We start from the raw sequence: 227,617 nt of genomic DNA on the forward strand, positions 1-227,617 counted from the left end.
CGATGGCGAGGGCTGGGCGCGCATAGATCGTGTCGCAATGCTCGCAGGCAATCAGGTGAGGGAAGGTCTTCATCGCGCCGCCGTGTTCCCGCCGCTGAGGTCGACGGGAGGTTATTAACTAGACGATTGCGTCTACTTTCCCAGAAGTAGACCAACCCGTCTAGTATTCCGAGGTCTAACCTGGGCACAATCGGTGGCACTGCTGCTAGGTTGGGTAACGACCTCAGGCGGCCCAGGTGGCGCGACAGGAACGCTTTGACCGTGAACAAGACTGCGATGACGGGCCGGTCGCCGAGGCAAGCCCGTGGCCAGGCGCGTATCGACACCGTGCTCAAGTCCGCTGCCGAATTGATTGCGGAGCAGGGGCTTGCCGGTGTGACCATGCACTCCCTGGCTCGCCGTGCGAACACGTCCATAGGGTCGCTCTATCACTTCTTCCCGGATCGCGAGAGCGTGCTGGAGGCGGCGAGACAGCGCCACGTCGCCGCCACACACGCGATCAGCGAAGAACTCGGCAAGGTTCCCGCCGCGGAGTGGCGCCGGCTGTCTGCAGCCGCCGTCATCGATCGGCTATCGCGGCCGTTCATTACCTACTTGCGGAGCCACGCGGATTATCTGCCGCTCACCAGTGGGCGCCTGTTCGAGGAAGACAGTGCCGGGTTTTTGCGGGTGATGCGCCAGGTATTGAGCGCTCGGCTACCCACTCTGGATGAAAGCGCCCGCGATGACTACGCCCTGATGCTGCACCTCATCGCATCGGGAGCCATGCATGCCGGGCTTCAATTGGATGCCAGTCGCGTGGATCTGTATTTGCGTGAGATACCCCTGGCGATGACGGCTTATCTCGAAAGAGTGGAATCAGCGGCTGGGCATTGACGGCAGCGGTGTGTGGCAATTTTTGCGAGACTCTCCCACGACATCCACGCGAGGAGGGTTCGCCATGAGCTACGTCGATGGGTTTGTCATGCCGGTTCCGATGGACCGGTTGGCCGAATACAAGAAGATGGCGCGCTTGGCCGGCAAGGTCTGGATGGAGTACGGCGCACTCGCCTATTCGGAATGCCTGGCCGACGATGTGAAACCCGGCAAGGTCACCTCGTTCCCGCAGTCGGTGAAACTGAAGCCAGGCGAGGTGGTGGTGTTCTCCTGGATCGTCTACAAGAATCGCCGGGATCGCGACAGGATCATGAAGAAAGTCATGTCGGATCCGAGGCTTGAGGCGTATGCCGACCCCCGGGCACTCCCCTTCGACGGCAAGCGCATGTTCTTCGGTGGGTTCAAACCCTTCGTCGAGTTGTAGGCCGGGTCTGACGCGGCGCAGCGAAGACGGGGGTGCCTTCTGGCACTGTGTCGAAGGTCACGGCCTTCGCAGGATGCAGGGATTACCCACAGGGAGTCCCACCTGCCATGCGTCGTTTCGTCCGTCCCCTCGTTCTCACCGCGCTCGCTGCCTGCTGTGGCGCTGCGCTCGCCGCCGGCACGGACGCCGCGCCGCCGCTCGGCCATCTGCCCACCTGGGCCCAGCCGGAGTCCTACAAGCTTTCGTTCAAGGTGGACCCGAAGCAGGAGAACTACTCGGGTTCCTCGACGATCCGCATCAAGCTCGCCCAGCCGTCCGACTTCATCTGGCTGCATGGCAAGGATCTGAAAGTCTCCAAGGTCACAGTGACCGACGCCGCTGGCAAGAAGCACGTCGGCAAATACATCGTGGCTGCCGAAAAGGAAGGCGTTGCCAAGGTCGAACTGGGCGCGAAGCTAGAGGGTGAGATCACCCTCGCGATGGAATTCACCGCGCCGCTGAACAAGCAGTTGCAGGGTCTGTACAAGGTCTCGCACGAAGGCATCCCGTACGCCATGACGCAGATGGAGCCGGTCTCCGCGCGTTACGCGTTCCCCGGTTTCGACGAGCCCTCGTTCAAGGTTCCCTTCGACATCAGCCTGACCATTCCGGCCGACGATCAGGGCGTGGCCAATACCGCCCAGATCAAGGAAGAAAAGGCTGGCGCCGGCTGGAAGACGCTGACCTTCTCCACGACCAAGCCGCTACCCACCTACCTGGTCGCGTTCGCCGTCGGCCCGTGGGATGTGGTCAAGGGTCCGGACATCACCCCGACCGAATTCCGTTCCACACCGACCCCGCTGCGCGGCATCGCCGCCAAGGGCGAAGGCCATCGCATGCAGCATGTGCTGGGCGAGACGAACTCGATCATTCATACGCTCGAGGACTACTACGGCTTCGGCTATCCGTACGACAAGCTCGATCTGCTCGCCGCGCCGGACTTCAGCGCCGGTGCGATGGAGAACGCGGGCCTCGTCACGTTCCGTGACTGGTTGCTGCTGATCGATCCGGATTCGGCGGCGCAGTACGTGCGCGGCTCGTTCAACGTCAACGCGCACGAGCTGGCCCACCAGTGGACGGGCGACACCGTAACCATGGCCTGGTGGGACGACCTCTGGCTCAACGAGGCGTTTGCCACGTGGATGCAGCAGAAGGTCACCACGAAGGTGCATCCGGAATATCGCGCCGACCTCGACCGCGTGCGTGGTGCGCAGGGCGCGATGAACAACGATAGCCTCGTCAGCGCGCGCAAGATCCGCCAGCCGATCACCGGCAATGGCGACATCGAGACCGCGTTCGACGGCATCACGTACCAGAAGGGTGCGGCGGTGCTGGGCATGTTCGAGGGCTACGTGTCCGACCCGGTGTTCCAGAAGGGCATGCGCGCGTACATCCAGAAGCACAAGTTCGCCAACGCGACGGCGGACGATCTGATCGATGCGATCGCCGAGGCCGCCGGGCAGGGCGACGCATTCAAGAAGGCGTTCCGCAGCTTCCTCGACCAGTCCGGCGTGCCTTACGTGGCCACCGAGACGAAGATCGAGGGCGGCAAGACCGTGCTGCATCTTTCGCAGAGCCGTTACCTGCCGCTTGGCAGCACGGGTGACGCGAACCGCGTGTGGGGCGTGCCGATGTGCGTGCGTTACGGCACGGCGGGTGGTGGCAACAAGGTCAAGTGCGAGCTGCTCGATCAGGCCACCGGCACGATGGTGCTCGACGATGCGGCGAAGAACGCCTGGGTGCTGCCGAACGCTGACGGTCGTGGCTACTACCGCTTCGCGCAGAGCAAGGCCGACCTCGGCGCGCTGACCAAGGTGGTCGGCACGCTCAGCGATGCGGAACAGCTGGCGTATGCCGATGCCGTTCGTGCAGGGTTCCAGCATGGCGATCTCGATGCGGGCGACGCGCTTGCCGCGTTCAAGCCGCTGACCGCGTCGAAGACGCGCGAGGTGTTCACCGCACCGCTCCAGACCTTCAGCTGGATTCTCACCCACGAAGCCACCACCGACGCCCAGCGCGAACGCCTGCGCAAGTGGGCCACGGAGGCCTACCTGCCGAAGCTGAAGGCGCTGGGTTATCGCAAGAAGGATGGCGAGGCGGACAACGACACCATAACGCGTACGGCGCTTGCCGGTTTCCTTGCCGACAAGGACATCGGTGTGCCCGAAGTGCGCGCCGAAATGCTGGCGCAGGGTGATGCAGCGCTGAAGATGAAGGATGGCCACCTCGATCTCGACGCCGCCGATTCGAACCTGCTCGGCGATGCGTTGGGCGTGGCGGTGCAGGAGCGCGGTGCTCCGGCGGTGGACGCGCTGATCGCGGAAATCCCGAAGACCTCCGATCCGGCCAAGCGCAATGCCATGCTTTCCGCACTGGCCGACATCAAGGACACGGCACTTGCCAACAAGGCCCGCGACTTCGCGCTCGGCAAGGATGTGAAGGTGGGCGAGATGGCGATGGTGCTGCGTGGCGGTCGCGATACGGAAGCGTCGCGTACCGACATGTGGAACTGGTTCGTCGCCAACTACGACAAGATCGTGGCGCGCACCGGCAGCTTTGCGGGTGGTCAGTTGCCCGGCCTTGCCGGCGGCGGCGGTTGTTCCAAGGCCGAAGCCGATCGTCTGAGCGACTTCTTCAAGCCGCGCCTGGGCCAGGTCACGGGCGCCGAGCGCGGTCTTGCTCAGACCAGCGAGCAGATCCTCCTCTGCTCGGCGCAGAAGGCGAAGCAGGACCCGAAGGCGATTTTGCGGTAAGACCCAGAACGGTCTTCCTGCCAGGCCCTCCATCGCCTGGTGGGAGCGATCGCTTCACGCGCCGATGTCCCGTCGGCAACTCAGGAAAAAAGCAGAAGGCCGGGCGAGCGATCGTCCGGCCTTCTTGTTCAATGCCCTGATCAGCGGATCGTGAGGCGTGCCGCCACGTTCCAGCCAAGGCCGGGCATCCTCGCGCTGTATTCGAAGTTTCCGCCTTCGACGTCTTGAATCTGCCAGACCCGTCGATTCCCAGTGCGCGATGCACCTTGGGGGCATGGCCGAGCTTCGCGAGGCGGCCCGCAAAGCGGATCAGTGCGCACTTCCCGCATCGGGACGCCATTGAGCGTGGCCCGCCGATTGTCCAAGGCAGTGAATTCGTCGGTTGTGACTTGGATCCAACCGCCGCCGTGGTCATGCCTCGTCGATCGAGCGTCCCGCCCAATGGCTTCAATAGGGCCCGTGGCCGACCTGACTTCGACGATCGACATGGTGCGAAGGCCGCCTGCCAGGCTCTCACTGCCCGCCAGCGAGCAAGTCAATGCAGCTGCTGCGATCAAAAACGATTTCATGTGTTCCTCCATGGGTCGAAATGACCGACGCAAATCATCAGGAGGGGCCGGCAAACCAGCCAGCGGTAGGTTCTCACCATTTGTGTCGGTGCTCTGCTCGGATGTAGGTGAGGTAAACCGTGCCCGCGAACTGACGTAAGGGGCGTTCTGCACTGCAGGAAGGCGGAGCGCTCGCGCCGCGCCGGAGGATCTAACGCCGACGCCCACGCGCTTTCCGCCGCTTGGCAGCCGGGCTTTCGATACGGGAGGATCGCGCTGCGCTAACCTAATCGGCATGAGCTCGCGGTCCACATCGCCAAGTACCGTCCCGCGCGTCACCGCACGCGAGGTCGCCGAGGCGGCCGGCGTATCGATTTCGGCGGTATCGCGCACCTTTACCGAGGGTGCGAGCGTTTCCGCGCGAACCCGCGATCGTGTCCTGCTTGCCGCGAACGCTCTGGGCTATCGCCCGAACCAGTTGGCCCGCAGCCTCATGACCGGACGCACGCAGCTCGTGGGGCTGGTCTCCAATCACTTCGCCAACCCCGCCTTCATGGAGGTCTTCGACCTCTTTACGCGCGAGTTGCAGGCTCGCGGCTTGCGTCCGCTGCTCGCAAACCTCGGTGAGGACGAGAACGGCAGCGCGGCTCTGGACATGCTGCGCCAGTACAACGTCGATGCCGTACTGATCGCCACCTCGGCACCGCCGGCCGGATTCGGCGCGTCGTGCCGTGCGGCGGGCCTGCCAGCGATGCACGTGTTCGGTCGGGCAGGGCGTGCCTCGCCGTTGCCCGTGGCAACGGTCGACAACGTTGCCGCGGGACAACGGGTAGCGGAGGCCATGCGCCGCCGCGGACTGCGCAGGCTGGCCTTTCTCGGAGGCTCGGCACACGACGCTGCCACCATCGATCGCGGCAGGGGCTTTGCGGAGACGGCCGGCAGGTTGCTCCGCGAGACCCTGCATGCCGGCAACTACACGCATGAGCACGGCCGGCTCGCCATGCACACGTTGCTCGACCGGGACGACACGATCGACGGTGTGTTCTGTGGCGACGACGTGCTGGCGCTCGGTGCCATGGACGCGTGTCGAGAGCGGGACGTGGCGGTGCCCGGGGCGGTGAGCATCGTCGGTTTCGACGACATGCCGCTCGCGTCATGGTCGTCCTATTCGCTGACGACGATGCGTCAGCCGATACGGGACATGGTTCTCTATGCCATCGAGCGCATCGTCGTGTGGATGAACGATCCCGCGGCCATACCGCGTAGCAGGCTCTTTCCCTGCGAGCTCGTTGTGCGCGACAGCCTTCGCTAAGAGGTGAGCGTTACACCGTTACCCAGCACCTGTCCTGGTTCGACACCAGCGCGGCGGCGATCACCTTGTCCACCTCGTACCCGTCGCGGAAGGTCGGCCAGACCGCTTCGCCCGTCGTCACCGCATGCAGGAAATCGCGTGCCTCGATCGCGATCTGTTCGTTGTAACCGGTGCCGTGCCCGACACCCTGGTTGAAGGCAAGGTAATCCGGATGCGCGGGGCCCATCAGCAGTTTCTGGAAGCCTCGCCTCGCCGGTTCGCGGGAAGCGTCGTAAAGCCACAGGGCGTTCTGGTCTTCCTGGTCGAAGAAGATCGCCCCGCGCGTGCCCGTGATGCGGTAGGTGTAGCCCATCTTCCGGCCCGCGGCCATGCGACTGAAACTGATGCTGCCGGTGGCTCCGTTGGCGAAGCGCAGCAGCATCTGGCCCTGATCGTCGTTCTCGACGGCCTCCGGGCCATGCGGCCCGTCGCGATGCGTCTGCACGATCGTCGTGTCTGCCACCAGGCTCTCGATCGGTCCTACCAGTCGCAGACACGCGTTGATGATGTGGCTGGCGACGTCGCCCAGGGCGCCCGCTTCGGTACCGGTCGCAACACGAGTGCGCCATGACGAGGGAAGGGCGGGATCGTGGAGATAGTCCTCGACGTGCTCCGCGGTCACCTGTATCACCTCGCCGATCTCTCCCGAAGCCACGATCTGGCGGGCAAGCTGACTGGCAGGCGTGCGTATGTAGTTGAACCCGACCATGTTGGGTACGCGGGCCTGCTCCACTGCTTCGGTCATGGCGAGCGATTCGGCGACGCTCGTTCCAAGGGGTTTCTCGCAAAAGATCGGTTTCCGCGCACCGACGCACGCCATCACCATGGGCAGATGCGTGCGGGGAGGCGATGCGATGACTACGAGGTCGACCCCGGGGTCATCGACCAGTTCGCGCCAGTCCCCTGTCGAACGCGCCCATCCCCAGCGCCTCGCGACGTCGGCGGCACCGTCGTGGTGCGAGGTCGCGATCATCTCGCACACGGGCCGATAGGCCGTTTCGAAGATCGCTCCCACGCTCTGGTACGCGATCGTATGCGCCTTGCCCATATAACCGGCGCCGATAAGGCCGATGCGTAGCTGCTTCATCAGGACGGCTCTGCGTGGGGTGAGCCGACTCTACGTATGTTGCGGCGCAGTTTGCAAGCGCTTGCAAATCGGCCTAGCGTGGTCGTGCAAGCACCGTCGCTTCTCTTTGCGCCGCCCCCCGGCAGGAGTTCCGCATGAACACGCGCACCCAGGCTGTACCGTTCGAGCGTCCGCACACGGTCGCCATTCCCGTCTACACCCCGGACAACCTGGACACCGACGCCATCGTGCGCGAACTCCTCGACGGCGTCGGCGCGGTGACACTGCGGGGCCTGTTCACGCCGGGAGAAATCGCCGAGGCGCGCCAGATCGTCATGCGCGAATCCGACGAAGACGCAGCAGGCGGCAAGGTCACCCATTTCCAGGGTGACGCCGAGCGCAGCGGCCGGATCGCCCTGCAACGCCGCGTGTGGAACCTGCTCGCCAAGGGTGACATCTTCTCGCGGATGGCCGCGCATCCGGTGCTCATGACGGTGATGCGCGCCTTCATCGGAAGCGAGTTCATCATGGGTTCCATCGCCGCCAACCGCATCCTTCCCGGCGGACCGGGCCAGGAGCCGCATATCGATTATCCCTATTGGGATTTCCATTCGCCGTCGACGCACCCCGCGCGGATCAATTCGAGCTTTCCGTTGAATGCCCAGGCGACGATCATGCTCGATCCCTTCACCGAGGAAACCGGTGCCACAGCATATGTACCTGGGAGCCAGCGCGAGCTGCGCTATCCGGACGAGAGCGATCGCTTCTTCGATCGCTGCGAACGCATGCTCGGCGAGCCCGGCGATACGATCGTGTTCTTCGGGGCGGTATGGCACTGCGCCATGCCCAATCGCAGCAGCGTGGATCGATCGGCGATCATCACCCAGTACCTCCCGAAGTTCGTCAAGCCGATGGAGAACATGCCCGCGGCTCTGCCAGCGGAGTTCGTCAGGCAGGCCAGCGCCGACCTGCGCCAGTTGCTGGGCCTCAACTATCCCTATCCCGAGATACTCGACAGCGCACGAGGCGGCAACGCAGAAGGGCGCGATGCCATGAAGGCGCGTTAGCGCGCGGGTGCGTTTAACGATGCGCCCGTCTCGGATGGACGTGCAGAAAAAGCAGAAGGCCGAACGAGCGATCGTCCGGCCTTCGCGCTGAATGCTTTGGTTATCGAATGGTGAGGCGTGTCACTGCGTTGAGCCGAAGGCCGGGTTGCCTCGCGCTGTATTCAAAGGTGCCACCTTCCACGCCTTGAATCCACCAGACTCTCCGATGCCCAATGGGCCTTGCTCCGGCGGGGCACTCCCAGACTTCTCGCTCCGTGCCGCAAAGCGGTGCCGCACGCATCTCCTCCATCGGGAGACCATTGAGCGTGGCCCGCCGATGGTCCAAGGCAAAGAACTCATCGGTGGTGACGATGATCCAGCCGCCGCCGTGGTCGTGCCTCGTCGATCGAGGATCCCGGCCGATAGCTTCAACAGGGCCCTGTGCCGACCTGACTTCGACGACCGACATGGCCCGAAGATTGCCTGCCAGGCAGTCGCTGCCCGCCATCGAGCAAGTCAACGCGGCCGCTGCGATCAAGAACGATTTCATGTGTTTCTCCATGGGTCGAGATGCCCGGCGCGAATCATCAGGGGTGGGCGGGAAGCCAACCAGCGGTAGGCTCTCAACGCTTGCGTCGGTGCTTTGCTTGAGCATGCGTGAGGTAAACCTTGCCCGCATCTAGATGTAAGAGGTGTTCCGCATATCACGAGGGCGTAACGCTCACTCGGTGCCGTGCATTGACAGATGAAACTCGTCATGTAGAAAACGAAAAGGCCGGACGAGCGATCGCCCGGCTTTCTTGTTGAAAGCGAGGATCAGCGAATCGTGAGGTGGACTCGTCGCGTGGGACCGATGCCGTTCGGGATCACCATGTATTCGAAGTTGCCGCCGTCCAGACCGCGAACCTCCCAAGTCCGCCGGTATCCGAAGATCGACCCTCCTCGCCGGCACAGGCCTGCGTAACCGCCCACGTTGCAAAGCCGTTGGGTGTCCGTTTCCCGCAGTGAATAACCTAGAAGCGTGGCCCGTTGGTTGTTCCCGTATCCGATTTCTTCAACGGTGACCTTGATCCATCCGCCGCCGTGATCACGCGCTGTCGATGAAGACCATGGCGACAGATACTCTCTTCCCCCATTTGGCGATTCGACGGCTACAACCTGCACACTCGAAAGGTTGTTTGCCAGGCAGTCACTACCCATCAGTGAGCAAGCCAATGTTGCCGCGGCCGTCAAGAATAATTTCATGTGTCCCTCCCTTGGTCGAAATGACCGTTGGGCAGCATCGGGTGTTGATTACGATTCAGCCAGCGGCTACGTCTCAACACTGCATAAGTACTGTGCTCAAGAATCAGTGAGATCAACCGTACCCACGCTTCGACGTAAGGGTGTTCGGTAATGCTGGAAGGCGGAGCGCTCGTGTGGTGCTGGAGGGGTTATCAACACCTCGCGATTTTGCTTTTGTCTGCGCTCCATTCGGAGGGACATATATGCAGATCACAAGCTCGCTGCTTCAGCGACTATCTCCATCGGTACACAGCCGGGCCACGTCACAGGAGCCCGTGACGCAGATCGGCTCCTTGGAAAGGCCTCAGATTGATCGCATCGACTTTTCGAACGTTACTGCGAGACAAGTATCCGAGTACGTCGACGACCTTATGTCTCGCGGCGAAATCGATCCCGACGACGCCCACGCCCTCGCGTTGTGTATGCCGTCCGCGTGGTACCAGGAAAATTTCGATACGCCATTCAACCTGCGAGCGGAAATCGAGAGCATCCGCGATTTCAACAAGGCACACGGCTTTGACTTCCACGCAGCCTTCTACGAAGGCCTGCTGCAGCGAATGAAGCTGATGGAGGACCGATCGGTGCATGTGTCGATCGTGGCGTGAAACGTGCGTTGATCGAGGTGCGCGCGGATCGATAAGTATCCGCGCGCATCGATAGCATCACCTGGGAGACGTTTTTGCGTAGCGATGGATGAAGTCCATCGTGTCGACCAGGACGGATGCCTTGGATTTCAGCGGCCCGAACGCAAGAAGCAACGTTTCGTGGCCTACGTGGGGATAGAGCTTCAACGTCGCCGGCTCGCCTTGTGAGCGATACCTTCCCTCGAAGGACACTGCTTCCGCGGGCGAGACGATCGTATCGTTCTCGCCTTGAAGCAGCAGGGCGGGCGGCTCGTCGCCATCCACGAAGTTGATCGGTTGCGACGCAGCCTGTTCGGCCGGGGTATGGCCGAAGATGTCATAGAACTCCGGCTCGTCGAACGGAATGAAATCGTATGTGCCTGCGACGCCGATCAGGCCGGCGAGATCGCGTGGCTTCATGCCTACCGAGGCCAACCACTGCTTGTCGGTCGCAAGCATGGCCGCAATCTGCCCGCCGGACGAATGTCCCATCACGAAGAGGTGCGCGGGATCGCCGCCGAATGCGCTGGCGTGATCGCGTGCCCAACGCACAGCCCGTGCGCCATCGCCGAGAAAGCCGTCCATGCGTGCCTTTGGCCAGGGACGAACGTCGGTGATGACGGCGACGACGCCTTGGGCAGCCAAGGCTTCTCCCATCCAGCGGAACCATTGGCGTTTGCCGGTCATCCAGCTGCCGCCGTAGAAGTAGACGACGACCGGTGCGTGCGATGCGTCGGCCGGGCTATAGACGTCCAAAGCCAGTCCGTGCTCTTGGTCGAACACGATGTCGCGATGCGCCGTCACGGCCGCAGACGGTTGCCGTGCGTTGACGGCGCCGAAGAATGTGGCGTGGCACCCGCCAAGAAGCAGAGCCGCGAAGAGCAGGGGAAGCAGGCGCATGGCGGCATTGTAGGCGGACAGATCGCTAGAATGGCGGCATGACCGATATCCGCACGATCTTGCGCCAGGCCGTCGAAAAGCTAGGCGACCGACTCGAAGCCGAGTTGCTGCTGGCGCACGCGCTGGGGGTGAGTCGCGCGTGGTTCTTTGCCCATGCGGACGACGTCCCAACTGCTGAGAGCGTGCAGCGTTTCGATGCCCTGGTGAGGCGACGTGCTGCCGGTGAACCCATCGCCTATATCACAGGTACCCGCGACTTCTGGTCGCTCACGCTTGAAGTCACCCCGGCGACGCTGATCCCGCGTCCCGAGACCGAGTTGCTGGTGGAACTGGCGCTCGATCGCCTACCCGCACGCGGAAGCGTCGTCGATCTCGGCACGGGCAGTGGCGCCATCGCGTTGGCTATCGCCAAGGAACGGCCGGATGCCACCGTTGTCGCTGTAGACGCCAGCGTCGCCGCACTTGACGTGGCCCGACGCAACGCGCAGCGACTCGGGCTTGAACGCGTCGAATTTGCACAAGGCGACTGGTTTTCTCCGCTGAGCGACCGTCGCTTCGACCTCATCGTCAGCAACCCTCCGTATATCGAAGCGGCCGACCGGCATCTAGGGGAAGGCGACCTGCGTTTCGAACCCGCCTCGGCATTGGCTTCCGGTGCCGACGGTCTGGACGACATCCGTCGCATCGCCGCAGGGGCGAGCGCACACTTGAAGCCCGGTGGCGCGTTGCTGGTCGAACACGGTTGGAATCAGGGCGATGCCGTCAGGCAGATTTTTCGCGAGGCGGGTCTCGTCGACGACTTCACGGCGAAGGATCTGGAACATCGTGACCGTGTGTCCGGTGCTGTCCTCAGGTCGCCGTCATGACCCCCTGTCGTTCCGACCTGCGCCGGTCCGGACGTGATCGTCGGCGAGGCCGCTGTTCGTAATTTCCTATTGACGGAAACGCAAGACCTTGCGTAGCGTTTCCGAGCCCATCGACCCGGGGGTCGATGTCTCAGGGGAAACGGAATGTTCGACAGCGTCTCGCCGCGCCGGATGGCGCCTTTTCATGTCCTCGTTGCTCGATACCCAGTTCCACTCGGAAGCGGGTAGCTCACCGATCTGACGAATTCGATGTGTGGGTCGGGACGGCTCATCGCCGGGTTTTCCGACTTTGCTTTCTGAGTCCTGTCGTTGCGTTGGTCATTGACTGGCCAGCGTCTTCGTCTGCGCGCGCTGGGGAAAATGGAACATGTCGAAGTCGATGGCCTGCTGGTCGAGGTGGCTTGCACTTGTTGCGGCCGTATATGCGGCTGGTGCATCAGCGCAGGCGAGCAACACCACGCCCGAAGAGGAATACCGGAAGCTGATTCGGGTCAACGAGGATATTCAGCCCCTGGGCGAAACTCCGTTCGGGGAAAACGTCAGTTTGTACGACGGCCGCCTGAGTTTCTCCAGTACCGATATCTCGCTTAGCGGTACGGGCCCTTCGATCCAGATCAACCGTACGTTCCAGATCGAAAGCTTCGGTGATCTTGAGCGCCTCAAGGACAATGCATTCGGCGACTGGGACATGGAGGTGCCGCGCATCACCACCATCGCCGCGACCCAGCAGAATGTGCAGGGATGGATGGTGCTCGGGCAATATCCGAAGCAGATCTGCACGCACTTCGGACCCCCTCCCGGCGTCAATGGAGTGCCTGGCGATTCGTACCGTCACTCATGGCAGCCTCAAGACTGGTGGCATGGCTATCAGTTGATTGTTCCCGGAGCCGGTTCCCAGGATCTATTGGCGCGCAGCAGCTATTACACGGTGACCCCGCAAGTCGGCAGTAGCGTGTTTCCGGCGATTACCAAGCAGAACTGGCAGGTCGGCTGCCTTGCCCAGGCCGTGAACGACAGCACCCGCGAGGCCTTCCTCGTGGTATCCCCGGATGGCACGCAGTACCGCTTCGATTACCTGGCGACGCGATGGGCATCCATCTTGTCACGCCCCATCGATACCTTCAGTACGTCGCTTCGCGCGTCGGATTCCGATGCCGTGTTCAGCCCCATGGCTGTCGCAGAACAGGATGACCTCTACAGGCAGGAAGCCTCGATGCTGGTGACTCGCGTGACCGATCGCTTCGGTAACTGGGTCAACTACAGTTACGACGCCGGAAAACTGATATCGATCGACGCGAGTGACGGAAGAAAAGTGAACCTGGCGTACGACGCTAATACGCGACGTGTGCATACGATCACTGTACAAGCCGGATCGGCCAGTCCACGAACCTGGACATATAACTATGCGATCGGCGATTTCGGTATCCCGACCCTTACGTCGATTACTCAGCCGGATGGTTCGTCATGGCAATTCAATATGGCGGCGATCTCGGCGCACTCCGGCCCCAATTTCGTCAACAGCAATTCAAGCTCATGCAGTGTGCTGAGTCCGCCGACGAACGTGCAGGAGTTTACGGGGACGATCATCCATCCTTCGGGTTTGACGGGTACGTTCGTGGTTAAGCCCACGCGCCGCGGTCGCTCGTACGTCACCAAGAATTGCTTTGGAGGCATGGTCGGCGATCCCGACAGCGGCTCTGCATTGATGCCCAACGCTTGGTACGTCACTTCGATCGTCTCCAAGACATTTACGGGCGCCGGCATGCCTGCCAGACGGTGGGATTTCCAGCTCTCCCCGAGCAACGAAAGTTGGGAGCAGGACTGTTCATCGGGTTGCCAGTCCACCGTGTGGACCGACACGATAGCGCCTGACGGAAACACGACGCGTTCGGTATTCAGCAATCGCGCTGACAAGACAGAAAGCCGGTTGCTCAGCACGACGCTATACGCGGGTGCGGCGGGGAGCGCGTCCGTTCTTACGGAATGGGACGAATATGCCGAGCCGACACAGGGGCCGTTTCCTCCGTTTGTCGGCGAGGAACTGCAGAAGCGCGTCAATACCGATCAAACGGAACGTTGGATGCCGGCGCGCAAGCACGTGCGCGTGCAGGATGGAAATACCTTCACGTCGGAGGTGACGGAATTCGACGTTTTCGCTCAAGCGATTCGTACCCGGCGTTCGAACGATGTACCGGGGCAGGTGCTCGTAGACGAACGAACGGATCTCTTGAATGACACCGCGCATTGGGTGCTCGGCCTACCGCTGAGAACCTACAACTACACGGCTGACAACCAGGCGGGTGAGGAGGTCAGTCGCAACGTCTACGACTCCGCCAGCCTGACGTTGTCCGAGCGCTATCGCTTCGGCCGCAAGGTGATGGGCTATACCTTCAACGCGCAGGGCCAGTTGGCCAGTTTCATCGACGGCAACGGCAAGACGACCACACTGGGCAACTACAAACGCGGTATTCCGCAGGCGATCGGTTATCCGGATAACACCTCGCAAACGCTCAGCGTGGACGACTTCGGGCAGATCGCGGCGATCACCAACCAAGCCGGGGCGACGACCGCGTACGGCTACGACGCGATCGGCCGCCTCGCCCGGATCGATTACCCGGCCGGCGACGCGGTGGCTTGGGCGCCGAAGACCTTCCAGTACAGCTACGTTGGCCCCGCGCGCGGGGTCAACGGCAACCACTGGGTGCGAATCGTCTACCAGGGCGACCGGTTCCAGCGCACCGACTTCGACGCGATGCTGCGTCCGGTGATGTCCGGCACGGCGAGGGCCAGCGACCAAGCCTTCTACGTGTCCTCGCGCACCGATTACGACTGGAAGGGCCGCAAGGTGTTCGCGTCCTACCCGGTCGACGGCGCGGTGGACCTGCCCAACATCGTCGCTGGTGTAGCGACCGGCTACGACGCCCTGGGCCGGCCCACGAGTGCCACGCAGAGTTCCGAGCTGGGCAACCTGACCACCACGACGCAGTACCTGTCCGGCGCTGCCAAGCGCGTGACCGACCCGAAGGGCAACGTCACCACCACGTGGTACCAGGTCTTCGACCAGCCTTCCTATGATGCCGTGATCAAGGTGCAGGCGCCGGAGAATGTGCTGCAGACTATCGCCCGCGACGTCTATGGCAACCCGCTGTCGATCACCCAGGGTGGAGCGGGCCAATCGGTCACCAAGACGATGACCTACGACAGCGAGCATCGCCTGTGCCGCACGTGGGAGCCGGAATCCGGCAGCGAGATCATGGCCTATGACGGCGCCGACAACCTGGCCTGGAGTGCGTCCGGTGCGTCGTTCAACGGCGCCGGCTGCGGCCAGGACCAGGTTGCCGAGGCGGCCCGGACGGTGCGCGCCTACGACGCGATGAACCGGGTCACCTCGGTGGTCTATCCCAGCGGTACCGCGCCGAGCACCTTCACCTACGATGCCCTGGGCAACCCGGCCACGGCCACCTCGGGCACAGTGGGCTGGACCTTCGGCCGCAACAAGCTTGGCCTGCTCACCGCCGAGGTGCTGGCGGTGGATGGCTGGAACTGGTCCTTGGGTTACGGCTACGACCCCGCCGGTGCGCTGAGTACCGTGTTGTATCCGGACGGCGAGGTGGTGGCCTACACCCCCGATGCCCTGGGCCGGCCGACGACGGTGGGCGGTTACGCCAATGGCATCGCCTACTTCGCCGACGGCGACGTGCGCTCATACAGCTTGGGTAATGGGCGTAGCTATCTGGCGCAGAAGAACGCGCGCAACCTGCTCAGTAATTTCACCTACGGGCAGGGCGCCACGCTCAGCGTCAGCGAAGACTTCGCCTACGACGCCAACGGCAACGTCAGCCAGATCCTCGATCAGACCAACGGGCAGCGCACCAAGGTGATGGGCTACGACGGCCTGAACCGTCTGCTCTCGGCCACGGCGAGCAATCTGTGGGGTACGGAGAGCTACACCTACGACACCTTGAACAACCTCCGCAGCCTGAGCAACGGCAGCGGTACGAACACCTACGCCTACGATGGCAGCAACCGGCTTACCTCGATCACCAACGGGGCCACCGCGGTGCATGCCTTCGTCTACGATGCCCGCGGCAACACGGCCAGCAAGGACGGGCAGGCGCTCACCTTCGACGAGGCCAACCGGCTGACCGCGATCCCAGGCAAGGGTGCGTACACCTACGACGCAGCCGGTCGCCGGGTGAAGAAGGTCACTCCGGCGGGGACGACCTATTACGCGTACAACAGCGCCGGCCAGCTGATGTGGGAGCTGGACCCGGCCACGCGGCTGGGTAGCGAGTACGTTTACCTCGGCAAGAAGCTGGTCGCCAAGGCGACCGAGAACATCGATATCCTGAAGCCCGCGCAGGTAAGGACGGCGCTGGCGATCGTGGGCGTGCCGCGCCTCTCGGTGGATGGGACGACCATCGACGTCACATTGGACATCGTCAATAACGGCACGCGGCCGCTCACGGCCAACAGCCAATTCCCGGTGCAGATGGGCTATCACCTGCTGGACAGCGCGGGCGCCGCGACCCAACCGGAAGCAGGAGTGAACCTGCTTACAGATATCCCGGTCGGCGGCCATGGCACGCTTACGATGCACGTCGCCGCGCCCGCGGTGCTGGGCAGCGGCAAACGCATCCGCTTCAGCTTGCTCCAGGCCGGCGTGGGCTGGTTCCAGGACTGGCCGAACAACACGACCGTGGACGCCGGTCCGTACTCGGCATGTCCCACGGCCGGCACCGGCAACCTCTGCAACAACGTTACCGGTTTGACGCGCGAGCAGGTCAACGTGACGCTGACGATCACCGCCGCGCCATCGCTGTCGACCGACGGGCAGAGCGTGCTGACCACGGTCGACATCGCTAATAACGGCACGGTGACGCTGGCCTCGGGTGGGCCGCATCCGGTGAACCTGGGCAACCATCTCATCGATGCGGCGGGCAACGTCGTGCAGGGCGACGTCACTCGCCAAGGGATCCCGGAAATCGCCCCGGGCCAGCACGCGGCGGTGACCATCGCGATGCCGTCCGCGCTGCTGCTGGGCAACGGCCGACGCGTGCAATTCGAGCCAGTGCAGGAGGGGATCGCCTGGTTCCAGAGTTTTGGCTTCACCCCGCTGGTGGCCGGACCGTATGTCTCACTGAGCGGTGCGGGCAGCAGCACGAATGGCAGCATCGCGATGAGCTGGCAGCCGATCGCCGGGGCGACGTCCTACACGCTGCGGGAAAGCTTCAACGGTGGTGCGTGGACGACGGTCTCTGCCTCGACGGCGACGAGTTGGTCGGCCAGCGGTCGAGCCACAGGGACGTACGGCTATCAGGTGCAAGCCTGCGCCTCAGGTGGCTGCGCACCGTTCGGTCCAACCTGGAACGTCAGCGTGCTCTTGCCACCGCCGGTGCCGGGCAGTGCCAGCGCCTCGGCCCCGGTCGCCGGGCCGGTGAGCTTGAGCTGGGCGGCGAGTGCGACGGCCACGCGTTACGTAGTCATCCAGCAGGTCAACGGTGGCACCTGGACCACGGTATATGACGGTGCGTCCACCAGTGCGACGTTCGGCACGCCCGCCAGCGGCACGTACCAGTACCAGGTGCAGGCCTGCAACAACAGCGGCTGCAGCGGCTATCGGCTGAGCAATGCGGTGGGCATCACCTTGCCACCCACCGCTGCACCGGGAATAGCGGGGGGTGGCACCAGTATCAATGGTGCCTACACGATCAGTTGGAGTGGCGTAGCGAGCGCCACGTCGTACAACGTCTTCGAGAACGTCAATGGCGCAGGCTGGGCCTTGATTGGCAATACGGCAGGCGGCGCGTGGAGTCTCGGCGGAAAGCAAAACGGCACGTATTACTACGCGGTGCAGGCATGCAATGCAGGGGGATGTGGCCCGTGGAGCGGTCAAGCCGTCGTCACCGTGGCGCTACCTCCGACCACGCCATCGGGCGTATCCGGTGGGCGGACAGGGCCGGGCTACAAACGTCAGTACGAGATTCATTGGAACGCGGTTGCCACCACCACGAACTATCAGATCGAACGGAACATTCCAGGCATCGGAACCGATTATCAGGACGCGGGTGCGACACCTTCGTCGATTTTTATCGAGGATACCGGCGAGGTCATAGGCCAGATCAGCATGCGGGTCAGGGCATGTAACGCCAGTGGATGTTCGCCGTGGAGTGGGTATGTCTATGCAAGTTTCTGACACGACATCGGAGCGATCTCGGCTGACGGATAACCTCCGCCGGAGGAACGGTGTCTGGCGAAAGGTTTTCTATTGCTCGCTGTGGATGCCGTTGTGGTTCACGACACCGGTGGCTAGGGCCAGGGATGTTGTTTATTACTATGTCGACGCGCAGGGATCGGTGCTTGCCACGACCGATGCGCAAGGCAACACCCTATCGTCATCGGACTACCGGCCTTACGGGAGTCCCGCTCTCGGTCCAGTTGCCGGGCTAGGCTACACCGCACATGTCCATGACGACGACGGATTGATCTACATGCAGGCTCGATACTACGACTCGGGGGCGGGACGGTTCCTGTCCAAGGATGCGGTAGAGGCGTCGCCCGGGTACGTCGGTAGCATGAATCGATATGCGTACGTATCGAACAACCCGATGAACCGCATCGATCCTTCGGGAAACTACGAACGTGGTACCGGTTGGAAGGATGACCAGGCATGGAAGCGGTTCGACAAGGCCCAGCACAGCGCAGCCGCTGGGCACCATAAGGCTGCGGGGAAACTCTGGGCGGCAGCTGAGAAGATAGCCGCAGGCACGAAGCTAGATTCAAGTGACAAATCGGCAGTACGTGCCTTCGAGTCGGTCATGGGAGAGGGCAGTGCAACAGCAGGGAACTTGTTCTCCGCTGCCGATTCCCTTACTCAGGCTGCGCGCGTGCTCGACGCCGGTCCGGGTTCGGGGTTGTTTGCGAACGCGAGTTCGGCTTCAGAATGGAAGAGCATGGGAATGGGTGGGGCAGATTTGGCGGCGGCGACGGTGGGTGGTAACAATATCTATATCAATACCAGCCACGCCTCCTATGGCAATTCATCGATGCTCGAATGGGCCGCGGGTCACGAATCTCTGCACACCGTAGGACTCACCGACCAGCGTATCGAAGGAGGTAAAGCCTATAAATTTGCCAATGGCGGTGAGTACTTCCGCCTCCTACGCGAACGTGAACAAAATCGCGCCGTCGTGAATCCGGATCATCTGACGGATCTGTCCCAATGATTCGCCGCGAGACACGAGCGCTATTTTTCGCAGTTCTCGCTGTATGGCTGATGTCGTGTTCCGCGACAAAACCGGAGGGAAGGCGAGAAATCACCCATTTGCTGCGCATCTCGGACAATCCGGGCTCAAAGCGGTTCGATATCGAACTTGAGAATACGTCGGGCCAGACGTGGTGCATCGAAGAAGGATCGTGGCCTAACAACTTGGGATTTCTCGACGCACATAGCAATGACGTATGGGTCGAGGCGGACGGCAGGAAGTACCACATCAAGGAACGAAATCTCGGCTTCTGTCCGTCGTCCTGCAACTTCCGGCTAGCCCCGGGTGATACGGTGCGGGCGAGCATTCCCTACACGGAATTTTCCCTACCTTCGTCGGTTGAACGCTCGACGAAGAAGCTGGTGCTACCTATGTGGACCCAGTCGTGTGGAGCGCGGATTACCCCGCGCTAGCCACCGCCGACGCGCAGAACTGCGGGAACCGTGCGCGGATCGCGTGGCGAATCTGCGGGAGGTCGAGGCCGGCCATGGTGAGGACTTCCTCGCGGCTGCCGTGTTCCAGATAGACGTCCGGAAGACCGAGATGCTGGATGGGCAGAGTGACGCCATGGGCAGCGAGGCATTCCGCCACGCCGGCACCGGCACCGCCAGCGATGGCGTTGTCTTCGATGGTGACGAAGGCTTTGTGCGTGCGCGCCAGTTCGAGGATCAGTTCCTCGTCCAGCGGCTTCACGAAGCGCATGTTCACCAATGTGGCGTCGACCTCCGCGGCGATGACGGCGGCCGGCGCGAGCATGGTGCCGAACGACAGAATCGCCAGGCCGTGGTGGCCACGACGACGCACTTCCGCCTTGCCGATCGGGAAGGTTTCGAGCGTCTCGGCCAGCTTTGCGCCCGGGCCGGTGCCACGGGGATAGCGCACCGCCGCGGGGCCTTCGTAGCGGAAGCCGGTGGTCAACATCGTGCGGCATTCGTTCTCGTCGGCCGGCGCCATGATCACCATGTTCGGCAGGCAGCGCATGAACGACAGATCGAAGCTGCCCGAGTGCGTGGCGCCGTCTGGGCCGACCACACCCGCGCGGTCGATCGCGAAGGTCACGTCGAGGTTTTGCAGGGCCACGTCGTGAATGGCCTGATCGTAGGCGCGCTGGAGGAAGGTGGAATAGATTGCCACCACGGGCTTCGCCCCTTCCACCGCCATGCCCGCCGCGAGCGTCACCGCATGCTGCTCGGCAATCGCTACGTCGAAATAGCGCTGCGGGTATTCCTTGGAGAAACGGACCAGGCCCGAACCTTCGCGCATGGCGGGCGTGATGCCCAGCAGGCGCTCGTCGGTCGCGGCCATGTCGCAGAGCCAGTCGCTGAAGATGTCGGTATAGGTCGGCTTGGCCGGCGCACCCTTCTTCACCAGGCCCGCCACGGGATCGAACGGGCCCACGGCGTGGTACTCGATCTGCGCCTTTTCCGCAGGCTCGTAGCCCTTGCCCTTCGTGGTCATTACGTGGAGCAGCTGCGGGCCGGGGAGGGCCTTCACCGTTTCCAGCGCGTTCACCAGTTGAGCCATGTTGTGGCCGTCGATGGGGCCGGTGTAATGGAAGCCCAGCTCCTCGAACAAGGTCGAAGGCACGAACATGCCCTTGGCGTGTTCTTCCCAGCGCTTGAAGAAGCGGCCGACGAACGACTCGCGCGGCATCGCCTTCTTGGCGCGCTCGCGCCAGGCGTTGAGCGTGCGGCTTGCCATGGCGCGGGCCATCATCTTGGTCATCGCACCGACGTTCTCGCTGATCGACATGCCGTTGTCGTTGAGAATCACGAGCATGTTCGGTTCGACGTCGCCGCCGTGATTCAAGGCTTCGAAGGCCATGCCAGCCGTCATCGCGCCGTCGCCGATCACGGCCACCACCTTGCGCATGTCGCCACGGCGTTGCAGCGCCAGGGCCATGCCCAGGGCCGCGGAAATCGACGTGGACGAATGGCCAACCCCAAAGGTGTCGTACTCGCTTTCCTCGCGGCGCGGGAACGGCGCGAGGCCGTCCTTCTTCTTGATCGTCGTGATCCTGTCACGTCGACCGGTAAGGATCTTGTGCGGATAGCACTGGTGGCCGACGTCCCAGACCAGGCGGTCGCGCGGCGTCTCGAACACGTGGTGCAGCGCGACGGTCAGCTCGACCACTCCCAGCCCGGCGCCGAAATGGCCGCCCGACGACGCCACGGCCTCGATCAGGTAGCCGCGCAGTTCGTCGGCGATGGCCGGCAGTTCATCCGTCGAAAAACGGCGGAGGTCCTCCGGCGACTCGATCTGCGCCAGATAGGGATAACGGGAGAGGTCGTTCATCTGCCTATTGTTCGCCTCCCGAGGGGGCGGGGCAAGGGACAAAAGGTGAACATAAAGCGACAGGGCCGGGCAGCGGCCCGGCCTGCGTGGCCGCCGCCGCGGCCAGACGGCGGCAACCGCCCGGCGCAGCGACGTTTTTTGCCGTTAGCCGGGCCGCCGGTCGCGCGGCAGATGGCTCACCAGGAACTCCATCTGGTCGGCGAGGATGTTGCGGTTGGACAGGATCAGGTGCTCCACCCAACTCGGGCGGTAGGGCACGGCCAACAAGGGCATGTTGGCCTGCTGCGGGGTCCGGTTGCTCTTGCGCAGGTTGCAGGCCAGGCAAGCACTGACCACATTCTCCCACTCGTCGGCGCCCTTCTTGGACAGCGGCACCACGTGGTCGCGGGTCAGCTCGTGGCGCGTGTACTGATGGCCGCAGTAAAGGCAGATGTGCCGGTCTCGAGCGAACAGAGCGGTGTTGGTCAGGGCTGGGGCCGGGTCGATCGCGTGTTCGCGGCAATGGCCCGTGCTGGCCACGATCGGGTGCAATTGCAGGCTGCTGCGCAGTCCGCTCGCCCGGCTGATGCCGCCGTGGACAGTGACGCACGGGTCGCCCAGGGTCCAGGCCACCACGCCGCGCACATACAGGCAAACCGCGTCCTGCCAACTGATCCAGTCCAGGATGCGGCCTGCCGCATCGAGGGAAAGCACCCGCGTCGCATGTAACGCGGTGACCCTCGGCAGGTCCTCTTGGAGCACTTCCATCGTCATCGTGTCTCGTCCTTCACATAAGCGAAAGAGCGTTCCAGCAAGTCGAACTCCGTGCGGATCGCACCGCGATCCAGCCCCTGCAGGAGGGGTCTGGCCCGAGCATAGCCGATTATTGCTACGGAATAGCGTTGTCCAAGGGGGCCGTGGTCGCGCCGTTCAACCGTCTGCAGAACGGGGCCTGCCGCCCGGTACCGATCCCTCGGGGCTTCACCTGCCATCGACCACTGCTATAGTGGGAATTCGCATTCGAGCCCAGCGGGTTTGGAAGGGGGGCCGGGGTGGCTTCCCAGGTCCGCGGGGTCCATGAGGGTTACACAGTGGCAGAAGTGCTTTTCTACGAGCGTCCGGTTCCCCTGAACCGTACCGCCCACCGCGACCTGCGTCTGAAGGCCGTGAACAACATCCGTTTCGCCGCCTCCGCGCACTCCGTGCCGCTGACCGGCGTCGAATTCGCGCCCGCTGCGCGCGATTTCCCGATTCTCTTTGCGGGCAACTCGCTGGAAGAAGCAGGCCCGATGGCGCTGCTTGGCCTCCGCCAGGGCGAGAACCTGCTGGTCGGTGAGAACGGCTTCTGGGAGCAGGGCATCTACATCCCGGCGTTCGTTCGCCGCTATCCGTTCGTGCTGGCCGAGAAGCCGGCCGGTACCGAAGGCGACGACTTCACCGTGTTCCTCGACGAAGCCTATGAAGGCTTCAACAACGAGGAAGGCGAGCGCCTGTTCAACGAGGACGGCACCGATGCGCCGGCTCTCACCAACGCCGTGAACTTCCTCGGCGAGTTCCAGGACCACGTGGCCCGCACGCAGTGGTTCATGGGCAAGCTGCGCGAGCACAACCTGCTCGAGCCGCGCACGATCACGCTGCAGAAGGAAGGCAAGGGCATCAACCTCAACGGTCTGTTCGTGATCAACGAGGAAAGGCTGCGCGCGCTCGACGAGAAGACGGCGCACGAATTCCTGCGCGAGGGTGCCCTCGGCTGGATCTACGCGCACCTGGTCTCGCTGGCCAACATCGACCGCATGGCCGCCCGCCTCGACGAGCGCGAGCGCAAGGAAACCCCTGCGTCGGTGTCCTGAGTTACGCAAGCAATACTGGAAAAGCCGCCTTCGGGCGGCTTTTTCTTTGGGCCTATGCCATGGCGCCCGCTTCGCGTCATGCTGCGTTCCAAAGCTGTTGCGGCGCTCGTTCCTTCAAGGCTCGGCCGCCATGGTTTCTCTCCGTCCGCTTGCTTACGCGACCATGACACGTTCCCTGCCCAGCGATACCGAGTTCTATCTGAAGCACTTCGAAGGTCTCGACCTTGCCGGTGAGACGTTCACTTCGAGAACGTTCGAGTCGTGCACCTTCGTACGCTGCTCGCTGACGGAAAGCGTGTTCGATCGCTGCAAGTTCATCGAGTGCACCTTTCGCTCATGTGACCTGAGCAATGCGCGTTTGTCGGCGAGCAAATACCAGGCGGTGTCGTTCGATGAGTGCAAATTGCTGGGCGTCGACTGGACCCGTGCGGAGTGGCCGCGTTATGCCGCGCCGGGCAAGTTGGCCTTCCGCAAGTCGAACATCAGCTACTCGAACTTCTTCGGCCTCGATCTGCAGGAAACCGTGCTGGAAGAGTGCAAGGCGCACAGCGTCGATTTCCGGGAAGGTAACTTCGCCAAATCGAACTTCACGTATACCGATTTCCGCGACAGTCTCTTCAACAAGACCCAGCTCATCGGCGTGGATTTCAGCGAAGCCATGCATTACCTGATCAATGTCCAGGAGAACCCGGTGCGCGGTGGTCGGTTCACCCGCAGCGAGTCCTTTGGGCTATTGCATGGTCTGGATATCGAACTGGTCGATTAGTCCCGTCGTACGCTGGGCGCTCACGCGACGCGGGGCAATTGCCAACCGAAAGCCACGGCCGCCATGCGGACGGCGAAGCACACCAGGCAACCCAGTGCCGTGGCGACGGCGGGAGGCCATTGCAGCTTTCGGCATCCGATGACCACTGCCGCACCGAGCAGCGCTGCAGTGGCGTAGATATCCGCCATCAGGATCAGCGGCGTGCGAGTGAGTAGCAGATCGCGGATGACGCCCCCACCGCAGCCCGTCACGGCGCCCATCAGGATCGCGTTGATCGGGGTGATCCCGTAATCCCACGCTTTTTCCGCGCCCGTTGCGGCGAAGATGGCGAGCCCGGCGGCATCGAGTGTGAGTAGCACCATGGGCGGTGCGGCTGTCATGGGTGCGTGGAACGCAAAGGTCACCAGTCCTGCGGCGAAGGCGAGCGTCGGATAACGCCAGTCGCGAATGGCATTGGGTGGTGTGGCGCCGATCAGTACGTCGCGGACCACGCCACCGCCCAGCGCGACGATGAACGACAACACCAGCACGCCGAGCAGATCCAGTCCGCCGTGGATGGCAGCGATGGCGCCTTCGACCGCGAAAACCACCGTGCCGGCGAGATCGCCCGCGAGAACGACGTGTCGGCGGGTCACGGGTATCCATTGTGCGCTCATGTATCCGGTCCAAGCGGTGCCGCGCTCGCGTCCTGCAACCGCCCACGGCGCGGTGGTGCTGAGTGTTCGCTACAGCGCGGAGGCGCTCAGCGCACCGGCTTCGCCATGCGCATCAGGTCGGTGTCGAAGCCGTGCTTGCGATACAACTCCAGCGCGCGTTCGTTGCCGGGAAAGACCGCCAGCGTGACGAACTGGCAGCGGTGCTCCTTGGCCCACGTCTGTGCATGATCGAGCAGGAAGGCGCCGACCCCGGCACCCTCGTAACGCTCCGCCACGGCAATGTCCGAGATGTGGCAATTGTCGCGGTGAGTGAAGAAGTCCTTGGTCTTCTGCAGGTGGACGAAGCCCACCGCCTCGCCCTCGTCGTTCTCGGCGACGAAGATGTAGCTGTTCGACGGTTGCTCGTCGAGGTGCTTGACCAGGTCGGACTCGATGCCTTTCAAGCAGTCGGTGCGCGTGCGACCGTTGGGCAGCTTGAAGTCGACGAAACGGGGAATGAGGCCGAGGATGAACTCGTCGTCGTCGCTCTCGGCGAGACGGATCAGGAACGGAGAATCGCTCATCGTGTCGGTCACCGTCTCGGTCGCAGTTCCGGGCAGAGGCTTTTTTCTACACCTTCGGGCATGTCGAGGAAAGCCCCGCGAGGTCGTAAGTGTGATGGCCCCTATCCGAGCGCGGGCCGTTTCGTAGCCGATGGCTGCCGAAACGGCCCCACGAATCGCTCGCGTTTACAGCACCTCAGGGAGGCTCGCCACACCCGCTTCGATCGCTGCCTTGTGCATGTGAATGCGCGGCAGGATGCGGGCGAAGTAGAAGCTGGCGGTGTCGCGCTTGGCCTGCCGGCGTTCTGCTGAGAGGGAGGAACCCTCGGCGGCCAGCACGCTCTTCGCCCAGACATACGCCAGGCTGACGTAGCCCGAGAGATAGAGGTAATCCACGGCGGCGGCGCCCAGTTCCTCGGGGTTGGCCTGCGCGTTTTGCGCGATGGCCTGGGTGAGATCGCCCCAGGTCTTCGCCGCCACGGCCAGCGGTCCCACGAACGCGCGGAGCGTTTCGTTCGCCTGGTGAGCCTGGCAGAAGGCGGAGATCTCGCCGAGGAAATGCTTCAGGCCGGCGCCCTGCAACTGCATGATCTTGCGACCGAGCAGATCCAGCGCCTGGATCTGCGTGGTGCCCTCGTACAAGGTGATGATGCGGGCGTCGCGGACGAACTGCTCCATGCCGTGTTCGGCGATGTAGCCGTGGCCGCCGAAGATCTGCAGCGCTTCCTTGGTGCACTCCTGCGCGGCTTCGGTGAGCAGGCCCTTCGCGATCGGAATGAGGAACGACAGCAGTTCACCGGCTTCCTTGCGCGCCTGAGGATCGGTGGCGCGCGCTTCGATGTCGCTTTGCAGTGCGGCGTAGGCCGCGAGGACGCGGCCGCCTTCTACAAACGCGCGCTGGGTGAGCAGCATGCGGCGGACGTCCGGATGCACGGTGAGCGGGTCGGCCGGCTTCTCGGGCAGCTTCGGACCCGAGAGCGCACGCATCTGCAGGCGCTCTCGCGCGTAGTTCAGGCTGTTCTGCAAGGCGCGTTCGGAAACGGCCAGGCCCTGAATACCGACAGCCAGGCGCGCTGCATTCATCATGGTGAACATGGCGACCAGCCCCTTGTGCGGGGGACCGACCAGCCAACCTTCGGCCTCGTCGAAGTTCATGACACACGTAGCCGAGCCCTTGATGCCCATCTTGTGCTCGATGGCGCCCGCGGCGACGGTGTTCCGCTCGCCCATCGTGCCGTCCTTGTTCACCTTGAACTTGGGCACCACCAGCATCGAAATGCCGCGGCTGCCGGCCGGTGCGTCGGGCAAACGGGCCAGCACGAGGTGCACGATGTTCTCGGCGAAGTCGTGTTCGCCCGCGCTGATGAAGATCTTGGTGCCGGTGACCCGGTAGCTGCCATCTGCGTTCGGCTCGGCGCGCGTCTTCAACAGCCCGAGGTCCGAACCGGCCTGCGGCTCGGTGAGGCACATGGTGCCGGTCCAGCGACCTTCCACCAGCGGCTTCAAGAAGGTTTCCTGCTGCCACGCGTCACCGTGGTGCGCCAGCGCATCGGTAGCGCCATGCGACAGCAGCGGGTAGATGCCCCACGCCAGGTTGGCGGAGTCGATCATTTCCTTGGTCAGCGCTCCCAGCACGGCTGGCAACGCCTGGCCGCCGAACTGCTCGGGCGCGGTAAGTCCCGCCCAGCCGCCATCCACGTACTGACGATAGGCCTCCTTGAAGCCCTTCGGCGTGGTGACCGCCGCGGTGGCCTTGTCGTAATGGCAGCCTTCGGCGTCACCGGAGGCGTTCAGCGGTGCCAGTACCTGTTCGTTGAAACGTGCGGCTTCCTCGAGCACGGCGTCGAACAGGTCGCGGGTATGCGCTTCGCCGCCTTCGAGCTGGCCGAGCACGGCTTCGGCGCCGAGGACGTCGTAGAGCGCGAAGCGCATGTCGTCGAGAGGGGCTTTGTAGAGTGTCATGGAAGATCCTGGGGCGGTCGCACGGGACGGCGCGGTGAGAGGTCAGGGAGAGCGATACGTGTCGGGAATGCCGGGGACGGGCGAGAGCCAGTTCTTGCCGTGTACGGGGAAGGTCTGGGCCTTGTCTTCCTTTTCCGGCGTGGCGGTCACATGGCCGTCGATGCTGTACGGCAGGGCGCCTGCGCTGCCCTTGGCCGCGAGTGCCGCGAGCGCCTTCGACATCTCCGCCGTGGGCAGAAGGTCGATGGTGGCAACGTCGGCGGCGAAGGAGGGGATGTCCTGGTCGATCTTCGCGTCGAGCAGTACGGCGCCGAGATCGCCGACGCGCAGCGTGCCCTGGAAGGTGTCGAACGACATGCCGCCATAGCTGTTGTTGTGGACGCGCAGGGTCACGTGCCAGGTGCCCCCCGGCTTCGCCGACACTTCCTGCAGGGTCAGCGACGGCGGGAACACGCTCTTCTTGGCCGGCCCGCAGCCCGCGAGCAGGGCAACGCCGGTCACGAATACGGCACGAACGAGGGGATGGCGGACGATCGAGGTCATTCCGTTGGCTTCCGGCATGTCGAACACTCGTTTGATGGTAGCGCCGGGCGGCCGGTACGCGCGAGCCATGCGTTTCAAACGCGGTTCCCAAGCGGCAGGCAAGCAGGCATCATCGCGGATCATTCCATCATCACGATCACCCATGACCCGACGCATCGCCGCACGACGTTCGCCCATCCACGGAAATGGCGTCTTCGCCACCGCACCGATCAAGGCCGGTGAGGAAATCGTCGAGTACAAGGGTGACCGCATCACGCACGCGCAGGCCGACAAGCGTTACGGCGACGGCGGCGAGACCGGCCACACCTTCCTGTTCACGCTCAACGAGCGCTACATCGTCGATGGCAACAGCCATGGCAATGTCGCCCGCTGGATCAACCACGGCTGCGACCCGAACTGCCAGGCGCTGATCGAGGAAGCCGTGGAGGGCAAGCCGTCCAAGCATGACCGCGTGCTGATCGAAGCCATTCGCGATATCGCGCCGGGCGAAGAGCTCACCTACGACTACGGCATCACGCTCGACATGAAGCACACGGCGCGCCTCAAGAAGATCTGGGCCTGCCGCTGCGGCTCGCCCAAGTGCATCGGCACCATGTTGAAGCCGAAGCGCGCCAAGGCGGGCTGATCCCGTCTTCACGTTTGCCCATGCGGCGGCGACGGCACTGCGACATGTCGCTCATCTGCCGTCGCCCATCCTCGACCGGACATTCCCCCGAGGAGATTCCCCATGGCAAACGATCGACTTAAGGGCCGCCGCGTGGCGGTACTGGCTACCGACGGCTTCGAGCAATCGGAACTGACCGAGCCCAAGCGCCTGCTGGAAGAAGCGGGCGCGACGGTCGATGTGATCGCCCCCGGCGACGCTCAGCGGATCAAAGGCTGGAGCGGGAAGGATTGGGGCGAAGAGGTTCCCGTTGACGTCCAACTTGCCAAAGCCGATGCCAGCGGCTACGACGCCCTCGTGCTGCCGGGTGGCGTGATCAACCCGGACAAGCTGCGTACCGACGAGAAGGTGCTGGGCCTGGTGAAGACCTTCGCCGAGTCGGGCAAGCCGATCGCGGCCATCTGCCACGGTCCGTGGACGCTTATCAACGCCGGCCTGGTGAAGGACAAGAAGGTCACCTCGTGGCCCTCGCTCAAGCAGGATCTCTCCAACGCGGGTGCGCGCTGGGAAGATAGTCAGGTGGTGAAGGACGGCAACCTCATCACCAGCCGCAAGCCGGATGACATCCCGGCCTTCACGAATGCGTTGATCGACACGCTGGCAGCATAAGCCACCGGGTCCGTCATGGCGGCACGCATGCCGCCATGACGGCCGTGCCGACCCCCGGGCCTCAATCGTCTTCCACCGTGGGTTTCCACGCTTCCATCAGCTTCTTCTGCACGCCGGGCGGCACCGTGTCGTAGTGACTGAACGACATGGCGTAGCGTCCCTGCCCACCGGTCATGGCCTTGAGCTGGGTCGAGTAGTCCACCAGTTCGGCCAGGGGCACGCGGGCCTTGATGGCCGTCTCGCCGCCGCGTAGCGAATCGGTTCCCATGATCTGCGCACGTCGCGAGGCCAGACCGCCAGTCACGTCGCCGACATAGTGGTCGGGAATTGATACCTTCAGATCCACCACCGGCTCCAGTATCTGAGGCCGGGCACGCGAAACCGCATCCAGAAACGCCTTTCTCCCCGCGCTGATGAATGCGACTTCCTTGGAATCCACCGGATGGTGCTTGCCGTCGTGGACGACCACGCGCACGTCCTGTATCGGGTAGCCGGCGATGGCGCCGTGCTCCAACGCCTGGCGTACGCCTTTCTCGATGGCCGGCATGAATTGCCCTGGAATGACACCACCCTTGGTCTCGTCGGCGAAGACGAAGCCGGCGCCGCGTTCCAGCGGTTCCACACGCAAAAACACTTCGCCGAACTGCCCAGCGCCACCGGTCTGCTTCTTGTGTCGATGATGACCCTCGGCATCGGCGGCGATCGTTTCGCGGTAGGCGATCCGCGGCGGCCGTGTGACGACGTCGACGTCGTAGCGCGCTTTCATGCGATCGAGCATGAGTTTGAGATGCAGATCGGACAGCCCGCGCACCACGGTCTCGTTGAGTTCCTTGTGGTGTTCCACGCGGAAGCACGGATCTTCCTCGGCGAGCTTGGCGAGCGCCTGCGCCAGTTTCTGCTCCTGCCCCTTGTGCGCGGGTTCCAAGGCGAGGCCGTACATGGGCGCGGGAAACGGGGCGGGGTCGAGATGGATGCGGGCTTCGTCGGCCGCGTCGTGCAGCACGGCGTCGAAATGCACGTCGTCGACCTTCGCCACGGCGGCGATGTCGCCCGGCACGGCCTCGTCGATCTCGACGTGTTCACGCCCCTTGAGGCGGTACAGATGCGCCACCTTGAACGGCTTGCGTCCATCGTCGACGAAGAGTTGCGCATCCTTGCGGACGGTGCCCTGCCAGACGCGGAACACGCCCAGCTTGCCAACGAAGGGATCGTTGACGATCTTGAACACGTCGGCGACCACGTGCCGCTGCGCGTCGGCGGTCACCTCGAACGGCGTGCCGTCGTCACTGTGGAACGGCGGCGGGTTGACCTCGGTCGGGCAGGGCAGGATGCGTTCGACGAGATCGAGCAACTCGACGATGCCGACGCCTTCGCGTGCGCTGGTGAAGACGATCGGCACGAGGTGGCCGTCGCGCAGGCAGTGTTCCAATGCGCCGCGGAGTTCGGCCACGCTGAGCGCGGATTCGCCGGCATCGAGGTAGTGCTCCATGACCTCGTCGTCGATTTCCACGACTTGATCGATGATCTGCCGATGCGCTTCGCCGGGCGACGAGAAATCGGTGTCGCCCGCCGTTTGGAAGAACGTGTCGCGTATGGCGTGTCCTTTGGCCGCGGGCAGGTTGAGTGGCAGGCACTCGGTGCCGAACTCGTCGCGCAGCGCATTCACCAGTGCGGGCAGGTCCACACCTTCCGCATCGATCCGGTTGATGATGAGCACGCGCGCGAGGCCGCGTTCCTTCGCCAGCGCCATCATGCTGCGCGTGCCATGTTCGATGCCATTGGCCGCGTTCACCACGATGGCGACGGTGTCCGCGGCGGCGAGGGCGGCGAGTGCGGGTCCGCAGAAGTCGGCATACCCCGGCGTGTCGATCAGGTGGATGCGGTAACCGTTGCGCTCGATGGACGCGATCGATGCGTCTATCGAATGCCCCCGCGCCTTTTCCATGGGGTCGGTATCGGAAACGGTACTGCCTCGTTCGACGTTGCCCATGGCGGTCAATGCGCCGCCCGCGTGGAGCAGGGCTTCGAACAGGGTGGTTTTGCCGGCGCCGGCATGGCCGGCCAGGGCGAGGCTGCGGATACGTTCCGTGGATGGCGACACGATGCGACCCTCCTTCAGTGGAAGGGGACGCGTGGGGAACGCGAACGTCACGATCGGCGTCGCCCTCTCGCACGCCTCCCGGCGTAACGATGGCGGGCCGTCACGGTCGTCCGGGGTCCGGACGGTCATGGCGGTGGTCGGGCAAGGGCCCGGGCCAAGCCTTCTCCTTCCGAGCGTCGGAATCAAGAGGCGAGGGGAATCTTCCGGCACGCGCACGGTCTGAGCGCCGGGGCTTACGCTCCGTTTAGCGGAGCGCCGCTAAGCTTTCCGACTTTCTCACGCCCATGGGGGCCCTGCGCGCGTGCAATATCCTGGCAAGGCGCCACCGTCGTTCGTCGAACCCCACCGGCTGGAGCCGGACGCATCGCCGCGTCCGGCCGGGCTGGCGCCGATCGACGCGGCGACGATCGCTACCCTGCACGCGATAGGACGCCGTCCGCCACCCCGAGAGCGTGTGCGCCGCATCTTGGCGATGGTCGTGGCGATCATCCTGCACATTCTTCTGGTGCTGCTGGTTCGCTACGAGATGATGCCTCGCCCGCTCGTCGGCTACGCCTCGCCCGACGACCGCAACGACGTGCTCGAGGTCCGCTTCATCGAGCCGACCCGGTCCGCGCCGCCTGTCGAGGCGCCGCCTCCGCCGCCCGTCACCGAGCCGCCGCCGAAGGTCCGCTCGCCGGAGGCCACACGGCCCGAGCCGCGTCGTCCCAAGGAACCGCCGAAAGAGCAGGCGCCGACGCCCGCCGTCGCCGACACGCCGGCCCCACCGACCCAGCAGCCCGCGTTGTTCGGTACGGACGGCTCGATCGTGCTGCCGAAGCAAGGGGCAGGCTCGTCGACGACCCAGGCCGATTTCGTGGCACGCAAGCCGACCGACGACAGCGGAATCATGTCGCACAAGACCACGGTCACGTACACGCAGACCCGCTTCGAGAAGGATTGGGCGCCGCGCGACGAGAACGCACTCAACAAGGGGCTGCGCCGCGCGATCGAAAGCACCACGGTGAAGAAGACGATCGACCTGGGGCATGGCACGCGCATCAAGTGCGCCACCGTGTTCTTCGTGCTGCCGGTCGGCTGCGGTGGCGAGGACCCCTCGAAGGCTTCCAAGAAGGACGGCGACGTGCGGCTCAACATGGCGCCCGCGAATCCATTGGTGAAAGACCTCCCCGACCAGCCTCCGCCGCCGACCGAGGCGGCATGCATCGCTGCTTTCCGCGCCGACAAGCCGCTACCGCAGGGCTGCGCGTCCGACATCCCGCTCAAGGCGATGGATCAGGAGAACGCCGAGCGAGCGCGGCGCACGGGACAGTAGCCACCGTCACGGTCGCGATTGTGCGCGCGCGCCGCAGCATGGACACTACGCACGATGCCCAAGACCTTCCGACCGGACAGCGACCCAGCGATCGCTGCTAATGCGCTGCCCGTGTCCCCGCGGGAAGCCGCGATGCATGCGTTGGTCTACCGGCGTCGTCTTCGCGAGCGGCCGCGCGATCGCCTGCTGCGCGTCGCCGCGTGGGTGGGCACGATCCTCATCCACCTGGTTTTCCTGTTCGGCATGATCCTCGGGCCGGCCTACGACATCTTGCCCCCGCCGCCGTCGCCGCCCGACGAGAATGCGTTGCTGGTGCGGCTCATCGACAAGCCCCCGCCGCCGGTGCCGCCCGTGCGCGGCACGCCATCGAAGGCGCCCGTGGCGAAGACGCGCTGGAATACCCCGCACTCGAAGGCCAGCCGTGCGTCGAGCGGGTCGCACGCCAGTGCGGTGGCATCGGCGGCCAAGACGCCGCCGGCCATCGCCGTACCGGTGGCGCCGCCGCCGCGCGTGAAGCCTGACGTGAAATCCAAGGCGCCGCCGCCCAGCGTAGCGGCCGTGGCACAGCGCCCGCTGACCCAGCCCAAGGCGCCACCGCCCCAGCCGGACCTCGCCAAAGTACCCGTGCCGACGCAGGCGCCGCCCGATCTGGCGCTGGATACGCCCAAGCCGCAGGTCGTGCCACCGCGATTCCAGCCCGAGCCGGCGCGCAAGGCGCAGGTGGAAGGCACCGCGCCGATGCCGCCGCCCGCATCGCTGGCGCTTCCGGAAACGCCGGCCGCGCAGATGGCGGTGACGCCCACGCCGCCGACCATCACCGCGGAACGCACCACGCCCGTGCCCACCGCGGCGATCACGCTCGCGACGGTCCCGCGGCCGGAAGTCGAGGAATCCTCGGCACCGCCCACACCGCAGGACACGCCGCTGCCGGCCGTCGCGCCGGAGCCCAGCGCGCCGACGCCCGACCTGGCGATCGACAATCGCCCGGTCCCGCCCAAGGTCGCGGTGACGGTCGAAGCGGTGCACGCACCGGCCGTGGAAGCCGAGGCCGACCTCGCGGCTGTGCCGCTGCCCGACGCCACGGCCAAGCCGACCGTCTCGGCTCCAGCCGCCGACCGTCCCGCCCCGGCCATCCAGGCGCCTGCCGTCACGCCGGGAGAACTGCAACGTCCCGTCGCGGGTGCCGACGTCGCACCCGCGCCCCCCGGTCAGGCGCCGGGCGAGAACGCCGCAGGCCAGTCCACCGCGCAGAACCAGGCGGAACAGGGCAAGGCCGACACCGAACGCGCCAAGAGCACCGCGCAGGGCGCACCCGCCCAGCCGTTCGTGCCCGGCCAGACCACGGCTGAGGCGTCGGGCTCCAACACGCCGGGGGCCGCGGCGGAAAGCGGCAAGCCGGGTGCGGCCAAGGGGGTGGACGAAGGGCAGCGGTTGACCGGGGCGAATGGCACGTCGCAACGCGAGGATGGCGTTGCCGGCGGCCAAGGCGACAAGGCAGGGCAGGTGGGGGCGTACGTGGAACTGAAGCCCCACGGCAATCTCGTGCCGCAGTCCGGCGCCCGCGTGCACATCGACTACAAGGCCACACGCTTCGAAGGTGCCTGGACGCCGAAGGGCGAATCGTCGGTGGATACGGCGATCCGTCACGGCGTCGAGGCGGCCACCGTGAAACCGACGATCTCGCTGCCGCGCGGCATCCGTATCAACTGCGTGGCTGGACCGGGCAATACGGGCGGCGCCATGAAGGCGGTGTCGCTGTTCACGATCGGCTGCGGCGGCGATCCACCGGCCAAGCCGATCAATCAGGACGCCGTGGCGAAGAATCAGACGATGGCGCCCGCGAAGCCGCTGGCCGACAACCTGCCGCCCGCCAACAGCGCCAGCGTCGCGGCAGCACCGGTCGCTCTCGACAACACCGCGCTGTGTACGACGGCGCGCATTTCGGGCGGCCCGATGCCGCCGGGCTGCGAGGCCACCATCAAGGTGAACGTGCCGGCGCCTTCGCCAAGCTCGGGATCGTGGGTGCCCGCCAGCGACCAGTTCGGTCGCTGAGCCGGTTCACCCCAACCGGCGGATCTCCGTGCCGGCGATCAGGTCGTGCAGCGCGCGGCGACGGCGGTCGATCAGGCACGGAAGCAGCCACATGGCCCAACCGATCAGCGGCGCATAGAGTGCGACGCGCAGCGAGGTCAGCGGGTAGAGCGTCAGCAGCAGGAGCGGCAGGGCGGCAACGACCAGTCGCACGACGCCGCGCGGCCAGGTCACGGCACTGCCCTGGGCATCGGTGACACGGATGCGCCAGGGCCGCATGCCGAGCGTCTGTCCGCCACGCACCCAGGACACCAGGAAATACGCACCGACCACGAGCCCTTGCAGGGGGCGGTACCACGCGGCCAGTACCTGCCCGTGCTCGTCGATGAGCTTGCCGCCCGTGGCGAACTGCGCCAGCAGCCCGACCACCATCACGATGGCGACCACGGCGAGCGCGTCGTAGACGATGGCGGCGAAACGGCGCCAAGCGGGAGCAGGGTCGAGTGCGCTCATGCGTATCGGTCTGGGGAAGGCGGGTCATTATGCCCGGCCGCCGCGAGGCCCGGCACGACGCCAGATCTCGCGCTGCATCGCCGCGCTACGTTGTCCGTGCCGATTTGACGTTGCGTTGGGTTTCGACGCGAGCCAGACGCCGGCGTAGCTTGGCGAGACCCCGAAACGACCTGAAAGGAGCGCGGTCATGAGCCTTACCCTGCATTCCACTTTCCCCGAGCTGGATCAGCACATGCGCGCCTTCGACGGCGACGACAATGTGGGTGCCGCGGAATTCCAGCAGTTGCGCGACGATGCGGACAGGCATCTGGACGCGATTGCCACGGTCGATGCCAGTGGTTTCCGCGAGGCCGCCGATGGGCTGGCGGAAGCCATGCAGAAGCTGGCGCTCGCTGCGCGCAAGGCGAAGCTCTCACCGGAAGATCGCACGGCGCTCAAGACGGCCGCCGAGTATCAGATGGCCTACGTCGTGGCGGGCTACCAGTCGAGTCTCCAGCGACTTTGAGTGCGGCGCGCGGGTCGTGCGACCATCCTGCGCATGGCCCCTGTCGAATCCGTTCCCTGCGCCCAAGCGTCCGCCGATGACGTACGCCTGATCGAGCGCTTCATCGAGCGTATCTGGGCGGAAGACGGGCTTGCCGACCGCACGCTCGAGGCCTATCGGCGCGATCTCCAGCAGCTTGCTCGCTGGCTCGCCACGCGTGGGCGCACGCTGGCGAGTGCCGGGCGCGACGATCTTTCTGCGTACCACGGTAGCCAACCCGTTTCCGTGCGGAGCATGGCGCGGCGGCAGTCGGCCTTCCGCCGTTTCTACGCCCAGCTCGCGCGCGACGAAGGTCGCCGCGAAGATCCGACGCTGCTGATGCAGCGCCCGCGGATGCCGCGTGGTCTGCCGAAGGCGCTCGCCGAACGCGAGATCGAGGCGCTGCTCGTTGCGCCCGACATCACGACGCCGCTGGGCCTGCGCGATCGCGCGATGCTCGAATTGATGTACTCATCGGGCCTGCGCGTATCGGAACTCGTCGATTTGCCGTTGGCCGGACTCAATACGCGCCAAGGTGTGCTGCGCGTCACGGGCAAGGGCGGCAAGGATCGCCTCGTGCCGGTAGGCGAAGAGGCCCTGGCGCACGTGGAGGCCTATCTGCGCGACGCGCGCCCGTTGCTGGCCAAGGGTCACGGGCAGCCCGTCGCCCTGTTTCTGTCGCGGCGTGGCGACGCGATGAGTCGGCAGATGTTCTGGACGCTGGTGAAGCGCTACGCGATGCAGGTGGGTATTCCCGAGAAGCGGGTGTCGCCGCATGTGCTGCGGCATTCCTTCGCTACGCATCTTCTCAACCACGGCGCGGACCTGCGCGCCCTGCAGATGCTGCTCGGACACAGCGCGCTGAGCACCACGCAGATCTACACGCTGGTCGCAAAAGAGGGGCTGAAGCGCCTTCACGCCCAGCACCACCCGCGCGGCTGAGGCATGCCACAATCGGGAACCGAACGCCGGGGGCGTGTTCCAAGCACCCCGCGTTTTCCCCGGTCATCGATGGAGTCGTACCGATGTTGAAGAAAATCCTGCCGGCGATCCTTGCCGGTGCGTTCGCCATGACGGCCTGTGCTGCCGACGACCAGAAAGCCGTTCGCGACGCGATCGAGTCCCTCGGCCCGGGCATTCAGGTGGACAGCATCGGCCCGGCGCCGATGCCGGGCTTCTACCAGGTGGTGGCCTCGGGTCGCATGGTTTATGTCAGCGCCGACGGCCGTTACATGCTCAACGGCAACCTGATCGACCTCAAGTCGAAGACCGATCTCAGCGCCGCAAGCTGGGCCGCCACGCGCAAGGCTGCCCTGGCCAAGTTGCCGGCATCGCAGCGTCTGATCTACGCGCCGGCCAACCCGAAGCACACGGTCACCGTGTTCACCGATGTCGACTGCGGTTTCTGCCGCCAGCTGCACGCGCACATCGACGAGTTCAACAAGCAGGGGATTGCGGTCGAGTACGTGTTCTGGCCGCGCGAAGGCGTGAAGACCACGGCCGGCAACGATACGCCGTCGTACACCAAGGCGGTGTCCGTCTGGTGCAGTGCCGACCGCAAGAACGCCTTCAACGAGGCGATGAAGGGCGCCACCCCCAAGGCGGCGACGTGCGCGAACCCCGTGAAGGACGAATTCGAGCTGGGCGAACGCCTGGGCGTGAACGGCACCCCCACCATCGTGACCGAGAACGGTGACGTGGTCGGCGGCTACGTGACGCCCGCCCAGCTGCTTCAGGCCCTGGAAGCCCCCGCCGGCACTCCCCGTCGCGGCGGCTGATCCTGTTGTGAGGCCCTTTAGCGGCGAGAAGCCCACGGAGCGAATGTGGGAGCCGCTATAGCGGCGAGAAGCCCACGGAGCGGTGATGCGGTGAGGCAGCTCGCCTCGCCGCTATAGCGGCTCCCACAGGCAGATCGGCTCGCCGGCATGGCGGCTCCCACAGGGGTGGTGGGGCCCGCCCATGCTGCCGCGCAACATCATGTAGAATGGGCGTTTTCCTGCAGCGCCTTTTCCCCCGCATGATCGCACTCGACGGGCAGAGCGCCCTCTCGCCTTTTCGCCTCGAACGACTGAACGCCCACCTGGATGCCCTGCATCACGGGACGCGGGTGCAGGCCGCCTGGTTCACTTACTTCGTCGACGCCGACGTCCCGCCGGAAGGTGAGGCACGCACGCGTCTGCTTGCCGTGCTGGAGGCGAAGAGCGCCGGCCCGGAAGGCGCCACGTTCTGGGTCGTGCCGCGCCTGGGCACGATTTCGCCGTGGTCGAGCAAGGCCACCGACATCCTGCATGGCGCCGGCTTCGACGTGCGTCGCGTGGAGCGCGGCACCGCGTGGCGAGTCACCGGCATGCCGGCAGAAGATGACGCGTCCTACGCCGCGGTCATGGCAGCCTTCTGCGATCCGATGGTGCAGTCGCCGCTGGATTCGCTGGAGCAGGCGTCCGGCCTGTTCCTGGCGGGCGAGCCGGGTGCACTCGGTCGCATCGATCTGGGCAACGATGCCGTGGCCGCGCTGTCGGCGGCCAACGCGTCGCTGGGCCTCGCCCTCGCCGACGACGAGATCGACTACCTCGCCACGCGCTATGCGGAGATGGGCCGCGCGCCGACCGACGCCGAGCTGATGATGTTCGCGCAGGCGAACTCGGAGCATTGCCGGCACAAGGTCTTCAATGCCACGTGGACGCTCGATGGCGCTGAGCAGCCGGCGTCGCTGTTCGGCATGATCAAGAACACCCACCAGCATTCGCCCGCGCATACGCTCTCGGCGTATCACGACAACGCGGCGGTGATCGAAGGCTACGAGGGCCAGCGTTTCTTCGTCGACCCGAAGGACAGCGTGTTCCGCACGGTCGCGGAAGCTGCGCCGTATGCGATCAAGGTGGAAACGCACAATCACCCGACGGCGATCGCGCCGTGGCCGGGTGCCGCCACCGGTGCCGGTGGCGAGATCCGCGACGAAGGCGCGACGGGCCGCGGCGGCAAGCCCAAGGCCGGTCTCACCGGTTTCTCCGTCTCGCATCTGCGCATTCCCGGCCTTCCGCGCCCGTGGGAGAAGGATCGCCCGCTGCCGCCGCGCATGGCCTCGGCGTTCGAGATCATGCGTGACGGCCCGCTCGGCGCGGCCGCGTTCAACAACGAATTCGGTCGTCCCGCGCTCGGCGGTTACTTCCGTACGTTCGAGCAGGAAACAGGCGACAAGGGCGTGCGTCGCGGCTACGACAAGCCGATCATGATCGCAGGCGGCCTCGCCGCGATCCGCCCGGGACACGTCGACAAGCGCAAGCTGCGCGCGGGCGACAAGGTGATCGTGCTCGGCGGCCCGGCCATGCTCATCGGTCTGGGCGGTGGCGCCGCCTCGTCCGTGGCGTCGGGCACATCGAGCGCGGAGCTCGATTTCGCCTCGGTACAGCGCGACAACCCCGAGATGGAGCGCCGCTGTCAGCAGGTGATCGACGCGTGCTGGGCGCGCGGCGACGAGAACCCCATCGTCAGCATCCACGACGTGGGCGCGGGCGGTGTGTCCAATGCCATTCCCGAGATCCTCAACGACGCGGGCGTGGGCGGCATCATCGATCTCTCCAAGCTGCCGTGCGACGATCCGACGCTGTCGCCGATGCAGATCTGGAGCAACGAGTCGCAGGAGCGCTACGTGCTCGCGATCGGCAGCGAGAACCTGGCGCTGTTCGAGGAATTCTGCGCGCGCGAACGCTGCCCGTTCGCCGTCGTCGGCGAGGCGACCGACGAACCGCGCCTGCTGGTGCGTGACACGCGTCGCGACATCACCGTGATCGACCTGCGCATGGACGTGCTGTTCGGCAAGCCGCCGCGCATGCACCGCGACGCCGTGCGCGTGAAGCCGCGCGTGGACCTGGTGGCCGACCTGACCGGCATCGGCATGGACGAAGCGCTGATGCGCGTGCTGCGCCTGCCGGCGGTGGGCAGCAAGAGCTTCCTCATCACCATCGGCGACCGTACCGTCGGTGGCCTCAATGCGCGCGATCCGATGGTCGGTCCCTGGCAGGTGCCCGTGGCCGACGTGGCGGTCACGATGACCGACTTCGACGGCTACACCGGCGAAGCCATGGCGATGGCCGAGCGCGCTCCTGTCGCGCTGCTGTCCAGCGCCGACGCCGCACGCATGGCCGTGGGCGAAGCACTGACCAACCTCGCCGCCGCGTCGATCACGCTCGACGAAGTGCGCCTCTCGGCGAACTGGATGGCCGCCGTGAATCATCCGGGCGAAGACGCTGCGCTGTTCGATGCGGTGCGCGCCGTGGGCATGGAACTGTGCCCGTCGCTCGATATCTCGATTCCCGTGGGCAAGGACTCGCTGTCCATGCAGACGGTGTGGACCGACGAGAGCGGCAAGGCGCAGAAGACCGTGTCGCCGGTATCGCTGGTCATCACGGGCTTCGCCCGTGTGGACGACGTGCGTCGCACGCTCACGCCGCAATTGCGGCTCGATCGCGGCGACACCGATCTCTGGCTGATCGATCTCGGCGCGGGCCGCGATCGCCTCGGCGGTTCGGCGCTCACCCAGGTTTTCAATCGCGGGGGCGGCGTGCCGCCGGATCTCGACGATCCGAAGCGTCTGCGTGCGATGTTCGAGCTGATCCAGGAGGCCAACCGCGCCGGCCTGCTGCTGGCCTACCACGACCGTTCCGACGGCGGCGCCATCGTGACGCTGTTGGAAATGGCCTTCGCCGGTCGCTGCGGTCTTGAGCTGCGTCTGGACGGTTGGGCAGACGCAACGCTTCGCGCACTGTTCAACGAAGAACTCGGCGCTGTCGTGCAGGTGGCGTCGGCCAATCGCGAGGCCTTCGAGCAGTTGCTGGTCAAGTACAACCTGGCCGGCATGACCCACAACGTGGGCCGCCCGAAGGAAAAGCTTGGTATCAAGTTGCACCTCGGCGGCGAGACGCCGTTCAAGTGGAACTGGACCGAGCTGTTCCGCGCCTGGAATGAAACCAGCTACGCAATGCAGCGCCTGCGCGACAACCCGCAGAGCGCGGATCAGGAAAACGAGTGGCGCCTCGACGACGTCGATCCGGGCATCTCGCCGAAGCTCGTCTTCGATCCGACGGAGAATATCGCCGCGCCGTACATCGCCACGGGCGTGCGTCCGCGCGTGGCGATCCTGCGCGAGCAGGGCGTCAACGGCCAGGTGGAAATGGCGGCGGCATTCGATCGCGCCGGTTTCGAGGCGGTGGACGTCCATATGACCGACCTTGGCAGCGGTCGCCACCATCTCAAGGACTTCGTCGGCTTTGCCGCGTGCGGCGGGTTCTCCTATGGCGACGTGCTTGGCGCGGGCCGTGGATGGGCCACCTCCATTCTCTACAACGACGCGTTGCGCGAGCAGTTTGCCCGCTTCTTCGAGGATGGCAGTCGCTTCGCTCTGGGCGTGTGCAATGGTTGCCAGATGATGTCCGGCCTCAAGGACATCATTCCGGACGCGAAGCATTGGCCGCAGTTCCTGCGCAACCAGTCGGAGCAGTACGAGGCACGCCTTGCCACGCTCGAGATCCTCGACTCCGGCAGCATCTTCTTCCGCGGCATGGCCGGTTCGCGCATCCCGGTGGCGGTGGCGCACGGCGAAGGCCGCGTGCATTTCCCGAGCGTGTGCAGCCCGTCCAAGAGTCACGCCGCCGCGCGCTTCGTGGACAACCGCGGCAAGCCGACCGAGAGCTACCCGTTGAATCCGAACGGTTCGCCGGGTGGCCTGGCTGCCTTCACCGCGGCTGACGGGCGCGTCACGATCATGATGCCGCACCCCGAGCGCGTGTTCCGTACAGCGCAGTTGAGCTGGCATCCGGAGCAGTGGGGCGAGGATTCCCCCTGGATGCGGATGTTCCGCAACGCGCGCGCGTGGGTGGGCTGACGAGAGGCACCGCGCCGTGACCACCACGCCTGTCACCAGCATCGTCATCGTTCTTGCCGACAGCGGTCCGCTGACGCGCGAGTGCGTAGAGCACGCCCTGGCGAGCGACGTGCCGGTGAACGTCGTCGTCGTGGACAACGGGTCCACTGACGGTATCCCCGAGTCGCTCGATCGCGCCTACGCGGACGACGACCGGGTACGAATTGTCTACAACCGCGCCAACCTGGGCTTTGGCCCTGCGGTGAATCGTGGCGTCGCGCAATCGCGCGGTGCGCGCATCCTGGTGCTCAACCCGGACTGCCTCGTGCAGCCGGATACGATTCGGCGCATGGCCGCGCACATGGACGTCCATACGGGCATCGTGGGTGCCGTCGTCTGCGACGCCGAGGGACGGCCCGATCCGGCCTCGCGCCGTCGCGACCCCCTGCTGCGCCGTGCGCTCGCGACCAAGCTCGGTCGCGGCGGCGATGCCGGCATCGACATCGACGGTCCCATCCCCGGTGGCGCGGAGGAGGTGGAAATCGTTTCCGGCGCCATCATCCTGATGTCGCGCTCCGTCTTCGAGCGCCTGCGCGGTTTCGACGAAACGTTCTTCCTCCACTGCGAGGACATGGATCTTTGCCGTCGCGCGCGCGATGCGGGTTACAAGGTGCTGCTCGCGGGCGACGTGCGCGTGCTGCACGGGAAGGGCGGATCGAGCCGGCATCGGCCCGTGTTCGTCAGCCGGCACAAGCACCGCAGCATGTACCTGTGGTTCCGCCGGCACGATCCCGCCGCACGCAACGTATTCGTACGTATGCTGGTCTGGCTCGGCATCTGGTCGCATTTCCTGTTGAAGATCCCGGGGCAGTTGCTGCGGAAACGTCGATGAGCGACGGCCACCGCGGCGCCGGTCTCGCTACCCTCGGCCTGCTCGCCGTCACGGCCATTTGGGGCTCCACCTTCGCGTTGATCAAGGGCGTGGTCGGGCGGATGCCCGTGGCGGATTTCCTCGCGGTTCGGTTCGCCATGGCTGCCATCGCCATGGTGCTGCTGTTCGCGCTGCCGCTACGTCGGCTCGGTCGCGTGTCGTTGCTGCGCGGCCTGGCCCTGGGCGTGCTCTACGGCCTGGCGCAGTGGCTGCAGACGGAAGGACTGGCGCGCACGTCGCCCAGCGTCAGTGGCTTCGTCACCGGCATGTATGTGGTCATCACGCCGATCCTTTCGCTGCTGATCTTCCGTCAGCGCATGCCGTGGACCACATGGTTGGCCGTGCTGCTCGCCACGCTGGGCCTCGGCGTGCTCGCCCTGAGTGGTTTCTCAGTGGATGCGGGCGTGCTGCTGACGTTGGCATCGGCAGCGCTGTACGCGTTGCACATCGTGGGACTGGGTCACTGGTCCAAGCCCGGCGATGCGTTCGGCATGTCCGCGATCCAGATGGTCGGCATTGCCGCGGTCTGCCTGCTCATCACCTTGCCGCACGGCGGTCCGACCCTCCCGCCGGATGCGGCGGCTTGGATTTCGGTGCTCTACATGGCGCTGGTGGCGGGCGCGTTCGCCATGCTGGTGCAGACCTGGGCGCAGGCGCATATGCCGGCCACGCGAGCGGCCATCGTCATGACCACCGAGCCGGTATTCGCGGCGGGCTTCGCCGTGCTGCTCGGTGTGGACGTGCTCACGCCGCGCATGCTCGGCGGGGGCGCCTTGGTGCTGGCCGCCATGTACATGGTGGAACTGGCACCGCGTTTTCGTCGCCGCAAACCCGCGGAAGCGTTGCATCACGAGGTGTAGCGTCTCCACGATCCGCTTTCGGGCGCGGGGGTTCGTGGCCCGGCAAGTTGCGCTGCGTCATCGCCGCTACGCTCGCTGCCATTAGGATGGGCGGCGAACGGGACAGGGCGGACGAGCATGGCATCGAGGAAGGACGGGGCGAAGAACCTGCACGCGCAGGTGATCGAGGACATCGGTGAATCGATCGTCGGTGGCGTGCTCCAGCCCGGGGATGCGCTACTCGGGGAGGCCCAGCTCGCGACGCAGATGGCGGTGAGCCGAACGGTGCTGCGCGAGGCGTTGAAGGTGCTTGCTGCCAAAGGACTGATCGAAACGCGCCAGAAGACCGGCATGCGCGTGCGCGATCCGCGCTACTGGAATCACCTCGACCCCGATGTGCTGGCCTGGCGCTGCGCCGCCATGCCGACCGAGGATTTCGTGGAAAAGCTCGTCGAGATGCGCGGCATCATCGAGCCCGCGGCGGTGATGGCGGCGGCGCGGCGGCGGACGCCCGAGCAATTGGAGGCGATCGCCATGGCGTTGGAGGCGATGGAAGAAGCGCCCGACCTGGAAGCCTGGGCCGAGGCGGACCTGCGTTTTCACGAAGCGGTGTTGATGGCGACCAGCAATGAACTGCTCGGCTCGCTGTTCGCGGTGATCGAGACGGCGCTCGCCACGTTCTTCGTGATGTCGGCGAAGACGGCGCGTCACTTCAAGTACTCGCTGCCGCACCATCGCGCCGTCTACGAGGCGATCCGTCGTCGTCGTCCGAATGAAGCCGCGACGGCGATGCGGGCCATGATCGCCGACTCGCGCAGCAATATGCGCAAGGGACGCCGCTGATCGCCGCGGCATGTTCGCAGGGACGCTGCTTCTAGCAGCAGCGTCCGCCCGTGCCGCGATAGCGCGCTTCCTGGCGCTCGCGGAAGAACGCGTCGTAGCTGGGCACCGGGCGCTCCGGATGGTGTTCGCGCAGGTGCTTTACGTAGACGTCGTAATCGGGCACGCCGCAGCAGAGGCGGGCGGTTTGCACCGCCCACTTCCACAGCGAGCGCGGCCCTGCCGACAGGTTCGTGCTCATGCTGGCCTCCTTACGGCGTCACGCTCGACAGCGCGACGTACGGTTCCTCGTGCGCGGTCGGATGGTTGGCTCGCCAGGCGCGGACGATAGCGCGCAGCGAGAAGAACAGCATGGTCAGCACCAGCAGCATGAACAGGGCGGTGAGGGCCATGTCCACGCGGTTGTTGGTGATGATGCGCTGCATGTCGTCGGCGGTCTTGGCCGGCGCGAGGAGCTTGCCGGAGGCCATGGCATCGGCGTACTTCTGCGCGGCGGCGGTGAAGCTGATCTTGGCGTCGAAGATCTTCTGCCAGCCTGCGGTCAGCGTGCAGATCACCAGCCATGCGGCCGGCACGGCAGGCACGAGCACGTAGCGCTCACGCTTCAGTTTCACCGTCACGACCGTGGCGAGCATCAGCGCGATGGCGGCCAGCATCTGGTTGGCGATGCCGAACAACGGCCACAGCGTGTTGATGCCGCCCAGCGGATCGACGGCGCCTTGGTAGAGGAAGTAGCCCCACAGCCCCACGCAGATGACGGTGGCGACCACGTTGCCGATCCACGAGTCCGTCTTCTTCAGCGGTGCCCAGGCCATGCCGGCCAGTTCCTGGATCATGAAGCGTCCGACGCGCGTGCCGGCGTCGACGGTGGTCAGGATGAACAGGGCTTCGAACAGGATCGCGTAGTGATACCACAGGGCCATCATGCCCTCGCCGGGCATGATGCCGTGGAGCAATTGCGCCATGCCCACGGCCAGGGTGGGTGCGCCGCCGGCACGACCGAGGATCGTGCCCTCACCGATGTTGCGTGCCGTGTCGGTGAGTTCGGCCGGCGTGACCAGGAAACCCCAACTGCTGATCGTCTGCGCTGCCTGCTCGGCGGTGGTGCCCACGAGGGCGCCGGGGGAGTTCATGGCGAAGTACACGCCCGGATGCAGCGAAGCCGCGGCGATCAACGCCATGATCGCCACGAATGCCTCCATCAGCATGCCGCCGTAGCCGACCATGCGCGCTTCGCCTTCGTTGGCGAGCAGCTTCGGCGTGGTACCCGACGCGATGATCGAATGCCAGCCGGATACCGCACCGCAGGCGATGGTGATGAACAGGAACGGGAACAGGTTGCCGGCAAAGACCGGCCCCGTGCCATCGATGAACTTCGTGATCGCCGGCATCTGCAGCGTGGGTGCGGCGAGGAAGATCGCGAGCGCGAGCAGGGCGATCGTGCCGATCTTGAGGAACGTGGATAGGTAATCGCGCGGCGCGAGCAGCAGCCACACCGGCAATACCGAGGCGAAGAATCCATAGCCGATCAGCAGCCAGGCCAGCGCCTTTGCGTCGAAGTCGAACAGCGCGGCGAGGGCGGGCGTGTCGTTCACCGTCTTGCCGTACCAGATCGACGCAAGCAGAAGCACCAGGCCGATGAGCGAAACCTCAAGAATGCGGCCGGGGCGGATGTAGCGCAGGTACAGGCCCATCAGCAGCGCGATGGGAATCGTCGCGGCGACGGTGAAGGTGCCCCACGGGCTGTGTGTCAGCGCCTTGACCACGACCAGCGCCAGTACCGCCAGCACGATCATCATCAGCACCAGCACGCCTACCATGGCGATGACGCCTGGCACCTCACCCAGCTCTTCGCGCAGCATGTGACCGAGCGAGCGGCCGTCGCGGCGAAGCGACAGGCCGAGGATCATGAAGTCCTGCACGGCGCCTGCGAACACCACGCCGACGAGAATCCACAGCGTGCCCGGCAGGTAGCCCATCTGCGCGGCGAGCACCGGGCCCACGAGCGGTCCGGCGCCCGCGATCGCGGCGAAGTGGTGGCCGAAGACCACCCACCGATCCGTAGGTACGTAGTCGAGGCCGTCGTTGCGGAGCACGGACGGTGTGGCGCGCGAGGGGTCGAGTTGGAGCACACGGTTCGCGATCAGACGGCTGTAGAAGCGGTAGCCGATCAGGAAGACGGCAATGGATGCGGTCACCAGCCAGATGGCATTGATGGGCTCGCCCCGTCGGAGAGCGACGACGCCGAGGCACCAGGCCCCGACAATGGCGATGGCGGCCCACAGGATCTTGCCTGCGGGGCTCGGTTTTGGAATGGCACTGTGCATGGTTTGGAGCTCCCCTTGCGGATGCTCCAAGGGTCGTCCCCCGTGCCGGTGGGGGTCAATCGCTGCGATGGGTTTCCGGCATTAGCCATTGGTCGAATGGCGCATGCCGGATTGACGCTGTGGAGCACCCATATGAGGCTTGAGCCTGGGGGCGTCCGGCGCCATGCTGGGGTCTCCCCATTCCCCAGGGAACGACCATGATTCGCGAGATCCTCAAGATGGGCGACGAGCGCCTTCTGCGCATCGCCCCGCCCGTACCGGAGGCGATGATCGGCTCGGCCGAGCTCGACCAACTCATCGAGGACATGTTCGACACGATGCATGACGCCGGTGGTGTAGGCCTCGCTGCGCCCCAGATCGGGGTCGATCTGCAACTGGTGATCTTCGGCTTCGACAGCAGCGAGCGCTATCCGGACGCCCCGCCGGTGCCGCAGACGATTCTGCTCAATCCGGTCATCACGCCGCTCTCCCAAGACATGGAAGAGGGCTGGGAAGGCTGCCTTTCCGTGCCCGGCCTGCGCGGGGCGGTGAACCGCTACTCGCTGATCCGCTATCAGGGGGTGGACCCGAAGGGTCAGCCCATCGATCGCACCGCGGAAGGGTTCCACGCGCGCGTGGTCCAGCACGAATGCGACCATCTGATTGGACGTCTATACCCCTCGCGCATCACCGACTTCACGAAGTTCGGCTTTACCGACGTGCTGTTCCCCGGCATGGACATCGGGGACGACTGAGCCTGCGGCCGGCGCGGGTCACTCCGCGTCGGCCAGTGCCTCGATGATGACGAGCAGCGCCTTGCGGCGCTCCTTGGGCAGGCGACTGACCAGCCCGACGAGGCGGAGCTGTTCCCGCGAGTCGGCGCGGTAGAGGGCGGGGCTTTCGCGTACGCCCGTGGCACCGCTGGGCGAGCCGCGACCGGTGGCCAGCCATTCGAAGTTCACGCCGAACCGGGTCGCCATGTCGATCTGGCGTTCGAGTTCCGGGAGACCAAGGTCGCTGAGCCATTTCCGCGCGGTTTCCCGGCTGACGTCGAAAAGATCGGCCAGCTGGGTGATGCGCCCGCGGCCTTTCTTGACGCCAGCCATGTCCAGTGCGACATGCAGGCGCTGTGAAAAACCTCGGTTGATAGGTGGCATGACAACTCCGGTGAGACGCTAAGGCGCTTCGAGCCCGGTATTGTTCGATAGCGTGGAGCGGGAGCGTAAGCCTTTTGCAGTTGCCAAATCATGCAATTTGCGACTGCTTTTGAAATTATCGCTCACTGGCGGAAGCTGTTGACGAACTTTCTCATTTCTTCCGCCGCTCGATGTGCTAGGTCGGCGTAATCGGGGCCGGCGCTAGCGTAAAGGATGGCGCGCGAGGAAGAAATCATCAGACCGGTGCCATCGGCCGTCCGTCCGTGGGCCATGACCGCACCCACATCGCCGCCCTGAGCACCGATTCCCGGCACCAGCAAGGGCATGTCGCCGACTACTGCACGCACGCGGCCGAGTTCTTCCGGCCAGGTGGCGCCGGTTACCAGCGCGCAATTGCCGTTTTTGTTCCACTCGCGGGCGATGGTCTCGGCGACCCGCAGATAGAGCGGCTGGCCGCCGCAGTCGAGCGCCTGGAAATCCTTGCCGCCGGGGTTGGAGGTCCGGCAGAGCAGGATCACGCCCTTGTCGGCGTGTTCCAGAAAAGGCGCCACGGAGTCGTGGCCGAGGTACGGGTTCAAGGTGACGGCGTCGGCGTCGTAGCGGTCGAACGCCTCGCTGGCGTAATGCCTGGCCGTGGAGCCGATGTCGCCGCGCTTGGCATCGAGGATCACCGGGATGCCAGGGTGTTTATCGTGGATATGCGCGATCAGCCGCTCCAGCACGCCCTCGGCTCGCTGCGCGGCGAAGTGCGCGATCTGCGGTTTGAAGGCGCAAACGACGCCGGCCGTGGCATCGACGATGTCGCGGCAGAACGTGAAGATGCCTTCGGTGCCGGAGAGGCCTGCGGGCAACCGGCCGGGCTCCGGGTCCAGGCCGACGCACACGAGCGAGTCGTTGCGACGCCAGGCGTCCTTGAGGGCGGACATGAAGTTCATGGGGGTGACCTCCGTGGGGCGGTCTCCTGTAGGAGCCGCCATGGCGGCGAGGGACCAGCCCTCGCCGCATCATTGCTTCGTTGGCTTCTCGCCGCCATGGCGGCTCCCACAGTTCCGGGTCAGACCAGCTTCTTGTACTTCACGCGCTTCGGACCGGCCTCGTCGCCCAGGCGGCGCTTCTTGTCGGCTTCGTACTCGTTGTAGTTGCCGGGGAAGAACTCGACGTGCGAATCGCCTTCGAACGCGATGATGTGCGTGGCGATGCGGTCGAGGAACCAGCGGTCATGCGAGATGACCACCGCGCAGCCAGGGAACTCCAGCAAGGCATCTTCCAGCGCGCGCAGCGTTTCGACGTCCAGATCGTTCGACGGTTCGTCGAGCAGCAGCACGTTGCCGCCCTGCAGAAGAGTCTTCGCCATGTGCAGACGGCCACGCTCACCGCCGGACAACTGACCCACGATCTTCTGCTGGTCGGTGCCCTTGAAGTTGAAGCGGCCGATATAGGCACGCGACTGGATCTCGAAGTTGCCGATGGTGAGGATGTCCGAGCCGCCCGACACTTCCTGCCAGACGTTGTTCTTCGGGTCGAGCGCATCGCGCGACTGGTCGACGTAGGCCAGCTTGACCGTGTGGCCGAGCTTCACCTCGCCGCTGTCCGGGGTTTCCTTGCCCATGATCATCTTCATGAGCGTGGACTTACCGGCGCCGTTCGGACCGATCACGCCGACGATGGCGCCGGGCGGAATCTTGAACGACAGGTCTTCGATCAGCACGCGGTCGCCGAAGGACTTGGTGACGCTCTTGAACTCGATCACTTCCTGGCCCAGGCGCTCGCCCGGCGGGATGAAGATCTCGTTCGTTTCGTTACGGCGCTGGTACTCGACCGAGTTGAGTTCCTCGAATCGGTTGAGACGCGCCTTGCCCTTCGACTGGCGGCCCTTCGATGCGGAGCGCACCCATTCCAGTTCCTTCTGGATGGCCTTCTGGCGCGACTTCTCCTGCTGGGCTTCCTGCTTCAGGCGCTCGTCCTTCTGCACGAGCCACTCGGTGTAGTTGCCCTTCCAGGGAATGCCGCGGCCGCGATCCAGCTCGAGAATCCATTCGGCGGCGTTGTCGAGGAAGTAGCGGTCATGGGTGACCGCGACCACCGTGCCGGGGTAGTCGTGAAGGAAGGTTTCCAGCCAGTCCACCGATTCGGCGTCCAGATGGTTGGTGGGCTCGTCGAGGAGGAGCATGTCGGGCTTGGACAGCAACAGGCGGCACAGCGCCACGCGGCGTTTCTCGCCGCCCGACAGCGGCCCGATCTTGGCGTCCCATGGCGGCAGGCGCAGGGCGTCGGCCGCGACTTCCAGCTGGCGTTCCAGGGCGTGGGCATCGTTGGCGGCCAGAACGCCCTCAAGGCGTTCCTGCTCCTTCGCCAGGGCGTCGAAGTCGGCGCCTTCCTCGGCGTAGGCCGCGTAAACCTCTTCCAGCCGCTTCTGGGCGTCGAGCACTTCCGATACGCCTTCCTCGACGGCTTCGCGGACGGTCTTCTCCGGGTCGAGATCCGGCTCCTGCGCGAGGTAGCCGATCTTGGTGCCGGGGTTGGCGCGGGCTTCGCCCTGGAAGTCCTTGTCGACGCCGGCCATGATCCGCAGCACCGTGGACTTGCCCGCGCCGTTCAGGCCGAGCAGGCCGATCTTGGCGCCGGGGAAGAACGACAGCGAGATGTCCTTGATGATCTGGCGCTTCGGGGGGACGATCTTGCTCACCCCGTTCATGGTGTAGATGTATTGCATGGACGCTCCGAGGGGATGGGACGCGCGCCGGCGCCGCGCGCCGATGGGCAAAAGCCAATTATAGCGGGTTGACGGCGCCGTCCTGCAGGGTCGTCACTTTCGCCGGTTGGCCGCTATGTAGCGACGGATGTACTCGTCATTGGCTCCGGAGTAGTACCAGCACGGAATCCGGGCGAACAGGCTGTCCTTCATGTTCGTGATGCACCAGAAACGATCCTCGGCGGCCTCGTGGGTGGCGCCAAAAAGGTGGCCCATTTCGTGGGCGAAGACATGCCGGTGCCCCCGGTTGCTCACGATCGACACCCCGAATTTCTCCACCGCGGCCCCCAGCCTGTTCGACGGCCAGTTGGCCGGCGGCCGGTCCACGAACAGGACGAATTTCGTCAGGCGGGTGATGGCCGCGCCCTCGGATCGGGCGAATTTCGCGCCGCGCTGGGCTATGTCCAGCATGCGCTCGAAGTCTTGGCCCTCGTCGTAGTTCAGGTCGGTGATCCCCGGCACGTGGTCGCGCACGCTCACTCGAACCGGCATGCCCGGCTTGATGGTCTTTTCCATGTCCTTGATCCACCAGTCGACGTAGCGGTTCAGGAACTTGGCGTGGTCATTTTCGCCCGCGGTGTCGTGCAGGAAGATCCAGATGTGGATCGCGTCTTCGGGCGCGGCGTCGGCATCCGACTCGAATACGGTGTACGCGGTCGCGTTCGTCAGAGCGACCGGGGCCGGCAGGGCTTCGCCGGTTGCAGGGAGCGCATCGGTTGCGTCGGCGAGCGTCATGACGGGCTCATGTTCATCGGCCCCGACGAGGTCCAGACCCGTGTCGGTGCGCACGATCAGCGCCGGCCGGCCATTCACCGTCGCTTCGAAGAGCCTGGCGGAACCGCCTTGCGGGGTATCGATCTGGCTGTACAGGCGCTGTGTGACGGTCGCGCACCGCTGGCCGCTCTTGGACGTCGGCAGGCACACGCGCGTCGGCAGCCCCCTGGCTATCTGGGCGTCGAAGGACGCCAGGTCGTCTGCGGAGGCGTGAGCGGTCGGTGAGCCAGTGGCGAATGACAGGCACAGGGCGGTGGCGAGGATGCTATTGCGGAGCTTCACGGTCGAATCCTTTCGATGTCGGACCCCATCGGTCCGGCGGCGAACCTTACCCAGGGTCGAGGGCGAAGCCCGTAGGGCCTTCCTGTTCGTGCCTGTGGGCGGCCGCCGCTGCGTGGTCGGCCCAGGGCGGTGAGAAACCCCGGCAGTGGCCGTAAACCCCGCTGCACGCTACACTTTCGGTCTTCTTTCCCCACCCGTTCCCACGAGGTCGAGATGTTCCCGAAGGATGCAACGATCGCCGGCTACGACGACGAACTCGCCAAGGCCATCGCCGACGAGTCCCGTCGCCAGGAAGATCACGTCGAGCTGATCGCCTCGGAGAACTACGCAAGCCCGCGCGTGATGGAGGCCCAGGGGTCTTCGCTCACGAACAAGTACGCCGAGGGCTACCCGGGCAAGCGTTACTACGGCGGTTGCGAATTCGTGGACGTCGCCGAGCGGCTGGCCATCGAACGCCTCAAGAAACTGTTTGGCGCCGACTACGCAAACGTCCAGCCGCATTCCGGTTCGCAGGCGAACCAGGCGGTCTACTTCGCGTTGCTGCAGCCGGGCGACACGATCCTGGGCATGAGCCTCGCGCACGGCGGCCATCTCACCCACGGCGCCAAGGTCAATCTCTCCGGCAAGATCTTCAACGCCGTGCAGTACGGCATCGATCCCGACACCGGTCTGGTGAACTACGACGAAGTCGAGCGACTGGCGGTCGAGCACAAGCCGAAGATGATCGTGGCAGGCTTCTCCGCGTATTCGCAGGTGCTCGACTGGGCGCGTTTTCGCACCATTGCCGACAAGGTCGGTGCCTATCTGTTCGTGGACATGGCGCACATCGCCGGTCTCGTCGCTGCGGGCGTGTATCCGAACCCCATCGACCACGCGCACGTCGTCACCTCCACCACGCACAAGACGCTGCGCGGCCCGCGCGGCGGCATCATCGTCGCGAAGGGGCTGGGCGAAGAACTCGAGAAGAAAATGCAGTCGGTGGTCTTCCCGGGTATCCAGGGCGGCCCGTTGATGCACGTGATCGCCGCCAAGGCTGTCGCCTTCAAGGAAGCGCTGGAGCCGGCGTTCACCGAGTACCAGAAGCAGGTGGTGAAGAACGCGAAGGCCATGGCCAAGACGCTGATGGATCGTGGCTACAAGATCGTTTCCGGCGGCACCGAAAACCACCTGATGCTGATCGACCTCATCGGCCGCGACGTCACCGGCAAGGACGCGGAAGCGGCGCTCGGCAAGGCACACATCACCGTGAACAAGAACGCGGTTCCCAACGACCCGCGCTCGCCCTTCGTGACCTCCGGCCTGCGCGTCGGTACGCCTGCGATCACCACGCGCGGCTACAAGGAAGCCGACACGGTGGAACTTGCACACTGGATCTGCGACGTGCTCGATGCGCCGGGCGACGAAAGCGTGATCGCCGCGGTGCGCGAGAAGGTGACCGCACAGTGCGCCAAGTTCCCGGTGTACGGCTGATCGATGCACTGTCCGTTCTGCCAGCATGAAGACACGCGCGTGATCGACTCCCGTCTTACAGAAGACGGGAGCACGGTGCGTCGGCGTCGTGAATGCCCGCAGTGCGGCGAGCGCTTCAACACGTTCGAAACCGCCGAACTGAAACTGCCCACGGTGGTGAAGTCGGGCGACCGTCGCGAACCGTTCGACGAACATAAGCTGCGCGTGAGCTTCGAGCGCGCTCTGCAGAAGCGGCCGGTGGCGAGCGACGCGGTGGATACGGCCGTGCGCGCCGTCACCAACGACCTGCGTCGCAGCGGCGAGCGCGAGGTGCCCTCGCGCCAGGTCGGCGAGCTGGTGATGCGCGAGCTGAAGAAGCTCGACCAGGTGGCCTACGTGCGATTCGCGTCGGTCTATCGACGCTTCGAGGACGTCCATGCGTTCCGCGAGGAGATCGAGAAGCTGGAGCGCGACCTGCCGTCGCTGGAGGGCCTCCAACTGCCTCTGCTGGAAGCGGCACGGCGCGGCCGCAAGCCCTGATGTCCCGCCCATTCTTTCCCGCCATGGACCATGTCCATATGGCGCATGCGTTGCGTCTTGCTGCGCGCGGACTGCATACCACCCAACCGAATCCCCGCGTCGGCTGCGTCATTGCTCGTGGCGATACGGTGCTTGGTACCGGCTGGCACCAGCGTGCCGGTGAGCCGCATGCGGAGGTGTACGCGTTACGTGAAGCGGGGGACACGGCGCGCGGTGCCACCGCCTACGTGACGCTCGAGCCTTGCGCACACTTCGGTCGCACGCCGCCTTGTGCCGATGCGTTGATCGCTGCTGGCGTGGGGCGTGTGGTGATCGCGCACGAAGACCCGTTCGACAAGGTGGCCGGCGCCGGCATCGAGAAGCTTCGCGCTGCGGGTATCGGGGTGCAGGTGGGCCTGATGCGCGACGCGGCGCACGAGCTGAACATCGGCTTCTTCAGCCGTATCCAGCGCGGTCGCCCCTGGGTACGCGTGAAGCTCGCGATGAGTCTCGATGGTCGCACCGCGCTCGCGGACGGCGCGTCGAAGTGGATCACGGGCGAAGCCGCGCGTGCCGACGTACAGCGCTGGCGCGCACGGGCCTCGGCCATTCTCTCGGCGAGTGGCACGGTACTGGCGGACGATCCGCACCTGTCCGTGCGCCTGCCGGACAACGAGCCCTACGTGCCGCCGCTGCGCGTGGTTCTCGATACCTCGCTGCGCACGCCGGCAAATGCGAAGGTCCTCGACGATGCGGCGCCGAGCGTGCTGTTGCACGCGCCGGATGTGGCAGTGCCCGCCTCGCTTGCTAATGTCGCGCATGCGTCCATTCGTCGTGGCGACGACGGTAGATTGGACCTGCGCGCCGCGCTGCACTGGCTCGCGCAACGCGACGTCAATGAAGTGCACGTGGAAGCCGGTCCGGTGCTGTGCGGCGCGCTGCTGGCGGCCGGGCTGGCCGACGAACTGCTCGTCTACGTGGCGCCGATCCTGCTCGGTCATACGGGCCGCCCGATGCTCACCCTGCCGCCGCTGGACGACATGGCGTCGCGCTGGAAGCTCGACACGGTGGACCGCCGCCAGGTCGGCGACGACACGCGCCTGCAATTGCGCCCGGCTGCCGCGAAGCACGAGGCGGCGTGAACGGGCGCCTCGCCCACGTTCGCTGGGGCATCGTCGGTTGCGGCGCGGTCACCGAGGTCAAGAGCGGTCCTGCCTTTTCGAAAGTCCCCGATTCGTCGCTCGTCGCGGTGATGCGTCGCGATGGCGCCAAGGCGAAGGATTACGCGCAGCGCCATGGTGTACCGCGCTGGTACGACGATGCGGCTGCATTGATCCACGATCCCGAGGTGGATGCGGTGTACGTCGCCACGCCGCCGTCCAGTCATCGCGAATATGCCTTGATGGCGATCGCCGCCGGCAAGCCCGTCTACGTCGAGAAGCCGATGGCGCTCGATCACGCCGAATGCGAGGACATCATCGCTGCAGGCGAAGCGGCGGGCGTGCCGGTCTTCGTGGCCTACTATCGGCGCATGCTGCCGCGCTTCCGGCGCATCGCGGAACTGCTGGCGGACGGCACGATCGGCACACCGCGGCTCGTCCAGGTGCTGCTGCACCATCCGCTGGAGGCGCGTTATCGCGATCCGGCCAACTTGCCGTGGACGGTGCTTCCGGAGATATCCGGTGGCGGCATCTTCGTCGACATCGGCTGCCACACGCTGGATATCCTCGATTTCCTGCTCGGCCCCATCGTGGAGGCGCGCGGCATGGTCTCCCATCAGATGGACGTCTATCCGGCCGAGGACTCCGTGGCGATGGCGTTCCGTTTCGGCAGTGGCGTGCTGGGTACGGGTCTCTGGCAGTTCGGTGCGGACCGTCGCGAAGACCGCGTCGAGATCGTGGGCGACCGCGGGCGGCTGGTCTTTGCCACCTTCGGCGATGGCCCGATCCGCGTCGACGCAGCCAACCGGCAGGAAACCATCCCCATCCCGAATCCCGAACATATCCAGCAACCGCTCATCGAGAGCATCGTGGCCGAGTTGACCGGGAAGGGCCGCTGCCCGTCCACGGCACGCAGCGGCGCGCGCACCAGTTGGGTGATGGATCAGGTGCTTCGTTCCGGTCATCGGCCGTAACGCCGCGTCCAGCCTGTGCCGGCCGGCCGAGGGTGCCGACGCAGGCGTGGTATTCTTGCGCGGCTGGTTTCCCAGGAAGCCGGCCCTCCACAGCGTCTTCAGGGCGGGGTGAGACTCCCCACCGGCGGTAGGTTCCGCGAGGAACGAGCCCGCGAGCGCTCCCGGCCCTTGTCGGGAGGTCAGCAGATCCGGTGCGATGCCGGAGCCGACGGTCACAGTCCGGATGAAAGAAGACGGCGTACGTTCGCTTCCCCAAGCGGGCGTCGCCATGCCTTGGGGCGTTTTTCGCTCACTACTGCGGGAAACGTTTCATGAAAGAACAGCACCAGCGCCATGGCGCCTTCCTCCAGGGAGGCCACTGACATGTTCACCGGCATCATTCAGGCGGTCGGACGCATCGCCCGGCTCGAGCCGCGCGGTGGCGACGTTCGCCTCACCGTGGACACCGCCGATCTCGACATGGCCGACGTCGCTCTTGGCGACAGCATCGCGGTGTCCGGCGTGTGCCTCACCGTGATCTCGTTCGACGCATCGCACTTCGCCGCCGACGTTTCCAACGAGACCCTGGCGCACACCACGCTCGGCAAGCACAAGGCGGGCGATCCGGTGAATCTCGAAAAGGCCTTGCGCCTGGCCGATCGACTCGGCGGTCACCTCGTTTCCGGTCACGTCGACGGCACCGGCAAGGTCGTCTCGGTGCTGCCCGACGCGCGCTCGCAGCGCTGGACGTTCGAAGTCCCCGCGGACCTCGCGCGCTACATCGCGCACAAGGGCTCGGTCTGCATCGATGGCACCAGCCTCACGGTGAATGAAGTCGACGGTCAACGTTTCGGCGTCAACCTTATCCCCCATACCGTGGCACATACGGTATTCGCCGCACGGCGCGCGGGCGATGCGGTGAACATCGAAGTGGACGTCGTTGCCCGCTACGTCGAACGCCTGCTCGCCGCTGGCGGCGGCCCGCGCCTCGACGAGGCTTTCCTGAAACAGCACGGCTTCGCCTGAGCGGACATTCTTCCATGCCTTTCCATACCATCCCCGAGATCGTCGAGGACCTGCGCAACGGGCGCATGGTCGTGATCCTCGACGACGAAGACCGCGAGAACGAAGGCGACATCGTGATGGCGGCCGAGAAAGTGCGGCCGGAAGACGTCAACTTCATGGTGCGCGAAGCGCGCGGTCTGCTCTGCCTCACGCTGACGGAACAGCGCACCCGCCAGCTCGGCCTGAAGCCCATGGTCAGCGACAACAACTCGCCGTACCACACCAACTTCACCGTCTCGATCGAAGCCGCCGAAGGCGTCACCACGGGCATCTCGGCGCACGATCGCGCGCGCACCGTGCAGGTCGCCGTCGCGAAGGATGCCCAGCCGGCCGACATCACGATGCCGGGCCACGTCTTTCCGCTGACGGCGCAGCCGGGCGGCGTGCTCACTCGCGCCGGTCATACGGAAGCGGGTTGCGATCTCGCTGCGCTGGCCGGTCTCGAACCGGCGTCGGTATTGATCGAGATTCTCCACGACGACGGTTCGATGGCCCGCCGTCCGGAACTCGAAGTGTTCGCGGCGAAGCACGGCTTGAAGATCGGCACGATCGCCGACCTGATTCGCTATCGCCTCGAAACGGAAAAGACCGTGACGCGGGTTTTCGAGGACCACGTGGATACCGAATTCGGTCCGTTCCGGCTGGTTGCCTTCCGCGACGCGATCCGCCACGGCCTTCACTTCGCCCTGGTGCGCGGCGACGTTTTGAACGGCGAACCGGTGCTGACCCGCGTCCACATGCGCAATACGTTGTCCGATGTGCTGCATCTGAAGCGCGACGATCTCGGCCAGACCGTGACCGACGCGCTGCGCCGCATCGACGCGGAAGATCGCGGCGTGCTGCTGGTGCTGTCGGGCGACGACACGGCCGAGGCGCTGCTGGGGCGGCTGAAACAGGAGAGCGCACCCATGCCTGCGCCCAAGGACGACCAGGAATGGCGTCAGCTTGGCCTCGGCGCACAGATCCTCGCCGACCTGGGCGTGACGCGCCTGCGCGTGATGGGCACGCCACGCAAGTTCGTCGGCATTGCCGGCTTCGGCCTTGAAGTGGTGGAGCAGGTCGCGGGATGAGTTCCATGCCCAGCTACGACATCCGCCTGATTGCGCCCTCCGGCTACCCGCACAACCCCGAGGCCATGCATCGCGGCATCGCCCGGCTCGAGGCGGCCGGTCATCGCGTGAGCGGCAAGGCCGTGCTCGACCGTCGCGAGCTGCGTTTCGCTGGCAGCGATGCCGAGCGTGCCGCCGACTTCACGGCGTTGTGCGATGCCTCGCACCCGCTGCCTGACATCGTGCTCGCCGTTCGCGGTGGCTACGGCGCGCACCCGCTGTTGCCGATGCTCGATTACGCCGCGCTAGGCGATCGGTTGCGCGATGCGCCGGTCTCGCTCGTGGGGCACAGCGATTTCACCGCGCTGCAGTGTGCGCTGTATGCGAAGAGCGGCATCGTGACCTTCGGCGGCCCCATGCTTGGTCCCGACTTCGGCGCGCCCGAGCTTGATGCGCTCACTTGGGCGCACTTCTGGCGCACCCTCGGCCAGGACGAAGGTGCGGCCGAGTGGGCGACACCCGAAACGGCGGACCTGAGCGCCGAGGGCACGCTGTGGGGTGGCAACCTCGCGATGCTCGGCGGCCTCGTCGGTTCCCCCTATTTCCCCGCGATCGACGGCGGGCTGCTGTTCATCGAGGACATCGCCGAGCCGCCCTACCGCGTCGAACGCATGCTCTACCACCTGCTGCATGCAGGCGTGCTCGGTCGGCAGAAGGCTTTGCTGGTGGGCGATTTCACGGGGTATCGGGTGGCCGAGTACGACAACGGCTACGACGTGGACATCGCCCTCGATCGCATCGCCCAGGCGGCCGGCATTCCCCTGGTACGCGGCCTGCCGTTCGGCCACGGCCCCGCCAAGTTCACCTTGCCGTTTGGCGCCGAAGCCCGCCTTTCCGTCGCCGACGGCCAGGCCGTCCTGCGCTTCAGCGGCCACCCCAGGCCGAAAACCCCGTAAAATACCCGGTCGCGCGGCGGCCGATTCGCCACAGGACTTTCCCAGCATGAAGATCATCGAAGGCGATTTCGCCACTCCCAAGGGCCGCTTCGCGATCGTCGCGGGCCGTTTCAACGCGTTCGTCGTCGAGCCCCTGGTCCAGGGTGCGCGCGACGCGCTGGTCCGCCACGGTGTGAAGGACGACGCGATCGACCTCATCCGCGTACCGGGTGCCTGGGAAATCGCGCAGGCGGCGTACAAGGTTGCGAACAACGGCGGTTACGCTGCCGTGATCGGCCTCGGCGCGGTCATCCGTGGCTCGACGCCGCACTTCGACTACGTGGCCGGTGAAGCCGCGAAGGGCCTCGGCCAGGCCGCCTACGTCTCCGGCGTACCGGTGTGCTTCGGTGTGCTCACCACCGACAGCATCGAGCAGGCGATCGAGCGGGCCGGCACCAAGGCCGGCAACAAGGGTGCCGACGCCGCCATGGTCGCCATCGAAATGGTCAACCTCTACGCGAAGCTCGGCGTATGAACACGCCTCCTCACGGTATCGACCTGGCCGCGCGCTCGCGCGCCCGTCGCCGTGCCCTCCAGGCGCTGTATGCCTGGCAGGTCGGCGGCAGCAAGATGACCGGCGTGATCGATCAGTTCCGCCACGAGCAGGACATGGAAGTGGCCGACCTCGAATACTTCGAGGACATCCTGCGTGGCGTGGAACAGCACGTGCAGGAGCTCGACGACGGCATCAAACCGTTCGTCGATCGCGAAGTGGAGCAGATCGATCCCATCGAGCGTGCCGCGCTGCGCATGGGCGCCTACGAGTTGAAGTACCGCCCGGACGTGCCGTACCGCGTCGTCATCAACGAAGCCGTGGAAGCCACCAGGCGCTTCGGTGCCGATCATGGCCACAGCTACGTGAATGGTGTGCTCGACAAACTCGCGACACATTGGCGTACGGCCGAGAAGCGATCCTGACCGAGGACGACGTCGGGTCGGCTCGCTGAGCCCTCCCGACTCCCCGGGCGCCGCGACCCCGCGCGCTTTCTTCGCCAAGGACACCGCATGGAATTCGACCTGATCGACCGCATTCGCCGGCATACGGAAGTCAATCGCGACGATGTGGTGAAAGGCATAGGCGACGACGCCGCCGTGGTCGCCGTGCCGGCCGGTCGCGAACTCGCCATCGCCGTCGACACCCTCGTCGAGGGCGTTCATTTCCCGGCCGGTACCGCCGCCGCCGATATCGGCTGGAAGGCGTTGGCCGTCAATCTTTCCGATCTTGCCGCCATGGGTGCCACGCCCGCCTGGGCCTTGCTCGCGCTCACGACGCCGGATGCCGACGCGGCCTTTTTCGATGGTCTGGCGTGTGGCTTCGCCGAGTTGGCGACCCCGTATCGCCTCGCGCTGATCGGTGGCGATACCACCCGCGGTCCCCTGACCGTGACAGTCGCCGTGCATGGCTTCACCGCGCCAGGCGAAGCGCTGCTGCGCTCGGGCGCACGCGTGGGCGACGTGGTGATGGTGACGGGCACGCTGGGCGATGCGGCCGCTGGGTTGCGTTGTCTCGCCGAGGCCGATGTGTCGCCGTATGCCGCGCTCGTCGAACGGCTCAATCGGCCGACCCCGCGTGTCTCCGCGGGGCAGGCGCTGCGTGGTCTCGCCACCGCGTGCATCGACGTGTCGGACGGGCTCGTTGCCGACCTCGGGCATATCTGCGCCGCCAGCGGTGTCGGCGTCGACGTGGAGGCGGCCATGCTGCCCCGCTCGTCCGCGTTGCTCACGCACTTTGCCGACGCCGATGCCCTGGATTTCGCGCTGGGCGGCGGCGATGACTACGAACTCTGTTTTACCGTGCCCGCCGATCTCGCGGGTGAAGCGGGTGCCACGCTCGCGCGCCTCGGCTGCGGCGCCACTCGGATTGGTCGCGTGGTCGAAGGCGCCGGCGTGCGTGTGTTGGACGAGCACGGTCAGGTCTACGAACCGGCACGCGCCGGCTGGAACCACTTCGCCGCATGAGCACGAAATACGTCCTCGACCCAGCCGATCGGCGTCGCTTGCTCGCATCGCCGGCCGGATGGCTCGCCTGCGGATTCGGCTCGGGCCTCACGCCCAAGGCTCAGGGCACGTTCGGTTCACTCGCGGCGCTGCTGCCGTGGTGCCTGCTGCGCGACCTCAGCGTTCCCGCGTGGCTTGGCGTCATCGTGCTCTCCTTCGCCATCGGCGTATGGGCGTGCGACGTGGCCGGGCGCATCCTCGGTGTGGCGGACCACCGCAGCCTCGTCTGGGATGAATTCGTCGGCCAATGGATCGCCTTGCTGCCGGCGCTGCTCGCGCCGTGGTGGGCGGTGCTTGCGGGCTTCGTGTTGTTTCGCCTCTTCGATGTCTGGAAACCATGGCCGATCGGCTGGTTCGATCGTCGCGTGAAAGGCGGTTTCGGCGTCATGCTCGATGACGCGATCGCTGGCCTCTTTGCCGCCATCGTGCTGTTCCTCGTCCTCCGTCTCGCCACCTGAGGGAATCCATGGAATATCGCCGCCTCGGTTCGACCGGCCTCAAGGTCTCCGCACTGTCCTACGGTGCATGGGTCACGTTCGGCCGCCAGGTAGGACGATCCCAGGCACGCGAACTGATCGCGCTCGCCTACGACCATGGCATCAACTTCTTCGATAACGCCGAAACCTACAACGCAGGCGAAGCGGAGCGGCTGATGGGCGACGTGATCGCCGACCTGCGCCTGCCGCGCGACGCGTACTGCGTATCGAGCAAGGTTTATTTCGGCGCCGTGGAAAACCCGAAGCCGACGCAGCGCGGCCTGTCGCGCAAGCACGTGTTCGATGCCTGCCATCAGGCGCTCGAACGCCTGCGCGTCGACTACCTGGACATGTACTTCTGCCATCGCCCCGATCCCGATACGCCGGTGGCGGAAACCGTGGCGGCGATGGACACCCTCGTGCGCCAGGGCAAGGTGCTCTACTGGGGCACCAGCGAATGGCCGGCGGAGCTGATCGAGGAAGCACAGCAGATCGCTCGCGAGGGTCAGCTCACCGCGCCGTCGATGGAACAGCCGCAATACAACCTGCTGCATCGCGAGCGCGTGGAACAGGAATACGCGCCTTTGTACGAGCGCTACGGCATGGGCACCACGATCTGGTCGCCGCTGGCGTCAGGCTTGCTGACGGGCAAGTACAACGATGGCGTGCCCGACGATTCGCGACTCGGCCACCCGGACTACGCCTGGCTGCGCGAGGCGTTGCTGGAAAACGACGGTGCGCGTTTGCGCACCGTGCGTGCGCTGGCGCCGATCGCCGATGACCTCGGCATCCCGATGTCGCGTCTAGCGCTGGCGTGGTGCCTGAAGCATCCCCACGTGTCCACGGTCATCCTCGGCGCGAGCAAGAACGCGCAGCTCGAGGACAACCTCAAGGCGCTCGATACGGTGGCCTTGCTCGACGATGCGGTGATGCAGCGGATCGACCTCGCGCTGGGCTGACCCCTCCCGCTACCCCGCTTCGTTGGCTTCTCGCCGCTATAGCGGCTCCCACAACGCTGCCTGGATATCGCACCTCCCCCTGTGGGGCCGCCATGGCGGCGAGGGGAGTCTGCTTCACCGCGGCTCCCACAACGCTGCCTGGGTATCGCGCCTCCCCTTGTGGGAGCCGTCATGGCGGCGAGGGGAGTCGGCCTCACCGCGGCTCCCACAACGCTGCCTGGGTATCGCGCCTCCCCTTGTGGGAGCCGCCATGGCGGCGAGGGAAATCTGCCTCACCGCCTCATCGCTCCGTAGGCTTCTCGCCGTTATGGGGCCCCGGTCGTGCTTTTGGCACGTGGCGGCGGTGGGAAATTACCGGTGGGAGCCAGCCTGCTGGCGATGGGAGCTTGCCTCGCTGCTACACCGCTTCGTTGGCTTTTCGCCACCAGGGTGGCTGATACCCTCGCTTTGTTGGTCTCGCCTCCATGGTGGCTACCACCGCTTCAGACGTCGCCGTAGAGCGCCTGCAGTGCTGCGATGGCCGCAAGCCCTGCGGTTTCGGTACGCAGAATCCGAGGACCCAGCTTCAAGCCGGTAAACCCGGCGCCCGCCAGGGCGCTACGGTCGCGCTCGCCGAAACCGCCCTCGGGCCCGATGGCCAGGATCGCCGTGTCCCGGAGCGCCAGCTCGGCAGGCCGCCGCGCACCTTCCTGCAGGAGTGCCAGGCGCATCGGGCCGCCTTCGCCGAGGGACGTCAGCCACGCGGCAAGCGGCACGGCCGGTTCGATCACCGGCACCCGCGCCCGGCCGCTTTGCTCGCACGCGCTGGCTGCCACCGCTCGCCAGTGCGCGAGGCGCTTCTCCGCGCGTGCCGCATCGAGCTTCACTTCCGACCGCTCCGTGAGCAACGGCACGATGCGCGCGATGCCGAGTTCGGTCGCCTTCTGTACGATGAAGTCCATCTTGTCACCGCGCGCCACGCCCTGGGCGAGCGTGAGCGACAGGGGCGATTCGTTACCGACCGCGCGACCTTCCCCCACCTTCGCGACGACATGACGCTTGCCCACCTCGGCGAGCACCGCGTCGTACTCCATGCCGTCGTGGCCCCCGAAGAGCACGACCGGCGCGCCGACCTCCAGCCGCAGCACGCGCGCGACGTGTTCGCCGGCCTGTGCGGGCAGGGCGACGTCCTGTCCGGTCGCGAGGGGCGCGTCGACATGGATGCGGATGGTGCGCATGGTGTGCCTCAGATCACGAAACGTCCATTGTAGCGAGGGGCGAGGGCGGCTATGGTCGCTGAAGTCGCGGAGGAGGCCGTGCATGCCGATCGCTTGGTACTTCGATTTCGTTTCGATGTTTTCCTGGCTGCAATGGCCCGCCATTCGTGAACTCGCCGAAAAGCGCGAGGTAACGCTTCGGCCGATCCTGTTGGGTGCGCTGCTCAAGCAGATGGACCAGCGCGGTCCCGCCGAGATCTCACGCAAACGCGAATTCACCTATCGCTACGCACTGTGGCGTGCGCGGCGCGACGGCGTGCCCCTGCGGTTCCCGCCAGCCCATCCTTTCAATCCGCTGCCGGCCTTGCGGCTGTGCATCGCCGCGGGGACCACACTGGATGCCGTGGGCTCGATCTTCGAATGGATATGGGCCCACGGACGCGCGGCGGACACGGCCGAGGCCCTCGCGCCCCTGGCGGCATCGCTCGGCATCGACGACCTGCACGCGGCACTGGCCGCCGCCGAGGTGAAGGCCGCTCTGCAGGCCAACTTCGAGGAAGCCATGCGCCAGCAGGTCTACGGCGTGCCCACGCTCGCGATCGGCGACGAACTGTTCTGGGGCTCCGACGCGCACGCGTTTGCGATGGACTACCTCGCTCACCCCGAGATGTTCGCCGAAGGAGAAATGGCCCGGCTCGGTGCGCTGCCCATCGGGCTGTCGCGGCTGTGACCGGCAGCTAGGCGACAGCCTTTTCGATGCCTGCGATGGCGGTATCGACCATGAAGTCGATCTCCGCCTCGTTCACCACGTAGGGCGGCATGAAATACACCACGTTGCCCAGCGGGCGCAGCAGCGCGCCCTGCGCAAGACCGTGCCGATACACACGCAAGCCGCGCCGATCGGCCGCAGGAAACGGCGTGCGCGTGGCCTTGTCGGCCACCAGTTCCACCGCGGCGATCATGCCAGTCTGGCGCACGTCGGCCACGTGCGGATGCGCTGCCAACGGAGCGATGCGCGCCGCCATGTGTGCCGCGAGCTTGCGGTTGCGTTCGATCACCGGATCGTCGCGGAAGATCTTCAACGTGGCCGTCGCTGCACGGCAGGCCAGCGGATTGCCCGTGTAGCTGTGCGAATGGAGAAAGGCCTTGCCGGAGGCATATTCCGCGTAGAACGCCGCATACACGTCCTGGGTGGTGAGCACGGCGGACAGCGGCAGGAAGCCGCCGGTCAGCCCCTTCGACAGGCACATGAAATCGGGCGAGACGCCTGCCTGCTCGCAGGCGAAGAGCGTGCCTGTGCGACCGAAGCCCACGGCGATCTCGTCGGCGATGAAATGCACCTGAAATTCGTCGCACAAGGCGCGCAGGCCGGTGAGGTACGAGGCGTCGTACATGCGCATGCCGCCGGCGCACTGCACCAGCGGTTCGACGATGACCGCGCAGGTCTCGTGGGCGTGGCGTTCCAACAGTGCGCGCATGTCGCCGAGGCGCCGCGCCGCAACCTCTTTGGGGGTCTCGCCGGGCTCGCCTTCGTAGGCATCGGGTGAGGGCGCCAGTTCGGGCGTGAGCAGCAGCGGTGCATAGGTCTTGCGGTAGAGCGCTACGTCGCTGACCGAGAGCGCGCCGAGCGTTTCGCCGTGGTAGCTGCCGGTCAGGGCGATGAAGCGGGTCTTCTCGCCGTGGCCGCGATTGAGCCAGTAGTGGAAGCTCATCTTCAGCGCGACCTCGATCGCCGCCGAGCCGTTATCGGCGAGGAACACGCGGTCGAGCCCGGGCGGCGTGATCCGAACCAGTTCTTCGGCCAGTTCCAGCGCCGGCTCATGCGTGAAACCGGCGAAGATTACATGTTCCAGGCGATCCAGCTGGTCTTTCAAGGCGGCGCCGATGCGCGGTTCGGCGTGGCCGAACAGGTTGGTCCACCAGGAGCTGACCGCGTCGAGGTAGCGCCGTCCGTCGGCGCCGACCAGCCATGCCCCTTCACCACCCACGACGGGTACCATGGGCAGGGTTTCGTGGTCGTGCATCTGGGTGCACGGGTGCCACAGGACGGAAAGATCGCGTGCGACGAAAGTATCGACGTCGAGTGCAGTAAAACGGGCATCGGTCATCCGCCGATGATAGACGAGGTGATGGTTTGAAGTGGTTTCGCAGGATCGCCCTGGCCGTCGCCTTGCTCGTGGCGGCCGCTGGCCTGTTCTACTGGTTCATGCCCGCAAGCGTGGCGGTTCCGTTCCTTGCCGCGCGCACGCATGGGCTGGTGTTCGGCGACGTGTCCGGCTCGCTCTGGGATGGCCGCGCGGCGCGCGTTGCCACGGCCGACGGCCGTGAGCTGGGCACCCTGAACTGGCAGCTTGGCCGGGGGGTGATCCTTGGTCGCCTGCGCCTGGACTTCCACCTTGAGGGGCGGGCGGGGCGCGTCGAGGGCCACGTCGAACGCGGCGACGGGGATCGCATGACCTGGACCGGCTTCGACTTCCGCCTCGATGCCGCGGCGCTCGCCGGTCCCGCCCTCTCGGCCGAACTCGTGCCGATGGGCGTGGTGGAAGGCCGGATCCCGCACGCGGAATGGCAGGGCAACTGGCCGCTGGCGCTCAATGCGGCCATCGACTGGCGGAAGGCCGCCGTGCGCACGCCGGAGGGTCACGTGGCGCTCGGTGACATCGGCATCAAGGCGCGGAGCGACGACGGTGTGCTTCGCGCCACCGTGGCCGACGATGGCACCGGCTCGCTTGCGACGGATGCGGCGCTCGCCGCATCGCCGCTCGGCTGGCGAATGCAGGGCCGACTCGTGCCGCGCGTGGCCGACACGGCGCTTTCGCACCTCATCGCGCGTTTCGGTCCCATGGGCCGCGACGGTACCGTCAACCTTCAACGCAAGGCGGGGCTCGCGCCCACGATCAACCCATGAGCGACATCCTGGACAAGGCACTCGGTGCCGCGCGCGAAGCGGCTGGCGCCGCCGCGGAGATCATCCTGCACTACTGGCGCACCGGCGTGGACGTGGTGGTGAAGGGCGACGACACACCCGTCACCGTCGCCGATCGCGAGGCGGAGATGGCGATACGCGGCATCCTCGCCGCTGCGCTGCCCGAGGCCGGCATCTATGGTGAGGAATACGGCGCGGACGACGTATCGCGCGAGTGGCTCTGGTTGGTGGACCCGCTCGATGGCACCAAGAGCTTCGTCCGCCGCACGCCGTTTTTTTCCACGCAGATCGCGCTCATGCATCGGGGCGAACTGGTGCTCGGCGTATCGTCAGCGCCTCTGTACGACGAGCGCATGTGGGCCGTACGCGGACGCGGTGCGTTTCTCGACGGCCAGCGCGTGCAGGTGGCCCCGACCGTCGCCATGCGCGACGCCTCGATTTCCACCGGCAATGTGAAGAGTCTGACGGCGGATGCTCGCTGGGACGCACTGGGCGCGATGATCCGCGACAGCAATCGTATCCGCGGGTACGGCGACTTCTGCCATTACCACCTGCTCGCCCGTGGCGGGCTCGATCTCGTGATCGAGTCCGACCTGAATATCCTGGACGTGGCCGCGCTCGCCGTGATCGTGCGCGAAGCCGGTGGCGTCTTCACCGATCTCGACGGCAACGCACCTGACCTCCGCACACGCAGCGTCCTGGCGGGTACGCCCGCCATGCACGCCCAGGCCCTGGAGCGGTTCAGGGCGTCGCTCGGCGGCGCTACAATCGGCGGATGAACAAACGGCCCACGATTCTCGCGACCCGCGATGCGCCCGACAGCCCTCTCCGTAGCGTGGAAGAGGTGGACCTGGAATTTTCCAACGGTGAGCGGCGTACGTATCACCGCCTTAAAGGCAGCGGCTTCGGCGCGGTGCTGATCGTGGCGATGCGCGACCCGGAGACGGTGCTGCTGGTACGCGAGTATGGCGTCGGCGTGGACCGCTACGAGCTCGGCGTGCCCAAGGGCCGGCTGGACCGCGACGAGACGGCCGAACAGGGCGCGAATCGCGAACTGAAGGAAGAGGTCGGCTACGGCGCGCGCCACTTGAAGATTCTCGGCACGCTGTCCCTGTCGCCTTCGTACATGACCCATCTCGCGCACGTCGTGCTCGCCGAGGATCTCTATCCCGAGCGTCTGGAGGGCGATGAACCGGAGGAACTCGAAGTCGTGCCGTGGCGTATCGACCGCCTGCACGAACTGCTCGAACGGGACGACGTCACGGAAGGTCGCTCCATCGCCGCCCTGTTCATGGCCCGCGAGTACCTCGCCGGCCGCTACCGTCCCGCGTGAGCGTCTCGCCAGCTCGCCTGCTCGACCCCGTCTGCGCGATCGCGCGGCAGGCCGCCGAAGCCATCCTTGCGGTCTATGCGCAGGATTTCGACATCGTCTGCAAGGACGACAATTCCCCGGTCACTGCCGCAGACCTCGCCGCGCAACGCGTGATCGAAGACGCGCTGCGCGAACTCACGCCGAACGTCCCGGTGATTTCCGAGGAAGCCGTGGTGGCACCGTGGGCGGAGCGACGCACGTGGCGCCGCTACTGGCTGGTCGATCCGCTCGACGGCACGCGCGAGTTCGTCAAGCGCAATGGGGAGTTCACCGTCAACATCGCGCTGGTGGAAGATCACCGCAGCATTCTCGGCGTGGTGCTCGCGCCAGTGACCGGCGATCTCTATGCGGCTGCCGCAGGGCAGGGCGCATGGCGGCAGCGGACGCTCGACGACGCGCGCGAGCCGCTGCGTACCCGCGTCGCCGAAGGCGTGCTGCGCGTGACCGGTAGCCGTTCGCATGGCAGCGGCCGCACGAAGACGCTGCTCGATCGGCTCGGTGAGCACGAGACGTTCAGTCTGGGTTCGTCGCTGAAGTTCTGCGTGCTCGCGCGCGGCGATGCCGACATCTACCTGCGTCTCGGCGCCACTTCGGAATGGGATACGGCGGCGGCGCAATGCGTGCTCGAAGAAGCAGGCGGTGCGGTGCTCGATCTTGCCGGCCGTCCCTTCCGCTACAACACGCGCGACTCGCTCATCAATCCCGAATTCATTGCCTGCGGCGATCCGGCGATCGACTGGACCCGCCGGCTCATCGACCCGGAAGACCCCGCGTGACACGCACCGTCGACGAACTGATCGCGATCATGGCCCGCCTGCGCGATCCCGAGAACGGGTGTCCCTGGGATGTGCGGCAGGATTTTGCGTCCATTGCGCCGTACACGATCGAGGAAGCGTACGAGGTCGCCGATGCCATCGATCGCGGCGACATGCACGATCTTCGCGACGAACTCGGTGACCTTCTGTTGCAAGTGGTCTTTCATTCGCGCATGGCGGAAGAGCAGGGCCAGTTCGCCTTCGAGGACGTCGTCGCGTCGATCTGCGACAAGATGGTGCGTCGCCATCCGCACGTCTTCGGCGACACCGCACACGAGAGCGACAGCGCGCGTTCGCGCGACTGGGACCGCCTCAAGGCGGAAGAGCGCGCAGCGAAGGGAAGCAGCGATACCAGCGCACTTGCCGGCATCTCCCGCGGCCTGCCCGAGTGGCAGCGTGCGGTGAAATTGCAGAAGCGCGCGGCAAACGTCGGCTTCGACTGGCCGGACTACCGACCCGTGCTCGACAAGATCGCGGAGGAATTGGAAGAAGTTCGCCACGAGTTCGCACACGGCGCCGACGAAGAGCGCCTCGCCGACGAAATCGGCGACGTGCTGTTTGTCGCCGCCAATCTGGCACGTCATGCGAAGGTGGACGTATCGCGCGCATTGCGCGGTGCGAACGCGAAGTTCGAACGCCGCTTCCGCGCGATGGAAGCCATCGCCGCGACCGAAGGCCGGGAGTTGTCGTCGTATTCGCTCGACGAGCAGGAAGGCTTGTGGGCACGCGTGAAGCGCGAAGGCGTGGGCTAGCAGCGAAAGGTTTTTGCCGAATCGGCGCTCTGGTAGGAGCCGCCATGGCGGCTCCTACAAAAGAAGGCGGGGCGATGGGCCCCGCCTTGTTACATCACTTCGCGCTGGCAGACTTCGCGGCTGCGCGGTCCTGCATGCGCTGCTTGTCCTGGTGGCGCTTCTGGTCCTGGGCGAGGCTCTCGTCGAGGCTCTTGCGCATCGTGGCGATCGCTGCATCCACATTTTGCGGCTGCATCTGTGCGCGAGCCAGATGGCGGTACGCGTAGTCGCGCACCATCGGGTTCTGCGACTTCGCCAGCACCTCGTTGTACAGCGCCGGGAGTTCCTTGCTGCGTCCGCTGGCGATGTAGAGGCGTTCCAGCGAGCGCAGGTCGCCGATCACACCGGCGTTGCGCATGTCGCCGTGACCATGACGGCCCCAGCCGCCGCGGTCGTGATCGCCGCCATGGCCCCACTTCGGACCCTGCGGTGGGTTGGCGGGCTGGGCCCCGCGCGCCGCAGGTGCGGGCGGAGCGGGCGGAGCGGCGTCCTGCGCGACGGCAAAGGCAGTCGAGCCGGCGAGGAGGAGGGCGGCGGCACTGGCGAGAAGGGTCTTGCGTTGCATACGGTGGTCTCCGGTTGGACTTGCACGGTGGAAAACGTGTCGAACCGGCGGCGGTTGACGTGCCTGTTGGCCGCCGGTCATCTTCACGTGAAGACGTCGGTTGCAACCTTTTGCGAGTGCGCTGCATCCATAGGGGGTCAACGCGTTCACACCATGGGGAAAATACATGCGCTACCTGATCCTTGCCTCGCTGTTGCTGCTGCCGGCCGTGGCTCTCGCCAATGACGAGCCGTGCAAGTTCCATGCGGATCGCAATCTCGATCTGGACTTGACTGGCGTGCGCGCGGTGCGTTTTGCCGTCAGCGCCTACGACCTGCACCTTTCCGGCGGCGGCCCTGCCGGCAAAGGTACGGTGCGCGGCAAGGCCTGCGCATCGGAGCAGGAGGCCGTCGACGATCTCGTCGTGACCCAGGAGCGCGATGGCGACACGCTGGTGGTCGAGATGAAGAACAGGCGCAATGGCGGCTGGTCGGGTTTCGGCAGCCACTACAACAGCCTCAAGGTCGAGGCCACGGTGCCCTCGAACATCCCGGTCAAGGTCAACGTCGGCTCGGGCGATGCGATGGTTCGCAACGTGGCGTCGCTCGACGGCGCCGTGGGCTCGGGCGACCTCGAAGCGCGTGAGATCAAGGGCCCCGTGAGCATGACCGTGGGCTCGGGTGACGTGAAGCTGGAACAGGTGGGCGCGGTCACCGTCGAAACGATCGGTTCGGGCGATTTCATCGCGAAGCGCGTGGACGGCGGCGTGCGCATCGGCACGGTCGGCTCGGGCGACGCCAAGATCAGCGGCGTCAGCGGCGATATCGAGGTAGCGACCGTCGGTTCCGGCGACGTCGACGTCGACGACGTGCACGGCAATCTCACCGTGCGCACGGTCGGTAGCGGCAGCGTCAGTCATCGGAGCGTGACCGGCAAGGTCGACGTGCCCCGCGAGAAGGACTGACGTTTCCTCCCTCATGATCGCCGGCCTTCCGGCGTTCGTGACGGCCGCGTGAGAGCGACCCGAGTCGAAAGGTTCGCTCCGATACTTCCGCTATCATCCCGCCACTCGTGGTGGGATGTTATCGATGACGTGGTTGCCTGAATCGTTGCGCGCGCTGCGCCGCGACATGCTCTTTATCACGCTGCTCGTGGCAGCGATCGTGTTTGCCGTCGTCATGCCGTCTCGGCTGCCGGACTGGCCGGGGCTGGTCGACTGGCCGACCATTGCGGCGTTGACCGGCCTTCTCATACTGACGCGCGCGGTGGATTCGAGTGGCGCCCTGGAAGTGGCCGGGCGCTGGCTCATCGATCGCATGTCGACGCGACGCGTCGCCGCGCTTGGCCTCGTTGCCGCGACGGCCGTGCTGTCGATGTTGCTGACGAACGACGTGGCCTTGTTCGTGATGGTGCCGCTCGCCCTGACCATGTGTCGCATCGCGCGCATGCCGGCCACGCGGCTGGTCGTCTTCCAGGCGCTGGCGGTCAACGCCGGTTCGATGCTGACGCCGATCGGCAATCCGCAGAATCTCTTCCTGTGGCAGCAGTGGAACAACGGTTTCGGCGGCTTCGTCTGGGCCATGCTGCCGCTTGCCGGTATCGCCCTGATCCTGTTGCTGGCGCTGACAGCGCTGGCGTTTCCCGCGGAACCGCTCGAAGTGCATGGCCGTGGCGACGAAAGCGTCGATCGCCCTATGCTCTTGGTCGCTGCGTTGCTCTACGTGCCCTTCATCGTGCTGGCGGATCTGCACTACGTCGGCTGGGCGCTGCTCGGCGTGATGGTAGTGTTTGTCGCCTTCCGCCGTCGCGTGGTCGCGAGCATCGACTGGGGTCTGTTGCTGACCTTCGTGCTGATGTTCATCGACCTGCGCCTGCTCGCGGGTTTGCCAGCGGTGAAGAGCTTCGTGGGCGGGCTTGGGCTGGACCACGCGACGCATCTCTACGTCACCGGTGCCCTCGCGTCACAGGTGGTAAGCAACGTGCCGGCCGCGATTCTGCTGGCGGAGTATTCGCACGACTGGCGCACGCTCGCGTACGGCGTGAACGTCGGCGGTTTCGGTTTCGTGCTGGGTTCGCTGGCGAACCTGATTGCGCTGCGATTGCTGGGCGAAAAAAAGGCGTGGGCCACGTTCCATCTGTGGTCCACGCCGTTCTTCGTGGTGGTCGCGTTGTTGGGCTGGCTGTTGCTCTGAGCGTCAGGCCTTGCGCGTGCCCTGCGCGCCGGTGTTGCTGTTGCCCCGGTCGAACGCCTTGATGAAGTCGCGCACGTCGGGGTAGACCACGTCGCGCCAGCGACGGCCGCTGAAGATGCCGTAATGGCCGGCGCCTTCCACGGTGATGTGCTTGCGCCGCTTCTTCGCGATGCCCTTGCACAGACCATGCGCCGCTTCGGTCTGACCGAGGCCGGAGATGTCGTCGAGTTCGCCTTCGATGGTGAGCAGCGCGGTGTCCTTGATCTTCGCCGGCTGCACGAGTTCGCCATGGACTTCCCACGTGCCCTTGGGCAGGCGATGTTCCTGGAACACGGTCTCGATGGTATCGAGGTAATACTCGGCCGGCATGTCGAGCACGGCGTTGTATTCGTCGTAGAACTTGCGATGCGCCTCGGCGTCGTCGAGATCGCCCTTGCGCAGGTTCTCGTAGAAATCCCAATGCGACATGACGTGCCGGCTCGGGTTCATGGCGAGGAAACCCGCGTGCTGCAGGAAGCCCGGATAGACGTCGCGGCCGGCGCCCGGATACTGATAGGGCACCTTGTGGATCAGTTGATTGCGGAACCACGACAGCGGTCGCGTGGTGGCGAGGTTGTCCACGCTGGTGGGGCTCTTGCGCGTGTCGATCGGGCCGCCCATGAGGGTGAGCGTGGCCGGCGTGGCTTCGCCGCGTGCGGCCATCAGCGACACCGCCGCCAGCACCGGCACGGTGGGCTGGCATACCGACACGACGTGCGCGCGATGCACGCCCACGTGGCGAATGAATTCCTCGATGTACGAGACGTAGTCGGCGAGCGAGAACGAGCCCTGATCGAGCGGCACCATGCGCGCGTCGACCCAGTCGGTGATGTACACCTTGTGATCGCGCAGCAGGGTGCGCACGGTGTCGCGCAGCAGCGTGGAATGGTGGCCGGACAAAGGCGCCACGACCAGCACCGCGGGATCGTGCTTCATGCGGTCGACCGTGGCCTGGTCGTCGGAGAAGCGCTTGAACCGCTTCAGCGTGCAGAACGGCTTGGCCATCGACACCTGTTCGACGATGGCGACGTCGTGCCCGTGCGCATGCACGCTATGGATGTCGAACTCGGGCTTCTCGTACGCCTTGCCCAGGCGGTACATCAGTTCGCAACCGGCGGCGGCGCGTTCCGCGCCCGGTACGCGGGCGAAGGGGCTGGCGATGTCGCCAAACATCTTCGCGCCTGCCTCGGCCCAGTAGGAAAGCGGGCTGAGCATCGAGCGTTGCCATTCGTGCATGAGGTAGAGCATGCAGGTCGCGTCCGGGGCTTGGGGAATGGCGCATCATAACCAGTTGCGCCGCGCCATGTGTAAAGCCCCTGTTTTTACTCGATTTAAGCGACCGCCTTGCGGCAGACCAGCAGGACTTCGTCCACGCCGGGACCCGGCTCGAAGCCCGGCGTGAAGGCCAGCGGCTTCTGGAAACGCACGCCCAGGGGCATGAACACGCGGTTGTACCACCACATGGCACGGGCACGCTGATGGGTCAGGTACCACTGGCCCAGATCCAGCAACTTCGAGGACTTCGGCTGCATGCCGTAGACCGCGCTGCGTTCGATCGCAAAGCCATGGCGGGCCAGCAGATCGCGGATCGCCTCGGGCTCATAGCGGCGGTAATGCCCCACGAAATCGTCGAAGGCGGTCCAGGCGGACGGGTGCAGGGGGACCGAAAGCAGCAGCCGGGCGCCGGGCTCGGCCACGCGGGCGAGTTCGCCCAGTGCGCCCTCGTCGTCCACAACGTGTTCGAGAATGTCGAAGGCGCAGACGAAATCGAAACTCGCGTCACGGAACGGCAGCGCGCCGATCATGGCGTTGGCGACGCGTGCGCCATGCCGGCCGAGTTCGCGCAGCGCCGGGCGGCTGAGGTCCACGAACTGCGTGTCGGCAAGAGGCAGGCGAGGCCGAAGGCCTGGCGCGACTTCCAGCCGGCGCGACGTCGCCGCGGCGAGTTCGGCTACCAGCGGCCAAGTGTTGAAGCGCTCCGGCGCGAACAGCTTCGCTTCCGCCCACAAGGCATCGTAAAAGCGCTTGTTGCTGCCGATCAGGTCGGCGTCGGTCCGCGGGGGCGGTCCCGAGGTGAACGATGCGGTGGTCATGCGATACCTCGGGAAAGCGGGAAAGAAACTAGCGCAGTCGCGCCAGTTCGCGGAGCAGCGGCAGGCGACGCACACGGACGGCGGTGGCGCGGAAGACGGCGTTGGCGAGTGCAGGCGCTGCCGAGGGGACGGCGATCACGCTGGCGCCCGACGGATCGGCCGTGGACGGCACGATCACCGTCTCGATCTCGTACGGCATGGGCTGGGTCGCTGCGATCGGGTAGTCGCGGAAGCCGGTCTGCTGGACCCGGCCATCCTTCACGGTGATCGCAAGATTGAGCGCGGTCGAAAGCGCATCCATCGTGGCCCCCTGCAATTGGGCTTCCAGGCCGAGCGGATTGATGACGCGGCCCACGTCCGCTACGCAGACGACGCGGTGGATATCGATGCCGTCTGCGGTCGGGGCGACCTCGATGGCATGCGCGACATACGCGCCGAACACGTAGGCACAGGCGATGCCCAGGCCGTTCTCGCTGCGCAGCCAGCGACTCCAGTCGAGCTTGTCGGCCGCGAGACGGAGCACATTGGCGAGACGGCCGGTATCGAGCGGGCCACCGCGTCCGCCATAGGGCAACTGGCGCGGATCGCCCAGCAGCGCGAGGCGGAAGTCGAGCGGATTGGCCTTCACTGCATGCGCCAGCTCGTCGATAAAGCTCTCGCTGGCGAAGGTCGGCGTGACGTGGGGCGAGCCGCGCCATTCGCCTCGGGCAAGAGTGGAGTCCAGCGCATACCAGTCGCTGCGGAAGTTGGGCACCAGGCCGGCCGGCAGGGCGTCCGCCACCAGCTCGGACTGCCACAGGCGATTGTCGGGCGTACCGCGACCGGCCAGCGCCGACGGGCTCGCCATACGCTGATGCCAGCCGACGATGGCCTTCCTGCGATCGAGCGACGCGTTGAGCCGGTGGACGGCCAGCGGTCGGTAGTAGTCGCGTGCGAGGTCGTCGTCGCGGGTCCAGAGCACCTTCACCGGACGATTGCGGATCTCGTCGGGCTTCTTGGCCAGTGCGATCGCCATGGCCTCGGCGATGTAGTCCTGCTCCAGCCGTCGACCGAAACCGCCGCCGCCGCGCGGCACCTGGATGTCGATCTGGTCCGGCCGGAAACCGGTCATCCGCTGGACCACGGTGTAGACCTGACGCGGCGACTGCGTGGCGGCGATCACCGTCACGCTGGTATCGGGATCCAGGCGAACGACGCAGTTGGGCGTCTCGGCGGTGGCGTGCGCCACCCACGGCTGGAAATAGGTGGCTTCCAGCGCGCGTGCGGCCTTCTTGCGGGCGCTGGTGATGTCGCCATCCGCGCGCACCGTCGTGGGCGTCGCGGTGTCGTCGTCAAACAGTTCGAGCGCCTTCTGTTCCAGGACGGAGGCGGCGGGCTCCACGGTATTGCCTGCCTTCCAGCGCGCGTCGAGCGCGCTTCGTCCTGCCAGGGCCGACCAGGTATCGCGTGCGAGCACCACCAGGGCCGGCGCCTGCGCGGCCATGCCGGCCGGTTGACCCTGCTCAGGCGTGAGATCGATGACGGCGTACACGCCGTCGACCTTCATCGCTGCATCGCGCTCGGCGGTATCGAGCGATCCACCCGGGTACGGGCAACGTGCGAGCACGGCGATGACCGGGTCGCCGATGGTCTCGTCGAAGGCGTAGCGCAGCGCGCCGGTCACGACCGCGCTTGCATCCACGTCGCCCGCGGGCTGGCCGATGAGGTGATAGCGATCGGGCGATTTGAGCGGGGGCGGAGCCGAAGGCGCATCGATGCTTGCCGCAGCGGACGCGAGATCGGCGTACGAGATGCGCCGCCCATCGGCCGCCACGGCCATGCCGCTTTCGCCACGCAGTTGCTCGGCAGGCACGCCGAGACGTCGTGCGGCGGCCTGCAGGAGCAGCCAGCGGCCCAGGGCGCCGGCCTGGCGAAGATCGGCCCAGGCGGCGGGGATGCTCGTGGCATCGCCGCTGCGCTGGCGGCCATAGGTGAATTTCGGTTCGCCGTTGCCGGCGGTCACGCCAAGACCCAGCGGCTCGACGACAACGCGTGTCCAGTCGGCATCCAGCTCCTCGGCGATGATCCGCGCCAGCGAGGTGGACGTGCCTTCGCCGTTGTCGGGATCGCGCACGCCGATGAAGATGCGACCATCGGCGTCGATGCGCAGGTACGGGCCGACCTGGGCCCACGCGTCGCCGAGCAGGCCGAGCGGTGGCGGTCGGTCTACCGCGTCGGCCGTGCCGATGCCTATGACCAGGGCGCCCGCCGTGCCGGCGGCGTACTTGAGGAAACGGCGGCGGGAGAGTCGTACCTCGCCGCTCATGCCTTGCCGTCCTTCATGGCGGCGGCCGCGCGCTTGATGGCCTTGCGGATACGGCCGTAGCTGCCGCAGCGGCAAAGGTTGCCGATCTTGTCGATATCGGCGTCGGACGGGTTCTTCTGCCGGGAAAGCAGATCCACGGCCGCCATAATCTGGCCGGGCTGGCAGAAGCCGCACATGATGGCGTCCTCGTCGATCCACGCCTGCTGCACCGGATGCAGCTTGCCGTCGTCACCCGCGAGCCCTTCCACGGTGGTGACGCGGCGGCCGGACATCTTTTCCATCTTGGTCTTGCACGACGCCACGGCCTTGCCGTCGACGATCACCGTGCAGAAACCGCAATCGCCCTGGTCGCAACCGTACTTGGCGCCGGTGAGGCGAAGCACGTCGCGCAGGTACCACAGCAACGGCATCGTTTTATCGCCTGTGTGCCGGTAGCGCTCCCCGTTGACGATGAGGTCGATGCCTTCGCGTACCGGCTTGGGCGCCGGCTGGCTCGCGTCCTGCTTGGCAGGAACGGGTACGGGAGACGTCGGGCCTTGCTGTGCCATCTGGGTTCCACTTCCTGGGCTGAACCGGGCCATTGTGGCATCGGTGCTCCCGTTCAGCGAGCCACTTTACTGAACAGGCGTCGCCACACCGCGTACACAGGAAGCCCGGCAAACACCACCAGGCACACGACACCGGCGCTGAGCGGCTTCTCCCACGCGTAGGCGACCACTACCGCGACGATGACTGCCAGAAACGTCAGCGGCAGCAGCGGATAGGCGGGCGTGACGAAGGCCGGGCGGCCCGGCACGTGGCGGCGATACCAGAACAGCGTGGCGATGGTGACGGCGTACGCCGCCCAGTCGCCGAAGGTGGCGAAGTCCAGCAATTGGCCGTAGTTGGCCGCGAGCACGAGCACGATCGCCCAGAGCGCCAGCGCCACCAGGGCGATGTTGGGCGTGCGGTAGCGCGGGTGCAGCTTCGCCACGCTGGCGAAGAACAGCCCGTCCTGGCCCATCACCTGGAGGACGCGTGCACCGGCCACGAGCGTGATGTTGCAGAAGCCGAGCGTGGAGATCGCGATGCCGATGGCGATGATCTTGGCGCCGGTGTCGCCGAAGACACGGCTCATCACGTCCGCGGCCGGCGCATGGCTGCTGGCGAGCCCGGCATGGCCGAGCACCGCCAGATAGGCATAGTTGGTGAGGACATAGGCGGCGATGACCACGAGCATGCCGAGGACCAGCGCCCTCGGCAGCGTGCGCTGCGGGTCGCGCACCTCGCCCGCCAGGTTGTTGAGATAGCTGAAGCCGGAGAACGCGAACAGCACGGGAAGCAGCGCGCCGGCGAGGCTGCCGCTGGTGGCGACCGGGGTCGGTTCCAGTGCCTGGGTCGTGCCCGCACCGGCAAAGGCTAGCCCGGTGACGACGAGGATCGCGATGGCGGCCAGCTTCAGGATCGCGAAGACGTTCTGCACCTGCGCACCGAAGCGGATGCCGAAGAGATTGAGCCCGGTGACGAACACCAGTGCCCCTACCGCCAGCGGCTTTACCAGTGACGGCGACAGGCCGAACACCGACGTGGCGTAGCTTCCGAAGATCGTCGCCACCGCCGCGCTGCTGCCGCTGTAGATCACCAGCAGCATCGTCCAGCCGAACAGAAAGCCCGCGAGCCTCCCGAAGGCCTCGCGCAGGTAGACGTAGCTGCCGCCCGCTTCGGGCCGGCGTGCGCCGAGTTCGGCATAGCAGAGGCAGCCGATGAGGGTCAGCAGGCCACCGCCGACCCAGAGCCCGAGCAGGACCCATCCCGAATCGGTGCGCTGCGCGACGATGCCGGGGTTGAGGAAGATGCCGCCACCGATGATGCCGCCGATGACGATGAGCGCAGCGTCCATGAGGGTGAGGCGGCGGGCGTAGCCGGGGTTGTCCATGGAACTCGTCGCGTCGGATAAAGGTGGGCAGGATGAGGTCAGCGGGCGCCTGCCGCAAGCCTCGCGAGACGGCCCGGGTGCGCGGTGCAGGCAGACACCACGACGATTGCCACGTACGGGCCCGCCGCTGCGTACCGCCTGTGCTGAAGTGGCCGCACGGAGAGCATCTGGGCTTCTGCCCGTCGTTTGCGTTTTCAGCCTTGCAGCGCAACACTTCGACGGATTTGCCGGCATACGTCGGCACCGCCTTCCCCAGCAGCCCAAAGAGTCCCGTGAGCGAATACGCAAACGCGCCGTTGCCCGTCAACGCGCCCTGGATCGTCATGAAGTTCGGCGGCACCTCCGTAGCCACCGCCGCACGCTGGCGCAACATCCTTGAGCTGGCCGCCAGCCGCCGCGCCGAAGGCGCGCGCGTGCTGATCGTGGTCTCGGCCCTGTCCGGTATCACCGACGGCCTGAAACAGCTTTGCACGCACGCGGATTCGAAACGCCGCTCGGACGCGGCCTCCGCACTGGCCGATCGCCATCACGCACTGCTCGCGGAGATGTCGCTGGCCATGCCGGAGACCCTGGGTGCTCGCCTCGCCGATCTCGCTCAACTGGCCGAGATCGGCGCCGCCGAGCTGGGCGAGCTGGCCTGGCAGGCACGTGTGCAGGCGCACGGCGAACTGATGTCCAGCGCGCTCGGCGCGGCGTTCCTCACCGCCAGCGGTCTCACGACCACGTGGCTGGACGCCCGCGAGTGCCTGCACTCGGTGGCCTTGCCAAACCAGAACGAGCGCACGCGCCTGCTCTCGGCCATGGTGGAACCGCATAACGACGCGGCACTTGCCGCCGCACTCGCGGAACGTGGCGAGGTGTTCATCACGCAGGGTTTCATCGCGCAGGACGAGAGCGGTCGCACAGTGCTGCTCGGTCGCGGCGGGTCGGATACGTCGGCGGCGTATTTCGGTGCACTACTCGGCGCGGCGCGGGTGGAGATCTGGACCGACGTGGCGGGCATGTTCAGCGCCAACCCTCGTCAGGTGGCCGGTGCGCGACTGCTCCAGCGCCTTGATTACGAAGAAGCTCAGGAAATCGCTTCCACGGGTGCCAAGGTGTTGCATCCGCGTTGTCTTTCGCCGTTGCGCGAGCCGCGCGTCCCGCTGCTCATCAAGGACACCAACCGACCGGAGCTTGAAGGCACGTCGATCGGCCCGGAAGTGCGCGAACACGCACCGAGCATCAAGGCGATCAGCGCGCGCAAGGGCATCACGCTCGTGTCCATGGAGTCGGTGGGCATGTGGCAGCAGGTGGGCTTCCTCGCCGACGTGTTCGACGCCTTCAAGCGGCATGGTCTTTCGGTGGACCTCATCGGTTCGGCGGAAACCAACGTGACGGTCTCGCTGGATCCCACGGAGAACCTGCTCGACTCCGACGCGATCGCTGCGCTCGCCGCCGATCTCGCGCGCGTGTGCCGGGTGAAGGTGATTGCGCCGTGTGCCGCGATCACGCTGGTGGGGCGTGGCATGCGTTCCATGTTGCACAAGCTCTCCGGCGTGCTGGCAGAATTCGGCCAGTTGCGCGTGCATCTGATCTCGCAGTCGTCGAACAACCTCAACCTGACCTTCGTGGTCGACGAAGACGTGGTCGACGACATGCTGCCTCGCCTGCACGAGTTGCTGATCGGCGCCGGTGCGTTGCGCACCGACGACAGCATGGTGTTCGGGCCGTCGTGGCAATCGCTGTATGGTTCCGGCGAGCAGGCCGCGCACACCGCCGCATGGTGGCAGGGCGAGCGCGACACGCTGCTGCGTCTGGCGCATGAGCGCACGCCGCGCTACGTCTATCACCTGCCCACCGTGCGCGCGCAGGCGCGCCGGGTGAAGTCGCTGAAAGCAGTGGACCGCGTTCACTATGCGGTGAAGGCGAACACGCATCCCGGCATCCTCACGGTGCTGGCGGAGGAAGGCTTTGCCTTCGAGTGCGTGTCGCCCGGCGAGCTGGCGACCGTTGCGGCAGCGGTGCCGACGGACGTGCCGTTGCTGTTCACGCCGAATTTCGCCTCGCGCCGCGATTTCGAGACGGCATTGCAGACGCGTGCCACGATCACCATCGATGCCCTGCATCCGATCGAGCATTGGGGCGACATGTTCACCGGTCGCGACATCGTGCTGCGCGTGGATCTCGGCCGTGGCCTCGGTCACCACGACAAGGTGAAGACCGGCGGCACCGGCAGCAAGTTCGGCGTGCCGGTGGAACACGTGGACCGCTTCCTGCGTCTGGCGGACGCAGCCGGTGCGCGCGTCATCGGCCTGCATGCGCATCTCGGCTCCGGCATCCTCGATGCGGCGCATTGGGGCGAGGTGTACGCCCAGCTCGCCGCACTGGCCGAGCGCATCGGCACGATTGCCGTGCTGAATATCGGCGGTGGTCTCGGCGTGCCGTCGCATCCCGGTGAGACGGCGCTGGACATGGCGGCGCTCGATCGCGTGCTGACCTCCGTGCGCCAGGCGTACCCGCAATTCCAGCTCTGGATGGAGCCGGGTCGTTATCTCGTTGCCGACGCGGGTGTGCTGCTCGCGAAGGTCACGCAGGAAAAGGAGAAGGGCGCGAACGTGCGCTACCTCGGCCTCGACACGGGCATGAACAGCCTCATCCGTCCTGCGCTGTACGACGCCTGGCACGAAATCGCCAACCTCACTCGTCTCGACGAGCCGGCGACCACGATGTACCAGGTGGTGGGGCCGATCTGCGAATCGGGGGACATTCTCGGTTCCGACAGGCGCCTCCCCGAATCGAAAGAAGATGACGTGGTGCTGGTCGCCCAGGGTGGCGCCTATGGCGCCGTGATGGCGTCGCATTACAACCTGCGCGACGCCGCCGACGAGGTACTGCTGCCGTGACATCCGTTTCGATCGATCCGCGCCAGAGTCGCGCGTTCCGTTTCGTGCGCCACACCTACGCCGATGGCGTGGCCTCCCTGGTCTATGCGTTTGACGACGGCGAAGAACTTGTCGAGCGCGTGACCTTCCCCGGTGCGCCCGCTGTGCCCGTGGGACGCGAGACCGCGTTTGCGGCGGCCCTGCGTCTGCTGCACCTGGTCGCCGGCGTCAGCTATTACAAGGCAGGCATTCCGCCGTCGATCGTGGTGGAAGGCGAGCCACTGGATGAGGAAAGCGCGTCGCTCGCCGACGCACTGTATCTGCACGGTCTTGCCGAGTTCGCGTATCGCAACGGGCTCGATCTGCGCGGTCGCATTCGCTTTCCGTTCTCCGCCAAACGGCCTTCCCCCGCGCCCGTGATCGGACTGCCGCCGCGCTCGTTGCTCCCGATCGGCGGCGGCAAGGATTCCGTGGTGGCGGTCGAAGCGATCAAGTCGATCGGTGCGGATGCGACGGCCACCTGGGTGGGCAACTCGCCGTTGATCGCGGAGTGCGCCTCGCGTACCGGACTGTCGACGCTCAACATTTCCCGCGAACTGGCGCCCGGCCTGTTCGAACTGAATCGACTCGGCGCGTGGAACGGGCATATTCCAGTCACCGCGATCAACTCGGCGATTCTTGCCGTCGCGGCGATCCTCTACGGATACGACTCCATCGTGTTCGCCAACGAGCGATCGGCGTCGGTCGCCACGCTGGAATACGAGGGGCAGCAGGTGAATCACCAGTGGAGCAAGGGCTTCGGCTTCGAAAAGACCTTGCACGATTATCTGCACTCTCACGTCGCGGCCGATCTCGATTATTGCTCGCTGCTGCGGCCGTGGTCCGAACTTGCCGTGACCAGCGCGTTCGCCCGTCTCGGCGGCGATTACTTCACGGTGTTCTCGAGCTGCAACCGCAACTTCCGCATCCTCGGGCCCAAGCCCGCGGACCGCTGGTGCGGCCAGTGCCCGAAGTGCCATTTCGTGTTCCTGGCGCTGGCGCCGTTCATGGCGAAGCCGCGTCTGTTGTCGATCTTCGGGCGCAATCTGCTCGACGACGATGCACTGGCCGGCGCCTTCGATGCGCTGCTGGAATACAAGGATCACAAGCCCTTCGAATGCGTGGGCGAGGGCGCCGAGGCACGTGCCGCGATGGCGGCGCTCGCCGATCGCCCCGAGTGGCGCGAAGACGCGCTCGTGGCGCGTTTCCGTCGCGAGATCCGGCCGCAATTGGATGACGCCGATCTCGCGCTGGAGCCGTGGCTCATGCCGGGGGCGTCGCACCTCGTGCCGGAGCGGCTGCGCGGAGCGTTGGATGCACTGGGCTGAGCTCGACGGGCGACGCGTCGCCGTCTGGGGTTTCGGCCGGGAAGGGCGCGCAGCGCTCGATGCGCTCGCTCGTCATCTTCCCGGTCAGTCCGTCGCGCTGTATTGCGCGGCGGGCGAAGCCGAGGCCGCGACGGCTGCCTATCCCTCGATCAGCGTGCATGGTGTCGCACCCGACGCGGACACGCTGGCGAGCTACGACGTCGTCATCAAGTCGCCGGGCATTTCGGCGTACAAGCCCGAGTTACTGGCTGCTGCGGAACGCGGTACGCGATTCACCTCGGGCACCGGCTTGTGGTTCGCTGCGCATGCGGGCGCACGCACGATCGCCGTCACCGGCACGAAGGGCAAAAGCACAACGTCTGCGCTCATCGCACACCTGGCACGGTCGCTGGGGGTACGCACGGCGCTCGCGGGCAACATCGGTCTGCCGCTGTTGGAACTCGACGGCGCCGTCGCCGACCTGTGGGTGATCGAGTTGTCGAGCTTCCAGACGGGCGAGGCGTCCGGCGTGGATCTCGGCGTGGTCACCAGCCTCTACGAGGAGCACCTCGACTGGCACGGTTCGCGCGAGCGCTACGTCGACGACAAGCTGAAGCTGCTGTCGGCATCGAGCAAGGTTCTGGTGAATGCGATGCAGCCTGCCTTGCTGGCGCGCGCCGTCGATCATCCGAGGCTGCACACCTTCGGCGACATCGCAGGCTGGCACGTCGCCGACGGGTGGATCTTCCGCGGCGAACAAAGTGTGATCGAGGCGTCGCGCGTCTCTGCGCCCGGCCTGCACAATGCGATCAACGCCTGCGCCGCGCTTGCCGCGCTGGAAATCATGGGCTACGACGCCGTGGCCGCGGCACCTGCAGTAGCGACCTTCTCGCCGCTCCCGCATCGTCTGCAACCGCTGGGCGAGCGCGACGGGCTTGCTTGGATCAACGACTCCATCAGTACCACGCCGTTGGCGAGCCTTGCCGCGCTGGAAAGCGTTGGCGCAAAGCGCACGGCGTTGATCGTCGGCGGGCATGACCGCGGTCTCGACTGGTCGCCTTTCGTCGAAGCGATGCGCGTGCATGCGCCCGACGCCATCATCTGTCAGGGCGCGAACGGGCCGCGCATTGCCGATGCGCTCGAGCATGCCGGCATCGCAGGCGTCTACCGCGCCATCGATCTTCCGGCCGCCGTGGCAGCAGCCCGCGTTGCACTGAACGGTGGCGGCTGCGTACTCCTGTCCCCCGGCGCCCCCAGCTTCGATCAATTCCACGACTACGCCGACCGCGGCAGACGCTTCGCGGAACTCGCGGGATTCGAAGCGAGCACGGCAAGCATCCAGGGATTGGGTGTCGGTTGATTTTCTTCAGCTCCCACAGGTGTTCTGCGCTCTCTTAGGAGCCGCCATGGCGGCGAGGGGAAGCTTGCCTTGAGGTTGGTCGATGCTGGGGCCGGGCGATGTCGGTTTCGGCTTCACCGCTTCGTTGGCTTCTCGCCGCTATAGCGGCTCCCACATGTGTCCGGTGTTGCCTACGCGCCCGTACCAATGGACAGCAGGCTTACGCGCGGTAAGTGACACCTCGTTATCGAACCGTCCGGCACCCAACCCGCCTGTCTGCAATAGCCGGCATAACCAGTTCCGTTCGCTGCCTAACCTGAGTGACATTCACGGGGAAGGGAGTCAAGCATGCGTTCTCGTACCATTGCCCTATCGCTATGGGTCGCCATGGGAGCGGCATCCGCAGCGGCAACAATCCGGGCACAAGGGGCCAAAGCCACACCATCTGCGCCTCCACCGGCGCAAGGTTGCGACGAGATTCAGACCGGTCCGATCTACGACGTATCCGCCGAGCCTGTCGGCGGTATCCAATGCTTTCAGTTCCTCACAAACGAAACAGTTGGCTCAAAACTCAGCGTCACGATAGCCGCTCCCGCGGCAAAGAGCTCTTACGATGTCCACTTGGCAAGGGTAGGAAAGGACGGTGAGCCGAAGATTTTGGCCACAGAGCCGTCGGGCGGGGCGGAGACATTCCTGCAAGTCGTTTCGCCCGCGCTGAGTCGTTGGTTGGTCATGATTGGAGGGGATGGCATGCGGCAGGGCACGCCGTTTCAGCTTCAAGTCGATGCTTCGGGCAATCCGGACTGGTACGAACCGAACGACACGCCAACAACTCCGAGATTGCTGCAGGGAAACCAGCACGTCGTCGCGAACTTGGATTCGGAGTACGACGTGGACTATTACGTTCTCTCACTTCCCTCGTCTCAGCAAATGACAAAACTGAAGTTTGATGGGCCATCGGGGGTGACGCTTGAAGTGCTGCAGAGTGGAAGATGGGGCGCTATTCCTGCGGGAAAGGTGGCCACACTTCCATCTTCCAAGCCCCTCATCCTTCGAGCTCGCAAGGCGCAAGGTCTGCCTCACCCATCTAGTAGCTATACGATCCACACGTCTGATGCAGCTGGCGGCTCTACCGTTGTTACAAATAAAATCAGCGATGAGGACATCTCTCATCTAGCGCCAACATACGGTATGACCTATCTGGTCCCGGGAGGATCGAACGCCGCACGAGTGCTGGATGTAACGGCAAGCGTTTACGACAGTACCGGAAACCATCCTGCGCCGATGGGGGAGCATGTCATCGTCGTTGCTGTTGACTTCGATCCCGTCACGAAACAAAAGGCGATACTAGACACCGTTGAAGGCTATACGGATTCAGATGGCGAGTTCAGCGCGCGGTTGAATATTGGCGAGTGCAGGGGCCCAGGTATGCAGGGGCCTGTACGTATGCATCGGATCTCCCATCCCCCGGTTTTCTGGGACATCACCTATGTGCCCACCGCTTATGTCACGGCATTTTTGGACGACGGCAAGGTCCAGCGTGTGACTGAGTTCCAGCACGTATGCCGGGAGTGGTACCGGGGGTCTCGTCCATGATTGGCATTTCCGGTCTCCCCGATCTTTATCGTCTTCGGCAGGACAATGCTTTCAAGGAAGAGGTGGCGACAACGGAGATGTTATCAGACGCCAAAGAACTCCTGCCCAAAGAGGCGGTGAGCGCCCTACTTCAGTGGTTTGAGCGAAAAAGCGCGGTCGAGCGTGCTTTCGTCCCTGTCGCAGAGCGCCTGTCAGTCACGCTGGACGCCATGGAAATTCAGCGCCCGGATATCATGGGTTCTCGCTTCGATCTCGTTCACGAAGGTGGTCGCATTAAGGTAATCGATTCCGATCTCGACGCGACATCGATTGAGTGGATCGAAAACAGGATTAACGAGGACAAGGAGCTCGTTCGTTCAGCTGGCTTGTTCAATCGGGAGGTGGTCAGGACGTATGGGGCTAACCCTGACAGTAAAGGCGACGATGGCCTGACTCATCGGGGTAAGCACCGAGTCAATCTGCATCAATCCATCGAATACAACGATCTTTCTGCAAGAGTGGATGGCCTCGTCCGGTTCCGTTCCTTATTGGTCGACGTTCGCCGACTCGATCTTCCGGTCGGGGTAGACGAGTCATCCCGCTTCCTTCTCTGCGGCAACCTTGTGCAGGACTACCTCGTAGGTGACATAAGCACCTACGGTGTCGACGCTGAGGGTAACGTGACGACAGAAAAGACTCGCGGTTCGGCGCGTCTTTTCAATATATGGGGATGAGTGGTTCTCAGTCTTCGACTGCGGCCAGCAGCGTGCCCACGACGGCGGCGAGCGCTGCGTACAGCTCCGGCGGTACGTCGTCGCGCAGACGAACAGCAGCCAGCAGGGCGGCGATCTGCGGATCGAGTTGCGGTGCCAGCCCGAGGGCCTGGGCGCGTTCCAGCATGGCCTTCACGCCGTCCGCATCGATGCGCTGACTGTTGCCGTTGCTGCTGGGCGACGCGAGCCGCAGCGTGACGCTGCGCCGGGGTGACGGGAGCGACGGGTTCATGCGCGGGCTTCCAGCAGGACCGCGCTGTAGGCGCTGGTGGGTACCGGCAGGCCGTGCATGCAGGCAAAGTTGTCGAGGATCAGGCCACTCTTCTCGAGAAGGCGACGCAGCGAGACGAATTCGTTCTCCAGCCGGCCCACGGTTTCCCCGTGCTGCGCCCACAGGCGTACCGACACGCGAGGCACGCGCAGTTGGATTTCGCCCTGCACGGCGCCGAGGGCCGGCGGATCGATGGCGAAGCCCACGGTCCAGGGGCCTTCGGCCTCACCGGGCGCGGCCTTGCCTTCTTCGATGCGAAGCTGGAGCACGTCGTAACCCCGGACGCCCGCCAGCGGGATTTCGATCATCCACAGGCCGGCCTGCGGTTGCGATTCGAGCTGACCAATTTCGACGCGTGCGAGTGCGGCGCGCGTGTCGGCACGAAGCTGGCCGACGAGGCCGTCCACGTCTTCTTCGGTGACGGCCAGATCCGCCGCCCGCGATTGGGCGACCAGGGGACGCTGCGCGAGCGGTGGCGGTGTGTCACTGGTGGGGCGCGGCATGGCGGCGTTGCCAGGCCGTGTGGCGGGAAGTTCGGCCAGCGTGCGACGCAGGGCGAGCAGGGCGGCCTTGAAGTCGTCGGAGGCCGGTGCTTCCTGCTTGCGCTCGGCGAGATGCGCTTCGAGGAAGGCGCCGCTCTTGGCGATGGCTTCCTTCATGCCGGATGGCGAACTCACGTCCGCAGGCTTGTTGATCGCGGCTTCCAGCGTCGCCAGCGCCGCGCGCAACGGCGCGGGCAGCACGCGGGCGATCGGCCGGCGACCGAGAGCGGCGAGCACACCGAGCAAAGGCGCGTAGCCGTTCTGCTGCGGCAGGCGTTCGCGCAGGCCCTGCATTGCCACCCGTTCGTCGGTATTGCCGAGGACGACCTCGAGTTGCGGCTGCGGCCCCTGGGTAAGCACCCGAACCTGGAACTGCGGGGGCAACTGGGTGCCGGCCGCGTCGGCTTCCACAGCCAAGCCGCCGATTTCCAGCAATAGCTTGCCGATATCGTTCTGGCCCATCACCCGCGCCGACAACAGGGCGCCGACCCGCCAGCTGTCCGCCGCGGCTGTGGTACCCGCGGCCGCGCCGGCCCACAACTGGGCGGCGAGACTGGTCGGCTGGATGATCAAGGAGATGTCCTCCGAGGCCCTGCGGGCCCCGAATGGGCACGCTCCTGTAACACAGGGAATCGGCGGGAACTTGCGAAACTTTAGGGGTGTGAGTCGGCCCTTTGGGCCTGTGAGTCGGCCGCTACGCGGCCTGTGAACCGTAAGTGGGTCATTCGCGGGCGGCAGCTCACGGTTCACAGCCGCCGCAGGCGGCGACTTACAGGCCCAAAGGGCCGACTCACGCCGCTAGAATAGCGGCATGACCCAGCTTCCCTTCGAACTCCTCGCCACCGATGGCGCGGCCCGGCGCGGCCGTCTCCGTTTCGGCCGTGGCACGGTAGAAACCCCCGCTTTCATGCCCGTGGGCACCTATGGCTCCGTGAAGGCGATGACCCCGCGCGATGTCCTTGAGACCGGCGCGGAGATCATCCTCGGCAATACCTTCCACCTGTTCCTTCGCCCCGGCCTCGACATCGTCGGCGAGTTCGGTGGCCTGCACCGCTTTATCGGCTGGGACAAGCCGATCCTTACCGATTCGGGCGGGTTCCAAGTGTTCTCGCTGGCGCACAAGCGGAAGATCACCGAGGAAGGGGTGACCTTCGCCTCGCCCGTGGACGGTTCCAAGGTATTCCTGTCCCCCGAGGAATCGATGCGGATCCAGAAAGTGCTGGATTCCGACATCGCCATGATCTTCGACGAGTGCACGCCGTACCCGGCGACGGACAAGGTCGCTTCCGATTCCATGGAGCTCAGCCTACGCTGGGCGGAGCGTTCGCGCCGCGCGTTCGACGACCTGCGCAACCCCAATGCGCTGTTCGGCATCGTCCAGGGCAGCACCTTCGAGCACCTGCGCCGACGCTCCGCCGAGCGCCTGATCGATATCGGCTTCGACGGCTACGCCGTGGGCGGACTGGCGGTGGGCGAGCCGGAAGCCGAGCGCAACCATACGCTGGATTTCACCCTGCCGATGCTGCCGAAGGACCGTCCGCGCTACCTTATGGGCGTGGGGCGGCCGGAGGACATCGTGGAAGCGGTGCGCCGCGGCATCGACATGTTCGACTGCGTCATGCCCACCCGCAACGCCCGCAACGGCTTCCTGTTCACGGCCGAGGGCACGCTGCGCATCCGCAACGCGAAGTTCGCGGCGGATACCCGGGTGATCGAGGAAGGCTGCGACTGCTATGCCTGCGCCAACGGCTTCTCCCGCGCCTATCTGCGCCACCTGGACCGCTGCAACGAGATCCTCGGCAGTCAGCTCGCCACGATGCACAACCTGCGTCACTACCAGCGGCTGATGGCGGGTCTGCGTGGGGCGATCGAGGCGGGCGGCCTCGAGGATTTCGTCGCCGCTTTCTATGCGGCACGGCGCAAGGCCGAGGTCGACGGCTGAGACCCTCTTGCGGGCGTCGGTCGGCGCCCCAACGCCTTGTCGGGCCCGGGAGGGCTGCGGCCTGCGCCGTCGGCGCGCGGTACATAAGCAGCGGGGTGCGTGGCATAATCCACGATCTTTTTCCGTGAATGGCCGCTTTTCCCAGGCTGTTCCATGACTTGCGAGAAATCCGATGAGCCTTCCGACGTTCGCCGCCATTGCCCAGGCCACCGCTCCCGCCGCTGGCGCCGCTCCGCAGGGAGCCCTCGGCCTTTCGCCGCTGATCATGATGGCGGTGCTTTTCGGCATCTTCTATTTCATGATGATCCGCCCGCAGATGAAGCGGCAGAAGGAGCACCGCGCCCTGCTGTCCGCGCTCGCCAAGGGCGACGAGGTGGTCATGGGTGGCGGCCTGGCCGGTCGCATCGAGGACGTGGGCGAAGCCTTCGTCCGCGTGGAAATTGCCCCGGGCACGGTCGTGCAGGTGCAGAAGGGTTCGATCACCCAGGTGCTGCCCAAGGGCAGCCTGAAGAAGTCCTGAGACTTCTTCTTTCAACAGGCGTCAGCCGCGGCCGGCGCACGGCCGCTTTCATGGAATGCAAGGCATGAGTGATTTTCCACGCTGGAAGTACGCGCTGGTCGTGATCGTGTTGCTGTTCGGCATCGTGTACGCGTTGCCGAATGTCTTCCCGCCGCAGCCTGCGGTGCAGATCTCGGGTAACCGTGGCGCCCTGGTCGACGCGTCGCTGAAGAGCAAGGTCGAAGGCATGCTGGTCACCGCGAAGGTGCCGGCGTCGTCGATCGAGATCGATCCGAAGGGCACCCGCCTGCTGGCGCGCTTCGGCAGCGTCGATGCGCAGGCGAAGGCGTCCGACGTACTCCGGTCGGGTCTCGGCGACACCTATACGGTGGCACTGAACCTGGCCTCGACCGTGCCGTCGTGGCTGCGTGCGATCAACGCCAACTCGATGCCGCTGGGCCTCGATCTCCAGGGCGGCGTGCACTTCCTCATGGAAGTGGACCAGAACGCGGTGATCGACGCCCAGGAGACCCGCTACGCCGATGACATCCGCGCGCTGCTGCGCGACAAGAACGTGTCGTACGACGCCGTCAATCGCAATGCCCGCGGGCAGGGCGTGAGCGTGGTGCTCCGTTCGGAGGCCGACCGCCAGCAGGCGGCCACGCTCATCGGTACGGACTATCCGGACCTGGCCGTGACCGACGGCGCGAACACCGGCAATCGTTTCATCCTCAATGCCACGGTCAAGCCGGCCAAGCTGCGCGAACTGGCGCAGAGCACGATCAGCCAGAACGTGACCACGCTGCGCCAGCGCGTGAACGCGCTGGGCGTGTCCGAGCCGCTGATCCAGCAGCAGGGCGCCAACCAGATCATCGTCGAGCTCGCCGGCGTGCAGGACACGGCGGAAGCGAAGAAGATCATCGGCGCCACCGCCACGCTGGAATACCGTGCAGGCCTGTACACGCCGCAGCAGGCGGTGGATGCCGCCCGCTCGGGCAGCGTGCCACCCGATGCCAAGCTCTACTACGGTCGCGACGGTCGTCCGTACCTGCTGAGCAAGAAGGTGATCGCCAAGGGTGACGAGCTGACCAGTGCCGTCTCGGGTCGCGACCAGCAGAACGGCACGCCGAACGTCAGCGTCACGCTCAACAGCGCGGGTGCGCGCAAGATGCAGGAGTTCACCAACGACAACGTCGGCAAGCCGATGGCGGTGCTCTACATCACCCGCACCACCGAAACCAAGATGGTCGACGGCAAGGAAGTGAAGACGCCGAAGATCACCGAAGAGGTGATCAACTACGCCAACATCAGCTCGCCGTTCGGCAAGCAGTTCTCGACCAACGGCCTGCCCAGCGATGCGGAAGCGTCGGAACTGGCGCTGCTGCTGCGTGGTGGCTCCCTCGCCGCCCCCGTCGACATCGTCGGCGAGAGCGTGATCGGTCCCAGCCTCGGCGCCGACAACATCGACAAGGGCTTCAAGGCGGTGATGCTCGGCCTCGGCCTGGTGCTGCTGGCTGCGGCGATCTACTACAAGCTGTTCGGTCTCGTGGCGGACGTTGCGCTGTTCTTCAACCTCGTGTTGCTGGTGGCGGTGATGTCGATGATCGGCGTGACCCTCACCATGCCGGGCATCGCCGGTATCGTGCTGACGCTGGGTATGGCGATCGACGCCAATGTGCTGATCTGCGAACGCATCCGCGAGGAGCTGCGCAATGGCTCATCGCCGCTGGCCGCCATCCGCACGGGCTACGACAAGGCGTGGGCGACCATTCTCGACGCGAACGTGACCCACCTGCTCGCTGCGCTCGGTCTCATGACCATGGGCTCGGGCCCGATCAAGGGCTTCGGCGTCACGCTGTTCATCGGTATCCTCACCTCGATGTTCACCTCGGTGACGGTGACCCATGCCATCACGGCGCTGATCCACGGCGGCCGCAAGCTCAAGACCCTGTCGGTCTGACGGGAGGACGCCATGGAAATCTTCAACCACAATTCGAACTTCAACTTCCTCGGCCTGCGCAAGTTCAGCATCGGCCTGGCGGTCCTCCTCATGATCGGTTCGATCGCGCTGATCATGACGCGCGGTTTCAACTACGGGCAGGACTTCCTCGGCGGCGTGGCCGTGCAGGTGGAGTATCAAACCCCGGTCGATCCGAGCGACGTCCGTGCCGCGCTGGACAAGGGGCATCTGGAGAATCCACTCGTGCAGGCCGTGGGCGGCACGCGTGAGTTCACCATCCGCCTGCAGCCCAAGGGCGACGTGGCGGCGGCGGGCAACCTCAGCAACGACGAGGCGGCCACGAAAGTCGCCAACGACATCATGGCGGCACTCAAGGCGTCCCGCCCCGACGTCGCCATGAAGAGCAAGTCCTTCGTCGGCCCGCAGGTCGGTGAGGAGCTGCGCAGCGACGGTATCGTCGCGGTCGTCTTCGTCATCGTCGGCATCATGGGTTACCTGTGGATTCGCTTCGAGAAGCGCTTCGCCATCGCGGCGCTGGCCACGGAAATCCACGACGTGCTGGTGACCCTCGGCATCTTCGCGATGACGCAGCGTGAGTTCGACCTGACCGTGCTGGCCTCGGTGCTGGCGGTGGTCGGTTACTCGATCAACGACAAGGTGGTGGTGTTCGACCGTGTCCGCGAGTTGTTCCGGTCCAGCCGCAATGCCACGCCGGAGGAAGTGCTGAACCGCTCGATCAACAGCACGCTCTCGCGAACGATCATCACCTCGCTGTTCACCGGCATCACGATGGCCGCGCTGTACTTCATCGGCGGACCGGTCGTGCACGGCTTCTCGATCACCATGCTCATCGGCATCCTCGTCGGCACGCTGTCGTCCATCTTCGTTGCCAGCCCGATCCTGCTGTGGCTCGGCGTCTCGAAGAAGGACCTCATGCCGGTCGCCAAGGAAGACCCGGAGTTGGCTCGCCGCCCTTAACGAGCGCATCGGCCGCGCGCCTGGCGGGCGGTCCCGAACGGCGTGACCCAAAAGCAAAGAGCCCGCCGTTGTCGGCGGGCTCTTTCGTTGTCACACCCCATCCCTGAGATCAGAAGTCGTCGTCGTCCTCGGTGGCGCCCTCGGCATCGTTGGCCAAGGTGACCACGACGTAGGCGGAGCCGACGAGTGACGCACAGAGCCAGGCGTAGACCATCTGGATCGCCGTCCGGGGGACGGCGAGTGCCACGCGCGGTGCGAGCGCCAGGCCGACGATGCCTGCGAGCGCGAGTACGGTGGCGACGGTCCACGCGAGGCGCCGTGACGGCGACGCGGTGGTGATGACGTTCATGCTGCGATAACCCCTGTTTTCCCCTGTCTCGCGGCCTTCGTGAAAAGCGTGTGAGGCCGCTTGATGTAGGAAATACCCTACAAATTTTGCGACGGCAAGTGCCGATGTGCAGAACACTTCCTTGACTCGTAAGGCCTTTCCTGCAAGACATCGAGCAAGTTCCCGAGTCCGTTAGACTTTCGCTTCTTCACGAGAACCGACCCATGCTTGAGCGCGAATTCCCAGGCTTCACCCTGCGCAGCGGCGCCACCCGCGAAGGCTCGCGGTACACGGCGCTGGTGTCCGTACACCCCGCCGATGGCGGCTACCCCAGCTATTACGCGGTGTATGAAAACCGCAGCTTCCGCGACGAGGCAAGCGCCCAGGCCGCTGCCGAGAAGGCATTGGGATTGGTGATGGGGGTGGAAGAGGACGGCGCGCCCGTGTTCGCCGAAGGCGAGACGGGTTTCGATGACGCGTAGGGCAGGCGAGCGATGACCCGATACGCGATCCGGCTTGACAGCCGCTCTGTCGCGGCGCGTCATACCAGGCAATGAGACGACAGGGGCGGGCGGCATTGCCATGAACGAGCGGGACGGCCGGTACCGGCAGTTCGTCGAGGCTTCCTCCGACTGCATGAAGGAGCTCGACCGGGACGGCGCCATCCGTTTCGTCGCGGGGCTCGGGTGTGCGGCCCTCGCGCCCGACGGCGTGGAGCGCCTCATAGGCACGCGCTGGCTCGATCTCTGGCCGTTGGAAGCGCGCGACATGGTGGCACGTGTGCTCGACCGCGCGGCATCCGGCGAGTGCGTGGATTTCGTTGGCGCCCGCCGTATAGGTGAGGGGCCCACGCGCTGGTGGGAGGTCACGGTCACCCCTGTGATCGCCGACGATGCGCTCGACCATTTCGTCGTCATCAGCCGCGATGTGACGGAACGCGTGGAGCTCCAGGCCTCGCTGGAATCGATCATCGAATTGCTTCAGGACCGGCTCAACGAGACGGTGGCGCGCACGGCCAACGCCACCACGCGCTACGGTACGCTCATGGAACGCCTCGAATCGGAACACGGGGCGAGGCAGGCACTGGAAAGCCGGCTCGCCAGCGTGCGCGAGCAACTCGCCATGGCCAACCAGGCGCGCGATCTCGCCGAGGCCAGCGCCAGACAAGCGCAAAAGCAGCAGGCGATCGGTCAGCTCGTCAGCGGCATTGCCCATGATTTCAACAACATGCTGCAGACGGTGATCGTGAGCTTGTCGGGCCTGCAGGATGAGGCAGAGGCGCTCACTCCGAGGCACCGTCGCATGGTCACCTACGCGGTGGAAGGGGCGAGGCACGCGACCGCGCTGACCCGACGTCTGCTGGCCTTCGCGCGGAACCAGTACGCGCAGCCCGAGGCGGTCGATCTCGGCGACCTCGTAGCGGCGTTCGCCGATTTTGCCCGGCATGCTCTCGGTGGCCGGGTGGGCATAGACGTACTGCGTCAACCGGGCCCGCTGCCGGTATGGGTAGATCGAAGCGGGGTCGAGCAGGCGCTGATGAACGTTTGCCTCAACGCGCGCGACGCCATGAACGGCTTCGGTCAGATCGTGGTGGAAGTGGGTGAGCGTATCGACAGCCAGCGGCTGTCGGGGCATCCCGGCGAGGTCGAGGGCGCACGCCAAGTCTTCGTCAGTGTCGCCGATGGCGGCGGTGGCATTCCGGAGGAGGTCCGACAGCGCCTCTTCGAGCCCTATTTCACGACCAAGGAAGGCGGTTCGGGCCTTGGGCTGGCTCAGGTCTACGGTATGGTCGCGCAAGCCGGCGGCGGCATCGAAATCGAGAGCGAAGCGGGTGTCGGCACGCGGATCCGGCTGGTCTTTCCACGCTACGCCGGACCCTGTGCCTTTGGTGAATAGCGTTCACAAAACGTGACGAAGTTCCTCAATTGTTAGGCGGGTCGGCCGATAAGGCTAGAGCCTGGAGGAAGCAAGTCATGTTGGTCATCATTGGTTCGATCGTCGTCCTGGTTTCCGTACTAGGCGGATACGTCCTGTCGCACGGCGAGATCGGTGCGCTGTGGCAGCCGTACGAGCTGCTCATCATCTTCGGCGCGGCCATCGGTGCGTTCCTCAGCAGCAATTCGCTGGAGGTCGTGAAGAACGCTGGCCGCGACATGGTCGCGCTGTTCAAGGGCCCGAAGTACCGCCGCCAGGACTACGTCGACCTGCTGTCGCTGCTCTACGACATCTTCGTGAAGATGCGCAAGGAAGGGCAGCTCGGCATGGAGGCGCACATCGAGGACCCGGCCAGCAGCTCGCTGTTTTCCGCTTATCCGCGGCTGGTGGCTGAGCATCATCTCATCGACTTCATCACGGACTGCCTGCGTCTGATCGTCGGCGGCGCCATGGACCCGCACGAACTCGAGCAACTGCTCGACGTGGAACTGGAAACGCACCATCACGAAGCGCTCGTACCCGCGCTGGCGGTGCAGAAGATGGCCGACGCGCTTCCCGGTTTCGGCATCGTCGCGGCGGTGCTCGGCATCGTCATCACCATGAAGTCCATCGACGGTGATGCCGCGGTTATCGGCGAGCACATTGCTGGCGCGCTGGTGGGCACCTTCCTGGGCATCCTGCTTTCCTATGGCTTCGTGGGGCCGCTCTCCGCGGCGATGGAAGCGCGCGTGAACACCGACGGCAAGGCCTTCGAGTGCGTCAAGGTCGCATTGCTCGCCAATCTGCGCGGCTACAACCCGATGGTTGCCGTGGAATTCGCGCGCAAGTCGCTGCAGTCCAGTTCGCGTCCGTCGTTCCAGGACCTCGAAGCGCACCTGAAGGCGGCTCGGTAAGCAACGATGAGCGACTTGAAGCAGGTCATCATCGTCCGCAAGAAGCGCGCTGGTGGCCACGGCCACCACGGAGGCGCCTGGAAGGTCGCCTACGCCGACTTCGTCACGGCGATGATGGCCTTCTTCCTGGTCATGTGGCTTGTCGGCGCGGGTACGAAACAGCAGCGCGCGGCCATTTCCGAATACTTCAAGAACCCCAGCATGACCCAGGGGCAGTCCACGATGGCGCCGTCGGGCAAGATGGGTCCGGGCGGTGCCAGCACCAGCATGATCAAGCTCGGCGGGGCAATGGACCTCCCGAAGGGCCCCGGCGACAACCAGGCGTTTGCGCGGCCCAATGGCGCGGAGCTCGACAAGTTGGCGAAGGAGCAGGAAAAGCGCCGGCTCGAACAGCTCATGAAGGACCTCAAGGAAGCGGTCGCCAAGAGCCAGGCCATGGCGCCCTACAAGGATCAGCTCCTGCTCGACATCACCTCCGAGGGCCTGCGCATCCAGATCGTGGATAAGCAGAACCGGCCGATGTTCGACACCGGCAGCGGTGTGATGAAGCCTTATACGGTGGAAATCCTGCACGAGCTGGCGGGCTTCGTGAACCAGGTGCCCAACGCAATCAGCATCTCCGGGCATACCGACAGCGCACCCTACGTCGGTTCAAGCAAGTCGTACGGCAACTGGGAGCTTTCCGCCGACCGTGCCAACGCGGCGCGTCGCACGCTCGTGGAAGGCGGCATGCAGCCAGACAAGGTGGCTCGCGTGGTGGGGCTCGCGGCATCGGTGCCGTTCGACAAGACCAACCCCGCCGCGGCCATCAACCGCCGCATCAGCATCGTCGTGATGACGGCCGAGGCGGCACGCGCGGCGCTCTCGCCGGACCTCGTGGACGGCGCCGTGGCGCCGACGGCCGGATCGCATGCCGCAGGCAACAACCACGTCGAAACGGCGGTCACCGGTGGCGCGCGAGCGCCTGCCGACACGCCTCGGGCGACGACCGCGTCGGTCGCATGCGGCGATGCAACTTGCGCACAAGGCTCATCGCCCCCATAGGTTTCTGGACCCCGTCGAACGTTCGCAGCGCCCGACGTGACTAGACAGGGTGCATGCCGCGGCGTACGCCGCGACCGACGACGACTCAAGGAGCCGCCTATGCACGACGCCACCCCGCTCATCGCCACCATCGTCGGGGGCCTCGTCCTCGCCTTCATCTTCGGAGCCATCGCCCATCGGCTCCGTTTGCCGGTCCTCGCCGGTTATCTCGTTGCCGGCGTCGTCGCCGGGCCGTTCACGCCTGGCTACGTTGCCGATGCCCATCTGGCGCAGGAACTGGCCGACCTTGGCGTGATCCTGCTCATGTTCGGCGTGGGGCTGCACTTCTCGTTGAAAGACTTGCTCTCGGTCAAGGCGATCTCGATTCCGGGCGCTGCGGTCCAGATGGCTGTCGCGACCGGCCTCGGCATGGCGCTCGGTGCGTTCCTCGGCTGGCCGCTGGCGCAGGGTTTCGTGTTCGGGCTCGCGTTGTCGGTCGCGAGCACGGTCGTACTGCTTCGTGCGATGGAAGAGCGCCGCTTGCTCGACAGCGATCGCGGCCGCATCGCCGTGGGCTGGTTGATCGTCGAGGACCTGGCGATGGTGCTGGCGCTGGTGCTGCTTCCGGCCATCGGCGGATTCCTCGGCGGCGAGCAGGCAGGTGCGTCGGCGAGCATCGGTGCGCTGCTGGAAACCGTGGCATGGACCATCGGCAAGGTGACGTTGTTCGTCGCCCTGATGCTGATCGTCGGCAAGCGCGCCATTCCGTGGGTGCTGCAGGCCGTGTCGGCCAGCGGTTCGCGGGAGCTGTTCCGTCTCGCGGTGCTCGCCATGGCGCTCGGCATCGCATTCGGCGCAGCCCATCTCTTCGATGTGTCGTTCGAACTGGGTGCCTTCTTCGCCGGCATGATGATGGGCGAGTCCAAGCTGTCGCAGCGTGCCGCGGAGGAAACGCTGCCACTGCGCGACGCCTTCGCGGTGCTCTTCTTCGTCTCCATCGGCATGTTGTTCAATCCGCACGTCCTCGTCGAACAGCCGTGGGTGGTGCTGGCCGCGTGCCTGATCATCATCGTCGGTAAATCGGTGGCGGCCTTCGCCATCGTCCGTGCCTTCGGTCGCCCGCCGAAGACGGCCCTGACCATCGCCACCAGCCTCGCGCAGATCGGCGAATTCTCTTTCATCCTTGCCGGGCTCGGCGTATCGCTTGGCTTGTTGAGCGAGCAGGCGCGCGACATCCTCCTCGCAGCGGCCATCGTCTCCATCCTGGTCAATCCCCTGTTGTTCGCGGTGCTCGACCGATGGATCGCGCGACACGAGGCGGACGTACCGGACGATGGGCCCAGCATCGCCGGCCACACCGTGCTGGTGGGCTACGGACGCGTGGGCCGTCGTGTGCTGGCCGAACTGCAGGCCTCGGGTACCCGCACCCTGGTGATCGAATCCGATGAGGACGCGGTTCGCGAACTGCGCGGAACGTCCGAGGTGGAGCTGGTGGTGGGCAACGCCGCGGTGGCGGCCGTACTCGACGAGGCCAATCTCGCCGGGGCTCGGGCCCTGATCGTCGCCGTGTCCGATCCGTTCGAAGGAGGTCAGGTCGTGCGTGCCGCGAGGGCCTTGCGGCCCGACCTGCCGATCGTCGCCCGCGCCCACTCGCAGGAGTGCGTGGCGCATCTGGATGGCCTTGGTGCCAGCAACGTGATCTATGGTGAGCAGGAGCTTGCGCACAGCATGTTCGCTGCGGTGCGTGCCCCCGTCGACCACGCCGGCCATTGAGCCGGCGGAGCCCTTTATGAGTGGGCTCCCGCTCGGTTCGTGCGGCAGCGAGCATACGTCGAGCTAACGTCGCCATCGCTACCTTGTGACGAATCACGGTAGACGAGAGATCCGCATGGCTTCCCGCATCGAGGACTACGCGATGCTCGGCAATTGCCGAAGTGCAGCGCTGGTGGCAAGAGACGGTTCCATCGATTGGCTGTGCCTTCCCCGCTTCGATTCCGCCGCATGTTTCGCGGCTCTGATCGGGCAGGAAGAGAATGGGCGCTGGCGTGTTGCCCCCTCCGATCCCGATGCGACCTGCACGCGCCGTTATCTGGACGGCAGCCTCGTGCTGGAGACCGAATGGCAGACGGCGACGGGACGTGCGCGTGTCATCGACTTCATGCCGATCGACGGTGAGCAGGTGGGCGTGACCCGGATCGTCGAGGGCATCGAAGGACGCGTGGACTTCGAGGTCGTGCTGACCCTCCGTTTCGACTACGGCAATGCCGTGCCCTGGGTCAGCCGCGTTGACGACACGACGATGACAGCGGTCGCCGGCCCCGATCTCATCGTGGTGCGCAGCCCGGTCACCTTCGACGGCGAAGGGTTGCACAGTGTGGCGCGCTTCAAAGTGAGCAAGGGCGATTCGGTGCCGTTCTCCCTTGCCTGGGGACCGTCGCACCTCGCGCCGCCCGATACGCCGGAACCTTGCGGCGCCCTGCGCGACACCCTGGCCTTCTGGGATGGGTGGTCCGATCGCTGCAACGGAACGGGCGAATGGTCGGACATCGTGCGCCGCTCGCTGGTGGTGCTTAAGGGGCTGAGCTACCTGCCCACCGGCGGCATCGTCGCGGCGCCGACCACCTCGCTGCCCGAGCAGATCGGCGGCCCGCGCAACTGGGATTACCGTTTCTGCTGGGCGCGCGATGCCACCTTCGTGCTGTCTGCGTTCGTCAACGCCGGATATCACGACGAAGCAAGCGCATGGCGCGACTGGGTCCGGCGTGCGGTAGCCGGATCACCGGGTCAGTTGCAGGTGCTCTATGGTCTCGCGGGCGAGCGTCGTCTCGAAGAGTTCGAAGTACCCTGGCTCGCCGGCTACGAAGGCTCGACGCCGGTACGCATCGGGAACGCCGCATCGACACAGTTCCAGTTGGATATCTTCGGCGAACTGGTCGGCGCCTTCGCCCACGCCGTGCGGCATGGCGTTGCCATGCAACCGGAAGCCGACGAGGTGCAGACGGTGTTCCTCGAACATCTGGCGAGTATCTGGCGCCATCCCGATGAAGGCATCTGGGAAATCCGGGGCGAGCCGCGCCATTTCGTCCATTCGAAGGTCATGGCATGGCTGGCGTTCCAGCGTGCGAGCGAACAGGAGCGCCACGATTCGGACCCCCGGCTCACGCTGCGCTGGCGTGCGCTGGCCGACGAGATCAAGGCCGACATCCTGGCCAAGGGTGTCGATCCCGAGCGCGGCTGCTTCACGCAGTCGTATGGCTCGAAGGAAATCGACGCAAGCCTGCTGCTGGTGACACTCACCGATTTTCTTCCGCCCGACGATCCCCGCGTCACGGCCACCGTGCGGGCCGTCGAGGAAGACTTGCTGGTGGATGGCTTCGTCCGCCGTTACGACACGCGCAGCGGCGTGGACGGCCTGCCGCCGGGCGAGGGCCAGTTCCTGCCGTGCAGCTTCTGGCTCGTCGAAAACTACGTACTGCTCGGGCGCCTCGACGAGGCCCGCAGCATGTTCATGCGACTGATCGGCCTGGCAAACGATCTCGGCCTGCTCGCGGAGGAGTACGATCCCCGTGCGAAACGGCTGCTGGGTAATTTCCCCCAAGCTTTTTCTCACGTCGCGTTGGTAAATGCCGCCTTCAGTCTCGCGCACGGCTACAGCGCGACGGCAGATATCCACGCCACCCCCGAAGCCCTCGATCCCCAAGGAGTCCGTGCATGAGCCCAGCCCAACCGAAGCGTGCCACCTCGCGCGCTCATCCGGCCGACCCGTGTACCGTCGTGATTTTCGGCGCTGCCGGCGACCTCACCAGTCGGTTGGTCGTTCCCGCGCTCTACAACATGCGCCGCACCGGCCTGCTGGCTGACAATTTTTCGGTCATCGGTTTCAACCACGGCAAGATGACCGACAACGCATGGCGCAAGAGCCTGCGTACCGCGCTCGAACGTTTCGTGGGCAACAGCGGCGGTCGCCTGGATGAGGAGGCCTGGGGCTGGCTCAGCAGCCAGATGACCTACCACGCCGGCGACTTCGACGATCTGTCCGCATTCCAGAACCTGGCGGTGAAGCTGCGCGATGCGGAGCGTCGCCGCGGCACCAAGGGCAACGTGCTGTTCTATCTCGCCACCCCGGAACGTTTCTTCGGCGACGTGATCGAGAAGCTGCGCGATGCCGACCTCGTCGACGATGGCGGTCCCGATGGCGAGTTCTGGCGTCGCGTCATCATCGAAAAGCCCTTCGGTCATGACCTCGCTTCCGCGCACGCGTTGAACGAGCGCATTCTCAAGGTGCTGCGCGAGGATCAGATCTTCCGTATCGACCACTTCCTCGGGAAGGAGACGGTGCAGAACATCATGGCGTTCCGCTTCGCCAATGGCCTGTTCGAGCCAATCTGGAACCGTGACCGTATCGACCACGTGCAGATCACCGTGGCCGAGACCGTAGGCGTGGAACGCCGCGGCTCGTTCTACGAACAGACCGGCGCGTTGCGCGATATGGTGCCCAATCATCTGTTCCAGCTGCTGGCGATGGTCGCCATGGAGCCGCCGAGTTCCTTCGACGCCGAAGCCGTGCGTACGCGCAAGGCGGAAGCCATCGAGGCCATCCGTCCGATCCAGCCCGAGGATGCGGTGCGCGGCCAGTACGGCCCGGGCGCGGTCAACGGCGAACTGGCGATCTCCTATCGCGACGAACCCAATGTCGCGCCGGATTCGGTCACCGAGACCTTCGTGGCAATGAAGCTCTCCATCGATACGTGGCGCTGGTCCGGTGTGCCGTTCTATCTGCGCACCGGCAAGCACATGGGCCGCCGCACTACGGAAATCGCGATCCGCTTCAAGTCGGCGCCGTTCGCCCCGTTCCGCGGCACGGGCATGGACGCGTTCGGTCCCGACTGGCTGGTGCTGCAGATCCAGCCCGACGAGGGCATCTCGTTGCAGTTCGACGTGAAGCGCCCGGGTCCACGCGTGGAACTCGCGCCAGTGCGAATGGATTTCAAATACGCCGACTGGTTCCGCGCCGAGCCCAACGTGGGCTACGAAACGCTGCTCTACGATTGCATGACCGGCGACGCCACACTGTTCCAGCGCGCGGACATGGTCGAAGCCTGCTGGCGCGCCGTACAGCCGATTCTTGACGATTGGGCGCAGCGGACTCCGGCGGACTTCCCGAACTACGCCTCGGGCAGTGCAGGCCCCGCCTCGGCGGACACGCTCCTGGCCTTGGGTGGGCGTTCGTGGCGTCCGCTGAATTCGTCGAGCGAGCCGCTGGCGCGCAAGTCCTCGCGCAGCAAGGCCGAGGCCGCACCGGCGTCCGCCGGCACCGCGCCCAAGAAGCGTGCATCTGCGACGAAGGCCGCGGCATCGAAGAAGGCGACTGCGCCGCGCAAGACGGCATCGCGTCGCGCCACGGGAGCGACGACCGCCGCGGCGAAAACGGCCTCGGCCCGCAAGGTGGCACCCGCGAAAGCCACGACGAAGAAGACGGCTGCACGCCGCAAGCCGACAGGACGTCCGCGTTCCAGGTAATCAAGCCTCGCGTCAAACGAAAAGGCCGCGCTGAAAAGCGCGGCCTTTTCGTTGTTCGCACGATCAGTGATCGTGCTTGTCATCCTTGTGCTCGGGCGGTCGGTGGTCGTCATGCCGCGGAGCGGGCCTGGATTCGGGATGCGCTTCGGGACGCGGCGCCGGACGAGCTTCCATCCGCGGCTCGGGCCGCGGTTCCGGGCGGGCCTGCATGCGCGGCTCCTCACGGGGCGGCATGCGTTGATCCATGCGCTGTGACTCCATCCGCGGCTCCGCGGTCGGTGCGCGTTGCGCAAAGCGTGCCGCATCGTTCGATGGCATGCGCGGTTCCGCCACCGGGGCATGCTGGGCGAAACGCGCCGGATCGTTCGGCGGCATGCGGGACGCGGCAGGCTCCTGCCGCGGCTGCGTCGGCTGCGGGGCCGGCGCATGCCGGGCATCCATGGTCTGCGGAGGACGCGCTTCCATGGGCTGAGGCGCATGGGCGGCCAGGGCCTGACGATCGCGGGCGAACGCCTCGGCGTTACCCGGACGCTCCGGCGTACGCGGCGCGCCGGGAGCCGTGGCGGTCGCGTGCTCATTGCGCTGCATCGTCGCCGGATCGACACCGTGCGGCGCATTGGGCATGGGTCGGCCTGCGGCGAAGGCGCGAGGGTCTGCCGGCCGTCCCGGCTCACCGGCGGGACGCGGCATCATCGCAGCGCGCTCGGCGCCCGGCGGCGGCAACGCAGGGCGAGCGTTCGGCGCCGTGGCGCGCATCATCGCGGGATTGAAGTTGGGGCGCTGCATGTGCGCGAAATCCACCGGGTGCGGCGCCATGGCGGCCGGTGCCGGACGACCCATCGGGCCGGCGGGCGGTGCGCCGTTATAGGTGGTGTTGTGCACCGACACATTGCCGAAGTTGTGCCGGTTGTCGATGTGCACCGAGCGGTCGATGCTGGTGTAACGGTTGATCACCGTGTTGCGGTTCACGACATACGGATGGTTGTCGTAGACCACGGCCGGCGGGCCATAGCCGCCACCGCGCGGGCCGCCCCACGACGTGTTCCAGGCATTCCAGCCCCAGGGATGATCGTGGTGGTGCGCGAACAATTCACCGACCACCACGCCGACACCGAACGACACGAGGCCGGTCGCGACGAGGTCGCCGCGGTCGGGAGCGGGTTCGTACCAGCGTTCGGTCGTGTAGACACGCGAGTACACCGGCTCGCCGTAGACGACGTCGGGATCGTACTGCGGCACGTAGACGACATCCGGCTCTGCCGGCTCGATCTCGATGGTCTGCGCGGGCGGTTCGACGACACGGCGCTCTTCGACCACGGTGGTCGTCGTGGGCTGGGGAGTATCCACCACGCGGATCTTTTGCTGTGGCGTATCGGCCAGTGATCCGTGCGCACGGGCACGTTGGCGCATCACCTGGATCGCGTTGAGCACGTCGGTGGGTTCGGCCGCGTAGGCGGCACCCAAGGCGGCAGTCCAGTCGTTATGGCCATCCAGTTGATCGACGACGGCAGGGAAAGCGACCAGCGCTTTGACGCTCGGATCCCACGGCTGGTTGCTTGCGGCATCGATCAGCGCCGAGCCGCTCAGGTTGCGGTTGTCTTCGAGGAAGCCGCGCGCGGCATGCACATCGTCCGGGTGCGTGGACGCGGCAAGCGTGAGCGCGACGAGCTTGTCGGGAAACAAAGCGATCGGCGAGACCAGCGCATAGAGCTGTTCCGCCGTCGGCGGCTGGTAGGCGGGGGCCGGCGGGGGTGCGTTGTCGACCGTTCCTGCGGTGGCCGGCGGCGCGGAAGCGGTGTCATCCGCGGGTGCCTGACGCTGGCAACCGGCAAGCATGCCGACAATGGCGACCGACAGCGCGGTCATCAGAACGACGTCCTTCGTAGTGTGTCTCATGGTGCCCTCTCGTCACGGATCGCCTGTCGATCCGGCGTGGCGCCAATGTCGTTTTCGGCGCGTGACTCGGCGCTGTCTGGCGCCGCAAGGGCTTGCGGTTTCGCGGAGGGATTTAGCGGCGGTTTGGGTGGGTGAGGGTGATCGCGAACGCAGTTTTGAGGGCAGGATGCACGTGTTTTTTTCGTTGCGTTGCAGCAAGCAACCCCATCCAACCGCCTTTCATGGCGCTCTGCGAAAGCGGCGATTCCGTTTCCGCGAAAAAACAGTCACTTGCTCAAGTAGCCACGCGTTACGTCGCCAAGATGGATCGATCCAAATTTTGCGAAACCGTTCTGCACTGCACTATTTTGGTATTCCCAATATATTGATAAAAATCAAAATGATGAGTCGAGTTGATCATCCTTAGATCGAGTTAAAAATTCAGTTGACTTCGATGACAGGGGACTTAAGAATCCGGCGATAACACGGGATTGCTACGGCAAGACCGGGCTTTCGCGCCAGAACCCGCAGACCGGCGGCGCGGAAGAAGAAAAGGGCGGCGAAACAAGACCCTCACGCAGCGCGCGTTCCCGACGTCGGTTTTCAGCCGGCGCGGTGCCGTTCGCTCGGAAAAAAGCAACGCGGGAGCGGGGCCCCGACAGCGAGCGGGACCGGCTTCCTTCCCCTTTCCAGGAGATCGATGTGAACCACCGTATCAGCGCACTTTCCATGGCCATCCTGGCCGGTCTGTTCGCGACGGGCAGTGCGATGGCGCAGGACGCCACCACCGCCCCGTCCGCGAACGACGCCGGGACGACCGCCCCCGCCGGTCAGTCCAATCCCCAGAACGCGGCCAATCTCAGCGGCATCACCGTCACCGGTATCCGCGCTAGCCTGCAGAAATCGCTCGACCTCAAGCGCAACGCCGACTCCATCGTCGACGCGATCTCCGCGGAAGACGTGGGCAAGTTTCCGGACACGAACGTCGCCGAATCGCTCTCGCACCTGCCGGGCCTCAGCGTCGACCGCAACTTCGGCGAAGGCGACAAGGTCAGCATCCTGGGCACCGATCCCGCGCTGAATCGTCTGTTGCTCAACGGCCAGACCGTCGCATCGACCAACTGGACGTCCGATCCGAACAATCCGGACAGCCGCTCGTTCAACTACAGCCTGCTCGCTTCGGAAATCATCGGTAACGCTCAGGTCTACAAGACCCCGCAGGCGAACATCGACGAGGGCAGCATCGGTGGCACGGTCATCGTCAATACGCGTCGTCCGCTCGACCTGCCGGCGAACACACTGACGGGCAGCGTCAGCTACGGTTACAACGACCGCGCCGACAAGGGCAAGCCGAACGCGTCGTTGCTGTACAGCTGGAAGAACAAGGAAAGCACCTTCGGCGTCATAGGCTCGCTGATGCATTCCGATCGCATCATCGATCGCCAGGGCACCGAGATCTTCGGCTACCAGCGCGTCAACGATCCGACCGACACGAACCCCGACCACCAGTTCAACCCGGCCGTCGTGCCGCCGGACGCGAAGGGCGTGTACCCGACTGCGATCAACACGGCGTGGTTCCAGCAGCGCCGCACGCGAGATGGCGTGTCGACCGGCCTGCAGTGGAAGCCGAACGACGCGTTCGAGCTGAACTTCACCGGCCTGTACGTGACCGAGAAGTTCAACAACTTCAACCAGAGCCACTACGGCGAATGGTCCGGATCGGCCGCCAACGCCACGGCGCTGGGCTTCAACAACGGTGTTGCGACCAGCGGCAGCTACAACGCCAACACGTCGACCTACCTCGACGGTTACGAGCGCGATTCGACCGTGAACACGGGCGTCGCCAACCTGCGCGCCGATTGGTTCGGTGACGGCTGGACCGCATCGAGCCAGATTGGTTACACCGGTTCCACCGGCGGTTCGGACGGCATCTGGAACACGCAGTTCCAGGGCTTCGGCGGCTTCGACTGGAACCTCAAGGGCCAGCATCCGCAAATCAACTACAACAACGCCGACAATCCCACGGCAATGCTCCTGCACGGTGCCGGCTACAGCTACGCACCGAGCTACGACCGCGAGCGTTACTTCCAGGCCGACTTCTCGCACGACGTCAGCTGGGGTCCGCTGAACCAGATCGAGGTCGGCATCAAGGCGACCAACCACATCGACGGCCAGGACGCGTACGCGGCCCGCCTGCCGTCGCAGGACGGCAGCGGTCTGTCGCTCAGCGATTTCTCGCACGGCGGAACGCCCAGCGGTTACCTCGACGGCCTCAGCCCGGCCGGCAACATGGGCGACTGGACGACGATCGATCCGGGTCTCATGAAGGCGTACATCCAGCAGCTGAAGAACGGCACGGTGTCGCTCGATCCGAAGGCCACCTACAGCGTCGTCGAGCAGAACCGCGCGTTCTACATCCAGGGCGACTTTGCCGGTGACGACTACCGCGGCAACCTCGGCGTGCGTTATTTCCGCACCCGCGACACAGTGGACGGTTACAACGCCATCGGCGGCGACAACTACGGTCCCGTCAACAAGCGCAGCGCGTATCACGACTGGCTGCCGTCGTTCAACATCGCCTACGACGCAACCGATAGCTTGACGCTGCGCTTCGCCGCCGCCAAGGCCGTCGCTCGCCCGCGCTACCAGCAGATGACGCCTTACGTCGCGCTCGACGACCGTACCCTGACCGGTTCGCGTGGTAACACCGACCTCGGTCCGTACAAGTCGACCAACTACGACGCGTCGGCCGAGTGGTACTTCTCGGAAAACAGCGTGCTCGCCGCGGAAGTGTTCTTCCGTCGCATCTCGGGCTACATCCTCAACACCAACGTTGCCGAGACGCACTACAACCTGACGAATCTGCGTGACGACGTGTACCAGATGCAGGTGCCGATCAACGCCGGTGTCGCCAAGGTCAAGGGCGCGTCGATCAGCTACCAGCAGAACTTCCGTTACGGCTTCGGCTTGCTGGCGAACTACACGTACTCCGATGCGGACACCAGCAACGACTTCCCGCTGCCGTACAACTCGAAGAACTCGTTCAATCTGTCGCCGTTCTACGAGCAGGGTCCGTGGAGCGCGCGTCTGACCTATAGCTGGCGTTCGTCGTACTTCACCTCGATCGCGCAGCTGCAGTCGCAGCAGATCACGGGCATCTTCCGTCAGCTCGATGCCTCGGTCGGCTACCAGATCAACGATCACATCCGTGTGTCGCTGGACGCCACCAACCTGCTGGACGAAACGTACTTCGTCTACAACAACACCCCGGCGCAGCCGCTCAACGCCTACAAAAACGGTCGCACCTACACCGTGACCATGGGCTTCAAGCTGTGATGCGGCGCGCGTCGCTGGCAATGGTGGCCTGGCTTATCGCCGGTGCCGTCAGTGCGGCCACGCCGGTAGAGAAAGACCTTTCCACCGGCTGGCAGTTTCGCCTAATGACGGAACGGGGTGCGGACAGCGTCCGCGATCCCGCCGCCCAGGCGTCGCCAGCGACGCGCTGCCGTGAGTCGTGCAAACGATTCGCGGACTGGCAGCCGGCCACCGTGCCGGGTGCCGTCCAGACGGACCTGCTCGCCTTGGGACGGATCGGCGATCCGTTCTGGCGCGACAACGAGGCCGACCTGCAATGGATCGGCCTCTCCGATTGGGATTACCGTCTGGACTTCGACGTCGACGCGGCCATGCTCAAGCGTGGTCACGTCGAACTCGTTTTCGATGGCCTCGACACCTTCGCGGACGTCGAGATCAATGGCCGGATGCTGCTCTCGGCGGACAACATGTTCCGTCGCTGGCGTGTGCCGGTGAGAGATGCCTTGCACAAAGGCACGAACACGCTCGTCGTGCATTTCCATTCTCCGATCGCCCGGCTGTTGCCGTGGTTGATGAGGCAACCGTATTCGCTGCCCGGCGAGTTCGATTCCTCCTTCGGCGACGAGCCGAAGGGCAAGCAGACGTCCAACTACGTCCGCAAGGCCAACTACCAGTACGGTTGGGACTGGGGCCCGCGCTACGTCACGCTCGGCATCTGGCAGCCGGTACGGCTGGAGAGCTGGGACGCGACGCGTCTTGCCGACTTCCACGTCGCGCAGAAGCACGTCGATGCCGATAGCGCCCAGCTCGACGCGCAGTTCGACCTGCGCGCGGATCGCAGTGGTCCGGTCATCCTCAAGGTGGACTGGACCGCCCCGGATGGCACGCGCGGCCACGAAGAGCGCAGCGTGGTCCTGTCGCGTGGCGAAAACCATGTGTCGTTGCCGGTCTCGATCGCTCATCCGCAGCGCTGGTGGCCGGTCGGTTACGGCGAGCCGAACCTCTATCGTTTCCACGCGGAGGTCGCTGCCGATGGCGACACCATCGCCAGTGCCGATCGCGACACCGGCCTGCGCACGGTCGAGCTGCGTCGCGACAAGGACACCTGGGGCAGGGGCTTCGCCTTCGTGGTGAATGGCGTGCCGATCTTCGCCAAGGGCGCGAACCTGATTCCGTTCGACAGCTTCCCATCGCGCGTGACCACCGCGCGCATGGAGGCGATCCTTCGTTCCGCGAAGGACGCCAACATGAACATGCTACGCATGTGGGGCGGCGGTACCTATCAGGACGACGCCTTCTACGCCGCGGCCGATCGCATGGGCCTGATGATCTGGCAGGATTTCATGTTCGGCGGTGCGATCACGCCCTACGACGATGCCTTCCGCGAGAACGTGCGCATCGAGGCTACCGAGCAGGTCACGCGGCTGCGCGATCATCCGTCGATCGTGCTGTGGTCCGGTAACAACGAGGTGCAGACCGGCTGGGACGACTGGCCGGATCGCCAGGACTTCCGCAAGTTCGTCAACGCCGATGAGGTGCGTCGCATCGACGATGGCATGCGCGAACTGTTCGGCACGACCTTGCGCAAGGTCGTCCAGGATCTCTCGCCTCAGGTGCCTTACTGGGCCAGTTCGCCCAGCACCGACTACGACGGCCCCGCGAACGTGGAGAACGACGGCGACTTCCACTACTGGAAGGTCTGGTCGGGGTCGGAGCCCATTGCGCATTACCTGGACGTCACCCCGCGCTTCCAGTCCGAATACGGTCTGCAATCCTTCCCGGTGATGGCTACGATCAAGGCATTCGCAAGTCCCGAGGACATGCAGCCGGAATCGAAGGTCATGCGCGCGCACCAGAAGTTCGCCAACGGCGATGGCAACCAGCGCCTGCTGCTCTACATTCGCCAGGAATACGGCGAACCGAAGGACTTCCCCTCGTTCGTTTACCTGAGTCAGGTGATGCAGGCGGAAGGCATCGAGCTGGCGGCGGAGCATCTGCGCAGCGCGCGTCCACGCAATATGGGTACGCTGTACTGGCAGTTGAACGACGTCTGGCCCGGTGCGTCGTGGGCGAGCGTCGACTACTTCAATCGCTGGAAGGCCCTGCAGTTCCGTGCGAAGCGCTTCTATGCGCCGGTAGATGTCGTGCCGCTTCGGCGCGATGGAAAGACCGAGGTTTTTGCGGTGTCCGATCGCACGACCGACTTCGCTGCCACCCTGCGCACGCGTGTCTATGACATGGGTGGGAAGCTGCTGCGTGAGACGAGTCAGCCCGTCCATGCGGCGGCGCTTGCCAGCACCAAAGCGGTCACCTTGGAAGACGCGGCGCTGCTGAAGGGCGCCGATCCGCGCCGCACGGTGGCGGCGTTCGATCTGATCGAAGGCGGTAAGCCGGTCGCGCATCATCTGCTGTATTTCGGCGCCGCGCGTACGCTCGTGTTGCCGCAGCCCGGCATGAGTACGTCGTTGCGCAAGGACGGTGGGGCTGTGGTGCTCACCGTCAAGGCGAAGCGCCTGGCGCGCGCCGTGTGGATCGATACGGGCGACCTGGACGTGCGCCTCGCAGACAACGCGTTCGACCTGCTCCCGGGCGAGAGCCGGGACATCCGCATCGACGGCGTGGCCGATGTCGATGCGCTCCGCCGCGTGTTGAAGGTACGCTCGCTTGTCGACGCTCTGAAGGAGACCGCTCCGTGAATCCCAGCCGACGCCATCTCGTGAAATGGCTTTCCCTGGTGCCCAGCGCCGCCTTGCTCGGTGGCATGAGCCTCAGCGCTGCCGCCGCGGCGCCGCGGTTCGCCAGCCAGCGGCCGCCGGTGGGCAAGCGCAAGTTCACCAGCGACGCGGTTGAGAAACTCATTGCGTCGACGAAGAAAAAGATCGCAGACCCCGAGCTCGCGTGGTTGTTCGAGAACTGCTTCCCGAACACCTTGGATACCACGGTAGAGATCGGTCGCCTCGATGGCTACGAGGACACCTTCGTGGTCACGGGCGACATCGACGCCATGTGGCTGCGCGACTCGTCCGCGCAGGTGTGGCCGTATCTTCCGCTCACAACGAAGGACGAAGGGCTGCGCAAGCTGTTTCGCGGCCTCATTCGTCGCCAGGCGCGCTGCATCGCCATCGATCCGTACGCCAACGCGTTCCTTCCCGATCCGCGTGGCAAGAGCAAGCTCGATTGGGCGCAGTCCGATATGACCGACATGCGCCCCGGCGTCGCGGAGCGCAAATGGGAGATCGACTCGCTCTGCTATCCGGTGCGCCTCGCGCATGGTTATTGGCAGACGACCGGCGACCGCGAGCCGTTCGACGAGGCTTGGCGCGCTGCGACGCGGCTCGTCGTGAGCACCTTCCGTGAACAGCAGCGCAAGGACGGCACCGGCCCGTATCATTTCCAGCGGCCGTCGCCCAATCCGACCGAGAGCCAGTTCCTGCACGGCTATGGGCAGCCTACGCGCCCGGTCGGCATGATCCATGCGATGTTCCGTCCGTCCGACGACGCCACGCTGTATCCGTTCAATATCCCGGGCAACCTGTTTGCCGTCGTGACCTTGCGTCGCCTTGCGCAGATGCATGGCACGTTCTACGGCGACCAGGGCTTTGCGAGCGAGTGCCACGCGCTGGCCGACGAGATCGCGGCAGCGATCGAGCAACATGGCGTGATCGGTGACCATGGCGAGGACTACTGGGCCTACGAGGTCGATGGTTATGGCAACCATCTCTTCATGGACGATGCCAACGTGCCGAGCCTGCTGGCCTTGCCTTACCTGGAATGCGGGCCGCGCGACGCGCGCTATGCGCGCACCCGGGCCAAGGTCTGGAGTGCCGACAATCCGTATTTCTTCAAAGGCAGTGCAGGCGAAGGCATTGGTGGACCGCACGAGGGCCTGCGCATGATCTGGCCCATGTCGATCATGATGAAGGCGTTCACCACCGACGACACCGCGGAAATCCGCCAGTGCCTGCACTGGTTGAAGACCACCCATGCGGGTACCGGGTTCATGCACGAGGCATTCGACCAGGACGACCCGAAGCAATTCACGCGGTCGTGGTTCGCCTGGGCCAACACGCTGTTCGGCGAGCTTGTCGTCCACCTCGCCGATAAACATCCCGATACCTTGCGGCGCGTCTGACGCGCCGATCCCTGTATCCCATCGCTGGAGCGATTCATGGTTACCCGTCGACGTTTTCTGCAAGGGATGGCCGCCTTCACGGCGCTCGGTCAATTCGGTTCCCTCACCGCGATGGCCGAGGGCGTGCAAGAAGGCTTGAAAGCACCCTCATCCGGCGGCGGCACCGCCGGTGAGGGCGTCTTGCGTTACGTCGACGTCTTTGTCGGCACCGGCGGCCACGGTCACACCTACCCGGGTGCAACGCGGCCGTTCGGTATGGTCCAGTTGAGCCCGGACACGTACAACGCCCAGTGGGATGGCTCGTCGGGCTACCACCAGGGCGACGGCTCGATCATGGGTTTCTCCCATACGCATCTTTCCGGAACGGGCGCGAGCGACATGCTCGACGTGCTGGTGATGCCCTCCATGGGGCCCGTGCTTCTGCAACCGGGCGATCGCGACTTCGACGGCGTCAACTACGTGTCGCGCTTCGACGCGAAGAAGGAGAGCGGCGACTCGAAGGAAAAGGGCTGGCGCAGCGGTGTCAAGGGCTATCGCTCGCACTACACGGGTGAGCAGGCGCATCCCGGTTACTACCGCGCGAAGCTCACCCGTTTCGACATCCTCGCGGAACTGACCGCCACGTTGCGCGCGGGCATGCATCGCTACACCTTCGGCAAGGAAGGCGATGCCCATCTGCTGGTCGATCTCGCCCACGGCTATGCAGACGCGATGGACAAGACCGCGAACGTCACGGACGCGGAGCTGACCTTGGTCGGAAACGACACCCTCGTGGGTGGGCGGCGCGTGTGGCAGTGGGCCGCGGGTCGCGTGATCTATTTCGCCATGAAGCTGTCGCGTCCGGTGTCGAGCCTCACGTTGTATAGCGACGACAAGCCGCTGCCGAAGGGCAGCACGACCGCCAAGGGCGATCATCTGAAAGCGGCCCTGCATTTCGACCAGGCTTCGCGCGAGCCGCTGCTGGTCAAGGTGGGTATTTCGGGCGTGGACATCGATGGCGCCATGCGCAATCTCGACGGCGAAATGCCGGGCTGGGATTTCGATGGCATCCGTGCCGCGGCCGAAGCCGAGTGGGAGCGCGAACTGTCGAAGATCCGTATCGACGCCTCGTCGGACAAGATCAAGCGCACCTTCTACAGCTCGCTGTATCACACGATGCTCGCGCCCACGGTGTTCAGCGATATCGACGGGCGATACCGCGGCATGGACAAGGCGGTACACACGCTTCCCGAAGGTCGGCACAACTACAGCACCTATTCGCTGTGGGATACCTACCGCGCCGAGCATCCGCTGTTGACGCTGTATCAGTCCGAGCGCGTGCCGGACCTCGTGGATGGCATCGTTCGCCTTGCCGTGGAAAGCCCGAGCGGCGCGCCGGTGTGGCCACTGCAGGGCATCGAGACCGTCTGCATGATCGGCTACCACTCCGCGGTGGTCGTCGCCGAGGCACAGGCGAAGGGGTTCACCGGCATCGATTACGCAAAGGCATGGCCGGTGTTCCGACGCCGTGCGATGCAGGACGATTATTTTGGCCTGACCTACTACCGCAAGCTCGGCTTCATCCCCAGCGACAAGGAAGGCGAGGCGGTCAGCAAGACGCTCGAATATGCCTATGACGACTGGGCGGTGGCACATATGGCCGATGCGCTGGGCCACGCCGAGGACGCCGCGCTATTGCGCAAGCGCTCGCAGAACTACCGCAACGTGTTCGACAAGGACACGCATTTCATGCGCCCGCGCGGGGAGGATGGCACCTGGCTGCAGCCGTTCGATCCCATTGCGATCGGGCACTCCAAGCGCTGGCGCGACTTCACCGAGTCGAATGCGTGGCAGGCCACGTTCCTCAACCAGCACGACGTGTACAACTACATGACGCTGTTCGGCGGCGAGCAGGCGTTCGAGCAGAAACTCGACGCGCTGTTCAACGCCGACCCCACGTTGCCCGACGATGCACCGCCTGACATCGCAGGCATGGTCGGCCAGTACGCATTCGGCAACGAGCCCGGCCATCACATGCCTTATCTGTATGCGTACACGGGCGCGCATCACAAGACGCAGGCGCGCGTACGCATGCTGCTGGAAACGATGTACCTGCCGGAACCCGACGGCCTCCCCGGCAACGAGGACTGTGGCCAGATGAGCGCGTGGTATGTGATGAGCGCCATGGGCCTGTATGCCGTGGACCCGGTCAGCACGAACTACGTTTTCGGCAGCCCCTTGCTCGACCGCGCCGAAGTACGCGTCGGCGAAGGCCGCACCCTGGTCATCGAGACGAAGGGCAACGGGCCGGGCCGGCCGTACATCCAGTCGGTGACCTGGAACGGCAAGCCGTGGACGAAAAGCTGGATACCGCACGCCGAGCTGGTCGCAGGCGGCACGCTCGCCTTCGTCATGGGCGACACGCCCAACGAGGCGTTCGGCAAGGCAGCGGCGGATCGGCCCCCGTCGTTCGGATAATCCGGGCAGGGTAGGTGCCGTGCCGGCGCCTGCCGTGCTCGTTCACGAGCGGTAGACCGTCACATCGACACTCTGCCCGGGCCGGATGGGCCGGCCTCGGTCAGGGGATCGTCATGTCGTATGCAGGGCGCATGGTTTTTCGCATGTATCTACCCAGCGTGCTTGCGCTGGCTGGAGGCGCGCTCGCGGCCGCCGCATTGAAGGCGTCCCAGCAGTGGCCCGGGGACCTCGGCATTCTGTCCCTCTATTCCAACCTGCCGTCCTGGACCTTCGCCCTGGCCCTCGTGCTGGCGTTGACCATGGCGACGGTACAGACCGTTCGCCTGCGTCTATGGGATCGCGGCGCCATCGCCGGCTGCTATGTGTGCGGAAGCCTGCTCGCTGCACCGCGCGCGTCGCGTCGTGGTCTCGGTATGACCCGCCGCTGCCTCGGCTGCGGCAAGGTCCACGGCGTCAACCACCATCGGCTCTCGCCGAAGGTCCTGCCGCTGGTGCCGGTCGAGCAAGCCCGACCGGCCACCATCAGGAGCGCACGTTAGTCACCGTGATGCGGTGACCGATGCGTTCGAGTAGCGCGCGCAGCGCTTCGGCATCCTCCACGCTGGCGCCATCGTCGAGCGACAGCCAGAGGGTGTCCCCGGACAGGCCGTGGACCTTTTCGTTGAACTCGATCTCGATGGCTACCTTGCCACCGGGCTGGACCACCGATACGGTGAAATTTCGCTGATGCACGCCCTGAATTCCCTGATGAACTGTCGAATGGACGGTTCATTTTAGCGGGGTACGAGGGAAAGTGCGTGTGGATGCTGCTCGCGGCGAGGGGAGCCTGCCTGTCGGATAGCCGACACCCGGGGCCGAGAAGAATCTAACTGTGGGACCCGCCATGGCGGCGAGAAGCCCACGGAGCGGTGTAGCGGCGACGCAGCTTTCATCGCCAGCAGGCTGGCTCCCACCGGCAAGATTCCCTCGCCGCCATGGCGGTTCCACAACCAGGCTGTCGCCACGGCGCTCAATCGCCGACGCTGCCCAGTGGCGCCGCCACGTCCTCCAGCGACCGGCGCTCGGCCGCCACGCCCAGCCAGAGCGCGGCTGCGGCGCCCACCAGCATCAGCGTTGCCCCCAGCGCGTAGCCCCAGCCGATCGCCGCACGCTCGCCTGTACCGATCAGCGTGCCGAACAACCAGGGGCCGGCCACCCCGCCGAGCGCGGTGCCGAAGGCGTAGAACAAGGCGATCGCCAGGGCGCGCAGTTCGAGCGGGAAGCTCTCGCTCACCGTCAGGTAGGCGGAGCTGGCCGCCGCGGATGCGAAGAAGAACACGATGCTCCAAGCCACGGTCTGGGTCCGCGCATCGAGGTGCCCATGGACGAACAGCCACGCGGTGACGAACAACAGCAGACCCGACGCGGCATAGGTGAGGGCGATCATCGGGCGGCGGCCGAGGCTGTCGAAGAGCCTGCCGAGCAGCAGTGGCCCGAGGAAATTGCCCGCGGCGAAGGGCAGCAGATAGAGCCCGACCTCAGCGTCCGCCACCCCATAGAAACGTCCGAGCGCGAGCGCATAGGTGAAGAAGATCGCGTTGTAGAAGAACGCCTGGGTGGCCATGAGCACCAGTCCCAGCAGTGTCCGCCGCGGATAGGTACGGAGCAGCGTGGTCGCGACGTCCGTCAAGGTGATTCCGCGCGGCCTCAGGCGCAGCCGTTGCAAGGGCGTGGCGGGTGGCGCAGCACCGACGCGGCGCTCGATCTCGGCGACCACGGCCTCGGCTTCGCCGACCCGCCCGTGCAGCATCAGCCAGCGGGGACTCTCGGGAATCCAGCGTCGCAGCACCAGAATGCCCAGGCCAAGCGCGGCGCCGAGCCCAAAGGTGAGCCGCCAGCCCAGTTCCGGCGCCACCCAGCCCGAATCCAGCAAGACGACGGAGCCCATGGCACCGGCCGCGGCGCCGAGCCAGAAGCTGCCGTTGATGACGAGGTCCGTGTGCCCGCGATAGCGGGCGGGGATCAACTCCTGGATCGCCGAATTGATCGCCGCGTATTCGCCGCCGATGCCGGCGCCCGTGAGCAGGCGGAACAGCGCGAAGGTGATGAAGTCGGGCGAGAAAGCCGTGGCTGCCGTGGCGACGAGGTACAGACCCAGGGTGACGGTGAAGAGCTTCTTGCGCCCGAGGCGATCCGTGAGCCAGCCGAAGAACAGCGCACCGACCACCGCCCCGACGAGATAGAGGCTGCCTGCGAGGCCCACCTGCATGTCGCTGAGCCGGAGCACCGGGCTGGACTTGAGTGCGCCAGCGATCGAGCCGGTGATGGTGACTTCCAGCCCGTCGAGCACCCAGGTGATGCCCAGGGCCGTCGCCACCAAGGTATGGAATCGCCCCCAATGCAATCGGTCGAGGCGCGCGGGGACGTCGGTTTCGACGATGTCGTGGGTGATGCCGGCGGGGGAGTCCATGGGCCGAACGTAGGCGACCCACCGCTTACGCGCCGTCAACGGCCTCAGCGTGGTGCGCGATAGCCTCCGGCCACGCCCTGCGGGGAAAGCGTGAGCTGCCAGAGCTGGTCGCGTCGGCTCCGGAACACGCCCGCCGAGCAGCCGAGATAGAAGTGCCACATGCGGCGGAATCGCTCGTCGTAGCGCGCCGAGAGACGCGGCCACGCGGCGTCGAAGTTTTCCCGCCAAGCCATCAGCGTGCGGTCGTAGTCCGCGCCGAAGTTATGCCAGTCCTCCACCACGAACAGGCCCTCGAGCGCACTCGCCACCTGGCTCATCGCAGGGATGACCGAATTGGGAAAGATGTACTTCTCGATCCACGGGTCCGGCCGTCCCGGCGTACCGTTGCTGCCGATGCTGTGCAGCAAGGCCAGGCCGTCCTCGCGCAGGCAGCGGCGCGCCACCTCGAACCAGGTGCGGTAGTTCTTGCCACCGACGTGCTCGAACATGCCCACGGAAAGAACGGCATCGAAGTTCTCATCGAGTTCGCGATAGTCCTGCAACCGAATGTCGATCGGCAGGCCCTCGCACAGCGACCGCGCATACTCTGCCTGTTCCCGCGAAATGGTGACACCGACGCCGCTCACGCCGTAGCGTTCGGCGGCAAACTTCAACGCCTCGCCCCACCCACAGCCGATGTCGAGCACGCGCTGACCAGGTTGCAGGCGAAGCTTGCGGCAGATGAGGTCGAGCTTGGCCTCCTGCGCAGCGTCGAGCGTGTCTGCTTCGGCCCAATAACCGCACGAGTAAACGAGGCGCTTGCCGAGCATGGCCTCGAACAGGTCGTTGCCGAGGTCGTAGTGCTGGCGGCCCACGTCCCACGCGTGTTCGCCACGCTGCCGGTTGAGGAAGCGTGCCTTCAAGTGTGCGATCAGCGTGTCGAGCGTGCGTAGCGATTCGTCCAGGTGTGACGACAGCACGCGCGTGAAGAAGCCGGGCATGTCGACCACGTCCCACCAGCCGTCCATATACGCCTCGCCAAGGCCAAGCGAGCCGTGGGCGAACACGCGCGCGTAGGTGCGGTCGTCATGAATGGCGATATCGGTGGGACGACTGCCGCCAAGGGTGACGCCGGCCTGATCGAGCAGTTCGGCCGCACGTGCCTTGAGAGAAGACGCATCGTGACTCATGAAACGCTCCTTGATCCCCCGGCGCCGCCACAGCGGCTTGCTTAGAAATGCTTGAGGACGCCTCGCGTGATCGTCAAGCCCGCGATCGTCATGAAGATCGAACCGACCAGGTTGAGCGCGACATGCCCGGCAAACCATGCGTACTGCTGGCGCAATAGCAACGCCGACGCCTCGGCCGAAAACGTGGAGAAGGTGGTCAGGCCGCCGAGAAACCCCGTCGCCACGAATAGCCGCGCTTCCACCGGCAACGCCTGGTAATGGTCGAACACCCCTAGCACCACACCCATCAGCAGCCCACCTGTGAGGTTGGCGGCCAGCGTGCCGAGCGGGACGGTCGGGAACAGCGGGTTGAAGGCGAGCGCGAGCCACCAGCGCAACCAGCAGCCGAGCATGCCGCCGACGCCGACGGCCAGGAATCCGGTATAGCTCACGTCAACCCCGCGGAGTATCGATGGCGCGATTATGAGCCCTGGTCCGCTCCACGCATACTGCACACGGGGCGGATAGCCGGTTCGTTATACTTCGCGACGCCTCCTTGCGGCTTGTCCGATCCATGCCTTCCGCGACCCGCGACCCGCGTCGCCATCTCCCGCTCCTGCTCGCGGCCCTGACGATGATCGGGCCGTTTTCGATCGACGCCATTTTCCCGGGCTTTCCGGACATCGGGCGCGAGTTTGCCGTGAGCGACGTGGCCTTGCAGCAGCTCTTGAGCGTGTACCTGCTGGCTTACGCGGGCATGAGCCTGTTTCACGGGGCGCTGGCGGATGCCTATGGGCGCAAGCCGGTAATCATCATTGCCATGGCCGTCTATACGGTCGCCTCGGTGGGTGCGGCCATGGCGCCAGACTTTGCCTTCCTGCTCGGTTGCCGCGTGCTGCAGGGCATGTCGGGCGGTGCCGGTATCGTGGTGGGCCGCGCCGTGGTGCGTGACACGATGCACGGCGAGGAAGCCCAGCGCATGATGTCCAAGGTGATGATGATCTTTGGCATCGCCCCGGCCGTCGCTCCGATCGTGGGTGCCTGGTTGCTCGGTATCGATGGATGGCGCGGCATCTTCTGGGCGCTCTCGGGGTTCACGCTGGCCCTCACGTTCGCGGTGGCGTGGTTCCTCGTGGAGTCCCACCCGGTAGACCGGCGCAGCGTGTTCCGCCCGCGTCCGCTGCTGGCGGGCTACCTGCGTATCGGGCGAGATCTGCCGTTCTGGCCTCTGGCCCTGGCAAGCTCGATCAATTTCGCGGGGCTGTTTCTCTATATTGCTTCGGCCCCGCACCTCATTCGTGACCTGCTGCACCTCGGTCCGGATGGCTTCCCCTGGCTGTTCGTGCCGGTGGTGACCGGCATGGTCTCGGGTGCGTTCATTTCCGGTCGTCTTGCGGGGCGGGTGAGTGCGTCGAAGACGGTCGCCTGGGGCTATGCGGCGATGCTGTCGTCGTGCGCGCTGAACCTGATTCTCGCCGTGTCGATGGATACGCCGCGCGTGCCGTGGTCGACGCTGCCGCTGATCTTCTACGGCTGCGGTGTGCAGTTGGCGTTTCCTACCCTCACGCTGCTGTTGCTCGACCGCTTTCCGGACCAGCGCGGTGGTGTGTCGTCGGTACAGGCGTTTGGCAGTCTTCTCATCACGGCATTGATTGCTGGCGTGCTTTCGCCTGCGGTGTCAGGGAGCATGTTGACGCTCGCACTCGGCGCCATCGCAATGTGCTTGATCGGTCTCGGCAGTTGGCTTTGGTATATCCGCCTGGAATACCGCCCTGGCGTTGCGAAGGTCGATGCATCCCATGTCGAACCGCCAACCGCGGGCGACGGGTCGGGTTAGATCCGCCGGCCGCGACCGCGTTTTCGGCACGGATAACGGAATGAACGGGGTTTTTCTCCAAATCTCGCGTTTGCATAGCATGTGGGGCTTTCCCATACTGAGCCGCGCTCGTGACACGACGGCACGACGTTGGAGAATCGGCAGCGCGAAAGGAATTCGCCATGGTTTCTCGTATTGCGAGATGGATGCTCGTTGCGGCCACCGGCGCCCTGTCGGCGTGCGGTGGCAAACCTTCTTATTTTTCGCACCACACGCACCTTCCAACTCATGAAATCCGTGTCCTTGGCACGGGAGAAGACGCGGTCGCGCAGTTGAACGCGTGGTACGCACGAAGCGATAGCGACTGCGGCAGCGCAACGCGCCCCGCCTTCCTCTGCAGCGGCGTAATACTGCGTGCCACCGATAGCCGGCCCGAGTTCCTTCCGTGGGATCCCAGCCCCGACAGCGTCGCGAAGGGCGGCATATCGGCGGCCTGGATGAGGGCAGACATGAATTTCCCGGATACCTTCCTGCCCAACGGCTTCGTCTTCTATGCACCCATGTCGGCACCGACGGGAACGATGGCGTTGGAGGTGCTGTGTGCGTTTCCGTTCGACGGCGATACGTGGAATCGCCGCACCCTGCAAGGGTGTGGTCCGCATACGAGCAATCCGGCTCGAAGTGCCCCGTGCCACGAACTGGGTATCCAGACCTCGCAACAATGGCTGCAGAACTACTACTCGCCTGGCTACACGCGACATTCTCACCAATGCGGCTGGGATGTCCGCATCGGCAGTCCGGCCACGGCCGATCGGTTTCAGCAGAACATTGCCGCGCGCGCAGGCCTGCAATGGAACGAATGGCAGTTCAACACGGAACTGGTTCTGCGAACGTGGGCCACGGGCGCTGGCGCAAGCCTGCCCGTACATTCGTTCTTCTATCGCACCGGTAATGCGCAGGCGCTCGGCAAGGCAAGGTACGACCAGACGCGTTATTTCAATCTCTACGGCAAAGTGCTTCCGGTCATTCGGTTGATATTGCCGACATCACAGGGAGGCACGGCGCGTTTCGACTACGACAGCGCCGATCAGGCGGTCCGATCGTCCGGGGACGAGGTCGTGCCACAAATCACCTTCGTGACCGATCCGCAGGGCGTCGAGATCCCGGACGGCGGTACGACCTCTGCCGCGACGGTGAAGCTCAGCGGATCGGCGCTGGCAGGCCAGGCGGTAAGGGTGTGGCACAGCGGCAGGCTCGATGGCACCGTGGAGACGGATGCCGCCGGTCGATGGACCTTCGTCATCGACGACCTCTTTACCGGTACCAACAACTTCCAACTGCAGGGCATGTATGGCGCGCACCCGCAGTCCGCCATACGCGTGCTGATTGTGCAGTGACGGCTAAGCGACAGGAAGGCCGCGTGCTTGCAGGAACATCCTGGCTTCCATGGCGTCCTGCTCGAACCATGCGCGCGTCGAGCCGAGGCGATAGGTGTAGCCCCAGCGATCCATGTCATCCATCAGGCGGGCGGAGCCGACCGAGGGCAAATGCCCTGCGAGCACGATCTGCAGATAGCAGGTGGCGTCCTCTTCCTCGATGGAATCGGTGGCGTCGGTGTGCACGAGGGCGCGCTTGTCCTCGGGAAGCACGATGAGGTGGCAGGCTTCGTGGAGCAGGGAATGCACGGGGGTGTCCGCGCGCGCATAGACCGTGCTGCCGATGATGCCGGCTTCGCTTTCGCCCCAGAAACTGCCCGGTATGTCGTGGCCGTCGGCGACGGTCACCAGGTTCAGGCCGTAACGGGCGAGCAGGGCACGCGGTTCGTCGAAACCGATCTCGCCGACGCGGAGGACGCCGTCGGCGGGATCGTTGCCCGGAGCCATGTCGGCTCCGGTGATTACGTTGACCATGACCGTGTCAGGGGGCCTGCGTGATGGCCTTGCCCTCGGGCAGGGCGACGGAAAGCTCCAGCACCTCGTGGCCGCTGTCGCGTTCGAGGTTGATGTTCACCGCCTCGACGTCGACGTTCACGTATTTGCGGATGACTTCCAGCAGCTCGTTGCGCAGCAGCGGCAGGTAGTCCGGGCCGCCACGCGTCGAACGCTCCTGGGCCACGATGATGCGCAGGCGTTCCTTGGCCACGCCGGCGCTTGGCTCCGGCTTGCGCTTCAGGAAATCGAGGATACCCATGCTCAACCTCCGAACACGCGCTTGAGGAAGCCCTTCTTGACCGGCTCAAGGAAGCGAAGCGGACGCTCTTCGCCAAGAATGCGGGCGACGGTGTCCTTGTAGGCGGCACCGGCGTTGGAGTTGTCGTCGAGGATCACCGGCACGCCCGCGTTGGACGCGGCGAGCACGTTTTCCGACTCCGGGATCACGCCAACGACCGAGATGCCGAGGATGTCCTCGACGTCCTTTACGCTGAGCATCTCGCCGGCTTCGACGCGATTCGGGTTGTAGCGCGTAAGCAGAAGGTGCTGCTTGATCGGCGTTTCGCCCTTCTCCGCGCGGCGCGTCTTGCTGGCGAGCAGGCCGAGGATGCGATCCGAATCGCGGACGGATGAAACCTCCGGGTTGACCACGACAACGGCATGGTCGGCGAAGTACATCGCCAGGTGCGCACCCTTTTCGATGCCGGCAGGGGAGTCGCATACCACGAAGTCGAAGTTCTCCTTCGCCAGTTCGTCGAGGACCTTCTCGACGCCTTCCTGGGTCAGGGCGTCCTTGTCGCGGGTCTGCGACGCGGCGAGCACATAGAGCGTCTCGTAGCGCTTGTCCTTGATCAGTGCCTGCTTGAGCGTGGCCTCGCCGTGCACGACGTTGACGAAGTCGTAAACCACGCGGCGCTCGCAGCCCATGATGAGGTCGAGGTTGCGCAGGCCGACGTCGAAGTCGATGACGGCGACTTTCTTGCCCTGCATGGCGAGACCGGTAGCGAGCGAGGCGCTGGTGGTGGTCTTGCCGACTCCGCCTTTGCCGGAGGTGACGACGATAATTTCTGTCAAGGGATGTCTCCGAGTATTTCTAGCGGTGCGGCTGCGATTACAGCCGCGCGATCATGAGTTTTCCACTGTCGAGCCAGCATTGCACCGACTGGCCCTCGAATTCCTTGGGGATATCTTCGAACACGCGATAGTGCCCCGCGATGGCGACCAGCTCGGCGCGGAAGTCCGAACAGAAGATGCGTGCCGTCTCGTCGCCCTGCGCGCCCGCCATGGCACGGCCGCGCAGGCTGCCGTAGATGTGGATGGAGCCGTCCGCGATCACTTCGGCGCCGTTGGCGACACCGGCGGTGACGACGAGGTCGCGATCGCGCGCATAGACCTGCTGGCCCGAGCGCACGGTGCTGCCGCTGTGATGCTGCGCGGTGGACGACGCGGCGGCATCGGTGTCGTGGGTCGGAGCGGCGGCGCGCGCCGGCTCGGGCGTGCGTGCCGCCGCCGGTACCGCCGGCGTAGCCGCTGCCGCCTCGCCCTGTGCCGGCTCGTACTGCGCGCGGAACTTCGCGATCAGCGGCAGACCCATGCGCTCGGCGAGCGCCTCGGTCTCGCTGGTGCCGTAGGCGAGGCCGACCGGCAGCATGCCCGCACTGCGGATGGCTTCGAGCAGGGCGTCGACCATGCCATCGTCGGGAAGCTTCGGCAGGTGCGACAGGTCGAGCACCACGGCGGCGCGCGCGAACATCTGCGGCGCCGAGCGCACGCGGCGCTCCAGTTCCTCGACCAGTGCCGCTGCATCCACGCGACGAAGGCGCACGCAGGCGATGCCGACCTGGCCAAAGCGGAGGTCGCAGGCGGCTTCGAGGGATTCGGCGCGGGCGTTCATGCGGCGACTCCGTGGTCATCGATAGGGCGGCGGCGCTCGGCGAGCCAATCCACCTTGGGCAGGCCATCGCCTTCCAGATAGCGTTCGCGCACGAAAGGGAAGCTCGGCAACTCGCGGGCGAGCAGGCTCACCTGCGGGCCTGCGGCCCCCATCCTCTGCTGGCCCACTTCCTGGAAGCCCATGGTGCCGTGGAACAGCACCGTCTGGTCGTTGCGGGGTTCGAGGAACACCTCGCAGGTCAAAAGCGGCACGCGTACCTCTGCATAGCTCTGTACATCGCAATAGAAGATTCGACCCAGGCCGTGGCCGCGCGATTCCGACGCGATCACGATGCGGTCGATATACACGAAGCTTTCGTAATGCGCCTGGAACCAGCGGAAATTGGGGCTGGCGTAATCCGCGTCGGGACGCATAGCGATGAGAAACCCGAGGATGCGACCGTCCTGCTCGGCGACACGGAAATAATGGGCGATCTCGTAAAGATGGCGCAGCCGGTCGATGTCCGTGGCGAGGATGCCGGTGCCTGCCTCGTTATTGAGTGCCAGCACGGCATCCAGGTCGTGCTCGCGCACGTCGCGGATGGCAAGGGCCATTCGTTGCTCCGCATGTGTGTTCGTGGATGGCGACCCCCGGGTCGCCGAATACGCGGCATTATGGCACGCCCGGGCCCTGCCGGGGGAGCGCGGACGGTTGTAAAACCGTTGTAAAGCGAAGGTTTGCCGCGTTGGCGCACGTGACTTCAGTCAGGTGGTGCGCGACGCCCGAAGCCCTATGATGCGGACATGTCCAAGGTCCAGTTCAATCACGTTCGCCTGCTTCGCTACGCGACGTACTTCGTGTTCCTGTGCGCGGGCCTGCCGCTGTCGATGCAGCGCGCCGGCAGCGGGCCGGGCGCGATCGGCGACATGGCCCTGCTGGCCTGGACCGCCTGCTACCTCGTGTTCGGCCTGGTGCACTGGCTGCTTACCAACCAGCTCGGCGCCCGCCTGAACGGCGCTACCCGCGTGGCGGTGCTGGTGATCCTCACCGGCACCGCGCTCGCCATCGGTGTGCTGAGCAAGAGCGGCGTGGGCGCGCTGCTGCTCATCATCGTCGCCACCGTCGTTCCCTGGCTGGTGAGCCTGCCGCTGGGCATCGCCTGGATGGTGGTGGCACACGTGGCGCTGGTACCGGTCTTTGCGGAGGTGCCGGGCTGGGGCGTGATCAGTGCGCTGATGCAGGCCTGCCTTTATTTCGGCTTCTCGGCGCTGGTTTTCATCGCCTCCATGGTGGCGAGCCAGCAGGCGGAGGAGCGCGAGGAGCTTCGCCGGCTCAATTCCGAACTGCGTGCGACCCGCGCGCTCCTGGCCGAGTCCACCCGCATTGCCGAGCGGATGCGCATCGCGCGCGACCTGCACGATCTCGTCGGCCACCATTTGACGGCGCTCAGCCTGAACCTGGAAGTCGCCAGCCACCTGACCAACGATACGGCCCGCGAACACGTGCTCAAGGCACAGAGCACCGCCAAGCAGTTGCTGGCGGACGTGCGCGAGGTGGTGAGCGAGTTGCGTCAGGACGATGCGATCGACCTCACCCAAGCCCTGCGCAGCCTGACCGAGGGCGTGCCCGGGCTGGACGTGCGGCTCACCATCCCGCCGCGTTTCGGCGTGGAAGACCCGCGTCGCGCGCAGATGCTGCTGCGCTGCGTGCAGGAAATCCTGACCAATACCGTGCGCCACGCCAATGCCCGCCATCTGTGGCTGACTTTCCGCCACACAGGGCCCGACGAACTCTGCCTCGACGCCCGCGACGACGGCCGTGGCAGTGGCAACGGCGAGTTCCGCCCGGGCAACGGCCTCAACGGCATGCGTGAGCGTCTCGCTGAATTCGGAGGCACCGTGGCGTTCCGCACCGATGCCTCCGGCGGCTTCGCGCTCACGGCGCGATTGCCGCTGGGCGAAGAGCCCTCGCTCGCCCACGCGCCCCCGCGGCAGGTGCTCGATCCCGGCCTCGGCGACGAGCCCGAAACGCTGCCGCGTGCCAAACTCTCCGTTCCTTCCGAGGATCTTCCATGATCTCCGTCTGCCTCGTTGACGATCAGAACCTGGTTCGCCAGGGCATCCGCTCCCTGCTCGACCTCGCCGGCGACATCCGTGTCGTCGCGGAATGCGCCGATGGCGCGCAAGCGGTGCAGACGATTCCCCAGATACGGCCTGACGTGGTCCTGCTGGACCTGCGCATGCCCAACATGAGCGGTCTGGAGGTGCTCCAGGCTCTCGGTGGCCGCAACGAGCTTCCGCCGACGATCATCCTGACGACGTTCGACGACGACCAACTGGTGCTCTCGGGCCTCAAGGCGGGCGCACGGGGCTACCTGCTGAAGGACGTCTCGCTTGATCAACTGGTCGAAGCGGTACGTACCGTGGCCGCGGGCGGTTCGCTGGTCGCGCCGATGGTGACCCAGCGCCTGCTGGCGGGGGTGGGGCGTATCCAGAACCAGTTCTCCAGCCTCGAGCAGCCCGATCCCCTCACGGAGCGTGAGACGGAGATTCTGCGCTTGCTCTCCGGCGGCTACAGCAACAAGGAGATCGCCAATTCCCTCCGCGTTGCCGAGGGCACGGTGAAGAACCACGTCTCCAACATTCTCTCCAAGCTCGGGGTTCGCGATCGCACCCGCGCCGTCTTGAAGGCCCTGGAACTGGGCATCGTCTAGCTGAGGGGCGCGGGGGAAGGGTGACCCGAACCTGACCAGGAGTGTGGGCAGGGCTACTCCGGCCGAAAATCCGCTTGTGCGAGCTAGAAAAAAAGGGCAGGCGACCCAATGGCGTTCCCCGCCGCGAGCAAGTACCATCGGCTCTTTCGGCGCGGGCGAACCCCTGCCACGGGCCGATCCATCAGGGGTGACCGCTGGGCGTCCATGGCCTTGCGTGGAGCCTGTTCGTAAGACGTTCGGAGATCCGTGGAATGACGCGTCTGTTAGAATTTATCGTCGCCCTAGTCATCGTCGCCGTGCTCGGTGTCGTGGTCGGCGTGGCCATGCCCTCGACCGGACATGTCGAGCGCGAAATGCTGATCAGCAAGGATCTGCGTCAGGTTTACGACGTTTTCAGCAACTTCCGCCGCTTCCCTGACTACACCGTGTTGCGGTCGTTCGACCCGAAGGTGCAGTTCGAGCTGTCCGGCAAGGCCTATGGCCCGGGCGCCAAGATTTCCTGGAAGGCCTCCGACCCGAAGGTGGGCGATGGCTCGCTGGAAATCGCCTCGATCGATCCGGGCTTCGCCCAGATCTCCGATGCCGGCAAGGGCACCATCGTCTGGAACCTCGACAACGGCTGGCGTGGCGAGGACAAGAAGTTCACGATCAAGCTCGAGCGCACTGGCCGTAGCCAGAAGCTCGTCAAGGTCAACTGGGCCTACGACGTGTCGTACGGCTTCAACCTGATCAACCGCTTCTCGAACCTCTACATCCATGGCGATCCTGACGCGCTGATCCAGTTCAGCCTGTCCAATCTCCAGAACCTGATGGCGTCGATTCCCAACATCGACTACAGCAAGATGGTTCCGGAAATCGTCGATCAGCCGGCCAAGCCGATCCTGTTCGTCTCGACCACGGCCCCGCGCACGCTGGATGACGTCGACACCGCCTCGGATAAGGCCATGGCCGAGATCCAGGCCGCGGCGAAGAAGCTGGGCGTGAACATCGTCAGCCCGCGCATCACGTTCACCACGAACTGGGGTGACCAGAATTACACCTTCGACGTGGCCGCCGAGATCGATTCGACCACGCTGAAGATCAATGGTCAGGACGTCGAAGTCACGGCCGCCCAGCGTCCGGCACTCGATGCCGCGGCACCTGCCGAGGCCTCGACCGCCGCCGCGGCTGGCGCCCCTGCCGATGCCGCCACTCCGGGCAGCAAGGACAAGCTCGGTCGCGTGATCGTCGATGGCAACGTCAAGGCCGTGCTCGCGTTCGGTGGCAAGGCGCTCAAGACGGAGTGGAACGGCACCGGTGCCGGCCTCCCGCAGACCCGCCAGATGCTCGCTGCCTACTCGCAGACCCACGGCTACAAGTACGACGACGTGACCTACCGCGCCTACGACATCCAGGTGAAGGCGCCGGTGAACAACAAGGGCACGATCGAGGGCTACGACGAACAGAAGTTCGAGATCTACCTGCCGCTGCAGGGCGACAACCTGCCGTCGCAGACGCCCGAGCAGGAAGCCGGCATGAAGCAGCCGGGTCTCGAAGACGCGGCTCCGGCCCCGGCAGGCACCGCCCCGGCTCCGGCCAGCACCGCCGCAGCGCAGTAACTCGCGCTCTGAGGCATCGAAAACCCCGCCGTGAAAACGGCGGGGTTTTTTGTTGCCTGATGAAACGCGATGTGGAGGCCGTCGCGGCGCCAGGGCTGTGGCCGAAGGCGTTTCTTCAATCCCCCAGTGTCAACGCGATGGGCGACGCGGAGCGAACCCGCAAAAACCTTCGCGGCGCCAACGCACGTCAACGCGCGCAACCCATTCCCCAACCACGCGCAACCGCTACACTGGCGGCGATGATCGAAGCCGACCGACTTACTCGCTGCTATGGGCCGCTCACCGCGGTCGATTCGCTCAGCCTTCGTGCCGAACCCGGGCAGGTGCTCGGACTGCTCGGTCCCAATGGCGCGGGCAAGTCCACCGCCATGCGCATGATCGCGGGATTCCTCACGCCCACGTCCGGTACCGCGCGCGTCTGCGGTCACGACGTGCGCAAGGAGCCGCTCGCCGCGAAGCGCGCGCTCGGGTACCTGCCCGAAGGGGCCCCCAGCTACGGCGAAATGACGATCCGCGAGTTTCTCGTCTTCATGATCCGCGTACGCGGTCTGGAGCGCGACATCGCCTATCGCCGCTTCGACGAGGTGGTCACGAGGCTGGAACTGGACGACATGCTGGACCAGACGATCGGCACGTTGTCCAAGGGCCTTCGTCGCCGCGTCGGCCTTGCTCAGGCGATCCTGCACGATCCGCCGGTGCTCATGCTCGACGAACCGACCGACGGCCTCGATCCGAACCAGAAGCATTCGGTACGCATGCTCATCGATGCGATGGCGCGCGAGCGCACCATTCTCATTTCGACGCATCTGCTCGAAGAGGTCCACGCCCTGTGCAACCGCGTCGCCATCATCGCCAAGGGGCAATTGCTCGCCGATGCGACGCCCGCGGAACTGGAGGCGCGTTCGCGTTACCACGGCGCGGTCTCGTTCAGTGCACCCGGTAGCGGCGTGTCGCGCGAGATGCTGGCCCGCATACCCAATGTGTCGATGGTCGAGGTCGATCCACTGGACGGTCGCGTGACCGTGTTCCCGCGCGCAGGCCAACCGATCCTCGACGAGGTGCAGGCGCTGCTGCGTACGCAGAACCTCGAGGTCTCCGAGATCCAGCTGGAGCGCGGTCGTCTCGACGAAGTGTTCCGGCAGATCACTACGCAGCCACGCGAGGTGCGGGCATGAACGCGGCTTTTGCCATCGCACGCCGCGAATTGTGGAGCTACTTCGTCACCCCGGTGGCGTACGTGTTCATGGTGATCTTCCTGGTTCTCGCCGGTCTGCTCACCTTCTACACCGGCGATTTCTACGATCGCGGTCTGGCCGACCTACAACCGTTCTTCGACATGCACCCCTGGCTTTACCTCGTGCTGGTGCCGGCGGTCACGATGTCGACCTGGGCGGAAGAGCGCGCCTCGGGCAGCCTCGAATTGCTGTTCTCGCTGCCGGTGACGATCTCGCAGGCCGTGCTAGGGAAGTTCCTCGCCGCATGGGGCTTCATCGGCATCTGCCTCCTGCTCACCTTTCCGATCTGGATCACCGTCAACTACCTCGGCGATCCCGACAACGGCGTGGTACTCGCGGGCTACGTGGGTAGCTGGCTCATGGCAGGTGCGTTCATCGCAATCGGTACCTGCATGTCCACGAGTACGCGCAGCCAGATCATCGCCTTCATCCTTACGGCCGCGGTGTGCTTTCTGTTGCTGCTCATCGGCCAGCCGCAGGTCATCGACTTCTTCCAGGATTCGCTTCCGCCGAAGCTGCTCGGCGCCATGGGGCAGTTGAGCATCGCACGACATGCCAACGCCATCGCGCGCGGTGTGCTGGACCTGCGCGACCTCGTCTATTTCTTCGCCACCATCGTCGCCTGGTTGGCGGCGAGTGTGGTCATGCTCGACCTGAAGCGGACGCGTTGACGATGCGCCACATGCATCTCTCCCGCTCGTTCCGGCTGCGCCTGGCGCTGTTCGGTATCGCCGTGCTGTTCCTCGTGGTGGTCGCGACCAGTTCGATGTCCCTGCGTACCGCGCGCGTCGATCTCACCGCCGACCGCATCTATACGCTCACGCCGGGTACCCAGGAGATCGTCGACAGCCTGCGCAAGCCGCTGAACCTTACCTTGTACTTCTCCGAACACGCGACGCGGGATCTGCCGCAACTTCGCAGCTACGAGCAGCGCGTGCATGAAATGCTGCGCGAGATCGCGGTGCGCGCGCATGGGCGCATCCGCCTCCGGGTGATCGACCCCGTGCCGTACTCCGACGACGAGGACGCCGCGGAAAGCTACGGACTTTCCCCGGCGAGCGGTGGCAGCAACGGCGAGCGCGTGTTCTTCGGCCTGGTGGGCGCGGACGGCAGCGGCGATGTGCCACCGCAGGCGATCCCGTTCTTCGATCCCGCGCGCGAGGCCTTTGTCGAGTACGACATCGCCAAGCTGCTTTATGAACTCGGTATGCCGACGAAACCACGGCTCGGCGTCATCAGCTCGCTGCCGGTGGAGGGCAACCTCGTGATCGGCGAGCCGGCATGGGCGGTCGTGCGGCAGCTCGACCAACTTGCCGATGTGAGCACGCTGGATCCCAGCGACCTGACGCATATCGACGACGCGCTCAAGGTCGTGCTCCTGGTCCATCCGAAGCACCTGTCCGACGATGCGCTCTATGCGATCGACCAATACGTTCTGCGCGGCGGACACCTCGTGGTCTTCGTCGATCCCGATGCGGAAATGGACAATGCGCCGCTGATCGATTCGCATGGCATCGTGGACGACCACGATTCGGATCTGCGCCGTCTGTTCGAAGCGTGGGGCGTGGTCTACGACCCGACCAAGGTTGTGCTCGACCGCTCGCAGGCGCTCACCATTGAACTCAACGGCAACAGCGTGGCGCATCCCGCCATGCTCGGCCTTGGCCCGCAGGATCTCAACCACGACGACGTGATGACGGCCAGCCTGCAGCGGGTGAACTTCTCCACCGCGGGGTTCTTCGAGCTGGCGCCCGACACGAAGGCGCGCATGGTGCCGCTCGTGCAGACGTCCGACGAAGCGGCGGTGGTACCCGCCCAGCGCGCGCGCGACGCTGCGAGCGATCCAGCGAGCCTGCTCGAAAACTACGAGCCGACGCATGAGCGCTACGTGCTGGCAGCACGCCTGCGCGATACGTTCCGCACGGCCTTTCCGGAACGCCAGGAGAAGGGCCATCTTGCGAAAGCCGCAGCGCCCGGCGAAGTGGTGCTCGTGGCGGATACGGACCTGCTTTCCGATCGTCTCTGGATCGACGTGCAGCCGCTGCTGGGACAGCAGCAGCTCACGCCCTTCGCCAACAACGGCGACTTCGTCGCCAACATCGTGGACAACCTCGGTGGCTCGACGGCGCTGCTGTCGATCCGCGGTCGGGTGAATTCCCAGCGGCCCTTCACCAAGGTGCGTGCGCTGCAGGCCGCAGCGGATCGCAAGTTCCTGGTGAAGAAACGCGAGCTGGAGAACGAGCTGTACGAGACCCAGCGTCGCCTCGCCGAACTGCAGCCGGTGAAGAACGCCGCCACGCCCACCACGCTCACGGCCGAACAGCGCCGTGAGGTGGAGCAGTATCTGCAGCGCAAGCTCGCCATCGGCAAGGAACTGCGCGACGTGCAGCATCAGCTCAATGCAGAGATCGATGCGCTGGGCTTGCGCCTGAAGTTCATCAATATCGTACTGGTGCCCGGCATCGTGGCCTTGCTCGGCCTGATCTACGGCTGGCGGCGTACGCGTCGCAGCCGACGCGTGGTCTGACGTGCTCGACAGCGCATTGAAATGGATCGTGCCCTGGGAGTTTTCCTGGGCCTTCCTGATCGTGTTCCTTGGCGCGAGCTGGCTGTATCTGCGCGGGGTTCGGCAATTGCGCGTGTCACCGGCACGGCAGTCGGCGTTCTGGGCCGGCATGGCGATGATCTACATCGCCCTGCATACCTATTTCGATTATTTCGCCGAGCATGAATTCTTCATGCATCGCATCCAGCAGGTGCTGCTGCATCATCTGGCGCCATTGCTGCTGATCGCGTCGTATCCGGGTACCGTGCTGCGTGCCGGGTTGCCGTTGAGTTGGCGCATGCGAGTGCGCAAGGCAGGGCAGTCGCTGGCCTGGCGAGTCCTGGCATCGGTGGCCTTCAACCCCGCCTTCGTCACGCTGTTTTTCGTGGCGCTGATCCTCGTCTGGCTGATACCGGGCATGCAGACGCTGGCGATGCTGGACTGGCGCATATACCGGGCGATGAACTGGTCGATGGTGCTTTCCGGCCTGTCCTACTGGTGGCTGGTGCTGGATCACCGCCCGAAGCCACCCGGCCGCATGTCGCCCGGCTGGCGCGTGCTGTCGCCGGCGATCACGATGACGCCGCAGATCGTGGCGGGCGCCATCGTCACCTTCTCGAAGACCGACCTCTACCCGATCTTCGAGATCTGCGGCCGCGCTTTCACGATGAACGTGCTCACCGGCCAGCTCATCGGCGGCGTGATCATGTGGGTGCCGGCCGCGATGATCGAATCGATCGGCGGGTTGCTCGCGCTGCGTCAGTGGCTGCGTCTCTCGCGCCGTCGCCATGTGGGAGCCGCCATGGCGGCGAGAAGCCGGCAGCGCCGTGAAGCCGTGAGGCGCGTTTCCTCGCCGCTGTAGCGGCTCCTGGAGCGAGCCGTGTGCGTCGCTTCAATAGACCTCAGGCACGCGCTCCGCCTTGGCGGTGACCTTGTCCTTCTTGAGCTTGCCCTTTAGTGGCGGCAGGTCGAATTCCTTGTCGGGGCAGAGCTTGTCCGGAATCTGATCGAGCAGGTGACGGATGAGGTTGAGGCGCCCACGCTTCTGATTGTTGAAATCCACGACGAACCAGGGCGCATCGTGCGAATCCGTGTGCTGGATCATGGCATCGCGCAGGTCGCCGATCTCAACGTACTTCTCGCGCGCCTTCAGATCCACGGGGGACAGTTTCCAGCGCTTGAGCGGGTCTGCCGCGCGTTCGGCAAAGCGTTCCTCCTGCTCGTCCTGATCCACCGACAGCCAGTACTTGAACAGCAGGATGCCGTCGTCGGTGAGCAATTTTTCGAAGGTGGGGCAGGCCTTCATGAAGGCGTCGTACTGTTTGTCGGTGCAGAAGCCCATCGCCGGTTCCACCACGGCGCGGTTGTACCAGCTGCGATCGAACAGCACGAGTTCGCCCGCTTGTGGCAGATGTTCCACGTAGCGCTGGAAATACCACTGGGTGTCTTCGTCCGGGGAGGGCTTGCCAAGCGCCACGACACGCGCAGCGCGCGTATCGAGCTTGTCGGTGATGGCCTTGATGGTGCCACCCTTGCCAGCCGCATCGCGGCCCTCGAAGATCACCACCATGCGCTTGCCGGACATGCGCAACCAGCGGGTCAAGCCGACCAGCTCGATCTGCAGCTCTTCGAGCGCTTTCTCGTATTCTTTTTTCTTGCCCATGCGACGGCTCCACTTCGGACGTAACCCCGAGTGTGCCTCAAATGGGGGAGCCGCTATAGCCGCGAGAAGCCGACGAAGCACATGTGAGCCCCCACCGTGGTGGCAAAAAAAGCCAACGAAGCAACGGTGGGAGCCACCCTGGTGGCGATAAGCCAACGAAGCGGTGTAGCGGTGAGGCAAGGGTGCCTCCCGCTGGCAAGCTCCCATCGCCAGCAGGCTGGCTCCCACCAGTAAGTTCGAGGTAGGCCTCAGGCGCTTGCAGTCAGCGTCTGCAGCTCGTCTGCCTGGTGCTCGCGGGTGAGGGTGTCGATCAACTCGTCCAGATCGCCCTGCATGACCTCGGTGAGGCGGTAGAGGGTGAGATTGATGCGGTGGTCGGTGATGCGGCCCTGCGGAAAATTGTAGGTGCGGATGCGCTGGCTGCGATCGCCCGAGCCGACCTGCAGGCGCCGCGATTCGGCTTGCGCCGCGCTCTGCTTGCTGCGCTCCGCGTCGAGCAGGCGCGCCTTGAGCAGGCTCATCGCGCGGGCGCGGTTCTTGTGCTGGCTGCGTTCGTCCTGGCATTCCACGACTGTGCCGGTGGGCAGGTGCGTGATGCGGATGGCCGAGTCGGTCTTGTTCACGTGCTGTCCGCCGGCGCCCGATGCGCGAAACGTATCGACCTTGAGGTCGGCATCGCGCAGCTCGATGTCGTCGACCTCATCCTGCTCAGGCAGGATCGCGACGGTAGCGGCAGAGGTGTGGATGCGCCCCTGCGATTCGGTTTCGGGCACGCGCTGCACGCGATGCGTGCCGGACTCGAACTTCAGCTTCGAGTACGCGCCGCGACCTTCGATGCGCGCGACGACTTCCTTGTAGCCGCCATGCTCGCCTTCGTTGGCGTTGAGGATCTCGACGTGCCAGCGCTGGCGCTCGGCGTAACGTGCATACATGCGGAACAGATCGCCTGCGAAGATCGCCGCCTCGTCGCCACCCGTGCCGGCGCGCACTTCGAGGAACAGGTTGCCCTCGTCGCGTGGGTCTTTCGGCAGGAGGAGGATCTGCAATTCGCTGTCGAGTCGGGCGAGATGCGCTTCGATTCGCGCGACGTCGTCGGCTGCCATCTCGCGCATTTCCGGGTCGTCGAGCATCGCTCGCGTCTCGGCCAGTTCGCGTTCCGCTTGGTCGTGGTCCTTCAAAGAGGCGGTCACGGCTTCGAGCTGAGCGTACTCGCGCGACAGCTCGCGGAAGCGCTGCCCGTCGGCGAGCACGTCGGGCTGCGCGAGCAGCAGGCCGATTTCCTCATGGCGTTCGGCGAGGGCTTCGAGTTTGCGGCGGATCGAGGGGGTCATTCGGTCACTAAACTGTGGGAGCCGCTATAGCGGCGAGAAGCCAACGGAGATAGGAAGCGGTGAGGCTGGTTCCCCTCGCCGCTATAGCGGCTCCTACAATTGCCGGCGCATCATGCTGACACGTCGTCGTCCGGGTCCAGCCCGTACAGGCGACCGGCGGCGTGGAGGAGGTCGAGGTCGCCCGCCATGGCGGCATCGCGCAAGCGCGCGCTGGGCGTGTGCAGCAGCTTGTTGGTCAGGGTGTTGGCGAGGAAGGCGAGGGCTTCCTCCGCGCTCCGGCCCTTGGCGAGCATCGCCTGCGCCTTCGCCAGCACCTCGTCGCGCTGGGCCTCGGCGGCCACGCGCATGTCCACGGCCGGATTGCGCAGGTTCAACGCCCGGCGCCAGGCCATGTAGCGCTCGACCTGAAGATCGATGATCGCATCGGCCTCGCGGGCCGCCAGCTCGCGAGAGCGCCGGTTTTCGTCGATGACCTGCTTCAGGTCGTCGATGCCGTAGAGGTACACGTCGTCCAACGACGCCACCTCGGGCTCGACGTCGCGCGGCACGGCGATGTCCACCATGAACATGGGGCGACGGCGGCGCGCGGCGATCGCGTCGGCCACCATCTGGCGGGTCACGACCGGCTGCCGCGACGCGGTGGACGTGATCACGATGTCCGCCTCTGCCAGATGGCGCGGCAGATCGGCCAGGGCGATGGCGTAGCCGGCGTACCGCCCGGCCAGCTCCTGGGCGTTCTCCAGGGTGCGATTGGCGACGATCAGCCGGCGCACCTGCTTGTCAGCCAGATGGCGAGCCGCCAGTTCGATCGTCTCGCCGGCACCGATCAGCAGCACGCATGCCTGGCGCAGGTCGGTGAAGACCTGCTCGGCGAGGCGCACGGCGGTATAGGCCACCGACACGGTGTGGGCGCCGATGCGGGTATCGGTGCGCACGCGCTTCGCCACCGCGAACGTGTGCTGCAGCAGCCGCTCCATCGGCGCGCGCAGGGTCTGCGCGGAGCGCGCCTGCTGGTAGGCGTCCTTCACCTGTCCGAGGATCTGCGGCTCGCCCAGCACCATGGAATCGAGGCCGGTCGCCACGCGGAACATGTGGCGGACGGCGTCCTGTTCGTCGTGGCGGTAAAGGAACTCGTCGAGGCGTTGCGGGGTCAACCGGTGTTGACGTGAAAGCCACTGGCTCGGCACCGCCTCGAAACCTTCGGCCACGCTGCAATACAACTCGGTGCGGTTGCAGGTGGAGAGAATCATCGCCTCCTCGACGCCCGGCTGCCGGGTCAGGTCGCCAAGTGCCTCGGGCGCCACGGCGGCGTCGAAAGCCACCTGCTCGCGCAGGCTGACCGGCGCGGTGAGGTGATTGAGCCCGAGGGCGATGAGAGGCATGACGGGTCGGCTTGAGTGGCGTCGGCTAAGCTAAGGGCGCATTGTGCGCTCACAAGGCAGCCGGCGCTTGCAGGTGCCTATCGGGAATAACGGAGAGTAGTGTGCTGAGCGGTCGGTCCAAGTTCAAGCAAGTGCGGCATCTTGTGGCTCCTCTCGCGCTCGCCGCGGCGCTCGCTGGCTGCGCCGTGGCCCCGGTGGAGGCGCCCAAGGCCGTCCGCACCGGTGTCCAACCGCTCGATCGCATGCAGGTGGCGATCGTGCCGCCGGAGCGCGATCTCCAGGCGCAACTCATGGCCGGCGACTTTGCCCTGGCCGCCAACGATCTGAAAGGCGCTGCCGACGCCTACGGGCGCGCTGCGGCGCTGAGCGACGATCCAAAGGTGGCTGGCCGGGCCCTGGAGTTGGCTTTGGCCGTGCATGACCAGGCAGCGGCGGACAAGGCTCTCGCCCGTTGGTCGGCGCTGGGCGGCAAGCCGGCCGAGCTGGCCAGCGCCCGTGCCCGCATGGCGCTGGATCGGGGCGACACGGCAGAGGCCCAACGTCAGCTCGACGCCCTGGTGTCGTCCGGCGATCCCGATGCGTGGCGGGAGTTCGGCAGGATTCTCGCTACCGCGCGCGACGCCGCGCAGGCCGGCATGCTGCTCGAACGTATCGCCACGCCGCAGCGCCTGCCGAACGATTCCGCCGCCTGGCTCGCCATGAGCGAATTGGGCGAGAGCCTGGGGCGGCACGACTACGCGAAAACGCTGGGCGATGCCGCCGTGGCGCGTTTCCACGACGGCACGACCTACGCCTGGGCCGGCCAACAGAAGTTCAAGGCAGGCGACAAGGACGCGGCCCGGAAGCTGTTCGCCAAGGCGGTGGCCAAGGAGCCGAAGAATCCGCGTCTCCGTCTCGCTTACGCCTCTCTGCTCGTCCAGGACGGCCAGGAACAGGCGGCTGCGAAGCTGCTCGCCAGTGGTGCCCAGGATGCCGATACCTACACGCTACGCATGACGCTCGCCGCCCGTTCGTCCGACAAGGCGGCGCTCCGCCTTCTCTACGAGGAGATCCGCCGGCAATCGGACGACGTGCAGTCGGACAACGCCTTTACGCTGGGCCAACTCGCCGAGCTGCTGGGCAAGCAGGACGATGCGCTCGACTGGTACGCCGCGGTGGCCGACGACGATCCGCGCATCTTCGACGCGTCGGTGCGCAGCGCGGTCATCCTGCACCTGCAAGGCAAGGACGACGATGCCCATGAAATCGTCGCGGAATTGCAGACCACCTATGCCGATCGGCCGGAGCAACTGCGCAAGGCCTTCGCGGTGGACGGCGAGCTGTACATGGACGCACGCCAGTTCGACGCCGCCGTCGCGGCCTACGACAAGGCGCTTCGCGTGAAGGCCGACGACACGGAGATGCTCTACGGCCGCGGGCTCGCCTATGCCGAAGCGGGGCACGTGGATCAGGCCGTGGCGGACTTCCGCAAGGTGCTCGAGCTGAAGCCGGGCGACATCGAGGCCAGCAACGCGCTGGGCTACACGCTGGCGGACAACGATCGCGATCTGGCCGAGGCGCAGACGCTGCTGCAGGCGGCCCGTGCGGCGCGTCCCGACGATCCGTCGGTGGCGGATTCGTGGGGATGGCTGAAATTCCGCCAGGGCCAGCTCGATCAGGCGGAAAGCACCCTGCGCAGTGCGTGGGCGCAGCGCAAGGACGGCGACATCGGCGTGCACCTCGCCGAAGTGCTGTGGGCCCGCGGGCATCGCGACGAGGCACGCAAGCTGCTCAACGAAGTGCGCCGGCTCGATCCGAAGAATGCGGCACTGGAAAAGACCGAGCGGAAGCTGACGCCTTGAGCGGGGCACATCCGCGGCCATCGCTGCCGTTAGCCTCTCCTCTTCCCGCCGACGTCGCCATGGTCTCGATCGTGTCCCTTCTTCGTAAAACGCTGTTCGTTGCGTTACCCGTGCTTCTCCTGGCCGCCTGTGCCACCACGCGGCCGCCGGTTCGGCAGCCTGGCGACGCGGTGACGCTCGGCCTGCAGGAGCAGCGCGAACGCGCACTCGCCGAAACGGATCACTGGACCCTCGAAGGTCGCCTCGCCGTCTCCGACGGCAAGGACTCCGGGTCCGGTGGGCTCACCTGGAAGCAGGATGGCGACCGTTACGAATTCACCGTGCGAGCGCCGGTCACAGGGCGCAGCTTTCGCCTCACGGGTGGCCCCGAGGGAGCGCAGCTCGAAGGTCTGGACGGCGGCACGCGCCGTGGCCCCGATGCGGAATCGCTGATGGCGAGCACGGTCGGCTGGCAGATTCCGATGACCGAGCTGAAACGCTGGGTGCTCGGTCTGCGCGCCGACACCGGTCCGGCCGACATCGCGTTCGGCAGCGATCGTCTGCCGTCGCGTCTGGTGCAGGACGGCTGGACCGTGGACTACAAGCAGTGGGACGCCACACGCCAACCGGCGATGCCGACGCGCGTGTTTGCCGAGAAGCCGCCGTTCAAGGTTCGCTTGTCGATCGAGGACTGGTCCTTTACCCGCTGACGTCGGCAGGGAGGGGGAAGCGGCCCGGCTATACTCCGCGCCACGTTTCCCCCGGCTCCGCGCTCATGCATTTCACCATCACCCGCGCTCGCGACGACGATGCCGAGCGCCTGTGCGCCATCGAGCGCGCCGCCGTCGAACTGTTCCGCGGCCACGTTGCCTGGGCGGCGTATTCGCGCCTGTCGCTGCCGGTGGATACGGTTCGCGAGCTGATCGTGCGCGGCCTCGTCTGGGTCGCGTCTGTCGACGACGAGGTGGTGGGATTCGTCTGCATCGACACGTTTGGCGGTCCGCACACGGCGGGCATCGCGGAAATCGACGTCTTGCCCGCGTTCGGCGGCCACGGCATTGGCGCAGCCTTGCTCGAGCGCGCCTGCGAGTGGGCGCGCGAGGCCGGCTACGAGCGTGTGGATCTGGGTACGCTCGCCGATGTGCCCTGGAACGCGCCCTTCTACGCCAAGCATGGTTTTGTCGTGGTGGACAAGCACGCGCCCGAGTTCGCCGACGCCCTGGTGCGCGATCGCGAGAACGGGTTTCCCGATCACCTGCGCGTGTTCATGAGCCGCCCATTGGCGCCGCTCCGGAGTGGCGATTGGACCGCATGGCCCGCCCCGGCGAAGCTCAACCTGTTCCTCCGCATCGTGGGGCGGCGCGACGACGGCTACCACGAGCTGCAGACCGTGTTCCGACTGCTCGATTGGGGTGACGAAGTGCGGCTGCGCGTCCGTACCGATGGCGTCGTCGCGCGCGTGGCCGGGCCGCAGGGCGTGCCGGAGGATGCCGACCTCACGGTTCGCGCCGCACGGCTTCTGGCCTCGGCGACGGGAACGACGCTCGGCGCCGATATCGCGGTGGCAAAGCGCATTCCCATGGGCGGTGGGCTGGGCGGTGGCAGTTCCGACGCCGCCAGCGTGCTGGTCGGCCTCAACACGTTGTGGGGCACGGGGCTCGACGAGGACCAACTGGCGACCCTCGGCCTGGCTCTGGGCGCCGACGTCCCGGTGTTCGTCCGTGGCCGCTCGGCATGGGCCGAAGGGGTGGGCGAGCGGCTGTCGCCGATGCGCCTCCCCCGCCGCTGGTACGTCGTGGTCGATCCCCGCGAGCATGTGCCGACGGCGGCCCTGTTCGCCGCTCCCGAATTGACACGTACGGCCCCGCGGGCGACAATTTCGTCCTTTGTTTCCGGGGATTCGGCGGAAAACGCCTTCGAACCGGTGGTCCGTGCGCGCCACCCGCGGGTGGCCGCGGCGCTGGACTGGCTGGGTGGCTTCGGTCACGCGCGGCTGTCCGGCAGCGGTGGCTGCGTCTTCCTGGAAACGAGAACCCACGAAGCGGCGCTCGGCGTCGCTTCGCGCTGCCCCGGAGGCTTCACGGCCCACGTGGCGGCGGGCGTCGACCCCTCTCCGTTGCATGCGGCACGGGAGCGGATCGAGGCGAGGGGCATCGTGTCGTTTGACGGGTAGGGCCGCGGGCTGCGGCAAGCCATGGCGAATCACAGGGTTCGCCGGAACGAATTGTTGGGGCGTCGCCAAGCTGGTTAAGGCACGGGATTTTGATTCCCGCATGCGCAGGTTCGAATCCTGCCGCCCCAGCCACCGTTCGCGGTGGCAAAGACGAACCAACCCACTCTCACGCCAGGAGTTCCTTCGTGGATACGTCCACCCCGATGCTGTTCAGCGGCAATGCGCACCGCGCGCTTGCCGACGATGTCGCCGCTCGTCTCGGTATTCCGCTCGGCAAGGCCCTTGTTGGCCGATTCAGCGATGGCGAGGCGCAGATCGAGATCGAGGAGAACGTACGCAAACAGGAAGTGTTCGTCATCCAGCCGACGGGTGCGCCCAGCGCTGAGAACCTGTTCGACCTGCTGGTGCTGGTGGATGCGCTCAAGCGCGCCTCGGCCGGCAGCGTCACCGCGGTCATGCCGTACTTCGGCTACGCCCGCCAGGATCGCCGCCCGCGCTCAGCGCGCGTGCCGATCACGGCGAAGCTGGCAGCGAAGATGATCGCTACCGCCGGTGCCGACCGCGTGCTGACGATCGACCTGCATGCGGACCAGATCCAAGGATTCTTCGACATTCCGGTCGACAACGTTTACGCCTCGCCGGTGCTCCTGGCCGACATCTGGCGTCATCACAGCATGGAAGACCTGATCGTCGTCAGTCCGGACGTCGGCGGCGTGGTGCGAGCGCGTGCGCTCGCCAAGCGCCTCGACGACGCCGACCTCGCGATCATCGACAAGCGCCGCCCGAAGGCGAACGTGGCCACGGTCATGAACATCATCGGCGACGTGGAAGGCAAGACCTGCGTGTTGGTGGACGACATCGTCGACACCGCCGGCACCCTCTGCGCCGCCGCGGCGGCGCTGAAGGAAAAAGGCGCCCGCAAGGTCGTCGCGTACTGCGTGCACCCGGTGCTTTCGGGCGCCGCGATCGACAACGTGGAGCACTCCCAGCTCGACCAGTTGGTGGTCACCAATACCCTGCCGTTGCGCGACAACGCCCGTAACTGTGCGAAAATCCGTCAGTTGTCGGTCGCGGAACTGCTCGCGGAGACGATCCGCCGCATCGCCTTCGGCGAATCGGTGAGCTCGCTCTACATCGACTGATCCCTATTTTTTCGGGCTCCCCTGGTCGCGGGGGAGTCCTTTACCCACCGCCGCGAGGCGGTTTACTTGAGGCAACACCAATGGCTACCAATCATCAGCTCACGGCTACGAGCCGCAGTGTGGAAGGGAAGGGTGCGAGCCGCCGCCTTCGCATTGCGGGCTACGTGCCGGCGATCGTGTACGGCGCGGGCGAAGCCCCGCAGGCGATCCAGGTCCTCCACAACGACGTGCTGCTCGGCTCGCGCTACGAGTCGTTCTACTCGTCGGTGATCGACCTGACCATCGACGGCAAGACCCAGAAGGTCCTGATCAAGGACTGGCAGAAGCACCCGTTCAAGCAGCTCATGCTGCACATGGACTTCCAGCGCGTTAACGAGAACGAAGCCGTCCGCGTCGCCGTTCCGGTGCACTTCCTGAACCAGGAAAAGTCCCCGGCCGGCAAGACCGCGGGTCTGGTGATCTCGCACAACCTGACGGAAGTGACCGTCTCGTGCCTGCCGAAGAACCTCCCGGAGTTCATCGAACTCGACCTGGCCGACCTGAAGGCCGGCGACATCATCCACCTGTCCGACCTCAAGCTGCCGGCCGGTGTGGAAATCCCGGAACTGGGCCTTGGCAAGGAGCACGACGTGGCCGTGGTCACCGTGGCTGCGATCCAGGAGGAAGTCGACCCGGCAGCCGCCGAGGGCGGCGACGCCTCGACCGAAGAAAAGAAGTAAGGATCCTTGTAGGAGCCGCCATGGCGGCGAGGGAGCCTACCTCACGGCTTCATTGCGCCGTGGGCTTCTCGCCGCTATAGCGGCTCCCACATGACCTATGGCGACACTTCGTCTTATCGTCGGCCTCGGTAACCCCGGGGCCGAATACGTCAGAACCCGGCACAACGCCGGGTTCTGGTGTGTCGATGCCCTGGCGATGGATCAGGGTGAGCGTTGGACCTTCGACGGCAAGCTGCACGGCGAGACCTGCAAGCTGCGCCTCGGTGGCGAAACGGTCTGGCTGTTGAAGCCCGCGACGTTCATGAACAAGAGCGGCATCGCCGTCGCTTCGGCGCTGCGCTACTACAAGATTGCGCCGGAGGAGTGCCTCGTCGCCCACGACGAGCTGGATCTCCCGCCCGGCACCGTTCGCATGAAGTTCGACGGCGGCCACGGCGGCCAGAACGGATTGCGCGACATCATGGCCCACCTGGGTCACGGAAAGTTTCATCGCCTGCGGATCGGTATCGGCCATCCGGGGCACAAGGACAAGGTCACGCCGTGGGTGCTCGGCCGTCCGAGTGCCGCCGACGAGGATGCCATCATGCACGGCATCGGGCGCGCGTTCGACGTGCTGCCGCTGGCGCTGGATGGCAAGTTCGAGGAAGCCATGAAGCGGCTGCATACGGCAGCGTGAAGCAGTGAAGCGTGAACCGTAAGGGAGTGACGCAGGGGTACCTCGCGACGCTTACGGTTCACAGGCCGCGCGGCGGCCGACTTACAGGGCCGAAAGCCCGACTTACTGACATCTAGAGAGCATCGCCCCCATGGGTATCAAATGCGGCATCGTCGGCCTGCCTAACGTCGGCAAGTCCACCCTCTTCAATGCCTTGACCAAGGCGGGCATCGCCGCCGCCAACTTCCCGTTCTGCACCATCGAGCCGAACACCGGCATCGTGCCGGTGCCCGATCCGCGGCTGGACGAACTGGCGGCCATCGTGAAGCCGCAGCGCGTGATTCCCACGACCATGGAATTCGTGGACATCGCCGGCCTGGTTGCCGGTGCCTCGAAGGGCGAAGGGCTCGGCAACAAGTTCCTCGCGCACATCCGCGAAACGGACGCCATCGCACACGTGGTGCGCTGCTTCGAAGACGGCAACGTCATCCATGTCGCGAACAAGGTCGACCCGATCGCCGACATCGAAACGATCGACACCGAGTTGGCGCTGGCCGATCTGGAGTCCGTGCTGAAGGCGCTCGACCGCGCCACGCGCTCGGCGAAGGCGAACGACAAGGACGCGCTGGCACGCAAGCCAGTGCTCGAGAAGCTCGCCAAGGCGCTCGATCAGGGCAAGTCGGCACGTTCCGCTGGCCTGGATGCCGAGGAAAAGGCACTGGTCCGCGACATGTTCCTGATCACGATGAAGCCGCTCATGTACATCGCGAACGTCGCGGAAGATGGCTTCGAGAACAATCCGCACCTCGACGCCGTGCGCGCTCGCGCGCTGGAAGAGGGTGCCGAGGTGGTGCCGGTGTGCGCCGCCATCGAGGAAGAACTGTCCCAGCTGGAAGACGCCGACCGCGACGAGTTCCTGAAGGATCTCGGTCTCGAAGAGCCGGGCCTCAACCGCGTGATTCGCGCGGGTTACCGTCTGCTGGGCCTGCAGACCTACTTCACGGCTGGCGTACAAGAAGTCCGCGCGTGGCAGGTTCGCGCCGGCTCGACGGCACCTCAGGCCGCAGGCGTCATCCACACCGATTTCGAGCGCGGCTTCATTCGCGCCGAAACGATGGCCTACGACGACTTCATCAAATACAAGGGCGAGCAGGGCGCGAAGGAAGCCGGCCGCCTGCGCCTGGAAGGCAAGGAATACCTCGTCAAGGAAGGCGACATCCTGCATTTCCGCTTCAACGTCTGAGGCACCCGACCGGCTTTCGCTGGAAGCCGGTCGTTTTCCAGATAGTTTCTGCGCCACCGGCAGGGCGCGCCTAGCGTTCCTGGCGCCTCAGGGCGCAATTGAATCGCTTGCAATCGAATAGTTCGGCCCCTACATTGGCCTCATGAGCAAGCCGTTGCTACCCCAGGGTGTCGAGCCGCCGCGTACCGTCGATGGGCAGCTCTGCTTCGCCCTCTATTCGGCGAATCTGGCGATGGGCAAGCTCTACCGCCAGTTGCTCGCCAAGCTCGAACTCACCTATCCGCAGTACCTGGTGATGCTGGTGCTCTGGGAGCGTGATGGCATCACGGTGTCCGAGTTGGGCGATCGCTTGTTTCTCGACTCCGCGACACTTACGCCCCTGCTGAAGCGTCTACAGGCCGCCGGCCTGGTGGAGCGCACGCGCAGCACGCAGGACGAGCGCCAGGTCATCGTCACCCTCACCGACCAGGGCAAGGGGCTGCGCGAGCAGGCGGCGCAGGTGCCGGTGGATGTGTTCTGTGCGACGGGCTGTGAGATCGACGAGCTGCGCAGCCTGAAACATCAGTTGGAAGTGCTGCGCAGCAATCTCGTTGGCGACATGCGCGACTGAGGCTCAGCCCTGCGGCGAGGTCATCTGCCGCTGCATGTGATCGAGATACTGATCGAGTTCGCCCACGTTGGCGAAGACCTCTGCTACGGGCACTGCCTTCACGATCTCGAAGACCTTTTTCACCTGCGGCTGCGGGTTGAGCAGCAAGGTGCGGCCGTCGCGGTCGTGGAGTTGGCGGCGCAACTGGGCCAGGCTGCGCAGGCCCGCGCTACTGATGTATTCCAGCGCCGAAAGATCGATGACCAGCGTGCCGCCGTTGTCCACCAGTGGCGTGATGTCGCGCATGGCTTCATCGAATGCGGCAAACGTCGCGGCATCCAGGCGCCCTTCGAGCCATACGGTGCTGCGGTCGGTCGCGGGGCTTTCGCTGCGGACGATGAGGGTCATGGCGCGGACTCGTCGGAAGGATCGAAGCGGATGACGACACGGTTGCCGTGTTCGTCGCGTGCATAGTGAAAATCGCTGGCGATGCTGCGGGCAAGGTGCAGGCCCAGTCCGCCGATATCGCGCTGGGCGATGTCGCCAGGCAGGTAAGGCGGTTCGTGTTGCAACGGGTCGAAAGGCATGGCGTCGTCGCGCAGTTCGAGGTGGACCACGTCGGCATTCACTTCAAGAACAATGTCGATGCAGCCGTCGCGCCCGTCAGGATAGCCATGGCGTACGGTGTTCACCAGCAACTCCTCGAGCACGAGGCGCACGTCGGCGCGGCACGAAGGCTCCACGTCCGCGCGGTCGAGTGTGCCTTCCGCCCGGTCCAGTGCGAGGAACACGTCCTCGAGGCGGTTAGGAATGCGCAACCGCATCGAGCGGAACTCCCGTAGCGTCGCTGTCGTGCCAGGTCAGGGCGAGCACGGCGATGTCGTCATAGGCCGGTGCGCCGTCGATATACGCGTCCACGTCGCCAAGCACCTGCGCGACGTACGTCGCTGGCGCGGCGCCGCCCTCGACGCGCGCAACGCTGTCGAGGATCGCAGGGGTGCCGTAAAGGCGCTGGTTTCCCGCATGCGCCTCGCTGACGCCGTCGGTATACATGAGCACGGTGTCGCCCCCTAGCAGGCTGAGTACGCGCACAGGGTAGCGCGCATCGCGGTCGAGGCCGAGCGCCGGGCCCGTCTCCATGTCCACGAGCGTGGCCGTACCGGCGGCATGAAGCACCGGCTGCTCGTGGCCGGCGCTGGCGAGGGATAGCAAGCCGGTCTCCGTTTCGATCACGCCGCAGAGCAGGGTGACGAACATGCAGGTGTCGTTGCCTTTGCAAAGCTCCCGATTCAGCGCGCCCAGTACATCGCTTGGCGAGCGCGCCTGGGTGGCGAGCGTGCGGGCGAGGGTAATTGTGCGCGCCATGAACAACGCGGCGGGAATGCCCTTGTCGGACACGTCTCCGACCATGACGCAGACATGGCGGGCACCCAGGGTGAAATAGGTATAGAGGTCGCCGCCGACCGCACTGGCAGGGCGCAGCGCAGCGCTCACTTCGACGCGGCCGCCGGTCGCCAGCCAGTGTGGTTCCGGGATCAGGGCGAGCTGGATCTGCCGGGCGATTTCCAGCTCGCTCGCCATGCGCTCCTGCTCACGGGCGACCCGCTTGGCGCTGTCGATGTGTCCGGCCAACTGGTGGCGCATCTGGTCGAACGCTCGCGTCAGTCGGCCCACTTCGTCGTTGCGGCGTACGTGCGGCAGCGCGAAATCGAGCTTGCCGCGGGCGACGTCCTCGACGCGTTCGGAAAGCACGACCAGCGGGGCCATGAGGCGCCGGGTCATCACCAGGGCGATCAGCGAAACGCCCGCGAGCGCGAACAGCCCAAGGAGGATGTCAACGGAGTAGGTGCGGCGCAGGTCGGCGAGCAGCTCGCGCTCGGGCATGGTGAGGCCGAACGTCCAGGTCGTGCCGGGGATCGGTACGAAGTACACCCATACCGGTTCGCTGACGCGCCCGCCCATCTCGGGCGTGATCCGCACCGGGTTGTGCCGTTCGCGGATGGCGGTGAGCAGGGGTTTACTACCTCGTGTGCCCACGTAGGACGTCCAGTCGTGGGCGAGAAATTCGCCACTGGCGTCGATGACGAAGGCCACCGCATGGTCCGGCTTACTCAGTGCGCCCAGCATCTGCTGCAGCCAGGCGAGGCTGATCGTGGCGTCGGCGACGCCAATCACGGGGATGGTCTTGCCAGGAATGGCGACGGAGTAGCCGACGAGCGTGTCCTGCCGACCGACCGTGTGAAAAGGCGGCTGCCAGCAACCTCTGTCGCAGTTGAGGCCGCGAACGAACCAGGATGAGGTCCAGTAGACCTCCGGATCGTCCAGGCGGCTACCCATGCGCACGGTGCCGTCGGGCGCGCGCCGCGCTACGGGGGCGTCGGCGGCCCGAGGCGCGGAGGTATCGCGCGGTACGAAGGCGGCGCTGATGTCCACCAGTTCCGGGTTCACCACCAGGGCGTCGTGGATCAGGGCTGGCGCTTCGTCGCGCCGCGTCGCCAAGACGCCGGCGAGCACCTGCGACACCTTCGCTACCCCTTCGATGCGACCCTGGATGCGCGTCGCGGCCCATCCTGAGACGGCGGCGGCATGCCGTTCGGTCTGCTTGAGAACCTGTTCGCGCGTATGGGTGAGCAGCAGGCCGCCTGTGACGATCAGAACGATCGCCGACCCCAGGAGCACACCCAGGGCGAGTCGCGTGGCGACGCTGCGAAAGACCATCGGGCGACTCCGGGGGATATGCAGCGCAATCTAAGCCCGGCCGGGCGACCCGACAAGCTGCCGGGACGCCATAATGTGATTTTTCCCAGCAAGGTAGGCTATGTCCGGCACCCAGCGCGAAGTCGAATTCCGTTTCCTCGCCCAACCCACCGACGTGAACTTCGGCGGCAAGGTTCATGGCGGAATGGCCATGAAGTGGCTCGATCAAGCGGGGTATGCCTGCGCGGTCGGTTGGAGCGGCGCATATTGCGTCACGGCCTCGGTGAGCGGTATCCAATTTCTCGCGCCTATCTTGATCGGCGACCTGGTCACAGTGCGCGCTCGCTTGATCCACACCGGCACGTCGAGCATGCATCTGGCCGTGGACGTGCTGGCGCGTGACCTGCGCAGCGGTGAGGAGCGACTGGCGACCAGCTGCGTGATGGTCTTCGTGGCCCTCGACAAGCCCGATGGCGGCAAGCCCACGCCCGTGCCGCCCTGGAAGCCCGTCGAAGAGAAGGACATTCGCCTGCAGGAATACGCCATGAAGCTCATGGAAATGTCCCGCGCGATGGAGCCGTTGGTCCTGGCGACTCGCCAAGCCTGATCGAGCCCACCTTTTAAGTGTGCAGAAGTTGTTGACAGCTTCGAGGGCGGTCGCGACAATAGGCGTTCTTTGTTGGAGGAATACCCAAGCGGCCAACGGGGGCAGACTGTAAATCTGCTGGCTTACGCCTTCGGTGGTTCGAATCCACCTTCCTCCACCAGACGAGTTCCGCGCAGTGCGGGAGTAGTTCAATGGTAGAACTTCAGCCTTCCAAGCTGATTGTGCGGGTTCGATTCCCGTCTCCCGCTCCATTGTTTCTACGCGCGTTGCGTCACGTGCTCATGTAGCTCAGTCGGTAGAGCACTTCCTTGGTAAGGAAGAGGTCGCTGGTTCGATTCCAGTCATGAGCACCATCTTCGTCGTCCGCGGCGGTTCCTTTTTTTATATCTCATTGGCTCCAGCGGAGTTTAACGCTCATGGCAAAGGGTAAGTTCGAACGTAAGAAGCCGCACGTCAACGTCGGCACCATCGGTCACGTCGACCACGGCAAGACCACGCTCACGGCTGCCCTGACGAAGATCGGCGCCGAGCGTTTTGGTGGCGAGTTCAAGGACTACGGTTCGATCGATGCGGCGCCGGAAGAGAAGGCGCGCGGCATCACGATCTCGACCGCACACGTGGAATACGAATCGCCGAACCGTCACTACGGTCACGTCGATTGCCCGGGCCACGCCGACTACGTCAAGAACATGATCACCGGTGCCGCCCAGATGGACGGTGCGATCCTGGTGTGCTCGGCCGCTGACGGCCCGATGCCGCAGACCCGCGAGCACATTCTGCTCTCGCGTCAGGTCGGCGTGCCGTACATCGTGGTGTTCCTGAACAAGGCCGACATGGTCGACGACGCCGAGCTCCTTGAGCTGGTCGAGATGGAAGTCCGCGAGCTGCTGTCGAAGTACGAGTTCCCGGGCGACGACACCCCGATCGTGCACGGTTCGGCGCGTCTGGCGCTGGACGGCGACCAGTCGGACATCGGCGTGCCGTCGATCATCAAGCTCGTCGACGCGCTCGACAGCTGGATTCCGGAGCCGGAGCGTGACATCGACAAGCCGTTCCTGCTGCCGGTCGAAGACGTGTTCTCGATCTCCGGTCGCGGTACCGTGCTGACCGGTCGTGTCGAGCGCGGCATCGTCAAGGTGGGCGACGCGGCGGAAGTCGTGGGCCTGCGCGACACCCAGACCACCACGGTCACGGGCGTTGAAATGTTCCGCAAGCTGCTGGACCAGGGTCAGGCCGGTGACAACGTCGGCGTGCTGGTTCGCGGCCTGAAGCGTGAAGACGTCGAGCGCGGCCAGGTGCTGGCCAAGCCGGGTTCGGTCACGCCGCACACCGAGTTCGAGGGTGAGGTGTACATCCTCTCCAAGGACGAGGGCGGTCGCCACACCCCGTTCTTCAGCAACTATCGTCCGCAGTTCTACTTCCGTACCACGGACGTGACCGGTTCGATCAAGCTGCCGGAAGGCACGGAGATGGTGATGCCGGGTGACAACGTGAAGATCAGCGTCACGCTGGGCTTCCCGATCGCCATGGACGAAGGTCTGCGCTTCGCCATCCGCGAAGGTGGCCGCACCGTCGGCGCCGGCGTGGTCGCTAAGATCATCAAGTAAGCAACATCTCCCTTCGGGGAACGAAAAGGCGGGGGCGAAAGCCCCCGCCTTTTTTTGTCTTCCGTCCTCGCGGGGCTTCCATTCCGTGGAGTCTCCCGCTATACTCCGCTGGCTAACACTCCCGAGCGTCTATAAAACGACCTCGGACCACGCGAAATGAGGCGCACGGAATGTGCTTCGAGTTCGCAGGCAAGGATGCCGAATAGGATAGCAACGGGCCGCGGGGCGCAAGCTCTGTTGACCCATATTGTTGCTTATTCTATACTTTTCTGTCTGGGCAGGCCGTTATTGCGGTCTGCCCGACTTTTTCGGGTCGTTTTGGACGGTTTTGTGCCGTTCCTGGCGGCCCGTTGCGGCACCTGCAGTACCAGCAACAAGGGTTGTGCGGAGTGGCGAGAAGCCCCTCCGAATCACAAGAACGTTCTTTCGATAACAGGACACGGTTTTATGGCGAACCAAAAGATTCGCATTCGGCTCAAGGCGTTCGATCATCGTCTGATCGACCGTTCGGCCAGCGAAATCGTCGAGACGGCCAAGCGCACTGGCGCGACGGTGCTCGGCCCGATCCCGCTGCCGACCAAGATTGAGCGCTACACCATTCTGGTGTCGCCGCACGTCGACAAAGATGCCCGCGACCAGTACGAGACTCGTACCCACAAGCGCGTTCTGGACATCGTCGACCCCAACGACAAGACCGTGGACGCGCTCATGAAGCTCGATCTCGCCGCCGGCGTCGACGTGCAGATCAAGCTCGGTTGAGCGGACTAAAGGATACGAAGATGAGTATCGGACTGGTTGGCCGCAAGTGCGGCATGAGCCGGCTCTTCACCGAAGACGGCCGCTCGATTCCGGTGACGCTGATTGAAGCGACCCCGAATCGCGTGACGCAGGTGAAGACCGAAGAGAATGACGGCTACAGCGCGGTGCAGGTCACGGCCGGCGCGAAGCGCGCGTCGCTGCTGACGGCTCCCGCGAAGGGCCATTACGCGAAGGCCAAGGTTGAGCCGGGTCGCGGTCTGTGGGAGTTCCGCCTCAACGCGGACGACGCAGGCAAGTACGAAGTCGGCGCCGAAATCACTGCCGAAGCCGTGTTCACCGTCGGTCAGACGGTCGACGTCGCCGGCGTGTCGAAGGGTAAGGGCTTCCAGGGCACCATCAAGCGTCACCATTTCAAGATGGGCGACGCTACCCACGGTAACTCGCTGTCGCATCGCGCCCCGGGCTCGATCGGTCAGCGTCAGACGCCGGGTCGCGTGTTTCCTGGCAAGAAGATGGCGGGCCACATGGGTGCGGTCAATCGCACCGTGCAAGGCCTCGAAGTGGTCAAGGTCGACGCCGAGCGTCATCTGATCGCGGTCAAGGGCGCAGTCCCTGGCGCGACCGGTGGCGACGTCGTGATCCGTCCGACGACCAAGGGTTGAGGAGAGACGCCATGGAACTGAATGTTATTGGCGCCAAGTCGCTCACCGTGTCGGACGACGTGTTCGGCGGCGAGTACAAGAAGGCCCTCGTGCACCAGGTCGTCACTGCCTACCAGGCTGGCGGTCGTGCAGGCACCAAGGCGCAGCTTTCGCGCGGTGAACTGTCGGGTACCACGAAGAAGTTCAAGAAGCAGAAGGGCGGCGGCGCCCGTCACGGTGACTACCGCGCCCCGATCTTCGTCGGTGGTGGTGTCACGTTCGCGGCCAAGCCGCGTAGCTTCGAGCAGAAGGTCAACCGCAAGGCGTATCGCGTCGCGATCCGTTCGATGATCGCCGAGCTGAACCGTCAGGGTCGCCTGAAGGTCGTCTCGGAACTGTCGATCGACAAGCCCAGCACCAAGGGCATGATCGCCAAGCTCGCCGAGCTGGAAGTCAAGGGTCGCGTGCTGCTGGTGTCGGAAGACGCCACCGAGGCGCTCTACCTGTCCGCCCGCAATATTCCGTATATCCACGTCGTCGACGTGCTGGCCCTGAATCCGGTCAGCCTGGTCGGCAGCGACTTCGTCGTCATGACGGTGGACGCGGTCAAGAAGGTCGAGGAGTGGCTCGCATGAGCACCGAACGCACGCTCAACACGCTTCGCGCGCCGCACATCTCCGAGAAGTCGGCTCGCCTTGCTGAGAACAACCAGTACGTTTTCGTCGTGGCGCCCGAGGCGACCAAGGCCGATGTCCGTGCAGCTGTGGAACACCTCTTCGACGTCAAGGTCGTGGACGTGAACCTCGTGAACACCAAGGGCAAGGTCAAGTCGTTCCGCTTCCGCACTGGCAACCGCCAGGGCAAGCGTAAGGCCTACGTGCGCCTCGCCGACGGTCACACGATCGACGTGTCGGCCAAGGCCTGAGCCAGGAGTTGAATTGAGATGGCACTGATCACTCACAAGCCGACCTCCCCGGGCCGCCGCGACGCAGTCAGCGTGCGGACCGAAGGTCTGCACAAGGGCGCACCTTACGCGCCCCTGACCGAATCGCAGTCGAAGACCGGCGGTCGCAACCATTACGGTCGCATCACCACGCGTCATCGCGGCGGCGGTCACAAGCAGGCTTACCGCATCATCGATTTCAAGCGTGACAAGGAAGGCATCGCCGCCGTTGTCGAGCGTCTGGAATACGATCCGAACCGCACTGCGCACATCGCGCTTCTGTGCTACGCCGACGGCGAGCGCCGCTACATCATCGCGCCGAAGGGCGTGGCGGTGGGCGATCGTCTCGTGTCGGGTTCCGACTCGCCGATCAAGCCGGGCAACTGCCTGCCGCTTCGTTCGATCCCCGTCGGTTCGACGATCCACTGCATCGAGATGAAGCCGGGCAAGGGTGCGCAGATCGCGCGTTCCGCCGGTGCTTCCGTCCAGCTGGTTGCTCGCGAGCAGGGTTACGCCACGCTGCGTCTTCGCTCCGGCGAAATGCGTCGCGTGCCGGTCGAGTGCCGCGCCACCATCGGTGAAGTCGGTAACTCGGAGCACAGCCTGCGCAAGCTCGGCAAGGCCGGCGCCAAGCGTTGGAAGGGCATTCGTCCGACCGTCCGCGGCGTGGTCATGAACCCGGTCGACCATCCGCACGGCGGTGGTGAAGGCCGTACCTCCGGTGGCCGTCATCCGGTCAGCCCGTGGGGCACGCCGACCAAGGGTTACAAGACGCGCAACAACAAGCGCACCCAGCAGTTCATCGTGCGTCGTCGCAAGTAATAGGAAACGATCATGCCGCGCTCTCTAAAGAAAGGTCCGTTCGTTGACCTGCACCTCGTAAAGAAGGTGGAAGCCGCCGTTTCCGCCAACAACAAGCGTCCGATCAAGACCTGGTCGCGTCGCTCGATGATCCTGCCGGAGATGGTCGGTCTGACCATCGCCATCCACAACGGCCGCCAGCACGTGCCTGTGTTGATCAACGAGAACATGGTCGGGCACAAGCTCGGCGAGTTCGCGGTGACCCGCACGTACAAGGGCCACGCCGGCGACAAGAAGGGCAAGTGATGAGCACCGAAGCCAAAGCGATCCTGCGCAGCGCCCGCATCTCGGCGCAGAAGGCACGCCTGGTGGCCGACCTGGTCCGCGGCATGCCCGTGGGCCGGGCGAGCGACGTGCTTGCCTTTACCAACAAGAAGGCCGCACACCTTGTTCGCAAGGTGCTGCTCTCCGCCGTCGCCAACGCCGAGAACAATCTCGGTGCCGACGTGGACGAGCTGAAGGTGGCCCGCATCTTCGTGGACGAAGGTCCGGCGATGAAGCGTATGTACGCCCGCGCCAAAGGCCGCGGCTCGCGCATCCTGAAGCGCACCAGCCACATCACTGTGGTTGTCGGCAACTGACTGGGGTAAGAAACGATGGGTCATAAAGTTCATCCCACCGGTATCCGCCTCGGCATTGCCAAGGACTGGAACTCGAAGTGGTACGCCAACAAGGGTGAGTACGCTCAGTACCTCGCTGCCGACCTCAAGGTCCGCGAGATGCTGCGCAAGAAGCTCGCCGCCGCCGGTATCTCGAAGATCCAGATCGAGCGCCCGGCCAAGACCGCCCGCGTGACGATCCACACCGCCCGTCCGGGCGTGGTGATCGGCAAGAAGGGTGAGGACATCGAGAAGCTGCGCAAGGAAGTCACCGACATGATGGGCGTCCCGACGCACATCAACGTCAGTGAAGTCCGCAAGCCGGAACTCGACGCCCAGCTCGTCGCCGAGTCGATCGCTCAGCAGCTCGAGCGTCGCATCATGTTCCGCCGCGCCATGAAGCGCTCGGTCGGTAACGCGATGCGCCTCGGTGCCCTCGGCATCAAGATCAACGTCTCCGGCCGTCTGAACGGTGCCGAGATCGCGCGCTCCGAGTGGGCTCGCGAAGGTCGCGTTCCGCTGCACACGCTGCGTGCGGATATCGACTACGGCACCGCCGAAGCCAAGACCCAGTACGGCATCATCGGTGTCAAGGTATGGGTCTACAAGGGCGAGATCTTCGATCTGGCGGCCGCTACGGCCGAGTCGAAGGAAGAACAGCAGCCTCAGCAGTCGTCGCGCCGCGAGGGTGGTGAAAACCGCCGCGAGCGTGAGCGCGCTGCCAAGTAAGGAGCGTTGCCATGTTGCAACCGAAGCGTACCAAGTACCGCAAGATGCATAAGGGCCGTAACGACGGCCTGGCATTCAACTCCAACCTCGTGAGCTTTGGCGAGTACGGCCTCAAGGCGACGACGCACGGTCAGTTGACCGCGCGTCAGATCGAAGCGGCCCGTCGTTGCATCACGCGCTACGTAAAGCGTGGCGGCAAGCTTTGGATCCGCGTGTTCCCGGACAAGCCGATCACCCGTAAGCCCATCGAAGTTCGAATGGGTGCCGGTAAGGGTGGCGTCGAGTTCTGGGTTGCACTGATCCAGCCCGGCCGCATGCTTTATGAAATCGAAGGTGTCGACGAGGCGACGGCACGCGAAGCGTTCCGTCTGGCGGCAGCCAAGCTCTCCGTGCAGACCCAGTTCGTCTCCAGGGCGGTGATGTAATGGCCAGCAAAGAAATCAAAGAGAAGTCGGCGGAAGAGCTGAAGCAGCATCTGCTGGACCTTCGCAAGGAGCAGTTCAATCTGCGCATGCAGAAGGGCTCCGGACAGCTCACTCAGCCGCACCAGCTGCGCCGCGTTCGGCGTGACATCGCCCGCACGAAGTTCGTGCTCGGCGGCAAGAAGTAAGGACGGCGGACATGAGCGATAACACGAAGACGGCGCGCACCCTCGAGGGCCGCGTCATCAGCAACAAGATGGCCAACACGGTAACGGTGTTGATCGAGCGCCAGGTGCAGCACCCGCTGCTCGGCAAGATCATCCGCCGTTCCACGAAGCTCCACGCGCACGACGAAACCGGTGCGAACGAGGGCGACGTGGTCCGTATTGCGGAATGCCGCCCGCTGTCGAAGACGAAACACCACCGCGTGGTCGAAATCGTCACGCGCGCTGAAGTTTAAGGAGAGCTGCGATGATTCAGATGCAAAGCACGCTTTCCGCGGCGGACAACAGCGGCGCGAAGGAACTGATGTGCATCAAGGTGCTGGGCGGCTCGAAGCGCCGTTATGCCAGCGTCGGTGATGTCATCAAGGTGACGGTCAAGGACGCCATTCCCCGCGGCAAGGTCAAGAAGGGTGAGGTGTACAACGCCGTGGTGGTTCGTACCGCCAAGGGTGTGCGCCGCGCTGACGGTTCGCTGATCCGTTTCGACGGTAACGCGGCCGTGCTCCTCAACAACAAGCTCGAGCCGATCGGTACCCGTATTTTCGGGCCGGTTACCCGCGAGCTGCGCAGCGAGAAGTTCATGAAGATCGTCTCGCTCGCGCCCGAAGTGCTCTGAGCGGAGGCCAGACCATGAACCGTATCCGCAAGGGTGATAACGTCGTCGTCATCACCGGCAAGAACAAGGGCCAGCGCGGCGATGTGCTGCGCGTCGATGGCGACCGCGTGGTCGTCTCGAACGTGAACCTGGTCAAGCGTCACACCAAGCCGAATCCGCAGGCCAACCAGCCGGGTGGAATCGTCGAGCGTGAGGCCTCGATCCATATCTCCAATGTCCAGCTCTTCAACTCTGCCTCGAACAAGGGCGAGCGCGTGGGCACCAAGACGCTCGAGGACGGGCGCAAGGTGCGCGTGTTCCGTTCGGGCGAAGTGGTCGACGCGTAAGGAACCGAAGTCATGACCCGCCTTGAAACGTTTTACAAAGAGTCGGTAATGCAGAAGCTCACTGAGCGCTTCGGTTACCAGAACGTCATGGAAGTCCCGCGCATCACGAAGATCACGCTCAACATGGGCGTCGGCGAAGCCGCCGGTAACAAGAAGATCCTCGACAACGCGGTCGCCGACATGACCAAGATCGCCGGCCAGAAGCCGATCACGACGAAGGCCCGCGTGTCGGTCGCTTCGTTCAAGATCCGCGACGGTTGGCCGATCGGCTGCAAGGTCACGCTTCGTCGTGCCCAGATGTGGGAATTCCTGGACCGCCTGATCAACATCTCGCTGCCGCGTACGCGCGACTTCCGTGGTGTCTCGGGCCGTGCCTTCGATGGCCGTGGTAACTACAACTTCGGCATCAAGGAACAGATCATTTTCCCGGAAATCGACTTCGATCAGGTTGACGCGCTGCGTGGCATGGATATCTCCATCACCACCACCGCCAAGACCGACGAAGAAGCCAAGGCGCTGCTGGAAGCCTTCAGCTTCCCGTTCCGCAACTGATCACAGGTAGAACATGGCCAAGACCTCGATGGTCGAGCGCGACCTCAAGCGCACCAAGCTCGTCAAGAAGTTCGCCGCTAAGCGCGCCGAACTGAAGGCGATCGTCCTGAGCGCTTCTGCGTCGTACGACGAGAAGATGGAAGCCCAGACCAAGCTGCAGAAGCTCCCGCGTGATGCCAGCCCGGTGCGCCAGCGTAATCGCTGCGCCCTGACCGGCCGCCCGCGTGGCGTCTACAGCAAGTTCGGCCTGGGCCGCAACAAGCTCCGCGAAGCCACCATGCGTGGCGATGTGCCGGGCCTGCGAAAGGCTAGCTGGTAAAAAACTCGCCAAGGGCGGGGCAAGCTGTTATAGTCGTCGGTCTGCGCAATGCAGACCGACGATTGTCGGCTTTACAATTCAAGATTTCCGGTAATTCGGATATCGGTGCACTCTCAAGGATTTTCTTATGAGCATGACTGATCCTATCGCCGATCTGTTTACGCGCATCCGTAATGGCCAGGCCTCTGGCAAGTCGGTTGTCCGTATGCCGTCGTCGAAGATGAAGCTGGCCCTGGCCAAGCTTCTGCAGAACGAAGGCTACATTCTCGACGCCCGTGCCGCTGACGAAGCGGGTAAGCCGGTGCTCGAAATCAAGCTGAAGTATTTCGAAGGCCGTCCGGCTATCGAGACCATCTCCCGTGTCAGCCGTTCCGGTCTCCGCGTCTATCGTGGCAAGGACGAGCTGCCGAAGGTTCTCGGCGGTCTGGGTATCTCGATCATCTCGACTTCCGCCGGTCTCCTGACCGACGCGCAGGCCCGTGCCAAGGGTCTGGGCGGCGAAGTCATCGGCCAGGTGGCGTAAGGAGTACCGACATGTCACGTGTAGCCAAGAAGCCCATCACCCTGCCGAAGGGCGTCGAACTCTCGATCGCCAATGGCACCGTCACCGTCAAGGGCCCGAAGGGCACCCTGACCACCCATGAGCTGCCGGGCATTTCGTTCCAGCAGGAAAATGGCGTGGCCAACGTCGTCGTCGCCGAAGGCGGGGATGACAAGTTCGGCGGTACCGCCCGCGCCATCGTCGCGAACATGATCCACGGCGTCGCCAACGGCTTCGAGAAGAAGCTGGAGCTGGTCGGCGTGGGTTACCGCGCGCAGCTCACCGGTAAGTCGGTGAACCTGTCGCTGGGTTATTCGCACCCGGTTGTCTTCGAGGCGCCGGAAGGCATCACCATCGAAGTCCCGACGCAGACGGAGGTGCTCATCAAGGGCGCCGACAAGCAGCTCGTCGGCCAGGTGGCAGCGAAGATCCGCGCGTTCCGTGCCCCCGAGCCCTACAAGGGCAAGGGTGTCCGTTACGCCGGCGAGACGATCATCCTGAAGGAAGCCAAGAAGGCCTAATCGGCCTATCCGCTTCCTGGAGACGAGACGATGAACAAGAACGAATCCCGCCTGCGCCGCGCCAAGTCGACCCGTGCTCACATCCGTGAGCTCGGCGCCGCCCGCTTGAGCGTGCATCGCACCGGTCAGCACATCTACGCCCAGGTTTTTGCACCGAACGGCACCGTCGTGGCTTCCGCCTCGACTGTGCAGAAGTCGGTGGCCGAAGGCCTCAAGAGCAAGAAGAACGTCGAAGCCGCCACCACGGTCGGTCGCGTCATTGCCGAGCGCGCCAAGGCCGCCGGCATCGAAGCCGTCGCGTTCGATCGCTCGGGTTTCCGTTATCACGGTCGCATCAAGGCTCTTGCCGATGCGGCGCGTGAGGCCGGCCTCAAGTTCTAAGAGGCGTCAGGCCACGGCATCGGCCCTTCGGGGCCGGTGCCGCCCGATGTAACTACAACTCCAAGCGGCGACCGAGCCGTAAACAGAAGTCCCGGTTCTTCCGGGCTATCAGGAAAAGAGATGTCCTCGACAGATCGCGAAAATTCGGACGGCATGCTTGAAAAGCTGATCGCCGTCAACCGCGTGGCCAAGACCGTCAAGGGTGGCCGCCAGATGAGCTTCACCGCGCTGACGGTTGTCGGCGATGGCGAAGGTCGCGTCGGCTTTGGTTATGGCAAGGCTCGTGAAGTGCCGGTCGCCATTTCCAAGGCCATGGAGCGCGCCCGCCGCAACATGGTGAGCATTGAACTGAACAACGGCACGCTTTGGTACGCCATCAAGGCCAACCACGGCGCCGCTCGCGTCTTTATGCAGCCCGCTTCCGAAGGTACCGGCGTGATCGCCGGCGGTGCCATGCGCGCCGTGCTCGAAGTGGTCGGCGTGAAGAACGTCCTCGCGAAGGCCGTCGGCTCGCGCAACCCGATCAACCTCGTCCGCGCGACGATCAAGGGTCTGCAGGCCGTCGCCTCGCCGAAGCGCATCGCCGCCAAGCGTGGCAAGACGATCGAAGAGGTGCTGGGCAATGGCTAAGAACAACGAAACCGCTGGCACCGTCCGCGTTCGCCTGGTCAAAGGCCTTCGTGGTGTGCAGGGGCGTCATCGTCTGAGCGTCAAGGCCCTGGGTCTTAACAAGCTCAACGACGTGCGCGAACTGAAGGATAGCCCCCAGGTCCGTGGCCTCATCAACACGGTCTACTACCTGGTTCGGGTCGAGGAGTAAGCATCATGCGTCTTAACGACATCAAGCCCGGCAAGGGCGCTCGCAAGACCCGCACCCGCGTTGCTCGCGGTATCGGTTCCGGCCTCGGCAAGACCGCCGGCCGCGGCCACAAGGGTCAGCACGCTCGTGCCGGTAACACGCACCGCGTCGGTTTCGAAGGCGGCCAGATGCCGCTGCAGCGTCGCCTGCCGAAGGTCGGCTTCCGCTCGCTGAAGAAGGCCGATACGGAGCAGGTCATGCTCTACAAGCTGGCCGCGATCCAGGGCGACACGATCGACCTCATCGCACTGCACGCTGCCGGTCTCGTGACCAGCCGCGCCAAGAAGGTCAAGGTGGTGCTGAAGGGCGAGATCAATCGCGCCATCAAGCTCCAGGGCGTGCTTGCGACGGCCGGCGCCAAGGCGGCCATCGAAGCCGCCGGCGGCAGCGTGGAGTAATCAGGTGGCTGCAGCGCAGGGCACAACGCTCGGCTCGCTGGGCAAACTGACGGAACTGCGTCAGCGCATCTTTTTCCTTATTGGTGCGCTGATCGTCTTCCGCCTCGGTTCGTTCATTCCCGTTCCGGGCGTGAACCCCGAGGCGATGACGAGCCTGGTCGAGGGCGGCGGCGGCCTCCTGAACATGGTCAACATGTTCTCGGGTGGCTCGCTCTCCCGCTTCTCGGTGTTCGCTCTCGGTGTGGTGCCGTACATTTCGGCATCGATCGTGGTGCAGATGATGGGCTCGGTCGTTCCGGCGCTCATGGCGCTGCGCAAGGAAGGCGAGGCGGGTCGTCGCAAGATGACCACGTACACGCGTTTCGGCACGGTAGGTCTGGCGGCTTTCCAGGCGTTCGGTATCGCTGTTGCCCTGCAGAAGCAGGTGGCAGCGGGCGGTGCGCCGGTGGTCTACATGCCGGGCGCCGGCTTCGTCCTGGCATCCGTCGTCGGCCTCACCGCCGGCACGATGTTCCTGATGTGGCTGGGCGAGCAGATCACGGAGCGCGGTATCGGAAACGGTATCTCGATGCTGATCTTCGCCGGTATCGTTGCGGGTCTGCCGGGTGCCATCGCGCACACGCTGACCATGGCGAACAACGGCGAGCTGTCGGTCCTGAAGCTGCTGATGGTTACCGTGGTGATCCTCGCGGTCACGGCCTTCGTGGTGTTCATGGAGCGCGCCCAGCGGCGCATCACCGTGAACTATGCGAAGCAGGGTAGCCAGCGTCAGTTCCAGCGCCAGACCTCGCACCTGCCGCTGAAGATCAATATGGCGGGCGTCATTCCGCCGATCTTCGCGACCAGCCTGCTGCTCTTCCCCGCAACCGCGGCGACCTGGTTTGGCTCTGCCCACCAGTCCCGTTGGCTGCAGTGGTTGACCACGGCGCTGAGCCCGGGGGAGCCGGTCCACGACATCGTGTTCGCCGTGCTGGTGATCGGTTTCGCCTTCTTCTATACCGCGATCGTGTTCAATTCGCAGGAAACGGCCGATAACCTCAAGCGTTCGGGGGCGTTGATCCCGGGTATTCGTCCGGGTCGTGCCACGGCCGACTATATCGATGGCGTCATGACCCGGCTTACCGGTGTCGGCGCGCTCTACATCGTGCTGGTCTGCCTGGTGCCGACGTTCATGCAGAACGCCTGGCACGTACCGTTCTATTTCGGCGGCACGTCGCTGCTGATCGTGGTGGTGGTGGTGATGGACTTTACGGCTCAGGTCCAGGCCCATCTTGTGAGCCACCAGTACGAGAGTCTGCTTAAGAAGTCGAATCTCCGTCGTAGCTGAGACGCGACAGAGACCCCCACAGGGAGGTCTCGGGGTGCTAGACCCCGGGACTTCCGGTTTAGGTTAATTCAGGTTAGAATTGCGCGTTTACCGCGCACGAAACGCATCGGAGACAGTACATCATGGCGCGCATCGCGGGTGTCAATTTGCCGGTCCAGAAGCATGTCTGGGTTGGTTTGCAGAGCATTTACGGAATCGGCCGTTCGCGGGCGAAGCAGGTTTGTGTCGACGCGGGCGTGGTTGCGACCACCCCGATCAAGTCGCTGAGTGAGGGCGAGGTCGAGAAGATCCGTGCCGAAGTCGCGAAGTACACGGTCGAAGGCGACCTTCGCCGCGAAATCGGCATGGCCGTCAAGCGTCTGATGGACCTTGGTTGCTACCGTGGCCTGCGCCATCGTCGCGGCCTGCCGGTGCGCGGCCAGCGCACGCGTACCAACGCCCGTACCCGTAAGGGTCCGCGTCGTCCGATCAAGAAGTAACGGATACCGAATATGGCTAAGCCGGTTAAGACCAAGAAGAAGATCAAGCGCGTCGTCACGGATGCCGTGGCCCACGTGCAGGCTTCTTTCAACAACACCATCGTCACGATCACCGACCGTCAGGGCAATGCTCTGTCGTGGGCGACGGCGGGCGGCGCGGGTTTCCGCGGTTCCCGTAAGTCGACCCCGTTCGCAGCGCAGGTTGCCGCCGAAAAGGCTGGCCGCGCCGCGGGCGACTACGGTGTCAAGACCGTGGAAGTGCGCATCAAGGGCCCCGGCCCGGGCCGCGAGTCGGCGGTGCGCTCTCTGAACGCGTTGGGCTACAAGGTGCTCAACATTATTGACGTCACGCCGATTCCGCATAACGGCTGCCGTCCCCCCAAGAAGCGTCGCGTCTAAGGAGCATAACCATGGCCCGTTATCGTGGAGCTACCTGCAAGCTGGCGCGTCGTGAGGGTGCTGACCTCGGTCTGAAGAGCCCTGCTCGCGCGCTTGATTCCAAGTGCAAGCTCGAAAACAAGCCCGGCCAGCATGGCGCCAACAAGCGCGCCCGTCTGTCCGACTACGCTGTTCAGCTTCGTGAGAAGCAGAAGGTCAAGCGCATCTACGGCGTGCTTGAGCGTCAGTTCAGCAATTACTACACCAAGGCTTCGACCCAGAAGGGCAACACGGGTGAAAACCTGCTTCGCCTCCTGGAAAGCCGTCTCGACAATGTCGTCTACCGCATGGGTTTCGCGGTCACCCGCGCCCAGGCTCGCCAGCTGGTGGCTCATAAGTCCGTCACGGTCAACGGTAAGAAGGTCAACGTGCCTTCGTACCACGTCCGTCCGGGCGATGAGGTCTCGCTGACCGAGAAGGCCCGCACGCAGTTGCGCGTGCAGGAAGCGGCGACGATCTACGACACGATGGATCTTCGTCCGTCGTGGGTCGAGGTCGACAGCAAGAAGTTCGCAGGCACGTTCAAGGCCGTTCCGGATCGTGGCGATCTGCCGGCCGATATCAACGAAGCCCTGATCGTCGAGCTTTACTCGAAGTAATCCACCGGAGCCTTGCATGGCAGTTTCGTCAACTAGTGTGCTGCGGCCTCGTGGCCTCAGCGTCGAGCAGCTTGGAGCGAACCGCGCGAAGGTGGTGGTCGAGCCGCTCGAGCGTGGCTTCGGTCACACCCTGGGCAACGCGCTGCGTCGCGTGCTGCTCTCTTCGATTCCGGGCAGCGCGATCGTCGAGGTCGAAATCGACGGCGTGCTGCACGAGTACACCACCTTGGAAGGCCTGCAGGAGGACGTGATCGAAGTCCTGCTGAACCTCAAGGACGTTGCCATCCGTCAGCACAGCGGTGATGAAGTCACCCTGACGCTGTCGAAGAAGGGCAAGGGCGTGGTCACGGCCGGCGATATCGCCGTCGATCACTCCGTCGAAATCGTGAACCCCGAACACGTGATCTGCCACCTCACCAAGGATGTGGCGCTCAACATGCGTTTGAAGGTGCGTCGTGGCGTCGGCTACCAGCCGGCCAGCGCGCGCCAGCATCCGGATGATGAGACGCGTCCGATCGGTCGTCTGCAGCTCGACGCGTCATTCGCGCCGGTCCTGCGCGTGGCTTATGAAGTGGACGCCGCTCGTGTCGAGCAGCGCACCAACCTCGACAAGCTCGTGCTCGACATCGAGACGAACGGCACGATCGGTGCTGAAGACGCCGTCCGTAAGGCGGCCGAGATCATCAACGATCAGCTCTCGGTGTTCGGCGATTTCTCGCGTCGCGAAAGCGATTCGACCAAGGCGGAGAAGGGCGGTTTCGATCCGCTCCTGCTGCGCCCGATCGACGACCTCGAACTCACGGTCCGTTCCGCCAACTGCCTCAAGGCCGAAAGCATCTACTACATCGGCGACCTGGTCCAGAAGACCGAAGTCGAGTTGTTGAAGACGCCGAACCTGGGCAAGAAGTCCCTGACCGAAATCAAGGACGTGCTGGGCGGACGTGGTCTCGCTCTCGGCATGAAATTGGAAAACTGGCCGCCGCCGGGTCTCTCGCACGGCATGCAGCTGGGCTGATGTAAACGGGGCGATCGACATTCGATCGCCCCGGTCCTTTGCGCCATCCGTGGGATGCCTCAGGCACTTCCTTCGGAATTCGAAAGCGGTCCAAAGAGGCCGTGCTCTTATAACGAGGCGTTTTGACAGCCTCGCATCAGCGGGTAACCGCGGGAAGTCGGCTCATCCTGACCGGCTTTTCATAACAACAGACATTGAGAGTAAATCGCCATGCGCCACCAGAAATCCGGTCGCAAGCTCAACCGTACGAGCAGCCACCGCGAAGCCATGTTCAAGAACATGGCCGCGTCGCTGATCAAGCACGAGCTGATCCGCACCACCCTTCCCAAGGCCAAGGAACTCCGTCGCGTTGCCGAGCCGCTCATCACGCTCGCCAAGACCGATGGCGTTGCCAACCGCCGCCTCGCTTTCTCGCGCCTGCGCGACAAGCAGGCCGTCGGCAAGCTGTTCGTCGAACTCGGTCCTCGCTACCGCGAGCGTCCCGGCGGCTACCTGCGCATCCTCAAGTGCGGCTTCCGCCCGGGCGACAATGCGCCGATGGCGTATGTCGAACTGGTCGATCGTCCGACCCAGGGCGAAGCCGTCGACGCCGAGTAAGCCTCCAGGCTGATCGCGTATCGAGACCCCGGCAGGGTGACCTGCCGGGGTCTTTTTTTTTGCTTCCGCGGTGGTGGGCGTACGGGTAGCTAGCCCTAGAGCGTTGACCGTCGTTTGGGTTTTGCTTCGCTAGGTTTCGCCCTAGAGCCTGCGCCTGGGGCTTGAAGGTCCGCCGCCGTTCCGCAGCCCTCGGCGCGACTTGGCGTAACCGAGCGGCACGAGCGATAAGGCCCGCAGGGGGCCGGCCAGGGACGCCGCATCGGAAACCCCCGTTCGTGACGCGGGCGCGCAGGGGCGCAGCCATCAGACACGGCCGCGTAGCGGCCTCCCTACCCAAGCGAAGGTGCAGCCGAAGCGCCGAGCACGGTGGCCGACGGCGGTCCCGCAGAACCCGCGCTGTCGCTCTCCGCGATTCCGCCCGCCTGCATTGCACTTACGCACGCCGCGCCACCGAAATCCAACGAAGCGCACAGCGAGTACCGCCAACATCCAAGCGATAACCGCATGCTTGAACGCAACCCATTGACTTGGTTACAAAGGAAACTTCGTGCGAGTGCTGACAAGCGCATGCACAAAGAGTTAACGTGGGTGTCCCGCAACGCACCATCCCCGGTATGAACCCTCGTCTTTGGTCTTTCCGTACGCGCTATCTCGCCGGCTTCGTCGTGTGCGTTGCGCTCATGGCTTTTGCGCTGTACGCGCAATACGTGATGCATCTGGATCCATGCCCGCTGTGTATTTTCCAGCGCATCGCCGTGTGCTTCATGGGTCTGTTCTTTCTGGTGGGTGGCTTGCACGCGCCCGCACGCATCGGCATGCGCGCGACGTATGCCGGGCTCGTCACGCTGGGCGGCCTTTGGGGCATCGCCACGGCAGGCCGCCATCTCTGGCTGCAGTCGTTGCCGGCCTCCGAGGTTCCTGCGTGCGGCCCCGGGCTCGGTTACCTGTTCGATGCGTTTCCCTTTGCGAAGATGCTGAAACTCGCATTCACCGGCTCCGGTGAATGCGCGAAGATCGAACCCATTCTTGGTATTCCGATGCCCGGTTGGACCCTGTTGTGGTTCATTGTCCTCATCGTCTGGGCCCTTCTGGCCGTTCGTCGTTCCGTTCGTTGACCTCCCGCGCCTCGCAAGGCGCACTTCACGTAGAGCACCGTCATGCAGCACTCCCTCAAGACCGTAACGCCTCCGTCCCTCGACTGGACGCCGGGTTCGTGGCGGTCGAGGACCGCCCTCCAGCAGCCGACCTATGAAGACGCCGACGAACTGGCGCGCGCGCTTGCACAACTGGGCGATCTGCCGCCGCTGGTGACCTCCTGGGAGATCCTCGCGCTGAAGCAGCGCATCGCCGAGGCCCAGGAAGGCGAGCGTTTTCTGCTTCAGGGCGGTGACTGTGCGGAGAGCTTCGCCGACTGCAACAGCTCGATCATCTCCAATCGCCTCAAGGTGCTGCTGCAGATGAGTCTCGTGCTCGTGCACGGGCTGAAGAAGCCTGTGCTGCGTGTGGGTCGGTTTGCCGGTCAATACGCCAAGCCGCGTTCCGCCGATAACGAGACACGCGACGGCGTGACGCTGCCGGCGTTCCGCGGCGACCTGGTCAACAGTCCTGAATTCACCGCCGAAGCGCGGCGTGCCGATCCGCAGCGTCTCATCAAGGCGCATGCGCGTTCGGCCATGACGATGAACTTCGTTCGTGCGCTCATCGATGGCGGTTTCGCCGACCTGCATCACCCGGAGTACTGGGATCTCGCGTGGGTGGAGCATTCTCCGCTCGCGGCCGAGTACAAGCGCATGGTCGCCAGCATCGGCGATTCGCTGCGCTTCATGGAGACCCTCGCCGGGCAGTCCATTTCCAGCTATTCGCGCGTGGATTTCTACACCTCGCACGAAGCGTTGCTACTTCATTACGAAGAAGCACTGACGCGCCGCGTGCCGCGACAGCATGGCTGGTTCAACCTGTCGACGCACTTCCCGTGGATCGGCATGCGTACGGCGGCGCTCGATGGCGCGCACACGGAATACTTCCGCGGCATACGTAACCCGATCGCCGTCAAGGTGGGGCCGACCGTGCAGCCGGATGATCTGCTGCGCCTCATCGACGTGCTCAACCCGAACGAGGAAGCGGGTCGCCTGACGTTGATCCATCGCATGGGCAACGACAAGATCGCCACGCAGTTGCAGCCGTTGCTCGAAGCGGTAAAGCGCGAAGGCCGTCGCGTTTTGTGGGTGGCCGATCCGATGCACGGCAACACCGAGAGCACCAGCAACGGCTACAAGACCCGCCGTTTCGCGAATATCGCAGGCGAACTCGATCAGGCGTTCGACATCCATGCCGCGGCCGGCACGCGACTGGGTGGCGTGCATCTGGAACTGACCGGCGAGAACGTCACGGAATGTCTCGGCGGTGCGCGCGGTCTCGTGGAGCAGGATCTCGACCGTGCCTACAAGTCGATGGTCGATCCACGCCTCAACTACGAGCAGTCGCTCGAGCTCGCGATGCTGATCGTGAGGAAGTCGGGCGGGATGGTCTGATCGGACAGTTGCGTGGCCTCATCATGTCCCATGCCGGCTCATCGCCATCGCGGCGAGCCGGCATGGCGATCATGCATCACGCACCTTGGGCACCTTGGCTGGGCGTGATCGTCACTAACGTTTGGCGCGGAGGACGTCTGATCGCTCAGTGCGTTCGACGCATCTGTTGTTCGAGCGCCCAAGCAACATGTTCACGGACCATCGGTGACGGATGATCTGCCCGCGCATTGAGCGCCGATAGGATTTCATCGCTAGCCGGCGCATTGCCGAGCCCGACCGCAAGGTTGCGTAGCCACCCTTCGTAGCCTGTGCGTCGGATCGCCATACCCTCGGTGCGCGAGAGAAACTCCTCTTCGCTCCATGCGAAAAGTTCGACGAGTTTGGGTCCGTCGAGGCTGTGGCGCGGTGCGAAATCGGGTTCTGCCGCTTCCTGGGCGAACTTGTTCCACGGGCAGATGAGTTGGCAGTCGTCGCAGCCGAAGACGCGGTTGCCCATGGGTTCGCGCAGCTCGACGGGAATGCTGCCTTTCAGCTCGATGGTGAGATACGAGATGCAGCGGCGCGCATCGAGGCGATAAGGCGCCACGATCGCCTGGGTAGGGCAGATATCGATGCAGCGTCGGCAACTGCCGCAGTGCGCGCTGGCCGGCGCGTCGAGCGGCAATGGCAGGTCGGTGTACAGCTCGCCGAGGAAAAAGTACGAACCCGCGCGCTTGTTGATCAGCACCGTGTGCTTACCGATCCAGCCAAGGCCCGCGTTGCGTGCAATCGCCTTCTCGAGCACCGGTGCCGAGTCGACGTACGCGCGGTACTTGAACTCGCCGATACGCTCTTCGATACGCGACGCGAGCTTCTGCAAACGGTTGCGCATCAGCTTGTGATAATCGCGGCCGAGCGCATAACGAGCGACATAGGCTTTCTCGCCGTCGCGGATCACATCCCACGCATTCGGCACGCCGGGCGGCGTGTAGTCCATGCGCAGGGAGATGACCCGCAGCGTGCCGGGCTCGAGTTCGGCCGGGCGGCTGCGCCGCGTGCCATGCCGTGCCATGTAGTCCATCTCGCCGTGGTGCCCGTCGGCGAGCCAGCGTTCCAGATAGGCTTCGTCGTTTCCGAGATCCGTGCCTGCGATGCCGACGTCGGCGAAGCCGAGTTCGCGCGCCCATTGCTTGATGTCGGCGGCGAGGGCGGCGTAGTCGATGGAAGGTGGGGCAGGCATGCGCCCATTCTACCGGGGGCTCCTATAATCGGCCGATGACCGCTCACGATCCCGCCGTCGACCTCTTCACGTCCGCGCAATCGCGCGCCATCGACCAGCGCGCCACGCGCGAGCTGGAGATTCCCGGCTTCGAATTGATGACACGTGCGGCATCCGCTGCGTACGCCATGCTGCGCCGACGCTGGCCGGCGTCTCGCCGCGTGCGCGTCGTCTGCGGCGGCGGCAACAACGGTGGCGACGGTTACCTCGTCGCGCGCGATGCGCTTGCCGATGGCCTCGCCGTGGATCTCATTGCGCTGGACCCGCCAAAAGGCGACGACGCGCGCCGCGCGCGGCAGGCGTTCGAGGCGCTCGGTGGTGTCGCCCAACCTCTTTCTGCCTGGGGCGGTCTCGCGCCTGCCGACGTGATGGTCGACGCCATCTACGGCACCGGCCTCAATGGAGCGCCCGAAGGTGAGGCGCGGGAGGCTATCGAGGCGATCAATGCCGCGCGAGTCCCGCTATTGGCCCTGGATGTCCCGTCCGGCCTTTCGGCCGACACGGGTGCCTGCCCGGGCGTGGCCGTGCGCGCCACGGCCACGGCGACCTTCATCGTCCGCAAGCGCGGGCTGTACACGCACCAAGCCGAAGTGGCCGGCGACGTCGAATTGCATACGCTCGATCTGCCGGCCTCGGTCCTGGAGGCGCCCGACGCCCGCCTGCTGGTGGCCGAGAGCCTTCCGCCGCGGGCGCTGGACTCGCACAAGGGCAGCAACGGCCACGTCCTCGCGATCGGCGGCGACCACGGTACGGGCGGCGCGATCCGCATGGCGGCCGAAGCGGCACTGCGTACGGGGGCGGGTCTCGTCAGCGTCGCAACGCGCGACCAGAACGTCCTGGCGATGAATGCGGCGCGGCCCGAACTCATGCCCCACGGCGTGGACGGCCCGCAGACGCTGCAGCCGATGCTCGACAAGGCGTCCGTGCTGGCGCTCGGCCCGGGCCTGGGTCAGGCCGCATGGGGCCATGCCTTATGGACGACCGCGCTGGATGCTGACAAGCCGACGGTACTCGATGCCGACGGCCTCAACCTCCTGCATTCCGAACCGCGTGCGTTGCCCGCTAAGACGGTGCTCACGCCGCATCCGGGGGAGGCGGCCCGTTTGCTCGGTATGTCCACGACCGACGTGCAGGCCGATCGCTTCGCCGCGGCGCGCGCGCTGGCTGCGCGCTTCCAAGCCACGGTCGTGCTCAAGGGCAACGGCAGCCTGATCGCTTCTGCAGAAGGCGAGGTGTCGGTTTGCCCGTGGGGTAACCCCGGTATGGCCAGTGGCGGCATGGGCGACACGCTCACGGGAATCATCGCGGGCCTGCTCGCCCAGGGATGCGAGCCCTACCACGCGGCTTGTCTCGGCGTGGGGCTCCACGCACGCGCAGCCGACGTCGCCGCGCGGGAGGGACAGCGCGGCTTGCTGGCGGGCGATCTGCTGATCCCGTTGCGCCGTCTCGTCAACGGGGTGCACGCATGAGCGGAGGGGGCGACCGTTACCTGGCGGACGAGGAAGCCACGCTCGCGCTGGGGCAGCAGTTCGCTGCTGCGCTGGATGGGGGGCTGGTCATGCACCTGTACGGCGACCTCGGTGCGGGCAAGACTACCTTTGCACGTGCCTTCCTGCGTGCGCTTGGCGTCGGCGAGCGGGTGAAAAGCCCGACGTACAGCCTGATCGAGGGCTACGACGTCGGCGAGCGCCGCGCTTTCCATCTGGATCTCTACCGCATTGCGGACCCCGGGGAGCTGGAATGGCTGGGGTTGGACAGCCTCGCCGAACCCGGCGCCATCGTGCTGGTGGAGTGGCCCGAGCGCGGTGCAGGAGCGTTGCCGCCAGTGGATCTCGCCTTGCATTTCCGCCATGACGGCACCGGTCGTGCCGTGCGGGTGGAGGCTGCGTCGGAGGCTGGGCAGCGGTTTAGCGAACGCCTGCAAGGCAACCGATAACGACAGTGGGTCGCGCGGGCCCGCCCTCGGGGCGCGGTCATCCGGTTGCCCCGTTTCTGCTCATTTGCGGACCTTTCCTGTACGCGCGTTGACGAAGTGTTCGCAGGTCATGGATTAACAAGGGAAAACGCCTTGCATTCAGCGGGCGCATGGAGTTCAATCCTGGCCATATGAGGGGAATCACTAACAAACTTGGACTTATTGCGTGCGTGACGGCTGTCGCGGCGCTGGCGGCTGCGTCCGTATCCGCGGCTGACATCAAAGCGGCGCGCGTCTGGGCGGGCCCCGAATACACGCGCGTGGTTTTCGACCTGTCCGGTCCCGCGACGTACAAGATGTCCCAGGGCGATACGCCTGGGAGCGTCGTGCTCGATGTGGCCGGCAGCTCGGTGGCCGGCGATTTCTCGACGCCGTCGGGGCAGGGCCTGTTCAAGTCCATGAAGGCCGTCAAACAGGGCGGCGCGGCGCGAGTGGTTGCCACGGTGGACGCCACGGCGAAGCCCAAGAGTTTCCTGCTCAAGCCGGCCGGGGATTACGGCTATCGCCTGGTCCTGGACCTGTACCCCGGAGGACAGAGTGACCCGGGTGACAACCCGGTCACGGACGACGCACCGGCGGTGGCCGCGGCGCCTGCGAAGGTTTCCGTTGCGCCCGCGCGTACGTCGCGCGGCAAAACCGTGCCTGCCGGCAAGCCGCCGATGCTTGCCAGTGAACGTAAGGTCGTCGTGGCCATCGACGCCGGTCATGGTGGCGAAGATCCGGGTGCCCGCGGCGCCACCGGCCTGCGCGAGAAAGATGTCACGCTGCAGGTGGCGCGCGAGCTCGCCGATCAGATCAACCGCCAGCCTGGCATGCAGGCCGTGCTGACCCGCAACGGTGATTACTTCATTCCGTTGAAGCGTCGCTACCAGATCGCGCGCGAGCACAACGCGGACATGTTCGTCTCGATCCACGCGGACGCCTTCAAGAACAGCGACGCCAAGGGTTCTTCGGTCTGGGTGCTCTCGCCGCGAGGCAAGACGTCCGAAGCTGCCCGCTGGCTGGCCGACCGCGAAAACCGCGCCGACCTCGTGGGCGGTGTCTCGCTCGACGACAAGGACGACACGCTGGCCGCGGTCCTGTTGGATCTGCAGCAGGGTTACGCGATGCAGGCAAGCGAATCCATCGCCGGCAACGTGCTCAAGGCGCTGGGGCGCCTCGGCCCGACGCATCGCGGCTACGTGGAGCGCGCGAACTTCGTGGTGCTGCGCTCGCCGGACGTGCCGTCGATCCTGGTGGAAACCGCGTTCATCACCAATCCGTCCGAGGAACGCCGCCTGCGCGACGAGGGCCACCGCCGCGAACTGGCGACGGCCGTGCTCGGTGGCGTGCGCAATTATTTCGAGTCGATGCCGCCTCCCGGCACCTGGTTCGCTGCGCAGGCCGCTCGTCGCAATGGGACGGTGGTCGCCTCGGTCACGCCACCCGCCTCGTCCGTCAAGGACAACGGCAATGACGACAGCGACAACGCGGATGACAGCAGCGGCACGGCTGCCGCAGCGCCCGCACCACGCGCCGCGCCCTCGACCAAGGCGGCCGACCGCGCGATCGCCAAGGCGGACAAGCCAGCCAGCGCCCGTGCGCCGCGCGGCCGTGCCGACGACAACGTGCGCGACGTGCATCGCGTCAACCGGGGCGAGACCCTTACCGGCATCGCCCAGCAATACGGCGTGTCGGTCGGTGCGTTGAAGCTCGCCAACAAGATGACCGACAACACGGTGCGCGTCGGCTCGGTGATGGTGATTCCGTCGGGCTGATCGGTACCTAGCCCGGTGGGAGCCAGCCTGCTGGCGATCGGCACTCGCCGCAAGCACCCATCGCCAGCAGGCTGGCTCCCACCCGGTACACCTTCGGCTATCCTCTTGGCCTGAACGTGCTGTCAGGTCTTTCCCATGCCCATCCGTCCACTGCCCCCCGAGCTGATCAATCAGATCGCGGCCGGTGAAGTCATCGAGCGCCCCGCCTCGGTGGTGAAGGAACTCGTCGAGAACAGCATCGACGCCGGTGCGCGACGCATCGAAGTCGATATCGAACAAGGCGGGGTGCGGTTGATCCGCGTGCGTGACGACGGTGGCGGCATCCCGCGCGACGAACTCGCCTTGGCCGTCGCTTCGCACGCCACCAGCAAGATCGGCAGCTTCGACGATCTGGAGCGCGTGTCCAGCATGGGATTCCGTGGTGAAGCGCTGGCCTCGGTATCGTCGGTGGCGCGTTTCTCGCTCACCTCACGACAGCCTCACGAAGACGCCGCATGGCGGATCGAAGTCGATGGCGGCCGCACCCAGGAGGTGAGGCCCGCTCAGCATCCGCCGGGCACCACCATCGAGGTGCGCGATCTGTTCTACAACGTGCCGGCGCGGCGCAAGTTCCTTCGTGCGGAACGCACCGAGTTCGCGCATATCGACGACCTGTTGAAATCGCTGGCGCTGGCGCGCGAAGGCGTGGACATCCGGCTCAGCCACAACGGCAAGCCGGTGCGTCTGCTGAAGCCCGCGCGCGACGAGCATGCCGCGCTGGCGCGCGTCGCCGAGGTGCTTGGTGCGGACTTCCCAGGCCAGGCCCTGCGTGTGGAGCACGAGGCCGCCGGCATGCGTCTATCCGGCTGGGTCGGTCTGCCGACGGCGTCGCGTTCGCAGGCGGATCAGCAGTATTTCTACGTCAATGGCCGGCTCGTGCGCGATCGCGTTGTGGCCCATGCGGTGCGCCAGGCGTATGCGGATGTGCTCTTCCACGGGCGGCATCCGGTGTTCGTGCTGTTTCTCGAACTCGATCCCGCAGGCGTGGATGTCAATGTGCATCCGGCAAAAAGCGAAGTGCGTTTTCGCGAGCAGCGACTCATTCACGACTTCCTCTTCCGCACGCTGCACGAGGCGCTGGCACAGACCCGCGCCGGCATCGCCGTGCCGGTTTCGGAGGCGCCCATGCCCATGGCCGTCGGTGGAAGTGGTTTCGCGGAAGCGCGCACGTCGTCGTTGTCGTCATCTTCGATGCCTGCGTGGCCGCAGTCGGCCAGTCAGTCGCGTTTGAACCTCGGTGTGCGCGACACGCCGCTCGCCGACTACGCGACGCTGTTTGGTTCGACGCAGCCGTCTACGCCGGTAACCTCGTGGACGCCGCCCGCCGGCAACGCGTCGGAAGAGGGCGGCGACGTTCCGCCGCTCGGCTATGCGATCGCGCAATTGAAGAACATCTATGTGCTCGCGGAGAACGCGCACGGCCTCGTGCTCGTCGACATGCATGCGGCCCACGAACGCATCACCTACGAAAAACTGAAGAACGGTCGCGTCACCGCCAATCTGCGCTCGCAGATGTTGCTGGTGCCATTGTCGATTGCTGTGAGTGCGAAGGAGGCCGCTGCGGCCGAAGAGCATGCGGAAGCTCTTGGTGAGTGGGGCCTCGAACTGTCGCGCAGTGGTCCCAGCGGCGTGGTCGTGCGCCGCATTCCGTCACTGCTCGAAGGCGCCGACGTGGCGCAATTGACGCGCGATGTACTTGGCGAACTGGCGCAACACGGCAGTTCGCACCGACTGGAAGAGCTGGAGAACGAGTTGCTCTCCACCATGGCCTGTCATGGTTCCGTGCGTGCCGGCCGACGCCTCGGCATTCCCGAAATGAATGCCCTGCTGCGTGAGATGGAAGCCACCGAACGCTCGGGTCAATGCAATCACGGCCGGCCCACCTGGGTGCAACTCTCGCTCGGCGAACTCGATCGTCTGTTCCTGCGCGGTCGCTGACGTCAGCGTTCCTCTCTCTCCTGCTCACCTGCCCACGAGATCGTCATGACCGACCCTTCCACTCACGCGCGCGAGGTGGACGAAGCCCGCGCTGCTCGCCTTGCACTGCTGACGGCGCCCGGCGGCTGGCTCAGCCTGATCGCCTTCGAATGGCTGAAGGAGGGAGCGAACCGTATCGGCAGCGCGAGTCACAACGATATTGTGCTTACGGCCGGCCCCGCCGAACTCGGCGTCGTCACCTTGCAGGATGACGGCAGCACGACGATCACGTTTGCTCCGGGCAGCGACGCGCGCGTGGACGGCGTCGAGGTGCCGCGCGCCACGTTGCTCGACGACGCGGGCGGACGTATGCCGAGTGAAGTGCAGTTCGGCTCTGCGCGACTTTTCGTCATCCAGCGTGACGGCCGCAAGGCCTTGCGCGTGCGCGACGAGGCCGCGCCGACGCGCATCGACTTCCGCGGGCTGGATTATTTCCCGGTCGATTCGACGTGGCGTGTCGTCGCCGACTGGGTGCCGTTCGATCCGCCCTACGAACTCGAACTCGGTACCGCGATCGGCACCATCGAGAAAGAGCTCGTTCCTGGAAAGGCGGTCTTCACGCGCGATGGAAAAACCCACGAGCTGTATCCGTACCACGAGACGCCCGATGCGCTGTTCTTCATCTTCGGGGATCTGACCAGCGGCAAGGAAACCTACGGTGCAGGGCGCTTCCTCGATACGGGCCTGCCCGTCGACGGCAAGCTCGTGCTCGACTTCAATCTGGCCCGCAATCCGCCGTGCGTCTTTACCCCGTATGCCACCTGCCAACTCGCGCCGCCGGAGAACCGGCTCGACGTGCGCGTGGAAGCAGGCGAGCTGACCTATCGCGGCGGGCGCTAGGTTCGTTTAGGAGGGGCTTGTACGGCGATACGGCCGCAGCGGGTAAGCCTGGCGCGAGCACCCATCGCCGGCAGGCCGGCTCCCACCAAGACGGCGTGCCGGCTCTGACGCCGCGCCGGGTTCTGCCTCGGCGGACGCTCAGGCGCCCTTGAAGCTCGCCTTGCGCCGTTCCAGAAATGCCGACGTGCCTTCGCGCATGTCTTCGGTGGAGAAGGCGATCGCGAAGCCCTGCGTTTCAAACGCCAGACCTTGATCGATCGCGCATTCGCCGCCTTCGATCACCGCGTCGAGAATGCCCTTCAGCGCAAGCGGCGCGGCGGCGGCGAGCTGGTCGGCCATGGCATCGACGGTGGCGTCCAGTTCATCCGCGGCGACCACGCGCGTCACGAGGCCGAGGCGTTCGGCACGTGCGGCATCGATCTGCTGGCCGAGCAGGCAGAGTTCCAGCGCCGCGCCACGCCCAGTGAGACGGGTCAGTCGCTGCGTGCCGCCGAAGCCGGGAATCAGGCCAAGGCCGATTTCCGGCTGGCCGAAGCGTGCTTTCTCGCTCGCCACACGCAGATGGCAGGCCATCGCCAGTTCCATGCCGCCGCCCAGCGCGTAGCCATGGATGCGCGCAATCACCGGCTTGCCGAGGCGTTCGACCGTAAGCATCAAGGTCTGCCCGGCGTGCGAGGCCGCCTGCGCCTGCACCGGCGTCCAGGCGGTCATTTCCGAGATGTCCGCGCCGGCCACGAAGGCCTTCTCGCCCGCACCGGACAGCACCACCACGCGCACGCCGTCGTCCTGCGCTGCCTGGCGAAACGCCAGCGTCAGCTCACCGATGGTCTCGCGGTTGAGTGCGTTCAGCTTGTCGGGGCGGTTGACGGTGATCGTGCGGACGGCGCCACGATCGGCGGTGGTGAGCGTACGAAAGGCCATGGCGGCTCCGGAGCGGCGGGAATGGGGTGAACAGGTCTCAGGGAGCGGGATGGTAGCAGCAGGGGAACCTTTACCCCGCTCGTGGCGTCTGATGGCGAACGGGCGGGGCGCCTGCCGATGGTATTCTCCACGCACGCCCATGGTTCCGGGTTCACGGAGAACGGGATGTCACCCTTGCGTTTCCTGGTCATGTTCGCTGCCCTGTCGCTGCCGTTTGCGGCGGTGGGCGCGCAGTCGGCGTCGACGGCACCTGTGTCGGGCGCACCGGCGATCGACAAGACCAAGCTCTCCTATGCGATCGGCTACCAGATCGGTACGCAGTTCGCCAACAGCGCGCAGCCGGACGTGGATATCGCGGTCCTTGTGAAGGCGCTGCAGGATGGCTACGCGAAGCGTCCGCCGGGTGTATCCATCGACGTGATGCAGCAGCAGCTCGTCAACTTCGACGCAAAGGTGCAGCGCGATTCCGCGGTGGAGTTCCGCCGTGTCGCGGCGGCGAATGCGAAGCGCAGCGCCGACTTCCTCGCGCGCAATCGCACCCGGTCCGGGGTGGTCACGCTGCCGTCGGGCATCCAGTACGCCGTGCTCGCCAAGGGCACCGGTCCACAGGCGCAGGTCACCAGTACCGTCGTGGTCAATTACCGTGGTGCGCTGATCGACGGCACGGAATTCGACAGCTCGTACGCCCATGGCAAGCCGGTGACCTTTACCGTGAACCGGGTCATCCCGGGCTGGCAGGACGTGATCCCGCGCATGCATGTCGGCGATCGCTGGAAGGTGGTCATCCCGCCCCAACTGGCCTACGGCGAACGTGGCGAATTGCCGCGTATCGGACCGAACGAGGCGCTGGTGTTCGAAATCGAGCTGATGGGCATCGTCCCGTAGTCGGCGGCGTGACCATTGTCGGCGCTAGAATGACCGACGGTATGGTTATCGCTTCCTCCTCCCAGCTTCCTCTCTCGCCCTGCACGGGTGTCTGCCGGCTTGACGCCCGGGGCCTTTGCATGGGCTGCCTGCGCACCGGCGATGAGATTGCGCGGTGGTCGACGATGGACGACGCGCAGAAGCTCTGGATCATGGACGAGATCCTGCCACGCCGGCAGGGCGCCTGATGGACGAGATGCTGGCGAGGCTCCGCGGTGCGCTGCTCCCGCTCGATGCGCCACCGGGGCCGCGCGGGTGGAACCACACCGACATGGCCGAGTTGATCGGCAAGGGGCCGCGGCGTCCCGCTGCCGTCTTGATCGGTATCCGCGACGACCGCGAGCAGAACGTGCTGCTGACCCTGCGCACCGACACCTTGCAACAGCACGCGGGGCAGGTGGCGTTTCCGGGCGGGCGTGTCGAGCCTGACGATGTGGATGTGGTCGCCGCCGCCTTGCGCGAAAGCCACGAGGAAATCGGACTCACCGCAGACAAGGTCACGCCGCTTGGCTTCCTCGACGTCTTCGAGACGATCAGCGGCTATGCGGTGACGCCGGTCGTGGCGCGCGTGGCGGCGGATGCGCCGCTCCGGCCCGATCCCGGCGAAGTGGCCGAGGTCTTCGAAGTGCCGTTCTCCTTTTTCCTCGAACCCGCGAACCTGCGGCGCTACACGATGGAATTCCGCGGCCATGACCGCGACATGGTCGAATTCCTCCATGCGGGTTACCGCATCTGGGGCGTCACGGCGGCCATCCTGTTCAACCTGCTCAAGCGGATGGGACACCCATGCTGATTTCGCGCACGCTGATCGATGCGGCTACGGCCGCGCACCTTCCCGCACACGACGTCCTCTTTGTGGACGCGCGCTTCGATCTCAACCAGCCCGGCGGCCGCGATCCCGGCAAGGGCGATCAGGACTACGCGCTCTCGCACATCCCCGGTGCCGTGCGAGCGGACCTTGACCGCGATCTGGCGGACATGGGCACGCCGTCGAACGGCCGCGGACGCCATCCGCTGCCGTCGGCCTCCACGTTCTCCGCGTGGTTGGGTCAGGCCGGATGGCGGCCCGATCTGCAGGTGGTGGTCTATGACGCGGCCGGTGGGTCGCTTGCGGCAGCACGCTTCTGGTGGCTGGCGCGCCTTGCCGGCATCGACAACGTCGCCGTGCTCGACGGTGGCTGGCCTGCGTGGCAAGCGGCAGGCTTCCCCACCGATAACGTCGTGCCCGTGCGCGAGCCGACGGCGGTGCACGTGACCTTCGATGCGGCGGGTACGGTAAGCGCCGACGAACTGGCGGAAGGCGTCGCCAGTGGGCGCTTGGTGCTCCTCGATGCGCGCGCTGCGCCACGCTTCCGTGGCGAGGTCGAGCCCCTCGATCCCGTCGCCGGCCATGTGCCCGGTGCGCGCAACCGGCCGTTCGCCGACAACCTCGATGCGGACGGCCGTTTCCTGTCGCCCGAGGATCTGCGCCGCGCCTTTCATCACGTCATCGGTCCGCACGAGCCGACCGACGTCGTGCATATGTGCGGCTCCGGTGTCACGGCGTGCCATAACCTGCTCGCCATGGAATATGCCGGGTTGTGCGGCTCCCGCCTTTACGCACCGTCGTGGAGCGGCTGGGTGAGCGATCCCTCGCGTGGCGTCGCCACCGGCAACTGACTTCCCGGAGGGTTAAGACAGGGGGACGGTGTGGCGTTCCTTCGCGCTGACCTGCGCGGCCTCGATCACGCGGATGACGTCGCGTGCTTCGTGCGCTTGGACGGGTAGGGGGGCCTCGCCGCGCAACGCCGCCGCAACGCCTTCGTAGAACGCGGTGTAGCGGCCCGGCAGCGTGTCGATCAGGGCGACGCTGCCGTCGGCGTCGGTGAAGCGGCCAAACAGAGCCGGCGTGTCCTCGCCCCAGCCGTCGCTGCCGGGGCGCTGCCCTTCGCGCAAGGCGGCTTCCTGACCATCGATGCCGTACTTCACGAAACTGCCGCCGTCGCCGTGCACCAGGAAGCGCGGTCCCGGATCGCGCACGAGCACCGAGGCATGGAGCACGGCGCGTCGCCGCCCGTAATCGAGCACGAGGTGGAAATAGTCGTCGGTCCTGGCGGAGGCGCGCTGTCGCGTCACGTCCGCGGTGATCGCCTGCGGCAGGCCGAACAACACGAGGGCCTGATCGATCAGATGCGCGCCCAGGTCGTAAAGCAGCCCTGAGCCCGGCGTCTCCGTTTCCCGCCAGCCTTGCTTGATCTCGGGGCGGAAGCGATCGAAGTGCGCTTCGTAATAGGCGACCTCGCCGAGACGACCATCCTCGACAAGACGGCGCACGGTGAGGAAGTCGTTGTCCCAGCGCCGATTGTGAAAAACCGACAACTGTCGATTCACGCGTGCCGCCAGCGCGATCAGTGCATCGGCTTCGGCGGCGTCGAGGGTGAACGGCTTGTCCACCACCACGTGCTTGCCCGCTTCCAGCGCCGCCCGCGCCAGCGCGGCGTGACTGTCGTTGGGTGTGGCGATCGCCACGAGTTCGATGGCGGGGTCGGCGATTAGATCTTGAGGATTTTCGTAAGCGCGCGCCTCCGGAAAATCGCGCCGGATCTCCTCGACACGCCGGCTGCCGATGGCGGCCAGCCGCAGACCTTCGGCAGCGGCAATGAGCGGTGCATGGAAGACGGCGCCAGCCGTGCCATAGCCGATGAGGCCGGTGGAGATGGGATACATGGTCGTTCCGCGTGGTGGCATGCGAGGAGGGTAGCGCGGTCGGGCTGAGCGTTTCGTTTAGGATCCTGCGGTTCCCTTCCGCTCCGGCATCCGCATGACTGCTTCCGATACGGCCGCGCCACCCGTCCGTCTGCCCCGGCAGATTCCGTACATCGTCGGCAACGAGGGCTGCGAGCGCTTCAGTTTCTACGGCATGCGGAACATCCTCACGCCGTTTTTGCTTACGTCGCTGCTGATGTACCTGCCCGAGGCCGAGCGGCCCGGCGCGGCGAAGGATGTGTTCCATACCTTCGTCATTGGCGTGTACTTCTTTCCCTTGCTCGGCGGTTGGCTGGCGGACCGCTGGCTCGGCAAGTACCGCACGGTGCTCTGGCTGAGCCTGCTCTATTGCGTGGGGCACGCATTTCTCGCGATCTTCGAGCACAGCGTGGCCGGCTTCTACACGGGGCTGGCGCTGATCGCGCTCGGGGCGGGCGGCATCAAACCCTGCGTGTCCGCCTTCGTGGGCGACCAGTTCGACGAGAGCAACCGCAAGCTCGCGAAAGTCGTCTTCGACGCGTTCTACTGGATGATCAACGTCGGCTCGTTCTTCGCGTCGTTGCTGATGCCGTATTTCCTGCGCCACTACGGCGCCGCGGTGGCGTTCGGTATTCCTGGTGTGCTGATGTTCGTGGCGACGGCCGTGTTCTGGAGCGGTCGCCGTCACTACGTGATGCTGCCGCCGACGCAGGGCGATCCGCATGGATTCCTCAAAGTCGTATGCACGGCGCTGTTCGCGCAGGCGCCGGGGCAGGGCAGGCCGGGCCTCGTCGTCGCGTGCGTCGCCTTGGTGCTCGCCGTGGCTGCCTTCGCGCTGGTGCCGTCCCTCGGCGTGGTCGCTTCGTTCTGTCTCGCTTTCGTATGCGTGCTGGGCGGCCTGGGCATCGGTGCGCGCATGCAGTTGGAGCGGGCACGCGGCAGGCATCCCGACGACGCCATCGATGCCGTGGGTGCGGTGCTTCGCGTGCTGCTGGTCTTCGCGCTGGTCACGCCGTTCTGGTCGCTGTTCGATCAGAAGGCGTCGACCTGGGTCCTGCAGGCCAACACGATGGCCGCACCGGAATGGCTGCATCCTGCGCAGATGCAGGCCGTCAATCCGGCTCTCGTGCTGCTGTTCATCCCGTTCAACAATCTCGTCGTCTTTCCGCTGCTGAGGCGTGCCGGCATCGAACCGACGGCGCTGCGTCGTATGACGACGGGCATCGTGCTGTCCGCGGTGGCGTGGGTCATCGTGGGAGCGATTCAGTTGGCTATCGACGGCGGCGACGCCGTGTCCATCGCCTGGCAGCTCGTGCCGTATTCGTTCCTCACCATGGGCGAGGTGCTCGTCTCGGCCACCGGCCTAGAGTTCGCCTACAGCCAGGCACCCCCGTCGATGAAAGGCACGTTGATGAGTTTCTGGACGCTCAGCGTCACGGTGGGCAATCTCTGGGTGCTGCTGGCGAATGCGGGCGTGCGCAACGACGCCGTACTCTCCGGCATAGCCAGCACCGGCATCGGCAGCGCAGCGTTCCAGATGTTCTTCTTCGCCGCGTTCGCGGCACTGGCCGCGCTGGCCTTTGGCCTGTACGCACGACGCTACCGTGAGGTCGACTATTACCGTCCGGCATGACGTTGCGTCGACGCGATCCCGTGGAGCATGCCTGCCATCGCCAAGGAGACACCCATGCCCGCACCGAAACGCGCTTCGCCGGTTCCCGCGCCGCCGGCCCGCGAATGGCCCGGCAAGGTCGTGCTCGTGACCGGTGGCGCTCAAGGCATCGGCAAGGGCATCGCGCAGGCGGTGCTCGAAGCGGGCGGCAACGTGGTGATTGGCGATCTGGATGTCGAAGCCGGACACGCCTGCCTTGAGGAATGGAACGTTCCGGATCGTGCGATGTTCCGGCGTCTCGATGTTTCGCGGGAAGCGAACGTGAAGGCATTCGTCGCGGCGGCGCTACGTCGCTTCGGACGGATCGACGGTCTGGTCAACAACGCGGGCATCGCGGACCCGGAAACCGGGCCGCTGGACGCGCTGGATGCGTCGGAGTGGAAACGCCGCCTCGACACCAATCTCGGCGGTGCCTTCCTGTGCAGCAAGCACGCGTTGCCGTCGTTGAAGAAAAGCAACGGCGCGATCGTCAACATCGCCTCGTCGCGGGCGCATCAGTCCGAGCCCGACACGGAAGCGTATGCCGCGAGCAAGGGCGGCATCGTGGCTTTGACCCACGCGCTCGCGATCAGTGCCGGTCCGGTGCGCATCAACGCGATCAACCCAGGCTGGATTGCGGTGGATGACTGGAAGAAGCCGTCGGCGCGAAAGACGCCGAAGCTGAGTGCGGCCGATCATGCGCAGCACCCTGTGGGAAGAGTGGGTGTGCCGCCGGACATCGGCGCGCTCGCGGTCTTCCTGCTGTCGTCGCAAGCCGGCTTCATCACCGGTCAGAACATCACCGTGGATGGCGGCATGAGCCGCAAGATGCAGTACGTGTAGGCTCTATCGCTGCAACGGGATGGTTGTCATCTGCCCGGCATCGAACTGCCGGCGGCCTTCGTCATAGTCCCACTGTTCGACCGTCGCGACGCCGCGATCGGGTTCGTGCCGAATGACATGGAAGGAATTGCTGATCCCCTCGCGGATGCGCGACGACACGGCGGTACCCGCCTGCACCGACCACAAAGGCCGAGCGAGCCGACGCGTCTCGTTGTCCAGGGGTCGGACGTAGGGTAGATGGATATGGCCGCCGAGCACGAGGTCGGCTCCCGCCTCGGCCCAGGCGACGATCGCTGGCTCGCGGTGGATGAGGAGGTTGGCGATGTCCTTGTCGCGGATCACATGCACCGGCTGGTGCGTCACCACGATGCGCAGTTGATCGCGGTCTGCCTGTCGCAGCCGCTCGCACACCCGCGCAATCTGCGCGTCGGACACTTCGCCGTTCTTGTGCCGGGTGGCACGCACCGTGTTGACGCCGATGACCAGCAGGCGGGGGGCGGTGAAGATCGGTTCGAGGTCGGTGCCGAAGGCTCGACGATAGCCTCCAAAGGGATCGAACGCCCGCGCGACGAGATTGAGCAGCGGCACGTCGTGATTGCCCGGTATGGCAAGCCACGGCCGTTCGAGCGTATCGACGAAGTGTCGCGCGGCAGCGAACTGCGCACGCCGTGCGCGCTGGGTCACGTCGCCCGAGAGAATCACCAGTTCGGGCTGCAATGCGCGGATCGACGTGCGCAGTGCGTCGACCACTTCCGCACGCTCGGTCCCGAAATGCGGATCGGAGATCTGGACGACCAGGCTCAACCCGGGTCCTCCCCCGGTTGACGTACGCGATCGGTGAGCAGACGAAGCGGGCGCGGGGCGGCGCGAAACACGATCGGCGGCTTGAGCCAGACGATCTCGCCGTCCACCGCCACCTTGATCGCATGATGGTGATGCTTCGGCTGTACGGTGATTTCGCGGAACGCGAAGCTCACTGCGTTCTCGGCTTCACCCAGCTTGCCCAGTGCGCCGCGAAGGATCAGTCCGAGCATCGTGAGTCTGCCGATCGGCTTCAGCACCAGACCCGCGAGCCATCCTTCGTTGCGATGCACGGCCTCGGCCTCGTCGAGCCCGATCTTTTCCAGCTGCAGTGCGTTGTTGCCTACGAACAACGTGGGCGTGCGAACTTGGCGAGTGCGCTCGCCGTCGCTCACTTCGATACGCAGCGGGCGATAGCCGCGCATCATGGTCGCCAGCCCGGACCACAGGGCCACGATGCGGTGCCGACCGAAACGCTGCTTCCACGCCTCGCGATCTTCCAGTACCTGCGGGTAAAGGCCCAGGCTACCGTTCACGAGGAACACGCGGTCGTTGACCATGCCGATCTGCGTGTCGCACGGCGTCGCGCGCACCAGCGCCTCGGTCGCTTCCCGCGCGTCCAGCGGGATGCCATGAGTGCGGCCCACGAAGTTGAACGTGCCCTGCGGCAGCACCCCCATGACCAGATCGTCCGCCCAGGCGGCGGAAGCGACGCAGTTGATCGTGCCGTCGCCACCCGCTGCGACCAGTGCGGCGCCGGTCGCCTTGGCGTGGGCCGCAGCGTCGCGGACCACGGTCACGATGTCTCGATCGCCGTCGATCAGGAAGAAGCGATAGGGGCGTCCGGCCGCGTCGAGGACGGCGGCAATCGTCTGCCGAGCCTCCTCAGCGGACTGCTTGCCGGACCCGGCGTTCATGACGATGGCGAAGGAGGATGCGTGGCTCATGCGTCACAAGGAACCATTCGCGCCGTCATGCCCGCATGAAATTACGTCGTAGCGCGGCGTCCCTCGCGCAGGCGGACGTACTCCGCGCTGCCGGCACAGAGCGTGACCCAGGCGAGGCCAGTCGCGTAGCCGGCCATCACGTCGCTGAAATAATGCACCTGAAGCAGGATGCGGCTGATGCCCACCAGCGTGATCATGGCGACCGCTGCGACCACGATCGCGCGATGCCACCGGGGCGGTGCCAGCACCAGCAATACGTAAGCGAGCATGCCGTAGAAGACCATCGATCCCGAGGCGTGCCCGCTGGGGAAGCTGTAGCTGCGTTCGATGATGAAGCCGTGATCGTGCAGCGGCCTTTCGCGCTGGAACCATGCCTTCAATGCGCTATTGATGAGCGCCGTACCTACCAACGCCGCGATCCACATCGCGGCGAGCCGGACGTGGCGCCGCCAAAGAAGAGCCACGAAAACGATCAGCGTGGCGACGCCGACCACGAGGGGATCGCCGGCATGCGTGAGCAGCGCGATCACCCGCAACGCCGGGAGCGGCATGTTGGAACGGAGGTCCTGCGCGAGCGCGGCATCGAAGACGGTAAGACCGGCCGCTTCGCGTACCTCGACTGCGATCGCTGCGGCGATCGTCAGGGTGGCGACCACCACCGCGATCACGGTCACCGGTCGAAGCAGGCGGCGCGCAGCGGCATCCTGGCCCTCGCGGCGCCGCACGGCGCGTCGCCAGGCGAGGTCGGTGCCGACGAGTGCCAGCGCCAGCAGCACCGCCCAGATCGACAGCGCATGCCGGCTGATCCACTCCGCGTCCATTCCGTTCGCTCCTAGTCTCGTGGCAGGATCGGCCATGTTGCCACGCCGCGCGCCGCGGCTCGATAAGGGGACTTCCGATGAAAAGCTCGCCGGCCCGCGCGGCCCTGCTGTTTGCCTTCCTCGCCGGGGGCGCTGCCGCGACCCATGCGGACGACGCGCCGCTGGCGCACCGCATCGTGCGCGTGACCCTCGACGGTGCGGTCGACAAGGGCACATCCGGCCGCTTGCTGCTGTTCGCGATGCCCGCGGCCGACGCCAAGGACGGCAAGATCGATGCCGTCGACACCAATCCGTTCCAGCCTAAGGCGGTGTCCGTGGCGGCACGCGAGGTGAGCTGGATCGCGCCCGGCCAGTCGGTCGACCTGGATGCGGACGGCGAGGCGTTCCCGGCCGGGTTCTCCGCCTTGCCGCCGGGCGATTACCTGTTCCAGGCCGTGCTCGACGTCAACCACGACTACAACTACAGCGGCCGTCACGCGGGCGACCTCGTCAGCGAGGTGACGCCGGTGAAGCTGTCGCCCGGCGCGAGCGTGCCGACGATCAAGCTCAGCAAGAGCGTGCCGGCCAAGGATCCCTGGGTGCTCCCGCCCTCCGTGCCGCAGGCCCTGCGCGACGCGCTTCCCGAAGCGCGCCAGCATGCCCATGCAGAGGTGCTGGAAAGTCCGTTGCTCACCGCATTTGCCGGCCGCCCGCTCTCGATTCGCGCCTGGGTGGTCACGCCGCCCGGCTACGATGCCAACGGCAGCACGCGCTATCCCACGGTGTATCTGACCCACGGCTTCGGCGGCGGCTTCGACCGCTTCGCCCCCACCATGACGTACCTGTGGACGGCGATGACGAAGAAAGAGATCCCGCCGATGATCTGGGTACTGCTCGACGAGTCCGGCCCGACGGGCACGCACGAATTCGCCGATTCGGTGAACAACGGGCCCTGGGGCCAGGCACTGACCACGGAGTACATCCCCTGGCTGGAAGGCCGCTACCGGATGGATGCCAAGCCGAGCGGTCGTTTCCTCAATGGTCACTCGTCGGGCGGCTGGGCCACGCTGTGGTTGCAGACCCGCTACCCGACGGTCTTCGGCGGTACCTGGTCCACGTCGCCCGATCCGAGCGACTTCCGCGACTTCACCGGCATCGACATCTACGCGCCGAATGCCAACGCCTATAAGAAACCCGACGGCTCGGCCAATCCTCTGGTTCGCGACAAGGGCAAGGTCATCGCCACCTTCGAGACGTTCGCCAAGCTCGAACGCGTGCTCGGGCCTTACGGCGGCCAGCTCGCGTCGTTCGAGTGGGTCTTCTCGCCGCGTGGCAAGGATGGCCGCCCGCAGCCGATGTTCAACCGGGACACCGGCGCGGTCGATCCCGACGTGGCGGCGTACTGGCGCGCGCACTACGACATCGCGCAGCGGCTGCGCACGCAGTGGCCGGCGTTGAAACCCGACCTCGACGGCAAGATCCATCTGTTCGTCGGTACCGCCGATACCTTCTACCTCGATGGTTCCGCGCGGTTGCTGAAAGAAACCCTCGACGGTCTGCACGCGAAGAGCGACATCCAGTTCTTCCCCGGCAAGACGCACTTCGATCTCTATACCGAGGGTGACGACCGCCAGGCTCTGCTCAAGAAGATCGCCTGGGCGATGTACGGCGTGGCGCGGCCGGGGCAGGGGAAATAAACGGCGTATCCGCGGGGCCTTCGCCTGACGGAGGTCCCGCGGTTTCGACCATCGTCCAGAGGCACTCGGTCGGCACCTCACATACTCTCGGACGGTCCCACCCGAAGGCCTGAGCATGGACTACGAAACCGCGTGGCGGCGTTCCGTCGACGAACCCGAAGCGTTCTGGGGCGAGCAGGCGCGGCTGATCCACTGGGACACGTCGCCACAGCGCATCCTCGACGACAGCGAGCCGCCGTTTCGCCGCTGGTTCGTCGGAGGCACCACCAACCTCTGCCATAACGCCATCGATCGTCACCTCGATGCGCGCCCCGATCAGCTCGCCATCGTGGCGGTGTCGACCGAAACCGGGATCACCCGCGAGATCACCTACCGCGAGCTGCATCGCGAGGTGAACACGTTTGCCGCGTCGTTGCAGGAGCTTGGCGTGGGCAAGGGTGACCGTGTGGTCATCTATATGCCGAACATTGCGGAAGCCGTGTTCGCGATGCTTGCCTGCGCGCGTCTTGGTGCTATCCATTCCGTGGTCTTCGGCGGCTTCGCCGCGCACAACCTCGCGCTGCGCATCGACGATGCGGAGCCCGCGCTGTTGATCTGCGCCGATGCCGGCATGCGTGGCGGCAAGGTGATTCCGTACAAACCGCTGGTGGATGCCGCGCTGCGCGAGGCCAAGGCACCGCCACCGCGTGTGCTGATCGTGCGACGCGGGCTCGATCTCGACATGGACACGGTGCCGGGACGCGACGTCGATTACGCAACGCTTCGCGCGAAGCACGCGGACGCACACGTGCCGGTCACCTGGCTGGAATCGAACGAACCGAGCTATCTGCTCTACACCTCGGGCACGACCGGTCGACCCAAAGGCGTGCAACGCGACGTCGGCGGCTACGCGGTGGCATTGGCGCTGTCCATGACCACCATCTTCGACCTGCAACCGGGGCAGACCATCCTTTGCACCTCCGACGTCGGTTGGGCCGTCGGCCATTCGTACAACGTGTATGGCCCGCTCATTGGCGGCTGCACGGCCATTCTCTACGAAGGGCTACCGACGGGGCCCGATCCGGGCATCTGGTGGCGGCTGTGCGAGACCTACGGCGCACGCACCATGTTCTCGTCGCCGACGGGTATCCGCGTGCTGAAGAAGCAGGACGCCGAGTGGCTGAAAAAATACGATCTGTCGGCATTGAAGTGGATCTTTCTTGCCGGCGAACCCCTGGACCAGCCGACCTATGCATGGTTGAGCGAGGGTACGGGCAAGACCGTGATCGACAATTACTGGCAGACGGAGACGGGCTGGCCGGCGCTGTCGCTGATGCCCGGGTTGGACCTGAAGCCCGTGAAACCCGGTTCGCCCGGATTCCCCACGTTCGGCTATCGCATGCGCGTGATCGACGAGGCGACGGGCGAGGAAAAGGCGCCCGGCGAAAAAGGCGTGCTGGTGATCGAGCCGCCGCTGCCGCCGGGTTGCCTCACGACCATCTGGCGTGACGACGAGCGCTATCGGCGCAGCTACTTCGGCCACTTCAAGACGCTGCTGTACAGCTCTCTCGACTGGGCCGTACGCGATGCCGATGGGTATTACTTCATCCTCGGTCGCACCGACGACGTCATCAACGTGGCCGGTCATCGTTTAGGCACGCGCGAAATCGAGGAGTCGGTGGCGACGCTAGGCGCCGTGGCGGAGGTAGCCGTCGTGGGCGTCACGGATGAGCTGAAAGGCCAGGTGCCCGCGGTATTCGCCACGGTGAAGCAAGGCGTCACCGACGATCCGCGCGACGTGGCGCAGGCCATGGAGCGCCGCGTCGTGGAACTGCTGGGCGGCGTCGCCCGCCCAGGCTGCGTATACGTGGTCCCCGCGCTGCCGAAGACCCGCTCCGGCAAACTGCTGCGCCGCTCATTGCAGGCGCTCATGCAGGGCACCGATCCGGGTGATCTCTCGACCCTCGACGATCCAAACGCGCTGGAAGACATTCGCCGGGCGATCGCGCGTGGTCCGCACTGCGGCGCCCGCCAGGCGCCGTAGCGAAGCGCTCGTCGCGGGTTCCGCCGCGACGCAGCAAGGCCCGGGCGGTCCGGTGCGCTAAAATGCCGGTCTTTACCTGGAGACTTTCATGGCACAGCAACCCTCGGCCGGCGCTCGTTTCCGTGCAGCGCTCGCCGCTGAACAGCCGCTGCAGGTGATCGGCGCGATCAACGCCAACCATGCCTTGCTGGCCAAGCGCGCTGGGTTCCGCGCCATCTATCTCTCCGGTGGCGGCGTGGCGGCCGGGTCGCTCGGCCTGCCGGATCTGGGCATCAACACGCTCGACGACGTGCTGACCGACGTGCGCCGCATCACCGACGTCTGCGACCTGCCGTTGATGGTCGATATCGACACGGGTTTCGGCCCCAGCGCGTTCAATATCGCGCGTACGGTGAAGAGCCTCATCAAGTTTGGTGCCGCGGCCTGCCACATCGAGGACCAGGTCGGCGCGAAGCGCTGCGGTCATCGGCCCGGCAAGGAGATCGTCAGCGCCGGGGAGATGGTCGATCGGGTCAAGGCCGCCGCCGATGCGAAGACCGATCCCGACTTTTTCCTCATCGCGCGTACCGACGCCATCGCCGTGGACGGCGTGGACGCTGCGATCGAGCGCGCCATCGCCTGCGTCGAAGCCGGCGCGGATGCGATCTTTGCCGAGGCCGCGTACGACCTGCCGACCTACAAGCGCTTCGTCGACGCCGTGAAGGCGCCGATCCTCGCCAACATCACCGAGTTCGGCCAGACGCCGCTGTTCAGTACCGAAGAACTGGGCAGCGTCGGCGTCGGCATCGTGCTTTATCCGCTCTCCGCGTTCCGCGCCATGAACAAGGCCGCCGAGAACGTGTACACCGCCATCCGCCGCGACGGCCACCAGCGCAACGTCATCGATACGATGCAGACGCGCGAGGAGCTGTACGACCGCATTGGTTACCACGCCTACGAACGTCACCTCGACGAACTGTTCTCCAAGAAGGTTTAAGGAGTTACACCGATGAGCGATACCACCACCACCCAGCCCAAGGCCAAGAAGTCCGTCGCGCTGTCCGGCGTGGCCGCGGGCAATACCGCGCTGTGCACGGTCGGCCGCAGCGGCAACGATCTGCATTACCGCGGCTACGACATCCACGACCTCGCCGCCAAGGGCTCGTTCGAGGAAGTGGCCTACCTGCTGGTGCACGGCGTGCTGCCGAACTGGATGGAGCTGAACGCCTATCGCGCCAAGCTGAAGCGCCTGCGTGGCCTGCCGGCACCGGTGAAGAGCGCGCTGGAGCTGCTGCCCGCGGCGACCCATCCGATGGACGTGATGCGTACCGGTGCCTCCGTGCTCGGCACGGTGCTGCCCGAGAAGGACGATCACAACGTGACCGGCGCGCGCGACATCGCCGACCGGCTGATGGCGAGCTTCGGCTCCATGCTGCTGTACTGGTATCACTTCAGCCACAACGGCAAGCGCGTCGAGACCGAGACCGACGACGATTCCATCGCCGCGCACTTCCTGCACGTGCTTCACGGCCGCAAGCCGAGCGAACTGCATTCGCACGCGCTGGATCGCTCGCTGGTGCTCTACGCCGAGCACGAGTTCAACGCCAGCACGTTCGCCGCGCGCGTCATTGCGGGTACCGGCTCGGACATGTACTCGGCCATCACCGGTGCCATCGGCGCGCTGCGTGGCCCGAAGCATGGCGGCGCGAACGAAGTGGCGATGGAAATCATTGCGCGTTATCGCGATGCCGCCGAAGCGGAAGCCGACATCCGTGCGCGTGTCGAGCGCAAGGAAATCATCATCGGCTTCGGTCATCCGGTCTACACGGTGTCCGATCCGCGCAACGAGATCATCAAGGAGATCTCGCGCAAGCTCTGCACCGACGGCGGCAATCCGCGGCTGTTCGAAGTGTCGGAGCGGATCGAGAAGCTGATGTGGGAACTGAAGAAGATGTTCCCGAACCTCGATTGGTACTCGGCGTCGGCGTATCACATGATGGGCGTGCCGACGGCGATGTTCACGCCGCTGTTCGTCATCGCGCGCACGTCCGGTTGGAGCGCGCATGTGATCGAGCAGCGTCAGGACGGCAAGATCATCCGTCCCAGCGCGAACTACACCGGCCCGGAAGACCAGACGTACACGCCGATCGAAAAGCGCTGATCTGTCCGATTAGGGGCTGCTATAGCGGTGAGGGGAACCACGCCTGTGGGAGCCGCTATAGCGGTGAGGGCACCACGCCTGTGGGAGCCGCTATAGCGGCGAGAAGCCGACGGAGCGGTGAAGCCGTGACGCAAGTTTCCTCGCCGCTATAGCGGCTCCCACAGTGCTCCCACATTGCCGATCCTTAGCCTTCTTGCCGCCGCGCTGATGAATCGGGTGGGAGCCAGCCTGCTGGCGATGGGTGTTCCGCGAGCACCCATCGCCAGCAGGCTGGCTCCCACCAAGCGGGCTCCCACCAAGCGGGCTCCCACCAAGCGGGCTCCCACCAAGCGGGCTCCCACCAAGCGGGCTCCCACCAAGCGGGCTCCCACTCGGGACGGTGGTCAGAGGGTCGCGGCCAGGCGCGTCGCCTGATCGATCGCGCGCTTCGCGTCCAGTTCTGCGGCCACGTCGGCGCCGCCGATGAGGCGCACATCCATGCCGCGCGCCTGCAGGGTGTCGTGCAGGGCGCGGTTGGGCTCCTGACCCGCGCAGACGATCACGTTGTCCACCGGGAGCACTTGCGGCTTGCCCTCGACGACCACGTGCAGCCCTTCGTCGTCGATGCGCTCATAGGTCACGCCACCGACCATCTGTACGCGCTTGTTCTTCAGCGTGGCGCGATGCACCCAGCCGGACGTCTTGTTCAACCGCGCTCCCGGTCGCCCCTCGGTCCGTTGCAACAGCCAGACCTGGCGCGTCGGCTTCTCGGGATGGGCCGGCATCAGTCCACCGGGTTTCGTCATCGCCATGTCCACGCCCCACTCGCGTGTCCAGCGCGCAACATCGGTGGTGGGCGAGGGCACCGCTTCGGTGAGGAACTCGGCGACGTCGAAGCCGATGCCGCCCGCGCCGATGATGGCGACCTTTTCGCCGACCGGCGCGTCGCCTTGCAGTACGTCGAGATAGCTGAGCACCTTCGGATGATCGGCGCCCGGGATCGCGAGCGGGCGCGGCAGCACGCCCGTGGCAAGAATGACGGTATCGAAGCCGCCTTCCGCGAGCGTGTCCGCCGAGGCTTCGGTACCGAGCCGACGCTCGACGCCCGTGGCATCCAGGCGGTGATCGAAGTAGCGCAGCGTCTCGTGGAATTCTTCCTTGCCCGGAATGCGCTTGGCCATGTTGAACTGGCCGCCGATACGGGAGGCGCGGTCAAAGAGCGTGACCGCATGGCCGCGCTCGGCCAGCGTCGTCGCTGCAGCCAGCCCCGCCGGACCGGCGCCGACCACGGCAACGCGCCGTGATGTCGCTGCCGGCGCGATCGTCAGCTCGGTTTCGTGGCAGGCACGAGGATTCACGAGGCACGACGCACGCCGGTTCATGAACACATGATCGAGACACGCCTGGTTGCAGGCGATGCAGGTGTTGATCGCCTCCGGCGTCGCTGCGCGTGCCTTGTTCACCCACTCCGGATCGGCCAGAAGCGGACGCGCCATCGAGACCATGTCCGCGTCGCCCTGGGCCAACACGCGTTCGGCGACATCGGGCATGTTGATGCGATTGGTGGTTACCAGCGGGATCGACACCTCGCCCTTCATCCGCCGTGTGACCCAGGTGAACGCCGCACGCGGCACGCTGGTGACGATGGTGGGCACACGCGCTTCGTGCCAACCGATGCCGGTATTGATGATCGTTGCCCCTGCCGCCTCGATGGCCTTGCCGAGCGTGACGATGTCGGTCCACGACTGCGCCTCGTCCACGAGGTCGAGCATCGAGAGCCGGTAGATGATGATGAAGTCCTTGCCGACGGCCTCGCGCATGCGCCGCACGATCTCGATGGGAAAGCGCATGCGGTTCTCCGCCGATCCGCCCCAGCGGTCGGTGCGGCGGTTGGTGCGGGCCGTGAGGAACTGGTTGATCAGATAGCCTTCCGAACCCATGACCTCGACGCCGTCGTAGCCGGCATCGCGTGCGCGCCTGGCGCTGTCGACGAAGGCATCGATGGTGCGTTCCACGCCGCGCGCGGACAGCGCCCGCGGCGTGAAGGGCGTGATCGGTGACTTCACCGCCGAGGGTGCGACCGACAGCGGGTGATAGCCATAGCGGCCGGCATGCAGGATCTGCATGCAGATCTTGCCGCCCTCGGCGTGCACTGCGCGGGTGACCGTGCGGTGGCGGGGTATGTGCCAGGGCATCGACATCCGGCCGGACATCGGTTTCAGCCAGCCGCGGATATTGGGCGCCACGCCGCCGGTGACGATCAGGCCGACACCGCCACGCGCGCGCTCGGCGTAGAAGGCGGCGAGCTTGTCGAAGTCGGCGGCCTTGTCTTCGAGGCCGACGTGCATCGAGCCCATCAGCACGCGATTGCGCAGGGTGGTGAAGCCCAGGTCGAGCGGGGCGAGCAGGTGCGGGTAGGGCACGGAGGCCTCCGGTTCAAACGACCGTTCGAATGATCGTCGCAAGCGGCGCGCACGGCAAGGGGCGCCGCCGCCCCCCGACCCCTGCCGGACCTCGCACCTGCCCTCCTGCGACCTATGCGAAGCGCCGCACCCGCGTTACGGCGTGTATCGGTGCCGTTACAGCGCGGAAGCGGCCCACACCGCGTTGGTTCGCGTAAACCCGCAGTATTTCGCCGCTCGCCGCAAGTCACGGGCAAGGCACGCAATTTGCTCTCCCGATGGAACCCGGTGGGTTTGGCAGGACGCGCCGGTCATCAAGAAAAAACAGGGGTTCCGCGTCGCATTCACAGGAGAATCTCCCATGCGCAAGACTCTTATCGCCACGGCGATCTGCCTCGGTATTGGATTGGCCCTTCCGGCCATGGCTGACGACACCCAGACCGGTGGTTCGGGCCCGAGCGCCCAGCGCCGTTCGATGGCCATCCAGTATTCCGACAGCTCGACCTACACCGACAGCTCGACCCACACCAACACCAACACGACCTCGGGATCGTTCAACACGACCAACGCCGTCTCGTACACGACGCTCAACGGAAGCGTCAGCAACGTGGGCGTGAGCGGCATCGGCAACGTCGCACGCAACCTCGGCAATGCCAACGGCGGACGCGGAGGATCGGGCGGCGATGGCTACGGCGCCACCGGATACGGCGGCGATGGTGGAAGTGGCGGCGACGGCGGTAACGCACGGGCGCGTGGCGCGGTCGGTGGCGACGGATCGTCGTCCAGCGGCGACGCGGGCGCGATGACCGCCGCCATGGGCGGTCGCGCTTCCGGCAACGGCGGGGATGCCAGCGGCGACGGCGGCAACGCTCGCTCGCGCGGCGCAGGCGGCGGCGCCCCGACGGGCGGCTCGACGGCGAGCACCGGCGGTGCCAGTGCCAGCACGGGCGGCGCGGGCACCTCGGGCGACGGCACCAGCACGGCCACCGGTGGTACCGGAACGGGCGGCGCGGGCGGTGAAGCCATGGCGGCCGGAGGTGCCGGTGGCGCCGGTGGCGCGGGTGCGTCCGGAACGGGCGGCTCGGGTTCGGGCGCGGATGGCGGTGCCGGTGGTGCGGGCGGTACGGCGTATGCCGATGCCGGCAGCTTCAACATGGCCAACAACATGGGCAGCGCGGGTGCCGCAGCGGCCGGTATCTCCAACTTCGCGCAGAACAGCGGCGCGGCGTCGTTGATCCAGCAGGGCGTGAACGTCCAGGCCAACCTGAGCGTGGGTTCGGCTCCGTAAAGGCAGTCACGGCAAGGAGACCACGGAGCGCGAGTGCTCCGTGGTCGTCCCGACGCAGGGCTGAACACCTTGAGGAGAACCCCATGCGGCAGATTCGTGCACATCGAATGCAGGTGGCCGTCGCGCTGCTCGCGATTGTCGGCAGCGTCGGCGTGGCCTGTGCCACGCCAGACGGAAACGAACCACCCCCGCCGTCCTTCGGCCAGGCCACGAGCAGTGAGCGGCTGGAAGGCATGACCGGTGGCACCAACACCACCAACAACATCAATCAGCAGACGCTCAACGGCACCATGAGCAACACCGAGGCCAGCGACACCGTCAGCGGCGGCAACGTCGTCTCGGGCACGGCATTCGGCAACGCCGCCGGACTGCCCACGGTGATCCAGAACTCCGGCAACAACGTACTGATCCAGAACTCGACCATCGTCACCGTGCGGATGAACCCGTGAAGGTCGCCTGCGCCCTCGCTCTCGCCTCGCTGCTGGCAACGCCTGCCGCTTCGGCGATGAAGGCGGAGGTGCAGACGAGTCCGGGTACGTCCTATCCGGTGCGGATGACTAGCCTGAAGGAAGCACGCTTCCGCAACACCATCCGGCAGAAGTACGACTTCAGTTGCGGCTCCGCGGCCGTGGCGACGCTGCTCACCTACCAGTACGGTTATCCGGTGGACGAGCAGTCCGCCTTCGACGTCATGTTCTCGCATGGCGACCAGGCGAAGATCGGCAAGGAAGGTTTCTCGCTGCTCGACATCAAGCGCTTCCTCGCCGCGCAGGGCTTCGACGCTGACGGTTTCGAGGTGCCGCTGGAACGACTCGACGACGAAGGCATTCCCGCCATCGTGCTGATCAACGAGCGCGGGTATCACCACTTCGTGGTGGTGAAGGGTTACAAGAACGGCCGCGTGCTGGTGGGCGATCCCGCCCGTGGAACGCGTTCCATGTCGAAGCGACGCTTCGACGACATGTGGACCAATCACGTCGTGTTCGTCATTCACAACCGGCGCGATCGCGCCATCTTCAACAGTCCTCGCGATTGGGCCGTGGCTCCCGCGGCGCCCATCGGGGAAGGCATCGAGCGGAACGGACTTGCGCCGATCGTCATGCCCAAGCGCGGACCGGGGGATATATGAAAACCCGAATCCTCATGATCGCCGCCCTGAGCGGATGTCCATGCGCTGCGGCGACGGCGGCGGACTTTCCCGCCGAACGCGCGATCGCCGATGTGCAGTTGGACCGCATTCGTGGCGGCTTCGACTTTGGCGACAACCTGCGCGCTTCGTTCGCCCTGCAGCGCACCGTGTTGATCAACGGCATGGAGACGATGCGCACCACGATCAACGTCCCCGATATCGCCAACATCACACGCGAACAGGCGACCGCCTTGCAGGACGCATTGCGCACCACCGTCGTCACCAACGGAGCAGGCCTCGTGGCCGGTGCCGTTCCGGTCACTTCGGGTAGCGCACCGCTGCCGACCGACGCGCCGAACACGGCGCCAGCGGTCACAGCGCAGGCGCCCACGTTCACCGCCACGCTGCCCGCGTCGACATCGCCGGGGCTCATCGTGCAGAACTCGCTCGACAATCAGGCCATCTCGGCCACTACCACCATCGACACCTCGGTCAACACGGCGCACATGCTGGAAAGCATGCGTGTCGCCGAGTCGGTGCATGACGCGGTGATCCAGTTCAGGGGGAACTAACGCATGGTTCGCAATGGCAGGGTGATCCAGGCAAGCACATGTGCTGGCGCATTGGCGCTGGTCGCGCTTCCCTTATGGTCCGGCGCATGTCTCGCGCAGTCGGCGGCCGCCACCGATCCCGTACTGCGCGAGAAGATCGATGCGCAGGGCCGCCGTATCGACGAGATGCGCAGCCGCATGGCCGAGCAGTTGGCCGAGCTGGAACAGATGAAGCGCGAGCTCGCCGTGCAGGAGCGGCAATACAACGATCTACGTCAAGCGATCGGGCTCGGCGCGCTGGAGCAGGCGCGCGGTGGCTCGGCAGCACTCGCCGATCCGCGTGCGCAGGCGGACCCGGCACAGGAAACGCCATCGGCGCCGCCACCGGGTGCGCCATCGCCTGGGGTGACTGCACCCGTGGTCGCTACCCAGCCCGTGGGTCGTCGGCCCGAACAGGACGAGCGTCCGCCGGAAGTCGCACCCATCTTCGACCAGCCCGGCGTCCTCACGCCGCGCGGCCGCCTCATCGTCGAACCGTCGTACCAGTACGGCTATTCCTCCAGCGATCGCGTTGCCCTTGTGGGCTACACGGTGATTCCCGCGATCCTCATCGGTCTGGTGGATGTCCGCCAGGTGAAGACCACCACGCAGACGGGCGCGGTGGCGTTCCGTTATGGATTGACCAATCGCATGGAAGTGGAGGTGCGCATTCCGTACGTGGATACGCATACCGACACGATCAGCCGCGAGATCTTCACGGGCACCGCGCAGGATCGGTTGTTCACGACGAGTGGCAAGGGTCTCGGCGATATCGAGGCGACCTTGCGCTACCAGATCAACGACGGCGGCGCGGACAAGCCGTATTACATCGGCTGGTTTCGTGCCAAGTCGCGCACCGGTCGCGATCCCTTCGAAGTCACCAGCGACTGCGTGACGCGTTGCGTCGAGAACCTCACCGGCACGGGTCTGCCGTTGCGCAACCCGACCGGCTCCGGCTTCTACTCCGCGCAACTCGGCGTGACCTGGTTGTATCCGTCCGACCCCGTCGTGTTCTTCGGCAACCTCAGCTATCTGCACAACTTCGAACGCAAGAACGTCAGCCGTAACGTGCTTGCTTCGGGAAAACAGTTCCTCGGCGACATCAAGGCCGGCGACATCGCGGACATCAGCATCGGCATGGGCTTGTCACTCAACGAGAAGGCATCGATCAGCATCGGTTACGACCAGGCCTTCGTTGCTCGCATGACGCAGAACGGCCATCCCTTGGCTGCGTCGGCGCGATCCACACTGGGATCGCTGCTGATCGGTGGTTCGTATCGCTTCAACGACAAGGAAACGTTGAACGTCACGCTAGGCGTCGGCATCACGCGCGATACGCCCGATACGACGGTCACCGTGCGGCTGCCCATCACGCTCTGACGCGCTCTGCGCGCTATTTCACGAACGCTTCACCGTATGCCGGCGCTTTCGTTTGAAACGCGCGCGGGTTCCCGTGCACGTAACAAACACGTAAGGGCTCGTTAAGATTTCGCTCGGGGGTACAACACAAATACTTTGCAGGGAGTTTTATCAATGCGCACTCGTCCACATCGTCACGCCAAGGTCGCCACGGGCTTGGCCATTGCTTCTCTTGCCGTCTTTGGTGCCACTGCGCATGCGCAGGACAGCAGCAACAAGAAGTCCCAGTCGCCGGCGCTGGATAACATCAGCCTGTGGGTGGGTGGTTACTACACCAACAACGACACGACGATCGGCGCGAAGACCGGTGTCCTCAACACCAGCGGCGACGTCAATCTCGAAGACGATCTCGACTTCAAGAAGCACAAGACGGTGCCGCGCGTGCGCCTCGACTTCCTGATCGGCGAGCACCAGGGCTTCACCTTCGATTACTACCAGGTCGATCGCTCGCATTCGAAGTCGCTGTCCGATCAGATCAACTTCCTCGGCAACCCGATTCAGGCCGACGCGTACGTCAAGGGTGACCTGAAGTTCACCTTCGGCAGCGCGGCGTACAAGTGGTGGTTCGGTACGGGCAACGATGTGTTCGGCGTCGGCCTGGGTGCCGCTTACTACAAGGTCGAAGCCAGCATCTACGGCACGGCCTCGGCAGCAGGACAGACCGTCTCCGACGGCGCGTCGACCAACACCAACGCCTGGGCGCCGAACCTGCAGTTGGGCTGGCGCCATGCGTTCAACGACCAGTGGCGCATGTACGTCAATGCCTCGGGCGTGAAGAAGAATGGCGGCTCGCTCAACGGCCATATCTGGGACGCTGCCGTCGGCGTCGAGTGGTTCCCGTGGCAGAACGTGGGCTTTGGCGCCGAATACGCCTACACCCGCATCAAGCTCAATCAGGACAAGAGCCGCTACGACCTCAACCTCGACATGAAGCTCCACGGTCCCGCGGCCTACGTGCGCTTCCGTTTCTGATTCCCGCTGTTCGGGGGAAGTCCAGGAGGGCCGCCGCGAGGCGGCCCTTTTCTTTGAGGGGGGAGTTCCGGCGTCTCACCACGGCGTTGTCTGCGTCGGCGACCGTTGGCTTAGACGCCAAACGCGGGGGATGAGCCGAGTGAGGCCCTCGCCATCAAGCCTGTGCCGACCGACGGCGCGCTCGACGCGCCCACAGCCAGCCGCCGCCGCAGATGCCCAGCACCAGCAGCACGTCCAGCGCCCACGGCGCCCACGGGCGCGCTTCGAACCACGGCGCCACCAGGTGATCGTGAGCGATCATGCGCGCGGCGGTCCAGGCGATCGCGCCGGCACCGATGTAGATGACGATCGGGAAGCGCTCGATGAGCTTCAGGATCAGGGTCGAGCCCCAGACGACCAGCGGCACGCTGATCGCCAGGCCGAGTATTACCAGACCCATGTGGCCCTTCGCCGCACCGGCAATGGCCAGCACGTTGTCCAGGCCCATCAGTGCATCCGCCACGATGATCGTGCGGATGGCCACCCAGAAGTTCGACGCGGGTGCGATGTTGGGATCGTGCTCCTCGTGCTTTAGCAGCTTCCAGGCGATGGGCAGCAACAGCAGGCCGCCCGCGAGCATCAGGCCGGGTAGCTTCAGCAACCAGATCACGGCGAAGGTGAGCACGACGCGTAGCGCGATCGCACCGAACGTTCCCCAGAACACGGCCTTCTTCTGGAGATTCTTCGGCAGGTTGCGCGCGGCGAGCGCGATGACGATGGCGTTGTCGCCCGCCAGGACCAGGTCGAGGAGGACGATGGCGGCGAGGCCGGAAAAGAACTCGGGAGTGAGGAAATCCATGCGGTGAGACCCTTCGCGCGCTGTGTGGACCAATGCGGCGGCGACGGGTACGCGCGCCCGTCGTCACCGCAAAAGTCTCGTTCCCGGCGCAAAGCCACCGCGACGACCGGGATGCGTGGGGCATCCGTACTGACGATCGTGGCGCACGGGGCCAAGGAACGGCCCCGCGGAACTACTCCCCTTCGGGTGGTAGAGCCCGCATTGTCCCCATTGAGCTGCGCCGCGGCAAGACACCAGAGGGGGGCGCCCGGTTAAAATCGTCGGCTTTCCCAACCCCCTCGCGAGTGAAGTCCATGAGCGCACACGACATCCGTTCCGCCACGCGTCCCGACCCGGACCAGCCGCTGGTGGACATCGCCAACTACGTGGCCGACTACAAGATCGACTCGCAGGAGGCCTACGACACCGCGCGCTACATGCTGCTGGACTCGCTGGCCTGTTCGGCCCTGGCCATGAAGTTTCCGGACTGCGTGAAGCATCTGGGCCCCGTGGTGCCGGGCGCCGTGCTGCCGGGCGGCGTCCGCGTGCCGTTCACCTCGCACGAGCTGGACCCGGTCCAGGCCGCCTTCGCCATCGGTACCCAGATCCGCTACCTCGACTTCAACGACACCTGGCTCGCTGCGGAGTGGGGTCACCCGTCGGACAACCTGGGCGCCATTCTTTCGGTGGCCGACTACCTCTCGCGCAAGGCGGCGAAGGAGGGCGGTGCGCCGCTCACCGTGCGCGACGTGCTTGGCTACGCCATCAAGGCCCACGAGATCCAGGGCTGCTACGCCCTCAAGAACAGCTTCAACCGGGTCGGCCAGGACCACGTGATTCTCGTTCGCCTGGCGTCCACGGCGGTGACCACGGCGATGCTGGGGGGCGGCAAGGACCAGATCACGACCGCGGTCTCGCATAGCTGGATCGACAACGGCGCCCTGCGCACGTACCGCCACGCTCCGAACACCGGTCCGCGCAAGAGCTGGGCGGCCGGCGACGCCTGCCGTCGTGCCGTCACCCACGCCATCAACGCCGTGTACCGCGACGTGGTGGGTTACCCGTCGGCTCTGTCGGCGAAGACCTGGGGCTATTACGACGTCGCCTTCAAGGGCAACGCCTTCGAATTCGAGCGTCCGTTCGGCAGCTACGTGATGGAGAACGTGCTGTTCAAGATCAGCTTCCCGGCCGAATTCCATGCGCAGACGGCAGTGGAATGCGCCATGCAGCTGCACCCCCAGGTCGGCTCGCGCATCGACCAGATCGACAAGGTCGTCATCGAAACCCAGGAGGCCGGCGTCCGCATCATCGACAAGACCGGCCCGCTGGCGAACTACGCCGACCGCGACCACTGCATCCAGTACATGGTCGCCGTACCGCTTATTTTCGGGCGTCTGACGGCCGACGATTACAACGACTCCGTGGCTGCCGATCCGCGCATCGACGCATTGCGCGAGAAAATGACCGTGGTCGAGAACAAGCAATTCACCAAGGATTACTTCGATCCCGAAAAGCGCTACATCGGCAATTCGGTGCAGGTCTTCTTCAAGGACGGCACATCGACCGAAAAGGTCTCGATCGATTTCCCGATCGGGCACCGCAAGCGCCGGGCGGAAGGCATCCCCGTGCTGCTCAAGAAGTTCGAGGCTGCGCTGCGTGCGGAGATGCCCGCCGACCGCGTGGAAAAGGTCCTCGCGATCACCGCTTCGCCTGAAAAACTGGACGCCATGCCCGTTCACGAGTTCATGACGCTCTTCACGGCTTGATAATGGCCGTGACTCAAGTATGAACGGCGGTATTTAGCATGTGCTCAAATGTTTGATTTTTGCTAAACTGCCGCCGCCCGTTGAAGGGGTATCAAAGCGAGGGACGGCTGAAGTCCCCGGATTCGATAAGAGTTCTACGCGCGATTTCCGTCTGGGGTGGAGCGCGGTCGCGAATACCAATAATGAGGAGACACCGATGAAACGTAAGGGCTTGTTTTTGCTGATCGGCTTGGCCCTGGGCGGCGTGGGTGCCGTTCACGCGCAGGAATCCGCTGACACCGCGGGTAACGGCTATGACGGCCGCTGGTACATCGCCCCGACGGTTGGCGGTTACTACAACGACACCGACCGCAACACCAACAGCCGCCAGGTCTATTACGGCCTCGGCTTCGGTAAGTTCATCTCCAACAACGCGTCGATCGACATCTTTGCCGATCGCACCAAGCGTGATAACGACGGCGTTGGCCACTGGTCGAACAACAGCTACGGCGTTGCCGCTCGCTTCTACGCTGGTGCGTGGGACAGCTGGCGTCCGTACCTGCTCGCCGGTGTGATGGGCTCGTACCACCACAACCCGTCGGACAACGGCTGGTCCCCGGCCGCCGAGCTCGGCGTCGGCGTGTCCAAGACCATCACGGACAGCTCGGACTTCCGCGTTGAAGCCGGCTACCGCTACGACTGGGACGACAAGACCAACGACCGTGAGAACGGCTACGGCGACTGGTTCCTTGGCTTCTCGATCGTCTCGCGCTTCGGCGAGCCGCCGGCTGCTCCGGCTCCGGCCGCTGCTCCGGCCCCGGCTGCTCCGGACTGCTCGACGCTCGACAGCGACGGCGACGGCGTGAACGATTGCGACGACAAGTGCCCGGCCACCCCGGCTGGCACGATCGTCGGCCCGGATGGTTGCCCGCAGAAGGTCGTCATCGACCTGCGCGGTGTCAACTTCAAGTTCGACCGTCCGAAGAAGGGCGAGACGAACATCGGTCCGACCCTGCAGGAGCCGACCAGCGAGTCGCTGGGCGTTCTCGACCAGGCTGTCGACACCCTGCAGCGTTACCCGCAGGTCAAGGTCACGGTTGCCGGTTACACGGATAGCGTCGGTAAGGACGCTTACAACCAGGGCCTGTCCGAGCGTCGCGCCAAGATCGTGTACGACTACCTGACCTCGCACGGCATCTCGGCTGACCGCCTGGAAGGCCCGATCGGTCACGGCGAGAACAACCCGATCGACACGAACGACACGGCCGAAGGCCGCGCTCGTAACCGTCGCACGGAACTGCAGGTTCAGCAGTAATCCAAGCAAGATCGGTAGCAACACAAAGGAGCCCGGCGAAAGCCGGGCTCTTTTTTTGCTAATGCGCGAAGAACTTTTTTGTCGACCGGAGCCGCCGCGCTGTTACCCTTCGGACGCATAGCCGTACGGACGTCCACAGGGGAAATCATGAGAGCCGCGTCAGTCCTTTTACTGATGGTCTCGCTTGTCTGCGCTGGATGCGTCACGCAGCAGGCGACGCCCGCACCGGTACTTACGGGGGACACCGCGCATCCCGCGGCGGCGTCAGGTTGGCTGCGCACCGAGCTGTATTTCGGGCTTGGCGGGGTAGACGGAAAGGGTGGGGTCGACGAGGCCCGCTGGCGTGCATTTCTCGATCAGGAGGTCACACCGCGCTTTCCCGCCGGGCTGACGGTCCTCGACGCCTATGGTCAATGGCAGGGTAATGGGCAACCCGTGCCTGAGCGGCTTCGGTCGAAGCTCGTCGTGCTGTTGCATCCGGACACGCCCGCCCAGCGACAGGCGATAGACGCCATCCGCGCGGCGTGGAAGGCGAAGACGGGCGATCAGTCCGTGCTGCGGGTGAGCCAGCCGGCCGAGGTGTCGTTCTGATGGCCGCCGACACTGCTCCGCGTCGACGTTTCGGCGGTGGCGATCTCAACGGGCTGCTTGGCCTGGTTGTGGACAACCTCTCTCTGCTGGCCTTCATGGCCACCGCCCTTGTGGGCATCTTCGGCATGCCGGCGGATATCGTTTTCCGGCGCATGTTTCCCGGCACGGCGCTCGGCGTGCTGCTCGGCAATCTGGCCTACACGTGGATGGCCCGCCGTCTTGCGTCGCGCACGGGGCGAGAAGACGTCACCGCCATGCCACTCGGTATCGATGCGCCAACGAGTATCGGCATGGCGCTGCTGGTGCTCGGGCCGGCATTCGTCGGTTATCGCCAAGCAGGGCTCGACGACCTCGCGGCCGGCGAAGCCACCTGGCGGCTCGGCATGGCATCGCTGGTGGTGATGGGCCTGCTGAAATTCGTGCTCTCGTTCTTCGGCGCCTGGGTACAGCGCTCCGTGCCGCGGGCGGGCTTGCTGGGTTCCATCGCCGGCATCGCGCTCGTGCTCATGGGATTTCTGCCCTTGGTCGAAATCATGCGTGTGCCGGTCGTCGGCTTCGCCGGGCTCGGCGTCGTGCTGTACGGTCTGGTCGCAAAGCGTCGCTTGCCGTTCGGCATGCCCGGCGTGCTGGGTGCGTTTCTGGTGGGCGTCGCGTTGTACTACGGACTTGGCCCCCTAGGCCTTCTTGGTACGGGATACCACGCACCTGCGGCATGGCAATGGCGGCTCGGCTTCCCCTGGCCTACGCTCGGCTTCGTGCAGGGCCTGCCGGCGACGGTGCCGTATCTGCCATTGATTCTCCCGTTCGGCCTGTTGATGGTCGTTGGCGGTATCAACGTCACGGAAAGCGCTCGCGCCGCTGGCGACGACTACCGCACGCGCGACATCCTTTTGGTCGAGGCCTTGGCGACGCTGGTCGCGGGTATCTGCGGCGGCGTGGCACAGACTACGCCGTACATCGGCCAGCCCGCCTATAAGGCCATGGGCGCGCGCACCGGCTACACCCTAGCGACGGGGCTCGTCATCGGCCTTGGCGGGGTGCTGGGCTATCTGTCGAACCTCGTGGAATTGCTGCCGGTGGCCGTGCTGGCACCTATCCTGGTCTTCGTTTCCATCGGCATCACCACGCAGGCATTCGAGGCAACACCGCTGCGTTATTCGGGCGCCGTCGTCTTCAGCTTCTTTCCTGCCATCGCGCGCATGCTGGCGATCAAACTGGGTGACCCGTCCATCGTCGATCCGGCCCACTTCGCCGCCCTGTATGCCGATACCAGCCACGGCATCGCACCGCTGGCCGTCATCGTGATCCTCGGCAACGGCTTCATCATCACCTCGATGGTCTGGGCCAGCTTCGTGGTGGCGATGATCGACGGTCACGTGCGCAAGGCGGCAGGTATCGTCGCTCTCGGCGCCGTGCTCACGGCCTTCGGCCTTATCCATTCCGTGGAGCCGATCGGTTCGGTGTATCTGCCGTGGCAGCTCGCGCCAGCAGCGCAGGCGCTGGTGTGGCCGTTCGTCGCCGCCTATGGGGCGCTGGCGGTTGTGCTGTTGCTGCTTTCCCTGTCTCGCTCCCGCACGGCTTGAATTGCCCACGCGGGGCAGCCACCCTTGGGGCTTGAGCCCCAAGGAATCCCCATGTCTCTTTCCGACCTTACCTCGCTGCCTGGCGTGACTGCCACGCCGGATGCCGTGACCCACGGCTTCGTTTTCAACCACACGATGATCCGCGTGCGCGACCTGGAGCGCTCGCTGGATTTCTACACGCGTGTGCTCGGGTTCACCCCGGTGTATCGGCATGTCTTCGACGAAGCCGCCTTTACCATCGTGTATCTGGTGCTTCTGGGCGACCGCACACAGATTCCCGATGACGACGAAGCACGTCGCGAGTGGGTGCTGCGTCAGCCGGGCGTGCTCGAACTCACGCATAACCACGGCACCGAGAACGATCCGGACTTCGCGTACCACAACGGCAACAGCGAACCGCGCGGCTTCGGCCACCTTTGCGTGAGCGTGCCCGACGTGCAGGAGGCATGCGCCCGTTTCGAAGCCCTCGGCGTCACCTTCCAGAAGCGTCTCAGCGACGGTCGCATGCGCCACATCGCCTTCATCCGCGATCCGGACGAGTACTGGATCGAGATCCTCCAGCCCACGCCGCTGGCTGGGTGACCTTACGCCGATGCCGACGAATCTGCCCCCGGTCACTCGTAACCTGCTCATCGCCAACGTGCTGGTGTTCGCGCTGCAGTTCCTCCTTCGCGATCAGGACACGTTGGCGCTCACGCGCTGGTTTGCGCTGTGGCCCTATGGTCATGACATGGCGGTGGATCTCGGTGGCGGTGACATTGCCGGCATCGGCTTTCGGCCATGGCAACTCGTCACCTACGGTTTCATGCACGGCAGCGTGATGCACATCGTGCTGAACATGTATGCGTTGTACATGTTCGGCGGTTTGATCGAGCGTGTGATGGGCACGCGGCGCTTCGTCATCTACTACTTCGTCTGCCTCGTCGCGGCAGCCGTGGCGCAACTGGCGGTGGTCTACCTGTTCGAGCCCGAGCGCATGTATCCGACCGTGGGTGCGTCGGGTGCCGTGTTCGGTCTGCTCGGTGCGTTCGCGATGTTGTTCCCTCGCGAGAAGCTGATGCTCATCCCGATTCCGATCGGCATCCCGGCATGGCTGTTCGTCACCCTTTACGGCGCGGCGGAACTGATCTTCGGCGTGACGGGTACGCTCTCCGGCGTGGCGCATTTCGCCCACCTGGGCGGTCTCGTCGCGGGGCTGGCGTTGCTGCTGGCGTGGGGCGTCAGGTCGCCGCCACGCCAATGGTCCTAGCGCCGGGCGACCGGCGCTGGAACGTTCCTCCGCTCAACGCAGCGCGAGGAAGTCCGGGCTGACCACGAAGCGCACCGCGTCCAGGCGCAGACGCGCATCGGGAATGGCAGCAAGCAGGGCATCGCGTTCGGCGGCGACGGCGTCGAGTTCGTCGTCGCTGATCGACGGATTGACTGCATGCAACGCGACCAGGCGGGCATGTTCCGCGTCGAGTTCACGCCGTGCCGTTTCGGTCGCTTCGGCCTTGAGCCCTTCCGCACGCGCCTCCGCCAGATCCTGGGCACGTTCCAGCATCGGCGGTACGAGCTTGGAAAGGAACTTTCGATAGCGTGGCACTTCGATGTTGCGGTCCGCAGCACGGCGGAGCGCGACGTCACTCGGACGGAACGACGCGCGCTCGCTCAGCTTGGTATCCACGGTGAGCATGAGTGGCGTTGCGGGCAGGAACCGTCCCGCGTCCAGTGTGCGATCGGCCACCACTTCCAGCACGAACACGGTCTGCAGCAGGGCGGTACGGACGGGCAGGGCGTCGTCGACGAGGAAGGCGGCATTGCCGTCTTCGCCCGACACCAGCAGATCGACCGCGGCCGCGACCATCGGGTGATCGAGTCGAAGCAGGGGAAGGTCTTCGCGGGCCAGCGCGATATCGCGCGAGAACGTAACCGACAGCGGACCCTCGGCGAACCCAGGCAGGCCATCGGTCGAGAGATATTGCGGATCGAGCAATACGATGCCGCGTGCCAGTTCCTCGGCATGCACGCCATAGGTTTCGAACAGGCGCTGGATGAAGGCGTCGCGCGTCGCATCTTCGTCTTCTGCGGCAAAGCTGCCGGCGAGATCGCCCGCATGGGGGTCGCGACTCGCGGCCAGTTCGAGCAGATGATCGCGGCCCGCGTGGATCAGCGCAGAGAGTTCCTCGTGCGCACCGCGCGTCTCGGCGATGAGCGCATCCAGCTCCTGGTCGCGCTCATCGTCTTCGCGTGCGTGCTCGTCGGCAAGGCTCGCCAGCAGGCTGCCGAAGCGGCGAAGCAGTTCGCGGCCATCGGCGGGGCTGGCGCGGAACGCGTCCAGGCCCTCGTCGTACCAGCGGGCGAGCACGTGCTGTGCGCTCTGCGCCACAACCGGCACGTGAATCACGATGTCCTGCTTCTGGCCGATGCGATCGAGACGGCCGATACGCTGTTCCAGTAGATCCGGGTCGAGCGGGAGATCCCACATCACCAGGCGATGGGCGAACTGGAAATTGCGTCCTTCGGAGCCGATCTCCGAGCACAGCAGCAAGCGCGCGCCGTCGGGCTGGGCGAAGAACGCGGCATTGCGATCGCGTTGGACGATGCCCAGCCCCTCGTGGAAGCGTGCCACGCCGACACCGCTCTTCGTACGCAGCGCATCCTCGATCGCCATGACCTTCGCCTGGCTGCGGCAGATCAGCAGGAACTTCTCCGCAGGGTGTGCGTCGAGCAGGGCAATCAATGCAGCGAGACGAGGATCGTTCGTGTAGTCGTACTCGAGCGGCGCAGGTGGTTGCTGGATGTCCGAACGGAATTCCGCCAACAGGGTTTCGCGTCGGCCCGGATCGAGCGTGTTCGGATCGATGGCGATGAAATCGGGCGTGCGCCGCGGGAAACCGCCGATACCGGCGCGGCGGTTGCGGAACATGGCGCGTCCGGTGCCGTGGCGATCGATCAGCGCTGCAAGCAGTTCGGCGCTGGCATCGTCGCGGGACAGCAGGCCAGCGAGTTCGCGGTCCCCCTGAAAGCGCTGGCGAAGCAGGGCGCGCTGTGCGTCATCGAGCGCCGCGCCGTCGGCGAGCGTGCTCGCCACTTCCGACAAGGCCGCATAGCCCTCCGCTTCGGCGAGGTACGCGTCGAGGTTGGCGTAGCGCTGGGGGTCCAGCAGGCGCAGGCGCGCAAAATGCCCCGCACGGCCGAGCTGTTCCGGCGTGGCGGTGAGCAGGATGAGGCCGGGCGTGGCCGACGCCAGTTCCTCGACCAACCGATAGCGCGGGCTCGCCGCTTCCGGGGTCCATTCGAGATGGTGCGCCTCGTCGACGACCACCAGGTCCCATCCGGCATCGACCAGTTGCCCCGCACGGCGCGGCGACGATTCGAGGAAGGCGAAGTCGGCGATGACCAACTGCTCGTCTTCGAACGGGTTGCGTCCATCGCTTTCTTGCTCGATGGCTTCGCAGCGCTCTTCGTCGAAGATGGAGAACGACAGGTTGAAGCGGCGCAGCAGTTCCACGAACCACTGGTAGACCAGGGTTTCCGGCAACAGCACCAGTACGCGGCCGGCGCGGCCGGTAGCGAGCTGGCGGGCGAGGATCATGCCGGCTTCGATCGTCTTGCCCAGGCCCACCTCGTCGGCGAGCAGCACACGCGGCGGGCGTCGCGCCGCCGCGATGCCGGCCACGCGGAGCTGGTGCGGCACGAGACCGATACGGGCGGATTCCAGGCCCCACGCCGCGGAGCGACGGGCATCGGCACGCCGACGCAAGGCCTCGAAGCGCAGGTCGAAGCGGTCGTTGGGATCGGTACGGCCGCCGATCAGGCGATCGTCAGCCTGGGACAGCGCCTGTTCGTCGTCCAGTTGGCCTTCTTCCAGCTCCCGGCCTTCGCCGCGATAGACCAGCAGGCCTTCGCGTTCCTCGATGCGTTCCACGAGAAAGGCGATGCCCTTGCCGGATACGCGCTGGCCGGCGCGGAATTCGGCGCGGATCAGTGGCGCGCTGTCGGCGGCATAGGGGCGGAGGACGCCGGATTTGGCGAACAGCACCTGCACGCTGCGCCCTTCGACGCGAAGAATGGTGCCGAGACCGAGTTCGGGCTCAGCGGTGGAGATCCAGCGTTGACCGGGTTGGAACATGCGTTGGGGAGCCGATACATCTTGGGGGCGCCAATTATCCGCTCCCGAGGGCTCCCGTGCCTACCGTCTACGTTTCCGCCCAGCGCCGCAGGAGGTTGTGGTAGACCCCAGTCAATTGCAGGATCGAGGCCTGATCGGCGCCGCTCGCGGAGAGTGCCTGGATGGCGCTATCCATTTCCAGAAGCAGGCGCCGCGCGCCGTCGTCGCGCACCATGCTCTGCACCCAGAAGAAGGACGCGACACGTGCCCCCCGTGTGACGGGGGCCACGCGGTGCAGGCTCGACGACGGATACACGATGGCATCGCCGGCGGGCAGCTTCACCTCGTGCTCGCCATAGGTATCGCACACGATCAGCTCGCCGCCGTCGTATTCCTCGGGCTCACTGAGGAAGACCGTGCAGGAAACGTCGCTGCGCACGTGCTCGCCGTCACGCCCGGTCGCCATGACCGCGCCGTCGACGTGGAAGCCGTATTCGCCACCGCCCTCGTAGCGATTGAAGCGCGGCGACAACGTACGCAGTGGCAGCACCGCAGCGTGGTAGAGCGGATGGCGGCCGAGCGCCGCCACCACCATATCGCCCAGCTCGCGTCGCAGCGGCAACGCATCGGGAAGCTGCAGGTTGCGTTTCACCTTCGCCCCCTGCGGACCGACGGTCTCCCTGCCGTCGGTCCATGCCACGCCATCCATGGCTTGGCGCATGCCGGCGACCTGGCTCTTGCTCAGGACTTCCGGGATGTGCATCAGCATGAGGAACTCCTTAGCGTTCGATCAGAAGCGGACGTTGGCGGTCAGCATCGCGGAGCGCGGTGTGCCCGGGGTGTAGCGGTAGCCGCTCTTGTTGATGGCTGCGACGTAGCGCTTGTCGAAGAGGTTATAGACGTTCAACTGGATGTCCAGGTGTCGATTGACCGGGTAGCTGGCCATCGCGTCGAACACCCAGTACGCCTTCGTGTAAGCGGGCGTGCCGACGGCGCCGTCGGTGCCGCGCTGCAGCTCACCGGAGTAACGCGCCCCGCCACCGACGGTAAGGTTGAACGGCAGGTGGTAGGTGGTCCATGCGGTGAAGGCACGCTTGGGCGTATAGGCCAGGTCGTCGGAACCGTTCTGGGTCACGTTGGTGCCTTTTTCCACGGTGGCATCCATCGTGGTGAAGCCCGCGCTTACCGCCCAGTCGTCCGTGATCTTGCCGAGCGCCGAAATCTCCACGCCCTGCACGCGCTTCTTGCCGATCTGGTAGTACAGCAGGTCGGTCGGATCCTGCACGAGTTCGTTGGTCACCGTCGTGCGATACAGCGCTGCGGTCAGCAGCAGCTTCTCGCCCAGCAGATCCCACTTCGTGCCGATCTCGGCGGTGCGCGCCTTTTGCGGGTCGAAGTTCGGGTTGTCGGCGCTGTTCGCGGACGACGACAGCGTGAGCGTGTTGCCGCCCGGCGGTTCCTGCGACTGTGCAAAGTTGACGTAGATGCTGCCGTTGGCCGCGGGCTTGTAGAGCACGCCCAGCTTGTAATTGACCAGGTTGTCGCTGATGGTGGTATCGACGCCGGGAACCGGCGTTCCGGTGGGCAGCCGGCCGCAGGCGGGAGCGCCGCGGGCGCCGCAGAGCACCAGGCTGTTGAAGTCGGTCTTGTAGTGATCGACGCGAACGCCTGCATTCACCTGCCAGTGTTCGCCGAACTTCACCGTGTCGAAGAAGTACGCCGCGGCGGTATTGGTCTTGCCTTCGCTGCGTGCGCCCGTCTCGCCGTAGTTCAAACCACCCACGTCCGAATACGGCCGGTAGAGGTTGGCCGCTGGCCAGTGGCTTCCGCCCAGCGCGCCCATGCCGATGGTCCGCGCCTGTTCCTGGGTGAGTTCGATGCCCGTGCTGATGTCCTGGGTGACTGCACCCGAACCGATGCTCGCCGTGAGGTTGGTCTGGTTCGTGGCGATCCGGTTGGACTGGTGCTTGAACGTCGGCAAGCTGCGCGCGATGGTCCAGGTGGACGGATCGGTCGGATTCGGCGTCAGCAGGTTGGCGGTCGAACCCATGAACGCGCTGAGCAGGTAATCCTGCGTGGTACGACCCCAGCGTGCGGTGTTGTGCAGCGCCACGTTCTCGTTGAAATCGTGCTCGACGATGACGGTGAACATGTCCTGGGTGACATGGTCGTGGTCCTGATTCGTGCCGTAGAAGTTGTCCGGGTCCACCTTGGGCGCGTTATTCAGGAAGGCTCGTGTATCGGGGCTGCTGTAGCCCGGCAGGCCGATCGTCGGTACGCCGCCGTCCGGCACGTTGTTTTGCTTGATGTGCAGGTAGTCGATGTATACGCGGGTGGGTGTGCCAAGGCCGAAGGCGAGCGACGGTGCGACGCCCCAGCGGTTGTTTTCCACCTGATCGCGGCCGTACACGCCGCTGTCCTGGCCCAGTACGTTCAAGCGGAACGCCGCATCGTTGCCCATCGACTGGTTCCAGTCGGCGGTGGCGCGGCGGCGCTGGCCGCTGCCGACCTGCACGGAGCCCGACATGCCATTGCCCAGCACCGGCTGCTTGGTGACGAGGTTCACGGCACCCGTGGGTGCGGTGCGGCCGTATTCGGTGCCGTCCGGACCCTTCGTGACTTCCACCTGCTCGATGTTGAAGATGTCGCGGGACACCGTGCCGAGATCGCGTGCACCGTCCACGAAGATGCTGCCCGAGGTATCGAAGCCGCGCATGTAGATCGAATCGCCCGTGTTGGTCGATCCGTTCTCGCCGACGTAGAAGGTACCGACGCCCGGGCTGTTGCGCAGCGCCTCGGTCAGCGTCGTGGCGCCCTGCTGCTGGATCAGCTCCTTGCCGATCACCTGGATCGTCTGCGTCGTGTCGAGCAGCGACTGGGTGAATTTGGGCGACGACACCTTGTCCACGCGATAGTCGCTGGAGCGATCGGCCTCCACCTGCATGCCGGGCAGCGCCTGCGCGTCATTGACCTTGGCTTGCTGAGGCGGCGCGAGATCGAGGGGAGCATCGGTCGCGGCGGCACCGTGTGCGAGAGTCAGGAGGACGGCGGCACCGACGGTGCGTGCGGCAGGAGCGGCATGCTTGCGGCTCTTGATGAAGGCCATGGGTTGTCCTTGAAGGCATGGATGGAAGAGGGCGGGAAAAAGGTGACGCCTGACATCCCGCATGGGCCACGCGCTGACACGCACCGATCCCCCTGCGAGGGCCGGCGACGCGCCTGATCCCCGACGGGCGGCATGATAAACAGAATGAGAACGATTCGCAATTATGCGATTGGCCGGACGGGAGGCCTTAGCCATGCTCAGCGGCCGCCGCCGCCCTGCAAGATGTACCTGTTAACTATTCGTCCAGGGAAGCGTGAAAGCCGCTTGCCGCTTAACCCAGCGCTGGGCCGCACAGGATGCACCGTGGCGGCACTCACAGAAGACGGGATCCTCATGACACTCGTAGCGGCATGGACAAGCAGACTTAGTGGCGGAAAGTTCTGGGACTATGGGCCAAAGATCTTCAGCATCGGCCGTAGTGACGCTGTAATCGCATTTGCCGGCGATACGTCGTGGACTTACCCCTTGATCGCTCAGGTTTCGTCTTACGTTGAGTCATTTGTTAACCTCCGAGATCGCACAATCGATCTCGCAGAGGCATACGAGCTAATACTTCGAATGCTCAACGATTCGCTCGACTTCGTATCCGAGCCGGCGCACCCATCTCTGACCGTGCCAGATTGCTCGTTCATCTTTGCGGGATACTCAGTCCGACGAAAAGGTTTTTTCGTTCGTCGAATAGTCTTTCATCCAGGTCGCGGTCGGTTTGAGAGCCGACGAGCCCGGGAGATTGGCGACGAATCCTTCTCGGTCATTGGTGATAAGGGACCAATCGCCGCATTAGCTCGCCTCGTTGCAGATCGCTTGAAGCTTGGTAAGGGAACTCGCGCGACGCTCGACATGGCTCCGGCAGAGGCGTTCTTCGAGATCATGTCCTCGAAGCGCTTCACGGAGATTGGCGGAGCGCCACAAGTGGCAAAGGTATACCAACACCTGAATCAGAACACTTCGGCGTCTACTGGTCTCCCGACAAGCCGGCAGACCAGCAACACATCTATCTCCGCGGCCGCCGCATTGGCAAATTCGATGTACTAGATCACCCTTGGGTATTCGATCCCTCGTCGTCCAAGCTCTTCTGGCACGGCTTCTCCCCGGAAGAGCGGCGAGCACTTGGAGATGTCGAGAATGCGGCCTAACCCCTCACTCAAGCGGTCCGGATCGCTTTGTCTCAGAGCTCAGCTCCGTCGAGGGCTTCCCCTGATCAATACCCGACGTCGAGGCTCAGAGAACCACACGCCGCAAATCTCCAACAGCCGCGTGATCCCATCGCCTCCATGAGCGAGCGCCCTCCGACCCAGTTCAGCCTGTCACAAACCGCCGCTTTGGCTGGCTCATAAGCGGCTGTTCGTGACGGGCTGATTCCGGGAGGGAGTTACATCAACGGCGACTGCATCTCCTTGAATCTGCATCTCAACCTCAGCGCAAGCGGTGATGCAGGGCGGACGCCGTGTCTTCGCGGCTGGCTTCGCGTTCATAAGTCCTAACCATACTCATGAGGAGGTTTGAGGAAACAAACGGATGTGAGATCTGCAGTACCTTGCTCCACGCTCGATACTTATCCGCCAATTCCCGCTCCTGGTCACCGCCCTTAGCTCACCAGTGAACACCTCGTGAGTTGTACAGGCCCGTGTGCGCGCCGCGCATCACGTCCTCAAGTTGCAGCTCCTCCATGACATCGCGGACAGGCTCGCAGGGCCAGACTCCATCCTCTCCGACAGGAGCGTTGGCCAAGAGTCCGCCTATGGATACATCAGCCACTTCCGTCCGATCGAGCTCTGCAGCCGTTTTTCTAACCGCTGTGATCCACTTCGCAAGTCGTCGTGCATCCAAGTTGCCCAGGTCATCATGGCCAGGGATTCGATGGATTGCCTCCAGCAGATGTGACCCACCCCCGATAACCGGGCCATCAGTCAGTAGAGATTCCGACCTTCTTACCCACCCCCGATTCCAAAGATCGGCCAGAGCGCAATCGTCGCTATTGACCAAAGTGCCAGGGGCGTAAGAATCTCGCGCAGGCCCATGTAGAGAAAGCTGATTGGCCCTAGAAGGAGCCGGTGCGCCACCCTGTTAACTCTCTCGCCCCCACCGAATTGGGGCGTCTCCGCAACTACCTGCTCGATCTTCAGAAGAAGAGCTCGAGAATTCACAAAGCAATTTATTGCCGCATCCTTGGCCCCAGAATGGACGATTTCACGGGCCGACACTATCAAGTACCTACTGAATCGGGGACATGCCAGACCATAGGATTTTCATTCCAAGACACGGGCGACGACAATGTTGAAAAAATTAATCGACATCATGAGCTCACCCGCCATCCCACTGCAGGGCTGTGCGCAAGGTATCTAGGAAGAGACGCGTGTCAGCAAAGTAATTTGGAAACGCTCGCTGTAGAGCTGCAGCATCGCTGACCGCAACCAACACAACATCCCCGCTCGCGCCCATTCGAGCTTCAGCCTCCACATATGCAGCTCGTGCGCGCTCCCCCTCATTCTTCATGAAACTGCGTACCTGTAGCCTGTCCGCCTGCAAGTCAAGCTCGAGAAGATAAGAGTTAGCAATGCCGTCAACTTCAGCTCGCTCTAGCGTCTCGCTGTAGCCTCGCAACCGCCTAAGCACGTCGAGTTCCAAAACGAGGGGCATCAACTCCTCCTGTATCTCCTCCAACGGCCGGTCGGCGGGCCACGAGGCCATCTCCATGGACGCAAACGCCTCACTAGCTAGCCGGAAAAACTCAAGCCATCGGGCGTTACCTTCACCAGCCTTGAAAGCCTCACCTTGGAAAAGACCAACGGTTTCAACAGCTGTCGCCCAAGCGTGCTGAATCTTAGTCCGAAGCTGAATTTCAATCCTTAAACCATCGTATGCCGCAGAGGCACCTCGGCCAGTGTACCTATAGACAAGGTGGATACCTCGGTACCCATCGTCTTTAGGTTCCCGAACGTAGTCCTTTTGCCCTACCAGCTCATGGCGCGAGCGCGAATTCTGGTACTGATATGTCAGTTCTTCGAGTGCTCCCAATTCGCTGACAATCGCTCGACAACCTCCTATGTCCTGCATGCGGTCGAGGTTCATACCAGGGAACCGTTTCAGTTTGGCCAACATCGAAGGTGCACGCTTAAGGCGTTGAGCGGTTAGAGCATCCGGATCCACTCGATGAGCCCGACCGCGCAAAGTCACTTGAAATGTATTCAGAGGGTACGCGTGTGCCGCGCGCCAGTTATTGAATATCGCCTCGGCCGCGAGCCATCTCAGTACTGGTCTTGGGTCGGGTTTTTCCCCAAGAAGTCGGCCAGTATCCGGGTGCTCCTCAAAGGCTAGAATCTCGCCCGCCCGCCGCACCTTCCTAAGAGAGTAGCGGGGCATTTCCCACGGCATCGGATATCACCTTATGCGTGACTAAAGCATGGATCCTAACCGATTGCTCATGCTGACCCCATAGCCTTGCGTCAGGATGCGATTGCTCATGGGCTTGAGATCACTCAAATGTTGCCTCGGTGGAAGACGCCTGCATGATCGATCAAAAGCTTCTGATTGGCTCCACCGTTCAGTTCGTATCCGCAAACAATCGCGGGACCAAGTTTGCTGAGTGGTGTATCGCCCACCTCCTTAAAGAGGCGGAACTTCGGCATGAAAGCCATGCTTGAGAGCTAGAGAGTGATCATAGCTCTAATGCCGCGAGCGTCCGGGCAGGATTAGCCGACGCACCGACACGGCCCGCCCGCGCGATGACTACAGCCCTATCTGCACTCAGGCCTTCACGCACAATCTGCGCGATCTTGGTAGATGCAACCGCACGGGTACCAATCCAGCCATCCCGAATCAGTTCGGCAAAAAGCGTGTTACTCATATAACGGCCTGCGTTCTCGAACGTGATCTGGCGTCCGCCCCGTGGCCCCTGTGCAGACGGGTCAGCCAAGATCGCCTGAATATGCTCCCGGGTGAGGTACATGCCTGGCAGCAAAGCCTCCGACAACACCTCCAACTGAACTCGCGAGCAGAGCTTAAAGAAAAAGCCGTCACCAGACAGACGGTATGCATTCATTCCATCTGCGACAACCCACTGGTCGGCCGTCAACTTGCGGAACGCATCCATGCGGGCCAGCTCTGCATCAAACCTTGCGTCTGGCCGATAGACAGCTGAATGCTCTGAAGCATCGTTACCTCGCTCCATGGATTTGTACTGCACCATCGTCCAAGCGTCGAACTCTTCGTGGAAGTAGAGCAAATCAACACCAAGCGCACGTTCCACAGCGGTCCTGTTGACATTAAATACTTCCAGCTTGCGCCCTCCTACTGAAAATACTGTTCCGACCACTGTGGGTCGGACCGCATCCGAGTCGGGGAACAAGGAGGCATCTCGGGCGATCAGCTGATCTTCAATCGTGTGCACTCCTTCAAGCCCATTGAGGAATGAGGTCAAACCAGCTCCCTCAGGTGCAGTCCAGCCCTGAAGACTACCCTTTCGTAGCTTGCCAGTTCGATCGAAAACATCGAGCGCCAATCCCACCGCATCACGCTGTTGCGCGACGACCTCAGTGCCCGGACGATCGATACGTTCTCGGCTTTGGTCCCTTAGGCGCTCCAACCTCTCCAGGGCTTGAAGAGCATCCGCGTCTATCTGCCCTACCGCTTCCTTAAGGGCCTTCCAGGTCCCAACCGGTACCGCCCCGCCTGAGCCTGAGCGGCTACTAATGATGTTTTGCTTGACCGATCTGCCTACTCGTTGCACCACGTCTGCTATTTGAATATTTGCAGGCACGATCTCCGTGAACTCGACACGCACCTTACCTGTGGCGACACGCTTACCCTTTCTAGCCAGCGCCCAATGACTGATCACACCTGGCGAAAATAGCAGCCCACAGACTTCCCACTGCCGAATAGGCCAGTCATCGCTACTTAGTGCGTCAGAAAAGCCATCTGCGAGATCTTGTACTTCTTGTAGAAAGTTATTACGACGCTCTTCGTCAAAGTGGATTAGATATCCAGCAGCAGGTTGTGACATTGAAGGTATCCTGGCTTTGCCTCAGTGACCAAACCGGTCTCTTTCTACTTAATCTTCTTTGATCGGTGCCTGATCGATCGTGATCAACATGCCATGGCATTTTGGGCACTGCGGACGCATATCGCTCGGTCCGACTCGTTTCCTGCCAACCTCAATGCGGTCTGGCGCTCGCTCGATGAAGCCTTCGTAGTGAGCTTCGTGCTGGAACCAATCGTTTTCTGACCTGATGCATACACCTACGTGCCCGCAACTATCGCAGGTGACTTTGTACCGCCAGTGATCCCAGGACATCGCTCTTCCTTGAACTGAGCAAACTCAGCGAGAAAATCGCGCGTGGTTCCGCTCAGTGCCTGTTTGCCACTGTTTGGCTGCCAGTGACGGCAGGATGAGTGCAATTGCACGGCGCGGGTGGCGCACTCGGCGCGCCGTCTACACCTCGCGGACCTCGCACACCCGGCTCCCCTTTGGGTCCTTGCGGACCAGCCTTGCCCTCGGGCCCGCGCAATAAGGCTCGTAGATCAGCATTCGAGCGAATCGCCTGCACCATTGGCGCTTCATTGGGGACCCGAAATGCAGCAAAAAACCCAAGGACGCTCAGAATTGCAAGTCCCCAAACGAAGTTGAGGATAGCTCTATGAGCAATTGCCATCTTGGTGACTTTTCGGTCCACCGATTCCTGATTCGCGTACAACTGCTCAACGACCGATTTAATATGTTGGCGCAGCCAATCTTCCTCTTTAACCGCCGACTCACGGACGAGGTCTAAAGCCCGTGAACGGCGATACGAACCTCTGGACTGGCCCATGATTGCCCAGCCAATAGCCATGCAAAGTTGAGCCACCAGGTACAAGGCTAGACAAGGAATCACCCACGCCAAGGGCCCAGCGGGCAAGCGGATCGTGCCCGCGGCCTGAGCAATGATGAGGCCCGTTGCCAACGTAGCAGCAATCGAGGTCAATCCCACGATGGTGCTCAGTCGAGTATCTACGCCCTTTCGCCGTTCATCATCGTCGTTTAACAACGTCCGAATGCGTTCCGAGGTGGCCGTCAATGTCTGAATGTCCGCGTTACTCAGTCGCGCTTCTACTTCTGCGAGTTCCGCCTGTCTTTTGTTATTCTGAGCAACGGTTGTACCCTTGGATAAGGGCGTAGCCCAAGGCACAAGGCAGTCCATCCACCATGATCCGCGCCACGGCTTACGTACCTTGCGAGGCGGTAGCGTTGACTGCGCTTGCGGTGGCGGAACACTACTCATGGGCCTATAAGCCAGTCCGCAACGGCCGAAGAAATACCCAACCCCAGCTGATCATCAAGCCAAAGCCACTGGCCACTCGGGTTGACCTCAAGAAAAACGTACTCACCGCTCGGCGTCCTCACTAAGTCAATGCATCCAAACGCAAGACCTAGGCGAATCATGAGTTGGTGCAACTTATCGAGCAACGGCTGCGGCAATTCCAGCCGCGAATGTGGCAACGCCGCATTTCCCGTCTTGCGCCAATCGACCACTGCCAAAGGATCGGTTTGAGAGTGGATTGCTGCTGCGAAGATCCTTCCACCCACCCAGGTTACGCGGACATCTACGTCCTTAGGTATCAACTCTTGGTAGATCGACGGCGTCCACTTGGCGTCGCTAAGCGCGTCAAGATGCTCGTCAGTGAGGAGCGAAGTAAAGATGGCGTATTCCTCGCCCTCCCGCCAAAAGTGCCCCGACCTTGCCGGCTTGACGATTGTGCGACCGAAGTGGGCATGCGCGCGGGCAATGGCATCCGGATCGTTGGAGATCAGGGTTCGAGGGATTGGTAGCCCGACTTCTTTGGCGATGCGCAGCTGAAACGGCTTAAATTCCGCCTCCCATACTGCTGCTGGATGGTTTAGCCATCGTGCGCTTTGCGCCATCAGCCCGCCCAGCAACGCCGCTCGATTCTCGCGAAGACAGAAGTCGTATATCCCTGGATCCATCGCCTCGGGCTTTTGAGGAGCTCGAATACGTCGATACCAAATAGTCGACGCGGCAATGCATTTCCCCTGGTACTGAAGTGTCGTCGCCCACTCACCGTGGAAATCGACCGACAGCGACGCATCGAACGGAAGCTCTTCAGTGTTTAAGCGCGCTACTTGCGCGCCGCGCTCGGACAATATGCGGACCACTTCGTCGGTGGCCGCATCTACGGCTGTACTGACAATCAAAACGTCCATGTCATCCGATATGGCGGCCATCTCCGTCTCGACGGATCGCGCTCGAGGCGAATGATGCGGCTGCTCTCGCCTCAAAGGTATCGACCCATTCCTGACCGGTCCAGATCTGCGACACTTTCCGCACCGGGTCGTACCGAAAAAGCTCCCTGCGTTCACTCGAAAGCTTCGTTGCTAAACGGGCGATGAGGGGAACGCAGGTTGCGTCAGACGTCATCAGTCGTTTCCATAACGACCTCTGTCGAGAGCGTGTCACGACTGACGATGACGCCATCGCGACGCCGCTCGACGGGTATGGGTGTTGCCTCTTCCAAAGCACCGAAGTAGTGCTTGTGCTGTTCCGCAAGATCGATCGTCGGCACCGCGCGACACATGATCAGGGGCATAGCTTGGTCGGCGCGACTAGTTGTCATCGGAGGTCTCCTGAGCGACTTTGGTGCATCGAGTGTGCATCGATAGAAGTGAGCCCTCAGAGTCCCTCAACACGCATGCGGGCAGTTCGTCATCGAGCGCACCACCATCAACAGGCATGATTCGCGCAATCGCGCCCCTTGCAATAAGTGGCATGGTCATCATCGATGTCCCCTGTAGCTCCTCTACGAATGGGTAGTCTGCGGCAGCGGAGACGTCCCATTCAACCCCCTTTTGTGAAGTCTACGCGGCTTGCTGCGTACAAACTTTGCCTACCAAAGTGCGGCAATCGCCCGGGAGAAATTCAGCTAAATCATTGATTCAACAGTCAATGGACAAACTTTGCTGTTAGCATCAAGCAAAGTACGAGCACGGCACGCGTCAGCGGAACCAACTTTGGTGCTCAGACCTGCACAGACTTTGCCGTCATGCCCAACCGCTTCGTGGGCTTCCCGCCGCGATAGCGGCTCCCAGAGAACCAAAAAAAAAAGGCGCCGCATATGCGGCGCCTTCAAACGTGCCTCAGATGAGAGGCGCGTTGCTTACCAGATCTTCACCTGCTTGTCGGCGGCGCGGATCATCTTCGCGTCCGGCTTGCACTGGAAGGCCGTGGCGAAGGCTTCCATGTTCGACGGCGCACCGATGGCACGCAGCGACGCCGGTGCATGCGGGTCGACGTTGAGGTACAGCATCGCCTGCTTCTCGCGGACACTGCCGCGCCACACGCGGGCCCAGTTGAGGAAGAAGCGCTGGTCCTGCGTATAGCCGTCGATCTTCGACTGCGCTTCCTGCGGGTTCTTCTTCAGGGCTTCCTGCAGGGCGTCGTAGGCGACGTTGAGGCCACCCAGGTCGGCGATGTTCTCGCCCAGGGTGAGCTTGCCGTTGACGTGCAGGTCAGGGCGGTCCTTGATCGGCGCGTACTCGTCGAACTGCGCCACGAGCTTGCCCGTGCGCTCGTCGAACTTGGCGCGGTCTTCCTTCGTCCACCAGTTCTTGTTGTTGCCTTCGCCGTCGAACTGGCTGCCCTCGTCGTCGAAGCCGTGGCTGGCCTCGTGACCGATCACCGCGCCGATGCCGCCGTAGTTGATGGCGTCGTCACCGTTGGCATCGAAGAACGGGGGCTGCAGGATCGCGGCCGGGAAGTTGATCGTGTTGTCGGTGGGGTTGTAGTACGCGTTGACGGTCTGCGGCGTCATGCCCCATTCGAGGCGGTCGGTCGGCTTGCCGATCTTGGCGATGTCGTAGTGGTAGTTGAACTTGCTGGCGGCTTCCACATTGCCGAAGTAGTTCTCACCGTTCACATCGAGGCCGGACCAGTCACGCCACTTGTCGGGGTAACCGATCTTCGGCAGGAAGGTGTTCCACTTCTGGATGGCTTTCTGCTTGGTCTCGTCGCTCATCCAGTCGAGCTTCTCGATGCGCGCCTTGAGGGCGTTGCGCACGTTGTCGACCAGTTCGTTCGCACGCTGCTTGGCTTCCGGCTTGAACACCTTGGCGACGTAAAGCTGGCCCAGGGCCTCGCCCATCGACGAGTTGACCGTGCCCAGCACGCGCTTCCAGCGCGGCTTCTGCTGCGGCTGACCGGCGAGGGTCTTGCCGTAGAAGTCGAACTTGTTGTCCTGGAACGCCTTGGACAGATACGGCGACGCGCTGTCGATGGCGTGGAAGCGCAGGTACGCCTGCCAGGTCGACACTGGCGTGGACGCCAGCATCTTGTCGAACTCCTTGAAGAACTTCGGCTGCGAGAGCGAGAAGCCCTTGTCCACCGTGACGCCCTGGGCAGCGAAGAACTTTTCCCAGTTGAAGTGCGGCGTGACCTTGTCGGCTTCGCTCACGGACACGAAGTGGTACTGGTTTTCCGGCGCACGCATTTCGACCGGGGCCAGCGAAGCGGCGGCGAGCTGCGTTTCAAACTTCATCACCTCGTCCGCCTGCTTCTTGGCGTCCTCTTCCGGCACGCCTGCGAGCGTCAGCGTCTTGGTGATGTAGGCGAGATAAGCCTTGCGGTTGTCCGCCTGCTTCGGATCGGTGTAGTAGTCCTTGGTGGGCAGGCCCAGACCATCCTGCGACGCATAGCCGATCTGCGTCTTGGCGTTCTGGAAATCCGCGCCCGCGCCGAAGCCGAACACGTAGCTGTTGCCTTCGTTGAAGCTGCTGTCGAGGAAATCGACGATGTCCTGCGTGGACTTCAGTGCATCGATCTTCGCGAGTTCAGGCTTGAGCGGTTCGACGCCGGCCTTCTCGATGGCATCCTCGTTCATGCCGGAGCGGTAGAGCAGGCCGATCTTCTGTTCGATCGAGCCGGGCTTCGCGTTCGCGGCGCCCTTGTCCATGGCATCGACGATGTCGTGCTGGGTGTTCAGGCTGTTCTCGGCCAACTGGTCGAAGGCGCCCCAGCGGGTGCGGTCTTCGGGAATCGGATTGGCAGCCACCCATTTCGCGTTGACGAAGCCGTTGAAGTCGTTGCAAGCATCGATGGTGGTGTCGAGGTCGGCAATGTTGAACGTCGGGCCGGCAGGCTTGGCTGCTGCGGTCGTCGTAGCGGCGGCCGGAGCCGTGCCGGACGACGCGGGCGCCGGCGGCGCCGTGCTGGCATCGTCGTGCTTGCTGCATGCCGTGCCGGCGAGTGCGACGCCGAGCGCCAGCGCGAGCGGCTTCAGGTACTGCTTGGTCATGGATGTCCCTCGTTACGTGGTGACTGGACGGCGCCCCCGGCGCCGTGGGGTCCGAGCATAGCCCCTGTGACTCCGGTGCAGGGCCGACTGTGACGAAAGTCATGGTCGGGTGCGGGCTCCGCCGGTCGGTACACCCACGGCGCCGTCAGCGGTCGCCATCGTCAGTCCGGGGTGCCTACCGGCAGTGCCCACATGCGGACGCGGGCTAAGGTCGCGGCCTTTGTCTTCGCTTGCATGGACCTCTGCGATGAATCGACTGTCGTCAACTTCCCGAGCTTGCTTGGCAAGCATGTTGTGTGCCGCGACTGCGGGCGCACTCGTTGCCGCTCCCACACCCATCCCCCGCGCCTCCGTGCCCTCGTTTGCGAACGAGCCGTCTTACAAAGTCGCCGGCATCGACGAGTTGCACCAGACGCCGGTGGCTCCTCGGTTCGCTACGGCGGCCGATCTAGACCTCTTCCAGCAGATGTCGATGAAAGCTCAGGCCACGCCATTGCCGGAAGCTCGTCGCATCGCCAAGGCGCTTATCGAGGAAACGCTACACCTCGACGGGGACCTCTACGTGGTCGCGCATTTCGCCAGCGCAGCGGATCGCGCCCGTGGCGTACCCGACCGTGCTCTTCTCTTGACCGACGCCTTGATGGAGGCATTTCCGGACCACTCGCGCCATAGCTTCTTTGCGGGGCTCGCCGACGCGGTGGGTGGCGTTCTGAACGGCGGCGCCAAAAGTCCCAGCATCGTGCAATTCCTCGAAAACACGTGGAACAGCGAGAGCGTTGGAGATCTGTTCAAGAAGGTGGGGTTGCTCCTCTGGAGCAGACTTGGCCCGGTCTATTTCTACAACACCTTCCTGGCCGAGGGGAACGTGATCGATACGGTCAGCGAGGATGCGCGCTCGCTGGACGATGCCTTTGGCATCTTCCGAGTGGGTGGTTTTATGGCCGAGCACGAGGCGCCGCTCCAGCTTTCGCAACTGGTCGAACAGTTCGGTAAGCCGAGCACGTTTGCGGAGCTTCCTTTTGTCCGCCGGTTGGATGACGCAATCGATGACTACTGGCAGAGCAATCGGGCCGACTGGCCTGTGCTTGCACGGTATGCCTTCGTGCAGCAGGCGCGGGAGGCACGCGCCATGGGTCACCTGACAGACGCCCAGTATCGATCGGTGATGCAGGGCGCCGCGCCGCACGTTCCTCTGGCAGGGCCCATCTCATTGGCGGCGCTGCAGAGCGCGCCGCCGGAGGGGCCGGTGATCGTCCGTCGCTTCGATATCAACGGCTATGCCGCGACCGATCTCATCCGCTTCGTTGCGCCGGACGGGAGCGAGGTGATGTACGTGCCGGGCGGCGATCCGGCGTTCGTCACGGCCCGTAGCGAGCGGGACCTCCGTCGCTGGGCAGGGGCGCAGGCGAACGCTCAGGACACGCTCGATGCGTTGCTCTCGCACTTCTCGATCTACGACGGCCAGGACGGCGTGTACCGGGAGGGTGTGAAACAGGGGCTGGAACGTCTGCGCAGCAAGGGAGGGCAGGGCGGCAAGATGGCCGCTCACGTCAGTGCCCTCATCGTCGGCGACGTCTTCGACGACATGCGGAAGCAAGTGGAGCAGCGGCTGCGTGTCGACGCGGAGACGCAGGCAAGCACCGCCTGGGAAGCGTGGCGCGCCACGATCAACCGCGCTTTGATAGCGGCGCAGCCGCTGGGCTATATCCCGCGAATCGCTGTGCCGATCCAGCTGATTACCGGCGTGGTCAGCGCGGCCATCGGGATAGAACAGAGCATCAACGGTCGCACGTTCGAACAACGCAAAGCGGGTGCGGAACAGGTGGCGACGACGATCATAACGGCGGTGCCGCTCGGCGCCGCCTTCGGCGGCATGGTGCGCGGCGGCGGCCCGCGTTTTCGTGCGCCGCAGCGAGTGAATGGCCGGATCGGCTATCCGCTCAGCCCGATCGTGCCGCCCGGCTGGCGGACCGCGCTGACAAACCGTCTTTACCTTCGACGGGATGGTTTGCCGAGTCGCTGGGTCGCATCCGACGCGAGGCGCTTGGTGGACAAGCTCCCCAGCGGTGCCGTGGAGCGTGCGGACGGGGTTTTCATGCATGGCAGTCGTCGCTTCATCACGCTTCCCGTCTGGGGCAGAGGCCTGCGAACGGTGCCCATCGTTGCCGACAGCGAGGGCTACAGGATACGGCTCGACGACGACAGCGCGGGACCGCTGGTCGAACGAAAGGCGGATGGCACGTGGCAGCTCGCCTTCAACGAACGAAATTATCTTGACGGCAGTATCCTGGCCGAATTGGTGAGTCCTGAGATCACGACCGATCCGATGGCACTGAACAGCGCCGCGGGAGTGCTTTGGCAATGGGGATCGTCGGAAACGGCGCTCGCGGAGGCGCATCTGGCAAACCCGGACGCGTCGTCGGCAAACCCCTTGCTGACGCTGGCCCTCGGACATGGCGTCATCGAGACGCTGGCCCGTCGCCTTCGTCATCCGTCCGGCACGTCATGGTCCGCCCGGGAAGTGGCGCTGCTGGCCCCGAGCCTCGCGCGTGTGGCGGACACGCCGCTAGCGCTTTACCGGCCGGATGCAAGTTTCGAACTGGGTGTGCGGCCGGATGGCACCGCTTTTACTCGTCAGAACGTTCCGGCTGACGCATTGCATCTTCAGCGTCGACAGGACGGCTACGCCGTGCTCGCCGACCCGCGTCGCCCCGGCGTGCCTGGCACCTACACGTCCGTTTTCTCCGCGATCGCGGAAATGCCGTTCTTTGCCGGCGAGCGACGCAGCATGACGGCGGCTCAACGGGAAGCCGACCTCCGGATGCAGATGGCGGATGCGATCGACGCGCGATCGACGCGCCCCGAACTCCAGCGCATGCATCGGCTCTGGATCGATCCGATGCTGCCGTCGCGGCGGCAGGGCCAGGTATTGAAGCGGATATCGCGTTTGCGTCATGCGCTGATGGATCGTCATGAAGGGTTGACGGAGGACCAGCAACGCTGGCTTCGTCGCGCGGGAGGAGATCTGGGCGACCGGGCCCCCGAGAACGTCGCGGACGACCCCTCCGCCCTGATTCGCCTGTTGCCGACCGTCGTAAAAGCGGAAAGCGCACTGTTGCCCGAGGGCCTGGCGCATTTGGTCGTGAATGAGCCTTCCGTCATCGCCCATGGCAATGCAACGGCGGATGCGTGGATCTTCGAAGGTCGCCACTACGTGCGGCTTAGGCATCTCGACGGACAGACGCAGGTCGTGGAGACGTCGATGGACGGCGGAGGGTATCGCGAGATTCTTCGGCCAGGTGACGCACCCGATCGCGCCTCGGGTCGTTTCGTGGTCGAACGCGACGGCCTGTGGTATCCCGAGACAGAACTGGCCGACGGTTTCGCGCCGGTGGATCCGGCCGAATACGTGGGGCTTCTCGCTGCGATCACCGAGAAGCTGCCGCAGGCGATGCGGGACGACCTGGACAGCATCGCGCGCATCGTCGATACGGTACCCGGTCCGTTGGTGCGTTTCGTTCGGCGGGGGCTCGCCTCCGTTGACGTGTCGGCCGACGGTGGCCTCGTCCTGACGGTCCGGCATTCGGGCCTGGGCGATTGGATGCGATACTTCACCCACGTAGACATGCAGGGCCGACCTGTGCCCAGCGCCTCGTCGCATGCCACGGAACTCGGCATGTCCGTGCTGCGCCAGGACGACAAGCGGCTGGTCCTGACGGTTCCGCGGAGTACCAGCCCCGCCGAGGCGCGCTCCCTCTCTGCCATCAACTGGTCGGCGTACCAGCGACTGCTGCAGGCAGAGTCGCCCGTCAGTAGCTTCATGGCTCGCGGCGTCGGTGATCGCCATGTCAGCACGCTGGTGAACACGCGGCGTCTGCGCGGCATGCTGCGCGAGGACGCACACATCGCTGTCGTTGGCGCCACACCCGGCCACGTGATGACCTTGGTCATGCCGGTGAATGCCGAGAGCCTGAGTGTTGCCGGCTCCGGTCCGGAAAGCGGACGACTCATCGCCGACCTGCCGGCGGACACGATCATCTTTGATGAGATGTTCAGAGTGCGCGCCTACGCTACGGACTACGCCAGGCAAGTGCGCGAGCGCGCGCTGGCGTGGCAGGCATCGGGCATCAAGATGAAACGCTTCGATCCGGCTGGACCTGAGATCGAAGAGTCGCCGGTGACCTTCGCCGAGCGCGTACTTTCGTCGCCTGTCTCGGCCAACCTCTGGAGCCCGGCAAACGATCCGATTTCCGAGGTTCACTACGTGGCGTACATGCGTAACCGCTACGCGACCCACGCGCCGATCGTGCGTGCCGGCGTCGACTGGCTGCAGACACGCGCTGCCCGGCGCGATTACATGAGCTACTTCGCGCCGCCCTTCGACGTGTTTCCCGATGGGCAGCTTCCACCGTCGCACGATGTGCAGGCGCAGCGGATGCACGACCTCACGGATCTGGCGGTTACGGTCGAATTCTCCGCGGTCGGAGCGCCGGGTGCGCCAACCTCATCGTTGGGTGAACTGGTCTCCGACCGCCCCAAGGAGCCTGTGAGGGCAGCCGGGGGGTGATGGCGGGACCGCGGCGGCGCGCGAGGGACTGTGATCGGCATCATGCCTGGTGACATTTCGCAAGAACTCGCGACCGATGTCCACGCACTGTCATTTTTGCTTCCTACGCTGAGCGAGTCCGCAGACAGGGGTGCGGCACATGCAGCCGGTCGGTTCACTTCGAGGAGCATCTGTCATGCGCAAGCTACTGGCCGCGGGCGTCGCCTGCGTGCTCACCCTTTCCGCCGCGTCCATCGTCGCGGCGCAACAGGTCGTCGAGACGCCTGCCGAGGCGTCTTCCGCCTTCGGCTTCGGTCATGGTGGCCATGGCCATGACGGCGTGCGCACCGCCACGCCGATCAAGCATCTGGTGGTGATCTTTCAAGAGAACGTGTCGTTCGATCACTACTTCGGCACCTACCCGTTTGCCGAGAATCCCAGCGGCGAGCCCGCGTTTTACGCGCGACCGTTCACACCGCCGGTGAACGGATTGACCCATCGCCTGCTTACCCGCAATCCGAACGCAGGCAATGCCGCCAACGGCGACGGCGCGATCAACCCGTTCCGCCTCGCTCGTGCGCAGGCGGCCACGGCCGACCAGGATCATGGCTACACCGCCGAACAGCGTGCCTTTGACGGCGGCAGGATGGATCTCTTCCCGCAGTACACCGGTCGTGGCGAAATGCTTCCGGGCGGCGATCCCTCTCAGGAGGGCAAGGGCCAGGTCATGGGCTATTACGACGGCAACACCGTCACGGCGCTGTGGAACTACGCCCAACACTTCGCGATGAGCGACAACAGCTACGGCACCACCTTCGGTCCGTCGTCGCCCGGTGCGCTCAACCTTATCGCCGGCCAGACCGCTGGCGTGATCGATACCTTGAACGGCACGGGCGCCACCACAGACGACGGTCATGGCGGACTGACGATGATCGGCGACCCCGATCCCATCGGCGACGTCTGCTCCTCGCCCACGGCCAGCCAGGTCACGATGGGGGGCCGCAACATCGGCGACCTGCTCAACGACCGCGGCATCACCTGGGGCTGGTTCCAGGGTGGCTTCGACCTCACGCGTACCAACCCCGACGGCAGCACCGGCTGCGCACGTCGTACGCTGTCGCAGGTCACCCACAGCACGTCCAACGACTACAGCCCACATCACGCGCCGTTCCAGTACTACCCGTCCACCGCGAACCCAACGCATGCGCGCCCGGCATCGATCGCCGCCATCGGCCACAGCGGCGATGCGGCGAATCATCAGTACGACATCGACGACTTCTACGATGCGCTCGACGCAGGCAACCTTCCGGCGGTGAGCTTTCTCAAGGCGCCTGCCTATCAGGACGGCCACGCCGGCTACTCGGATCCGCTCGACGAGCAAGCCTTCATCGTGCACGTGATCAATGCGCTTCAGCGCAGCGGCGATTGGCAGGACACGGCGGTGGTGATTGCCTATGACGACTCGGATGGCTGGTACGACCATCAGGAGCCGCCGCACGTGAACGGTTCGCAAGGCAGCACCGATGCACTCGATGGTCCGGGCCTCTGCAAGGGTCGCGCCGTGCTGCCCGGCCTGGACGGCAAGACGCCGGCTCAGGGGCGTTGCGGCTTTGGCCCGCGCCTGCCGCTGATGGTGATCTCGCCATGGGCACGAGAAAACACGGTGGACCACAGCGTGACCGACCAAAGCTCCATCACGCGATTCATTGAAGACAACTGGCTCGACGGCAAGCGTATCGGCGGCGGGTCCAGCGATGCGCAGGCGGGGAGCCTGGACGGCATGTTCGATTTCTTCCTGCCGCGCCTGTTCGACCGCAGGCTGATTCTCGACGAATCCACCGGTCAACCGAAGCAACCCGTGGGTTGGCCGTACTGGCCGATCGGAAAGGGTGGGCATGGTTGATCGCCGCCGTTTCCTGATAACGGCGGGTTGGACGGCTGCGGCGGGATGTCTCCCGCCGCAGCTGTTCGCGCATGACATGCGTGCCATGAAACCCGCAGCCTCCGGGCAGGTGGGCAACGCGTTGTGCATGCATGCCATGGGCGACACCAGCCATCTACCGGGGCTGGTCGATCCCGCGACGCTCACGCCCTTCGTCGACGCCTTGCCCATTCCGCCCGTGCTCCATGCCGAGAGCGGAAAGCCCTTGCACGTGCGCATGGCGGCCTCGGAACAGAAACTGCACCGCGATCTTCCACCGACGACGCTCTGGACATACGGCGGCACCTATCCCGGTCCAACGATCGAGGCGCGCAGTGGGCAGCCGATCGAGGTGACCTGGGAGAACGCGCTGCCGACGAAGCACTTCCTGCCCATCGATCACGCCATCTGCGGCGCGGAGGCGGACAAACCGGACGTTCGCGCGATCGTCCACCTGCACGGTGCCAAGGTGCCGCACAAGGACGATGGCTTTCCAGAGGACTGGTACGTGTCCGGCGTATCGCGCAGGCATCGCTATCCGAACGCGCAGGACGCGGCGACGCTGTGGTACCACGACCATGCGATGGGCATCAATCGGCTGAACATGTATGCCGGGCTGATGGGGCTGTACCTGCTTCGCGACGAACACGAAGCTGCGCTCGGACTGCCGTCCGGCGAACAGGAACTACCGCTGGTGCTCGCGGACCGCCTGCTTCGACGCGACGGACGCCTGTATTACCCCGATTCGGGCGATGCCAAAGCCCCCTGGGTGCCGGAAGTCTTCGGCAATCTCACGCTGGTGAACGGCGCTGTGCTGCCTCGCGCCGACGTGCAGGCGCGGCGTTATCGCCTGCGCGTGCTGAACGCGGCGAACGGACGCTTCTATCACCTGCGCTTTCGTGACCGGCGACCGTTTCAGGTCATCGGTTCGGATCAGGGCCTGCTCGCCGCACCGGCGAGCATGACGTCGCTGTTCCTCGCGCCAGGCGAGCGCGCCGACATCGTCGTCGACTTCAGCGGGGCGGGCGGCTCGACGGCCGAACTGATGAATGACGCGCTGCCGTTCATGCGTTTCGCTGTTCGGCAGGGCGCGGTACGCGACGAGAGCCGCGTGCCGACGGTACTTCGCGAACTGCCGCGGGTCACCGCATCGACGGCATCGCGCACGCGCGAGTTGACCCTGGACGAATACAGCGATTGCATCGCGACGCCCATGTTGATGCTGCTGAACGGCAAGCGATGGCACGAGCCGGTGACGGAAACGGTAACCCTGGGCAGCACGGAAATGTGGAACCTCGTGAACCTGACCGAGGATACCCATCCGATTCATCTGCACTTGGTGCGCTTCCAGATCCTGGATCGTCGCCCGTACGACGTGGACGAATACATGGAAAAGAAGAC

General features: G+C 65.0%; 207 protein-coding genes, 4 tRNA genes, 1 pseudogene and 1 riboswitch (2 of these 213 only partly in view). Of the genes and pseudogenes, 147 read left to right on the forward strand and 65 right to left on the reverse strand.

Annotated features, from left to right (window positions below; genetic code table 11):
• Positions 1 to 73, reverse strand: the 5' portion of a protein-coding gene (locus tag BT115_RS11020; protein ID WP_072322659.1) for a paraquat-inducible protein A. The gene continues 542 nt to the left of window position 1, outside the view; only the first 73 of its 615 coding nucleotides appear in the window; it begins with the start codon at positions 71 to 73; its stop codon lies off the left edge, out of view.
• Between the two features lie 188 nt (positions 74 to 261).
• Between BT115_RS11020 and BT115_RS11025 the strand changes: the two genes are divergently transcribed.
• The 3 genes from BT115_RS11025 (at position 262) to BT115_RS11035 (ending at position 4,092) form a co-directional block, all read left to right on the forward strand.
• Positions 262 to 876, forward strand: a complete 615-nt coding sequence (locus BT115_RS11025) for a TetR/AcrR family transcriptional regulator (RefSeq protein WP_218184752.1) — start codon at positions 262 to 264, stop codon at positions 874 to 876.
• Between the two features lie 64 nt (positions 877 to 940).
• Positions 941 to 1,300, forward strand: a complete 360-nt coding sequence (locus BT115_RS11030) for a DUF1428 domain-containing protein (RefSeq protein WP_072322661.1) — start codon at positions 941 to 943, stop codon at positions 1,298 to 1,300.
• A 107-nt stretch (positions 1,301 to 1,407) separates the two neighbouring features.
• Positions 1,408 to 4,092: a M1 family metallopeptidase gene (locus tag BT115_RS11035; RefSeq protein WP_072322662.1), complete on the forward strand. Its 2,685-nt coding sequence runs from the start codon at positions 1,408 to 1,410 to the stop codon at positions 4,090 to 4,092.
• 140 nt (positions 4,093 to 4,232) lie between these two features.
• Here the strand turns inward: BT115_RS11035 and BT115_RS18660 are convergent, their stop codons facing one another.
• On the reverse strand, positions 4,233 to 4,661 hold the full coding sequence (locus tag BT115_RS18660) for a DUF4879 domain-containing protein (protein WP_072322663.1): 429 nt from the start codon (positions 4,659 to 4,661) through the stop codon (positions 4,233 to 4,235).
• Between the two features lie 274 nt (positions 4,662 to 4,935).
• On the opposite strand from BT115_RS18660, the gene BT115_RS11045 reads away from it, so the two are divergent.
• On the forward strand, positions 4,936 to 5,952 hold the full coding sequence (locus tag BT115_RS11045; RefSeq protein WP_072322664.1) for a LacI family DNA-binding transcriptional regulator: 1,017 nt from the start codon (positions 4,936 to 4,938) through the stop codon (positions 5,950 to 5,952).
• Positions 5,953 to 5,962: 10 nt separating this feature from the next.
• Here BT115_RS11045 and BT115_RS11050 read toward each other — a convergent pair whose 3' ends face one another.
• Positions 5,963 to 7,078, reverse strand: coding sequence for a Gfo/Idh/MocA family protein (locus BT115_RS11050; protein WP_072322665.1), 1,116 nt, complete (start codon positions 7,076 to 7,078; stop codon positions 5,963 to 5,965).
• A gap of 134 nt (positions 7,079 to 7,212) precedes the next feature.
• Between BT115_RS11050 and BT115_RS11055 the strand changes: the two genes are divergently transcribed.
• Entirely contained in the window at positions 7,213 to 8,124 is a 912-nt protein-coding gene (locus tag BT115_RS11055) for a phytanoyl-CoA dioxygenase family protein (RefSeq protein ID WP_083527419.1), read from the forward strand.
• A gap of 100 nt (positions 8,125 to 8,224) precedes the next feature.
• Here BT115_RS11055 and BT115_RS11060 read toward each other — a convergent pair whose 3' ends face one another.
• Together BT115_RS11060 and BT115_RS11065 are read right to left on the reverse strand one after the other, a co-directional pair.
• On the reverse strand, positions 8,225 to 8,653 hold the full coding sequence (locus BT115_RS11060; protein ID WP_072322666.1) for a DUF4879 domain-containing protein: 429 nt from the start codon (positions 8,651 to 8,653) through the stop codon (positions 8,225 to 8,227).
• 266 nt (positions 8,654 to 8,919) lie between these two features.
• The gene (locus BT115_RS11065; protein WP_072322667.1) at positions 8,920 to 9,348 is read right to left on the reverse strand and encodes a DUF4879 domain-containing protein; all 429 of its coding nucleotides are present in this window, start codon (positions 9,346 to 9,348) and stop codon (positions 8,920 to 8,922) included.
• 314 nt (positions 9,349 to 9,662) lie between these two features.
• On the opposite strand from BT115_RS11065, the gene BT115_RS11070 reads away from it, so the two are divergent.
• Entirely contained in the window at positions 9,663 to 9,992 is a 330-nt protein-coding gene (locus BT115_RS11070) for a hypothetical protein (RefSeq protein WP_072322668.1), read from the forward strand.
• A gap of 57 nt (positions 9,993 to 10,049) precedes the next feature.
• Here BT115_RS11070 and BT115_RS11075 read toward each other — a convergent pair whose 3' ends face one another.
• Positions 10,050 to 10,910, reverse strand: coding sequence for an alpha/beta hydrolase (locus BT115_RS11075; RefSeq protein ID WP_072322669.1), 861 nt, complete (start codon positions 10,908 to 10,910; stop codon positions 10,050 to 10,052).
• Between the two features lie 38 nt (positions 10,911 to 10,948).
• On the opposite strand from BT115_RS11075, the gene prmC reads away from it, so the two are divergent.
• The 3 genes from prmC (at position 10,949) to BT115_RS11090 (ending at position 19,002) form a co-directional block, all read left to right on the forward strand.
• Entirely contained in the window at positions 10,949 to 11,776 is an 828-nt protein-coding gene (prmC, locus tag BT115_RS11080; RefSeq protein ID WP_072322670.1) for a peptide chain release factor N(5)-glutamine methyltransferase, read from the forward strand.
• A gap of 367 nt (positions 11,777 to 12,143) precedes the next feature.
• Complete coding sequence (locus tag BT115_RS11085) at positions 12,144 to 17,972, forward strand: chitinase N-terminal domain-containing protein (protein WP_072322671.1); 5,829 nt, start codon at positions 12,144 to 12,146, stop codon at positions 17,970 to 17,972.
• 85 nt (positions 17,973 to 18,057) lie between these two features.
• Positions 18,058 to 19,002, forward strand: coding sequence for an RHS repeat-associated core domain-containing protein (locus BT115_RS11090; protein ID WP_072322672.1), 945 nt, complete (start codon positions 18,058 to 18,060; stop codon positions 19,000 to 19,002).
• A gap of 438 nt (positions 19,003 to 19,440) precedes the next feature.
• Here the strand turns inward: BT115_RS11090 and dxs are convergent, their stop codons facing one another.
• Positions 19,441 to 21,336 carry a 1-deoxy-D-xylulose-5-phosphate synthase gene (dxs, locus tag BT115_RS11095; protein ID WP_072322673.1) on the reverse strand — a complete coding sequence of 632 codons (1,896 nt, stop codon included), beginning with the start codon at positions 21,334 to 21,336 and terminating at the stop codon, positions 19,441 to 19,443.
• A gap of 144 nt (positions 21,337 to 21,480) precedes the next feature.
• Entirely contained in the window at positions 21,481 to 22,089 is a 609-nt protein-coding gene (locus BT115_RS11100) for an HNH endonuclease (protein WP_072322674.1), read from the reverse strand.
• Positions 22,090 to 22,406: 317 nt separating this feature from the next.
• Between BT115_RS11100 and BT115_RS11105 the strand changes: the two genes are divergently transcribed.
• Complete coding sequence (locus tag BT115_RS11105; protein WP_072322675.1) at positions 22,407 to 23,165, forward strand: SapC family protein; 759 nt, start codon at positions 22,407 to 22,409, stop codon at positions 23,163 to 23,165.
• 163 nt (positions 23,166 to 23,328) lie between these two features.
• Positions 23,329 to 23,931 (forward strand): pentapeptide repeat-containing protein, encoded by a 603-nt coding sequence (locus BT115_RS11110; protein WP_072323166.1) that lies wholly within the window; start codon positions 23,329 to 23,331, stop codon positions 23,929 to 23,931.
• Between the two features lie 20 nt (positions 23,932 to 23,951).
• Here BT115_RS11110 and BT115_RS11115 read toward each other — a convergent pair whose 3' ends face one another.
• The 4 genes from BT115_RS11115 to BT115_RS11130 form a co-directional block, all read right to left on the reverse strand.
• Positions 23,952 to 24,587, reverse strand: a complete 636-nt coding sequence (locus tag BT115_RS11115) for a trimeric intracellular cation channel family protein (RefSeq protein ID WP_072322676.1) — start codon at positions 24,585 to 24,587, stop codon at positions 23,952 to 23,954.
• Between the two features lie 86 nt (positions 24,588 to 24,673).
• Positions 24,674 to 25,150 (reverse strand): GNAT family N-acetyltransferase, encoded by a 477-nt coding sequence (locus BT115_RS11120; RefSeq protein ID WP_072322677.1) that lies wholly within the window; start codon positions 25,148 to 25,150, stop codon positions 24,674 to 24,676.
• A 165-nt stretch (positions 25,151 to 25,315) separates the two neighbouring features.
• Complete coding sequence (locus tag BT115_RS11125; RefSeq protein ID WP_072322678.1) at positions 25,316 to 27,091, reverse strand: acyl-CoA dehydrogenase C-terminal domain-containing protein; 1,776 nt, start codon at positions 27,089 to 27,091, stop codon at positions 25,316 to 25,318.
• 42 nt (positions 27,092 to 27,133) lie between these two features.
• Complete coding sequence (locus BT115_RS11130; protein ID WP_072323167.1) at positions 27,134 to 27,634, reverse strand: hypothetical protein; 501 nt, start codon at positions 27,632 to 27,634, stop codon at positions 27,134 to 27,136.
• A 142-nt stretch (positions 27,635 to 27,776) separates the two neighbouring features.
• On the opposite strand from BT115_RS11130, the gene BT115_RS11135 reads away from it, so the two are divergent.
• Together BT115_RS11135 and BT115_RS11140 are read left to right on the forward strand one after the other, a co-directional pair.
• Positions 27,777 to 28,259 carry an SET domain-containing protein gene (locus tag BT115_RS11135; RefSeq protein WP_072322679.1) on the forward strand — a complete coding sequence of 161 codons (483 nt, stop codon included), beginning with the start codon at positions 27,777 to 27,779 and terminating at the stop codon, positions 28,257 to 28,259.
• 102 nt (positions 28,260 to 28,361) lie between these two features.
• Positions 28,362 to 28,907, forward strand: a complete 546-nt coding sequence (locus BT115_RS11140; protein ID WP_072322680.1) for a type 1 glutamine amidotransferase domain-containing protein — start codon at positions 28,362 to 28,364, stop codon at positions 28,905 to 28,907.
• A gap of 61 nt (positions 28,908 to 28,968) precedes the next feature.
• Here BT115_RS11140 and fusA read toward each other — a convergent pair whose 3' ends face one another.
• Entirely contained in the window at positions 28,969 to 31,008 is a 2,040-nt protein-coding gene (gene fusA, locus BT115_RS11145; RefSeq protein ID WP_072323168.1) for an elongation factor G, read from the reverse strand.
• A 301-nt stretch (positions 31,009 to 31,309) separates the two neighbouring features.
• On the opposite strand from fusA, the gene BT115_RS11150 reads away from it, so the two are divergent.
• Both BT115_RS11150 and BT115_RS11155 read left to right on the forward strand, forming a co-directional pair.
• The gene (locus BT115_RS11150; protein WP_083527423.1) at positions 31,310 to 32,323 is read left to right on the forward strand and encodes a hypothetical protein; all 1,014 of its coding nucleotides are present in this window, start codon (positions 31,310 to 31,312) and stop codon (positions 32,321 to 32,323) included.
• A 54-nt stretch (positions 32,324 to 32,377) separates the two neighbouring features.
• The gene (locus BT115_RS11155; protein ID WP_072322681.1) at positions 32,378 to 34,375 is read left to right on the forward strand and encodes a hypothetical protein; all 1,998 of its coding nucleotides are present in this window, start codon (positions 32,378 to 32,380) and stop codon (positions 34,373 to 34,375) included.
• Between the two features lie 6 nt (positions 34,376 to 34,381).
• On the opposite strand, the gene BT115_RS11160 is transcribed toward BT115_RS11155, so the two are convergent.
• Positions 34,382 to 34,867 (reverse strand): RDD family protein, encoded by a 486-nt coding sequence (locus BT115_RS11160; protein ID WP_072322682.1) that lies wholly within the window; start codon positions 34,865 to 34,867, stop codon positions 34,382 to 34,384.
• A gap of 187 nt (positions 34,868 to 35,054) precedes the next feature.
• Here BT115_RS11160 and BT115_RS11165 point away from each other — a divergent pair, with 187 nt between their 5' ends.
• From BT115_RS11165 to BT115_RS11195, 7 genes are all read left to right on the forward strand, one after another.
• Positions 35,055 to 35,372 (forward strand): hypothetical protein, encoded by a 318-nt coding sequence (locus BT115_RS11165; RefSeq protein WP_072322683.1) that lies wholly within the window; start codon positions 35,055 to 35,057, stop codon positions 35,370 to 35,372.
• Positions 35,373 to 35,405: 33 nt separating this feature from the next.
• Entirely contained in the window at positions 35,406 to 36,332 is a 927-nt protein-coding gene (xerD, locus tag BT115_RS11170) for a site-specific tyrosine recombinase XerD (RefSeq protein ID WP_072323170.1), read from the forward strand.
• Positions 36,333 to 36,415: 83 nt separating this feature from the next.
• On the forward strand, positions 36,416 to 37,168 hold the full coding sequence (locus tag BT115_RS11175; protein ID WP_083527424.1) for a DsbC family protein: 753 nt from the start codon (positions 36,416 to 36,418) through the stop codon (positions 37,166 to 37,168).
• Between the two features lie 239 nt (positions 37,169 to 37,407).
• On the forward strand, positions 37,408 to 41,271 hold the full coding sequence (purL, locus tag BT115_RS11180; protein WP_072323172.1) for a phosphoribosylformylglycinamidine synthase: 3,864 nt from the start codon (positions 37,408 to 37,410) through the stop codon (positions 41,269 to 41,271).
• Positions 41,272 to 41,287: 16 nt separating this feature from the next.
• Positions 41,288 to 42,142 carry a glycosyltransferase family 2 protein gene (locus BT115_RS11185; RefSeq protein ID WP_072322684.1) on the forward strand — a complete coding sequence of 285 codons (855 nt, stop codon included), beginning with the start codon at positions 41,288 to 41,290 and terminating at the stop codon, positions 42,140 to 42,142.
• Positions 42,139 to 43,041 (forward strand): DMT family transporter, encoded by a 903-nt coding sequence (locus BT115_RS11190; RefSeq protein WP_072322685.1) that lies wholly within the window; start codon positions 42,139 to 42,141, stop codon positions 43,039 to 43,041. The genes BT115_RS11185 and BT115_RS11190 overlap by 4 nt, the downstream gene beginning before the upstream one ends.
• A 117-nt stretch (positions 43,042 to 43,158) precedes the next feature.
• Positions 43,159 to 43,863, forward strand: a complete 705-nt coding sequence (locus BT115_RS11195) for a FadR/GntR family transcriptional regulator (RefSeq protein ID WP_072322686.1) — start codon at positions 43,159 to 43,161, stop codon at positions 43,861 to 43,863.
• A gap of 31 nt (positions 43,864 to 43,894) precedes the next feature.
• Here the strand turns inward: BT115_RS11195 and BT115_RS11200 are convergent, their stop codons facing one another.
• Both BT115_RS11200 and BT115_RS11205 read right to left on the reverse strand, forming a co-directional pair.
• Entirely contained in the window at positions 43,895 to 44,101 is a 207-nt protein-coding gene (locus BT115_RS11200) for a YbdD/YjiX family protein (protein WP_072322687.1), read from the reverse strand.
• Positions 44,102 to 44,111: 10 nt separating this feature from the next.
• Positions 44,112 to 46,187, reverse strand: coding sequence for a carbon starvation CstA family protein (locus BT115_RS11205; RefSeq protein WP_072322688.1), 2,076 nt, complete (start codon positions 46,185 to 46,187; stop codon positions 44,112 to 44,114).
• A gap of 197 nt (positions 46,188 to 46,384) precedes the next feature.
• On the opposite strand from BT115_RS11205, the gene def reads away from it, so the two are divergent.
• Positions 46,385 to 46,921 (forward strand): peptide deformylase, encoded by a 537-nt coding sequence (gene def, locus BT115_RS11210; RefSeq protein ID WP_072322689.1) that lies wholly within the window; start codon positions 46,385 to 46,387, stop codon positions 46,919 to 46,921.
• Positions 46,922 to 46,939: 18 nt separating this feature from the next.
• On the opposite strand, the gene BT115_RS11215 is transcribed toward def, so the two are convergent.
• From BT115_RS11215 to BT115_RS11230, 4 genes are all read right to left on the reverse strand, one after another.
• Positions 46,940 to 47,323 carry a hypothetical protein gene (locus BT115_RS11215; protein ID WP_072322690.1) on the reverse strand — a complete coding sequence of 128 codons (384 nt, stop codon included), beginning with the start codon at positions 47,321 to 47,323 and terminating at the stop codon, positions 46,940 to 46,942.
• A 122-nt stretch (positions 47,324 to 47,445) separates the two neighbouring features.
• Entirely contained in the window at positions 47,446 to 48,258 is an 813-nt protein-coding gene (gene pyrF / locus BT115_RS11220) for an orotidine-5'-phosphate decarboxylase (RefSeq protein WP_072322691.1), read from the reverse strand.
• 119 nt (positions 48,259 to 48,377) lie between these two features.
• Positions 48,378 to 50,036: an energy-dependent translational throttle protein EttA gene (gene ettA, locus BT115_RS11225; protein ID WP_072322692.1), complete on the reverse strand. Its 1,659-nt coding sequence runs from the start codon at positions 50,034 to 50,036 to the stop codon at positions 48,378 to 48,380.
• 93 nt (positions 50,037 to 50,129) lie between these two features.
• Positions 50,130 to 51,131 carry a M12 family metallo-peptidase gene (locus BT115_RS11230; protein WP_072322693.1) on the reverse strand — a complete coding sequence of 334 codons (1,002 nt, stop codon included), beginning with the start codon at positions 51,129 to 51,131 and terminating at the stop codon, positions 50,130 to 50,132.
• Positions 51,132 to 51,344: 213 nt separating this feature from the next.
• Between BT115_RS11230 and glyA the strand changes: the two genes are divergently transcribed.
• The 4 genes from glyA to BT115_RS11250 are packed head-to-tail and all read left to right on the forward strand — an operon-like array spanning position 51,345 to position 55,233.
• Complete coding sequence (gene glyA / locus BT115_RS11235; protein WP_072322694.1) at positions 51,345 to 52,601, forward strand: serine hydroxymethyltransferase; 1,257 nt, start codon at positions 51,345 to 51,347, stop codon at positions 52,599 to 52,601.
• A 3-nt stretch (positions 52,602 to 52,604) separates the two neighbouring features.
• Positions 52,605 to 53,120 carry a transcriptional regulator NrdR gene (gene nrdR, locus BT115_RS11240; protein ID WP_072322695.1) on the forward strand — a complete coding sequence of 172 codons (516 nt, stop codon included), beginning with the start codon at positions 52,605 to 52,607 and terminating at the stop codon, positions 53,118 to 53,120.
• A 38-nt stretch (positions 53,121 to 53,158) separates the two neighbouring features.
• The gene (ribD, locus tag BT115_RS11245) at positions 53,159 to 54,241 is read left to right on the forward strand and encodes a bifunctional diaminohydroxyphosphoribosylaminopyrimidine deaminase/5-amino-6-(5-phosphoribosylamino)uracil reductase RibD (protein ID WP_072322696.1); all 1,083 of its coding nucleotides are present in this window, start codon (positions 53,159 to 53,161) and stop codon (positions 54,239 to 54,241) included.
• A complete protein-coding gene (locus tag BT115_RS11250) occupies positions 54,238 to 55,233 on the forward strand; it encodes a Gfo/Idh/MocA family protein (protein ID WP_072322697.1) in 996 nt (331 codons plus the stop codon). Before ribD ends, BT115_RS11250 begins: the two co-directional genes overlap by 4 nt.
• A 90-nt stretch (positions 55,234 to 55,323) precedes the next feature.
• Positions 55,324 to 55,472: riboswitch (FMN riboswitch) on the forward strand.
• Here BT115_RS11250 and BT115_RS18950 read toward each other — a convergent pair.
• Positions 55,446 to 55,568, reverse strand: a complete 123-nt coding sequence (locus BT115_RS18950) for a hypothetical protein (RefSeq protein WP_255369407.1) — start codon at positions 55,566 to 55,568, stop codon at positions 55,446 to 55,448. (Overlaps the previous riboswitch by 27 nt.)
• A 28-nt stretch (positions 55,569 to 55,596) precedes the next feature.
• On the opposite strand from BT115_RS18950, the gene BT115_RS11255 reads away from it, so the two are divergent.
• The 8 genes from BT115_RS11255 (at position 55,597) to BT115_RS11290 (ending at position 61,754) form a co-directional block, all read left to right on the forward strand.
• Positions 55,597 to 56,238, forward strand: coding sequence for a riboflavin synthase (locus tag BT115_RS11255; RefSeq protein ID WP_072322698.1), 642 nt, complete (start codon positions 55,597 to 55,599; stop codon positions 56,236 to 56,238).
• A 14-nt stretch (positions 56,239 to 56,252) separates the two neighbouring features.
• The gene (ribBA, locus tag BT115_RS11260; protein ID WP_072322699.1) at positions 56,253 to 57,347 is read left to right on the forward strand and encodes a bifunctional 3,4-dihydroxy-2-butanone-4-phosphate synthase/GTP cyclohydrolase II; all 1,095 of its coding nucleotides are present in this window, start codon (positions 56,253 to 56,255) and stop codon (positions 57,345 to 57,347) included.
• Positions 57,348 to 57,352: 5 nt separating this feature from the next.
• A complete protein-coding gene (gene ldcA / locus BT115_RS11265; protein ID WP_072323173.1) occupies positions 57,353 to 58,282 on the forward strand; it encodes a muramoyltetrapeptide carboxypeptidase in 930 nt (309 codons plus the stop codon).
• Positions 58,283 to 58,328: 46 nt separating this feature from the next.
• Entirely contained in the window at positions 58,329 to 58,796 is a 468-nt protein-coding gene (ribE, locus tag BT115_RS11270) for a 6,7-dimethyl-8-ribityllumazine synthase (RefSeq protein ID WP_072322700.1), read from the forward strand.
• Positions 58,793 to 59,239, forward strand: a complete 447-nt coding sequence (gene nusB / locus BT115_RS11275) for a transcription antitermination factor NusB (RefSeq protein ID WP_072322701.1) — start codon at positions 58,793 to 58,795, stop codon at positions 59,237 to 59,239. Before ribE ends, nusB begins: the two co-directional genes overlap by 4 nt.
• An 87-nt stretch (positions 59,240 to 59,326) precedes the next feature.
• Entirely contained in the window at positions 59,327 to 60,280 is a 954-nt protein-coding gene (thiL, locus tag BT115_RS11280; RefSeq protein ID WP_072322702.1) for a thiamine-phosphate kinase, read from the forward strand.
• Complete coding sequence (locus BT115_RS11285) at positions 60,277 to 60,777, forward strand: phosphatidylglycerophosphatase A family protein (protein ID WP_072322703.1); 501 nt, start codon at positions 60,277 to 60,279, stop codon at positions 60,775 to 60,777. The genes thiL and BT115_RS11285 overlap by 4 nt, the downstream gene beginning before the upstream one ends.
• 8 nt (positions 60,778 to 60,785) lie before the next feature.
• Positions 60,786 to 61,754, forward strand: coding sequence for a potassium channel beta subunit family protein (locus tag BT115_RS11290; RefSeq protein WP_072322704.1), 969 nt, complete (start codon positions 60,786 to 60,788; stop codon positions 61,752 to 61,754).
• A 482-nt stretch (positions 61,755 to 62,236) separates the two neighbouring features.
• Here BT115_RS11290 and BT115_RS11295 read toward each other — a convergent pair whose 3' ends face one another.
• Positions 62,237 to 62,971, reverse strand: a complete 735-nt coding sequence (locus BT115_RS11295) for a 16S rRNA (uracil(1498)-N(3))-methyltransferase (RefSeq protein WP_072322705.1) — start codon at positions 62,969 to 62,971, stop codon at positions 62,237 to 62,239.
• 82 nt (positions 62,972 to 63,053) lie between these two features.
• On the opposite strand from BT115_RS11295, the gene BT115_RS11300 reads away from it, so the two are divergent.
• Positions 63,054 to 63,680, forward strand: a complete 627-nt coding sequence (locus BT115_RS11300) for a 2-hydroxychromene-2-carboxylate isomerase (protein ID WP_072322706.1) — start codon at positions 63,054 to 63,056, stop codon at positions 63,678 to 63,680.
• Between the two features lie 7 nt (positions 63,681 to 63,687).
• Here BT115_RS11300 and BT115_RS11305 read toward each other — a convergent pair whose 3' ends face one another.
• Positions 63,688 to 65,058, reverse strand: coding sequence for an adenosylmethionine--8-amino-7-oxononanoate transaminase (locus BT115_RS11305; RefSeq protein WP_072322707.1), 1,371 nt, complete (start codon positions 65,056 to 65,058; stop codon positions 63,688 to 63,690).
• A 26-nt stretch (positions 65,059 to 65,084) separates the two neighbouring features.
• On the opposite strand from BT115_RS11305, the gene gspN reads away from it, so the two are divergent.
• Genes gspN through mazG form a run of 5 tightly spaced genes read left to right on the forward strand, consistent with a single transcriptional unit; the run spans position 65,085 to position 68,815 of the window.
• On the forward strand, positions 65,085 to 65,858 hold the full coding sequence (gene gspN / locus BT115_RS11310; protein WP_072322708.1) for a type II secretion system protein N: 774 nt from the start codon (positions 65,085 to 65,087) through the stop codon (positions 65,856 to 65,858).
• Positions 65,855 to 66,655 (forward strand): inositol monophosphatase family protein, encoded by an 801-nt coding sequence (locus BT115_RS11315; protein WP_072322709.1) that lies wholly within the window; start codon positions 65,855 to 65,857, stop codon positions 66,653 to 66,655. The genes gspN and BT115_RS11315 overlap by 4 nt, the downstream gene beginning before the upstream one ends.
• Positions 66,652 to 67,209, forward strand: coding sequence for an ADP compounds hydrolase NudE (nudE, locus tag BT115_RS11320; RefSeq protein ID WP_072322710.1), 558 nt, complete (start codon positions 66,652 to 66,654; stop codon positions 67,207 to 67,209). The genes BT115_RS11315 and nudE overlap by 4 nt, the downstream gene beginning before the upstream one ends.
• Positions 67,206 to 68,024 (forward strand): 3'(2'),5'-bisphosphate nucleotidase CysQ, encoded by an 819-nt coding sequence (gene cysQ / locus BT115_RS11325; protein ID WP_072322711.1) that lies wholly within the window; start codon positions 67,206 to 67,208, stop codon positions 68,022 to 68,024. The genes nudE and cysQ overlap by 4 nt, the downstream gene beginning before the upstream one ends.
• Positions 68,021 to 68,815 carry a nucleoside triphosphate pyrophosphohydrolase gene (gene mazG / locus BT115_RS11330; protein ID WP_143144539.1) on the forward strand — a complete coding sequence of 265 codons (795 nt, stop codon included), beginning with the start codon at positions 68,021 to 68,023 and terminating at the stop codon, positions 68,813 to 68,815. The genes cysQ and mazG overlap by 4 nt, the downstream gene beginning before the upstream one ends.
• Positions 68,816 to 68,909: 94 nt before the next feature.
• Here the strand turns inward: mazG and BT115_RS11335 are convergent, their stop codons facing one another.
• Positions 68,910 to 69,419, reverse strand: coding sequence for a hypothetical protein (locus BT115_RS11335; protein ID WP_072322712.1), 510 nt, complete (start codon positions 69,417 to 69,419; stop codon positions 68,910 to 68,912).
• Between the two features lie 166 nt (positions 69,420 to 69,585).
• Here BT115_RS11335 and BT115_RS11340 point away from each other — a divergent pair, with 166 nt between their 5' ends.
• Together BT115_RS11340 and BT115_RS11345 are read left to right on the forward strand one after the other, a co-directional pair.
• Complete coding sequence (locus tag BT115_RS11340) at positions 69,586 to 70,362, forward strand: DUF4097 family beta strand repeat-containing protein (RefSeq protein WP_072322713.1); 777 nt, start codon at positions 69,586 to 69,588, stop codon at positions 70,360 to 70,362.
• A gap of 124 nt (positions 70,363 to 70,486) precedes the next feature.
• Positions 70,487 to 71,590, forward strand: coding sequence for an SLC13 family permease (locus tag BT115_RS11345; protein ID WP_072322714.1), 1,104 nt, complete (start codon positions 70,487 to 70,489; stop codon positions 71,588 to 71,590).
• Between the two features lie 3 nt (positions 71,591 to 71,593).
• Here BT115_RS11345 and phaZ read toward each other — a convergent pair whose 3' ends face one another.
• From phaZ to BT115_RS11370, 5 genes are all read right to left on the reverse strand, one after another.
• Positions 71,594 to 72,877: a polyhydroxyalkanoate depolymerase gene (phaZ, locus tag BT115_RS11350; RefSeq protein WP_072322715.1), complete on the reverse strand. Its 1,284-nt coding sequence runs from the start codon at positions 72,875 to 72,877 to the stop codon at positions 71,594 to 71,596.
• Positions 72,878 to 72,960: 83 nt separating this feature from the next.
• Positions 72,961 to 73,722, reverse strand: a complete 762-nt coding sequence (locus BT115_RS11355) for a class I SAM-dependent methyltransferase (protein WP_072322716.1) — start codon at positions 73,720 to 73,722, stop codon at positions 72,961 to 72,963.
• A gap of 28 nt (positions 73,723 to 73,750) precedes the next feature.
• Complete coding sequence (locus BT115_RS11360) at positions 73,751 to 76,027, reverse strand: xanthine dehydrogenase family protein molybdopterin-binding subunit (protein ID WP_072322717.1); 2,277 nt, start codon at positions 76,025 to 76,027, stop codon at positions 73,751 to 73,753.
• On the reverse strand, positions 76,024 to 76,575 hold the full coding sequence (locus BT115_RS11365) for a (2Fe-2S)-binding protein (RefSeq protein ID WP_072322718.1): 552 nt from the start codon (positions 76,573 to 76,575) through the stop codon (positions 76,024 to 76,026). Before BT115_RS11365 ends, BT115_RS11360 begins: the two co-directional genes overlap by 4 nt.
• 53 nt (positions 76,576 to 76,628) lie before the next feature.
• On the reverse strand, positions 76,629 to 77,942 hold the full coding sequence (locus BT115_RS11370; protein WP_072322719.1) for an APC family permease: 1,314 nt from the start codon (positions 77,940 to 77,942) through the stop codon (positions 76,629 to 76,631).
• 272 nt (positions 77,943 to 78,214) lie between these two features.
• Here BT115_RS11370 and BT115_RS11375 point away from each other — a divergent pair, with 272 nt between their 5' ends.
• The 5 genes from BT115_RS11375 (at position 78,215) to BT115_RS11395 (ending at position 85,800) form a co-directional block, all read left to right on the forward strand.
• A complete protein-coding gene (locus BT115_RS11375) occupies positions 78,215 to 80,827 on the forward strand; it encodes a bifunctional aspartate kinase/diaminopimelate decarboxylase (protein WP_255369408.1) in 2,613 nt (870 codons plus the stop codon).
• Complete coding sequence (gene murL, locus BT115_RS11380) at positions 80,824 to 82,173, forward strand: UDP-N-acetyl-alpha-D-muramoyl-L-alanyl-L-glutamate epimerase (protein ID WP_255369409.1); 1,350 nt, start codon at positions 80,824 to 80,826, stop codon at positions 82,171 to 82,173. The genes BT115_RS11375 and murL overlap by 4 nt, the downstream gene beginning before the upstream one ends.
• Positions 82,160 to 83,512 (forward strand): UDP-N-acetylmuramoyl-L-alanine--D-glutamate ligase, encoded by a 1,353-nt coding sequence (gene murD, locus BT115_RS11385; protein ID WP_072322720.1) that lies wholly within the window; start codon positions 82,160 to 82,162, stop codon positions 83,510 to 83,512. Before murL ends, murD begins: the two co-directional genes overlap by 14 nt.
• A 327-nt stretch (positions 83,513 to 83,839) precedes the next feature.
• A complete protein-coding gene (locus BT115_RS18460) occupies positions 83,840 to 85,087 on the forward strand; it encodes a hypothetical protein (RefSeq protein WP_143144540.1) in 1,248 nt (415 codons plus the stop codon).
• Positions 85,084 to 85,800, forward strand: coding sequence for a hypothetical protein (locus tag BT115_RS11395; protein ID WP_072322722.1), 717 nt, complete (start codon positions 85,084 to 85,086; stop codon positions 85,798 to 85,800). The genes BT115_RS18460 and BT115_RS11395 overlap by 4 nt, the downstream gene beginning before the upstream one ends.
• 7 nt (positions 85,801 to 85,807) lie before the next feature.
• Here the strand turns inward: BT115_RS11395 and BT115_RS11400 are convergent, their stop codons facing one another.
• Both BT115_RS11400 and BT115_RS11405 read right to left on the reverse strand, forming a co-directional pair.
• Positions 85,808 to 86,071: a hypothetical protein gene (locus BT115_RS11400; RefSeq protein ID WP_072322723.1), complete on the reverse strand. Its 264-nt coding sequence runs from the start codon at positions 86,069 to 86,071 to the stop codon at positions 85,808 to 85,810.
• Positions 86,068 to 87,225, reverse strand: a complete 1,158-nt coding sequence (locus BT115_RS11405; protein WP_072322724.1) for a flagellar hook-length control protein FliK — start codon at positions 87,223 to 87,225, stop codon at positions 86,068 to 86,070. Before BT115_RS11405 ends, BT115_RS11400 begins: the two co-directional genes overlap by 4 nt.
• A gap of 238 nt (positions 87,226 to 87,463) precedes the next feature.
• On the opposite strand from BT115_RS11405, the gene tgt reads away from it, so the two are divergent.
• The 4 genes from tgt (at position 87,464) to secF (ending at position 92,031) form a co-directional block, all read left to right on the forward strand.
• Positions 87,464 to 88,594 (forward strand): tRNA guanosine(34) transglycosylase Tgt, encoded by a 1,131-nt coding sequence (gene tgt / locus BT115_RS11410; protein WP_072322725.1) that lies wholly within the window; start codon positions 87,464 to 87,466, stop codon positions 88,592 to 88,594.
• Positions 88,595 to 88,766: 172 nt separating this feature from the next.
• A complete protein-coding gene (gene yajC / locus BT115_RS11415) occupies positions 88,767 to 89,114 on the forward strand; it encodes a preprotein translocase subunit YajC (RefSeq protein ID WP_072322726.1) in 348 nt (115 codons plus the stop codon).
• Between the two features lie 64 nt (positions 89,115 to 89,178).
• Positions 89,179 to 91,053 carry a protein translocase subunit SecD gene (gene secD, locus BT115_RS11420; protein ID WP_072322727.1) on the forward strand — a complete coding sequence of 625 codons (1,875 nt, stop codon included), beginning with the start codon at positions 89,179 to 89,181 and terminating at the stop codon, positions 91,051 to 91,053.
• 12 nt (positions 91,054 to 91,065) lie between these two features.
• Entirely contained in the window at positions 91,066 to 92,031 is a 966-nt protein-coding gene (secF, locus tag BT115_RS11425; RefSeq protein WP_072322728.1) for a protein translocase subunit SecF, read from the forward strand.
• Between the two features lie 109 nt (positions 92,032 to 92,140).
• On the opposite strand, the gene BT115_RS11430 is transcribed toward secF, so the two are convergent.
• Positions 92,141 to 92,380 (reverse strand): hypothetical protein, encoded by a 240-nt coding sequence (locus BT115_RS11430; RefSeq protein ID WP_072322729.1) that lies wholly within the window; start codon positions 92,378 to 92,380, stop codon positions 92,141 to 92,143.
• A gap of 203 nt (positions 92,381 to 92,583) precedes the next feature.
• Between BT115_RS11430 and BT115_RS11435 the strand changes: the two genes are divergently transcribed.
• The 7 genes from BT115_RS11435 to zwf all read left to right on the forward strand — a co-directional run bounded on the left by BT115_RS11435 (position 92,584) and on the right by zwf (position 101,730).
• Positions 92,584 to 92,841 (forward strand): hypothetical protein, encoded by a 258-nt coding sequence (locus tag BT115_RS11435; protein ID WP_072322730.1) that lies wholly within the window; start codon positions 92,584 to 92,586, stop codon positions 92,839 to 92,841.
• Positions 92,842 to 92,941: 100 nt separating this feature from the next.
• Positions 92,942 to 94,255, forward strand: a complete 1,314-nt coding sequence (locus tag BT115_RS11440) for a two-component system sensor histidine kinase NtrB (protein WP_072322731.1) — start codon at positions 92,942 to 92,944, stop codon at positions 94,253 to 94,255.
• 77 nt (positions 94,256 to 94,332) lie between these two features.
• On the forward strand, positions 94,333 to 95,187 hold the full coding sequence (gene motA / locus BT115_RS11445; protein ID WP_072322732.1) for a flagellar motor stator protein MotA: 855 nt from the start codon (positions 94,333 to 94,335) through the stop codon (positions 95,185 to 95,187).
• A gap of 6 nt (positions 95,188 to 95,193) precedes the next feature.
• Positions 95,194 to 96,231, forward strand: a complete 1,038-nt coding sequence (motB, locus tag BT115_RS11450) for a flagellar motor protein MotB (protein ID WP_072322733.1) — start codon at positions 95,194 to 95,196, stop codon at positions 96,229 to 96,231.
• Positions 96,232 to 96,330: 99 nt separating this feature from the next.
• A complete protein-coding gene (ybaL, locus tag BT115_RS11455; protein WP_072322734.1) occupies positions 96,331 to 97,983 on the forward strand; it encodes a YbaL family putative K(+) efflux transporter in 1,653 nt (550 codons plus the stop codon).
• Positions 97,984 to 98,098: 115 nt separating this feature from the next.
• Positions 98,099 to 99,925: a glycoside hydrolase family 15 protein gene (locus tag BT115_RS11460; RefSeq protein WP_072322735.1), complete on the forward strand. Its 1,827-nt coding sequence runs from the start codon at positions 98,099 to 98,101 to the stop codon at positions 99,923 to 99,925.
• Positions 99,922 to 101,730 carry a glucose-6-phosphate dehydrogenase gene (gene zwf / locus BT115_RS11465; protein ID WP_072322736.1) on the forward strand — a complete coding sequence of 603 codons (1,809 nt, stop codon included), beginning with the start codon at positions 99,922 to 99,924 and terminating at the stop codon, positions 101,728 to 101,730. The genes BT115_RS11460 and zwf overlap by 4 nt, the downstream gene beginning before the upstream one ends.
• A 63-nt stretch (positions 101,731 to 101,793) precedes the next feature.
• Here the strand turns inward: zwf and BT115_RS11470 are convergent, their stop codons facing one another.
• Complete coding sequence (locus BT115_RS11470; RefSeq protein WP_083527426.1) at positions 101,794 to 103,626, reverse strand: DUF3300 domain-containing protein; 1,833 nt, start codon at positions 103,624 to 103,626, stop codon at positions 101,794 to 101,796.
• 681 nt (positions 103,627 to 104,307) lie between these two features.
• On the opposite strand from BT115_RS11470, the gene BT115_RS11475 reads away from it, so the two are divergent.
• From BT115_RS11475 to BT115_RS11495, 5 genes are all read left to right on the forward strand, one after another.
• The gene (locus BT115_RS11475; protein ID WP_083527427.1) at positions 104,308 to 106,941 is read left to right on the forward strand and encodes a TonB-dependent receptor; all 2,634 of its coding nucleotides are present in this window, start codon (positions 104,308 to 104,310) and stop codon (positions 106,939 to 106,941) included.
• A 20-nt stretch (positions 106,942 to 106,961) separates the two neighbouring features.
• Positions 106,962 to 109,616, forward strand: coding sequence for a beta-mannosidase (locus BT115_RS11480; protein WP_143144541.1), 2,655 nt, complete (start codon positions 106,962 to 106,964; stop codon positions 109,614 to 109,616).
• Positions 109,617 to 109,681: 65 nt separating this feature from the next.
• The gene (locus BT115_RS11485) at positions 109,682 to 111,052 is read left to right on the forward strand and encodes a glycoside hydrolase family 125 protein (protein WP_083527474.1); all 1,371 of its coding nucleotides are present in this window, start codon (positions 109,682 to 109,684) and stop codon (positions 111,050 to 111,052) included.
• 36 nt (positions 111,053 to 111,088) lie between these two features.
• Positions 111,089 to 113,509 carry a GH92 family glycosyl hydrolase gene (locus BT115_RS11490; RefSeq protein WP_072322740.1) on the forward strand — a complete coding sequence of 807 codons (2,421 nt, stop codon included), beginning with the start codon at positions 111,089 to 111,091 and terminating at the stop codon, positions 113,507 to 113,509.
• Between the two features lie 143 nt (positions 113,510 to 113,652).
• Complete coding sequence (locus BT115_RS11495; protein WP_143144542.1) at positions 113,653 to 114,048, forward strand: hypothetical protein; 396 nt, start codon at positions 113,653 to 113,655, stop codon at positions 114,046 to 114,048.
• On the opposite strand, the gene BT115_RS11500 is transcribed toward BT115_RS11495, so the two are convergent.
• From BT115_RS11500 to crcB, 4 genes are all read right to left on the reverse strand, one after another.
• Positions 114,032 to 114,241: a hypothetical protein gene (locus BT115_RS11500; RefSeq protein ID WP_072322742.1), complete on the reverse strand. Its 210-nt coding sequence runs from the start codon at positions 114,239 to 114,241 to the stop codon at positions 114,032 to 114,034. The genes BT115_RS11495 and BT115_RS11500 overlap by 17 nt on opposite strands.
• 277 nt (positions 114,242 to 114,518) lie before the next feature.
• Complete coding sequence (locus BT115_RS11505; protein WP_072322743.1) at positions 114,519 to 115,958, reverse strand: MFS transporter; 1,440 nt, start codon at positions 115,956 to 115,958, stop codon at positions 114,519 to 114,521.
• A gap of 44 nt (positions 115,959 to 116,002) precedes the next feature.
• Positions 116,003 to 117,127: a cyclopropane fatty acyl phospholipid synthase gene (gene cfa, locus BT115_RS11510; protein WP_072322744.1), complete on the reverse strand. Its 1,125-nt coding sequence runs from the start codon at positions 117,125 to 117,127 to the stop codon at positions 116,003 to 116,005.
• Between the two features lie 41 nt (positions 117,128 to 117,168).
• Positions 117,169 to 117,558 (reverse strand): fluoride efflux transporter CrcB, encoded by a 390-nt coding sequence (gene crcB, locus BT115_RS11515; RefSeq protein WP_072322745.1) that lies wholly within the window; start codon positions 117,556 to 117,558, stop codon positions 117,169 to 117,171.
• Between the two features lie 122 nt (positions 117,559 to 117,680).
• On the opposite strand from crcB, the gene BT115_RS11520 reads away from it, so the two are divergent.
• The gene (locus BT115_RS11520) at positions 117,681 to 118,943 is read left to right on the forward strand and encodes a multidrug effflux MFS transporter (protein ID WP_072322746.1); all 1,263 of its coding nucleotides are present in this window, start codon (positions 117,681 to 117,683) and stop codon (positions 118,941 to 118,943) included.
• A 488-nt stretch (positions 118,944 to 119,431) separates the two neighbouring features.
• Complete coding sequence (locus BT115_RS11525; RefSeq protein WP_072322747.1) at positions 119,432 to 120,319, forward strand: hypothetical protein; 888 nt, start codon at positions 119,432 to 119,434, stop codon at positions 120,317 to 120,319.
• A gap of 3 nt (positions 120,320 to 120,322) precedes the next feature.
• Here BT115_RS11525 and BT115_RS11530 read toward each other — a convergent pair whose 3' ends face one another.
• From BT115_RS11530 to BT115_RS11550, 5 genes are read right to left on the reverse strand one after another with little or no spacing between them, the layout of a single operon-like run.
• Positions 120,323 to 120,832: a hypothetical protein gene (locus tag BT115_RS11530; RefSeq protein ID WP_255369410.1), complete on the reverse strand. Its 510-nt coding sequence runs from the start codon at positions 120,830 to 120,832 to the stop codon at positions 120,323 to 120,325.
• A 7-nt stretch (positions 120,833 to 120,839) separates the two neighbouring features.
• On the reverse strand, positions 120,840 to 121,112 hold the full coding sequence (gene minE, locus BT115_RS11535; RefSeq protein WP_072322748.1) for a cell division topological specificity factor MinE: 273 nt from the start codon (positions 121,110 to 121,112) through the stop codon (positions 120,840 to 120,842).
• Between the two features lie 2 nt (positions 121,113 to 121,114).
• A complete protein-coding gene (gene minD / locus BT115_RS11540; protein ID WP_072322749.1) occupies positions 121,115 to 121,927 on the reverse strand; it encodes a septum site-determining protein MinD in 813 nt (270 codons plus the stop codon).
• A gap of 37 nt (positions 121,928 to 121,964) precedes the next feature.
• Positions 121,965 to 122,747, reverse strand: a complete 783-nt coding sequence (minC, locus tag BT115_RS11545; protein ID WP_072322750.1) for a septum site-determining protein MinC — start codon at positions 122,745 to 122,747, stop codon at positions 121,965 to 121,967.
• Positions 122,744 to 123,340 (reverse strand): GNAT family N-acetyltransferase, encoded by a 597-nt coding sequence (locus BT115_RS11550; RefSeq protein ID WP_072322751.1) that lies wholly within the window; start codon positions 123,338 to 123,340, stop codon positions 122,744 to 122,746. Before BT115_RS11550 ends, minC begins: the two co-directional genes overlap by 4 nt.
• 189 nt (positions 123,341 to 123,529) lie before the next feature.
• Between BT115_RS11550 and BT115_RS11555 the strand changes: the two genes are divergently transcribed.
• The 7 genes from BT115_RS11555 to BT115_RS11585 all read left to right on the forward strand — a co-directional run bounded on the left by BT115_RS11555 (position 123,530) and on the right by BT115_RS11585 (position 131,679).
• Positions 123,530 to 124,801, forward strand: a complete 1,272-nt coding sequence (locus tag BT115_RS11555; protein WP_072322752.1) for a sensor histidine kinase — start codon at positions 123,530 to 123,532, stop codon at positions 124,799 to 124,801.
• Complete coding sequence (locus tag BT115_RS11560) at positions 124,798 to 125,439, forward strand: response regulator (RefSeq protein ID WP_072322753.1); 642 nt, start codon at positions 124,798 to 124,800, stop codon at positions 125,437 to 125,439. The genes BT115_RS11555 and BT115_RS11560 overlap by 4 nt, the downstream gene beginning before the upstream one ends.
• Before the next feature lie 251 nt (positions 125,440 to 125,690).
• Positions 125,691 to 127,037, forward strand: a complete 1,347-nt coding sequence (locus BT115_RS11565; RefSeq protein ID WP_072322754.1) for a polyketide cyclase — start codon at positions 125,691 to 125,693, stop codon at positions 127,035 to 127,037.
• A gap of 239 nt (positions 127,038 to 127,276) precedes the next feature.
• Complete coding sequence (locus tag BT115_RS11570) at positions 127,277 to 128,212, forward strand: ABC transporter ATP-binding protein (RefSeq protein WP_072323179.1); 936 nt, start codon at positions 127,277 to 127,279, stop codon at positions 128,210 to 128,212.
• Positions 128,209 to 128,943: an ABC transporter permease subunit gene (locus BT115_RS11575; protein ID WP_072322755.1), complete on the forward strand. Its 735-nt coding sequence runs from the start codon at positions 128,209 to 128,211 to the stop codon at positions 128,941 to 128,943. The genes BT115_RS11570 and BT115_RS11575 overlap by 4 nt, the downstream gene beginning before the upstream one ends.
• 2 nt (positions 128,944 to 128,945) lie before the next feature.
• The gene (locus BT115_RS11580) at positions 128,946 to 130,799 is read left to right on the forward strand and encodes a GldG family protein (RefSeq protein WP_083527428.1); all 1,854 of its coding nucleotides are present in this window, start codon (positions 128,946 to 128,948) and stop codon (positions 130,797 to 130,799) included.
• Between the two features lies 1 nt (position 130,800).
• Positions 130,801 to 131,679 carry a cytochrome c oxidase assembly protein gene (locus BT115_RS11585; protein ID WP_083527429.1) on the forward strand — a complete coding sequence of 293 codons (879 nt, stop codon included), beginning with the start codon at positions 130,801 to 130,803 and terminating at the stop codon, positions 131,677 to 131,679.
• Between the two features lie 30 nt (positions 131,680 to 131,709).
• Here BT115_RS11585 and ppk2 read toward each other — a convergent pair whose 3' ends face one another.
• The 3 genes from ppk2 to hemA all read right to left on the reverse strand — a co-directional run bounded on the left by ppk2 (position 131,710) and on the right by hemA (position 135,193).
• The gene (gene ppk2, locus BT115_RS11590; protein WP_072322756.1) at positions 131,710 to 132,480 is read right to left on the reverse strand and encodes a polyphosphate kinase 2; all 771 of its coding nucleotides are present in this window, start codon (positions 132,478 to 132,480) and stop codon (positions 131,710 to 131,712) included.
• Between the two features lie 248 nt (positions 132,481 to 132,728).
• A complete protein-coding gene (gene prfA, locus BT115_RS11595) occupies positions 132,729 to 133,811 on the reverse strand; it encodes a peptide chain release factor 1 (RefSeq protein ID WP_072322757.1) in 1,083 nt (360 codons plus the stop codon).
• Positions 133,812 to 133,921: 110 nt separating this feature from the next.
• The gene (gene hemA / locus BT115_RS11600; RefSeq protein ID WP_072322758.1) at positions 133,922 to 135,193 is read right to left on the reverse strand and encodes a glutamyl-tRNA reductase; all 1,272 of its coding nucleotides are present in this window, start codon (positions 135,191 to 135,193) and stop codon (positions 133,922 to 133,924) included.
• A 101-nt stretch (positions 135,194 to 135,294) separates the two neighbouring features.
• On the opposite strand from hemA, the gene BT115_RS11605 reads away from it, so the two are divergent.
• From BT115_RS11605 to BT115_RS11645, 9 genes are all read left to right on the forward strand, one after another.
• Entirely contained in the window at positions 135,295 to 137,034 is a 1,740-nt protein-coding gene (locus BT115_RS11605) for a tetratricopeptide repeat protein (RefSeq protein ID WP_177257403.1), read from the forward strand.
• A gap of 71 nt (positions 137,035 to 137,105) precedes the next feature.
• Entirely contained in the window at positions 137,106 to 137,723 is a 618-nt protein-coding gene (lolB, locus tag BT115_RS11610) for a lipoprotein insertase outer membrane protein LolB (RefSeq protein ID WP_255369411.1), read from the forward strand.
• Positions 137,724 to 137,788: 65 nt separating this feature from the next.
• Positions 137,789 to 139,186: a 4-(cytidine 5'-diphospho)-2-C-methyl-D-erythritol kinase gene (ispE, locus tag BT115_RS11615; RefSeq protein WP_072322760.1), complete on the forward strand. Its 1,398-nt coding sequence runs from the start codon at positions 137,789 to 137,791 to the stop codon at positions 139,184 to 139,186.
• Between the two features lie 55 nt (positions 139,187 to 139,241).
• Positions 139,242 to 139,318, forward strand: a tRNA-Gln gene (locus BT115_RS11620).
• Between the two features lie 53 nt (positions 139,319 to 139,371).
• Complete coding sequence (locus tag BT115_RS11625; RefSeq protein ID WP_255369412.1) at positions 139,372 to 140,328, forward strand: ribose-phosphate diphosphokinase; 957 nt, start codon at positions 139,372 to 139,374, stop codon at positions 140,326 to 140,328.
• 80 nt (positions 140,329 to 140,408) lie between these two features.
• Positions 140,409 to 141,047: a 50S ribosomal protein L25/general stress protein Ctc gene (locus tag BT115_RS11630; RefSeq protein WP_072322762.1), complete on the forward strand. Its 639-nt coding sequence runs from the start codon at positions 140,409 to 140,411 to the stop codon at positions 141,045 to 141,047.
• A 97-nt stretch (positions 141,048 to 141,144) separates the two neighbouring features.
• The gene (pth, locus tag BT115_RS11635) at positions 141,145 to 141,723 is read left to right on the forward strand and encodes an aminoacyl-tRNA hydrolase (protein WP_072322763.1); all 579 of its coding nucleotides are present in this window, start codon (positions 141,145 to 141,147) and stop codon (positions 141,721 to 141,723) included.
• Positions 141,724 to 141,853: 130 nt separating this feature from the next.
• Positions 141,854 to 142,945, forward strand: a complete 1,092-nt coding sequence (gene ychF / locus BT115_RS11640; protein ID WP_072322764.1) for a redox-regulated ATPase YchF — start codon at positions 141,854 to 141,856, stop codon at positions 142,943 to 142,945.
• A gap of 142 nt (positions 142,946 to 143,087) precedes the next feature.
• The gene (locus BT115_RS11645) at positions 143,088 to 143,555 is read left to right on the forward strand and encodes a MarR family winged helix-turn-helix transcriptional regulator (RefSeq protein WP_072322765.1); all 468 of its coding nucleotides are present in this window, start codon (positions 143,088 to 143,090) and stop codon (positions 143,553 to 143,555) included.
• Positions 143,556 to 143,558: 3 nt separating this feature from the next.
• On the opposite strand, the gene BT115_RS11650 is transcribed toward BT115_RS11645, so the two are convergent.
• Genes BT115_RS11650 through BT115_RS11660 form a run of 3 tightly spaced genes read right to left on the reverse strand, consistent with a single transcriptional unit; the run spans position 143,559 to position 146,252 of the window.
• On the reverse strand, positions 143,559 to 143,942 hold the full coding sequence (locus tag BT115_RS11650; protein WP_072322766.1) for an STAS domain-containing protein: 384 nt from the start codon (positions 143,940 to 143,942) through the stop codon (positions 143,559 to 143,561).
• Entirely contained in the window at positions 143,939 to 144,358 is a 420-nt protein-coding gene (locus tag BT115_RS11655) for an ATP-binding protein (RefSeq protein WP_072322767.1), read from the reverse strand. The genes BT115_RS11650 and BT115_RS11655 overlap by 4 nt, the downstream gene beginning before the upstream one ends.
• The gene (locus BT115_RS11660; protein ID WP_072322768.1) at positions 144,339 to 146,252 is read right to left on the reverse strand and encodes a SpoIIE family protein phosphatase; all 1,914 of its coding nucleotides are present in this window, start codon (positions 146,250 to 146,252) and stop codon (positions 144,339 to 144,341) included. The genes BT115_RS11655 and BT115_RS11660 overlap by 20 nt, the downstream gene beginning before the upstream one ends.
• A 100-nt stretch (positions 146,253 to 146,352) precedes the next feature.
• Here BT115_RS11660 and BT115_RS11665 point away from each other — a divergent pair, with 100 nt between their 5' ends.
• From BT115_RS11665 to BT115_RS11830, 34 genes are all read left to right on the forward strand, one after another.
• Positions 146,353 to 146,838, forward strand: a complete 486-nt coding sequence (locus BT115_RS11665) for an acyl-CoA thioesterase (protein WP_072322769.1) — start codon at positions 146,353 to 146,355, stop codon at positions 146,836 to 146,838.
• 74 nt (positions 146,839 to 146,912) lie between these two features.
• Positions 146,913 to 146,998 (forward strand) — tRNA-Tyr (locus BT115_RS11670).
• Between the two features lie 17 nt (positions 146,999 to 147,015).
• Positions 147,016 to 147,089, forward strand: a tRNA-Gly gene (locus BT115_RS11675).
• 26 nt (positions 147,090 to 147,115) lie between these two features.
• Positions 147,116 to 147,191 (forward strand) — tRNA-Thr (locus BT115_RS11680).
• Between the two features lie 63 nt (positions 147,192 to 147,254).
• The gene (gene tuf, locus BT115_RS11685; RefSeq protein WP_072322770.1) at positions 147,255 to 148,445 is read left to right on the forward strand and encodes an elongation factor Tu; all 1,191 of its coding nucleotides are present in this window, start codon (positions 147,255 to 147,257) and stop codon (positions 148,443 to 148,445) included.
• Between the two features lie 447 nt (positions 148,446 to 148,892).
• Complete coding sequence (gene rpsJ, locus BT115_RS11690) at positions 148,893 to 149,204, forward strand: 30S ribosomal protein S10 (RefSeq protein WP_014402136.1); 312 nt, start codon at positions 148,893 to 148,895, stop codon at positions 149,202 to 149,204.
• A 20-nt stretch (positions 149,205 to 149,224) separates the two neighbouring features.
• Positions 149,225 to 149,866 (forward strand): 50S ribosomal protein L3, encoded by a 642-nt coding sequence (gene rplC / locus BT115_RS11695; protein ID WP_072322771.1) that lies wholly within the window; start codon positions 149,225 to 149,227, stop codon positions 149,864 to 149,866.
• An 11-nt stretch (positions 149,867 to 149,877) separates the two neighbouring features.
• Positions 149,878 to 150,480 (forward strand): 50S ribosomal protein L4, encoded by a 603-nt coding sequence (gene rplD, locus BT115_RS11700; protein ID WP_072322772.1) that lies wholly within the window; start codon positions 149,878 to 149,880, stop codon positions 150,478 to 150,480.
• Entirely contained in the window at positions 150,477 to 150,770 is a 294-nt protein-coding gene (rplW, locus tag BT115_RS11705; RefSeq protein ID WP_046967254.1) for a 50S ribosomal protein L23, read from the forward strand. The genes rplD and rplW overlap by 4 nt, the downstream gene beginning before the upstream one ends.
• A gap of 18 nt (positions 150,771 to 150,788) precedes the next feature.
• A complete protein-coding gene (rplB, locus tag BT115_RS11710) occupies positions 150,789 to 151,610 on the forward strand; it encodes a 50S ribosomal protein L2 (protein WP_072322773.1) in 822 nt (273 codons plus the stop codon).
• A 12-nt stretch (positions 151,611 to 151,622) separates the two neighbouring features.
• Positions 151,623 to 151,895 carry a 30S ribosomal protein S19 gene (gene rpsS, locus BT115_RS11715; protein ID WP_029213892.1) on the forward strand — a complete coding sequence of 91 codons (273 nt, stop codon included), beginning with the start codon at positions 151,623 to 151,625 and terminating at the stop codon, positions 151,893 to 151,895.
• Complete coding sequence (gene rplV, locus BT115_RS11720; RefSeq protein WP_029213891.1) at positions 151,895 to 152,230, forward strand: 50S ribosomal protein L22; 336 nt, start codon at positions 151,895 to 151,897, stop codon at positions 152,228 to 152,230. Before rpsS ends, rplV begins: the two co-directional genes overlap by 1 nt.
• Before the next feature lie 15 nt (positions 152,231 to 152,245).
• Positions 152,246 to 152,977, forward strand: a complete 732-nt coding sequence (gene rpsC, locus BT115_RS11725; protein WP_029213890.1) for a 30S ribosomal protein S3 — start codon at positions 152,246 to 152,248, stop codon at positions 152,975 to 152,977.
• 11 nt (positions 152,978 to 152,988) lie between these two features.
• On the forward strand, positions 152,989 to 153,402 hold the full coding sequence (gene rplP, locus BT115_RS11730) for a 50S ribosomal protein L16 (RefSeq protein WP_072322774.1): 414 nt from the start codon (positions 152,989 to 152,991) through the stop codon (positions 153,400 to 153,402).
• The gene (rpmC, locus tag BT115_RS11735; protein WP_072322775.1) at positions 153,402 to 153,587 is read left to right on the forward strand and encodes a 50S ribosomal protein L29; all 186 of its coding nucleotides are present in this window, start codon (positions 153,402 to 153,404) and stop codon (positions 153,585 to 153,587) included. The genes rplP and rpmC overlap by 1 nt, the downstream gene beginning before the upstream one ends.
• An 11-nt stretch (positions 153,588 to 153,598) precedes the next feature.
• The gene (rpsQ, locus tag BT115_RS11740) at positions 153,599 to 153,859 is read left to right on the forward strand and encodes a 30S ribosomal protein S17 (protein WP_072322776.1); all 261 of its coding nucleotides are present in this window, start codon (positions 153,599 to 153,601) and stop codon (positions 153,857 to 153,859) included.
• An 11-nt stretch (positions 153,860 to 153,870) separates the two neighbouring features.
• Entirely contained in the window at positions 153,871 to 154,239 is a 369-nt protein-coding gene (gene rplN, locus BT115_RS11745) for a 50S ribosomal protein L14 (protein WP_072322777.1), read from the forward strand.
• Between the two features lie 14 nt (positions 154,240 to 154,253).
• Entirely contained in the window at positions 154,254 to 154,565 is a 312-nt protein-coding gene (gene rplX, locus BT115_RS11750; RefSeq protein ID WP_072322778.1) for a 50S ribosomal protein L24, read from the forward strand.
• A gap of 12 nt (positions 154,566 to 154,577) precedes the next feature.
• Complete coding sequence (gene rplE / locus BT115_RS11755; protein ID WP_072322779.1) at positions 154,578 to 155,117, forward strand: 50S ribosomal protein L5; 540 nt, start codon at positions 154,578 to 154,580, stop codon at positions 155,115 to 155,117.
• 13 nt (positions 155,118 to 155,130) lie between these two features.
• Positions 155,131 to 155,436, forward strand: coding sequence for a 30S ribosomal protein S14 (gene rpsN / locus BT115_RS11760; protein ID WP_072322780.1), 306 nt, complete (start codon positions 155,131 to 155,133; stop codon positions 155,434 to 155,436).
• A 127-nt stretch (positions 155,437 to 155,563) separates the two neighbouring features.
• On the forward strand, positions 155,564 to 155,959 hold the full coding sequence (gene rpsH, locus BT115_RS11765) for a 30S ribosomal protein S8 (protein WP_072322781.1): 396 nt from the start codon (positions 155,564 to 155,566) through the stop codon (positions 155,957 to 155,959).
• Between the two features lie 11 nt (positions 155,960 to 155,970).
• Entirely contained in the window at positions 155,971 to 156,498 is a 528-nt protein-coding gene (gene rplF, locus BT115_RS11770; protein ID WP_072322782.1) for a 50S ribosomal protein L6, read from the forward strand.
• A 30-nt stretch (positions 156,499 to 156,528) separates the two neighbouring features.
• Complete coding sequence (gene rplR, locus BT115_RS11775; protein ID WP_072322783.1) at positions 156,529 to 156,879, forward strand: 50S ribosomal protein L18; 351 nt, start codon at positions 156,529 to 156,531, stop codon at positions 156,877 to 156,879.
• Between the two features lie 120 nt (positions 156,880 to 156,999).
• Positions 157,000 to 157,509 (forward strand): 30S ribosomal protein S5, encoded by a 510-nt coding sequence (gene rpsE / locus BT115_RS11780; RefSeq protein WP_072322784.1) that lies wholly within the window; start codon positions 157,000 to 157,002, stop codon positions 157,507 to 157,509.
• The gene (gene rpmD, locus BT115_RS11785; RefSeq protein WP_045831139.1) at positions 157,502 to 157,699 is read left to right on the forward strand and encodes a 50S ribosomal protein L30; all 198 of its coding nucleotides are present in this window, start codon (positions 157,502 to 157,504) and stop codon (positions 157,697 to 157,699) included. Before rpsE ends, rpmD begins: the two co-directional genes overlap by 8 nt.
• Before the next feature lie 5 nt (positions 157,700 to 157,704).
• Complete coding sequence (gene rplO, locus BT115_RS11790) at positions 157,705 to 158,136, forward strand: 50S ribosomal protein L15 (RefSeq protein WP_072322785.1); 432 nt, start codon at positions 157,705 to 157,707, stop codon at positions 158,134 to 158,136.
• A gap of 4 nt (positions 158,137 to 158,140) precedes the next feature.
• Complete coding sequence (gene secY, locus BT115_RS11795; RefSeq protein WP_072322786.1) at positions 158,141 to 159,463, forward strand: preprotein translocase subunit SecY; 1,323 nt, start codon at positions 158,141 to 158,143, stop codon at positions 159,461 to 159,463.
• Positions 159,464 to 159,585: 122 nt separating this feature from the next.
• Positions 159,586 to 159,942, forward strand: a complete 357-nt coding sequence (gene rpsM, locus BT115_RS11800; protein ID WP_072322787.1) for a 30S ribosomal protein S13 — start codon at positions 159,586 to 159,588, stop codon at positions 159,940 to 159,942.
• A 12-nt stretch (positions 159,943 to 159,954) separates the two neighbouring features.
• A complete protein-coding gene (rpsK, locus tag BT115_RS11805; RefSeq protein WP_007513384.1) occupies positions 159,955 to 160,341 on the forward strand; it encodes a 30S ribosomal protein S11 in 387 nt (128 codons plus the stop codon).
• An 11-nt stretch (positions 160,342 to 160,352) separates the two neighbouring features.
• On the forward strand, positions 160,353 to 160,979 hold the full coding sequence (gene rpsD / locus BT115_RS11810; protein WP_029213873.1) for a 30S ribosomal protein S4: 627 nt from the start codon (positions 160,353 to 160,355) through the stop codon (positions 160,977 to 160,979).
• Positions 160,980 to 160,995: 16 nt separating this feature from the next.
• Positions 160,996 to 161,994, forward strand: a complete 999-nt coding sequence (gene rpoA / locus BT115_RS11815; protein WP_046967234.1) for a DNA-directed RNA polymerase subunit alpha — start codon at positions 160,996 to 160,998, stop codon at positions 161,992 to 161,994.
• A 210-nt stretch (positions 161,995 to 162,204) separates the two neighbouring features.
• Positions 162,205 to 162,591 carry a 50S ribosomal protein L17 gene (gene rplQ, locus BT115_RS11820; RefSeq protein WP_072322788.1) on the forward strand — a complete coding sequence of 129 codons (387 nt, stop codon included), beginning with the start codon at positions 162,205 to 162,207 and terminating at the stop codon, positions 162,589 to 162,591.
• A gap of 614 nt (positions 162,592 to 163,205) precedes the next feature.
• Positions 163,206 to 163,706: a disulfide bond formation protein B gene (locus BT115_RS11825; RefSeq protein ID WP_072322789.1), complete on the forward strand. Its 501-nt coding sequence runs from the start codon at positions 163,206 to 163,208 to the stop codon at positions 163,704 to 163,706.
• Positions 163,707 to 163,748: 42 nt separating this feature from the next.
• The gene (locus BT115_RS11830; protein ID WP_072322790.1) at positions 163,749 to 165,122 is read left to right on the forward strand and encodes a class II 3-deoxy-7-phosphoheptulonate synthase; all 1,374 of its coding nucleotides are present in this window, start codon (positions 163,749 to 163,751) and stop codon (positions 165,120 to 165,122) included.
• A gap of 145 nt (positions 165,123 to 165,267) precedes the next feature.
• On the opposite strand, the gene queG is transcribed toward BT115_RS11830, so the two are convergent.
• Positions 165,268 to 166,341: a tRNA epoxyqueuosine(34) reductase QueG gene (gene queG / locus BT115_RS11835; RefSeq protein ID WP_072322791.1), complete on the reverse strand. Its 1,074-nt coding sequence runs from the start codon at positions 166,339 to 166,341 to the stop codon at positions 165,268 to 165,270.
• A 35-nt stretch (positions 166,342 to 166,376) separates the two neighbouring features.
• Between queG and BT115_RS11840 the strand changes: the two genes are divergently transcribed.
• From BT115_RS11840 to BT115_RS11860, 5 genes are all read left to right on the forward strand, one after another.
• Positions 166,377 to 167,849, forward strand: coding sequence for a bifunctional ADP-dependent NAD(P)H-hydrate dehydratase/NAD(P)H-hydrate epimerase (locus BT115_RS11840; protein ID WP_072322792.1), 1,473 nt, complete (start codon positions 166,377 to 166,379; stop codon positions 167,847 to 167,849).
• Positions 167,846 to 168,316, forward strand: a complete 471-nt coding sequence (tsaE, locus tag BT115_RS11845; RefSeq protein WP_072322793.1) for a tRNA (adenosine(37)-N6)-threonylcarbamoyltransferase complex ATPase subunit type 1 TsaE — start codon at positions 167,846 to 167,848, stop codon at positions 168,314 to 168,316. The genes BT115_RS11840 and tsaE overlap by 4 nt, the downstream gene beginning before the upstream one ends.
• 170 nt (positions 168,317 to 168,486) lie before the next feature.
• Complete coding sequence (locus tag BT115_RS11850; protein ID WP_072323182.1) at positions 168,487 to 170,112, forward strand: N-acetylmuramoyl-L-alanine amidase; 1,626 nt, start codon at positions 168,487 to 168,489, stop codon at positions 170,110 to 170,112.
• 135 nt (positions 170,113 to 170,247) lie between these two features.
• On the forward strand, positions 170,248 to 172,089 hold the full coding sequence (mutL, locus tag BT115_RS11855) for a DNA mismatch repair endonuclease MutL (RefSeq protein WP_072322794.1): 1,842 nt from the start codon (positions 170,248 to 170,250) through the stop codon (positions 172,087 to 172,089).
• Positions 172,090 to 172,134: 45 nt separating this feature from the next.
• On the forward strand, positions 172,135 to 172,968 hold the full coding sequence (locus BT115_RS11860) for a DUF1684 domain-containing protein (RefSeq protein ID WP_072322795.1): 834 nt from the start codon (positions 172,135 to 172,137) through the stop codon (positions 172,966 to 172,968).
• 138 nt (positions 172,969 to 173,106) lie between these two features.
• Here the strand turns inward: BT115_RS11860 and BT115_RS11865 are convergent, their stop codons facing one another.
• Positions 173,107 to 173,889 carry an enoyl-CoA hydratase/isomerase family protein gene (locus BT115_RS11865; protein WP_072322796.1) on the reverse strand — a complete coding sequence of 261 codons (783 nt, stop codon included), beginning with the start codon at positions 173,887 to 173,889 and terminating at the stop codon, positions 173,107 to 173,109.
• Between the two features lie 165 nt (positions 173,890 to 174,054).
• On the opposite strand from BT115_RS11865, the gene BT115_RS11870 reads away from it, so the two are divergent.
• The 3 genes and pseudogenes from BT115_RS11870 (at position 174,055) to BT115_RS11885 (ending at position 176,472) form a co-directional block, all read left to right on the forward strand.
• The gene (locus tag BT115_RS11870; protein WP_072322797.1) at positions 174,055 to 174,774 is read left to right on the forward strand and encodes an FKBP-type peptidyl-prolyl cis-trans isomerase; all 720 of its coding nucleotides are present in this window, start codon (positions 174,055 to 174,057) and stop codon (positions 174,772 to 174,774) included.
• A 29-nt stretch (positions 174,775 to 174,803) separates the two neighbouring features.
• Positions 174,804 to 175,606 (forward strand): annotated as a pseudogene (locus tag BT115_RS11880) (CoA pyrophosphatase).
• Positions 175,600 to 176,472, forward strand: a complete 873-nt coding sequence (locus BT115_RS11885) for a sulfurtransferase (protein WP_072322799.1) — start codon at positions 175,600 to 175,602, stop codon at positions 176,470 to 176,472. Before BT115_RS11880 ends, BT115_RS11885 begins: the two are co-directional and overlap by 7 nt.
• A 12-nt stretch (positions 176,473 to 176,484) precedes the next feature.
• On the opposite strand, the gene BT115_RS11890 is transcribed toward BT115_RS11885, so the two are convergent.
• Positions 176,485 to 177,519, reverse strand: coding sequence for an oxidoreductase (locus BT115_RS11890; RefSeq protein WP_072322800.1), 1,035 nt, complete (start codon positions 177,517 to 177,519; stop codon positions 176,485 to 176,487).
• Positions 177,520 to 177,613: 94 nt separating this feature from the next.
• On the opposite strand from BT115_RS11890, the gene BT115_RS11895 reads away from it, so the two are divergent.
• Together BT115_RS11895 and BT115_RS11900 are read left to right on the forward strand one after the other, a co-directional pair.
• Positions 177,614 to 179,170, forward strand: coding sequence for a POT-type proton-dependent oligopeptide transporter (locus BT115_RS11895; protein WP_072322801.1), 1,557 nt, complete (start codon positions 177,614 to 177,616; stop codon positions 179,168 to 179,170).
• A gap of 54 nt (positions 179,171 to 179,224) precedes the next feature.
• Complete coding sequence (locus BT115_RS11900; protein ID WP_072322802.1) at positions 179,225 to 180,031, forward strand: glucose 1-dehydrogenase; 807 nt, start codon at positions 179,225 to 179,227, stop codon at positions 180,029 to 180,031.
• A 3-nt stretch (positions 180,032 to 180,034) separates the two neighbouring features.
• Here BT115_RS11900 and BT115_RS11905 read toward each other — a convergent pair whose 3' ends face one another.
• The 3 genes from BT115_RS11905 to BT115_RS11915 are packed head-to-tail and all read right to left on the reverse strand — an operon-like array spanning position 180,035 to position 182,636.
• Positions 180,035 to 180,835 (reverse strand): metallophosphoesterase family protein, encoded by an 801-nt coding sequence (locus BT115_RS11905; RefSeq protein ID WP_072322803.1) that lies wholly within the window; start codon positions 180,833 to 180,835, stop codon positions 180,035 to 180,037.
• Positions 180,832 to 181,779 (reverse strand): diacylglycerol/lipid kinase family protein, encoded by a 948-nt coding sequence (locus BT115_RS11910; protein WP_072322804.1) that lies wholly within the window; start codon positions 181,777 to 181,779, stop codon positions 180,832 to 180,834. Before BT115_RS11910 ends, BT115_RS11905 begins: the two co-directional genes overlap by 4 nt.
• Before the next feature lie 41 nt (positions 181,780 to 181,820).
• Positions 181,821 to 182,636 (reverse strand): phosphatase PAP2 family protein, encoded by an 816-nt coding sequence (locus BT115_RS11915; RefSeq protein ID WP_255369413.1) that lies wholly within the window; start codon positions 182,634 to 182,636, stop codon positions 181,821 to 181,823.
• A gap of 41 nt (positions 182,637 to 182,677) precedes the next feature.
• On the opposite strand from BT115_RS11915, the gene BT115_RS11920 reads away from it, so the two are divergent.
• The 4 genes from BT115_RS11920 to prpC all read left to right on the forward strand — a co-directional run bounded on the left by BT115_RS11920 (position 182,678) and on the right by prpC (position 188,439).
• Complete coding sequence (locus tag BT115_RS11920) at positions 182,678 to 184,276, forward strand: alpha/beta hydrolase (protein WP_083527430.1); 1,599 nt, start codon at positions 182,678 to 182,680, stop codon at positions 184,274 to 184,276.
• 115 nt (positions 184,277 to 184,391) lie between these two features.
• The gene (gene prpE / locus BT115_RS11925) at positions 184,392 to 186,299 is read left to right on the forward strand and encodes a propionate--CoA ligase (RefSeq protein WP_072322806.1); all 1,908 of its coding nucleotides are present in this window, start codon (positions 184,392 to 184,394) and stop codon (positions 186,297 to 186,299) included.
• Between the two features lie 88 nt (positions 186,300 to 186,387).
• On the forward strand, positions 186,388 to 187,275 hold the full coding sequence (prpB, locus tag BT115_RS11930; protein WP_072322807.1) for a methylisocitrate lyase: 888 nt from the start codon (positions 186,388 to 186,390) through the stop codon (positions 187,273 to 187,275).
• 12 nt (positions 187,276 to 187,287) lie between these two features.
• A complete protein-coding gene (gene prpC / locus BT115_RS11935; RefSeq protein WP_072322808.1) occupies positions 187,288 to 188,439 on the forward strand; it encodes a bifunctional 2-methylcitrate synthase/citrate synthase in 1,152 nt (383 codons plus the stop codon).
• A 383-nt stretch (positions 188,440 to 188,822) separates the two neighbouring features.
• Here the strand turns inward: prpC and BT115_RS11945 are convergent, their stop codons facing one another.
• On the reverse strand, positions 188,823 to 190,841 hold the full coding sequence (locus BT115_RS11945) for an NADPH-dependent 2,4-dienoyl-CoA reductase (protein WP_072322810.1): 2,019 nt from the start codon (positions 190,839 to 190,841) through the stop codon (positions 188,823 to 188,825).
• A 340-nt stretch (positions 190,842 to 191,181) separates the two neighbouring features.
• Between BT115_RS11945 and BT115_RS11950 the strand changes: the two genes are divergently transcribed.
• The 6 genes from BT115_RS11950 to BT115_RS11975 all read left to right on the forward strand — a co-directional run bounded on the left by BT115_RS11950 (position 191,182) and on the right by BT115_RS11975 (position 196,218).
• Complete coding sequence (locus tag BT115_RS11950) at positions 191,182 to 192,108, forward strand: hypothetical protein (RefSeq protein ID WP_072322811.1); 927 nt, start codon at positions 191,182 to 191,184, stop codon at positions 192,106 to 192,108.
• 83 nt (positions 192,109 to 192,191) lie between these two features.
• On the forward strand, positions 192,192 to 192,557 hold the full coding sequence (locus tag BT115_RS18955) for a hypothetical protein (RefSeq protein ID WP_255369414.1): 366 nt from the start codon (positions 192,192 to 192,194) through the stop codon (positions 192,555 to 192,557).
• Complete coding sequence (locus BT115_RS11960) at positions 192,554 to 193,237, forward strand: C39 family peptidase (protein WP_072322812.1); 684 nt, start codon at positions 192,554 to 192,556, stop codon at positions 193,235 to 193,237. Before BT115_RS18955 ends, BT115_RS11960 begins: the two co-directional genes overlap by 4 nt.
• Positions 193,234 to 193,809: a hypothetical protein gene (locus tag BT115_RS11965; protein WP_143144543.1), complete on the forward strand. Its 576-nt coding sequence runs from the start codon at positions 193,234 to 193,236 to the stop codon at positions 193,807 to 193,809. Before BT115_RS11960 ends, BT115_RS11965 begins: the two co-directional genes overlap by 4 nt.
• A gap of 3 nt (positions 193,810 to 193,812) precedes the next feature.
• Complete coding sequence (locus BT115_RS11970) at positions 193,813 to 195,207, forward strand: acetate kinase (RefSeq protein ID WP_143144544.1); 1,395 nt, start codon at positions 193,813 to 193,815, stop codon at positions 195,205 to 195,207.
• A gap of 153 nt (positions 195,208 to 195,360) precedes the next feature.
• Positions 195,361 to 196,218, forward strand: coding sequence for an outer membrane protein (locus BT115_RS11975; protein WP_072322814.1), 858 nt, complete (start codon positions 195,361 to 195,363; stop codon positions 196,216 to 196,218).
• A gap of 154 nt (positions 196,219 to 196,372) precedes the next feature.
• On the opposite strand, the gene BT115_RS11980 is transcribed toward BT115_RS11975, so the two are convergent.
• On the reverse strand, positions 196,373 to 197,056 hold the full coding sequence (locus BT115_RS11980) for a TerC family protein (RefSeq protein WP_072322815.1): 684 nt from the start codon (positions 197,054 to 197,056) through the stop codon (positions 196,373 to 196,375).
• Between the two features lie 293 nt (positions 197,057 to 197,349).
• On the opposite strand from BT115_RS11980, the gene BT115_RS11985 reads away from it, so the two are divergent.
• The 6 genes from BT115_RS11985 to BT115_RS12010 all read left to right on the forward strand — a co-directional run bounded on the left by BT115_RS11985 (position 197,350) and on the right by BT115_RS12010 (position 203,518).
• Positions 197,350 to 198,801 carry a bifunctional 2-methylcitrate dehydratase/aconitate hydratase gene (locus BT115_RS11985; RefSeq protein ID WP_072322816.1) on the forward strand — a complete coding sequence of 484 codons (1,452 nt, stop codon included), beginning with the start codon at positions 197,350 to 197,352 and terminating at the stop codon, positions 198,799 to 198,801.
• Positions 198,802 to 198,997: 196 nt separating this feature from the next.
• The gene (locus tag BT115_RS11990; protein WP_072322817.1) at positions 198,998 to 200,095 is read left to right on the forward strand and encodes an OmpA family protein; all 1,098 of its coding nucleotides are present in this window, start codon (positions 198,998 to 199,000) and stop codon (positions 200,093 to 200,095) included.
• 147 nt (positions 200,096 to 200,242) lie between these two features.
• Positions 200,243 to 200,686, forward strand: coding sequence for a DUF3574 domain-containing protein (locus BT115_RS11995; protein WP_072322818.1), 444 nt, complete (start codon positions 200,243 to 200,245; stop codon positions 200,684 to 200,686).
• Positions 200,686 to 202,269, forward strand: coding sequence for a hypothetical protein (locus BT115_RS12000; RefSeq protein WP_072322819.1), 1,584 nt, complete (start codon positions 200,686 to 200,688; stop codon positions 202,267 to 202,269). Before BT115_RS11995 ends, BT115_RS12000 begins: the two co-directional genes overlap by 1 nt.
• Positions 202,270 to 202,320: 51 nt before the next feature.
• Positions 202,321 to 202,851 (forward strand): lactoylglutathione lyase, encoded by a 531-nt coding sequence (gene gloA / locus BT115_RS12005; RefSeq protein WP_072322820.1) that lies wholly within the window; start codon positions 202,321 to 202,323, stop codon positions 202,849 to 202,851.
• Positions 202,852 to 202,861: 10 nt separating this feature from the next.
• Positions 202,862 to 203,518 (forward strand): rhomboid family intramembrane serine protease, encoded by a 657-nt coding sequence (locus tag BT115_RS12010; protein WP_072322821.1) that lies wholly within the window; start codon positions 202,862 to 202,864, stop codon positions 203,516 to 203,518.
• 33 nt (positions 203,519 to 203,551) lie between these two features.
• On the opposite strand, the gene rapA is transcribed toward BT115_RS12010, so the two are convergent.
• The 3 genes from rapA to BT115_RS12025 all read right to left on the reverse strand — a co-directional run bounded on the left by rapA (position 203,552) and on the right by BT115_RS12025 (position 209,468).
• Positions 203,552 to 206,383 (reverse strand): RNA polymerase-associated protein RapA, encoded by a 2,832-nt coding sequence (gene rapA / locus BT115_RS12015; RefSeq protein WP_072322822.1) that lies wholly within the window; start codon positions 206,381 to 206,383, stop codon positions 203,552 to 203,554.
• Between the two features lie 67 nt (positions 206,384 to 206,450).
• On the reverse strand, positions 206,451 to 207,131 hold the full coding sequence (locus tag BT115_RS12020; RefSeq protein ID WP_072322823.1) for a Fe2+-dependent dioxygenase: 681 nt from the start codon (positions 207,129 to 207,131) through the stop codon (positions 206,451 to 206,453).
• A gap of 21 nt (positions 207,132 to 207,152) precedes the next feature.
• Positions 207,153 to 209,468, reverse strand: a complete 2,316-nt coding sequence (locus tag BT115_RS12025; protein ID WP_072322824.1) for a catecholate siderophore receptor Fiu — start codon at positions 209,466 to 209,468, stop codon at positions 207,153 to 207,155.
• A gap of 303 nt (positions 209,469 to 209,771) precedes the next feature.
• Here BT115_RS12025 and BT115_RS12030 point away from each other — a divergent pair, with 303 nt between their 5' ends.
• Positions 209,772 to 210,503, forward strand: a complete 732-nt coding sequence (locus BT115_RS12030; RefSeq protein ID WP_072322825.1) for a hypothetical protein — start codon at positions 209,772 to 209,774, stop codon at positions 210,501 to 210,503.
• Between the two features lie 1,269 nt (positions 210,504 to 211,772).
• Here BT115_RS12030 and BT115_RS12045 read toward each other — a convergent pair.
• The 3 genes from BT115_RS12045 to BT115_RS12050 form a co-directional block, all read right to left on the reverse strand.
• Positions 211,773 to 212,843, reverse strand: coding sequence for a RelA/SpoT domain-containing protein (locus BT115_RS12045; protein WP_072322828.1), 1,071 nt, complete (start codon positions 212,841 to 212,843; stop codon positions 211,773 to 211,775).
• 104 nt (positions 212,844 to 212,947) lie between these two features.
• Positions 212,948 to 213,097, reverse strand: coding sequence for a hypothetical protein (locus BT115_RS18665; RefSeq protein ID WP_177257405.1), 150 nt, complete (start codon positions 213,095 to 213,097; stop codon positions 212,948 to 212,950).
• A gap of 29 nt (positions 213,098 to 213,126) precedes the next feature.
• Positions 213,127 to 214,470 (reverse strand): hypothetical protein, encoded by a 1,344-nt coding sequence (locus tag BT115_RS12050; protein ID WP_143144545.1) that lies wholly within the window; start codon positions 214,468 to 214,470, stop codon positions 213,127 to 213,129.
• 24 nt (positions 214,471 to 214,494) lie between these two features.
• On the opposite strand from BT115_RS12050, the gene BT115_RS18470 reads away from it, so the two are divergent.
• Entirely contained in the window at positions 214,495 to 214,692 is a 198-nt protein-coding gene (locus BT115_RS18470) for a hypothetical protein (RefSeq protein ID WP_143144546.1), read from the forward strand.
• A gap of 1,029 nt (positions 214,693 to 215,721) precedes the next feature.
• Here BT115_RS18470 and BT115_RS12055 read toward each other — a convergent pair.
• From BT115_RS12055 to BT115_RS12065, 3 genes are all read right to left on the reverse strand, one after another.
• Positions 215,722 to 216,666, reverse strand: a complete 945-nt coding sequence (locus BT115_RS12055) for an MvdC/MvdD family ATP grasp protein (protein ID WP_143144547.1) — start codon at positions 216,664 to 216,666, stop codon at positions 215,722 to 215,724.
• Between the two features lie 203 nt (positions 216,667 to 216,869).
• Positions 216,870 to 217,076, reverse strand: a complete 207-nt coding sequence (locus BT115_RS12060) for a hypothetical protein (RefSeq protein ID WP_072322831.1) — start codon at positions 217,074 to 217,076, stop codon at positions 216,870 to 216,872.
• A 540-nt stretch (positions 217,077 to 217,616) separates the two neighbouring features.
• Positions 217,617 to 219,749, reverse strand: a complete 2,133-nt coding sequence (locus tag BT115_RS12065; RefSeq protein WP_072322832.1) for a M13 family metallopeptidase — start codon at positions 219,747 to 219,749, stop codon at positions 217,617 to 217,619.
• Between the two features lie 289 nt (positions 219,750 to 220,038).
• On the opposite strand from BT115_RS12065, the gene BT115_RS12070 reads away from it, so the two are divergent.
• The 3 genes from BT115_RS12070 to BT115_RS12080 all read left to right on the forward strand — a co-directional run.
• The gene (locus tag BT115_RS12070) at positions 220,039 to 224,316 is read left to right on the forward strand and encodes a dermonecrotic toxin domain-containing protein (RefSeq protein WP_072322833.1); all 4,278 of its coding nucleotides are present in this window, start codon (positions 220,039 to 220,041) and stop codon (positions 224,314 to 224,316) included.
• 175 nt (positions 224,317 to 224,491) lie between these two features.
• Entirely contained in the window at positions 224,492 to 226,198 is a 1,707-nt protein-coding gene (locus BT115_RS12075; protein ID WP_143144549.1) for a phospholipase C, read from the forward strand.
• Positions 226,191 to 227,617: the 5' portion of a multicopper oxidase family protein gene (locus BT115_RS12080; protein ID WP_072322834.1), read on the forward strand. 199 nt of this gene lie beyond the right edge of the window; 1,427 of the gene's 1,626 nt are visible here — the first part of the coding sequence; its start codon is at positions 226,191 to 226,193; its stop codon lies off the right edge, out of view. The genes BT115_RS12075 and BT115_RS12080 overlap by 8 nt, the downstream gene beginning before the upstream one ends.

It is taken from the genome of Luteibacter sp. UNCMF366Tsu5.1, from assembly GCF_900119235.1.
Taxonomy (GTDB): domain Bacteria; phylum Pseudomonadota; class Gammaproteobacteria; order Xanthomonadales; family Rhodanobacteraceae; genus Luteibacter; species Luteibacter flocculans.

Bases quoted from the DNA above. Each gene is read 5' to 3' on its own strand.
- rpsJ (WP_014402136.1), top strand. From the start codon at position 148,893: ATGGCGAACCAAAAGATTCGCATTCGGCTCAAGGCGTTCGATCATCGT.
- nrdR (WP_072322695.1), top strand. From the start codon at position 52,605: ATGCACTGTCCGTTCTGCCAGCATGAAGACACGCGCGTGATCGACTCC.
- BT115_RS12075 (WP_143144549.1), top strand. From the start codon at position 224,492: ATGCGCAAGCTACTGGCCGCGGGCGTCGCCTGCGTGCTCACCCTTTCC.
- BT115_RS11430 (WP_072322729.1), bottom strand. From the start codon at position 92,380: ATGAACGTCATCACCACCGCGTCGCCGTCACGGCGCCTCGCGTGGACC.
- rapA (WP_072322822.1), bottom strand. From the start codon at position 206,383: ATGTTCCAACCCGGTCAACGCTGGATCTCCACCGCTGAGCCCGAACTC.
- BT115_RS11665 (WP_072322769.1), top strand. From the start codon at position 146,353: ATGTCCGGCACCCAGCGCGAAGTCGAATTCCGTTTCCTCGCCCAACCC.
- xerD (WP_072323170.1), top strand. From the start codon at position 35,406: ATGGCCCCTGTCGAATCCGTTCCCTGCGCCCAAGCGTCCGCCGATGAC.
- prpB (WP_072322807.1), top strand. From the start codon at position 186,388: ATGGCACAGCAACCCTCGGCCGGCGCTCGTTTCCGTGCAGCGCTCGCC.
- BT115_RS11290 (WP_072322704.1), top strand. From the start codon at position 60,786: ATGGAATATCGCCGCCTCGGTTCGACCGGCCTCAAGGTCTCCGCACTG.
- ychF (WP_072322764.1), top strand. From the start codon at position 141,854: ATGGGTATCAAATGCGGCATCGTCGGCCTGCCTAACGTCGGCAAGTCC.
- BT115_RS11165 (WP_072322683.1), top strand. From the start codon at position 35,055: ATGAGCCTTACCCTGCATTCCACTTTCCCCGAGCTGGATCAGCACATG.
- rplV (WP_029213891.1), top strand. From the start codon at position 151,895: ATGAGCACCGAAGCCAAAGCGATCCTGCGCAGCGCCCGCATCTCGGCG.
- BT115_RS11580 (WP_083527428.1), top strand. From the start codon at position 128,946: ATGCGCCACATGCATCTCTCCCGCTCGTTCCGGCTGCGCCTGGCGCTG.
- BT115_RS11865 (WP_072322796.1), bottom strand. From the start codon at position 173,889: ATGGCCTTTCGTACGCTCACCACCGCCGATCGTGGCGCCGTCCGCACG.
- rpsH (WP_072322781.1), top strand. From the start codon at position 155,564: ATGAGCATGACTGATCCTATCGCCGATCTGTTTACGCGCATCCGTAAT.
- BT115_RS11100 (WP_072322674.1), bottom strand. From the start codon at position 22,089: ATGACGATGGAAGTGCTCCAAGAGGACCTGCCGAGGGTCACCGCGTTA.
- BT115_RS11885 (WP_072322799.1), top strand. From the start codon at position 175,600: ATGCTGATTTCGCGCACGCTGATCGATGCGGCTACGGCCGCGCACCTT.
- BT115_RS12020 (WP_072322823.1), bottom strand. From the start codon at position 207,131: ATGCTGATGCACATCCCGGAAGTCCTGAGCAAGAGCCAGGTCGCCGGC.
- BT115_RS11660 (WP_072322768.1), bottom strand. From the start codon at position 146,252: ATGGTCTTTCGCAGCGTCGCCACGCGACTCGCCCTGGGTGTGCTCCTG.
- BT115_RS12000 (WP_072322819.1), top strand. From the start codon at position 200,686: ATGGCCGCCGACACTGCTCCGCGTCGACGTTTCGGCGGTGGCGATCTC.
- BT115_RS11340 (WP_072322713.1), top strand. From the start codon at position 69,586: ATGCGCTACCTGATCCTTGCCTCGCTGTTGCTGCTGCCGGCCGTGGCT.
- BT115_RS11090 (WP_072322672.1), top strand. From the start codon at position 18,058: ATGCCGTTGTGGTTCACGACACCGGTGGCTAGGGCCAGGGATGTTGTT.
- BT115_RS11135 (WP_072322679.1), top strand. From the start codon at position 27,777: ATGACCCGACGCATCGCCGCACGACGTTCGCCCATCCACGGAAATGGC.
- BT115_RS11315 (WP_072322709.1), top strand. From the start codon at position 65,855: ATGAGCGACATCCTGGACAAGGCACTCGGTGCCGCGCGCGAAGCGGCT.
- BT115_RS11190 (WP_072322685.1), top strand. From the start codon at position 42,139: ATGAGCGACGGCCACCGCGGCGCCGGTCTCGCTACCCTCGGCCTGCTC.
- secF (WP_072322728.1), top strand. From the start codon at position 91,066: ATGGAAATCTTCAACCACAATTCGAACTTCAACTTCCTCGGCCTGCGC.
- BT115_RS11140 (WP_072322680.1), top strand. From the start codon at position 28,362: ATGGCAAACGATCGACTTAAGGGCCGCCGCGTGGCGGTACTGGCTACC.
- motA (WP_072322732.1), top strand. From the start codon at position 94,333: ATGTTGGTCATCATTGGTTCGATCGTCGTCCTGGTTTCCGTACTAGGC.
- BT115_RS11360 (WP_072322717.1), bottom strand. From the start codon at position 76,027: ATGAGCGGCGAGGTACGACTCTCCCGCCGCCGTTTCCTCAAGTACGCC.
- BT115_RS12060 (WP_072322831.1), bottom strand. From the start codon at position 217,076: ATGACAACTAGTCGCGCCGACCAAGCTATGCCCCTGATCATGTGTCGC.
- rpsK (WP_007513384.1), top strand. From the start codon at position 159,955: ATGGCTAAGCCGGTTAAGACCAAGAAGAAGATCAAGCGCGTCGTCACG.
- BT115_RS11365 (WP_072322718.1), bottom strand. From the start codon at position 76,575: ATGGCACAGCAAGGCCCGACGTCTCCCGTACCCGTTCCTGCCAAGCAG.
- BT115_RS11125 (WP_072322678.1), bottom strand. From the start codon at position 27,091: ATGACACTCTACAAAGCCCCTCTCGACGACATGCGCTTCGCGCTCTAC.
- BT115_RS11175 (WP_083527424.1), top strand. From the start codon at position 36,416: ATGTTGAAGAAAATCCTGCCGGCGATCCTTGCCGGTGCGTTCGCCATG.
- BT115_RS11035 (WP_072322662.1), top strand. From the start codon at position 1,408: ATGCGTCGTTTCGTCCGTCCCCTCGTTCTCACCGCGCTCGCTGCCTGC.
- tuf (WP_072322770.1), top strand. From the start codon at position 147,255: ATGGCAAAGGGTAAGTTCGAACGTAAGAAGCCGCACGTCAACGTCGGC.
- BT115_RS12055 (WP_143144547.1), bottom strand. From the start codon at position 216,666: ATGGACGTTTTGATTGTCAGTACAGCCGTAGATGCGGCCACCGACGAA.
- yajC (WP_072322726.1), top strand. From the start codon at position 88,767: ATGAGCCTTCCGACGTTCGCCGCCATTGCCCAGGCCACCGCTCCCGCC.
- BT115_RS11630 (WP_072322762.1), top strand. From the start codon at position 140,409: ATGGCTACCAATCATCAGCTCACGGCTACGAGCCGCAGTGTGGAAGGG.
- BT115_RS12050 (WP_143144545.1), bottom strand. From the start codon at position 214,470: ATGTCACAACCTGCTGCTGGATATCTAATCCACTTTGACGAAGAGCGT.
- rpsN (WP_072322780.1), top strand. From the start codon at position 155,131: ATGGCCAAGACCTCGATGGTCGAGCGCGACCTCAAGCGCACCAAGCTC.
- BT115_RS12065 (WP_072322832.1), bottom strand. From the start codon at position 219,749: ATGACCAAGCAGTACCTGAAGCCGCTCGCGCTGGCGCTCGGCGTCGCA.
- BT115_RS11505 (WP_072322743.1), bottom strand. From the start codon at position 115,958: ATGGACTCCCCCGCCGGCATCACCCACGACATCGTCGAAACCGACGTC.
- rpsD (WP_029213873.1), top strand. From the start codon at position 160,353: ATGGCCCGTTATCGTGGAGCTACCTGCAAGCTGGCGCGTCGTGAGGGT.
- BT115_RS11110 (WP_072323166.1), top strand. From the start codon at position 23,329: ATGACACGTTCCCTGCCCAGCGATACCGAGTTCTATCTGAAGCACTTC.
- rpsS (WP_029213892.1), top strand. From the start codon at position 151,623: ATGCCGCGCTCTCTAAAGAAAGGTCCGTTCGTTGACCTGCACCTCGTA.
- BT115_RS18665 (WP_177257405.1), bottom strand. From the start codon at position 213,097: ATGCCGAAGTTCCGCCTCTTTAAGGAGGTGGGCGATACACCACTCAGC.
- BT115_RS11215 (WP_072322690.1), bottom strand. From the start codon at position 47,323: ATGCCACCTATCAACCGAGGTTTTTCACAGCGCCTGCATGTCGCACTG.
- rplF (WP_072322782.1), top strand. From the start codon at position 155,971: ATGTCACGTGTAGCCAAGAAGCCCATCACCCTGCCGAAGGGCGTCGAA.
- glyA (WP_072322694.1), top strand. From the start codon at position 51,345: ATGTTCCCGAAGGATGCAACGATCGCCGGCTACGACGACGAACTCGCC.
- BT115_RS11055 (WP_083527419.1), top strand. From the start codon at position 7,213: ATGAACACGCGCACCCAGGCTGTACCGTTCGAGCGTCCGCACACGGTC.
- nudE (WP_072322710.1), top strand. From the start codon at position 66,652: ATGAACAAACGGCCCACGATTCTCGCGACCCGCGATGCGCCCGACAGC.
- BT115_RS11825 (WP_072322789.1), top strand. From the start codon at position 163,206: ATGAACCCTCGTCTTTGGTCTTTCCGTACGCGCTATCTCGCCGGCTTC.
- BT115_RS11400 (WP_072322723.1), bottom strand. From the start codon at position 86,071: ATGAACCCGTCGCTCCCGTCACCCCGGCGCAGCGTCACGCTGCGGCTC.
- rplW (WP_046967254.1), top strand. From the start codon at position 150,477: ATGAGCACCGAACGCACGCTCAACACGCTTCGCGCGCCGCACATCTCC.
- BT115_RS18660 (WP_072322663.1), bottom strand. From the start codon at position 4,661: ATGAAATCGTTTTTGATCGCAGCAGCTGCATTGACTTGCTCGCTGGCG.
- pth (WP_072322763.1), top strand. From the start codon at position 141,145: ATGGCGACACTTCGTCTTATCGTCGGCCTCGGTAACCCCGGGGCCGAA.
- BT115_RS11085 (WP_072322671.1), top strand. From the start codon at position 12,144: ATGTCGAAGTCGATGGCCTGCTGGTCGAGGTGGCTTGCACTTGTTGCG.
- BT115_RS11075 (WP_072322669.1), bottom strand. From the start codon at position 10,910: ATGCGCCTGCTTCCCCTGCTCTTCGCGGCTCTGCTTCTTGGCGGGTGC.
- ribBA (WP_072322699.1), top strand. From the start codon at position 56,253: ATGCCTTTCCATACCATCCCCGAGATCGTCGAGGACCTGCGCAACGGG.
- BT115_RS12045 (WP_072322828.1), bottom strand. From the start codon at position 212,843: ATGCCGTGGGAAATGCCCCGCTACTCTCTTAGGAAGGTGCGGCGGGCG.
- BT115_RS11950 (WP_072322811.1), top strand. From the start codon at position 191,182: ATGCGCAAGACTCTTATCGCCACGGCGATCTGCCTCGGTATTGGATTG.
- BT115_RS11980 (WP_072322815.1), bottom strand. From the start codon at position 197,056: ATGGATTTCCTCACTCCCGAGTTCTTTTCCGGCCTCGCCGCCATCGTC.
- purL (WP_072323172.1), top strand. From the start codon at position 37,408: ATGATCGCACTCGACGGGCAGAGCGCCCTCTCGCCTTTTCGCCTCGAA.
- BT115_RS11995 (WP_072322818.1), top strand. From the start codon at position 200,243: ATGAGAGCCGCGTCAGTCCTTTTACTGATGGTCTCGCTTGTCTGCGCT.
- BT115_RS11370 (WP_072322719.1), bottom strand. From the start codon at position 77,942: ATGGACAACCCCGGCTACGCCCGCCGCCTCACCCTCATGGACGCTGCG.
- BT115_RS18955 (WP_255369414.1), top strand. From the start codon at position 192,192: ATGCGGCAGATTCGTGCACATCGAATGCAGGTGGCCGTCGCGCTGCTC.
- BT115_RS11200 (WP_072322687.1), bottom strand. From the start codon at position 44,101: ATGAGCACGAACCTGTCGGCAGGGCCGCGCTCGCTGTGGAAGTGGGCG.
- BT115_RS11440 (WP_072322731.1), top strand. From the start codon at position 92,942: ATGAACGAGCGGGACGGCCGGTACCGGCAGTTCGTCGAGGCTTCCTCC.
- rpsE (WP_072322784.1), top strand. From the start codon at position 157,000: ATGTCCTCGACAGATCGCGAAAATTCGGACGGCATGCTTGAAAAGCTG.
- BT115_RS11645 (WP_072322765.1), top strand. From the start codon at position 143,088: ATGAGCAAGCCGTTGCTACCCCAGGGTGTCGAGCCGCCGCGTACCGTC.
- BT115_RS11130 (WP_072323167.1), bottom strand. From the start codon at position 27,634: ATGACCTCGATCGTCCGCCATCCCCTCGTTCGTGCCGTATTCGTGACC.
- BT115_RS11860 (WP_072322795.1), top strand. From the start codon at position 172,135: ATGACCGACCCTTCCACTCACGCGCGCGAGGTGGACGAAGCCCGCGCT.
- rpmC (WP_072322775.1), top strand. From the start codon at position 153,402: ATGGCCAGCAAAGAAATCAAAGAGAAGTCGGCGGAAGAGCTGAAGCAG.
- BT115_RS11335 (WP_072322712.1), bottom strand. From the start codon at position 69,419: ATGCAACGCAAGACCCTTCTCGCCAGTGCCGCCGCCCTCCTCCTCGCC.
- rpsC (WP_029213890.1), top strand. From the start codon at position 152,246: ATGGGTCATAAAGTTCATCCCACCGGTATCCGCCTCGGCATTGCCAAG.
- BT115_RS11205 (WP_072322688.1), bottom strand. From the start codon at position 46,187: ATGCACAGTGCCATTCCAAAACCGAGCCCCGCAGGCAAGATCCTGTGG.
- BT115_RS12070 (WP_072322833.1), top strand. From the start codon at position 220,039: ATGTTGTGTGCCGCGACTGCGGGCGCACTCGTTGCCGCTCCCACACCC.
- BT115_RS11520 (WP_072322746.1), top strand. From the start codon at position 117,681: ATGCCTTCCGCGACCCGCGACCCGCGTCGCCATCTCCCGCTCCTGCTC.
- BT115_RS11480 (WP_143144541.1), top strand. From the start codon at position 106,962: ATGGTGGCCTGGCTTATCGCCGGTGCCGTCAGTGCGGCCACGCCGGTA.
- dxs (WP_072322673.1), bottom strand. From the start codon at position 21,336: ATGAACGACCTCTCCCGTTATCCCTATCTGGCGCAGATCGAGTCGCCG.
- cfa (WP_072322744.1), bottom strand. From the start codon at position 117,127: ATGAGTCACGATGCGTCTTCTCTCAAGGCACGTGCGGCCGAACTGCTC.
- rplQ (WP_072322788.1), top strand. From the start codon at position 162,205: ATGCGCCACCAGAAATCCGGTCGCAAGCTCAACCGTACGAGCAGCCAC.
- ybaL (WP_072322734.1), top strand. From the start codon at position 96,331: ATGCACGACGCCACCCCGCTCATCGCCACCATCGTCGGGGGCCTCGTC.
- BT115_RS11565 (WP_072322754.1), top strand. From the start codon at position 125,691: ATGACGCGTCTGTTAGAATTTATCGTCGCCCTAGTCATCGTCGCCGTG.
- BT115_RS11295 (WP_072322705.1), bottom strand. From the start codon at position 62,971: ATGCGCACCATCCGCATCCATGTCGACGCGCCCCTCGCGACCGGACAG.
- BT115_RS18950 (WP_255369407.1), bottom strand. From the start codon at position 55,568: ATGGCGCTGGTGCTGTTCTTTCATGAAACGTTTCCCGCAGTAGTGAGC.
- BT115_RS12010 (WP_072322821.1), top strand. From the start codon at position 202,862: ATGCCGACGAATCTGCCCCCGGTCACTCGTAACCTGCTCATCGCCAAC.
- rplB (WP_072322773.1), top strand. From the start codon at position 150,789: ATGGCACTGATCACTCACAAGCCGACCTCCCCGGGCCGCCGCGACGCA.
- prfA (WP_072322757.1), bottom strand. From the start codon at position 133,811: ATGACCCCCTCGATCCGCCGCAAACTCGAAGCCCTCGCCGAACGCCAT.
- rpsM (WP_072322787.1), top strand. From the start codon at position 159,586: ATGGCGCGCATCGCGGGTGTCAATTTGCCGGTCCAGAAGCATGTCTGG.
- BT115_RS11975 (WP_072322814.1), top strand. From the start codon at position 195,361: ATGCGCACTCGTCCACATCGTCACGCCAAGGTCGCCACGGGCTTGGCC.
- BT115_RS11550 (WP_072322751.1), bottom strand. From the start codon at position 123,340: ATGGCCCTTGCCATCCGCGACGTGCGCGAGCACGACCTGGATGCCGTG.
- BT115_RS11485 (WP_083527474.1), top strand. From the start codon at position 109,682: ATGAGCCTCAGCGCTGCCGCCGCGGCGCCGCGGTTCGCCAGCCAGCGG.
- rplC (WP_072322771.1), top strand. From the start codon at position 149,225: ATGAGTATCGGACTGGTTGGCCGCAAGTGCGGCATGAGCCGGCTCTTC.
- BT115_RS11255 (WP_072322698.1), top strand. From the start codon at position 55,597: ATGTTCACCGGCATCATTCAGGCGGTCGGACGCATCGCCCGGCTCGAG.
- mutL (WP_072322794.1), top strand. From the start codon at position 170,248: ATGCCCATCCGTCCACTGCCCCCCGAGCTGATCAATCAGATCGCGGCC.
- BT115_RS11305 (WP_072322707.1), bottom strand. From the start codon at position 65,058: ATGACCGATGCCCGTTTTACTGCACTCGACGTCGATACTTTCGTCGCA.
- BT115_RS11890 (WP_072322800.1), bottom strand. From the start codon at position 177,519: ATGTATCCCATCTCCACCGGCCTCATCGGCTATGGCACGGCTGGCGCC.
- BT115_RS11525 (WP_072322747.1), top strand. From the start codon at position 119,432: ATGAATTTCCCGGATACCTTCCTGCCCAACGGCTTCGTCTTCTATGCA.
- BT115_RS11920 (WP_083527430.1), top strand. From the start codon at position 182,678: ATGAAAAGCTCGCCGGCCCGCGCGGCCCTGCTGTTTGCCTTCCTCGCC.
- BT115_RS11555 (WP_072322752.1), top strand. From the start codon at position 123,530: ATGTCCAAGGTCCAGTTCAATCACGTTCGCCTGCTTCGCTACGCGACG.
- BT115_RS11195 (WP_072322686.1), top strand. From the start codon at position 43,159: ATGGCATCGAGGAAGGACGGGGCGAAGAACCTGCACGCGCAGGTGATC.
- tgt (WP_072322725.1), top strand. From the start codon at position 87,464: ATGACCCAGCTTCCCTTCGAACTCCTCGCCACCGATGGCGCGGCCCGG.
- rpsQ (WP_072322776.1), top strand. From the start codon at position 153,599: ATGAGCGATAACACGAAGACGGCGCGCACCCTCGAGGGCCGCGTCATC.
- BT115_RS11575 (WP_072322755.1), top strand. From the start codon at position 128,209: ATGAACGCGGCTTTTGCCATCGCACGCCGCGAATTGTGGAGCTACTTC.
- BT115_RS11895 (WP_072322801.1), top strand. From the start codon at position 177,614: ATGACTGCTTCCGATACGGCCGCGCCACCCGTCCGTCTGCCCCGGCAG.
- BT115_RS11870 (WP_072322797.1), top strand. From the start codon at position 174,055: ATGTCACCCTTGCGTTTCCTGGTCATGTTCGCTGCCCTGTCGCTGCCG.
- ettA (WP_072322692.1), bottom strand. From the start codon at position 50,036: ATGCAATACATCTACACCATGAACGGGGTGAGCAAGATCGTCCCCCCG.
- BT115_RS11060 (WP_072322666.1), bottom strand. From the start codon at position 8,653: ATGAAATCGTTCTTGATCGCAGCGGCCGCGTTGACTTGCTCGATGGCG.
- phaZ (WP_072322715.1), bottom strand. From the start codon at position 72,877: ATGCTCTACCTCATGCACGAATGGCAACGCTCGATGCTCAGCCCGCTT.
- queG (WP_072322791.1), bottom strand. From the start codon at position 166,341: ATGCCTGCCCCACCTTCCATCGACTACGCCGCCCTCGCCGCCGACATC.
- motB (WP_072322733.1), top strand. From the start codon at position 95,194: ATGAGCGACTTGAAGCAGGTCATCATCGTCCGCAAGAAGCGCGCTGGT.
- BT115_RS11985 (WP_072322816.1), top strand. From the start codon at position 197,350: ATGAGCGCACACGACATCCGTTCCGCCACGCGTCCCGACCCGGACCAG.
- hemA (WP_072322758.1), bottom strand. From the start codon at position 135,193: ATGCCTCTCATCGCCCTCGGGCTCAATCACCTCACCGCGCCGGTCAGC.
- pyrF (WP_072322691.1), bottom strand. From the start codon at position 48,258: ATGAACTTCATGTCCGCCCTCAAGGACGCCTGGCGTCGCAACGACTCG.
- BT115_RS11355 (WP_072322716.1), bottom strand. From the start codon at position 73,722: ATGACCACCGCATCGTTCACCTCGGGACCGCCCCCGCGGACCGACGCC.
- ldcA (WP_072323173.1), top strand. From the start codon at position 57,353: ATGCCCAGCTACGACATCCGCCTGATTGCGCCCTCCGGCTACCCGCAC.
- secD (WP_072322727.1), top strand. From the start codon at position 89,179: ATGAGTGATTTTCCACGCTGGAAGTACGCGCTGGTCGTGATCGTGTTG.
- BT115_RS11045 (WP_072322664.1), top strand. From the start codon at position 4,936: ATGAGCTCGCGGTCCACATCGCCAAGTACCGTCCCGCGCGTCACCGCA.
- BT115_RS11470 (WP_083527426.1), bottom strand. From the start codon at position 103,626: ATGAGACACACTACGAAGGACGTCGTTCTGATGACCGCGCTGTCGGTC.
- BT115_RS11850 (WP_072323182.1), top strand. From the start codon at position 168,487: ATGAGGGGAATCACTAACAAACTTGGACTTATTGCGTGCGTGACGGCT.
- BT115_RS11115 (WP_072322676.1), bottom strand. From the start codon at position 24,587: ATGAGCGCACAATGGATACCCGTGACCCGCCGACACGTCGTTCTCGCG.
- BT115_RS12025 (WP_072322824.1), bottom strand. From the start codon at position 209,468: ATGGCCTTCATCAAGAGCCGCAAGCATGCCGCTCCTGCCGCACGCACC.
- BT115_RS11285 (WP_072322703.1), top strand. From the start codon at position 60,277: ATGAGCACGAAATACGTCCTCGACCCAGCCGATCGGCGTCGCTTGCTC.
- BT115_RS11830 (WP_072322790.1), top strand. From the start codon at position 163,749: ATGCAGCACTCCCTCAAGACCGTAACGCCTCCGTCCCTCGACTGGACG.
- BT115_RS11155 (WP_072322681.1), top strand. From the start codon at position 32,378: ATGCCCAAGACCTTCCGACCGGACAGCGACCCAGCGATCGCTGCTAAT.
- rplE (WP_072322779.1), top strand. From the start codon at position 154,578: ATGACCCGCCTTGAAACGTTTTACAAAGAGTCGGTAATGCAGAAGCTC.
- rplP (WP_072322774.1), top strand. From the start codon at position 152,989: ATGTTGCAACCGAAGCGTACCAAGTACCGCAAGATGCATAAGGGCCGT.
- prpC (WP_072322808.1), top strand. From the start codon at position 187,288: ATGAGCGATACCACCACCACCCAGCCCAAGGCCAAGAAGTCCGTCGCG.
- BT115_RS11970 (WP_143144544.1), top strand. From the start codon at position 193,813: ATGGTTCGCAATGGCAGGGTGATCCAGGCAAGCACATGTGCTGGCGCA.
- rpoA (WP_046967234.1), top strand. From the start codon at position 160,996: ATGGCAGTTTCGTCAACTAGTGTGCTGCGGCCTCGTGGCCTCAGCGTC.
- BT115_RS11490 (WP_072322740.1), top strand. From the start codon at position 111,089: ATGGTTACCCGTCGACGTTTTCTGCAAGGGATGGCCGCCTTCACGGCG.
- nusB (WP_072322701.1), top strand. From the start codon at position 58,793: ATGAACACGCCTCCTCACGGTATCGACCTGGCCGCGCGCTCGCGCGCC.
- prmC (WP_072322670.1), top strand. From the start codon at position 10,949: ATGACCGATATCCGCACGATCTTGCGCCAGGCCGTCGAAAAGCTAGGC.
- prpE (WP_072322806.1), top strand. From the start codon at position 184,392: ATGGACTACGAAACCGCGTGGCGGCGTTCCGTCGACGAACCCGAAGCG.
- BT115_RS11030 (WP_072322661.1), top strand. From the start codon at position 941: ATGAGCTACGTCGATGGGTTTGTCATGCCGGTTCCGATGGACCGGTTG.
- ispE (WP_072322760.1), top strand. From the start codon at position 137,789: ATGCATTTCACCATCACCCGCGCTCGCGACGACGATGCCGAGCGCCTG.
- zwf (WP_072322736.1), top strand. From the start codon at position 99,922: ATGAGCCCAGCCCAACCGAAGCGTGCCACCTCGCGCGCTCATCCGGCC.
- BT115_RS11560 (WP_072322753.1), top strand. From the start codon at position 124,798: ATGATCTCCGTCTGCCTCGTTGACGATCAGAACCTGGTTCGCCAGGGC.
- rpmD (WP_045831139.1), top strand. From the start codon at position 157,502: ATGGCTAAGAACAACGAAACCGCTGGCACCGTCCGCGTTCGCCTGGTC.
- BT115_RS11840 (WP_072322792.1), top strand. From the start codon at position 166,377: ATGACCGCTCACGATCCCGCCGTCGACCTCTTCACGTCCGCGCAATCG.
- BT115_RS11495 (WP_143144542.1), top strand. From the start codon at position 113,653: ATGTATCTACCCAGCGTGCTTGCGCTGGCTGGAGGCGCGCTCGCGGCC.
- def (WP_072322689.1), top strand. From the start codon at position 46,385: ATGATTCGCGAGATCCTCAAGATGGGCGACGAGCGCCTTCTGCGCATC.
- BT115_RS11570 (WP_072323179.1), top strand. From the start codon at position 127,277: ATGATCGAAGCCGACCGACTTACTCGCTGCTATGGGCCGCTCACCGCG.
- ppk2 (WP_072322756.1), bottom strand. From the start codon at position 132,480: ATGGGCAAGAAAAAAGAATACGAGAAAGCGCTCGAAGAGCTGCAGATC.
- minE (WP_072322748.1), bottom strand. From the start codon at position 121,112: ATGGGTATCCTCGATTTCCTGAAGCGCAAGCCGGAGCCAAGCGCCGGC.
- BT115_RS11655 (WP_072322767.1), bottom strand. From the start codon at position 144,358: ATGCGGTTGCGCATTCCTAACCGCCTCGAGGACGTGTTCCTCGCACTG.
- BT115_RS11065 (WP_072322667.1), bottom strand. From the start codon at position 9,348: ATGAAATTATTCTTGACGGCCGCGGCAACATTGGCTTGCTCACTGATG.
- BT115_RS11530 (WP_255369410.1), bottom strand. From the start codon at position 120,832: ATGGTCAACGTAATCACCGGAGCCGACATGGCTCCGGGCAACGATCCC.
- ribD (WP_072322696.1), top strand. From the start codon at position 53,159: ATGGCGCATGCGTTGCGTCTTGCTGCGCGCGGACTGCATACCACCCAA.
- BT115_RS11460 (WP_072322735.1), top strand. From the start codon at position 98,099: ATGGCTTCCCGCATCGAGGACTACGCGATGCTCGGCAATTGCCGAAGT.
- rplN (WP_072322777.1), top strand. From the start codon at position 153,871: ATGATTCAGATGCAAAGCACGCTTTCCGCGGCGGACAACAGCGGCGCG.
- BT115_RS11990 (WP_072322817.1), top strand. From the start codon at position 198,998: ATGAAACGTAAGGGCTTGTTTTTGCTGATCGGCTTGGCCCTGGGCGGC.
- gloA (WP_072322820.1), top strand. From the start codon at position 202,321: ATGTCTCTTTCCGACCTTACCTCGCTGCCTGGCGTGACTGCCACGCCG.
- BT115_RS11900 (WP_072322802.1), top strand. From the start codon at position 179,225: ATGCCCGCACCGAAACGCGCTTCGCCGGTTCCCGCGCCGCCGGCCCGC.
- BT115_RS11345 (WP_072322714.1), top strand. From the start codon at position 70,487: ATGACGTGGTTGCCTGAATCGTTGCGCGCGCTGCGCCGCGACATGCTC.
- BT115_RS11050 (WP_072322665.1), bottom strand. From the start codon at position 7,078: ATGAAGCAGCTACGCATCGGCCTTATCGGCGCCGGTTATATGGGCAAG.
- BT115_RS11435 (WP_072322730.1), top strand. From the start codon at position 92,584: ATGCTTGAGCGCGAATTCCCAGGCTTCACCCTGCGCAGCGGCGCCACC.
- rplO (WP_072322785.1), top strand. From the start codon at position 157,705: ATGCGTCTTAACGACATCAAGCCCGGCAAGGGCGCTCGCAAGACCCGC.
- BT115_RS11915 (WP_255369413.1), bottom strand. From the start codon at position 182,636: ATGGCCGATCCTGCCACGAGACTAGGAGCGAACGGAATGGACGCGGAG.
- BT115_RS11300 (WP_072322706.1), top strand. From the start codon at position 63,054: ATGCCGATCGCTTGGTACTTCGATTTCGTTTCGATGTTTTCCTGGCTG.
- ribE (WP_072322700.1), top strand. From the start codon at position 58,329: ATGAAGATCATCGAAGGCGATTTCGCCACTCCCAAGGGCCGCTTCGCG.
- rplD (WP_072322772.1), top strand. From the start codon at position 149,878: ATGGAACTGAATGTTATTGGCGCCAAGTCGCTCACCGTGTCGGACGAC.
- BT115_RS11650 (WP_072322766.1), bottom strand. From the start codon at position 143,942: ATGACCCTCATCGTCCGCAGCGAAAGCCCCGCGACCGACCGCAGCACC.
- tsaE (WP_072322793.1), top strand. From the start codon at position 167,846: ATGAGCGGAGGGGGCGACCGTTACCTGGCGGACGAGGAAGCCACGCTC.
- BT115_RS11160 (WP_072322682.1), bottom strand. From the start codon at position 34,867: ATGAGCGCACTCGACCCTGCTCCCGCTTGGCGCCGTTTCGCCGCCATC.
- BT115_RS11910 (WP_072322804.1), bottom strand. From the start codon at position 181,779: ATGAGCCACGCATCCTCCTTCGCCATCGTCATGAACGCCGGGTCCGGC.
- BT115_RS11120 (WP_072322677.1), bottom strand. From the start codon at position 25,150: ATGAGCGATTCTCCGTTCCTGATCCGTCTCGCCGAGAGCGACGACGAC.
- rplX (WP_072322778.1), top strand. From the start codon at position 154,254: ATGAACCGTATCCGCAAGGGTGATAACGTCGTCGTCATCACCGGCAAG.
- minC (WP_072322750.1), bottom strand. From the start codon at position 122,747: ATGAACGCCCGCGCCGAATCCCTCGAAGCCGCCTGCGACCTCCGCTTT.
- BT115_RS11395 (WP_072322722.1), top strand. From the start codon at position 85,084: ATGATTGGCATTTCCGGTCTCCCCGATCTTTATCGTCTTCGGCAGGAC.
- BT115_RS18460 (WP_143144540.1), top strand. From the start codon at position 83,840: ATGCGTTCTCGTACCATTGCCCTATCGCTATGGGTCGCCATGGGAGCG.
- murD (WP_072322720.1), top strand. From the start codon at position 82,160: ATGCACTGGGCTGAGCTCGACGGGCGACGCGTCGCCGTCTGGGGTTTC.
- thiL (WP_072322702.1), top strand. From the start codon at position 59,327: ATGGAATTCGACCTGATCGACCGCATTCGCCGGCATACGGAAGTCAAT.
- BT115_RS11965 (WP_143144543.1), top strand. From the start codon at position 193,234: ATGAAAACCCGAATCCTCATGATCGCCGCCCTGAGCGGATGTCCATGC.
- rplR (WP_072322783.1), top strand. From the start codon at position 156,529: ATGAACAAGAACGAATCCCGCCTGCGCCGCGCCAAGTCGACCCGTGCT.